The organism is Streptomyces sp. NPDC107559, from assembly GCF_055657365.1.
Genome location: NZ_JBVKBD010000007.1, coordinates 179,999 through 405,404 on the forward strand (window position 1 = coordinate 179,999; position 225,406 = coordinate 405,404).

Genomic DNA, 225,406 nt, shown 5'->3' on the forward strand with positions numbered 1-225,406 from the left:
CCGGAATCCCTTCCGATCCGGAAACCAGCCGCATCCGGCCGCGGACCCCGACCGGGCCTACAGCAGGTGCTTGTAGAAGATGCGCTGTCGGGTCTCGTAGCCGAGCGACTCGTACAGCCGCTCGGCCGGGGTGTTCCCGGCGAACACGTTGAGGCCAAGGCTGCGGCTGCCCCCGGCGATCGCCTGGACCTCCGCCAGCAGCATGAGCGTACGGCCGTGTCCGTGGCCGCGACGGCCGGCGTCGACCTCCACGTCGTAGACGAAGGCATCGCCGTCGCGCCAGCCCAGCCACAGGACGCCCACCCGGGTCCCCTCGTGCTCCAGGACGCTGAACGTGTTGCCCGGGGTGGCGGCCCCTTGCGTCTGCAGATGCGCGTGGTCCCGGCGCGACTTGGCGTACGCCTCGGCCTCGGGCAGGCCCCGCTCGATCCACTCCTGCGCGTACGCCTGCGACTCGTACGCCTGCCAGGTCTCGAACTCGTCCTCCGTCATGGGCCGCGCCCGACTGCCGGCGGGCAGCTGCGGCGCGGCGCCGGAGAGCGGTTTGGCCATGATGCGGTTGCGCAGGACGTAGCCCAGGTTCGTGGCGAGCCGCGCCGCCGTCGGGGCGTCCTCGGGGACGATCGCCTCGATCTGCCGGCAGCCCCAGCCGCGCACCACCTCCTCGGCGGCGAGCGCGGCGACCGTGCCCCGGCCGCGCCGGCGGTCCGGCTCCTCGATGCGCAGGTCCAGGATGCGGGCCACCGACTCGCCGAGGCTCGGGGAGGTGCCGAGGTGGATCGCGCCCACGGGACGGCTGTTCACGCACACCTGGTAGTGGCGTGAGCGCGGTCCGTCGGCGGCGCGCTGGAGCGGCTCGGTCGGCCGCAGGGTCGTGGTCATCAGGGGTGTTCTACCCGGTACCGCGCCTCGGGACAGCCGAATTGTTTCCCGGGACGCCCCACCTCCCCGGCCTGACCGTGTCACACGTCACACATGCCTCGGTCAGGGATCGAGGTCGTGCCCCGACCGCTCGTCGAAGATCCGCATGGCCTTGGCGGTCACGGGGCCCGGCGCGCCGGGGAGTTCGCGCCCGTCGACGCGGTGCACGGCCTGGACGTCGCGCAGGGTGGAGGTCAGGAAGACCTCCTCCGCGCGCTCCAGGACGTCCAGCGGCAGCTCGGTCTCCCTGGCACCGGTCCACTCGACCGCCAGCGCGCGCGTGATGCCCGCGAGACAGCCGGAGGCGACCGGCGGGGTGTGGATCTCACCGTCGAGGACGACGAAGACATTGGAGCCCGTGCCCTCGCAGAGCTGTCCCACGGTGTTGGCGAAGAGGGCCTCGGAGGCACCGTGCGCGTGCGCGCGGGCCAGGGCGACGACGTTCTCGGCGTACGAGGTGGTCTTCAGGCCGGTGAGCGCGCCGCGTTCGTTGCGGGTCCAGGGGACCGTGACGACGGCGGTGGAGTCGGCGCGGCGGCTGGTCTCACCGAGGGCGACGACGAGGGTCTGGCCGTGCGCGCCGCGGTCGGAGCCCAGCGGACCGTGGCCGCCGGTGTACGTGATGCGCAGTCGGCCGAGCGGCATCGGGTTGGCCTCGATGACGGCGGCGCAGGCACGGCGGACCTCGTCGAGGTCGGGGTCGGGCAGGCCCAGGCCGCGCGCGGACCGGGTGAGCCGGTCGAGGTGCCGGGTGAGCGCGAAGGGCCTGCCTTCGACCGTCTTCACCGTCTCGAAGATGCCGTCGCCCACGGTCAGTCCGTGGTCGAAGACGGACACCCGGGCGGACTCGGCGTCCCGCAGTCCTCCGTCCAGCCAGATCTTCACGTAAGTGCCTCTCCATCTGCGCTTGCCTCGTACGTTCCCGACGCTACCGCGAGCAGCCGGGACGCCTTCAGTTCGGTCTCCCGCCACTCCGCCTCGGGGTCGGACCCCCAGGTGATGCCGGCTCCGGTGCCGAAGCGCAGGACGCCTTCGGCGCGGTCGATCCAGAAGGTGCGGATGCCGACGGCCAGCTCGCCCTCGCCGCGGTCGGCGTCGACCCAGCCGATGCCGCCGCAGTACGGGCCGCGGGGCGCCGTCTCCAGGGCGGAGATGATCCGCAGGGCGCTGGACTTGGGGGCGCCGGTGACCGAGCCGGGCGGAAAGGCGGCGGCGAGCAGTTCCGGCCAGCCGGTGCCCGGGCGCAGTTCGCCGCGGACCGTGGAGACGAGGTGGACCAGGCCGGGGTGCTTCTCGACGGCGCACAGGTCGGGGACGCTGACGCTGCCGGTGGCGCAGACCTGCCCGATGTCGTTGCGGACCAGGTCCACGATCATCACGTTCTCGGCGTAGTCCTTCTCCAGCAGGTCCGCCTCGGTGCGGCCGGTGCCCTTGATCGGTCCGGACTCGACCGTACGGCCGTCGCGGCGCAGGAAGAGCTCGGGCGAGGCAGTGGCGATCTCCACGCCGTGCCGGGGCAGCCGAATCGTTCCTGCGTACGGTGCCGGGTTGCCGCGGGCGAGCAGCGCGGTGAGGGCGGCCACATCGGCGTCGGGCGCCACCGGCGCGGACAGCACCCGGCAGAGGTTCGCCTGGTACACCTCGCCGGCCGCGATGTGCTCGCGGATCCGCCGGACGCCGGCCGTGTAGGCGGCGCGGTCGAGGGAGGAGGTCCAGTCGGCGACCGCCGGTCCGCGCCAGCCGCCCGGTACCGGGACCGGCACCGGCTCCCTCCGTACGTCCGCGAACCGGGCGCAGGTCAGACGGCCCTCGAAGTCGGCACAGACGGCCCAGAAACCGGCCGAGTCCAGGGCTGCGGGGTCGCTGGTCACGTCGAGCAGGCCGGTGGCGACACGGTCGCCGAAGCGGGCGAGGGGAGGGAGGTCGAGCACGTTGAAGAGTCTAGGCGGGTGACGTTCAGGTGGCCCTGCCGTGTCCTTGTGCGGAGCTCTTGCGGGGGGCCTCGTCAGGTCTGCGGGGAGACGCAGGGCAGCACGCTGCGCAAACGCGTTTTTGTGCTGGCCCGGGAATCCGCTAGAGTTCAACACGTCGCCGGGACGCGCAAGCGGAACGGAAACGACAAGCGGACGTAGCTCAGTTGGTAGAGCGCAACCTTGCCAAGGTTGAGGTCGCGAGTTCGAGCCTCGTCGTCCGCTCGAAGGAACTAGGGGTCTTCCCGATCCCCTACACTCCTGGTGGAGTGGCCGAGAGGCGAGGCAACGGCCTGCAAAGCCGTCTACACGGGTTCAAATCCCGTCTCCACCTCCAAGGACGATTAGCTCAGCGGGAGAGCGCTTCCCTGACACGGAAGAGGTCACTGGTTCAATCCCAGTATCGTCCACTGGCCCGAAAGGGCTTCGATCCGCAAGGATCCCCGCGCGATTAGCTCAGCGGGAGAGCGCTTCCCTGACACGGAAGAGGTCACTGGTTCAATCCCAGTATCGCGCACGCAGTGCCCGTGATCGACTTCCTGGAGTCATCATGGTCCCGAGGACGATTAGCTCAGCGGGAGAGCGCTTCCCTGACACGGAAGAGGTCACTGGTTCAATCCCAGTATCGTCCACACACCGGATCCCCCGGCCGTCGCGTACGGCCGGGGGATTCCTCGTGTCAGGACGAGAACAGCATGTGGCCGAAGCTCTTGTGACGGTGGTGGCCGCCGTAGTGCCCGCCGCCGTGGTGGCCTCCGCCGTGCCCGCCGCCGTGCGGAGCGCCCCAGGCGGGCGCCGACGGCGCGGGGTACGCCTGCGGAGCGGCCGGCGGCGGCGCGGGCTGGGTCCACTGGGACTCCAGTCGGGTCAGCGCCTCCAGCTCGCCGTAGTCGAGGAAGATCCCCCGGCAGCCACTGCACTGCTCGATCTGGACACCGTTGCGGTTGTACGTGTGCATCGGCGCATGGCACTTCGGACAATGCATGGTCGGCTCAACTCCTCGTCGATCGGTCCTGCTTCGCGTCTCACCGGGACAGACTCTGCCCGGCCGCGGTCGGTTGCACCCTACTTCGCGAAGTCCCCTCCCAACTCCACGGGGATCGCGCCCATTCGGACACAAGCGTCGACAACGGACAGTTCCACTTCGTCCAGGGGCCGGTCCGCAGCGATCGCCTTGGCCACGGCCCGGGCGGCGCTCTGCACGGTCAGGGCACGGGCCGGAACGTCCAGGGCGGGCCAGGGATCGCCGTCCGCGGGCACGGCTGGGCCCGCCGCCGCGCGGTAGGCGGTCAGGAACCGGGTCCATTCGCCGGGCGGGAGCAGTCCGCAGGCGTACCAGGCGGCGGGGCGCGCCAGGTCCCAGGCCGCGACGCCGGTGCCGAGGTCGTCGATGTCGATCAGCCGCCAGGGACCGTCCGGGGCCGGGTGCCGTACGAGCTGGCCGAGGTGCAGGTCGCCGTGGCACAGGGTGGTCCGCTCGGGCATCGGGGCCGCGTCACGGGCCCAGGCGGGGAGGGTGGCCCAGGCGCGCAGGACCGGGCGGACGGCCGGATGCGGGGCGGGCGTGGCACGCAGCAGGGCCACGGCACGGGCCGCCTTGGCGGGGCCGCGCATCGGGGGCGGTGCGTACGGGGCGGCCGGTACCGGGGTGCGGTGCAGCCGGGCGAGGAGGGTGCCCGCCGCCTCCCAGGGAGCGGCGTCGGGGTCGTCCGGGTCCACGGGGCTGCCGTACGGCCAGAGGGTCACGAGCCGGCCGTCGACCGAGGCCGGGCCCGGCTCCAGCGGAGGCAGCAGGACGTCCGGGAGGGTGGTGGCCAGGCGGAGCCGGAGGGCCAGTTCGGTGTGGGCGGTGTCCGGGGCGTGCGCCTTGGCGACGGTCCCGGCATGCCGGACGACGGTGGCGTCCGGGCGGTCGGCCAGGGTGGTGGGGGCGCCGCAGAGACAGGGGGCGCCCTCGGGATGGGCCGCGGCCCGGGCCTTCACGGCGAGTGCGGGCAGCAGCAGGTCGGCGGTCACGGATCCCCCAGCGTCGTACGGCTCTGGCCGGAGCGTACGCAAACCGGATCGGAGCGTCGTACGGCTCTGGCCGGAGCGTACGCACACCAGGTCGGGGGCCGCACGGCACCCGGGTCGAGCCGACGGGAAAACGGCAATGCCGGCGCAGCTCCCCAGCTGCGCCGGCATTGTCTGCCGTCCGCCGCACCCCCGTCCCCACGGGGTTTCATGGGTGGATGTCCCCGCCCGGACCGCTCTTCCGGGCCTGGGGTCGCCGCTCAGCGCCCCAGCATCACTCCCACGGACGACGCCTGTGTGGCCACCGTCTCCCAGCCGTCGAAGACCAGCAGGAGCAGAGCCGCCAGGGGAAGGGCCATGAGGGTCGCCACCAATGGGTGGCGACGGCCCGTGCGGCGTGGGCGCGCGAAGCGCCCCTGGGTACGGATCGTCGTCCGCGGTGCCGTGTGGGCCATGGTCCCTCTCCTGACCGTGTTGCGTTGTCGTCGGCAGCGGCGGGTGTCTGACCTCGGGGGACGAGTGCTGCACCCGCCGCTTGACCTCAAATCTAGATGCGCGGCGCCTGCCGGGCGTCATGCCCTCGTACCGATTGACGGGCCTCCCCGAGGATGAGCCGTGACCTGCGGTGTACTCCGCAGGGTGGAGACGCGGTTCCAGGTCTCGGGGTCATCCCCGAGGGGACGCCCGGTGTGCCCCCGCTTTTCCGGACTGTCCGCACGGGACCCGGGGCCGGTCCGGCCGAGGCCCGCACTCCGGTACGCCGGGAGCGGGACCGTACGGACGATCCGGCTTCCGCGTCATGGGAGGGGTTCAGGGGGCTCCCAGACGGTGACTTCGCTCACTTCCCGCACATCTCGGGACACCCCGGACCCCGCCCGGCGGCCCGTGCCGCCCACCGTCGTGCGGTGCGTCCGTGTCCGCCGCGCGGTGCGCCCGGCACACTCCGGACTGCCGTCTCTCTCGTGCCCAACACCCCTTCTATGGCGCGATGTTGACGAGTCGAGTGGCTCAAAGTGACTCTGCTGTCCGGCTCTCTGACCACTCCTCATATCCCGGGCCCCACAAGCACAATCCATCCGGCCGAGAGGGCGCGGCCTCTGCGCGCAGGCGGCTGTGGAAACGTAAGCTGTGGCACGTCACACGGACCGGGCAGCGGGGATGAACATGGCGATGATGCGCCTGAGGCGCGAGGACCCGCGCGTCGTCGGCTCGTTCAGGCTTCACAGACGGCTCGGCGCGGGCGGCATGGGCGTCGTCTACCTGGGCTCCGACAAGAAGGGGCAGCGGGTCGCGCTGAAGGTGATCCGGCCCGATCTGGCGGAGGATCAGGAGTTCCGCTCGCGGTTCGCGCGCGAGGTGTCCGCGGCGCGGCGGATCCGTGGCGGGTGCACGGCCCGGCTGGTGGCCGCGGACCTGGACGCGGACCGCCCCTGGTTCGCCACGCAGTACGTGCCCGGCCCGTCCCTGCACGACAAGGTCGCCGACGAGGGACCGCTGGGCGCGGCCGAGGCGGCGGCGATCGGCGCGGCCCTGTCGGAGGGCCTGGTCGCGGTGCACGAGGCCGGGGTGGTGCACCGGGACCTGAAGCCGTCCAACATCCTGCTGTCCCCCAAGGGGCCGCGGATCATCGACTTCGGCATCGCCTGGGCGACGGGGGCCTCCACTCTCACGCACGTCGGCACCGCGGTCGGCTCCCCCGGCTTCCTCGCCCCCGAGCAGGTGCGCGGGGCCGCCGTCACCCCGGCGACGGACGTGTTCTCGCTGGGCGCCACCCTCGCGTACGCCTCCACCGCCGACTCGCCTTTCGGGCACGGCAGTTCCGAGGTGATGCTGTACCGGGTGGTGCACGAGGAGGCTCATCTGCACGGGGTGCCCGACGCGCTGGCCCCGCTGGTGCGCGCCTGCCTGGCGAAGGACCCCGAGGAACGGCCCAGCACGCTCGAACTGTCGTTGCGGCTCAAGGAGATCGCGGCCCGTGAGGCGCAGGGCCTGGCCGACGGACGGCCGCCCGCGCCGCGAGCCGGCGAGGCGGACCGGCCCACCGGGCGGCTGGCCGAGGCCAGTTATCCGGAGCAGCTGCGGGCCGCCCCCCGGCGGACGCCTGGACATCCGGGAACGCAGGGGACTCCGCCGCCCCGGGGCGCCACCCCCACGCCCTCGCGCGGTCCGGCCCCGGCCGTCCGGAACGGGGGGACGCCGTCGCGCGGCGGCAGCGGCCCGCGGGGCAACGGCACCGCGTCCCGGTCCGGCGCCCGACCGACCCCGGCCTCGCGCAACACCACCCGGTCGGGCACCGGCGGTCGCACCGGGCCGCGCAGCGGTGCGGGCCGTCCCGCGCCCAGGACCACCGGGACGGGCCGACGGCCGGCGAATCCACGGCTGCTGCGGCAGCGGCTGTTCGTGTTCGTCGTGGTGACGCTGCTCGTCGCGCTCGCCATCGGCGTGGTGCAGGGCTGCCAGGGGCCGGCCCGCGGACTCGGTGGCGGCGCCGACGTCGTACGACGGTCCGGCGCGCAGCCGCACCCGCCCGCGCCGTCGTTCGAGAAGCAGCCGAAGCAACGGTACGGGCCGACGCTCCGGGCCGACGGCCCGGAGTGACCCGGGCGACGCCCGCCCCGGCAGACGTCCCCGGGTGGGCCGGGAGCCGGAGGGTTGCAGGTCAGGCGGTCGGGCGGCCCGTGGCCACCGCGTAGAAGGCGACCGCCGCCGCCGCGCCCACGTTGAGGGAGTCGACGCCGTGGGCCATCGGGATGCGGACCCATTCGTCGGCGGCGACGAGGGCCTGGGTGGACAGGCCGTCGCCCTCCGCGCCGAGCATCAGGGCCACCCGGTCCATCCGGTGCGGGGCGGCCTCGTCGAGGGACCTGGCCTTCTCGTCCGGGGTGAGGGCGAGCAGGGTGAAGCCCGCCTCGCGGACCGAGTCGAGCCCCTTGGGCCAGGTGTCGAGGCGGGCGTAGGGCACCGAGAAGACCGCGCCCATCGAGACCTTGACGGAGCGGCGGTAGAGCGGGTCGGCACAGTCGGGCGAGAGCAGTACCGCGTCCATGCCGAGGGCGGCCGCCGAGCGGAAGATCGCGCCGATGTTGGTGTGGTCGTTGACCGACTCCATGACCGCCACCCGGCGGGCGGAGCGCAGCAGTTCGGCCGCCGTCGGCAGCGGCTTGCGCTGCATGGAGGCGAGCGCGCCGCGGTGCACGTGGTAACCGGTGACCCGTTCGGCGAGCTCCGGGCTGACCGCGTAGACGGGGGCCGGGAGCTCGTCGATGACGTCGCGCATGACGTCGACCCACTTCGCGGACAGCAGCATCGAGCGCATCTCGTACCCGGCGTCCTTGGCCCGGCGGATGACCTTCTCGCCCTCGGCGATGAACAGGCCCTCGGCCGGCTCGCGCTTGCGGCGCAGCTCGACGTCGGTCAGGCCCGTGTAGTCGCTCAGACGCGGGTCGGCGGGGTCCTCAACGGTGATGAGATCGGCCACAGGGTGATACTGCCTTGTCCTGGGTGTGGTGCCAACGGCTCGGAACGGGTTGTGTTACCCGGGGTTACTCGGTGGTGCGGGGACCCACGCCGACGACGTCGCCGATGACGATGACGGCCGGGGGCCGCACGTCCTCGGCGCGCACCGTCTCGGCGACGGTCGCGAGGGTGGCGTCGACGCGGCGCTGGGCGGCCGTCGTGCCCTCCTGGACCAGGGCGACGGGGGTGTCCGGCGACCTGCCGTGCGCGACGAGCGTCTCGGCGATCTTGCCGATCTTGTCGACGCCCATGAGGACGACCAGCGTACCCGTCAGCCGGGCGAGCGCGGGCCAGTCGACCAGGGAGCGCTCGTCGCCGGGGGCGACATGGCCGCTGACCACCGTGAACTCATGGGCGACACCGCGGTGGGTGACCGGGATGCCGACGGCGCCGGGCACCGAGATCGAGCTGGAGATGCCCGGGACGACCGTGCACGGGATGCCCGCCTCGGCGAGCGCCTGGAGCTCCTCCATGCCACGGCCGAAGACGTACGGGTCGCCGCCCTTCAGCCGGACCACGGACCTGCCCTGCCTGGCGTGCTCGATCAGCGCGTTGTTGATGGCCTCCTGGGCCATGAAACGCCCGTACGGGATCTTCGCCGCGTCGATCACCTCGACGTGCGGCGGGAGTTCGGCCAGCAGGTCGCGCGGGCCGAGGCGGTCGGCGATGACGACGTCCGCCTCGGCGAGCAGCCGCCGCCCGCGGACCGTGATCAGGTCCGGGTCGCCGGGACCGCCGCCGACGAGGGCGACGCCGGGTGTGCGGGTGCGGTGGTGCGGGGCGACGAGGGTGCCGTCGCGCAGCCCCTCCACGACCGCGTCCCGGACGGCGGCGGTGTGCCGGGGGTCGCGGCCGCGCGCGTCGGTGGTGAGCACGGCCACGGTGACGCCCTCGCTGTGGCCGGTGGCCGGGGTCCAGGCGGTCGCCGCGTCGGCGTCGTCGGAGCGCACGCACCAGACCCGGTGCGCCTCGCCCTCGGCGGAGGCCCGGGTGTTCGCCTCCGGGTCGCTGGTGGCGATCAGCGCGTACCAGGCGTCGGCGAGGTCGCCGTCGGCGTAGGGGCGCCGCTGCCAGGCGATCTCGCCCGCGTCCGCCATGGCCTCGACGGAAGGAGTCGCCTCGGGGGACACCAGGAGGATGTCGGCGCCCGCCGCGATCAGCGCCGGGAGACGGCGCTGGGCGACCTGACCGCCGCCGAGGACGACCACGCGGCGGCCTGCCAGACGGAGGCCTACGGGGTAGGCGGGGTGTTCGGCCATGCGGGGCGGCTCCTCGTCCTCGTCCTGGCGATGCGAAGGGCGCTACAGCTCCGGAGCGGCCCTGACGTGCGAATTTTAGCCGTGGTGCGGGGTACGGCAGGGGGCGGGGGCGGGCACCGGAACGCCCGGCTGCCCCGACCCCGCCCCGCGGTGGGCTACTTCTCGGTGACGCCCGCCGAGTCGAACGTCGCCACCTCGTGCATCGCTCGTGCCGTGCTCTGCACCAGCGGGAGCGCCAGCAGGGCGCCCGTGCCCTCGCCCAGGCGCAGGTCCAGGTCGACCAGGGGGCGCAGGCCCAGCTTGTTGAGGGCCGCCACATGGCCCGGCTCGGCGCTGCGGTGACCCGCGATGCAGGCCGCGAGGACCTCCGGGGCGATCGCCCGGGCGACCAGGGCTGCGGCGCCCGCGCTGACGCCGTCCAGGATCACCGGGGTGCGCAGCGAGGCGCCACCCAGCAACAGGCCGACCATCGCCGCGTGTTCGAAGCCGCCGATGGCCGCGAGGACGCCGATGGGGTCGGCCGGGTCGGGCTGGTGGAACTCCAGGGCGCGGCGCACGACTTCGGTCTTGCGGGCGAGGGTCTCGTCGTTGATGCCGGTGCCGCGGCCGGTGACCTCGGCCGGGTCGGCGCCGGTGAAGACGGAGATGAGGGCGGCCGACGCGGTGGTGTTGGCGATGCCCATCTCACCGGTGAGCAGCGCCTTGTTGCCGGCCGCCACCAGGTCTCGGGCGGTCTCGATGCCCACCTCGATGGCCTGCTTGGCCTCCTCGCGGGTCATCGCGGGGCCGGTGGTCATGTCCGAGGTGCCCGCGCGGACCTTGCGCGGCAGCAGACCGGGGGTGGCCGGGAGGTCGGCCGCGACGCCCACGTCGATGACGCAGACCTCGGCGCCCACCTGTGCGGCGAAGGCGTTGCAGACCGCTCCCCCGCCCAGGAAGTTGGCCACCATCTGGGCCGTGACCTCCTGCGGCCAGGGGGTGACGCCCTGGGCGTGCACACCGTGGTCGCCCGCGAAGATCGCGACGGCCGCGGGCTCCGGGATCGGCGGCGGGCACTGCCGGGACAGGCCCGACAGCTGCGCGGAGATGATCTCCAGCATGCCGAGCGCGCCGGCCGGCTTGGTCATGCGCTTCTGCCGCTCCCAGGCCTCGCCGAGCGCCTTGGCGTCCAGCGGGCGGATCCCGGCGACGGTCTCCGCGAGCAGGTCGTGCGGGTCCTCGCCGGGCAGCGCGCGACGGCCGTACGTCTCCTCGTGCACCACCCACGACAGGGGACGGCGCTTGGACCAGCCCGCCTGCATCAGCTCGGGCTCCTCCGGGAACTCGTCGACGTACCCGACGCACAGGTAGGCGACGACCTCCAGGTGGTCGGGCAGGCCGAGGGCGCGGACCATCTCGCGCTCGTCGAAGAAGCTGACCCAGCCGACGCCGAGGCCCTCGGCGCGGGCGGCGAGCCAGAAGTTCTCCACCGCGAGCGCGGCGGAGTACGGGGCCATCTGCGGCTGGGTGTGCCGGCCGAGGGTGTGGCGGCCGCCGCGGGTCGGGTCGGCGGTGACGACGACGTTCACGGGGGTGTCGAGGATCGCCTCGATCTTCATTTCCCTGAACTGCTTGGCCCGGCCCTTGGGCAGCGACTTGGCGTACGCCTCGCGCTGACGCATGGCCAGTTCGTGCATGGTGCGGCGGGTCTCGGCCGAGCGGATCACGACGAAGTCCCAGGGCTGCGAGTGGCCCACGGAGGGGGCCGTGTGGGCCGCCTCCAGGACGCGCAGCAGCACCTCGTGCGGGATCGGGTCGCTGCGGAAGCCGTTGCGGATGTCACGGCGCTCGCGGATCACCCGCAGCACGGCCTCGCGCTCGGCTTCGGCGAAGCCGGGGGCCGCCGGGCCGGTGGACTCTCGTGCTTCTTCCACTGCGGCCGTGCTCTCTTCTTCCTGGTCTTCCTGTACGGCGCCCCTGGTGTCCAGGTCCGCCGCCTGCTGTACGACGCCCGCGTCGTGCTCCGCGTCCTCGGCGGCCTGGCCGGGGGCCGGCTCGGCCTCCCGGGGGGCGGGGACCACGGCGACGGGCTCCGGGATCTGCGCTCCCGGCGTCTGTGCCTGCGGGACCTGCTCCACCGGTGCCTGCGGCTCCTGGGCGGGCAGGACGATGGGGTGCGGCGGGGTCGGGGCGAGGTGCGGGGTGGTCGGCACCATGCCCTCGACCGGGACGAACCGGCCCACGGGCTGGTCCTGGTCCTGGCCGGCCTCGGCCCGCGGGTCGGCCGCGGAAGCGTCGGCGGTCTGCGGGGCGGGCTCGGCGGCGGGCGGCACCTGTGCCGCGGCGCCGGGGTGCGCGGGCGCCGGGTCGGCGGCGGGCTCGGCCGGCTCCGGGGTGTCGGCCGCGGGACGGGCGAGACCCATCGCGTCGAGGGCCGACGGAAGGGGCGCGAACACGCCGGACTCCGGCCCGGCGGCCGGGGCGACCGCCTCGGGGGTCCCCGCGGGCTGCGCGGCGACGGCCGCGGCGGGGTCCGGGACGGGCGCGGCGGCGGACGCGTCCTCGGGGACGGCCGGCTGCGGGACCTGGGGCGCCTGGGGTGCCTCGGGCACGACGGCGTCGGCGGCCGGTACGTCCTGCGGCGCGGCCACGGCTTCGGCTTCGGTACCGGGCACGGTCCCGGCGGCCTCCGGCGCCAGGGCGTCGGCGGGCGCGGCCTGCTCCGGAGCGAGCTGCTCCGGCCCTGCCTGCTCCGCCACGGCCTGTTCCGATACGACCTGCTCCGCCACGACCTGCTCCGGCACGGCCTGCTCCGATACGAGCTGCTCCGGCCCTGCCTGCTCCGCCACGACCTGCTCCGGTGCGGCCTGTTCCAGCACGGCGGGCGCGGGTTCGGGGGTCTGCTGATTCTGCGGGGTCTCCTGAGCCGCGGTCGTCGCCTCGGCGGCGACCGCTTCCGCGGCCTGCTCGGCGGCGGCCGCGTCGGACGGCTCGGGGACCTGGCCCGCGTCCTCGGCACCGGCGGCCGGTACGGATTCCACTGGCTCCTGGGCTGCGACGGCAGCGGCGTCGGCCTGCCCGGGGTCCACGACGGACTCGGGGCCCGGGACCGGGCCCTGCTCCGTCGCCTCGGCGGCGCCGGGGACCTGGGCCGCGTCCACGACCGGTGCGGTGTCCGGAACCTGTTCCTCGTTCCCGGCGGGGCCGGCCGGCCGACTGTGCGTCGGTCCGGGCACCACTCCCGTGCCCGAGCCGTGCTCCGCGGTCATGGCCTCGGCCGCCGTCGGCTCCGGGCCGGAGGCGGGCTCGTCCGTCCGGCCCGGCCCCTCGGCCTGTGCCGTGGCGACGCCCGCCTCGGTGGCGATACGGGCCATCACGGCCTCGGCCACGCCGACCGGCTCGGGCTGCTGTGCCACGACCGGCTGTTCCATGACCGGCTGTGCCGCGACCGGCTGCTCCACGACCGGCTGTGCCGCCGCCGGGTACTCCGCGTGCGTCACGACCGGGGCTTCGGCAGGGGCGGCGACCGGGTGCTCCACGACCGGGGCGGCCGTCGCCGCGGAGGTCGCGACCATTGCCGCCGACGGCTGGACCGGACTCGGGCCGACCCAGGGCGCGTTGCCCGGCACCGGCATCTCGCGCGCCGGCGGTACGTCGAGGTACTCGGGGCCCATCGTCGCGGGTCCCGGGTGGCGTACGGGCGCGCCTGCCGGGCCCCGGTCGGCGAGGGAGCGGACCGGGCTGGCGGAGGCGTCCGGGATCGGCGGGCCGAGGTGCAGGGGTCTGCGGGGCTGCACCTGGACCGGCGGCGTGGTCGGGCTGGGAAGGCGGACGCCGCCGAGGTCGACCGAGCCGGTGTCCCGGCCGGACAGCTCGTGCGCACCCGGCTCGTGAAGGGTCTCGACGACCGGCTCCGGCGCCGGCGGAGCCACTTCGTTGCCCCAGGCGCTCTGGGCGCCCGGCAGCAGCAGGTCTTCGTCCTCGGCGGTGGTCTCGGAGAGGTAGGTGTACCCGCCCTGCGCGGAGACGCCAGGCTGCTCCACCATGCCTGAGTTCTCCGGCAGCCCCTCGCCCGGGATCTGGCCGGTGTCGGTCATGCGTACCCCTCGCCCATCGGTTAGTGCCTCTACGACCAGCTCACCGGGAACGGCGCACCGACCGCCCCCGTAGTGAAGAACGAGCGTGCGTGCCCAGCGGCACGAACAAGCCGACCGTAAAAAGCGACAAAGCCATTAGGTGGCATTGTCCCGGCCGTTCCGTCGTCGCGACAGGTTGATCCGCGACAGCCCGCTGTGGACTGCGCCACGTTGCGCGTCCTCCGGTTCTTGCCGTACCACACTCACCCCAAAACGGACGGGTTTTCCGGACATTGGCGAACGAATGTACGGGTCCCCAGGTGCGGTACAACGATCGGCCAGCCTACCGCGCGCGGTACGACTACAGGATCACGGGTCACGATCGGGCAGGTCCGCCCGTGACCCGCCGCCGGCCAGGCCGCGCCGCGCCCGCGGCGCGTTCACCGGCTCTCAGCGGGGTCCTTCGCGCTGCGGCAGTTCCCCGGTGAGCAGGAACGCCACGCTCCGCTCCCGCTCCGTCCAGACCCGGGTGTCGAGTTCGACCGACTGGAGCAGGGCGCACTCGACCCGGTAACCGTGTTCGGTCAGGTCCCGGCCGATGACCTCGGCGGCGTCGCGGTTCGCCGCGTGCGTGACGATCCGCTGCGGACGCCGGTCGGCGACCGCGGTGACGACGGCGGCTCCACCGCCGGCGACGCGGACCACGTCGGGTTCGGGCAGGCGCTCCAGGACGTGCGGGGCGGTGCCGTGGACGATCTGGAGCTGCACCCCGTGGCGGCGGGCGGCGGCGTCGGTGCGGGCGCAGGCCCGCAGGTCGTGGTCGACGGCGAGGACGGCGGCCCCGGCCCGCGCGGCCTCGGTGGCGAAGGCGCCGCTGCCGCAGCCGATGTCCCACACCAGGTCGCCGACCCGGGGGCCGAGCCGGGCGAGCTGGGCGGCCCGCAGCAGCTGTGTCTCGCCCTCGCCGAGCGGTCCGTCGTAGGCCTCGGCCGGCAGGGTCCAGCCGCGTGGTCCGGCGGCCGGATCACGGCCGGCGATCCAGCCTCCGCCGTCGCCGCCGGCGCCCCGGCCGACCGGTCCGCCGATGACGATGACGAGGTTCGGGTCGCGCCAGGTGTGGTCGGCGGCCTTGTCGGAGGTGACGACGACGACCCGCTCGCGCTCGGTGCCGAGCTCCTCGCAGATCACGAAGGTGCGGTGGACGCCCTCCAGCAGCAGTCCGAGTTCCGCGGGACCGGCGCCGGGCGAGGTGAGGACGGCGACCTTGGCGTGCGCCCGGCACACGTTCACCGCGCGGCGCAGGGTGCGGCGGTGGGCGACGACCACCTGGGCGTCGTCCCAGGGCATCCCGGCCCGGGCGAACGCGGTGGCCACGGAGGAGACGGCGGGCACGACCTCGACCTCGAGCCCGAACTCGGGTGCGCGCAGACTCCGTACGACGCCGAAGAAACCGGGGTCGCCGTCGGCGAGCACCACCGCGGTGCCGCGATGGCCGGCGATCCGGCGGGCGGCGAGGTCGACGCTGCCCAGCCGGATGCGCTCGGCGCCGGGCGGGATCTCGGGCAGTGCCAGGTGATGCGCGGCGCCGGCGACCAGCGTGGCGGCGCCGAGGGCCGCGCGTGCCGCGGCGGTCAGCGGCGAGCCGTCCCAGCCGATCACCGTGACCCTGTCGGCCATCGTCGTCAGTCTCCAGGGGTCTCGCGCAGGTGGTCGGGAGGGGCGGCCCACGGGGGCCCTTCGTGAGACTACCTGGTGACGGGGTGCCGGTTCAGTTCCAGTCGGTGTAGGCGGTGTACGACGTGAAGCTGCCGCTGTCGGACAGTTGCTCCCCCGCGCCCTCCAGGTCCTCCGGCAGCAGGCTCCAGACGATGAAGTCGGTGCGCGTGTCGGCCCAGGTGCCGTCCTCGGCCCGGATGCGCGCTATGCAGGCGTTGCGCAGGACGCCCTCGCTGATACAGCCGATCTTCTGGGCGACCTGCTGCGAGGCCGTGTTGTCGGCGGCCGTGCGCAGTTCGATGCGCTCGAACTTCTGGTCCGTGAACAGCCACTGGGCGGTGGCGAGCGCCGCCTCGGAGGCGTAGCCCTCGCCGCGGGCCCAGGAGGCGACGATGTACGACAGTTCGGTGGACCGGACGTGCCAGTTGGTCTTGCCGAGCTGGATCACGCCGACCAGCCGCTGGGTGAGGAACTCGGTGACGGCGAGGTCCAGTCCGCGTCCCGCGGTGCGTTCGGCGGGGGCGTATCCGGTGATCCAGCGGCGGGCGTTGTCCTGGGTGAACGGCTGGGGCACGCTCGTCCAGGCCGCGACCTGTTCGTCGTTCATCATCTCGGCCATGGCGGCGATGTCGTCCTCGTCGAGGGGACGCAGCACCAACCGCTCCGTGCTGATGGAGATGTTGGGGAAGGTGCTCGTCATGCGCCGCTCCGTAACCTTCGAGTCGTCAGGTGCTGCTGAACTGCCCAGCATGCAGCATGAAAGCAGTGAACCGCACCACCGGGTCGACTCCCTTGCGGGAGCCGGTCCGGTGGTGCGGCGAGCCGCTCGTGCGGCGGGCTGATCAGCGGGCCGTCAGGGACCTAGAAGGAGGCGATGACCGAGCCGTTGTACTTGTCCTCGATGAACTTCTTGACCTCGGCGGAGTTCAGGAGCTTGGCGAGCTTCTGGACCCGCGGGTCCTTCTCGTCGCCCTTCTTGACGGCGAGGACGTTCACGTACTGGTTGCCCTCCGCGGACTCCAGGACGAGGGCCTCCTTGGCCGGCTTGAGACCGGCGGAGAGCGCGTAGTTGCCGTTGACGACCGCGGCGTCGACGTCGTCCAGGGAGCGCACCGTCTGGGCGGCCTCGACCTCCTTGAACGTCAGGCCCTTGGGGTTCTTGTCGATGCTCTGCGGGGTCTCCTGGCCCTTGCCGCCGTCCTTGAAGGTGATCAGCCCGTTGGCGGCGAGGAGCTTGAGGGCGCGGGACTCGTTGTCGGCGTCGTTCGGGACGGCGACGGTCGCACCGTTCTTGAGGGCGTCGACGCTCTTCACCTTGTGGGAGTAGAGGCCGAGCGGCTCCAGGTGGACGTCGGCGACGGACACGAGGTGGGTGCCGCGCTTGGCGTTGAAGTCGGCGAGGTAGGGCTTGCTCTGGAAGTAGTTGGCGTCCACCGAGCCGTCCTCGGTCGCCGTGTTCGGCGTGATGTAGTCGGTGACCTCCTTGACCTGGAGATCGAGGCCGGCCTTCTTCGCCAGGTTGTCCTTGACGTAGTCGAGGATCTCGGCGTGCGGGGTGGGCGTCGCGGCGACGACCAGCGGCCCGCTGTAGTCGGAGGCGGCGGAGTCCTTGTCGGAGCCGCAGGCGCTGAGCCCGAGGGTGAGGGCTCCCGTGGCGAGGACGGCGGAGGTGATCTTGGTGGCGTTACGCACGAAAAGTGCCTTTCCTTAAGGGTGGAGCAACCCCGCGGTAGGTGCTGCGGGGAAATCTGGGGAAGTCGGTGGCGACGGCAGACCGGGTCCGGACGGGTCAGCCCGTCTTGCCCGTCGCCGCCGCGGCGGGCTTGAGCAGCCGCAGCCTCGGGGCGGGTCCGGAGCGGCCGCCGCGGCGGTGCAGGGAGCGGGCGGCGTAGTCGCCTGCGAACTGGATGAGGGAGATGACCACGGCGAGGATGGCGACGATGATCCACATCATCTCGGTCTCGAAGCGCAGGTAGCCGTAGCGAATGGCGAGGTCGCCCAGTCCCCCGGCCCCGACGGTGCCGGCCATCGCGGAGTAGCCGATGAGGGCCACGACCGTGGTGGTCGCCGAGGAGATCAGCGACGGCAGCGACTCGGGTACGAGCACCTTGCGCACGATCGTCCAGGTGCTGCCGCCCATCGACTGCACGGCCTCGACCAGCCCGCCGTCCACTTCGCGCACGGCCGTCTCGACCAGGCGGGCGAAGAACGGGATGGCGCCGATGGCGAGCGGCACGATGGCGGCCTCGCGGCCGAGGCTCGTCCCGGTGATCCAGCGGGTGAAGTTCGTCAGCGCGAGCAACAGGATGATGAACGGCATCGAGCGGACGACGTTCACGACCTGCCCGATGGCCTTGTTCGCGACGACGTTCTGGAGCAGCCCGCCCCGCTCGGTGAGGACCAGCAGGACGCCGAGCGGAAGTCCGGCGACGACGGCGATCAGCACGGACCAGCCGACCATGTAGAGCGTGTCCCAACACGCCTGGGACAGCAGGGGCTGCATCTCGGACCAGCTCACTTGGCACCTTCCTCGACCAGCGCGGGCGCCTGGGCCCGGGTGTCGACCACGTCGATCTGGAGGCCCTGCTCGCGCAGGAAGCCGATGGGCACGACGTTCTCCTCGAAGCGGCCGGGCAGTTCGATGCGCATCCGGCCGACCTGGAGGCCGCCGACGGTGTCGATCGCGGCACCGAGGATGGAGACGTCGACGTTGTAGGTGCGCGCCAGCTGGGAGATGACCGGCTGGGTGGCGCTCTCGCCGTGGAAGGTGACGTCGACGACCGTGCGGTCGGCGCCGGCGGCCTCGCCCGTGACGGGGAAGAGGGCCGCGGCCAGTTCGGAGCCGGGTGTGGCGAGCAGGTCGGTGACCGTGCCGGACTCGACGACCCGGCCGTTCTCCATGAGGGCGGCCGAGTCGCAGACCGACTTCACGACGTCCATCTCGTGGGTGATGAGCAGGACCGTGAGCCCCAGCTGCCGGTTGAGGTCGCGCAGCAGCTGGAGGATCGAGCGGGTGGTCTCCGGGTCGAGGGCGCTGGTGGCCTCGTCGGACAGCAGCACCTTCGGGTCGCCGGCCAGGGCGCGGGCGATGCCGACGCGCTGCTTCTGGCCTCCGGAGAGCTGCGCCGGGTAGGCCCCGGCCTGGTCGGCGAGACCGACGAGGTCGAGCAGCTCCAGCGCCTTGCGGGAACGTTCCTTCCCGGACTTCCCGAGGATTTCGAGCGGCAGCTCGACGTTGTCCTGAACGGTCCGCGAGGACAGCAGGTTGAAGTGCTGGAAGACCATGCCGATCCGGCTGCGCGCCCGGCGCAGCTCCCTGCTCGCGCGCGGTCCGCGTCCGGCGAGGGCCGTGAGGTCCTGCCCGGCGACGGTGACCGTGCCGGCGGTGGGGCGTTCCAGCAGGTTGACGCAGCGGATGAGCGAGGACTTGCCGGCGCCGGACTGGCCGATGACGCCGTACACCTCGCCTTCGCGGACGTGCAGATCGACGCCGTCGAGGGCGGTGACCTCACGGCCGCGGGAGCGGTAGACCTTGGTCAGGCCCGAGGTGGTGATCACTGAAATTTCCGTCACTGTCGAGTGCGCGGGCATGGGGATGCCCGGGGCACGGGTGCGTTCGTTCAGGGACGCGGCAGGTTCTCGCGGTGGCGTGGGAACCGGGGAGAACATGTGCGCGGGGCGGCGTCGTTCACCGGCGACAAAGGTCGCGCGGATACGCCACGGCGTCTCGCTTCGGGGCGCGAGGCTCAGGTGGTGCGGGGGCCCTCTAGAAGGCGCACATTCGACACATACAACGAGCACCGGGCGTCATGGTCGCCTCGGTCGCAAGGATGCGGCTGCTCGTCGTGGTCATGCGGTCAGTTAACCAGACATACGGTCCTGACAGGACACAGGTGTCCGGCATGCGGACACCTGTGTCCGGCGACGGGCTCGCGTCACCGGCGGACGGAGATCTCCACACCGCCCTCGGTGACCAGTGCCGACAAGGCCGAGAGGTTCTTCACGACGAGGTCCGCGTCGAGCTCGTGGGCCTGGTGGGTTGTGGCCAAGGCCACGGTGGTCATCCCGGCGGCGCGGCCGGAGGTCAGCCCCGCGGGGGCGTCCTCGAAGACGACGCAGTCGGCCGGGTCGACACCCAGGCGGCGGGCCGCGAGCAGATAGGGCTCGGGGTCGGGCTTGCCGCGCGTGACGTCGTCGGCGGCGACGAGCGTCTTGGGCCGGATGCCGACGGCGTCGAGCCGGGCCTCGGCCAGGCGCAGGGTGGCGGAGGTCACGACGGCCCACCGGTCGGCGGGCAGCGAGTCGAGGAAGTCCCGGGTGCCGGGCAGCAGTTCCACGCCCCCGTTCGGTACGTCCGCCACCTCCAGGAGTTCGATCCGTGCGACGGCCTCCGGCACGACGGCGGCGGGCAGCAGGTCGGCGGCTATCTCCACGGCGGTCCGTCCGTGCAGCGCGACCGACGCGAAGGCCTCGGCGTCGATCCCGTACTCCCCGACCCACCGGGTCCAGCAGCGCCGTACCGAGGCGAGGGTGGAGACGAGGGTGCCGTCGTTGTCGAACAGGAGGGCTTTGGCATGGATCGTCATGCCTCAGACCCTACGATGCCCCCGAAACCCGCCCGACCAGGCCGAACCCGGCAGGACCCGGGCGGAGCCGGCAGGACCGGACCGGCGCAGGGCTGCCGGACAACGGGCCCGGTCACCGCCGGTCCTCTCTCAGCCGGGCCCGGGCGCGGCGGTCCTTTTGAGCCGTAATAGGGTCTCCGCATGCTTGATGCCCTGACGCTGGCGACCGGTGTCGCCGCGCTGCTGCTCGCCGCCTGGTGCGGCTGGGCGGCCTACCGTGACCAGCCGACCAAGGACTGGCACTTCATCGGGATGGCCGTGGTCTCGCTGCTGGCGCTGGTCCAGCTGGTGGTGGGGATCGTGCAGTTGGCTCGGGGCGAGAAGGCGGAGCAGGGCACGACGATCTTCGTGGCGTATCTGCTGGGCGCGTTCGCCTGCATCCCGGCCGCGGGGTTCATGTCGCTGGCCGAGCGGACACGATGGGGTTCGGTGACGGTCGCGGCCGGCGGTGTCGTCCTCGCCGTCCTGGAGGTGCGGCTCTATGACATCTGGGGAGGCTGAGATGACCACGGCGAACGACAGGCCCGCACGGCTCATCGGCGGGCCGGGCATTCTGCTGGTCTGGCTGTACGGCGTGATGGTCGTCGGCGCGGTGTCGCGGTCCGTCTACCAGATCGCCACCGAGTTCGACCGGGCGCCGCTCGCGTACACGCTGTCGGCGGTGGCGGGCGCGGTGTACGGATTCATCACGTACTCGCTGGTGCGCGGCGGGGAGAAGGCCCGCAGGGCGGCGCTGGTGTGCTGCGCCGCCGAGCTCGCGGGAGTGCTGATCGTCGGCACCTGGACCCTGGTCGACCCCTCCGCGTTCCCGGACGCGACGGTGTGGTCGAAGTACGGCATGGGGTACGTCTTCATCCCCGTACTGCTGCCGCTGTCGGCGCTGTACTGGCTCCGCAAGGCGCAGAAGCAGAACTGAGCGCCCGTCCGGGGTCCGGTGCGGCACACCGGACCCGGCGAGCGCCGGACGGGGGTCGGGCCGGGCGGTCAAAACGGTGATGGCCGGCCTGATCCAAACGAAAGGCCCTAGGCAGTCGTCGCGTACGTCCCGGCCGGCTTCTCCAGAATGATCATGGGTACGCCGTCGTCGCCGCCCTTGGTCGTGCCCACCAACTCGTAGCCGACCCGGCGGTACAGGCGCAGGTTGCCCTCGCTGCGGTGGCCGGTGAACAGGCGGAACCTCTTGGCGCCGCGCTCCTCGGCGAGGGCCGACTCGGCCGCGCCCAGCAGGCGGGCGCCGATGCCGTGGCCCTGGAGGCGGGGGTGGACACAGAGCTTGCCGATGGCGGCCGCGCCGTCCTCGGTGATCCGGCCGCGCACCGATCCGACGACCTCCTCGCCCAGCCGTGCCACGTAGACGCAGTCGGAGGCGACCTCGGCGCGGACCGAGTCGAGGGTCTGGACGAGCGGGTCGATGCGGTAGTTGCCGTACAGCGCCGCCTCGCTCTGGAAGCACAGGTACTGCAACCTGAAGATCTGCTCCACGTCCTGCTCGGTCGCCACCGAGATGGTCACGCTCATGCCCATGTGCGCACGCCTCCCGCTCACCTGATCACCGGTTGTTCCTCACTCCTATCCCCGCACTCCACGAGCCGCAACCTCCGGCGCAAGCAAACGCCGAAGACAACCAAGACATTTGGCACGTTCCGGCCCGAGACTTCCCTGTGAGATACCCAACTCCCCCGCGATCTCCCGGTAGGTCGGGTCCTGCGGCGAGAGCAGTGCCTCCAGCAGACGGGGGCAGCGGCCGGGCAGCCGGCGTACCGCGTCGCGCAGGGTGCGGTGGCCGGCGGCGCCGAGGACGAGCTGTTCGGGGCCGCGGCCGGGATCGGCGACGGGCTCGCTGCCGTACGGCCGTTCACGGCGGGTCCTGCGGCGCGAGCGGCGCGCCTCGGCGCGGACGGCCTTGCGCAGCCACGCCGGCGGGTCGTGCGGCGGCGCGCCGGCCGCGAGGCGTTCCAGGAGGCGCAGCCAGACCTCCTGCTCCAGGTCCCCCGCCTCGCTCTCCGAGCCGTGCGCCTCGGCCAGGGCCTCGGCGGCGAGCAGCGGGCGCAGGGTGGTGAGCATCTCGTGCGTCATGTACCGCACGACGCGGCCGCCCGGGCGTGGGTTCGCCGGGCGGCCGGGTGTCACTCCAAAGGGGAATCAGCCGTTGACGAAGTCCGCGCGGGCCAGCACCGCGGTGTCGGCGTTGTCGGTGAAGACACCGTCGATACCGGTGGCGAAGTACGCCTGGAAGGCGCCGAAGGCGTCTCCGTAGGCGTCTGCGTCGGTGCCCTTGCGGAAGCTCGTGGGCAGGAAGGGGTTCTCGTTGCGCATGGTGTAGGGGTGCAGCACCAGGCCCACCGCGTGGGCGTCCCGGACCAGGTTGGTCGGGGTGGTGAGGTTGCCGGCGGCGTCCTTCGGGACGACCAGATCGAGGGTCGGCCCGATGCCCTGTGCGTAGCCGGCGATCTCCCTGAGGCCCGCGGGCGTGACGAGGTCGGCGACCGTGCGCGGGTCACCCGTCTCGACGAAGTCCCAGGGGCGGCTGGCGGCCGTGGAGAGCAGCACGACGAGGGGGTTGTCCACCAGCGTGTTCAGGCGCTGGATGCTGGTCGGCTCGAAGGACTGGAGGATGACCGGCGAGTTCCACTTGTCCTTGCCGTACTTGCGCAGCAGCTTGGCGACCCGCTCCTCCAGGCCCAGGCCCAGCTTGCGGAAGTAGGTGGGGTGCTTGGTCTCCGGGTAGATCCAGACCTGCTTGCCCCGCTTGCGGGTCTGCTCGTCCTGCCAGCGGAGCACCTCCTCGAAGGTGGGGATCTCCCAGCGGCCGTTGTAGAGGGTGTTGTGCGGGCGGTTGGCCGGGATCCGCTCGACGGCGCGCAGGGTCTTCAGCTCGGCGAGCGTGAAGTCCTCGGTGAACCACCCGGTGGTGGAGACGCCGTCGAGGACCTTGGTGGTCCTGCGGGCGGCGAACTCCGGGTGGTCGGCGACGTCCGTGGTGCCGCCTATCTCCGGCTCGTGGCGGCAGACGAGGTGACCGTCCCGGGTGACGACCAGGTCACCGGCCTCGACGACGTCGGCGCCGAGGTCGAGGGCCAGCTGGTAAGAGCCGAAGGTGTGCTCGGGCCGGTAGCCGCTGGCCCCCCGGTGGCCGATGACGGTGGGCTTCGGCAGGCTCTTCAGGCCGCCCCGGTGCCGGGTGTCGGCTCTCGCCGGACCGGCCAGGCCGAGGACCGCCCCGCTCGCGCCGAGGACCGCGGCGCCGAGCAGCGCCCGGCGTCCGGTGCCTGCCGGTTCCTCGTCCGACCCCTGCGACTGATGTGACCTGTGCGTGCTCATGAGCACCCTCCTGCCGTCGGCTCGTGCGTGCGGGCCGATGGTAGGGCCGTGGACATGGCGCAGGAGCGGCCTCGGAGGGAACGCGCGGATGACACCGGATGGCACCTCGACGGCGGGTGGTGACGGAACGTCGGCATGGGTGCGGGCGGCCGGGGTACCCGGGCGGTACCCGCTCGGAGCAGTCGGCCGGCGGGCGGCGTGTGTCGTCCGTCACCCGGTCCTGTGTCGTGACATCCGCGTTGCGCGCAGGTCCCGAAGCTGCACCGCAGGTAAACATGCGTCAACAATGCGTAAGACTCCGGTGAACCCGATGTGCGCCACCCGGGGGCCCGCGAGTATCGTCCTCACCTGCACAGACACATCGCACACACAGAGACTCGTCGCACTTCGCTCGGCCGTCTTTCGACTCCGGAGGGTCCGTTGTCCCGCTTCACGCTCATCAAGGCAGTGCTCGGACCGGTCATGCGCTTGATGTTCCGCCCCCAGGTGGAGGGCGTGGAGCATATTCCGGGCGACGGCCCGGTCATCCTCGCCGGCAACCACGTCACGTTCATCGACTCGATGATCCTGCCCCTCGTCTGCGACCGTCAGGTCTGCTTCATCGGCAAGGACGAGTACGTCACCGGCAAGGGCGTCAAGGGCCGGCTGATGGCGTGGTTCTTCACGGGCGTCGGCATGATCCCGGTCGACCGGGACGGCGGCAAGGGCGGGGTCGCGGCGCTGATGACGGGCCGCCGGATCCTGGAGGAGGGCCGGGTCTTCGGCATCTACCCCGAGGGCACCCGCTCCCCCGACGGCCGGCTGTACCGCGGCCGTACCGGTATCGCGCGGCTGACCCTGATGACCGGGGCGCCCGTCGTCCCGTTCGCCATGATCGGCACGGACAAGATCCAGCCGGGTGGCTCCGGGATGCCGCGGCCGAGCAAGGTCAAGGTCCGCTTCGGCGAGGCGATGGAGTTCTCCCGGTACGAGGGGATGGACCGGGACCGCTATGTGCTGCGGGCCGTGACCGACTCGGTGATGACCGAGGTCATGCGGCTGTCCGGCCAGGAGTACGTGGACATGTACGCAACCAAGGCGAAGGCCGCGTAGGCCTCCGGCGGTTCGGCGAAGGCCGTCCGGGCTACCGGTCGGCCTTCCGTTGCGGCTGACCGGCGGCCGGTCGGCCTTCCAGCGCGAGTGACCGGCAGTCGGTCGGCCTTCCGGTCCGAGTGACCGACGGACGGTCGGCCTTCCAGTGCGAGTGACCAGCAGTCGGTCGGCCTTCCGGTCCGAGTGACCGGCAGTCGGTCGGCCTTCCGGTCCGAGTGACCGGCAGTCGGTCGGCCTTCCGGTCCGAGTGACCGACGGACGGTCGGCCTTCCAGTGCGAGTGACCGGCAGTCGGTGGTTCTTCGGGTGCGGGTGCGCTGTGGCCGGTCGCACAGTTTCCCGCGCCCCTTCGAAGCCGGTGCTGCAACCGGGCGCCCCTTCCAGGCCGGTTCTACAGGCGCTGGTCTCGCAGCAGGAACCAGGCCGCCACGGCCGTCGCGAGCAGGACCACGGCGCCCGCTCCCGCCGCCAGGGCCAGGCCGTCCACGAACGCCTCACGGGCCGAGGACAGCAGTTGCCGTGCCGTGTCCGCGGGCAGGTGTCCCGCCGCCTCGACCGCGCCGCCGAGCGACTCGTGCGCCGCGGCCGGTGTGCCCGCCGGGGCGGTGAAGCCGCGGTAGACGCCGGTCATGATGGAGCCGAGCACGGCGATGCCGAGGGCCGCGCCCAGTTCGTACGCCGTCTCGGAGACCGCCGACGCGGCGCCCGCCTGTTCCTTGGGCACGCTGGACAGGATCACGTCGGCGGTGACGGTGAAGGAGAACCCGGCGCCGACCCCGACGACCAGCAGGGCGGTGCCGAGGAACAGGTAGTCCGTCGACCGGTCCAGCAGGGTGAGCGCGCCGAGCGCGAGGCCCACGGCGGCGAGGCCGCCCGAGACCACGGCCCGTACCGAGAACCGCCGGGCCGCGTGACCCGCCACCAGTCCGGCCGCCACCGCACCGACCGCGGCGGGCAGCTCGGCCAGGCCCGCCTCGAACGGGCCCCGGCCCTGGACGAGTTGCAGGTACTGGGAGAGGAAGAACACCAGGCCGGACAGGCCCAGCACGGTCAGCAGGTCGGCGAGGACGGCGCCGCTGAATCCGCGGCCGCGGAACAGCCGCATGTCCAGCAGCGGGGCCGGCAGGGTGAGCTGACGCCGGACGAATCCGTACAGAGCGGCCGCGCCCAGCACGCCCGCGGCCGCCGTCTGCCAGGTGAGTCCGTGGGTGGCGGCCTCCTTGACCGCGTAGACGACACCGATCATGCCGACCAGGGACAGCACCACGCTGATCAGGTCCCAGGGTCCGGGGCTGGGGTTGCGGGACTCCGGCAGCAGCCTGCTGCCGACGAGGACGAGGACGGCCATCACGGGCAGGTTGATCAGGAAGACCGAGCCCCACCAGAAGTGTTCGAGCAGGAAGCCGCCGACGATCGGGCCGACGGCCGTGCCCGCCGAGGCGACGGCGCCCCAGATGCCGATGGCGAGACTGCGTTCGCGCGGGTCGTGGAAGAGGTTGCGGATCAGGGCGAGCGTGGCCGGCATCAGGGTGGCACCGGCGACCCCGAGCAGGGCCCTGGCCAGGATCATCGTCTCGGGCGTGGTCGCGTAGGCGTTCAGGACGGAGATCGCGCCGAAGGCGGTGGCTCCGCAGAGCAGGATCCGCTTGCGGCCGATGCGGTCGCCGAGGCTGCCCATGGAGACGAGCAGACCGGCGATGACGAAGGAGTAGACGTCGCCGATCCACAGCAGCTGGGTGCCGGTGGGCTCCAGGTCCTCGCTGATGTAGGGGGTCGCGAGGCCGAGGACGGTCGCGTCGACGGCCACCAGCAGCACGGCGAGCACGAGGACGGACAGCGCGAGCCAACGGCCCGGGCGGCGCGCCGCCTCCGTCGTCGCGGCCGGCCGCAGGGTGCTGGTCATGATTCCTCTCTCCGTGGTTCGTCCTGTCGCAGTTCGTCGCGTCGTGGCTCGTCGCGACGTGGCTCGTCGCGTCGCAGCGCGCCGCCGAGGAGCAGCTCGACGGTCATGCGGGTGAAGTCCTTGGCCGCGACCCGGCCTTCCGAGACCGCCCAGGCGGCGGAGGCCAGCAGTCCGTAGAGGGCCTCGGTCAGCCAGGCCGGGGTGAGGTCGATCCGGAATTCGCCGCTCTCCTGGCCGCGCCGGAACAGGGCCGCGATGCGGTCGTCGATCCGGGTCCAGCCGGTGTTCTGACCGTCGCCCTCGAAGAGCTGGTTCTCCGTGTAGAGGAAGGCGAGCAGTCCTGCGGCGGGTTCGATCGCGTGCACCAGCCGGTGCACGGCGTCACGCGCCGGACCCTCGTCCAGGCGGGCCGCGTCCAGCGCCGCCTCGCACTCGGCGATGCCGAGCGACTCCAGCGCCCGTACGAGCGCGTCGCGCCCGGCGAACTGCCGGTGCAGGGTGGCGCGGCTGATCCCGGCGGCCCTGGCGACCTCGTCCATGGTCGCGGTGGCTCTGCGGGTCAGCAGGGCGGCTGCGCTGCGCAGCACGTGGTCACGGTCGACAGCCATGAGACAAGAGTAGCCCATGTGAGACATCCTTGTCTCACTAAAGGCATGCGTGACTCACGCGTGGCGGTCCCTGGACCGCAACGGTTCGAGGTCGCTCAGTGCCAGCGCAGCTGCCCGCGCCGCTCCCAGTACGCGCGCGGCTCCTCCACCAGCGTGGCCAGCCGGGCCAGGCGGTCGTCGTCGAGGTCCACGACGGCCGCGTGCAGGTTGGAGGCGAGCTGGCCGACGGTCGCGGCACCGGACAGGACGACCCCGGCCCAGGGCCTGCGCAGCACCAGGGCGAGCGCCACCGCGTCGCAGCCGAGGGAGACCTCCGCCGCCACCTCCTTCAGCACCCGCGGCGCGTACGGCTCCGCGAGCCGTCCGTTGGCCATACCCTCCTTGACGATCACCGTGAGTCCGGCGTCGTGCGCCTCGGCGAGGGCCGGGGCGGCGGAGGTCTCCAGGATGTTGTACGTCGCCTGGACGGTACGGAAGAGGGGCTCGCCCTCGACCGTCACGGCGAGCGCGGCGCGGATGGCCTCGGCCTGGTCCGGGCCGCTGGTGGAGAAGCCGACGGTGACACCGTGGGCGGCCGACTCCGCGAGCTTCGCGTGCAGTTCCTTGTCGGTGAGGGCCGGGCTGTCCGGGGTCACCGAGTGGATCTGGTGGAGGTCGAGCCGGTCGCCGAGCAGCGCCTCGGTCTCGGCGCGCTGCCGCTCGTACGTCGCCAGGCCGTGGTCCTTGACCTCGTGCCGCTCGGCCTCGACGGACCAGTCCGCGGTGTACGTGTAGCCCCACTTGCTGCCGACGACGACGTCGTCGGCCTCGGGGTGCGCGCTCAGCCATGCGCCGAGGAACTCCTCCGCACGGCCGTAGGAGCGGGCGGCGTCGAAGTAGCGCACGCCCTGGGCGTAGGCGGCGTCCAGCAGTTCGTGGGTCCGCTCGCGCAGGGCGTCGACACTGCGCACGGACGGCAGGTCCTGTTCCCGGCCGAGGTTGATGTAACCGGGTCGGCCGACGGCTGCGAGACCGAGACCGAGGTGGCAGGTGGGCGTCGTGGCGGTGGCGAGGCGGTTGAACGGCATCGCTGGCTCCGGTTCGTCGGCTCCTTGCGGCTGCAACCAAACCTAACCGCCCTGGTGACGGTGAAACGTGAGCGCGCCGCCGGGCGGGTCCGGCGGCGCGCTGTGCTCCGTGATCCCCCGGCCCCGCACACAGCCGCGGGTCCGGGGATCGGGCGTCGGACCGTTACCGCTTCCCGGCGTCCGCCCAGGCGTGCTGGACCGCCAGGTCGGCCCGGACCTCGGCGAGCTGGACGGCGACCGCCTCCGGCGCCGTACCGCCGCGGCCGTTGCGGGAGGCCAGGGCCCCGGGGACGTTGAGGACCGACCGCACCTCGGGGGTGAGGTGGACGGAGATCTTCGCGAACTGCTCGTCCGTCAGACCGTCGAGCTCCTTGCCCTCGGCCTCGGCGACCTTCACGCACTCGCCGGCCACCTCGTGCGCGACCCGGAACGGCACCCCCTGCTTGACCAGCCACTCCGCGATGTCGGTCGCCAGGGAGAAGCCCGCCGGGGCCAGCTCCTCCATGCGCTCACGGTGGACGGTGAGGGTGGCGATCATGCCGGTGAAGGCCGGGAGCAGGACCTCCAGCTGGTCGCAGGAGTCGAAGACCGGCTCCTTGTCCTCCTGCAGATCGCGGTTGTACGCGAGCGGGAGGGCCTTGAGCGTGGCCATCAGGCCGGTCAGGTTGCCGATCAGACGACCCGACTTGCCACGTGCCAGCTCGGCGATGTCGGGGTTCTTCTTCTGCGGCATGATCGACGAACCCGTGGAGAAGGCGTCGTGCAGGGTCACGAAGGAGAACTCCTTCGTGTTCCAGATGATGATCTCCTCGGCGATCCGGGAGAGGTTGACCCCGATCATCGCGGTGACGAAGGCGAACTCGGCGGCGAAGTCACGGGAGGCCGTGCCGTCGATGGAGTTGCCGACGCTGCCGCGCTCGAAGCCGAGGTCCGCGGCGACCGCCTCCGGGTCCAGGCCGAGGCTGCTGCCGGCGAGCGCGCCCGCGCCGTACGGCGACACGGCCGTCCGCTCGTCCCACTGGCGCAGGCGTTCGGCGTCCCGCGACAGCGACTGGACGTGGGCGAGCACATGGTGGGCGAAGAGCACCGGCTGGGCGTGCTGGAGGTGGGTGCGGCCGGGCATCGCCACGTCCGGGTGGGCCTGCGCCAGACCGATCAGCGCGTCCTGGAGGTCGGCGATCAGACCGCCGATGACCCGGGCGTGGTCGCGCAGGTACATCCGGAAGAGGGTGGCCACCTGGTCGTTGCGCGAGCGGCCCGCGCGCAGCTTGCCGCCGAGGTCGGGACCGAGGCGCTCCAGCAGACCGCGCTCCAGGGCGGTGTGGACGTCCTCGTCGGCGACCGTGCCGACGAAGGAGCCGTCCGCGACGTCCGCCTCCAGGCGGTCGAGGCCCGCCAGCATCCGGGTCAGTTCGTCGTCCGAGAGGAGCCCCGCCTTGTGCAGCACGCGCGCGTGGGCACGCGAACCGGCGATGTCGTACGGCGCGAGGCGCCAGTCGAAGTGGACGGACGCGGACAGCTTCGCCAGGGCCTCGGCGGGACCGTCGGCGAAACGGCCGCCCCAGAGCCGTACGTCACCGCTGTTGCTGCTCACTCGCGTTGCTCCTCGTCAGTGGTGGTGTGCGACCGGCTCCCCGTGCACGACCTTGTCTGCATGATTATGCGGAACTCTGCATGATTCGTCAATCTCGGGGGTCGCGAGGGATTCCTGACGGACTTTTCCCCGACAGGTTGAACGCGAGAAAACGCTTTCACGTATCTCTGCCCGAACGCAGGCGCCGCGTTGCCAGACGAAGACACCCCCGAACCGAGTGAGGCCATCGCATGTCCAGGGCACTTCCGAAGTACAACAAGCGCCGTGTCGCGATCATCGGCGGCGCTGCGGCCGTGGCGCTGTCCGGCGCGGTCATCGCCGGTTCCGCCTTGGCCGGCCCGTCGTCCGGCGACGGCAGCACGAACGCCCGGACGCTGGCGGCTCCGGGCACCATCAGCTGCCCGGACGTCGCCTCGAAGCTGCCCGCCGTCCCGGCCACGGCCAAGGCCGAGGTCGACCGCAACCTCGCCCTGCTCCAGACCCAGATCAACGAGGCCAACACCCGCCTCGTCAACACCGTCGGCCAGGGCGGACCCAACTTCGTCCAGAACGCCATCCTCGGCCCCCTCAAGGACAAGCGCGTCTCCACCATCGACCGCATCGCCATCTCCATCGGCCGCACCGCCGCCAAGCCCCAGGGCCTCGACGCCCTCGCCGCCTGCACCCTCGGCGCGGGCGGTGCGGCCGGCACCGGGGCGAACACCGGCGCCACCGCCGCGGCGACCGCGACCGCCGCCGCGACCGCCGGGGCGAACGACTCCGGCGCGGGCGCGGGCGGCGTCGGCACCATCAGCTGCCCGGACGTCGCCTCGAAGCTGCCCGCCGTCCCGGCCACGGCCAAGGCCGAGGTCGACCGCAACCTCGCCCTGCTCCAGACCCAGATCAACGAGGCCAACACCCGCCTCGTCAACACCGTCGGCCAGGGCGGACCCAACTTCGTCCAGAACGCCATCCTCGGCCCCCTCAAGGACAAGCGCGTCTCCACCATCGACCGCATCGCCATCTCCATCGGCCGCACCGCCGCCAAGCCCCAGGGCCTCGACGCCCTCGCCGCCTGCACCCTCGACAAGTGAGGTGACGGACAGCCGTGGCCGCCCCGAGAGAACGCCGGCCGGGGCGGCCACGGCGTGTCGGGGCCCGGACGGACCACCCCGGCCGGTGCCGCCGTCTAGCTTCTGGTCATGCGCCCTGGTGCCGTCGCCGCCTCGCTCGTCTCGCTGTCCTTCCTGCTGCTGGGCGCCGCCGCCCCCGGTGAGGACCCGCCGCTGCCCGCCCGGCTGGCGGACACCGGCGGCGGCCGCCAGCTGATCACCGCTCAGGCCCCCACGGCCGACGCGACGTCGGGCACGCTCACCTGGTGGGACCTGCGCGACGGGCGGTGGGTGCGGGCCGGTTCCGCGCCGGCCCGGTTCGGGGCGAGGGGACTGGTGGCGGGCGCCTCGCGCGCCCAGGGCACGAACACGACGCCCACCGGGCTGTACGACCTGCCGTTCGGGTTCGGGATCGAGCCGGACCCGGCCGGGACCAAGGTCGCCTACCGGCCGGTCCGGAAGAGCTCCTGGTGGTGCCAGGACAACGACTCCCGGTCCTACAACCGCTTCACCGAGCCCCGCCCGGCCGACTGCCGGGCCGCCGAGTCCGAGCATCTGATCGCTTACCCGACGCAGTACGCGTACGCGCTGGTCATCGGCTTCAACTACGCCCGGCCGGTGCGCGGGCGCGGCGCGGGGATCTTCCTCCACGTCAACGGCGCCGGGGCGACGGCGGGGTGCGTGTCGGTACCGGTGGAGGCGATGCGCGCCCTGCTGCGCTGGGCCGATCCGGCGCTGCGCCCGCACATCGCGATCGGTACGCGCGGCGGGGCGACGGCGATCACCCGGTACTGACGTCCGGCTGTCGCTGCCGGGGCAGCCGTACCGTGAAGGTCGTCGCCCCCGGACGGCTCGTCAGGTCCACGGTCCCGGCGTGCGCCTCCACCACGGCCGCCACGATCGACAGCCCGAGTCCGGCGCCGCCGCCGGAGGCCTCCGTGCGGCGGCGGTCGGCTCGGGTGAAGCGTTCGAAGACACCGGACCGGAGGTCCTCGGGGACGCCGGGTCCGTCGTCGTGGACCGCGAGGACGACCGCCTGGGCGTCGGTCTCCAGGGACACGGTGGCCTCGGTGCCCACGGGGGTGTGCAGCCGCGCGTTGGCCAGCAGGTTGGCCAGCACCTGGTGCAGCCGGTGGGCGTCGCCGGTCACCGTGACCGGGTCCTCCGGGAGCTCCAGGGTCCAGCGATGGCCGGGGCCGGCCACCCGGGCGTCCGTCACCGCGTCCAGGACCAGGCGGGTGAGGTCGACCGGCAGGCGTTCGAGGGGGCGTCCGGCGTCCAGCCGGGCCAGCAGGAGCAGGTCGTCGACCATCTCGCCCATCCGGGAGGACTCGGCGGCGATGCGTTCCAGGGCGTGGGTGATCTCGGCCGGCACCGGCCCCGGGTGCAGCAGGGCGAGCTCGGCGTGCCCGCGTACCGAGGCCACCGGGGTGCGCAGTTCGTGGCTGGCGTCGGCCGCGAAGCTGCGCAGCCGCTCCTCGCTGGCGTGACGTTTGGTCAGCGCGTCCTCGACATGGCCGAGCATCCGGTTGAAGGCGGCGGCGAGCCGGCCCACCTCGCCGCGCGGGTCGGACTCGGGGGCCCGCGGCGGCAGCGCGACCTCACCGCTGGCCAGCGACAGTTGCGCGACCCGGGTCGCGGTGGCCGCGACCCTGCTCAGCGGGCGCAGGGACCAGCGCACCCAGACGGCGCCGACGACACCGGTGGCCGCCAGGGCGAGGGCGAAGACGATCCCGGCGACCAGTTCGAGCCGGTGGACGGTGGCCTGGACCGGCTCCAGCGGCAGCCCGGTGATCAGTACGTCGCCGTCGAGGCCCCGGGCCGCCATGAGCCGGTAGTCGTCGAGGGCGGAGAGCGCGACCGTGTGCCCCCTGCCGTCGGCCGGAACCGCGGCGAGCCGCCTGCGGTCCTCGGCGGTCAGGGCCACGTCCAGACTGGTGGTGGCCTCGCCGGCGGGGACGACGGCCGCGTTGGTGACCGTGCCGCCGACCAGGCGGGCGCCGAAGGTGCCCGTGGCCTGCCGGCGGGTGTCGCCGTACTCGTCGCCGTCGTGGTCGTCGCGCAGCCGGCCCGGGTGCTCCAGGCTCGCCGGGAACCGGGTCCCGACACCGCCGAGCTGTTCGTCGAGACGGTTGGTGAGGAAGCCGTTCAGCCCGATGACGGCCGCCACGCCGACCGCGGCACAGCTGATCGCCAGCAGCACCACCAGGCCGAGGGTGAGCCGGGCCCGCAGCGTGCGCGGCCCGGGCAGCCGGCCCAGCAGCGGGCGCACGGCCGGGCGCTCAGCCGGGCCGTCGGCCGAACGCGAACGCAGACGCAGACGCAGACGCAGACGCAGACGCAGACGCGGTGTCATCGGCTCACCGGGTCACCGGCTTGAGCACGTATCCCGCCCCGCGCACCGTGTGGATCATCGGCTCGCGGCCCGCGTCCACCTTCTTGCGCAGGTACGAGATGTACAGCTCGACGACATGGGCGCGGCCGCCGAAGTCGTACGACCAGACGCGGTCGAGGATCTGCGCCTTGCTGAGGACGCGCCGCGGGTTGCGCATCAGCAGGCGCAGCAGCTCGAACTCGGTGGGCGACAGCTCGATCAGCTCTCCCGCGCGGGTGACCTCGCGGGCCTCCTCGTCCATGACCAGGTCGCCGACGCTCAGGCGGGGACCGTCCTCCTGGCGGCGGGCGATCCCGGCACGGCGCAGCAGCCCCCGGACCCGGGCGACGACCTCCTCCAGGCTGAAGGGCTTGGTGACGTAGTCGTCGCCGCCCGCCGTGATGCCCGCGATGCGGTCCTCGACGGCGTCGCGGGCGGTGAGGAAGAGCACGCAGACGTCCGGTGTCACCTCGTGCAGGGCGCGCAGCACGGCGAAGCCGTCGGTGTCGGGAAGCATCACGTCGAGGACGACGGCGTCGGGCATCAGTTCCCGGGCCTCGGTGAGGGCGGAGGCGCCGTCGCCGGCGGTGCGCACCCGCCAGCCCTCGTAGCGCAGCGCGCCGGAGAGCACCTCGGCGAGGTCGGGGTCGTCGTCGACGACCAGGACGCGCAGCGGTGTGCCGTCGGGGCGGGTCACGGCCGGGTGGCCGGAGCGGGTGGTGTTCATGGCTCTCACCAGCATCACCCCTGGGGAAGGCGCCCGGCGCCCGTGGCCACTGTGAGTTTCCTCTGAGTCCGCCGTGCGAGGCGCCCGCTCAGAGCGATCTCAGAGGTTCGGCCCGCACAGTGGCGGGCGGAACGGACGGCAGGACGGAAGGACGTACATATGACCACCGTGGACGAGCACCGGGCGGCGACCGCCGTACCACCGGCCGCCCGGCGCTCCCCCGCGGGTCCGGTGCTCGCGCTGCTGTGGGCGGGTGCGTTCGCCGTGCTCGCGCTGTGGTGGTCGGACACCGGTTCCGTGATCGGCGCGGCGGGCTGGCTGACCGGCGCCGGGCGGATCGCCGGGCTGCTGTGCGGGTACACGTGCGCGGTGCTGTTGGGCCTGATGGCGCGCGTGCCGCTGCTGGAGCGGCGGATCGGCTCGGACCGGGTGGCCCGCTGGCACGCCATGGCGGGCCGGTACACGGTCTGCCTGCTGGTGGCGCACGTGGTGCTGATCCTCGCCGGGTACGCGGCCCAGGACCGCCAGTCGGTCCTGCACGAGACGGTGACCGTGATCCTGGACTACCCGGACATGCTGAAGGCGACCGCGGCCACCGTGATCCTGTTCGCGGTCGGCGTCTCCTCGGCCCGCGCCGCGCGCCGCCGGACCAGCTACGAGTTCTGGTACTACGTCCACCTGCTCACGTATGCCGCGGTGTTCCTCGCCTTCGGCCACCAGCTGGCGCTCGGCGACGATTTCAACGGCGCCGCGGTGGCCACGGCCGCCTGGTACGTGCTGTATCTCGGCGTCGCGGCCCTGGTGCTCTGGTTCCGGATCCTGGTACCGGTGCGGCTCAACCGGCGTCACCGGATGCGGGTCGAGTCCGTGCAGCGGGAGGCGCCGGGGGTGTACTCGGTCGTGGTGCGCGGTCTGCGGCTGGACGAGACGGGCGCCCGGGCGGGCCAGTTCTTCCGGTGGCGGTTCCTCGGGGAGGGCATGGGCTGGACGTCGACGCCGTACTCCCTGTCCGCGCCGCCCCGCCCGGACCTGATGCGGATCACGGTCAAGGCGCTCGGCGGGCACAGCGCGGCGGTGTCCCTGCTGCGGCCGGGCACCCGGGTGTGGGCGGAGGGGCCCTACGGGTCACTGACCGCCGACCGGCGCACCGCCGCCAGGTCGCTGCTGATCGCGGGCGGGGTCGGGATCACCCCGCTGCGGGCGCTGTTCGAGACGCTGCCGGGCGAGGTGACCCTGCTGTACCGGGCGCGCACCGCCGAGGACCTCGCCCTGGGCCAGGAGCTGGAGGCGCTGGCGCGCTGGCGGGGCGCGAAGGTGCTCTACGCGCTCAACGGCCCCGACGGGGAGCGCCCCGACCTCTCCGCCGGTGCGCTGCGCTCGGCCGTCACCGATCTGGCCGGGCACGACGTGTACCTGTGCGGTCCGCACTCCTTCGCCCAGGACATGTACCGGGCGCTGCGTGCCGCCGGTGTGCCGGACCGTCGTATCCACCACGAGTCGTTCGAACTGTGAGGCCGTCGTGCACCCGTTGAAGAAGAACCGTCCACTGCGCCGGATCGTGCTGTCCGGAGCCGCCACCGTCTGCGCAACGGTCCTGCTGCTGTCGTTGAAGCCGCACACGAGCACCGCCTTGGCCGTGGCCCCGCCCGCCTCCTCGGCCGACTCCTCCGGCTCCGGTTCATCGGGTTCGTCCGGTTCCGGCTCGTCCGGTTCATCCGGTTCCTCGGGCACGAGGACGGTCACCGGGGAGACCGTCCAGACCCGTTGGGGCCCCGTCCAGGTGCGGATCACCCTGAAGGACGGCAGGCTGACCGAGGTCACCGCGGTCACCTACCCCCAGGAGAACCCACGGGACCAGGAGATCAACAGCTACGCCGTCCCCCAGCTGCGACGGGAGGCGCTGGCGGCACAGAGCGCGGAGATCGACACCGTCTCGGGAGCGACGTACACCAGCGACGGTTACCGCCGGTCACTCCAGTCCGCACTCGACTCCGCAGAAAGCTGAACACTCGGGAGACTCGGCACGTATGTGTGGGCCAAGGGTCAAGTCTCCACGGAGGAACCGTGACCACCACGCTCGCGGGCGGCCGTGCCGCCCGACGCCAGACGATGCGCCGCATCCGTCCGCGCCGCTCCCCTGCCGTCCCCCTGCTGCTCGCCGTATGGGCGGGCGCGATGGGGGTGCTGTGGCTGTGGTGGCACAACACACCGTCGATCGCCGACGACAACAGCAAGATCCTCAACGCGGGCCGGATCACCGGCCTGCTGGCCGGATACCTGATGGCCCTCGTCGTCCTGCAGATGGCCCGGGTCCCCGCGCTGGAGCGCCGGGTGGGCTCCGACCGGGTGGCCCGCTGGCACGCGATGAGCGGCCGCTACACGCTCTCCCTGGTCATCGCGCACGTCTTCCTCACGATGTGGGGCTACGCGCTCCAGGGCGGCAGGACGCTGGGCGACATCGTCCAGCAGACGATCGACTCCATCAACCAGCTGCCGGACATGGGCAAGGCCGCCATCGGCACGGGCCTGCTGGTCGTCATCGGGCTGGTGTCGGTCGGCGGCATCCGCAAGCTGATGCCGTACGACACCTGGTACCACATCCATCTGATGACGTACGCGGCCGTGTTCCTGACGTTCTGGCACCAGATCACCACCGGCAACGACTTCGCCGTGGAGCCGGTCGCCAAGACCGTCTGGTACGCGCTGTACGGCTCGGTCACCGCGCTGGTCCTCTGGTACCGCATCCTCACCCCGATCCGGCTGAACATGCGGCACCGGATGCGGGTCGAGGCGGTCATCGAGGAGACGCCCGGCATCGTGTCGGTGCTGATCGGCGGCAAGAAGCTGCACCGGATGGGCGCGGAGGCGGGACACTTCTTCCGCTGGCGGTTCCTGGCCCCGGGCATGCGCTTCAGCTCGCACCCGTACTCGCTGTCGGCGGCCCCCCGCCCGGACATGCTGCGGATCACCGTCAAGGCGATCGGCGACCACAGCGCCGCGCTGCGCAAGCTGCAGCCCGGAACCCGGGTGTGGGCCGAGGGCCCGTACGGGGCGATGACCGCCTCCCGGCGCAGCCAGGGCAAGGTGCTGCTGGTCGCGGGCGGCGTCGGCATCACCCCGATGCGGGCGCTGTTCGAGACGCTGCCCGGCGCGGCCGGCGACATCACCCTGCTCTACCGCGCCAACACCACCCAGGATCTGGCGCTGTGGGACGAGCTGTCCAAGATCGCCGCCGAGCGTGGCGCACGGCTGATGTACGCGGTCAACAGCCCCGACGGCGAGCGCCCCGACATCTCCGCCGAGACCCTGCGCCGCAAGATCGGGGACATCGAGCGTCACGACGTCTTCATGTGCGGGCCGCCCGGCTTCGCCCAGCAGGTGTACGAGGCACTGCGCGGCGCGGGGGTCCCCGCCCGGCGCATCCACCACGAGTCGTTCGAGATGTGAGCGACGGGAGCCAGGAGCGATGAAGAAGAGCCACCCCCTGCGGCGTATCGTGCTCGCGACCGCCGCCACCGTGTCCGGAATCGTGCTGCTGCTGTCGCTGAAGCCGACGACCGACCCGAACGCCGCGCAGGCCGCCGGCGCGATCCCGCAACAGACGGCCGCGGCACAGGAGTCGGCCCAGGGCGGCGCCGCGGCCGCCGGGTCCGGCACGGTCACCGGACGCGTGGCCCAGACCCAGTACGGCCCCGTCCAGGTGCGCCTGACCATGAGCGGCGGCAAGATCACCAAGGCGGAGGCGGTGCAGGCCCCCAGCGGCGGCACCAGCACCCAGAAGACCGAGCTGGCCGTGCCGAAGCTCAACCAGGAGGCGGTCGCCGCGCAGAGCGCGGACATCGACGCCGTCTCCGGCGCCACGTACACCAGCGCCGGCTACAAGCAGTCCCTCCAGTCCGCCCTGGACCAGGCGAAGGCCGCGGGCGGCTCCGCCGCGGGGAGCAGCACCGGCGGCGGGAGCGGCAACGCGGGCGGCAAGGCCTCGGCCCCGGCCGCGCAGGCCCGCACCGTCACCGGCAGCGTGGCGCAGACCCAGTACGGCCCGGTCCAGGTCCGGATCACGGTCAGCGGCGGCAAGATAACCAAGGCGGACGCGGTGCAGGCCCCCAGCGGCGGCACCAGCAGCCAGAAGACCGCCCTGGCCGTGCCGAAGCTCAACCAGGAGGCGGTGGCGGCCGGCACCGCGGACATCGACGCGGTGTCGGGGGCGACCTACACCAGCACCGGCTACAAGCAGTCCCTCCAGTCCGCCCTGGACCAGGTCGGTGGCTGAGCCGGTGGCCGAGTCGGAGACCGGTTCCGCGCAGGATCCCGCCCCGGTACGGCACGCGGAGGAGGTCATGGGGACCGTCTTCTCCTTCGACGTCCGGGGCGGGGAGCCCGGCGCCGTGCGGGCCGCGCTCGACACGGCCGTCGCCGAACTGCACCGGGCCGACGACGTGTTCAGCACCTACCGCGAGAACAGCGAGCTGTCCCGGCTGGCCCGCGGCGAGCTGTCCGTCGAGGAGTGCACCCCCGAGATGGCCGAGGTGCTGGAGCTGGGCGCGCAGGCGGAACGGCTGAGCGACGGCTGGTTCAGCACCACCTACCAGGGGCGTCTCGACCCTACCGGGATCGTCAAGGGCTGGGCGGCCGAGCGGGCCGCCCGGCGGCTGGCCGTCGTCCCCGGAGTGAGCGGGGTGAGCGTGAACGGCGGCGGTGACGTCCAGCTGTCGGGCACCCCGGGACCGCAGCGGCCGTGGCGCGTGGGGGTGGCCGACCCGCTGCGGCCGGGCGGGCTTGCGGCGGTGATCTCGGCGGCCGGTACCGACCGGCTGGCGGTGGCCACCTCCGGTACGGCCGAGCGGGGCGCGCACATCGTGGATCCGCGCACCGGGCGTTCGGCGGTGACCGACCTGGTGGCCGTGACCGTGGTCGGCCCCTCGCTGACCTGGGCCGACTGCTGGGCCACGGCCGCCTTCGCGATGGGCTCGCGCCAGGCGCTGGCCTGGCTGGAGGACCTGCCGGGGGTGGAGGCGCTGCTGATCACGGCCGGCGACGAGGTGCGGTGCACCGGGGGGCTCGCGGCCCGGCTGGGCTGAGCGCCCCGCGAACTCGGAACCCGGCTGCGGACGGCAGCCGGGTCAGTGGCCGTTCTGCGCCAGCCGCAGCAGATGGTCGGCCAGCGCCTGCCCCCCGGTCGGGTTCCGGCTGATCAGCATCAGGGTGTCGTCGCCGGCGATGGTGCCCAGGATGTCGTGCAGTTCCGCCTGGTCGATCGCCGAGGCCAGGAACTGCGCCGCCCCCGGCGGGGTACGCAGGACCACGAGGTTGGCGGAGGCCTCCGCGGAGATCAGCAGCTCCTGGGACAGGCGCCGCATCCGCTCCTCCTTCGCCGACTCCCCCAGCGGGGCGCGCGGGGTGCGGAAGCCGCCCTCGCTGGGAACCGCGTAGATCAGGTCGCCGTCGTTGTTGCGGATCTTCACCGCGTTGAGCTCGTCCAGGTCCCGGGAGAGCGTCGCCTGGGTGACGGTCAGCCCGTCGTCGGCGAGGAGCTTCGCCAACTGGCTCTGGGAGCGCACCGGTTGCCGGTTGAGAATGTCGACGATCCGGCGGTGGCGGGCGGTGCGGGTCTGCGGTACGGCCGGCCCCCCGGTCTGGTCGTGGTCCTGCGCCTGGCTCATCGTCGTCTCATTCCCCGGATCATCCGTCCCCCTTGGCCACGTCCAGGATGCCGGGCATCGCCCCGAGCAGCGCGTCCACGTCGTCGTCGCCGAGGTTCAGCGCCGGCATCAGCCGTACGACATCGGGTGCGGGCGCGTTCACGAGGAGACCGGCGTCCTGGGCCGCCTGCTGCACCTGCTGCGCGAGCGGCTCGGTGAGCACGATACCCAGCAGGAGTCCGGCGCCCCTGACGTGGTCGATCAACGGGTGGCCGAGCGACTCGATCCCGGCGCGCAGCCGCTCGCTCTGGTTCTTGACGTTCTGCAGGAGGCCGTCCGCGGTGATCGTGTCGAGGACGGCGAGTCCGGCCGCGCAGGCGACGGGGTTGCCGCCGAAGGTCGTGCCGTGGTGTCCGGGGCGCAGCAGTTCGGCGGCGCGCCCGAAGGCGACGGTCGCGCCGAGCGGCAGCCCGCCGCCCAGGCCCTTGGCGAGGGTGACGACGTCGGGCAGGACACCCTCGTGGGCCTGGTACTCGAACCAGTGGCCGGTGCGGCCGATGCCGGTCTGCACCTCGTCGAGGACCAGCAGCGCGCCGGTGGCGGCGGTGATCGCCCGGGCCGCCTTCAGATATCCGGCGGGCGGGACGACGACACCGTTCTCGCCCTGGATGGGCTCGATGACGACCAGCGCGGTCTCCTCGGTCACCGCGGCGGCCAGCGCCTGCGCGTCGCCGTAGGGCACGTGGGTGACGTCGCCGGGCAGCGGCAGGAACGGCTCCTGCTTGCCGGGCTGGCCGGTGAGCGCGAGCGCGCCCATGGTGCGGCCGTGGAAGCCGCCCTGGGTGGCGACCATGCGGGTCCGCCCGGTCAGCCGGCCGATCTTGAAGGCGCCCTCGTTGGCCTCGGCGCCGGAGTTGCAGAAGTAGACCTTGCCGTCCCGGCCGAAGTGCTGGAGCAGCCGTTCGGCGAGGGCGACGGGCGGTTCGGCGACGAAGAGGTTGGAGACATGGCCGAGGGAGGCGATCTGCCTGCTGACGGCCTCGACGACCGCGGGGTGGGCGTGGCCGAGCGCGTTGACCGCGATGCCGCCGACGAAGTCGACGTACTCCTTGCCGTCGGCGTCCCACAGCCGGGTGCCCGCGCCGCGTACGAGGGGGAGTCGCGGGGTGCCGTAGTTGTTCATGAGGGCGCCCTGCCACCGCTGGGTGAGGTCCTCGTTGGCGGTCATGTGGGGTCCCCCTCCTCGTCGGGCACGACCATCGTGCCGATTCCTTCGTCCGTGAAGATCTCCAGCAGGATCGAGTGCTGGACGCGGCCGTCGATGACGCGGGCGGTGGTGACGCCGTTGCGTACGGCGTGCAGGCAGCCCTCCATCTTCGGCACCATGCCGGAGGACAGCTCCGGCAGGAGTTTCTCGAGCTGGGACGCGGTGAGGCGGCTGATCACCTCGTCGCTGTTCGGCCAGTCCTCGTACAGTCCCTCGACGTCGGTGAGGACCATGAGGGTCTCGGCGCCCAGTGCCGCAGCGAGTGCCGCAGCCGCCGTATCAGCATTGACGTTGTAGACATGTCCGTCGTCCTGGCTCCGGGCGATCGAGGAGACGACCGGGATGCGGCCGTCGGCGAGGAGCGCCTCGATGGCGCCCGTGTCGATCGCGGTGATCTCGCCCACCCGCCCGATGTCGACCGGCTCGCCGTCGATCTCGGGCCGGTGCCTGGTGGCGGTGATGGTGTGCGCGTCCTCGCCGGTGAGGCCGACGGCGAGCGGGCCGTGCTGGTTGAGCAGTCCGACGAGCTCGCGCTGGACCTGCCCGGCCAGCACCATGCGTACGACGTCCATGGCGTCCTCGGTGGTGACCCGCAGGCCCGCCTTGAACTCGCTGACGATGCCGTGCCGGTCGAGGGCCGCGCTGATCTGGGGGCCGCCGCCGTGCACGACGACCGGCTTGAGGCCGGCGTGGTGCAGGAACACGATGTCCTGCGCGAACGCGGCCTTCAGCTGCTCGTCGATCATGGCGTTGCCGCCGAACTTGACGACGACGGTCTTGCCGTTGTGCCGGGTCAGCCAGGGCAGCGCCTCGATGAGGATCTCGGCCTTGGGCAGGGCGGTGTGTTTGCGTGTGGTGCTCATGAGCTGTACGCGCTGTTCTCGTGGACGTAGTCCGCGGTGAGGTCGTTGGTCCAGATGGTGGCGGTCTCGGAGCCGGCCGCGAGGTCGGCGACGATGTGCACCTCGCGGTAGCGCATGTCGACCTTGTCGCGGTCCTCGCCGACGCCGCCGTCCTTGCACACCCAGACGCCGTTGATGGCGACGTTCAGCCGGTCGGGCTCGAAGGCGGCGGAGGTGGTGCCGATGGCGGACAGCACGCGTCCCCAGTTGGGGTCCTCGCCGTGGATGGCGCACTTGAGGAGGTTGTTGCGGGCGATGGAGCGGCCCACCTCGACGGCGTCCTCCTCGGTCGCGGCGTTGACCACCTCGACCTTGATGTCCTTGCTGGCGCCCTCGGCGTCCCGGATGAGCTGCTGTCCGAGGTCGTCGCAGACGGCCCGGACGGCCTCGGCGAACTCCTCGTACGGCGGGGTGATCCCGGAGGCGCCGGAGGCGAGCAGCAGCACGGTGTCGTTGGTGGACATGCAGCCGTCGGAGTCGACGCGGTCGAAGGTCGTACGGGTCGCGGCGCGCAGGGCCCGGTCCAGTACGTCGCTGCCGAGGTCGGCGTCGGTGGTCAGGACGACGAGCATGGTGGCCAGGCCGGGGGCGAGCATGCCCGCGCCCTTGGCCATGCCGCCGACGGTCCAGCCGTCCCGGGAGACGACGGACGTCTTGTGGACGGTGTCGGTGGTCTTGATGGCGATGGCGGCCTTCTCGCCGCCGTGCGGGCCGAGTTGGGCGACCGCCTTGTCGACGCCGCGCAGCAGCTTGTCCATGGGCAGGAGGACGCCGATCAGGCCGGTGGAGCAGACGGCGATCGTGCCGGCCGCGTGGCCGCCCGTCTCGTCGTACCCGGCGCTGTTGAGCGACTCGGCGACCTTCTCGGCGGTCGCGTGCGTGTCCTGGAAGCCCTTCGGTCCCGTGCAGGCGTTGGCGCCGCCCGAGTTCAGGACGACGGCGGTCAGTTCACCGCCCTTGAGGACCTGCTCGGACCACAGCACCGGCGCGGCCTTCACGCGATTGGAGGTGAAGACGCCCGCGGCGGCAAGGCGGGGCCCGGTGTTGACCACCAGGGCCAGGTCCGGGTTGCCGTTCTCCTTGATCCCGGCGGCGATGCCCGCCGCCGTGAATCCCTTGGCTGCCGTGACGCTCACGGTGCGACTCCGATCGTGGAAAGCCCGGTGGTCTCGTCGAGTCCCAGGGCGATGTTCATGCTCTGGACGGCACCGCCCGCGGTGCCCTTGGTCAGGTTGTCGATGGCGCTGATCGCGATGATGCGGCCCGCTGCCTCGTCGTACGCGACCTGCACCTGAACAGCGTTGGAACCGTAGACGGACGCCGTGGCGGGCCAGCGGCCCTCGGGGAGCAGATGGACGAAGGGCTCGTCGGCGAAGGCCTTGGTGTAGGCGGCGCGCACCGACTCGGCGGTGACGCCCGGCCGGGCCTTGGCGCTGCACGTGGCGAGGATGCCGCGGGGCATCGGCGCGAGGGTCGGGGTGAAGGAGACGGTGACCGGCTCGCCCGCGGCCGCGGCCAGGTTCTGGATCATCTCGGGGGTGTGCCGGTGGCCGCCGCCGACGCCGTAGGGCGTCATCGAGCCCATGACCTCGCTGCCCAGCAGGTGCGCCTTGGGCGCCTTGCCCGCGCCGGAGGTGCCGGAGGCGGCGACGATCACGGCCTCGGTCTCGGCCAGCCCGGCGGCGTACGCGGGGAACAGCGCGAGGGTGGCGGCGGTCGGGTAGCAACCGGGCACCGCGATGCGCTTGGACCCCTCCAGCGCGGCGCGGCCACCCGGAAGTTCGGGGAGGCCGTAGGGCCAGGTGCCGGCGTGCGCGGAGCCGTAGAACCGCTCCCAGTCGGCCACGTCCTTGAGCCGGAAGTCGGCGCCCATGTCGACCACGAGGACGTCCGGGCCGAGCCGTTCGGCGACGGCGGCGGACTGTCCGTGCGGCAGGGCGAGGAAGACGACGTCGTGCCCGGCGAGAATCTCGGGCGTGGTCGCGGCCAGGACGCGGTCGGCCAGCGGCAGCAGGTGCGGCTGGAGCGCGCCGAGCCGCTCGCCCGCGTTGGTGTTGCCGGTCAGGGCGCCGATCTCGATCTCGGGGTGCGCGAGGAGGAGGCGCAGGACCTCTCCGCCCGCGTATCCACTCGCTCCGGCCACCGCTGCTCGTACCGCCATGTCACCCTCCTCCTGGATGGCATGACTATACGTATCGCTGCACGTTTATGCAATCTCTCTGACGGCGCTCCTCCCGGCGTCCCGGACGGCACCCGCGCCGGGATCCGCCTCGAGATCCGCTCCGGGATCCGTGACGGCGGGCCCGCCGGGCGACATGACCCAGCGGGAGACCACGAACGTCACCGGGACCGCCGCCATGGACGCGGCGAGCGGGGCGAAGCGGCTCCCCTGGTGCAGGACGTCGACGATCACGTACACGCCCGCCGTGGTGATCAGGAAATTGGCCGCATTCGTCAACGGGAACAGCAGGAATTTCCGCCAGGTCGGTCGGGTCCGATAGGTGAAGCGCGCATTCAGAAAGAAAGAACCGGTCATGCTCAGTAAAAATGCAAACACATGAGCGGCCAGATAGGGCAAGGAGAGAAGAAACAGAAGGTAAAAACCGTAGTACGTGGCAGTGTTGATCACACCGATCACGGCGAAGGTGATGATCTGCCGGCGCACGGGCCGCGGTCTCTGGTCGGGTGTCACGGAATCAGGTCTTCCACTCGTCGTACGTTGGTCGCCTTCACCAGGAAGTGCGGGCGCCGCTTCACCTCGTAGTAGATCCGGCCCGTGTACTCCCCGATGACCCCCAGCATGGTCATCTGGACCCCGGCGAGCGCCGTGACGGCGGTGATGACCGTGACATAGCCGGGCGTCTGCACGCCGTTGACCAGCGCCGCGCCCACGATCCACGCCGTGTACAGCCCGGCGCACAGCAGCAGGGCCATGCCGAGGTAGAGAGCGGCCCGCAGCGGCCGGTTGTTGAACGACAGCAGTCCGTCGATCCCGTAGTTGAGCAGGCCCCGCAGACTCCACGAGCTGCGGCCGTGCTCGCGCACCGCGTTCTCGTACTCGAAGGTGGTGGCGGCGAACCCCACCCAGGCGAACAGACCCTTGGAGAAGCGGTTGTACTCGCTGAGCGCCAGGACCGCGTCCACCACCCGGCGGGACAGCAGCCGGAAGTCCCCCGCCCCGTCCACGAGCTCGACGTCGACGAGCCGGTTGACGAACCGGTAGTACAGCCGGGCGGTGACGGTGCGCAGCATCTTGTCGCCGCTGCGGGTGCGCTTGGCGATGACCTGGTCGAAGCCCTGTTCGCGCAGGTCCACCATGCGGGTGATCAGTTCGGGCGGATGCTGGAGATCCGAGTCCATGACGACCACGCAGTCCCCCGATGCGTGGTGCAGACCGGCCAGCAGCGCCGCCTCCTTGCCGAAGTTCCGGCTGAAGGAGACGTACCGTACGCGCGAGTCCTGGGCCGCCAGCCGCATCAGGACGGCCAGCGTACGGTCGCGGCTGCCGTCGTCGACGTACACGAACTCCATGTCGTGACCGCGTGGCAGGAGCTCCTCCGCGACCCGCTGGACGTGGTCGTGGAAGCGCTCGATGACGTCTTCCTCGTTGTAGCAGGGTGCGACGATCGAGATGAGCATGGTTCTTCTCCCCCTGTGGCGCGGTGTCAGAGCACCACTCGTGCGTCGGTGCGGTCGGATGGCCGGGTGGTCGTCGAAGGTGTCCTCGCACGCCGTCCGCGGACGGCGGTGAGCACACCGAGCAGGGTCAGCGCCAACAGCGACACTCCCCCGGCCGCGGCGCCCAGGCGCAGCCCGGGCGGATGGAACGTGCAGGTGAGGCTGGTCGAGGTGCCGTCGAGCGGGACGGCGATCAGGCCGTGGAAGCTCTCGGCGGGTACGGCGTCGGCGGCACCCGTGGCGCAGCGCCAGCCGGCGATCCGCGGGGCCGCCAGGACCGCGGTCCCGCGGCTGCCCGCGGGGAGCACGGCCCGGACGGTGCCGTCGGAGACGGTCACCTCGGTGGCGCCGGTCGCCGTGAGACGTTCGACCGCGGTGCGCAGCCGGGCGGTGTCCAGGCAGCCGACCGCGCCGTCCGGGACGGTGCTCGTCGCGTCCGGGGACAGCTCGATCGTGAGGTGTCCGGACGCGGGCACCCGGCCGAGGCGCTGCATGGAGGCGATCGCGGTGGCGAGGTGGTCGGAGCGGAAGCGGCCGGTCGGGGCCGTCTCCGGGGCACCGGCCAGGCGGGCGGTGCCCGAGAAGTGCGGTGCCCACAGATAGATCTCGCTGCCGGGCCGGCAGCGGGCGGTGATCGCCGGCCGCGGCCCGGTGGCCCCGGCGGCGAGCGTCCCGAGGCGCACGCCGCCGCCGCGGGGCGCCACCGGGCCGGCGGCGGTGCGCACGGTCAGGCGGGGCACGGTGTAGACGCGGGTGCCGAGCAGCAGTTCCTGGTTGCGGTACGGGGACGGGCCGAAGCCGGGCCGGTCCGCGCCGGTGCCGGACGGCCGCACGGTGACCAGCGGCGGCACCGGCTGCCGGGACACGGTGGTCCGGCTGCCGTCCCGGGGGAACCGCTTCTGGTCCGGGTCGGGCGGGGAGTGCACCCGGGCGCCGACGGAGAAGATCGCGTCCGTGACGGCGTTGTCCAGGCTCTGCAGGTTGCGGCCCCGGGAGGTCCAGCCGCCCCCGAGCGCGGTGAGGGTGCGGCTGAGGACGTCGGAGGTGAGGCTGCTGTAGTACGGGGCGCCCTGGCCGCCCACCTCCATCGGGTCGTTGCCGGCAGTCTGCTCCCGGCCCGGATCGGTGCGGTAGCGGGGCCAGCCGTCGGCCGCGGCGATCAGCTCCGCCTGGGTCTGCCGACGGGCGCCCCAGGGGCTGTGGTCGTCCATGCGGGTGGCCCGCGACCGCGTGGCCACGGCGGAGGTGGCGGCGGCCTCGCCGAACTGCCCGCCGAGCAGCAGGACCGCGGCCAGCCCGGCGAGGACGGCGCGACGGCGGCCGCCGTCCCGGTGCGCAGTGCCGGCCGAACCGTCCGTGCGGTACGTGCGGTCCGCGCGGCCCAGCAGGGCCAGGCCGGTCAGTGCCGCCAGGGCGGCGAGCACGGCGATCGGCAGGGTGAAGGAGTGGTGGGCGGGTTCGCTGCCGGCCGCCACGGCCATGACCAGGGCGAGCAGCCCGGCCGCCGCGAGCAGCGCGCGCGGACCGGGAGGACCGTAGGAGAGCGAGGTCCAGGCGGCGATCACCAGCAGCCCGCACAGCACGAAGGCCTGGCGGTACGCGCTGCCCTGCGGGGTGGCGAAGGCGTGCCAGACCAGATGGGTCGGCCCCCAGCGCATCGACAGGGTCATCGCCACCACCAGCAGCGTCCACGCGGCGCGCACCCGCCGGGGCACCGCCCGGTGGAAGGGCAGGGCGAGGGCGAGCAGCAGGGCCGCGGTGCCCACGTAGACGGCCGGGCTGCTGAAGCTGTACGACGTCGGCAGCAGGTGGGCCAGCAGGTACTCGAACGCCAGCGGCCGGAACTCGGTGACCCGGCCCGGATAGGCGTGTCTGGTCCCGAAGTACACGACGGTCACCAGCGGCGCGGCCAGACCGATGCCGAGCACGGTGCTGCGTACCGCCCGGCCCGCGGCCGCGAGCAGCTGCCGCGGCGGGAGGCCGCAGAGCGACAGCCGCAGCAGCAGCACCAGACCGGCGCCGAGGGTGGCCATGTACGCCGTGTAGAAGTTGGCGATCCAGGCGAGGGCCACGACCAGCGCCCCGAGCACCGGCCGCCGTCCGTGCAGCGCCCATTCGCCGACCAGGCACAGCAGCGGCAGGGCGATGAGACCGTCGAGCCACATCGGGTTGACCGTGGCCATCAGCACGCTCCAGCCGCACAGGGCGTAGGAGGCGCCGAGCAGTCCCGCGGCCCACCAGCGGCCGGGCCGCAGGGCGAGCAGCAGCCAGGCCATGGCCGCACCGGCGCAGGCCGTCTTCAGCACGGTGATCACGTACACCGCGAGGTCGATCTCGTCCCGCGGGAAGACCGCCACGAGCAGGGCGAACGGGCTGCTCAGATAGGTGCCGAGGTCGGGCAGGAAGCTGGCGCCGAACCCGGACCGCCAGTTCATCAGCAGGCCGCCGTCGGCCCGGCCGTGCAGCAGGTCCCACAGGTACGCGTGGAACGGCACGTACTGGTTGCCCAGGTCGCTGACGTTGCGGGGGCGCGGTCCGAAGGGGTAGCTGCGCGCCACGATGTCGGCGGCGCAGGACACGAGGACCGTGATGGCCGCGGCGAGCAGGGCGGCTGCCTGTTCCGGCCGGACGGCCGGGCGGGGCGGCCGGAGCCGGACACGGAACCGGGGCGTCCGGCCGGACCGCGGTGGGGCGGACGGCGCGGGTGCGGTCGGCGGCGCCGGGGGGACGGTCGGTTTCACGCCTTGCTCCGGAATGGACGGCTCCGCGTGTTCCTGTGAGGAATGCCACACGAAGGAGCGGTAAGCAAAGTCGAGTGTTCCATTGTTCGCAGACCCCCCGGGGAAGCGGCACGCATGACGTCTCGTCCAGGGGCGTCACTTCCCCCGCATTATTGATTCGCCGCCTTAGACGGGCCTGGATTCCGAATGGTTGTGCCGTGTACGGGAATTGATGAAGTTCCCTTCGGAAACGGCCACAGGCCACACGAACAGCCCGGTTAACTCCGAGAGAACACCTGGGTAATGGAATTCGTCCTGCATGCAATTGCGGGGTTGAAGGCCGGGATTACGGGGGGGAGATGGAGGGCCGCGACTGCGAGACGGAGGGCCCTGGTGCGCGGCTCGGCTTGACCTGGAGCGCGCTCCAACTCCTACGGTCTCCGCCATGAACCCGAACAGCACCCGTGAAGAGCGTTTCGCCCATGGCCTGGAGGTCCTGAAGAGGGTCGACGGCGAGGCCGGGCAGCGGGTCGTCGACGCGCTCGACGACGTCAGCCCCGAGCTCGGCCACCAGGTCGTCTCCTGGGCCTTCGGCGAGATCTACGACCGGCCCGGACTCGTCCCGCGGGACCGCCAGTTGGTGACCCTGGGTGTCCTGACCGCGCTCGGCGGCTGCGAGGCGCAGCTCGACGTGCATGTGAACGCGGCCCTGAACGTGGGCCTCACGCCTGAGCAGATCACCGAGGCGCTGCTGCACGCGGCCGTCTACTGCGGTATGCCCCGGGCGCTGAACGCGACCTTCGCCGCGAAGAAGGTGTTCGCCGAGCGTGGGCTGCTGCCGCTGGGGCAGCAGCCCACCGGTGCGCCGGCTACCTCCGCCTGATCCGCAGGAAGGTGACGGAGTCCGCGGGGAAGGTGTACGTGAACCGGTCGGCGACGCCGGTGAGGATCGACGTCACCGGCGCCACCTCGGTCCGCGTCTCGGTGTTCACCGCGTCGGGGGCGGCGGCCAGCGTGGTCACCCGGGCCCTGTCCGCCACCCGGGCGCCGCCGAGGTCGATCGCCGTACGGGCAGCCGAGGAGCGGGCGTTGACGACCTTGACGATCAAATCACCGGTCCGCCGGTCCTCGGTGACGACCTGCCGGAACGGCTCGGCCGGCTTGTCGTCGGTGAAGCTGCCCCACACCTCGCCGTCGAGGTAGAGGGTCACCTGGCGGCCCCGCACCTTGATGCCGACGTCGTAGGTGCGACCGGTCTCGATGGTCCCGGGCTTGGCGATCAGCGTCGACTTGCCGCCGTCCACGGCCTGTTCGACGGCGCTGGTGGTGTTGTTCCAGCCGCCGAGGTTCCACCAGTAGTAGTTGCCGGTGTCCTGGACGCCGAAGGCGACGAGGAAGCCCTCCTTGCCGGACTTCTTGGTGGCCTGCACGCTCAGGTCGTAGTCGTGCCAGGCGGTATCGCCCGCCGAGACCATGGTGTTCTCCGCGGTCACGTCGCTCTGGACGTACTGGCCGTCCTGGACGCTCCAGCTGCCGCCGCCGGTGTGGGTCCACCGGGAAGCGTCCTGACCGAAGTCGTCGTCGAGCAGGGTCGTGCCGTCCGCGCCGGTCACCCGCACGTCGTCGTAGGCGGCCGTCGTCGCCCAGGTCGACAGGCCGACGGCGCCCGCGATGGGGCCGCTGACGGAGGGTGTGGTGGAGGCGGTGCTGGGCACCACGCGGTCGCCGACGTTGGTCATGAACAGCTTCTGGACCTCGTAGTTGGCCGAGCCCCAGGACGCCTGGTTGTTGAACCAGACCAGGTCGGGGCTCCACTGGACGTAGTCCTCGTTGGCGAGCAGCGGTGCGTAGGAGGCGAGTTGAACGATGTCCGCGTTGCGTTCCAGGCCGGTCATGTATGCGGCTTCGGCGAGTCCGTTCTTGAAGGCGTTGCCTCCGGAGGCGTACTCGCCGAGGAACACCTTCGGGCCGCCGCGGTCGTAGGTGTCGTAGCGGTCGTTGTTCTGGAGGAACCACTGCGGGCTGTTGTAGTAGTGCTCGTCGACCAGGGCGACACCGGCCTCCCGGTTGAGCCGCCAGGCCGTGTCGAAGGTCGTACCGGCGTCGTCCGGGCCGGAGTTGGAGACGAGGGTGATGTCCGGGTAGGCGGCCGCGACGGCGGCGCGGAACTCCTTGAACCGGGCGAAGAACTCGGCCGGGAGGTTCTCCTCGTTGCCGACCTCGATGTGGGTGAGGCGGAAGGGCCGGGGGTGACCCATCCGGGCACGCAATCCGCCCCAGGTCGAGGTCACCGGACCGTTGGCGAACTCGATGAGGTCGAGGGTGTCCTGGATGTGCCGCCGGAGCAGGGCGTCGTCGTCGACGGCCCGGTTCTGGCCGCACCCGGTCACCAGGGCGGGCACGACGGGCAGCGGCATCGCGCCGACGTCCTCGGCGAGCCGGAAGTACTCGTAGTAGCCGAGTCCGTAACTCTGGTTGTAGCCCCAGAAGTTGGCGTTGGTGGCGCGCTGCTCGACCGGGCCGACGGTGTCCTTCCACTGGTAGGAGCGGGCCCGCTGCCAGCCGGAGGCCTCGCTGTAGTCCTGCATCGAGCCGGTGTTGACCAGGCAGCCGCCGGGGAAGCGCACGAAGCCCGGGTGCAGGGCGGCGATCTTCTCGGCGAGGTCCTTGCGCAGGCCGTTGGGCTCGTGCCTGTAGGTGTCGCGCGGGAACAGCGACACCATGTCGAGGGCGGCGGCGCCGGTGGAGGCCACGGCGAGCCGGCCGGTGCTGCTGGTGCGGCTCGCGGTGAACGTGGCGGTGTACTTGGCCCAGCCGCCCCGGGCGGCCACCCGGCGGGCGGGCGCCAGCGTGCCGTCGGCGTCCTGGAGGGAGACGGTGAGCGTGCTGCCGCTGTCACTGCGGGCCCAGACCGAGAAGTCGTACCTGCGGCCCTCCCGCACGCTGACGCCGGTGTTGTAGCCCGCGTTCGTGACTGCCGAACCAGGGCTCATCGAGAGGTAGTTGCGGTTGCGCTCGGCCAGGCGGCCGGCGTCGTCGACGACCTGGGCGCCACCGGTGACCGTCCAGGAGGTGAGCGGCGTGTAGGACCGGTTGTCGGTGCTGGAGTACTCGAACGAGCGGTTCTGCACGAGTTCGGCGTACAGCCCGCCGTCGGCGGCGCGGTTGATGTCCTCGAAGAAGACGCCGTACATCGTGTCGGCGATCTTGGCGCCCCGGGCGGCCGGGTCGACGGTGATCGCGTAGTCGGTGACGTCCTCGGCGTGCGCGGATGCGGGAAGCCCGGCCGAGGCCAGCAGTAAGGCGACGGCGGCGAGGCCGAGCCGCCGCCAGGTACGGATGGTGCGTGACATGGACACTCCGCGACTCTGTAGGAGTTGTGAGCTGTGCGAGTTGCGAGCTGTGCGAGTTGCGTTGTTCGACATTGCGAACACTGGTCAGCACTTCGAACGGCACCCTAGGGAGGAGGCATGAGCGCGTCAATGGGACGTGCGGTGGCTCCCGGGGCGGGGCTGCCGGGGCGGGGCTGCCGGACACCGGCGGCCAGGACATAGGGTCGAGGCCATGGATGTGCTGCTTCCCTACCTGGTCACGGCCGGCTGTCTGGCGGTCGTCCTGGGGCTGTTCACCCGGCTGGCCCGGCGGATACGACGGCGCGGCACCGCCGGTGCGGGTCTGGCGGCGGCGCTGGCCTCGTACGAGGAGGCGTTCCGCGCCACGAGCCATGCCGCGCACCACGAGATCCAGGCCCAGGCGCGGCGCAGAGCGCCCGCCGACTCGCCGGACGGATGGCGGCGGCGCCGGCCGAGGGGGCGGGGCTGACATGGGCGGCTCCCAGCGCGAGCCCGACGCGCCTGACGCGCCGGGCGGCTCGCGGCCCGTGCCCGATGGGCCCGACACGCCCGACGGCTTCCGGCCCGTGCCCGATGTGCTGGCTCACCTGGCCGGGCACTGGCGGGTGACCCGCACCGTGCGGGATCTCGCCGGGGGCGAGGAGGGCCGCTTCGAGGGGGTCACCGGCTTCGGCCCGCTGGACGGCGGCGGACTGCTGCACCGGGAGACGGGCCGGTTCGTCTGGCGGGGCGTCTCCCGGCCCGCCGAGCGGACCCTGCGGTTCCTGCCGGGCACGGCACCGGGCACGGCGGACGTACGGTTCGCGGACGGGCGGCCCTTCCATCACCTGGACCTGACGTCCGGACGGTACGTGGCCGACCACCCCTGTGCCGCCGACTTCTACCGCGGCGAGTTCACCGTCCGGGACGGGGACCACTGGCGGACGGTCTGGCGGGTCGGCGGCCCCGCGAAGGACCTCGTGCTGACGACCGACTACGTACGCCTGCCGGGCGACTACGTCATCCGCGAGGGCTGAGCGGCCGTGGAGTCGAAGCGCAGGTGCCAGCGGCCCGCGCGGCCGCTCACGGTGATCGCCGACAGGGACCGGACGTCCATGTTCCAGTACGTCGAGGGCGGCGCCTGCAACGCGTACACCAGGGCCGCGCGGATCACGGAGGGCTCGGCGACGGCGACGATGCGGCCGCCGTCCTCGACCGGACGGGTGTCCAGCCAGCCGCCGACCCGGGAGATGAAGGCGAGCAGCGGCTCACCGCCGTGCGGGGCGGAGCGCGGGTCGGCGAGCCAGGCGTCCACGGACTGCGGTTCCCGGGCCATCGCCTCGCCGATGGTCAGCCCGCGCCAGCGGCCCATGTCGCAGTCCCGCAGGGCGAGCTGGACGAGCGGCGCGTAGCCGAGGGCGTCCCCGGTGGCACGGCTGCGCGGGTTCGGCGAGCAGTAGCGCAGATCGGCGGCGGCGAGCGGCAGCAGTTCGCCGGCCACCCGCTGCACCTCCTGCCAGCCCGCCTGGTCCAGCGGCCGGTCGTCGTCGAAGCGCTCGGCGAGCAACGGGGAGCTGCGCGCGGCTGCGACGAAAGTGACCCGAAGTGCCATGCGGCGATCGTGAGCCGCATGGGCCCACCGGTCAAGGGTTCCCGCCCGTGCGTTACCGGCGGTGCATCATCTTTTACCCGAGGGTCGGGATCTGCCGGGCAAGTCGCACCAAAACTTCACTCGAAGGTAAGGACCATCCACCGGTCGGGGACGTCCAGCGCCCGGAATCCCACCTTCTCGTAGACCCCGTGGGCGTCGTGGGTGGCCAGCAGCAGGCGGCGCAGCCCGTACGGCCGCAGGTGCTCGCGCACGGCGGCCACCAGGGCCGTGCCGATCCCCTTGCCCCGCACCGACGCGTGCACGTACACGTCGCACAGCCAGGCGAAGGTCGCCCGGTCGGTGACGACTCGGGCATAAGCCACCTGTTCGCCGGAAACCGTGTCGTACACGCCGAAATTGAGCGATCCGGCGACGGCGCGCTCGTGCTTCTCCCGCGACCGTCCGATCGCCCAGTACGCGTCGGTGGACAGCCAGTGGTGCACGCGCTCGACGTCGACGCGGTCCGGGTCCGTGGAGAGCTCGTACCCCTCGACGAGACCCCGGGGGTCGGGCGAGGCGGACGGGGCGGAAGTGTCGCTGAGGTCGGTCATGGCGGGATCCTCACAGCTCAGCCGCCGCGTGTCGAAGGGTTTGCGGAGGCCGGGAGCACCTCGTCGCAGGCCGCGCGCAGCCGCCGTACCCCCTCGGTGATCTCCCCGGTGCCCGCGACGGCGGCGAAGCTCAGCCGCAGGTGTCCGGCCGGGGGTTCGGCGCTGAAGTACGGACGGCCGGGGGTCAGCGCGACGCCCGCGCGCAGGGCCGCGGCGGTCAGGGCCGCCTCGTCGGTGCCGTCGGGCAGGCGCAGCCACAGGTGGTAGCCGCCGGACGGAACGTGCGGCAGGGCGAGTTCGGGCACGGTCAGGCGCAGGGCGGTGGTCATCGCCTCCCGGCGGGCCCTCAACTCCGCTGAGATCGCGCGGAGATGACGCGGCCAGGCAGGCGATCCGACGAGTTCCAGGGCGGCTTCCTGAAGCGGCCGGGGGACGAAGAAGCTGTCGACGACCTGGATGGCGCGCAGTCGTTCCAGGACCGGGCCGCGCGCGGCCAGGGCGCTGACCCGGAAGCTGGGCGAGGTGGCCTTGGTGAGCGAGCCGACGTGCACCACGACGCCGTCCGGGTCGTCCGCGGCGAGCGGCCGCGGCAGCTCACCGGCGTCCTCGTGCACGAGCCGGCGCACGAAGTCGTCCTCGACGACGAACGCGCCGGCCTTGCGGGCGATGCCCAGCACCTCGCCGCGGCGGGCGGGGGCGAGCACGGCGCCGGTCGGGTTCTGGAACAGCGGTTGGCAGACGAGGAGGCGGGCGCCGGTGGCCCGGAAGGCGTCGGCGAGCAGGTCCGGCCGCACCCCGTCCGCGTCCACCGGGACGGGCACCGGGCGCAGGCCCGCCGCGCGGGCGATGGCCAGCATCCCGGGGTAGGTGGGCGACTCCACGAGCACGGGGGCGCCGGGGGGCGCCAGCGCGCGTAGCGCGGTGGTCAGCGCCGCCTGGCCGCCCGCGGCGACCAGTACCTCGGCGGCCGTGACCGACCCGCCGATGTCCCGGGCGAACCACTCGCGCAGTTCCGGCAGCCCTTCCATGGGCGGCCGCCCCCATGCCCCGGGGCGGCGCCCGGCGCGCGACAGGGCCGCGGCCATGGCCCGCTCGGGCTGGAGCGTGGGATGCAGATAGCCGCCGTTGAACTCGATCACTCCGGGCGGCGGCGCGGCGAGCGAGACGGTGACCCCGGCGGCGTCCACCGTGCGCGGTACGAGGTCGGCGGCGCCGTCCGCGCTGAGGGCGACCTCCTGCCAGGAGGTGTCGCCGACGGACGCCGCACCGGTGCGCGGGCGCGCCCGGAACGCGCCCGCGCCGGGCCGGGTGACCACCAGCCCCTCGGCGGCGAGCTGGGCGAGGGCGCGCGAGACGGTCACCGGACTGACCCGGAACCGCTCCACGAGCGCCCGGCTCGACGGCAGCTTTCCACCCGGAGAGTAGCGGTCGAGCTCTCTTCGCAGCCGTTCCGCCAGTTCTCCTACGCTGCTACGCTCATACATGAGAGCACAGAGTAGCGCTACTGCCTCGACCCGGATAGCGGTCGGCACCCCCACCCCGGACGGCACCTCCACCGGCACCCCCACCCTCGGTCACCCCGCCCCGGGTTCCGCCGCGGGCCCGGCGCAGGCCGCGCTCGGTGTCGTCGCCTTCTCCCTCACCTTCCCGGCCACCGTCTGGGGCCTGGAGGGCTTCGGGCCCTGGGCCCTGGTCGCCGTACGCAGCGTGCTCGCGGCACTGATCGCGGGCGGCGCGCTGCTCGCCCTGCGGGTACCGCTGCCCGCCCGCCGGCACCGGCCGGGGCTCGCGGTCGTCGCCGCCGGGGTCGTCCTCGGCTTTCCGCTGCTCACCACCCTCGCCCTGCGCACCTCCACCACCGCGCACGCCGCCGTCGTGGTCGGCCTGCTCCCGCTGACGACGGCGCTGCTGTCCGCCCTGCGCGTCGGCGCCCGGCCCTCGCGCACCTTCTGGGCGGCGGCGCTGGCGGGCGCCGCCGCCGTGGTCGCCTTCACCCTGCAGCAGAGCGGGGGCGCCCTGACCGTCGCCGACCTCTACCTCTTCGGGGCGTTGCTGGTGTGCGCGGCCGGGTACACCGAGGGCGGCCGGCTGGCCCGTGAACTGCCGGGCTGGCAGGTCGTCGGCTGGGCGCTGGTGCTGTGCCTGCCGCTGACCGTGCCCGTGGCCGTCGTGGCCCTCGTGCACCAGCCGCCGCACCTCGGCGTGCACAGCGTGGCCGGACTGCTGTGGGTCGCGGCCGGCTCGCAGTTCCTGGGCCTGGTCGTCTGGTACCGGGGGATGGCCGCCATCGGCATCCCGAAGGCCAGCCAGTTGCAGTTGGCGCAGCCGCTGCTCACACTGGTGTGGTCGGTGCTGCTGCTCGGCGAGCACCTCACGCCGGCCGCCCCGCTGACGGCCGCCGCCGTGCTCGTCTGCATCGCCGTCACCCAGCGGGCGCGCGGCTGAGCGCGCACTGGTGAGGAGGCCCGTAGATGCGCGCAACCAAAGGCGACCGGCTTGTCCAGCACGGCAGGGTGGTCGGCCAACACGACCAGGTATCGGAAGTCGTCGAGGTGATGGGCACGGAGGGCAACCCGCCCTACCGCGTCCGCTTCCCCGACGGACACGAGGCAGTGATGTCCCCCGGCCCCGACTGCGAGGTCAAGCACCCCGACAAGGAGCGGTGAGTCAGCGCGGGGGCCTCGCCGGCTGCTCGTAGTGGTCGGCGACCACCCGCGCCATCGCACCGACCGGGTCCGCCGCCACCTCCCGGGCGGCGAAGAAGACATGGCCGCGCACCTGCGGGAGATCCGCGGCGAGCGCGAGGTGGCGGGAGAGTTCGGCCGGGTCCTGCCAGGCCGCGGGCTGGGCCGGGTCGCCGGCCTTGTACAGCGCCTCCCCGGCGTACAGGTCCGTGCCCGTCCCCCGGGCGACCTCCGCCCACCAGGGCAGCAGCTTCGCGTAGTCGGCGGCGGGCAGGCCGATGTTCCAGTACAGCTGCGGGACCAGGTAGTCGATCCAGTGCTCGCGGACCCATCTGCGGGTGTCCGCGTGCAGGTCGTCGTACGTCTGCACGCCCGCGCTTGTGTCGGAGCCCAGCGGGTCGGTGGCGGCGTTGCGCCACACCCCGAAGGGGCTGATGCCGAACCGGGTGCCGGGCCGGGTCCGCCGGATCCGGTCCGCGGTGCCCCGGACGAGCCGGTCGACGTTGTCGCGGCGCCAGGCGGCCCGGTTGGGGAAGGCCCCGCCGTGAGCGTCGTAGGCGGCCTCGTCGCCGAAGGACTGGCCCGGCATCGGGCGGGGATAGAAGTAGTCGTCGAAGTGCACCCCGTCGACCGGGTAGCGGGCGACCGCGTCGAGCATCGCGTCCTGGACGAAGGCGCGCACCTCGGGCAGACCCGGGTTGTAGTAGAGCATCCCGCCGTACGCCACCACCCAGTCCGGGTGCCGCCGGGCCGGATGGGAGGGGACGAGCCGCGCCGGGTCGGTGTCGAAGGCGATGCGGTACGGGTTGAACCAGGCGTGCAGCGCCAGCCCCCGGGCGTGCGCCTCCGCGACGGCCGTGCCCAGCGGGTCCCAGCCGGGATCGCGGCCCTGGGTGCCGGTCAGACACCGCGACCAGGGCTCGTACGGGGAGGGCCACAGCGCGTCCGCCGTCGGCCGCACCTGGAAGATCACCGTGTTCAGGCGGTTGCGCACCGCCGTGTCCAGGTGCGCGATCAGCTCCGCGCGCTGCGCGGCCGCCGTCAGCCCGGGGCGGGAGGGCCAGTCGCGGTTGCCCACCGTCGCCAGCCACACGCCCCGCATCTCCCCGGCCGCGCCGCCCGCCGTACCGCCCGCCGAGCCGGGTGCGCGCCGCCGGTCCGGCTCCACCGGGCCGGCACCCCACGCGGGCTCCCTGGCCCCGGTCCGCCCTCCCGTCGGCTCCGTCCTCGTCGCGCCCGTCTCCGTGACGGCCGTCAGCGCCGTCAGGGCCGCCAGCGCGAACGTCCGCCGGGTCGGTCGGCCCATGTCTCGAGCACCCCCTGCGCCATGGAACCGCGCGGTCACGGAACGTCTTGGCGCCAAGGATGCCGCACCCGGACGATCGATCATCGATACTTGGCGGTAACGTGCACGGACGGAGCAGGCACCGAACCCGGCAGTCCTGCCACCGTCGTGGATCAGCGCAGCGAAAGGGACGATGTGACCGACATCGAACGCGTCGGAGTGGTGGGCTGCGGCCAGATGGGAGCGGGCATCGCCGAGGTCTGCGCCCGCGCCGGTCTGGACGTCAAGGTCGCCGAGACCACCGGCGAAGCCCTGGAGTACGGCCGTACCCGGCTGTTCTCCTCCCTGTCCAAGGCCGCCGAGCGCGGCAAGATCACCGAGGAGGAGCTGGCGGCGACCCAGGCCCGCCTGAGCTTCACGACCGACCTCGGCGAGTTCGCGGACCGCGATCTGGTGATCGAGGCCGTCGTGGAGAACGAGCAGGTCAAGACCCAGATCTTCCAGGTCCTGGACCAGGTCATGACCCGGCCGGACGCCATCCTGGCGTCCAACACCTCCTCCATCCCGCTGGTGAAGCTGGCCGTCGCCACCTCGCGGCCGGACCAGGTCGTCGGCATCCACTTCTTCAACCCGGCCCCGGTACAGCAGCTCGTCGAGCTGATCCCGGCGCTGACCACATCCGAGGGCACGCTGAGCCGGGCGCAGCTGTTCGCCGAGAAGGTGCTCGGCAAGCACGCCATCCGCGCCCAGGACCGCTCCGGCTTCGTGGTCAACGCGCTGCTGGTGCCGTACCTGCTCTCCGCCATCCGGATGTTCGAGTCCGGCATCGCCGGCCGCGAGGACATCGACAACGGCATGGAGATGGGCTGCGCCCACCCGATGGGCCCGCTGAAGCTGTCCGACCTGATCGGCCTGGACACCATCGTGTCGATCGCGAACAGCATGTACGCCGAGTACAAGGAGCCGCTGTACGCCGCTCCCCCGCTGCTCCAGCGCATGGTCGACGCCGGCCGCCTGGGCCGCAAGACGGGCTCGGGCTTCTACACCTACGGCTGATGCGGCAGTCGGCCCCGCGGCCGACTACACCGAGCTACGCCACGCGGGCCCGGCACCTGGGAAGGTGCCGGGCCCGCGGCATTCACACGCCGTGTGCGCGGCGGGCCCGCATATGCCGCGCGCACACTCTCCCCACGCGCCGACCAGGCGAGTTGACTCTTCATGCACATGCAAGGGATGTGAGACGACTACGGAAAGGAGCGGACACATGACCGCCGATCCCGAACATCCCGTCGTCCATGGAGAACTCGCAGAGTTACGACGCCGCCTCGATGTGGCGTACGCCCGCGTCGAGGGCGGACTGGCTCTGCTCACCCACCGCACCGAGGAGACCGTCAAGGAACTCGACGAACTGAGCACCCGGCTCGGCTCGCTGGAACACGCGCGCTGGCCACTGCCCTCGATCGCGGCCGTCACGGCGGTCGGCGCACTGGCCGTGACGGTCTGGCAGGCCCTCGGCCACTAGGTCCCGTGCGGGACGCCCTGGGGGATTCAGGGCACGGCGTCCTGCCCGAGCCTGAGATGGTGCAGCAGCAGTAACGCGGCCGCCATGTTGGCGGCCGGGACCTCACCGCGGGCGACCATGTCGGGGACGAGCTTGAGGGGGACCCATTCCCGGCGGTCCGATTCGAAGTCGTCCACGGGATGCCCGATGAACTCCCCTTCGTCGGCCCAGTAGATGTGGTGCCGGGCGTCGGTGAGCCCGTTGGACGGCTCCACGCTCATGAGGTGGCGCAGAGGCCCCGGCCGCCAGCCGGTCTCCTCCTCCAGTTCCCGGGCGGCCGCGTCGGCGATGCCCTCGCCGTCCTCGACGACACCCGCCGCGAGTTCCCACCCCCAACTGTCGGTGATGAAGCGGTGGCGCCACAGGAGAAGGACCTCGTTGGCCTCGTTCACCACCGTGGCCACGGCGACGGGCCGCAGCCGTATGAGGAAGTGGTCGAGATGCCGACCGTCCGGGAGTGCGACATCGGCCAGATTGACCCTGAACCAGCGGTTTTCATACACAGTTTGTTCGTTCTGTTTCGTCCACTGCACGGTTCTGCCACCTTCCGCTGAGTAAGTGGCAATATCGCAGCAGGAGCAGCCGGACAGCAGGCGCACGGCGAGCGGCTCCGCGCGCCCCCATGGGCGCGGGCGTCGGTCCCGGCCGGGTCGTACCGGCGGAAATACGGGGGTTTACAGCGGTACGCGCAGTGCCCCGTCGATGAGCTCGGCGGCCTCGGCCGTACCGGCAACGCCGCTGCGCACCAGGTGTTCGCGCACCGCGCGCAGTCTGTCGCGCACGCGCTGGGACTCCATCCCCCGGGCCTGCTCGGCCATCCGCACCGCCGTGGCCAACGCCTCGTCGACGTTGCCCCGGCGCAGTTCGATCGTGCTGAGCATCGCCAGCCGGTGCACCCGGCCCCGGTCGTGGGCGGGGTTGTCCACGGCGGCCGCCGCGTGCTCCCGGGCGGCGGCCAGCTCACCGAGGCTGAGCAGCGCCTCCGCCACCTGGACGTTGACGAGGCCCGGCTGCACATAGCCGGTCTCGTCGGGCTCGTGTCCGCGCCGGATGCGCTCGGCGGCCGCCTCGGCCCGCCGGATGCAGGACAGGGCGCTCGTGCCGTCACCGAGATGGGCGTACGCCTTGGCCTGCATCGCGTACAGATCCGAGGCGAGCGCGGGGGTGATGTGCCGTCCGGCGGTACGCAGCGCGGCCTCGGCGAAGGCGACGGCCTGGCGGTACTCCCGCATGAACAGCGACTGGTTGACCAGCAGCGCGATGACGTAGGCGCCAAGTCCCCGGTCCCCGCTGGCCTTTGCCAGCCTCAGGGCCTGGTGGAAGTAGCGCTGGGCCAGTCCGTGCGCGTCGGAGTCGTACGCGCAGATGCCGGTGACCGCCACCAACCCGCCGGTGGACCGGTGGAGTTGGCGGCCGGTGGCGTCTGTGTAGCTGCCGCGCAGCAGCGGGGCCGCCTCGGCGTTGAGGAAGCCCACGATCCGGCTGCGGGTCGCGACGCCGCCGGCCTTGCGGTACATCTGCTCGTAGTGGGTGCGAGCGGCGCGCAGCATCTCGATGTCGGCCGAGGTGACCCGGTGCCGGCCGCCGCGCGAGACGTCGACGTCCTCGGGCGGGTTCTCCCACTCCCACACCGGCATCACGGCGGGCGTACCGGTGACGGCGGGAGCGCCCAGGACGTGCGGGCGCTGCTGTTCGTCGGAGCGCCACAGTGCGGTGGCCCGCTCCACGAAGCCGGAGAGGGTGCCGTGCGGGGCCGACGGCTCGCCCGGGACACCGAGGCCGATGTCGTCGAGGGTGACCGGCCGGCGCAGCCGTGCGGCCAGCACCTCGCAGATCAGGTCGGGCACCTGGCCGCGCGGCCGCTGCCCCTTCAACCACCGGGCCACGGCGGTGTGTTCGTACCTCAGCGACAGTCCACGGGCCCGCCCTGCCTGGTTGACATGCGCGGCCAGCCCGGCATGCGAGATCCCCGCCTCGTCCAGGATCGCGTCGAGCAGAGTGTTGGGCTGCATGGGTGTCCCCCGGTGGATCCGTGCCGACAGAGTAGTGGGTACCGCTTCACACGGGGTGCGAACGGAGTGCGCGAAGCCGTGCTGTGCGTGCGCTGTTGCGGAGAGTCCCGGCCCGGTTGACTGAGATGCCTCGCAAGAGGCCGGCCGGGCCGCCGGCTCCCCCTCGAAAAGTACGGCGGCCCGCTTCCGCGCCGTCCGCCCGGCTGCCTGCCCGACAATCCGTGGCGGGGCGGACGGCGGCGGAACGGCGTCTCGGGGCTAGAGGTGGTTCGTCGGCTGAGGGTCGGTGGGCGCAGGCCCGGCCCGCGCCGTGGAGCCGTACGTGTCGCTGCCGTGCGGCCGCGCACAAGTGGGGCCGCGCAGCCGCTCGTTGCGCAGGACGAGCAGGGCCACGTCGTCGGCCGGGCGGTGACCGCTGTGCCGGCGCAGCGCGGTGAAGACGGAGCGCAGCACGGACTGCGGGGTGGCCGGGTGGTCACGGACCGCCGCGGCGATCGCGCCGGGCAGGCAGAAGAACCGGCCGCGGCTGTCGCGTGCGTCCTGTGCCCCGTCCGTGTGCAGCACGAGCGACTCGCCCGGCAGCAGATCTCCCAGGCACTGCGCGGGAAGGTCGTCCGGCAGCGGGAACGGTCCGAGCGGCGGCAGCGGATCCGGGCCGGCCAGGGGTTCGACCCGGCCGCCGCTGACCAGATACGGCCACGGGTGGCCGCAGTTCAGGGCCCGTACCTCGCCGCCGCGGCCGATCTCCAGCAGCAGTACGGTGACGAACTCCTCGGCGACCGGGGTGTCCGGCGGCGCACCGGCCGAGGGGTGCTCGGCGCGGGCCTGGGCGCGCAGGTGCCGGGCGAGCGCGCGGTCCAGGCGGCGCAGCACGCCGCCGAGTTCGGCCTCGTCGTGCACGGCCTCGCGGAAGCTGCCGAGGACGGCGGCGACGGTACCGAGCGCCCCGATGCCGTGGCCGCGGACGTCGCCCATCACCACCCGGACCCCGTGCTCGGTGGCGAGCGCCTCGTAGAGGTCACCGCCGACCGAGGCGCCGCGGTCCGCGGAGAGCTGGGCGGCTGCGACACCGAGGCCGTCGAGCCGCGGGGGCAGCGGCCGCAGTAGCACGCTCTGCGCGGCGCCCGCTACCCGGCGGGCCTGTCTGAGCTCGCGCAGCAGGGTCCCGCGGACATGGAGGACCAGTCCCGCGCCGACCGCGAAGAAGACCGCGCTGCTGACGACCCGTGCGCCCAGCCCGTTCTCCTGGGCGAGCGGACAGGCCAGCTTGTATGTGATCGCCACGGCGCCCCACATCGTGGGCAACCCCAGTGAGAGGGTCCTACGCAGCGGCAGCCTGATGCGGAACATGTCGATGGCCCCCCATCCAGGCCCTGACAGCGCAGACCGAAACCGGCCCCGAAAGGCCGGTTCGATTCTGTCGACCGCATTCCCGCCCGGCCCAGGACCCCGACAGATCTCACCCGATCGAGTGAGATAGCCAAAAAAGCACCCCAAAGGGGCGCGGGGAACTGCGCGACAAGCCACCGACCACCCGCAGCCGACCAGCAGGCCAGAAAGCGGCGCGGGGAACTGCGCGACCGGCCACCGACAACCCGCAGTCGGCAGACGACGCACAGTTCCCCGCCGGGAACTAACTCCGCAGCGCCGCCCCGGTACGCTCAGCGGCCAGCGCCACCGCAGCGTCCCGCGCAGCCGACGCCTCGTCGACCGTCAGCGTCCGGTCGGCGGCGCGGAAGCGCAGCGCGTACGCGAGGGACTTGTGGCCCGCGCCGAGCTGCTCGTCGTTCTCGTAGACGTCGAACAGCCGGATGGCTTCCAGCAGTTCACCCGCGCCGTCGCGCAGCGCGGTCTCGACGTCCGCGTGCGGGACCGACTTGTCGACGACCAGGGCGACGTCCTGGGTGGCGACCGGGAAGGTGGAGATGGTGGGCGCCTGCGGGGTGTCGTCGCCGACCTCCTCCAGGGCGTCCAGGTTGAGCTCGGTAGCGCTGGTGCGGGCCGGCAGGCCGAAGGCCTTGACGACGCGCGGGTGCAGCTCGCCGGCGTGGCCGACGATCCGCTCCGTGCCGTCGGCGGTGACGACGGCCAGTTCGGCGCAGCGGCCCGGGTGCCACGGCCCGTACTTGCCGCCCCGCACGATCAGCTCGGCGCCGGCCTCACGGGCGACGGTCCGGGCGGCCTCGACCGCGTCGGCCCAGTCGGCCGGGCGGCCCTTGCCCCACCAGCCGGCCTGCTCGCGGGCGCCCGCGAGGACGACGGCGACATGGCGCGGCTGCTCGGGCAGCGCGGCGTCGAGGGCGGCGATCTCCTCCTCGGTGGGACGCCGGTCCACGGGCGGCGAGACGGCGAGCCGCTGCTCCGCGCGCGGGTGGAAGACCAGCCCGGTCTCGAAGAGCGCCAGGTCGTGCGAGCCCCGGCCGTCGTTGCGGCGCAGCGCGCCGAGCAGGCCCGGCAGCAGCGACGTGCGCAGCGCGGGCTCCTCGTCGTTGAGCGGGTTGGTCAGCTTCACGACCCGGCGGGCCGGGTCGGCGGCGTCGAGGCCGAGCTGGTCGAAGACCTGCTCGCCGACGAACGGGTAGTTCGGCGCCTCGATGTAGCCCGCGCCGGCCAGCGCCCGGCCGACCCGGCGGTGCAGCCGCTGCCGGTGGGTCAGGCCGCGGCCCGAGGGGAGCTTGGGCAGCGTGGAGGGCAGGTTCTCGTAGCCCTCCAGCCGGATCACCTCTTCGGCCAGGTCGTTCGGCTCGGTGAGGTCGGGCCGCCACGACGGCACGGTGACGAGGAGCTCGTCCTGGCCGTAGACGTCGCAGCCGATCTCCTGGAGCCGGCGTACGACGGTCTCGCGGCCGTAGTCCACGCCCGCGACCTTGTCCGGGTGGCCGGCCGGCAGGGCGATGGTGTGCGGCGCGGACGCCGCGACGACCTCGGTGACGCCCGCCTCGGCCGTACCGCCGGCGAGCAGCACCAGCAGGTCCACCGTGCGCTGGGCGGCGGCCGCGGCGGCCAGCGGGTCGACACCGCGCTCGAAGCGCCGGGACGCCTCCGAGGACAGCTTGTGCCGGCGGGCCGTGCGGGCGATCGACACCGCGTCGAAGTGCGCGGCCTCGATGACGACCTCGGTGCTGGCGTTCTCGACGTCGGCGTGGTCGGCGATCTCGGTGTTGGCGCCGCCCATGACGCCCGCGAGGCCGATCGGGCCGCGCTCGTCGGTGATCACCAGGTCCTCGGCGTGCAGGGTGCGCGTGACGCCGTCGAGGGTGACGATCTTCTCGCCCTCCTCGGCCAGGCGCACGCCGATGGTGCCCTGGACCAGGTTGCGGTCGTAGGCGTGCAGCGGCTGGCCGAGCTCCATCATCACGTAGTTCGTGACGTCGACGGCGAGCGAGATCGGGCGCATGCCGACCTTCTGGAGCCGGCGCCGCAGCCAGATCGGGGAGCGGGCCTCCGGGTCGAGACCGGTGACGGTGCGGGCCGTGAAGCGGTCGCAGCCGGCCGGGTCGGAGACCTGGACCGGGTAGCCGAACGCGTTGGGGCCCGGGACGTCGAGCAGCGCGGGGTCGCGCAGCGGCAGACCGTAGGCGATGGCCGTCTCGCGGGCGACGCCGCGGATCGACAGGCAGTCGCCGCGGTTGGCGGTGACGGCGATGTCGAGGACCTCGTCGACCAGCTCCAGCAGCTCGATGGCGTCCTTGCCGGCCTCGGTCTCCGGAGGCAGCACGATGATGCCGTGGCTGCCGTCGTCGCCCATGCCCAGCTCGTCGCCGGAGCAGATCATGCCGTGGGAGGTCCTGCCGTACGTCTTGCGGGCGGCGATCGCGAAGTTGCCGGGCAGGACGGCGCCGGGCAGCACCACGACGACCTTGTCCCCGACGGCGAAGTTGCGGGCGCCGCAGACGATCTCCTGGGGCTCGCCGGTGCCGTTGGCGGTGCCGACGTCGACCGTGCAGAAGCGGATCGGCTTCTTGAAGCCCTCCAGCTCCTCGATGGTCAGCACCTGGCCCACGACCAGCGGGCCCTTGAGGTCGGCGCCGAGCTGCTCGACGGTCTCGACCTCCAGGCCGGCCGAGACCAGCTTCTCCTGGACGTCACGGCCGGTTTCGGTGGCCGGCAGGTCGACGTACTCCCGCAGCCAAGAAAGCGGGACCCGCATCAGATCTCCATCCCGAACGGCCGGGTGAACCGGACGTCACCCTCGACCATGTCTCGCATGTCTTCGACGTTGTGGCGGAACATCAGCATCCGTTCGATGCCGAACCCGAAGGCGAAGCCGCTGTACTTCTCCGGGTCGACGCCGCACGCGGTCAGCACCTTGGGGTTGACCATGCCGCAGCCGCCGAGCTCGATCCAGCCCTCGGAGGAGCAGGTACGGCAGGGCCGGTCGGGGTTGCCGACGGACTCGCCGCGGCAGACGTAGCACACCATGTCCATCTCGGCGGACGGCTCGGTGAACGGGAAGAAGTTCGGCCGCAGCCGGGTCTTCATGCCCTCGCCGAACAGCGACTGGACCATGTGGTCCAGGGTGCCCTTGAGGTCGGCCATGGTCAGGCCCTCGTCCACGGCGAGCAGCTCGACCTGGTGGAAGACCGGGGTGTGGGTCGCGTCCAGCTCGTCGGTGCGGTACACCCGGCCGGGGCAGATCACGTACACCGGCAGCTCGCGCCCCAGCAGGGAGCGGATCTGCACGGGCGAGGTGTGGGTGCGCAGCACGACACCGGACTCGGTGCCGCCGTCCGGGCCCTGCACGAAGAACGTGTCGGCCTCGCCGCGGGCCGGGTGGTCCGGGCCGATGTTGAGGGCGTCGAAGTTGAACCACTCGGCCTCGGCCTGCGGGCCCTCGGCGACCTCGTAGCCCATGGCGACGAAGACGTCCTCGATGCGCTCCGAGAGCGTGGTGAGCGGGTGCCGGGCGCCGCTCGGTACCCGGTCGTGGGGCAGCGTGACGTCCACCGCCTCCTCGACCAGCACCCGGGCGTCGCGCTCGGCCTCGAGCTCGGTCTGGCGGCCGGCGAGGGCCTTGTTCACGGCGCCCCGGGCCTGACCGACCAGCTTGCCCGCGGCCGCCTTGGCGTGCGGAGGCAGGGCGCCGATCTCGCGGTTGGCCAGGGCCAGGGGCGAGGTGCCGCCGGTGTGGGCGACCTTGGCCTCCTGGAGCGCGTCGAGCGAGTCCGCGGCGGCGAAGGCGGCGAGCGCCTCGTCCCGCATGCGCTCGATCTCTTCCGGTTTCAACGCCTCGACCTCTACAGGGTCGTACGACTTATTCGGTGCCGACATCTCTTCCCGTGCTTCCGGTTGGCTGGCTGAAGGTCCCCGTCACCGACTCGCTCGAAGAGCCGCCCCGGGACACAAAGGTGCCAAAGGCCGAGTCTAACGGGGTGAGGACGAACGGATGCGCCCGCGGGCTGCTCAGACCAGATAGGCCGGCATGCTCACGGGCAACGTAAATCGGAACTCCGCGCCGCCGCCGGGCGCGCGGCCGACCGTGATGAGGCCGCCGTGGGCCTCGACGATGCCTTTGACGATGTACAGCCCCAGGCCCGTGCCGCCGCGCTTGCTGCCCCGCCAGAAGCGGGTGAAGACGCGGTTCATGGACTCCTCCGGGATGCCGGGGCCCTCGTCACTCACTGTGACGGACGTGCCGATGTCCTCCCCCTCGCGGGGGGACGCCGAGGGCGTGACGTCAATCGTGACGGTTCCCTCGCCGTGCCGCACGGCATTTTCCAGCAGGTTGCTCAGCACCTGGTCGACCTTGTCGGGGTCGGCCCACAGCGCGGGCAGCGGCTGCTCGATCCGCAGCAGGAAGCGGTCGGCCGGCTGGCCGGCGGCGACGTACGCCTGGATGTGGCGGCCCACGGCCGCGCCCATGTCGACGGGCTGGCGGCGCACCTCCAGCCGGCCGGAGTCGATGCGTGAGATGTCCAGCAGTTCGGCGATGAGCCGGGTGACGCGGTCGGCGTCGGCGTCGACGGTCTCCAGCATCAGCCGCTTCTGGTCGTCGGTGAACCGCTCCCACTTGGCCAGCAGGGTGGCGGTGAATCCCTTGACGGAGGTCAGCGGCGAGCGCAGTTCGTGGGCGACGGTCGCGATCAGCTCGGCGTGACTGCGTTCGGTGCGGCGGCGCGCCTCGGTGTCACGGAGGGTGACGACCAGGCGGTGGAGCGGGCCGGTGGGGCGGGTACGGACGTACCGGGCGGACACCAGCACCTCCCGGCCGCCGGGCAGCAGCAGGTTGCGCTCGGGCTGGCGGACCCGGATGGACAGCCCGCCGTAGGGGTCGGTCAGCTGCCACCAGCGCCGCCCCTCCAGGTCCTCCAGCGGCAGCGCCTTCTCCAGCCGCTGCCCCAGGGCGTCGGCGGTGGCGGTCGCGGTGATCCGGGCGGCGGCGGCGTTGAAGCACACGATGTGGCCGTGCTCGTCGGCGATCACGAGGCCGTCGGGCAGCTCGTCGGGGTCGATGCCGGACCCGGCGGTATCACCGCAGCGGGAGGCGGGGACATGGCCCGCCGCGCTCGCTTCCGGTGCGCCGCTCGTGCCGACATTCATCCCGGTACCCCACCTCTCTGACGGCATGGGACTCCCCCTGCCGGCGCGCAGCCGAGAGCTCGGGGGATGGCCCCCGGGCTGGTCACCCTACTAGCTCTCGGTGACGGAGCGGCACCCTCCGGAGGCGCGCTGTGCACGGGCCGACGCGTAGAGACATACGGCGGCCGCGGTGGCGAGGTTCAGGCTCTCGGCCTTTCCGTGGATCGGCACGCGCACGACGGCGTCGGCGAGCGCGCGGGTCTCCTCCGGGAGCCCCCAGGCCTCGTTGCCGAACACCCAGGCGGTGGGCCCGCCCATGGTGCCCTGGTCGAGCTCGTCGTCGAGGTCGTCGTGGCCTGCTCCGTCGGCGGCGAGAATGCGTACGCCCGCGGCCTTGAGTCCGGCCACGGCCCGCTCGACGGGGACGCCGACGGCGACCGGGAGGTGGAAGAGGGAGCCGACGGAGGCGCGCACGGCCTTGGGGTTGTACACGTCCACGGAGGCGTCGGTCAGTACGACCGCCTCGGCCCCGGCGGCGTCCGCGCAGCGCAGCACGGTGCCGGCGTTGCCGGGGTCGCGGACGTTGGCGAGGACGGCGACGAGCCGGGGGCGGGCGGCGAGGATCTCCTCGAAGGGGGTGTCGAGGAACCGGCAGACCCCGACGAGTCCCTGGGGGGTGACGGTGGTCGAGATGTCCTCGATGACCTGCTCGTCGGCGAGGTGGACCCGGGCGCCGGCGGCGCGGGCCTGCCCGACGATGTCGGCGTAGCGCTCGGCGGCCTCGACGGTGGCGAACAGCTCGACGAGCGTGGGCACCGCGTCGCTGCGGTGGCCGGCGGCCTCGCGCACGGCCTGCGGCCCCTCCGCGAGGAACAGCCGCTCCTTGCCCCGGAAGTTCCGCCGGGCGAGCCGCCGCGCGGCCGAGACGCGGGGCGAACGGGGGGAGATCAGCTCGGGGGCGGCGGGAGGCATGGGGTTCACCTTCGAAAAGTCCAGGGGTTCTTGTTCGCTCCGCCGGGGGCCCGGAGCGGCCGGGGCCCGGACGGTACCCGGATCGGCCGGGGGCCGGACGGGGCTCGGGACCCGGACAGAACCGGCGGCCGGACGGGTCCTGGGCCGGCGTGCAGACAGAGTCGGACCCGCAGGCTGGTTCAGCCTGCGGGTCCGATCACGTCACATCCGGCTCGGGCCGGAGCGGCGTCACGCAGCCTTCGGCGCGTTCACGTCCGCCGGCAGAGCCTTCTGGGCCACCTCGACGAGCGCGGCGAACGCACCGGCGTCGTTGACGGCCAGCTCGGCCAGGATCTTGCGGTCGACCTCGACGTTCGCGGCCTTCAGACCCTGGATGAGGCGGTTGTACGTCATGCCGTTCTGGCGGGCCGCAGCGTTGATGCGCTGGATCCACAGCTGGCGGAAGTCACCCTTGCGCTTCTTGCGGTCGTTGTAGTTGTAGACCAGCGAGTGGGTGACCTGCTCCTTGGCCTTGCGGTACAGGCGCGAACGCTGACCGCGGTAGCCGGAGGCCGCCTCGAGGATCGCCCGGCGCTTCTTGTGGGCGTTGACTGCCCGCTTGACGCGTGCCACTTGTTTAACTCCTTGTAGCGGGGCCGTGGTTGTCTTCACACGGCCCGGAATCGATGGGGTCCCGGTCCAGACGTACGGCGCTCAGCGGCGCCCGTACGTCACTTGCCGAGAAGCTTCTTGATCTTCGCGGTGTCGCCGGGAGCCATCTCGGCGGTGCCGGTGAGGCGGCGCGTCACGCGGGACGACTTGTGCTCGAGCAGGTGGCGCTTGCCGGCGCGCTCACGGAGCACCTTGCCGGAGCCGGTGATCTTGAAGCGCTTGCTGGCACCGCTGTGCGACTTGTTCTTCGGCATAGCGCCGTTATCTCCTCGTCGGTGGCGCTCCTGTGCCCGGTCGTCAAACCGGGCACGGTGGAGCGTCGTCTCTTGTATCGGTTACGTCCTGGGACTCGCGTCCCGGGGGTCACGCCTCGGCGTGCTCCTCGGCGGGCGCCTCGGTCTCGACCTCGACCTCGGTGTCCGCCTCGGCGCCGGTGTCCGCGGGGTTCTGCGACTTGCCGGGGTTGGCCTTCGCTTCCGCCTTGCGGGCTTCCTGCGCCTGCCGGGCCTCGGCCATCGCCTCGGTCTTCTTCTTGTGCGGACCGAGGACCATGATCATGTTGCGGCCGTCCTGCTTCGGGTTCGACTCGATGAACCCGAGGTCCTGGACGTCCTCCGCGAGACGCTGGAGCAGTCGGTAGCCCAGCTCGGGGCGGGACTGCTCGCGACCGCGGAACATGATCGTGATCTTGACCTTGTCGCCCTGCTTGAGGAACCGGACGACGTGACCCTTCTTGGTGTCATAGTCGTGCGGGTCGATCTTCGGCCGGAGCTTCATCTCCTTGATGACCGTGTGCGCCTGGTTCTTGCGCGCCTCACGGGCCTTCATGGCCGACTCGTACTTGAACTTCCCGTAGTCCATGAGCTTGCACACGGGCGGACGGGCGTTCGCCGCGACCTCGACCAGGTCCAGGTCGTACTCCTGCGCAAGCTCCAGTGCCTTGGCCAGCGGGACGATGCCCACCTGCTCGCCACTGGGACCGACAAGTCGCACCTCGGGAACGCGAATCCGGTCGTTGATGCGGGGCTCGGCGCTGATGGATCCTCCTCGGTAGCACCACACGGCGGTCTGGCGGACAGCCGCGTAACGTCTCTGTTCGTTAGACCTAACCGCGCCGAAACACAAAAAATGCCCCGGACGATCACAGGCGGGGCTCCTCGAACTACCGGAACACCGCCGCGGTGAACGCGGGGCGCACTATCGGGCGGACCGCCGTCACAAAGGAACGGCGCCGCCTGACCGGTGACCCGCCGCCCCGGAGGGCGGTCAGGTGGGAGTTCGAAGCCTCCACTTGTAGGTCGGATCCGTGTGCCGTGGGCATACGTCTCCGACCGGTCGTTACACAAGGTTAGCAGCATCGGTCCGGAACGGCTAATTGAGGCCAAGTGGGGCCCGTTCCCGTCCGGGACCTATCGTGAGGGGCATGAGTGAGACCTCCCCCTCGGACACCCCCGAGACCCCCGGCACCAACGACTTCGACGCCATGACCCGCGACATCGCCGAGGTCCCCGCGGTCGAGGTGATCGTGACGGTCGCCGTCAACCTGATGAGCGCCGCCGCCGTGAAGCTCGGCCTGACCGACGAGGGCGACAAGTACAAGGACCTGGACGAGGCCCGCAAGCTGGTGCACGCCCTCGCCGGTCTGCTGGACGCGAGCACCACCGAGATCAGCTCGTTCCACGCGGCCCCGCTGCGCGACGGGCTGAAGTCGCTCCAGCTCGCGTTCCGCGAGGCGTCGATCGTCCCGGACGAGCCCGGCCAGGGCCCCGGCGAGAAGTACACGGGACCGGTCTACGGCTAGTCCCTCACTGTCAGGAAACGATCCGCGGCCGGGGCCCGATGACCTCAGTCGCGTACGTACAGGGGCTCGCCCGGTGGCGTCGTCCCGGCCGGCAGCACTGCCAGGTCGAGACCGCGCACCAGGCGGGCCCTCAGTGTCTCGTCGGCGGCCAGCCGCCCGGCGAGCGCGCGGGCGGCCTCGGCCGGGGCGGCGTCCGGGTCCAGGACGAGGGCGAGGGTGCCGTCGGCCTGCCCTGGGCCGAGGTGGGCACGCAGCACGGCGGGCTCGGCGGCCACCGCGGCGCGTACCGCCTCGACGACGGCCGGATCGGCCAGCGGCTCGGCCGTCGTACGGCCCTCGGCGAGCGCCCGCAGCGCCGGCCCCGTCAGCTCGTACGCCACCGGCCCCGCCATGTCCAGCACGATGGTGTCCGCCTTCTCGTGCGCCGCGGCCTTCAGTGCCTGGTGCAGGGGTACGGCCACGGGACGGGCCTGGGGGTCCCAGCGGGCCAGCGAGTCGGTGGACGTGAAGGCCGGCAGGGCGGTGCGCGATCCCGCCTTCAGCGTCGGTACGGCCATGTCGCTGGTCTTCTCGCGGCGCAGCCCGTTCTCGTCCTCCTCGACCTCGCCGAGCACGGCGACGACGGGGACGAGCAGCCGGGCGCCCCGGAGCGCCTCCAGAACCGGGCCCACGGCGGTGCGGTCCGCGTCCCAGGCGGCCAGCGCGGCGCTGAGCCGGGGATCGGCGGAGCCGTCGTCGTCGGAGTAGCCGGGGTCGGGAATGTTCTTGTTCGCCACGGTCACCGACCCTATAGGTGGGATGCTGCGGCGCTTGTGCGGCCCCTGAAACAGGGCGGACACCGAACTCACAGCTTTCTCAGATTTCCCTGACGAAGCTCTAACTTCGGTCTAACGGCCCGCACAGTCGCCGCGTCCAGCATCTCGGGCATGGAGTCCTCCAGAGCCCGCCAAGGCCGCCGCGCCCGCCCCTCGCGCCGCCGCCCCCTGCTCCACATCGCCCTGGCCGCGATCGTGATCGTCGGCGGCACGGCCGTGGGCACGGTGTACGTCAAGGCCCAGGCGCACTCGGAGTCGGGCGCCGTATCGTCGTCGCCGTCGCCGTCGGCAACCTCCTCGCCGTCGGCCGACGGGGAGGCGTCGGTGGAACCCGTGGCGGAGCCCTCGGTGGACCGTGGACAGCTGCTGGCCGACGCGCTGGCGTCGGTGACCGTGCCGAGCCGCGCGCGGGTGTCGGCGGCGGTCCTGGACCTGGAGTCCGGCGAGAGCGCCGCCTACGGGGACGCCGCCTTCGACACGGCGAGCATCGTCAAGGTCGACATCCTGGCGACGCTGCTGCTCCAGGCGCAGGACGCCGGCCGGCACCTCACCGCCACGGAGAAGACGTACGCCACCGCGATGATCGAGAACAGCGACAACGCCTCCGCGTCGGCGCTGTGGAAGATCATCGGCGAGGCAGCGGGCCTCGACGCCGCGAACAAGCGGTTCGGGCTCACGGACACCACGGGCGGCGACGGCATGCTGTGGGGACTGACCCGCACGACGGCCGCGGACCAGCTGACGCTGCTCCAGCAGGTCTTCGGGGACGACGCGAAGCTGAGCGCGGCCTCACAGGCGTATGTCGAGGGGCTGATGCGGCGGATCGCCGCCGACCAGCACTGGGGCGTCTCGGCCGCCGCCGACGTCCCCCAGCCTTCGGCCGGGGGTGCCGCCACCGCGTGGGCGCTGAAGAACGGCTGGCTGGCGCGCAGCACCACCGGGCTGTGGGACATCAACAGCATCGGGCGGGTGACGGTCGACGGCCACGGCTACCTGGTGACCGTCCTGTCCGACGGCAACGCGACCCAGGCCGGGGGCATCTCGCTGGTCGAGGCGGCGGCACGGGCGGCGGTCTCGGCGTTCACCGGAAGCGACGGCGAGTCGTCCTCGGCGTCCGCCTCCACGTCGCCGTCGTCCGCCGCGGACTGAGCCGGGCGCGGGACAGGCCCTAGAACTCGTCCAGGGGACGGTGGGTGCGGCGGCGGCCGCGCCACATGACGACCGCGACGACCAGCAGCACACCGCCTACGCTGCCCGCCAGCGGGCCCGCCCAGCCCGACATGCCGTCGTCCGCCGCGGCGGTGTCGGGCCCGGCGCCGAAGTACTTCCGGTCGTACGCGGCGGCCTTCAGGCCCTCCGGGTCGAGGCGGCCGGCGGCCTTGAGGGCGGCGGCCGGGTCGATGAAGCCGAAGCCGCGGGAGTCGTCGCGGCCGCCGCTGGGCGCGTTGCGGGCGGTGTCCTCCAGGAGCTTCTTGATCTGGGCCGGGCTCAGGCCCGGGTGGGCCGCCTTGATCAGGGCCACCGCGCCGGAGACGAAGGCGGAGGCCGCGCTGGTGCCCCAGCCCTCGTAGTAGCGGTGGTCCGGGGCCGCGATCACGACGTCGACACCGGGCGCGCTGACGGTGGCGTACCAGCGGCGGGTGGAGAAGGAGGCGCGGGTGCCGTAGCGGTCGACGGCGGTCGCGGCGATCACGCCCGGGTAGGCGGCCGGGTAGGAGATGTGGTCGCCCTTCTCGCCGCCGTTGCCCGCCGAGGCGACGACGACGGCGCCCTTCTTCAGGGCGTACTGGATGGCCTCGTCCTCGCCGGGCTCCGGGTGCGCGGAGGAGGAGTCGTCGCCGAGCGAGAGATTGATGACGTCGGCGCCGTGGTCGGCGGCCCAGCGGATGCCCTCGGCGAGGGCGTTGCCCCGGGTGGTGCGGGCCTTGGCGCGGGAGGGGTCGTCGTCCTCCAGGATCACGCGGACGGGGAGGATCCTGGCCTCGGGGGCGATGCCCATGACGCCTTCGCCGTTCCCGGCGCCGTGTCCGTGACCGGCGATGATCCCGGCCATCGCGGTGCCGTGCCGGGCCCAGGAGTCGTCACCGGGCTTCGCGCCGAATCCGACCAGGTCGGTGCCGGACAGGACGTTGCCGTCGAGGTCGGGGTGGTCGTCCTCGACGCCGGTGTCGAGGACGGCGACGGTGATGCCCTTGCCCTTGGTGGTCCGCCAGGCCTGCTGGGTGTGCATGGCGTCCAGCGCCCACTGCTGGGCGCGGATGCCGTCGGCGTGCGCGGGGACGGCCGGCGCGAGGGCGAGGGACGCGGCGAGGAGCGAGCCGACGAGCCCGGCGCGGTAGGTCGTACGGGTCGTACGGCTGCTCATGACGGTTCCTCCGTCGCCGCGTCGGCGGTCTTGCGGAACGCGCGTTCCATGCGGTCGGCCAGGCCCTGGGCCTCGTTGCCGAGACCGGCCTGCGCGGGGGCCGTGGTGGCGCCGGACTGCGTGGCGTCGGCCGCGGGCTGCGGGGTGTCGATACTGCGGCCGTCGGCCCAGCCGGAGACGGCGAAGACGACGACGGGGGTGTCCGTCAGCACGGAGACGGTCCACGAGGCACGCTGCTTGTCGCCGAAGGCGGCGGCGACGGTGTCCTTCGGCGCGTAGGGGCGGGGCATGAGGTCGGCGCGGCGGTCGAGCCCCTCCTTGCGGAACCGGGCGGCCAGGGCGCTCATGGTCGCCGCGTCCGCCTTGGTGAAGAGCAGGCCGACGGTGGTGACGTAGCTGCGGGTCGCGTCCGTGTAGGTGGCCCGCAGCAGACGGCGGCAGCCGGCCGGGGCGAGGACCTTGTGCAGCAACGGGTCGAACGCGTTCTGACAGCCGCTGTCCGGGGCGACGGCGATCCGCGTCCAGGTCCGGTCGGCGCCGCCGGGACCCGCTCCGGTGCCCTGCACGGTGGGCGGGAACAGCTGGTCCACGGGGATGCTGTGCCACAGTTCGGCGGCCGCCGCGAAGGTGTCGGGGGCGCCGTCGTCCCCGGACCCGCCGGTCAGCCAACTGCCCGTCGCCGCACCGCCGATGAGCCCGAATCCGAGCACCACGCAGACGGCCGCGGCGGTGGTACGGGACCGCAGGCGCCCCGCGAGGGGCCCCGGGCGCGCCTGCTCGTCGTACCCCTCCGGTTCTCCGAACGTCACGACGGGACGGTCCGCGGGCGGGGTCATCGCGGTCCAGGAGAGCGCCGGGTCCGGGGTCACGGGCGCGGGGGCCGCGGGGGTGCCCGCGGGGTGCGGAGGTATGCCCGCGGCACCGGGCGGTGCGGACTGCGCCGGCATGACGAAGGCCGCGGGAGGAGTCAGCGGCGTCCAGGCCTCGGGCTCGGCCTCGCCCGCCCGGCCCGGCGCGACGGCACCGAAGCCGACGGCAGCCTCCGTGGCCCCCGCACGCGCCGGGGACACGCCACCGGAACCACCGAAGGCGGTGGTGGGCGGGACGGCCGGTGGCACTGCGGTCGGCGGGACGGTGCCCGACGGGGCGCCCGGCCGAGCGTCGGGCCGCGGCGGCACCGCCCCGGAGGCGGGCCCGCCGAAGGCGCCGGCGGACGGAACACGAGGCCGGTCCTGCGGAGGCGACGGCACGACAGTGGGCGGGACCACCGAGGCCGACGGGATGCCCGGCCGGGCATCCGGCCGCGGCGGCACCGGCCCTGAAGCAGGCCCACCGAAGACATCGGCGGACGGAACACGAGACCGGTCCTGCGGAGGCGACGGGACCGTGGTCGAGGCGGGACGCCGGAAGAAGTCCGTGCGGGTGCCGGTGTCCGGGCGCGTCTGCGGGCGCGGCGGCACGGCGGTGGTGCCGGGACGGTTCTGCGCGACGGCGGGGGTGAAGCCCCGCTCGGTGTCCGACCCGGGCTGCGGGGCCGGGGGGACCGGGCGGAGGCGGGCGGTCGTCTCCGAGGGCGTCGCGGCGGGCGCACCGGGGGTCCGCGACTGGGCCGGGGGCCGGTGTCCGGGCCGCGGCGACACACCACCGGACGGCGGGGCGTCGGGCAGGCGGGCGCCCCCGGACGGCGGGGCGTCCGGGAAGCGTGCCGCGCCGGACGGTGCGGACGGCGGCGCGTCGGGCAGACGCGTGGCAGCAGACGGCGGGCCGTCAGGCAGGCGCGACCCGGCGGACGGCGGAGCATCCGGCAGACGCGTCCCAGCCGACGGCGGAGCGTCAGGCAGGCGCGACCCGGCGGACGGCGGCGCGTCGGGCAGGCGTGTGGCAGCAGACGGCGGGCCGTCCGACAGCCGCGACCCGGCGGACGGCGAGGCGTCCGGCAGACGCGTCCCAGCCGACGGCGGGGCGTCCGGCAGGCGGGCGCCCGGGGACGGCGGGGCGTCCGGGAAGCGTGCCGTGGCCGCCGGTGGAGGCGGAGGCGTGGAAGCGCGGTCGGCGCGGGGGCCGGAGGCGGCGGACCCGAAGCTCGGGAAACGCGGCGCCCCTGCCCGGGGAGGACCGGCCGGGAAAGGGTCCGTACCGGCCGCGTCGCCGCCGGCCGTTGCGGGCGCCCCGCTGCCGGTGCGCGCCGGGGACGACGGGCCACGCGTCGGTGCCGGCCCGGTGGTTTGCCCGAAGCCCGTCGGCACGGCGTTCGGCACTGCGCCCGGCCTGGACCCCGCGGAAGCCCCGGGGGCCTCGGACGCGGTACCCGACGGCGTGGCCGTCGCGGAGCGCTGCGGTGTCGCGGGGGACGGGTCGTTCGCGGGAGGCGTGGTGGCTGCGGGCCGGGGACCGGGTCCGGGTTCGGGGGACCTGTCGGCGTCCACCCGCTCGTCGAGGGCGCCGGAGGAGCCGCTCGGACCGGACGAGCGGGAGGCGTCGTCGGCACCGGACGAGCGGGAGGCGCCGTCGGCATCGGAGGACGGGGGCGTGGTGGGGCGCGGCGGAACGGGGGCGCGGCGCGCTTCCGTGCTCATGCACCCCCCGCTTCCTCGTACCCGGGCCGTCGCTCTCGTGCGCGGGCCGCCGTACGGCTCACGCCCGGCCTGCCCGCGGCGCAGTCGCTTCGCCTCGGGCACGCATACCCGCACGGACGGGCCGTCATCCCGGCGCGGACCTGCGACCGGCGCCTGTTCCTCCGTGCGTGCGCGTCACTCTACGGCTTGTTCGAGGCCGCACGGGAACCAGTCCACGACGCCGGGGCATCTGCCCGGATCGTCCCCCTACCCTGCGGTAATCCTGTCTGGCAGGCTTCGTGCATGACTGCGCGCGCTGCCGACCGGGCCCGTTACGACCGGGCCACCGCCCATCTCGACGCCCCGCTTGCGATCGTCGATCTGGATGCCTTCGACGCCAACGCCGAGGATCTGGTGCGCAGGGCCGGCGGCAAGCCGATCCGGGTCGCCAGCAAGTCCGTGCGCTGCCGGGCCCTGCTCGAACGAGTCCTGGCGAAGGACGGCTTCGCGGGCATCATGTCCCTGACCCTCGCCGAGTCCCTCTGGCTGGCGCGCTCCGGTTTCGACGACGTCCTGCTCGCCTACCCCTCCGTCGACCGCGCCGCCTACGCGGAGCTCACCGCCGATCCCAAGCTGGCGGCCGCCGTGACCGTGATGGTCGACGACGTGGCGCAGCTCGACCTGATCGACGCCGCGCGCGCCGGCGGAAGCGAAGTGGTGCGGGTCTGTCTGGAGATGGACACGGCGCTGAAGCTGTTCGGCGGCCGGGTGCGGGTGGGGGCCCGCCGCTCCCCGCTGCACTCCCCCGAGCAGCTCGCCGACCTGGCGCGCGCGGTGCAGCGGCGGCCGGGGTTCAAGGTCGTCGCGATCATGGCGTACGAGGGTCACATAGCCGGTGTCGGGGACTCGGTGGCCGGCCGGCCGCTGCGCTCGCGCGCCGTGCGGCTGATGCAGGCGACGGCCCGCCGGGAGCTGGCCGAGCGGCGCGCGGCGGTCGTACGGGCGGTCCGGGCCGTCGTGCCCGACCTGGAGTACGTCAACGGCGGCGGCACCGGCAGCGTGCAGTCCACGGTGGCCGAGGACGCGGTCACCGAGGTCGCGGCCGGTTCCGGGCTGTACGTGCCGAGGCTCTTCGACAACTACACGTCCTTCAGCGGGCGTCCGGCGGCCCTCTTCGCCCAGCCCGTGGTGCGGCGGCCGGGGGTCGGGGTGGTGACCGTCCTGGGCGGCGGCTATCCCGCCTCGGGCGCCGCCGGACCCGACCGGCTTCCGGTGCCGTACCTGCCCGAGGGGCTGCGCTACGACCCGCAGGAGGGGCCCGGCGAGGCCCAGACCCCGCTGCTCGGCGCGCCCGCCGACGACCTGCTCATCGGCGACAAGGTGTGGTTCCGGCACGCGAAGGCCGGTGAGCTGTGCGAGCGGTTCGACGTGCTGCACCTGATCGAGGGGGACGCGGTCACGGCGACCGTGCCGACGTACCGCGGCGAGGGCCACGCCTTCCTGTAGGCAACCCGAAGAGGGCCGAAGTTCTCGGACTTCGGCCCTCCGGCAGCTCAGCCGACCGGACCCAGGTCCTACAGGGGCGTGACGTACGCGCCCGAGATTCCGCCGTCGACCAGGAAGTCGCTGGCGTTCACGAAGGAGGAGTCGTCGCTCGCCAGGAACGCGACGGCGGCGGCGATCTCCTCGGCCTCGGCGAACCGGCCGACCGGGATGTGCACGAGACGGCGAGCGGCCCGCTCCGGGTCCTTGGCGAACAGCTCCTGGAGCAACGGGGTGTTGACCGGTCCGGGGCACAGGGCGTTGACACGGATGCCCTCGCGGGCGAACTGCACGCCGAGTTCACGGGACATCGCCAGGACACCGCCCTTGGACGCGGTGTAGGAGATCTGGGAGGTGGCGGCGCCCATCCGGGCCACGAAGGACGCCGTGTTGATGATGGAGCCCTTGCCCTGGCGCCGCATGTAGGGGATGGCGGCCTTGCAGCACAGGTAGACGGAGGTGAGGTTGACCTCCTGGACGCGCTTCCAGGCCTCGAGACCGGTGTCCAGGATGGAGTCGTCGTCGGGCGGTGAGATGCCCGCGTTGTTGAAGGCGATGTCCACGCCTCCGTAGGTGTCGTAGGCCGTCTTGAACAGGGCCTCGACCTGCTCGGGGTCGGTGACGTCGGCCTTCACGAAGATCCCGCCGACTTCCTCGGCGGCGGCCTTGCCGCGGGTCTCGTCGACGTCCGCGCAGACGACGTGGGCGCCCTCGGAGGCGAGCCGGCGGGCGGTGGCGAGGCCGATGCCGCTGCCGGCTCCGGTGATGACGGCGGTGCGGCCGACCAGCCGGCGGCAGACGGCGTCAGGGGTCTGTGCGGTCACTGTGCGGGGCCCTCCGTGCTGATGAAGACGTTCTTGGTCTCGGTGAAGGCGGTGAGGGCGTCGGGGCCGAGTTCGCGGCCGACGCCGGACTGCTTGAAGCCGCCGAACGGGGTCCAGTAGCGGACGCTGGAGTGGGAGTTGACCGACAGGTTGCCGGCCCGCACGGCCCGCGAGACCCGCAGGGCGCGGCCGACGTCCCGGGTCCACAGGGAGCCGGCGAGGCCGTAGTCGGTCGCGTTGGCGAGCGCCACGGCCTGCTCCTCGTCGTCGAAGGGGAGGACGACGGCGACGGGTCCGAAGACCTCCTCGACGGCCACCCGGGCGCGCGGGTCGACGCCGGTGAGGACGGTGGGCGGGAACCAGTAGCCGGGGCCTTCGGGAGCCTTGCCGCGGATGCCGGGCGCGTCCGGGTCGACGTAGGACCGCACGCGGTCCAGCTGGGGCCTGGAGATCAGCGGGCCCATCTGGGTCTGCTCGTCGGCCGGGTCGCCGACGCGGACGGACTCGATCGCGGGCGCGAGCAGCTCCAGGAAGCGTTCGTACACCGGGCGTTGGACGAGGATGCGGGTGCGGGCGCAGCAGTCCTGGCCGGAGTTGTCGAGGAAGGACATGGGGGCCGCTGCCGCGGCGGCTTCCAGATCCGCGTCGGCGAAGACGATGTTCGGGCTCTTGCCGCCGAGTTCGAGGGTGACGCGCTTGAGGCGGTCCGCGCCCCTGGCCCACACCTGCTTGCCGACGGCGGTGGACCCGGTGAACACGATCTTCGCGACGCCGGGGTGCTCGACGAGCGCGGCTCCGGCGACCGGGCCGTGGCCGGGCAGCACCTGGAGGAGGTCCTGCGGAAGCCCGGCCTCCAGGGCGAGTTCGGCCAGCCGCAGGGCCGTCAGCGGTGTCGTCTCGGCGGGTTTGAGGATCACCGCGTTGCCTGCCGCGAGTGCGGGCGCGGTGCCCCAGGCCGCGATGGGCATGGGGAAGTTCCAGGGCGCGATGACGCCGACGACGCCGAGCGGTTCCAGGATCGTCACGTCCAGGCCGCCGGCCACCGGGATCTGACGACCGGTCAGCCGCTCGACCCCGCCGGCCGCGTAGTCGAGCAGGTCGCGTACGTTGCCCGCCTCCCAGCGGGCGTTGCCGACCGTGTGCCCGGCCTCCAGGACCTCCGACTGGGCGAGTTCCTCCCGGTGTTCGTCCACCGCGACGGCGAACCGGCGCAGCAGCCGGGCCCGGTCGCCGGGCGTGAGGGCGGCCCAGCGTTCCTGCGCCCGGGTGGCGCGTACGACCGCCGCGTGCACGTCGGCCGCGTCGGCGGCCGGTACGGTCGCGACGACCTCCTCGGTGGCGGGGTTGCGTACCTGGAGTTCGTGTTCCCGCGCGTGCTCCTGCTCGGGTTCGCGTTCCTGCTCGCGTTCCGTCTCGCGTTCCTGGGGCTCGTGCTCGGGCTCGTGGGACAAGAAGGGCCTCACATGCGTTCGAAGGAGCGGCGCAGCTCCCAGTCGGTGACCGCGGCGTCGTAGGCCTCCAGCTCGACGCGGGCCATGTTGCGGTAGTGCTCGACGACCTCGTCGCCGAAGGCGGCACGGGCTATCGGGCTGTCCGCCCAGAGTTCGGCGGCCTCGCGCAGCGTGGTGGGCACCTGTGCGTATTCGGCGGCGTAGGCGTTGCCCGCGCAGGCCTCGGGCAGGTCGAGCTTGTGCTCGATGCCGTACAGCCCGGCCGCGACGAGTCCGGCGACGGCGAGGTGCGGGTTGACGTCGCCGCCGGGCAGCCGGTTCTCGAACCGCATCGAGCGGCCGTGGCCGACCACGCGCAGGGCGCAGGTGCGGTTGTCGTGGCCCCAGGCGACGGCGGTCGGCGCGAAGGAGCCCGGCTGGAAGCGCTTGTAGGAGTTGATGTTGGGGGCGTAGAGCAGGGAGAAGTCGCGCAGTGCGGCGAGCTGTCCGGCGAGGAAGTGGCGCATCACCTCGGACATGCCGTCCCGATCGTCCGCGCCGCCCGCCATGGCGTTGGTGCCGTCCGCGGCCGCGAGCGAGAGGTGGATGTGGCAGGAGTTGCCCTCGCGCTCGTTGTACTTGGCCATGAAGGTCAGCGAGACGCCCTCCTGGGCGGCGATCTCCTTGGCTCCGGTCTTGTAGACGGCGTGCTGGTCGCAGGTGACCAGGGCCTCGTCGTAGCGGAAGGCGATCTCGTGCTGGCCGGGGTTGCACTCGCCCTTGGCGGACTCGACCGTGAGGCCGGCGGCGGCCATCTCGTTGCGGATGCGGCGCAGCAGGGGCTCGACCCGGCCGGTGCCGAGCACCGAGTAGTCGACGTTGTACTGGTTGGCCGGGGTCAGGCCGCGGTAGTTGGCGTCCCAGGCCTGCTCGTAGGTGTCCTTGAAGACGATGAACTCCAGCTCGGTGCCGACCTGGGCGGTGTACCCGTGCTCGGCGAGCCGGTCCAGCTGGCGGCGCAGGATCTGCCGGGGCGCGGCGACCACGGGCGAGCCGTCCTCCCAGGCGAGGTCGGCGATCACCAGGGCCGTGCCGGCGTTCCAGGGCACCCGGCGCAGCGTGGACAGGTCGGGGTGCAGGGCGAAGTCGCCGTAGCCGCGGTCCCAGGAGGACATCGCGTACCCGTCGACGGTGTTCATCTCGGTGTCGACGGCCAGGAGGTAGTTGCAGCCCTCGGTGCCGTGCTCCAGGACCTCGTCGAGGAAGAACCGGGCGGCGAACCGCTTGCCCTGGAGCCGGCCCTGCATGTCGGGAAAGGCCAGGACGACGGTGTCGATCTCACCGCTCGCGACGAGAGCCCGCAGCTCCTCGACGCTCAGCGGGGGCGTGCGGTCTGCCACAGGGGGCCTCCTTCGCCGGGCCGGGAGCCATAAGGTATTGCCGAGAACCATTGCTTGGGAAGGGGGTGCGGCCGCATGTCGCGGGGCACGGACCCGGAGAGACCGGCTGCCGAAGGACCGGACGACCGTCTCGCGCCGGTGCTGCGGCCGGTCCGGGCGGGCAACGGCTTCGAGGAGGCGCTGGAGCAGATCCTCCAGGTCGTCCGGCTGGGCCTGGTGCCCGGCGGCGGACGGCTGCCGGCCGAGCGGGAGCTGGCGGAGCGGCTCGGGATCAGCCGGGTGACGCTGCGCGAGGTGCTGAAGGTGCTCCAGGACCAGGGGCTGGTCGAGCCCCGCCGGGGCCGCTACGGCGGGACGTTCGTGCTGCCGCGCACGGACGCCGGCGGCGAGGACGAGCTGCGCCGCCGGATCGCCGAGGTCGACATCGAGGACGTGCTGCGCTTCCGGGAGGTGCTGGAGGTCGGTGCGGCCGGGCTGTGCGCGGCGCACGGGCTGACGGACGAGCAGGCGGCCCGGCTGCGCGAGGCGCTGGCCCGCACGCACGACGCGCCGCTCGCGGAGTACCGGCGCCGGGACACGCTGCTCCACCTCACCCTGGCCGAGCTGTGCGGCTCCGCGTCGCTGGCCGCGCGGTACGCGGCCGTCCGGGCCACGGTGAACGACCTGCTGGACTGCATCCCGCTGCTCGTGCGCAACCTGGAGCACTCGCAGCGCCAGCACAGCGCCCTGGTCGAGGCGGTCCTGGACGGGGACGCGGACGCGGCACGGGAGATCGCGCGGGAGCACTGCGCGGGGACGGCGGCGCTGCTGCGGGGCTTCCTGGCGTGAGCCCCCGGCCCGCAGCCGCGGGGACGACGGGGGTTCTCGGCGTGCGGACCCGGACCGCGGCCGTCAGGCCGGCGCCCCCGGCGCCCCGGACGGCGGCCCGGACGGCGGCCCGGACGGCGGCCCGGACGGCGGCCCGGACCTCTTGCCGCGCACGGGTGACCTCAGCAAAGGTATGGGGGCAATCCATTGCACGGTGTGGGAGGGCGCATGGCGCGCAGACCGCTGATCGGTGTCAGTACGTATCTGGAGCCCGCGGTGCGCTGGGGCGTGTGGGAGCTGGAGGCGGCGTTGCTGCCGGCCGGGTATCCGCGACTCGTCCAGCGGGCCGGCGGACTGGCGGCGATGCTGCCGCCGGACGGGCCGGAACATGCCGCCGCGACCGTGGCACGGCTCGACGGGCTGGTGATCGCGGGCGGTCCGGACGTCGAGCCGGTGCGCTACGGAGCCGGACCCGACCCCCGTACCGGGCCGCCGGCGCGCGCCCGGGACGCCTGGGAGCTGGCCCTGATCGAGGCCGCGCTCGCCGCGCGCGTCCCGCTGCTGGGCATCTGCCGGGGCATGCAGTTGCTGAACGTCGCGGCCGGCGGCACTCTCGTCCAGCATCTCGACGGGCACGCGGAGGTGGTCGGCGTCTTCGGACTGCACCCCGTCAAGCCGGTCCCGGGCACGCTGTACGCGGGGATCGTGCCGGAGGAGACGGCCGTACCGACGTATCACCACCAGGCGGTGGACCGGCTGGGCACGGACCTGGTCGCGTCGGCGTACGCGGCGGACGGCACGGTCGAGGCGATCGAACTGCCCGCCTCGGCGGGGTGGGTGCTGGGCGTGCAGTGGCACCCGGAGATGGGCGAGGACCTGCGCGTGCTGCGGGCCCTGGTCACCGCCGCGTCCTGAGCCGGGCCGCACCGACGCTGCACTAGTGGTTGGCGGGTGGGGTGGTCGGGGACGGGCCGCGGGTCAGTGACAGGAGGTCGCGCGCCGGGCCCGCCGGCCGGTGTCCCGCCGGCCACACGGCCCGCAGATCACGCCGCAGCCGGACGCCCTCCACCGGGATGCTCACCAGGCGGCGCATCGCGAGCTCCTCCCCCAGCGCCAGTTCGCTCAGCACCGCGGGCCCGGCCCCGCCGACCGCCGCCGCCTTCACCGCCGTCGTCGAGGACAGCTCGATCAGCGGGCGGGCCAGGCCGCCCAGGGCCGCGTCGAGGACCTGCCGGGTCCCCGAGCCCGTCTCCCGCAGGATCAGCGGTGTCGCGGCCAGTTCCCCGGCGGCCAGGGCGCGTCTGCGGCGGGCCCAGGGGTGGCCGGGTGCCGTCACCACGATCAGCCGGTCGTGGGCGACGACCGCCGAGTCCAGGCCGGGCGGGACGTCCAGCCCCTCCACGAAGCCGAGGTCCGCCTCACCCGCGACCAGCCGTTCCGCCACCGACGCCGAGTTCCCCGCCAGCAGCGACACCGCGGTGTCGGGGCGCTGGGCGCGCAGCGCGAGCAGCCAGCCCGGCAGCAGGTACTCGGCGATCGTCATGCTCGCCGCCACCCGCAGCCGGGAGTCACGGCGATCGCGCAGGGCCTGGGTGCCCGCGTCGAAGGCCTCCGCCGCCTCGACCACCCGTCGCGCCCAGTCGGTCACCAGCGCTCCGGTGTCGGTGAGCCGGGAACCGCGCGGTGAGCGGTCCACCAGCGCCAGGCCCAGCCTGCGCTCCATCGAGCGGATCCGGCTGCTGGCGGCGGGCTGGGTGATGCCGAGCTCCCGCGCGGCCGCGCCGAGGCTGCCCAGCCGTGCCACCGCCAACAGCAGTTCCAGGGCGCCGAGGTCCGGGACCCGGTGGGCGACCGAATCCCCCTGCTCCCGGGCCCCGCTCGGACCGCTCGTCTCGCTCATAAGTCCACCTTATGTCCCCATAGGCACATCGCCCCTGGTCGCGGGCCATGGGCCGGGCGATGGTGGAGGCATGGTCACCGATGCCCTCTCCCTGTCCCGTCCGGCCGGCCGCGCCGCGGCGGTCCGCCACCTCGGCCCGAACTGGTACGCCTCCGTCATGGGCACCGCCATCGTGGCCACGGCAGGCGCGGGACTGCCCGTCCACGTTCCGGGCCTGCGTGCCGTCTGCGCGGCCGTGTGGGTCCTGTCGTTCGCTCTGCTGGTGACCCTGCTGACCGCCCGTGCCCTGCACTGGACCCACCACCGGGACCAGGCCCGCGCCCATCTCCTCGATCCTGCGGCGGCCCCGTTCTACGGCTGTCTGGCCATGGCGCTGCTGGCCGTGGGCGGGGGTGCCGTCACCGTCGGCCGGGACGTGATCGGAACGGGGGCCGCGGTCGCCGTCGACACGGTCCTGTTCAGCGCCGGCACCGTCGTGGGCCTGGCGGCAGCCGTCGCGGTGCCGTACCTGATGGCCGTGCACCACCGGATCGAGCCGGGGCAGGCGACGCCCGTGTGGCTGCTGCCGGTCGTCGCGCCCATGGTGTCCGCCGCGCTCGGACCGCTGCTGGTGCCGCATCTGCCGGCCGGCCAGCCCCGGGAGGCACTGCTGCTGGGCTGCTTCGCGCTGTTCGGGCTGAGCCTGCTGGCGACCCTGCTGATGCTGCCGCTGGTCTTCGGCCGGCTGCTCACGGGCGGCCCGCTGCCGCTCGCGCTCACCCCGACCCTGTTCCTGGTGCTCGGCCCGCTCGGCCAGTCCACGACCGCCGTGGGGAACATCGCGGACGCCGCGCCGGGGGTCGTCCAGGCCCCGTACGAGCAGGCCTTCGCGGGCTTCGCCGTCCTGTACGGCGTCCCCGTCCTGGGTTTCGCGCTGTTCTGGCTGTGTCTGGCCACCGCCCTGTGTCTGCGGGCGCACCGGCACGGGATGGGCTTCGCCATGACCTGGTGGGCCTTCACCTTCCCGGTCGGCACCTGTGTCACCGGCGCCGGGGCGCTGGCCCGGCACACCGGTCTTGTCGCCTTCGACGGGCTCGCGGTCGCGCTGTACGCCGTCCTCGTGGGCGCCTGGGCGACCGTGGCCGCGCACACCGTCCGCGGCCTGGTCAGCGGTGTGCTGCTCGCAGGGCCGACGCCAGTGCCCGCGGCGCCTCGGCGAGCGACGGCCCGTACCACGTCAGGTGCCGTCCGCTGACGAGCGCGCAGGGCAGCCCGGGGAAGGCCTCGGGACCGTCGTCGGGGGTGAAGCGGTAGGGCTCGTCGGGAAGCACGACGAGGTCCGGCCCGGCGGCGCGCAGCTCCTCCAGGGGGACGCGCGGGTAGCGCTCGGGGTGGGACGCGTACAGGTGGTCGACGCCCAGGCGGGCGAGCACGTCACCGGCGAAGGTGTCACGGCCCAGGACCATCCAGGGGCGGCGCCAGATCGGCACGACGGCGGTCGTACGTCCCGTGCCGACGGCGGTGCGCCCCCCGGCCCCGGTCGTCGGCGCCGCCCAGGCCGCCTCCGCCTCGTCCAGCCAGCGCGGCCGGGTCCGCGTCCCGCAGGCCCGCAGCACCCGGTCCAGTTCACGGAAGGCCTGCGGCACGTCCCGCACCTCGGTCACCAGTACCTCGAGGCCGCCCGAGCGCAGCGCGGCCAGGTCAGGTGCGCGGTTCTCCTCCTCGTTGGCGATCACCAGGTCGGGCGCGAGGGCGAGGATCCGTTCGGTCTTCGGGTTCTTCGTCCCGCCGACGCGGGCCACGTCGAGGCCGGCGGGGTGGGTGCACCAGTCGGTGACGCCGACCAGGACGCCGGGCAGGGACACGGCCACCGCCTCGGTCAGGGACGGCACCAGCGAGACGATCCGCATGGGCTACCGCCGCCTGCCGCGCCTGTCCTGGACTGCCTCGACGTGCTCCGCCACCGCCACCACGACCACACGGGTGTCCGGTACGGTCGCCCGCCACCGGTGGCGCACCCCGCCGGTCAGGTACAGCGTGTCCCCGCGGCCGAGGCGGTACGCGCGGCCCTCCGCCTCGATCTCCACCGCGCCGTCGGCGACGTACATCAGCTGGTCGTTGCGGTACTGGATCTCGCGACCCGCCTCGTGGTCGCCGGTGAACTCCGAGGCGTGCATCTGGTGGTGCCCGCGGACCAGCGACCTGGCCTGGGGTCCGGCGCCCGGCACGTTGTCCTCGGCGCGCACGACGTCCACGCTGCACGCCGGGTCGGCGGCGGCGAGGAGTTCGACGGCGGTGGTGCGCAGGGCGTCGGCGACCTTCTCCAGGGAACTCCTGCTGGGGCGCGCCCGGTCGTTCTCGACCTGGCTCAGAAAGGGGACCGACAGGCCGCTTCGCTCGGCCACGACGGCAAGGGTGAGCTCCAGCGCGCGACGGCGCCGCCGCACGGCCGCGCCCACCCGCAGGGGCTGTTCCTTGTGGTCGCCCATCGCGCCCGCTGCCTCCTCCGCTCGTCGCCCGGTCGTCCGTGCGCGAGGGTCCGCGCGCACTCCTCCTGATGAGTTCTCTGCACCCTACGCATGTTCGGCAAACCGTTTCAGGCGGCCGTCACATCGGCGACACATTGCGTCGGCTCGGACCTCACAGTTCTCGCCAGTGGATCAATCGGCCGGACTTCCGGAGCCTCACTCCCCTCGCACGGGACGAACGGGCTGATGGGCAGGGCCGGGCGCCCTCCGGGACCGGTGACGGGCGTGTCCGACGGGGCCGCCAGGGCCCGGCTGCCGCAGGGGGCGCGGACGGTCGGCAGGTCGGCATGTCCGGACGCGGGCCGCAAGGCCGTCGCCGGCCGACTGCCGGTTCCCTCCCGCACGGACTGACCCTCGATCAGCACGAGCGTGGTGCTTTTCGGTTGAACGCGCGAGCGCTCCCCGATGTTCCCGGCCGTTCACCGGGTATGTTCCCGCCCGTCTCCCGGGTCCGAACCTGCTGGTCAAGGCGGGGTGGCTGCGGCATCGAGGCAGGTGCCCGCCCGTCGACGGCGGTGGACACGGGCGAGGCGGGCCCGGGGGACGGCAGGCCCCGGACGGGCGGGCCGTGGCCCTCCGGACGCCGGGGAACGGCCGGGGAACTGCGGGCGAACCGGCCGTGGCAGCCGGATGCCCCGGCCCGGTCCCCCCTCGGACCCGAACCATTCGTAGCTTTGTGTGGTTGTCCGGATCTTTTCCGTAGGCATGGGAGTGATCCCCCGGCGCACGGCGGGCGCGCGGGCTCCGGTCGGTTTCCGGACATGACCCGAGGGGCGGGCCTTCCCGCGCGCTGTCAGGTCGCGCGGAAAGGCCCACCCCTCGGAGGTTCGTCCCACCGGTGCCGGGCCCGATCCGATGGTGCCCCAGGACTTGCCGGTGGTGGGTGCCCTAGGACTTGGCCGGGACGGGGGCCGCCTTGTCGACGACGTCCGGGTTGTCCTTGAGCCAGGCGCGCACGGCCTCCTGCTGCCTGCCCTTGCCCGCCTCGTTGATCGCCGCTTCCAGGCCGGTGAGCTGCTTCTCGGTCATGCGGAAGTTCTTCAGCCAGGTGCCGACGACCGGGTTGTCGGCGGCGAAGCCCTTGCGGGCCAGCGTGTGCACGCCGTCGCCCGTGCCCCAGGCGCCCTTGGGGTCCTTCAGCTTCTTCAGGTCGTAGTCGTTGTACGCCCAGTGCGGCGACCAGAGCGTGACGACGATCGGTTCCTTCCTGCTGTAGGCGCGCTTGAGCTCGGCGAGCATCGCGGGCGTGGAGCTGTCGACGACCTTGTACTCCTGGTCCAGCCCGTACTCCTTGAGGACCTTGCTCTTGAGCAGGGCCGTCTCGCCGGCGCTGGACTCGATGCCGGTGATCTTCCCGCCGAACCGCGACGCCTGGCCCTTGAGGTCGTCGAGGGAGTCGACGCCCTTCACGTACGAGGGCACGCTCAGCTCCAGGGACGTCCTGCCGTACCAGGAGCCGAGGTCGTCGAGGCGGTCCCCGTACTTCTTCCAGTACTGCGCGTGGGTGGTGGGCAGCCAGGAGTCGGTCTCGAAGTCGACGTCGCCCTGGGCGAGCGAGGTGTACAGCGGCCCGGCGTCGTACTGCTTCGCGTCGACCTGGAAGCCGCGCCGTTCGAGGATCTCCTTCCACAGGAAGGTGGAGGCGACGCCCTCGTCCCAGGGGATGTACCCGATGGTGATCTTCTCGCCCCGGCCGACGTCCTTGCCGTCGGCGACGGCCGGTGTACCGCCTGTGCCGCCGGTACCGCCGAGGACGCCCAGACCGCCGGACACCAGGCCGAGGACGACGATGCCGATCATGGCGAACTGAGGACGGGGACGGTAGGACCAGATCCTCGTGCCTCCGGCGGCACGCGCCCGCAGAGCGGCGCGGCGGCCGAGCGGGGAGACCTGGGTGCCGAGTGCGCCGGTCATCCGGTCGAGGTAGATCGCGAGGATCACGATGGCGACGCCGGCTTCGGAGCCGAGGCCGACGTCGAGCTGGCCGATGGCCTCGTTGACGTCGCCGCCGAGACCGCCGGTGCCCACCATGCCGGCGATCGCGGCCATGGACAGGCCGAGCATGATGACCTGGTTGACGCCCGCCATCACGGTGGGCAGGGCCAGCGGCAGCTGGACGCGCAGCAGGGTGTCACGGGGCGTGGTGCCGAACGCCTCGGCGGCCTCGACCAGTTCCTTGTCGACCTGCCGGATGCCCAGTTCGGTCATGCGCACGCCCGGGGCGAGCGCGAAGATCAGGGTGGCGACGATCCCCGCGGAGGCGCCGGTGCCGAAGAAGAGGATCGCCGGGATGAGGTAGATCATCGCGGGCAGCGTCTGCATGAAGTCCAGGACCGGGCGGACCAGTGCGCCGACCCGCTCGGAGCGGGCCGCCCAGATGCCCAACGGGACCGAGATCACCAGGGCGATGACGGTGGCGACGAGGACCAGCGACAGGGTGACCATCGCGTCGTCCCACAGTCCGAGGGAGTCGATGAAGGCGAATCCGACGAAGGTGAGGACACCGGCGAGGGTGCCGCGCAGCCAGAAGGCCAGCACGGCGAAGATCCCTGCGAGCAGCAGCGGCTGCGGGGCCTGGAGTACGGCGTCGATGCCGTCGTAGGCACCGGTGAAGACGGCCTTGAGGACGTCGAACAGCCAGGACACATGGCCGAGCAGCCAGTCGACCGCGCTGTTGACCCAGTCGCCGAGCGGAATCCTAGGCACGGGCCACCGCCTTGGCGCCGTCCTTCGCGCCGTCCGTGGTCGTCGCCTTCGCGCCGTCCGTCGCCGTCGCCTTCGCGCCGCCCGTCGTCGCCTTCGCGCCGTCCGTCGCGCGGGGCGTGTCGCAGCTGCCCGGTGCGGCGGCCGGCTCGTCGCCGAGGAAGCCGAGCAGACGCTGTCGCGGCACGACCCCGACGAGGGTGCGCCGGGCGTCGAGCACCGCCACGGGGTGCGGCACGCGCGCGCTGATCGCGCACAGTTCGGTGAACGGGGTCCGCGGCGTCGCGGTCTCGCAGCCGCAGTCGGCCTCGTCGCCGCGTACCGCGCGGTCCATGACGGCATCGGCGGTCAGCACCCGGGAGCGGTCGACGTCCTGGGTGAAGGAGGCGACGTAGTCGTCGGCGGGGCGTACGAGGATGTCCTGCGCGGTGCCGATCTGCGCGACCCGGCCGTCGCGCATCACCGCGACACGGTCGCCCAGGCGCATCGCCTCGTTGAGGTCGTGGGTGATGAAGACGATCGTCTTCTTCAGCGTCTTCTGGAGTTCGAGGAGCTGGTCCTGCATGTCGCGCCGGATCAGCGGGTCGAGCGCGCTGAACGACTCGTCCATGAGGAGCAGTTCGGCGTCGGTGGCGAGGGCACGGGCCAGTCCGACGCGCTGCTGCATACCGCCTGACAGCTCGTCGGGCCAGGACTTCTCCCAGCCGGCCAGGCCGCACAGGGCGAGCGCCTCGTCGGCGCGGCGTGCGCGCTCGGCGCGGGGCACGCCCTGCACCGCCAGACCGTAGGCGGCGTTGTCGCGGACGCTGCGGTGCGGGAAGAGCGCGAAGTGCTGGAAGACCATGCTGATCCTCCTGGAGCGGACCTCGCGCAGGCCGCGGGCGTCGAGTCCGGTCAGGTCCTGGCCGCCGAAGCGGACCTGCCCGGCCGTCGGCGGGAGCAGACCGTTGAGCATGCGCAGCAGCGTGGACTTCCCCGATCCGGACAAGCCCATGACGACGAAGATCTCGCCCGGTTCCACGGTGAAGGAGGCGTCGATCACGGCGGCGGTGGCGCCGTCGGCGCGCAGCTCCTCCCGGTCGGCTCCGTTGCGCAGCCGCTCGACTGCGTGGTCCGGTCGTCTGCCGAACACCTTGTAGAGATGTTCGGCTTCAAGTGTGGCTGACACACGGGCCTCTTGCTCTCGGGGACAGGTCGCGGAGAGACGGCCGACCGCAAACGTTGAAATTGCAATCTCCGTCGCTCCGAAGCGGCGCCTGCCCCGGCTCTCACCTGGCAAACACACCAGTGACCCGGTTCACAGCGCGTTCACGTCCGCCACGTGCCCGCCGCGCTGTCGCCCTGACGAGTGGTTGTCGGTGCCGTACGGCATGATGCGAGCGTGACCGGACGACTGATGCTCCTCGACACCGCCTCCCTGTACTTCCGCGCCTACTTCGGTGTGCCGGACTCCGTGAAGGCACCGGACGGCACCCCGGTGAACGCGGTGCGCGGGCTGCTGGAGTTCATCGACCGGCTGGTCAAGGACCATCATCCGGAGCACCTGGTGGCCTGTATGGACGCCGACTGGCGGCCGCACTGGCGGGTCGAGCTGATCCCCTCGTACAAGGCGCACCGGGTCGCCGAGGAGCGCGCGGCAGGCCCGGACCAGGAGGAGGTGCCGGACACGCTGTCCCCGCAGGTGCCGGTCATCGAGGAGGTCCTGGACGCGCTGGGCATCGCCCGCGTGGGCGTCGCGGAGTACGAGGCGGACGACGTGATCGGCACGTTCACCGCGCGCGCGAAGGGTCCGGTCGACATCGTCACCGGCGACCGCGACCTGTACCAGCTCGTGGACGACGCGCGCGGGGTGCGCGTGCTGTATCCGCTCAAGGGGGTCGGCACGCTCCAGCTGACCGACGAGGCACTGCTGCGGGAGAAGTACGGCGTCGACGGGCGCGGGTACGCGGATCTGGCGCTGCTGCGCGGCGACCCGAGCGACGGCCTGCCCGGGGTGCCCGGGGTCGGCGAGAAGACGGCGGCCAAGCTGCTCGCCGAGTTCGGCGACCTGGCCGGGATCATGGCGGCCGTGGACGACCCCGCGGCCCGGCTGACCCCGACGCAGCGCAGGCGGCTCGACGAGGCGCGGCCGTATCTCGCGGTGGCGCCGAAGGTCGTCCGGGTCGCCGACGACGTCCCGCTGCCGGACGTCGACACGGCGCTGCCGCGCCGGGCGCGCGACCCGCAGGCACTGGACGCGCTGGCGGCGCGCTGGGGGCTGGGCGGGTCGCTGAACCGGCTGCTGACCACGCTGGGCACGCCGGGCGCGTGATCATTGTTCCCGCGCCAGGACCTGACCGCACCGAGGGCGAGGAGTCATGATCTGCCCGAGAGGTTCATGAACCTCCCGGTCCAGAGGGCCTCACCGAGGAAAGTGATGCTAACTTAGGTAAGCCTAAGCTAGATAGCGACTGGGAGGCCGCCATGGCAGAGCGTCCGGCACGAAAGCCGCGGAAGCCGCACTCCGCGCAGGTCGTTCGCACCGAACGGCTGACCCCGCACATGCAGCGGGTGGTGCTGGGCGGCGAGGGGCTGGCCGAGTTCACCGCGGGGACCTGCACCGATCACTATGTGAAGCTGCTGTTCCCGGCCGGGGGCGCGACCTACCCGGAGCCCTTCGACGTGGAGCGGATCCGGGCCGAGTTCCCGCGTGAGCAGTGGCCGGTGACCCGGACCTACACCGTGCGCGCCTGGAACCACGAACACCGCGAGCTGACCCTGGACTTCGTGCTCCACGGCGACGAGGGCCTCGCCGGGCCCTGGGCGGCCCGCGCCCAGCCGGGCGAGACCGTCCACTTCATGGGCCCCGGCGGCGCCTACGCCCCCGACACGGACGCCGACTGGCATCTGCTGGCCGGTGACGAGAGCGCGCTGCCCGCGATCGCGGCCGCGCTGGAGAGCCTGCCCGACGGCGCCGTGGCGCACGCCTTCGTGGAGGTCTCGGGCCCGGAGGAGGAGCAGAAGGTCGACTCCGACGTGGAGATCGTCTGGCTGCACCGCGGCGCGGCGCCGGTGGGCGAGAAGCTGGCCGAGGCGGTGCGCGGCCTGGACTTCCCGGAGGGCCGCGTCCACGCGTTCGTGCACGGCGAGGCCGGTTTCGTGAAGGAGCTGCGCCGGCTGCTGCGGGTGGAGCGGGAGATCCCGCGCGAGGACCTGTCGATCTCCGGCTACTGGCGGCTCGGCCACAACGAGGACGGCTGGCAGGCCTCCAAGCGGGAGTGGAACGCTCGCGTGGAAGCCGAGCAGGAAGGCTCCGCGCCCTCGGCGTGAAGCGCGTACGACGAAGCGGCGGCACCCCTCGGGGCCGCCGCTTCGTCGTGTCCCGGCACCCGCACGCCGTGAACGGCCGCGAGGGCGTGAGGACTTGGGCCCGCTCCGGACACGACGGCGTGACGCGGACGAAACGAGCGGTCCCTAATTTCTGTCGCCCGACAGGAATTACGTGCCCAAGGCAGGTGCCGCCGTGACGACCACAGCCGCTTCCGACGTACGTCCCGACCCCCCGAGGCCCCCCGCCGACCAGTCGCTCGCGGAGTTCGGCTACCGCCAGGAACTGCACCGCAGCCTCGGCCGGTACGCCTCGTTCGCCGCCGGGTTCTCCTTCATCTCCGTACTGACGACCGTCTTCCAGTTCTTCGCCTTCGGGTACGCGTTCGGCGGCCCCGTCTTCTTCTGGGCCTGGCCGGCCGTGCTGGTCGGGCAGTTGCTGGTGGCCGCCTGCTTCGCGGAACTCGCCGCCCGCTACCCGATCTCGGGCGCCATCTACCAGTGGTCCTCACGCCTGGCGAACGCCGCCTTCGGCTGGTTCGCCGGCTGGATCATGGTGATCGGGCAGATCGTGGTGGTCGCCGCGGCGGCGCTGGCCCTGCAGATGGTGCTCCCGGCCATCTGGTCCGGCTTCCAGCTGATCGGCACCGACCCGGCCCCCACGTCCGCGGACGGCGCGGCCAACGCGGCGCTGCTCGGCGTCCTCCTGCTGGTCCTGACGACCCTGGTGAACATCCTCGACAACCGGGTGATGTCCCTGGTCAACCGGATCGGCGTGACCGCCGAGATCATCGGCGCGGTGCTCATCGTGGTCCTGCTGCTCACCCACTCCGAACGCTCCCCCGGCATCACCTTCCACACCGCGGGTGCCGCCCAGGACGGCCTGTTCGGCGCGCTGCTGGTGGGCTCGTTCACGGCCGCCTACGTGATGATCGGCTTCGACAGCGCGGGCGAGATGAGCGAGGAGACCCATCAGCCCCGGCGCACCGCACCCCGCACGATCCTCACCGCGCTCGGCGCGGCCGGCCTGCTCGGCGGGCTGATCGTGCTCGGCGGGCTGCTCGCCGCGCCCAGCCTCACCGACGGGCACCTGGCGGTGGACGGTCTCAGCTACGTCCTGACCAGCAGCCTGGGCGACGGCGTCGGCAAGCTGCTGCTGGCCGACGTGGTGGTGGCGATCGCGGTGGCGACGCTGGCGATCCAGACCGCGGCCTGCCGGATGCTGTTCTCGATGGCCCGCGACGGCCGACTGCCCTTCTCCGCCCGCCTGGCGAAGGTCGACCCGCGCACCGGCATGCCCAGCGGCCCCGCGCTGGTCGTGGGCGTCCTCGCGGCGGTCCTGCTGCTGCTGAACTTCGCCTCCCCGGAGGCGTTCCTGGCCATCGGCACCACCTGCATCGTGATGCTCTACCTGGCCTACGCGATGGTCACCGGCCCCCTGCTGGTACGCCGGCTGCGCGGGGAGTTCGCCGTCCACGGCACCGACGAGACGGGCGCCCCGCTGTTCTCCCTGGGCCGCTGGGGCGTCCCCGTCAACGCGCTCGCGCTCGTGTACGGCCTGTTCATGACCGTCAACCTCGCCTGGCCGCGCGCCGCGGTGTACGACCCGGCGGGCGGGCACTGGTACTTCCAGTGGTTCACGGTGCTGTTCCTGCTGGTCACGGTAGGTGTGGGGTTCACGTGGCGGCTACTGCGGGCACAACGAGGGCACTCGGTGTCGGAACTGCCCCCTGTGGAATCTCTCCCAGAACCGACTCGGTAGCGTCCGCCGTCTTGTCCTCGCCGGTCGGCCGGAGGCCCGTGCACTTGTCGAGCGCGACGCTCGGCTTCGAGTGGCCGAGCCGGACCTGGACCACCTGCACGTTGGCGTTGTCGGCAATCAGGCACGAGGCGTGGAAGTCACGCAGCCCGTGGAGCGTCAGCTTCGCGGGCACGCGCACGTTCGCCTTCGCCCTCTCCAGCGCCGCGTTCGCGTCCTCGCGCATCCGCTTCTCCTCGCGCCCGAACCGGAAGGGCCCCCACCCCCTGTGGGAGTGAGGGCCCTTCGTTACGTCGTGGGTGGTCAGTTGTGCGTGCCGTTCCAGGTCCATCGTGAGGACTCGATGCCGGACTGGGGCCGGACGGTGGAGTAGACGGCGTCACCGTTGCCCGAGGTACGCAGGTTGCTGTTCGGGAGCCAGAGGCTGTTGGTGATCTCGTTGTTGTCCGCACGCCACCACTGTCCGTCGTTGCCGGTGTCGCAGGCGCTCGTCCAGACGGCGTTCGTGTCGGTCTTGAAGTCCGTGGTGAGGCAAAGGTCTGCGTCGGTGTACCAGGGCTTCAACTGGCGGAGGGTGATCCCGCTGATGTTGTCGGTTATCGACGCGCCCCAGTACCAGGCGACGGTCGACCCGCTGCAAGAGCCCGACCAGACGTTGCTGGTCGTGGCGGAGTAAGTGAGGCAATTGTGCTCGAATCCGTTCTCGTACACCCATCGGGTGGTCGTCGCGGATGCGGTGGACATCGCGCCGGCCGCGGTGAGCATGAGGGCGGCGAACATCATGGGCAGGGTCAGTCTCAGGGTCTTCAGAGATTTCATGATCGCGAGGATTGAAGCCAGAAGCGTTGGCGATGCAAATCGAACATGAACATGCCATGTCGCGAGAGTCACGATCTTGTCATGCCCTCTTCAGCCATCGACGCCCTGGCGTCGCCTTCATCGGGCACACGCTCGGACCGTCACCGCCGTGCAGATCACTTACCCGGGCCGAGGACACCGGGGCGCGGGGCTACGGCCGGTCGCCCCGCACCCGCGCGTGCAGGTGCATGTCGTGCCAGCCGTCCCGGTGGAGTCCCGCGCTGCGCTTGGTGCCCTCCAGGGTGAAGCCGGTCTTGGCGGCGACCCGGCAGGACGCCTCGTTGGCGGTGGCGTGGGTGAGTTCCAGGCGGTGGAAGCCGATCGCGTCCAGGGCCCAGCCGGCGAGGGCCGCCGTGGCCCGCGCGGCCACGCCCCGGCCCCGTGCGTCGGCCACGGTCCAGTAGGCGACCTCCGCCAGACCCTCGGCGAGCACGATCTCGCGCAGCGCGACCCGGCCGAGCAGCCGGTCGGTGACCTCGTCCACGACGGCCCACTGTGCGTCGCGTTCCCCGGCCCAGGCCAGCCGCCACTCCTCGATCCAGCCGCCGACCTCGTCCTCGGAGTCGGCGGCCCGCAGATGCCACCGGTGCAGGGCCGGGTCCTGGAACGCGCGGTGGACGGCGGGCGCGTCCGCCGCCCGCCAGGGGCGCAGACTCAGGCCGTCACCGGTGGCCAGGACGGGCTGGGGGTGGTCGGCGAGGGTGCCCGCGGGCAGCACGTCGGTCGTCAGAAAGGGCATGGTCGGCATCCTGCCCGGCCGCCCCGAACGCGCCCAGCGGTTTTCCCGGGGCGCGGTCCGCCTCGTAGGCTGGTCGGCGATGAGACGCCGGACCCCGCCACCGCCCTCCCCGCTGCCGCAGCGCGACGGAGTCGACCCGGTGCGGGTGCGACTGCCTGTCCAGGGCTCGTGGGGCACGGTGTGCGGGTATCTGGTCGAGCGGATGTCGGGGGCGCCGTCGGGTGCGGTCGCCGCCATGTTCGAGGCGGGCCTCGTGGTCGGCGCGGACGGACATGCCGTGCCGTCGGACGCGGCGTACGCACCGGGGGCGTATGTGTGGTTCCACCGGGAGCTGCCCGCCGAGGTGCCGGTGCCGTTCCCCCTGGAGGTCGTCCACCGCGACGAGCACATCGTCGTCGTCGACAAACCACATTTCCTGGCCACCACACCGCGCGGCGGCCATGTCGCCCAGAGCGCGCTGGCCCGGCTGCGGCGGGAGCTCGGCATCCCGTCCCTGACCGCCGCGCACCGGCTGGACCGGCTCACCGCCGGGCTGGTGCTGTTCACGGTGCGTCCCGAGGAGCGCGGCGCGTACCAGACGCTGTTCCACGACCGCCTGGTTCGCAAGGAGTACGAGGCGGTCGCCCCGTACGATCCCGCGCTCGCGCTGCCCGCCACGGTGCGCAGCCGGATCGTCAAGGAGCGCGGGGTGCTGGACGCGCGGGAGGTCGAGGGCGAGCCCAACGCGGTCAGCCACGTGGAGCTGCTGGAGTGGCGGGACGGCCCGGGCGGCGCGCTGGGACGGTACCGGCTGCTGCCCAGGACCGGTCAGACCCATCAACTGCGGTTGCACCTCAGCGGGTTGGGTGTGCCGATCCTGGGCGATCCGCTGTATCCCGTGGTGACCGGCCCCCGGCCGGCCGATGACTTCCGGCGTCCGCTGCAACTGCTGGCGCGGGAGCTGGAGTTCACCGATCCGGTCACGGGCGTGGCGCACCGGTTCCGCAGCGGGCGGACGCTGGCGGCGTGGTCCGCGTACGGGGAGTGGGCCGACGGACCGGTCGACGGGCAGGCCGGGGGGCCGGCCGGTCAGTAGCCGCGCCACCAGCGCACCAGGCGCTGCCAGGCTCCGGGCCGGTGAGCCGGCTCGGTCGACGTCGGGGAGAGCCGGTCCGGCTGGGCGGCGGGCGCGGACTGCGGTTCCGCCGGCCCGGGCTGCCCGGCGACAACCGGCCCGGACTGTGCGGCGACGGTCGGCGCGGGCTGCGGTTCGAGCGAACCGACCTGCCAGGTGGAACGCTGTGACGGGATCGGGTTGCCGTGGGTCGGCGTGACCCGGATGTCCTGCTCCGGCTTCGGTTCGAACGCCACCGGCAGTTCGACCAGATGCCGTGAGGCGATGGACGTGGTCCAGCGCAACTCGTCCTCGTCGCAGTCGAGCTGGACGTCCGGCAGACGCCTCAGCAGCGCGTCGACGCCGACGTCGGCGATGGCGCGGCCGACGTCCTGGCCGGGGCACTCGTGCGAGCCGCCGCCGAAGGAGAGGTGGGAGCGGTTGCCCTGCATGCCGGCGGACAGGTCGGGACGTACGCGGGGGTCGACGTTGCCGGGGGCCGGGGCGAACAGCAGCCCGTCGCCGCGGCGGATGCGCCGGCCGCCCAACTCCGTGTCCTGCTTGGCGAAGTAGCCCAGGACGGTACTGAAGGGCGGCTCGTCCCACAGGGACTGCTCGACCGCCTCGGGCACCGTCATCTGGCCGCCGTTGAGCCGGGCCACGAAGCCCGGATCGGTGAGCACCCGGCGCAGCACGTTGCCGAGCAGGTTGGTCGTGGCCTCGTAGGCGGCGAAGAGCACAAGCCGCAGGTGTTCCCTGACCTCGTCGTCGGTGAGCCGCGCCGGATGGTTGATGAGGTGGCTGGTGAAGTCCTCCTCGGGCCGGGCCCGGCGGCGTGCGGTGAGCCGGCTCAGTGCGTCCATGACGTAGCCGTGGCTGGCGATGGCCGTCTCGGTGCCCTTGAGCGCGTCGCGGGCGGCGAGCACCAGCCGGTCGCCGTACTCCTCCGGCATGCCGAGGATCTCGCACAGCACGGCCATCGGCAGGTGCTCGGCGAACTGGCTGACCAGTTCGGCGTGCCCCTTGAGGCAGAAGCCGTTCACCAGGCGCTGGGTGTGGCGGTAGATGTGGCGGCGCACGCCCCGGGGGTCGATCGTCGACATGGCGCCGATGACCGCGCCGCGCAGCCGCAGGTGTTCGTCGCCCTCGGCGTGGGAGCAGATGGGCTGCCAGGCGATGTGCGGCATGAGCGGATGGTCGGGCTTGACCTGGCCCTCCAGCAGCGGGGTCCAGATGCGGCTGTCCCGGGTGTACTGCGAGGGTGTGCGCACCATGTGCATGTTCTCGGCGTGGCCGAGCACCACCCACATCGGTACGTCCTCGTGGAGCAGCACGGGGGCCACGTGGCCGTACTCGTCGCGCAGTTGCTCGTAGAGTTCGCCCAGGTCCGCCGCTTCGGGGCCGTAGATCCGGTGCAGTCCGCCGGGGCCGCGGCCGTGCGCGGGACAGCCGGGGGGCGGGCCGGTCACGAGGTCGTCCGCACCGGTCGGGGAGTGGTGTTCAGAGGTCACGGTGGTCGCTCCGGGAAGGCTGGGGTCGATCCGGGGGTGGGCCGACGGACGGAGGTTCAGACGAGGCTGCCGGACAGTGCCATGGAGTGCAGGAAGCGCATCAGGGTCAGCAGGACGTCGCGGCTGGAGGCACGCCGGCGCACGTCGCATTCGACGATCGGGATCTCGGGTGTCAGGTCGAGCGCCTGGCGCAGGTCCTCGATCGGGTAACGGGGGCCGTCGGGGAAGGAGTTGACGGCGACCACGAACGGCACGCCGCGTTCCTCCAGTTGTCCCATGACGTCGTAACTGACTTCGAGGCGACGGGTGTCGACGAGGACGACGGCGCCGAGCGCGCCCTCGAACAGGCCGTTCCACAGGAACCAGAAGCGTTCCTGGCCCGGGGTGCCGAAGAGGTACAGGACGACCTGGTCGGTGATCCTGATGCGGCCGAAGTCCATGGCCACGGTGGTGGCGGTCTTGGTGTCGGAGCCGTAGTTGTCGTCGACCCCGATACCGGCCTGGGTCATGGTCTCCTCGGTGGTCAGCGGCCTGATCTCGCTGACCGCGCCGACCATGGTGGTCTTGCCGACACCGAAGCCGCCGACGATGACGATCTTGGCCGCGGCCTGCGCCGTGTGCGGCAGCTGGTCCTCGGTCCGTGGGCCCGGGACCGCGTCAGAGCCTTTGAAGTCCATGCATCACCGCTTCGAGAAGGGAACGGTCGGGGAGCTGCCGGCGGACGATGGGGGCGCGCACCTGCACCAGATCGGCCGCCAGCATCTCGGTGACCAGCACGGTCACCACGCTGAACGGCAGGCTGAGCCAGGCCGACAGCTCGGCCACCGACAGCGGGTTGGCGCACAGCCGGAGCACCGCCGCCTGCTCCGGGGTGGCCGAGGAGGGCGGCTCGGCGCGCGCGACGATCAGGGACACCAGGTCCAGGGGCACGCGCTCGCCTTCGGGTCCGGTGATGACGTACAGCCGCTCGGGGTTCTTGCGCTCCCCCTCCTGCGGGGGCTGCGCGGAGGACGGCTGCTCGGGTTCCGTCGAGGGCGGCCGGGCGGCGCGCGGTTGCGGGGGTTGTCGCCGTCGGCGTCGTGGAGGAGTCATACGGTCTGCCCGTTGCGCCGGGGCGGACTGGTCAGATGGGAGCCGATGCGCACGACGAGGTCGCGCATGTGGGCGCTCATGTTGCCCGGTTCGCAGACGACGTCGGCGAGGACCGCGAGATAGGCGTTGGCGCCGGCCGCCATCAGATAGAAGTAGCCGCCGTTCAGCTCGATGATGACGACCTTCATCTCGCCGTCGCTGGTCGGGAGTTCCTGGGCGACGGCACCGGCCAGGCTCTGCAGACCCGCGCAGGCGGCCGCGACCCGGTCGGCGGCGTCCTCGTCACCGGCGTAGCGGGCGATGCGCAGGCCGTCGGCGGAGAGCACCACGATCATCTCGATGCCCGGGACGCTCTTGTAGAGGTCTTTGAGCATCCAGTCGAAGTTCGCTCGCTGCTGGATCACTTGAGGTCCCCCTCGTCGTCGGCTCCGGAGCGGGCCGGCTTGTCGATCAGATGCGTGTACGCGGTCGGGTTGCGCGTGAAGTCCGTCGGGTCCGGGCCCGGGTTGTCCTTCTTCAGGCCCTCCCAGAAGGCCTCGACCCACAGTCCGGGCTCGCGCTCGTCCTTCTTGGGCCCGGGCTCGGGTTCGGTCGGGTCCTGCGTCCAGATGTCGGGCGTGCCCTCACGGGCGGCGCGCTCGGAGGCGGCGGCCTCGGCGTAGCGCTGACTGAGCGGGGTCTTCATCCGGCTGCGGCGCTGCGGCAGGCCCTTCTCGGTCCACTCCGTGACCTCGGGGACGTCGTCCTGCGCGGGGACCGGGTCCGGGATGCGTGGGCTGGTGGGGCGGCGCTTCTTCGGCGGCCGCTTGGGCCCTTCCAGCGCGCCCAGTTCGATCGTGGGTACGGCGGTGGCGCCGATGCCGTGCGCGAAGCCGGGCGCGGGCTCGGAGGTCATCATCTCGGCGGGCACGATGAGGACGGCGCGCACCCCGCCGTACGCGGAGGCGCGCAGCGACACCTGGAGGTTGAACGAGGTGCACAGGCGGCCGACGACCGCGAGGCCCAGGCGCGGGCTGTCGCTGAGGTCCTGGACGTCGACGCCGGCCTTGGCGGCCTCCAGCAGGCCCTCGGCCCTGGCGCGGGCCTCCTCGCCGAGGCTGACGCCCGCGTCCTCGATCTCGATGGCGATGCCGGTCTGCACCTCGACGGCGTTGACGTGCACGTCGGTCTGCGGCGGCGAGTAGCGGGTGGCGTTGTCCATGAGCTCGGCGAGCGCGTGGATGAGCGGCTCTACGGAGATGCCGCGGATGTTGACCTTGGCGATGGAGTCCAGCTTGATGCGGCGGTACTCCAGGATGCGGGACATGGCTCCGCGCAGCACGCTGTACAGCGGGACCGGCTGGGGCCACTGGCGGCCGGGGCGGCCGCCGCCGATGATGGCGATGGAGTCGGCGAGCCGGCCGATCAGCGAGGTGCCGTGGTCGATGCGCAGCAGGTCGTCGAAGACCTCGGGGTTGCGGCCGTGGTCCTCCTCCATCTCCCTCAGCTCGCCCGCCTGCTGGTGGACGATCGCCTGGACCCGGCGGGCGACGCTGACGAAGGCGCGCTGCGCGGAGTCGCGCATCATCTCCTCGCGGTCGACGATGTCCAGCACGGTCTTCACGACGGTGCGGTGCGCCTCGGCGAGGTCGCCGTAGGCGGGGTCCGAGTCGATGAAGTGCCGCATCACCTCGCCGGGCGTGTTCCCGCCGCGCATCACCTTCAGCGCGGTCGGCAGGACCTCCTTCGCGACCCGGAGGTTCACCTCGTCGTGGGCGGCGACCTGGCGTTCCAGATACGCACAGTGACGAGCGTGGTCGGCGTGCGCCTGGCGCAGCCGCCGGCCCCGGCGGACCGCCTCGGCGCCCGCGGCCGTCACCAGGGCCGTGGCGAGGGCGCCGCACAGGCCCACGGCGAGCCGGGCCGGGTGGGCCACCAGGGCGACGGCGGCCCCGGTCGCCGTGGCCATCAGTATGGCGGGCAGCAACAGCACCCGCGCGTAGGGGAGTTCGCGGCGGTCTGGAGGGGACTGGACACTCACCATGTAGGCCCTCGAAACGAATCGGAATCTGTCCACCAATTAGGAACAAACGCACGAATACATGCCAACCCGGTGCGCTGCGGGCGAGCTTAGTCCGACCGGATCAACGCAATGTCATATTCGGCAAGCATCTGAAATCGCCCGCGCAACAGGAGTACGCTCAGCCTCATTTACACGCCGAGCCCTCATTCGAACACGATGCGTGACCGAAGTCGGGTGTGCGAGCCCCCTGCCGAACGGGGTGAGAGACGGCGGCCGGGTCAGACCCCCGCGATCCGCAGCGCCGCGTCCGCCGTGGCCTCGGCGAACACCGACACCGGCCGCTCGGGGTCGGAGCGGTGCACCAGGATGACGCCCTCGATCAGCCCGAACACCAGATCCGTACGCAGTTCCAGCTCACCCTTGGCGAGCGCGCCGCCCGCTCCGGTCGCGGCGAGCAACTGCCGGTAGGCGTCCTTGAGTTCGGCGCGCACGGCATGGAAGCCTGCGAACCGCTCGGTGCGCACCTCGGGCAGCAGATAGAGGCCGCCCAGGTTGTGCGGCCCGCCGCACAGCAGCTCCACGTCGGTCCGGCACAGCCGCCACAGCCGCCCCTCGGCCGGGGTCGCGTCATCGGCGAGCAGCTCACGGGCGTAGGCCAGGGACGGCGTGACGGTGGACTCCAGCAGCGCGGCGAGGAGTTCCTCCTTGCCGGAGACGTAGTGGTACATGGACGCCTGCCGCATCCCCGCCCGCTCGGCCACGGCCCGCGTCGTCGTGGCCGCATACCCCTGCGTGGTGAACAACTCCGCGGCGGCGGACAGCAGTTCGGCGCGCGGTTCCAGACCGCTGTCCGGCCGCTGCGCGGCCCGCGGCCGGCCGACCCTGCGCCCGCTGCTGGTCCCCATGCGTTCGATCCTCGCACACACCCCCCGGCCGCCGATCTCCGTGAGGGCTCGGTAACCGCCCGGCAACGCGCGGGCAATGCCGGTGACGCGGCCCGCGCCTAATTTCTGTCGGGCGACAGAAACTCGGCCGTGCGCATCGACACCGGCACGAGTGAACACCGAAGACCAGCCGCACGAGCGAACCCGAGCCGGAGGTCCCGCGATGGCGACAGCGACCACACACCAAGCCCGCGCCCATGCGCGCGCCCAGGCGGGCGGACACGCCGACGCCATGCCCGTCGTACCGGCCGGGGACTGGCCGGCCCCGCCCTGCGAGGCGGGCCTGCTGGTGTGGGCCGAGACCGTGGCCGGCGGCAACTACACGCACCGGGTCCTCGCCCGCGGCACCGAACTGCGCCTGACCGACCTGCGCGGCGACGCCTGCGCGCATCTGCTGCTGTTCGCCGCCGACCGGCCCTGGGAGCGTCTCAACGTCGCCGACACGGTCAAGGTCCAGTGGAACGCCTACCTGGGCGAGGGGCAGTTGCTCCTCTCCGACCAGGGCCGGGTCCTCGCCTCCGTCGTCGTCGACACCTCCGGCCGGCACGACGCCCTGTGCGGCACCTCCACCCTCGTACGCAACACCGCGCGTTACGGCGACGGCGCCGCGCAGTCCGCCTCCCCGGCCGGGCGCGAACTGTTCAAGCTCGCCGCCGCCAAGAACGGCCTGGCCCCCCGCGACCTGCCGCCGTCCCTCTCCTTCTTCCAGGGCGTACGGGTCGGCCCGGACGGCGTCCTCGGCTTCACCGGCTCCGCGGGCCCCGGCGGCAGTGTCACCCTGCGCGCCGAGCAGGACGTGACCGTGCTGATCGCCAATGTGCCGCACCCGGCCGACCCCCGCCCGGACTACCTCAGCACCCCGCTGGAGGTGCTCGCCTGGCGCGCGGCGCCGACCGGTCCCGGCGACCCGCTGTGGGACGCCACCCCCGAGGGCCGCCGCGCCTTCCTGAACACCGCCGGATTCCTCGCCGCGAAGGGGCTCGCATGAACACCAAGACCGTGGTCCCGGCCCGTGCGGCCTGGAGTTCCGTCGTCCGCGCCGGTGACACGCTCACCATCACCGACCTGCACGGCAACCAGGCCGTCGACTTCCTCGTCTACGACGCCCACGACACGTCCGTGCGCTACAGCGCGTCCGACACGATCCACGCCCAGGGCAACGTCTTCCTCACCACGGGCAGCGTGCTGCTGTCCAACGAGCACACCCCGCTGATGACCGTGCTCGCGGACGACGTCGGCCGGCACGACACGATCGGCGGCGCCTGCTCCAAAGAGTCCAACATTCTGCGCTACGGCCACCACACCTGGTCGCAGCACGCCTGCGTGGACAACTTCCTCGCCGAGGGCGCCCGGCACGGCCTCGGCAAACGCGACCTCGTCTCCAACGTCAACTGGTACATGAACGTGCCCGTCGAACAGGACGGCACCCTCGGCATCGTCGACGGCCGCTCCGCCCCGGGCCTGGCCCTCACCCTGCGCGCCGAACGCGACGTCCTGGTCCTCGTCTCCAACTGCCCCCAGATCAACAACCCCTGCAACGGCTTCGAACCGACCGCCGTGGAGATGACGATCACCGGAGCGGACGCATGACCTTCGACACCCTGCTGGTCGCCAACCGGGGCGAGATCGCCGTACGGATCATCCGCACCGCCCGCGACCTCGGACTGCGCACCGTCGCCGTGTACTCCGACCCCGACCGCGGCGCCCCGCACGTCCGGCTCGCCGACGAGGCGGTACGGCTCGGCCCGGCCCCCGCCAAGGAGTCCTACCTCGACGCCGACCTGGTGCTGAAGGCCGCCAAGGACACCGGCGCCGGCGCGATCCACCCCGGATACGGCTTCCTCTCGGAGGACGCCGCCTTCGCGCGCCGCTGCGAGGACGCCGGCATCGTGTTCGTCGGCCCGACCCCGGACCAGCTCGACCTGTTCGGCGCCAAGCACACGGCGCGGGCGGCGGCCGAGCGGGCCGGGGTGGCCCTGGCCCCCGGCACCGGACTGCTGGCCTCCGCCGAGGAGGCGGTGGCGGCCGCCGAGCGCATCGGCTACCCCGTGATGCTCAAGGCCACCGGCGGTGGCGGCGGCATCGGCATGTCCGCCTGCCGCTCCGCCGCCGAACTCACCGAGGCCTGGGACCGCGTCCAGCGCGTGGCCGCCGCCTCCTTCTCCTCGGCCGGGGTCTTCCTGGAGCGGCTCGTGGAACGCGCCCGCCATGTCGAGGTCCAGGTCTTCGGCGACGGCGCGGGCCGGGTGGTCACCTTCGGCGACCGCGACTGCTCCCTGCAACGCCGCAACCAGAAGGTCCTGGAGGAGGCGCCGGCCCCCGGGCTCCCCGAGCCGGTCCGCGCACAACTCGCCGACTCCGCACGCATGCTGTGCGCATCGGTGGGCTACCGCTCGGCCGGCACGGTCGAGTTCGTCTACGACGCGGCCCGCGAGGAGGCGTACTTCCTGGAGGTCAACACCCGCCTCCAGGTGGAACACCCGGTCACCGAGGAGGTGTACGGCGTCGACCTCGTCGCCTGGATGCTGCGACTGGCCCGCGGCGAACGCGACGTCGTGCGCGACCCCGGCACCCCGCGCGGCCACGCCGTCGAGGCCCGCCTCTACGCCGAGGACCCCTCCCGCGAACACCGGCCCAGCGCGGGCCTGTTGACCCGCGTGGAGTTCCCGGCCGGGGTGCGCGTCGACGGCTGGGTGGAGACCGGCACCGAGGTGACGACGTCGTACGACCCGATGCTCGCCAAGGTCATCGCCTACGGCCCCGACCGGGAACACGCGCTGCGGCGGCTCGACGAGGCCCTCGCCCGCACCCGGGTCGACGGCATCGAGACCAACCTGGGCCTGGTGCGCGCCGCGCTTACGGACCGGGACTTCCGGGCCGCGGCCCACTCCACCGCCACCCTCGCCCGGGTCACCGATCCGACCCCGCGCGTCGAGGTCGTCTCCGGCGGCACCCTGACCACCGTGCAGGACTGGCCGGGCCGCACCGGCCACTGGCAGGTCGGCGTGCCGCCCTGCGGCCCGATGGACGACCTGTCGTTCCGGCTCGGCAACCGCGCGCTGCACAACCCCGAGGGCGCGCCGGGCCTGGAATGCACCCTCCAGGGCCCAACGCTGCGGTTCAGCCACGCCACGACCGTGTGCGTGACCGGCGCCGCCGCACCGGTCACCGTCGACGGCACCCCCGTCGCCCAGTGGGAGCCGGTGACCGTGCCGGCGGGCGGCGTCCTGGCGGTCGGGGCACCCGCCGAGCACGGCCTGCGCACCTACGTCCTGTTCGCGGGCGGCGGCCTGGACGTGCCCGCCTTCCTCGGCAGCGCGAGCACCTTCACCCTCGGCCGCTTCGGCGGGCACGGCGGGCGGGCCCTGCGCACCGGCGACGTACTGCACGGCGGCACGGTCGCCGAAGGCACCCCCGTGCCCCTCGCCGACCGGCCCGCCCACGGCGCGGTCTGGCACCTCGCCGCGGCCGAAGGCCCGCACGCGGCACCGGAGTTCTTCACCCCCGACGACATCCGCGCCTTCTACGCCGCCGACTGGAAGGTCCACTTCAACTCGGCGCGCACCGGAGTGCGCCTGGTCGGGCCCAAGCCCCGCTGGGCCCGTACCGACGGCGGCGAGGCGGGCCTGCACCCGTCCAACATCCACGACACCCCGTACTCCGTCGGCGCCGTCGACTACACCGGCGACATGCCGGTACTGCTCGGCCCGGACGGGCCCTCGCTGGGCGGGTTCGTGTGCCCGGCGACCGTGCTGAGCGGCGAGCGGTGGAAGCTGGGCCAACTGCGCCCCGGCGACACCGTGCGCTTCGTGCCCGTGGACGTCGACGGCTCGCCGCGCGCCGAGATCACCGACGGCGGGATCCTGGCCCGGGACGGCGACGTGACCTACCGGCGCAGCGGCGACGACAACCTGCTGGTCGAGTTCGGCCCGATGCAGCTGGACCTGGCGCTGCGCATGCGCGTCCACGCGCTGATGGAAGCGGTGGCCCAGGCCGGGCCGGACGGGATCGTCGACCTCACCCCCGGCATCCGCTCGCTCCAGATCCACACCGACCCCCGGCGCCTGGCGCTGCCCGAACTCCTCGCCCGCGTAAGGGAGACGGTCGCCGCGCTGCCGCCCACCGACCGGCTGGTGGTCCCCTCACGCACCGTCCATCTCCCGCTGTCCTGGGACGACCCGGCCACCCGGGAGGCGATCGCCCGCTACATGGCGGGCGTGCGCGACGACGCGCCCTGGTGCCCGTGGAACATCGAGTTCATCCGCCGCGTCAACGGCCTGGAGTCGGTCGCGGACGTGTACCGCACGGTCTTCGACGCGGAGTACCTGGTCCTGGGCCTGGGCGATGTGTACCTGGGCGCACCGGTGGCCACACCGCTGGACCCGCGCCACCGCCTGGTGACGACGAAGTACAACCCGGCCCGCACCTGGACGGCCGAGAACTCGGTCGGCATCGGCGGGGCCTACCTGTGCGTCTACGGCATGGAGGGACCCGGCGGCTACCAGTTCGTGGGCCGTACGACCCAGGTGTGGTCGCCCTGGCAGCAGCGCGGCGCCTTCGAGCCGGGCTCGCCCTGGCTGCTGCGCTTCTTCGACCGGATCAGGTGGTACCCGGTGGACGCGGACGAACTGCTGGAGCTGCGCGCCGACATCACCTCCGGACGCTTCGTGCCCCGGATCGAGGAAGGCACCTTCTCCCTCGCCGACTATCAGGACTTCCTCGCCGAACACGCCGACTCCATAGGGGAGTTCAAGGAACGCCAGCAGTCGGCGTTCGCCGCCGAACGCGAAGCCTGGGCGGCGGCGGGCGAGTTCACCCGGGCGGACGCGGCCGCCGCGCCCGCCGCTCCCCCGGCCGCGGTGACGGTCCCGCCCGGCGGCCGGCTGATCGAGGCGGAGTTCGCGGCCTCCGTCTGGCAGGTGAACGTCTCGGCGGGCGACGAGGTGGCCGCGGGAGCGCCGCTGCTCGCACTGGAGGCGATGAAGATGGAGTCCAGGGTGCACGCGCCGGCCGCCGGCGTGGTCGCCGAGGTCCTGGCCAGGCCCGGCGACCAGGTGGAGGCGGGCACGGCGCTGCTCGTCCTGGCCCCGGCCGACCGGCCCTGACCGCCCGGCCGCGGCCGTTCGCCTCCGTCCCCGGCCGTCCACCTCCCTCACCGCCTCCGTCCCCGGTCCTCCACCTCCCTCACCGCCTCCTCCCCAGTCCCCGCGCGCACCACCGCGCCCGCACCGTCGGGCCTCACCGTCCGGCCACGCCCTCACCGTCCGGCCCCGACCGCACCACCCGCACCGCACCGCCCGGGCCACCCCCCCTCCGGCTCCGACCACCCCACCCTCCCCGGCGGCCCGGTCGGCATCCGGCGGGCGCCCGGGCCGCCGAGATCGAAGGAGCACCCATGCCCTCCGCCCTGTCCCGAGTCCGGGCCGCCCACCGGCGCATCGAGGCCGTCGACCGCCCGGAGATCTGGATCGGTCTACGGCCGCTCGCCGAGGTCGAGGCCGAGGCCGAGGCGATCGACGCGCGCGTGGCCGCCGGCGAGCGGCTGCCGCTCGCCGGGCGCCTGCTGGCGGTGAAGGGCAACATCGACGTGGCCGGTCTGCCCACCACGGCCGGCTGTCCCGGGTACGCCTACGCGCCGCAGGCCGACGCCCCCGTAGTGGCCCGGCTGCGCGCGGCCGGCGCGCTCGTCCTGGGCACCACGAACCTGGACCAGTTCGCGACCGGTCTGGTCGGCACCCGCTCCCCCTACGGCGCCGTCCGCAACGCGCACGCCCCGGACCGGATCAGCGGCGGCTCCAGCTCCGGCTCGGCCGTCGCGGTGGCCCTCGGGATCGCCGATCTCGCCCTGGGCACGGACACCGCGGGCTCGGGCCGGGTACCGGCCGCCTTCAACGGCATCGTCGGCCTGAAGCCGACCCGCGGGCTGGTCCCCACCGCGGGCGTGGTCCCGGCCTGCGCGTCGATCGACTGCGTGACGGTGTTCGCCCGTACGCTCCCGGAGGCCGAGGAGGCGCTGGCCCACATGGCGGTGCCGCCCGGCCGGCCGGTCCCCGCGCGCGCCCCCGGCCCGTGGCGGGTCGCGGTCCCGGCACCGGAGCGGCTCGGCGAGCTCGACCCGGGCTGGGCCGAGGCCTGCGCGGCGGCCGTCACCCGGGTCGCCGCGACGGGTGCCGACGTACGCACGATCGACCTCGCCCCGTTCACCGAGGCCGCCACGATGCTCTACGACGGCGCGTTCGTCGCCGAGCGGTACACCGCGGTCGGCAGCTTTGTCGACAAGTTGCTCGCCGAGGGCGGTGAGGGCCTCGACCCCACCGTGGCCGCCATCATCACCCGGGCCCGCGACATCCCGGCACACCGGCTCTACGCCGACCAGAACCGCCTGGCCGCCCTGCGCAGCCAGGCGCTCGCGGAGCTCGCCGACGCGGACGCCCTGCTGCTGCCCACCGCACCGGGGCATCCCACCCTCGCCGAGGTGGCCGCCGACCCGCTGGGCGCGAACACCCGCCTGGGCCGCTTCACCAACTCCACCAACCTGTTCGGCCTGGCCGCGGTCGCCGTCCCGGCCGGGGAGGTGAACGGTCTGCCGTTCGGCATGATGCTGGTGGGCCCGGCGCACACGGACGAGCGGCTGGTCCGGATCGCCGGACTGCTCAGGCCCCCGGCGCGGCTGGCGGTGGTCGGGGCGCACCTGTCCGGTCAGCCCCTCAACCCGCAGCTCCTGGCGCTGGGCGCCCGGCTCGAGCGTACGACCACGACGGCGCCGTTCTACCGGCTGCACGCCCTGCGGACCGATCCGCCCAAGCCTGGGCTCGTCCACGTGGGCGAGGGGGGTGCCGGGATCGAGACGGAGATCTGGAGCCTGCCGGCGGAGGGCCTCGGCCTGCTGCTGGCGGCCCTTCCGCGCCCGATGGCCCTGGGCAGCGTGGAACTGGCGGACGGCAGCCGGGTGCCCGGCTTCCTGTGCGAGCCGGGCGCGCTCGCCGACGCCGAGGACATCACGTCGTACGGCGGCTGGCGGGCCTATCCGGGGGCCTGACACGACGGCTCGCCGAAGCGGGGCGGGGGACCGCGCGACCGGGCGCGGCCCACCCGTACCCGCTCGGCGCAGGGTCACCCGACCGACGAGTAGGCGACCACGCCCCGCAGCAGCAGGTCGACCGCCTTGCGGGCGTTCTTCGCCACGGTGGATCCCTCCGGCTGCGGGGCCGCCGCGATCTGCCCGAGCACGTCGATGACCTGCTTGCACCAGCGCACGAAGTCGCCGGCCGGCATCTCCGCCTCGCGCAGCACCTCGTCCAGGCCCTTCCCGGACGCCCACATGTACGCGGCCCAGGCGAACCCGAGGTCGGGCTCGCGCTGGCCGACGCCCTCGGTCTGGTTGATCCGGAAGTCCTCCTCCAGCGCGTCCAGCCGGCCCCAGATGCGGACCATCTCGCCGAGCGCGGCCTTGGCCTTGCCCGAGGGCACCTTCGGCGCCATCGCGTCGTCGGCGGCCCGCGCCTCGTACACCAGCGCCGAGACGCACGCGGCGAGTTCGGCCGGGGCGAGCCCCTCCCAGACACCGGCCCGCAGGCATTCGCTGGCCAGCAGGTCCAGTTCGCCGTAGAGCCGGGCGAGCCGCTTGCCGTGCTCGGTCACCTCGTTGCCGCGCAGGTAGTCCAGCTCGGTCAGGAGCGCGACGATGCGGTCGAAGGTGCGGGCGATGGTGTTCGTGCGGCCCTCGATACGGCGCTCCAGCTGCGAGGTGTCGCGCAGCAGCCGGTGGTAGCGCTCGGCCCAGCGGGCGTGGTCCTCCCGCTCGTTGCAGCCGTGGCAGGGGTGGGCACGCAGTGCGGTGCGCAGCCGGGCGATCTCACGGTCGTCGGCGGCCTGCGAACGCTGCTTGCGGGCCCGCTCCGGCGGAATGTGCCCGGCCTTGGTGCGCAGCGCGGAGGCGAGGTCCCGGCGGGACTGCGGGGAACGCGGGTTGAAGGACTTCGGGATCCGCATCCGCTCCAGGGCCTCGACGGGCACCGGGAAGTCCATCGACGCCAGCCGCTTGACCTGCCGTTCGGCGGTCAGCACCAGGGGGCGCGGCCCGTCGTGCTGCTCGAAGCCCCGGTGACCGTTGGACCGCCCGGCCGGCAGCCCGGGGTCCAGGACCAGGGCCAGACCGGCGTACTTGCCGGTGGGCACGTGGATGACGTCACCCGGCTTGAGCTTCTCCAGGGCCACGGCGGCCTCGGCGCGCCGCTGGTTCGCGCCCTGCCGGGCCAGCTCGGTCTCGCGGTCCTTGAGTTCGCGGCGCAGCCCCGCGTACTCCTCGAAGTCGCCGAGGTGGCAGGTCATGGAGGTCTTGTAGCCCTCCAGTCCCTCCTCGTTGCGCTGCACCTGCCGGGAGATCCCGACGACCGACTTGTCGGCCTGGAACTGGGCGAAGGACGTCTCCAGCAGCTCGCGCGAGCGGTGCCGGCCGAACTGCTCGACCAGGTTGACCGCCATGTTGTACGACGGCTTGAAGCTGGAGCGCAGCGGATACGTGCGGGTGCCGGCCAGGCCGGCCAGGTGGTCGGGGTTCATGGCGCGCTGCCACAGCACCACCGCGTGGCCCTCGACGTCGATGCCGCGCCGGCCGGCCCGGCCGGTCAGCTGGGTGTACTCGCCGGGGGTGATGTCGGCGTGCTGCTCGCCGTTCCACTTGACGAGCTTCTCCAGCACCACCGAGCGGGCGGGCATGTTGATGCCGAGGGCGAGGGTCTCGGTGGCGAACACGGCCTTGACCAGGCCGTGGACGAAGAGCTCCTCGACGACCTCCTTGAACGTCGGCAGCATGCCCGCGTGGTGGGCGGCGATGCCCCGCTCCAGACCCTCCAGCCACTCGTAGTAGCCCAGGACATGCAGGTCCTCGGAGGGGATGGAGGCGGTGCGCTCCTCCACGATCCGGCGCACCTTGACCCGCGCCTCGTCGTCGTTGAGCCGCAGGCCCGCGTAGAGGCACTGCTGCACGGCGGACTCGCAGGCCGCGCGGCTGAAGATGAACGTGATGGCGGGCAGCAGCCCTTCGGCATCGAGGCGTTCGATGACCTCGGGGCGACTCGGCGTCCAGATCCGCGAGCGCTGTCTGCGCTCGCGCTCCCGGTCGGCCTCGCGCATGGAACGGCCGCGTCTGCGGTCCTGGTAGGTGGGCCGGCTCGCCTCCGTGCGGGCCAGCCGGGCGAGGTCGGGGTTGACGGCCCGCTTACGGCCCTCGCCCTCCTCGAACAGGTCGTACATCCGCCGGCCGGCGAGCACGTGCTGGAACAGCGGGACGGGCCGGTGCTCGGAGACGATCACCTCGGTGTCGCCGCGGACGGTGTCGAGCCAGTCGCCGAACTCCTCGGCGTTGGACACGGTCGCCGACAGCGAGACGAGGGTGACCGACTCGGGCAGGTGGATGATCACCTCTTCCCAGACCGCGCCGCGGAAGCGGTCGGAGAGATAGTGCACCTCGTCCATGACCACGTATCCGAGGCCCCGCAGGGTCTGCGAGCCGGCGTACAGCATGTTCCTGAGCACCTCGGTGGTCATCACGACCACGGGGGCGTCGGAGTTGACGCTGTTGTCACCGGTGAGCAGGCCGACCTTGTCCGCGCCGTAGCGGCGGCACAGGTCGGCGTACTTCTGGTTCGACAGCGCCTTGATGGGTGTCGTGTAGAAGCACTTCTTGCCCTGCTCCAGGGCGAGGTGGACGGCGAACTCGCCCACGATCGTCTTGCCGGAGCCGGTGGGTGCGGCGACCAGTACGCCCTTGCCCGCCTCCAGCGCCCGGCAGGCCTCTATCTGGAACGGGTCGAGGCCGAAGTCGTACATCTCGCGGAAGGAGGCGAGCGCGGTGGCCTGCTCGGCCGCACGCGTGCGTGCGGCGGCGTACCGCTCGGCCGGTGAGAGGTCCTCTGTCATCGTGCTTTCGAGCGTACCGGGCGCCACTGACAACAGGACGATCATTATCCGGATCCAGGTCCGTGAAACCTTGGATCCGCCCAGCTCACGGCGCCGGTACCGGCCTGCCGTCCGAGGTGTGGGGCCCGGCCGGGACCCCGAAGACGCGAAGCGGCCGGCGGCGCCCGGTGGGCGCCCCGGCCGCGCTGCGCGGTGGAGCCGAAGGCGATCTCAGGTCACGTCGTCGTAGCCGTTGACCCGGTCCGTGCTCGTCTGCTCCGGCACCCGGCTCCCGGCTCCCACGGCCTCGGCCTCGCCGATGTCCTCGGGGGTGAGGTCCAGCTCGGAGGCCTCGTCGTCGCCGGGGCCCTGCGCCTGGCGGCGGCGCTTGCGCCGGTCGTTCAGCAGGGAGAAGACGACCGCTGCGAAGTACAGGACCCAGATCGGTCCGGCCAGCGCCAGCATGGAGATGGGATCGGTGCTCGGCGTGGCCACGGCCGCGAACACCGTGATGCCCATGATCATGCCGCGCCACCAGCCGAGCATGCGGGTGGCGGTGAGGACACCGGTCAGGTTGAGCATGATCAGCAGCAGCGGCAGCTCGAAGGAGAGACCGAAGACGACCACCATGCGCGTGACGAGCTGGAGCAGGTCGTCCAGCGGCAGCAGGTTGTCGACGCCGTGCGGCGTGAACTGCATCAGCACCTGCGCCGTGGTCGGCAGCACCCGGTAGGCGAAGTACGCGCCGCCGAGGAACAGCGGCACACCGCTGCACACGAAGCCGTAGGCGTACTTCTTCTCGTTACGGTGCAGGCCGGGCGCGACGAACGCCCAGAGCTGGTACAGCCAGACCGGTGAGGCGAAGACCACACCGGCCATCAAGGACACCTGGAGGGCCAGCGTGAACGGGGCGAGGAGGCCGTTGATCGTGATCCGCGCGCACTGCTGCCCGTCCGCCGTCTGGGCCGCCAGTTCCTCGAAGGACTTCCCGCAGCCGACCGAGTCGAGGATCGGCTTGGTGAGGAAGTTGATGATCTCGTTGTAGAAGAAGGCGGCGACGATCGTCACGACGACGATGGCGAGCATCGCCTTCGCGAGCCGGTTGCGGAGCTCGCGAAGGTGTTCCGCGAGGGGCATCCGCCCCTCCGGGTCCTTCTCCTGACTGCGGGCAGACTTCAGCAACCCACGTTCCCATCTCGTACGGCGGGCCGGGGATCACCGGCCCCGCGTCAGCGCTTGGTGGTGTCCGTCGGCTCGGCGACCGGGCGGGAGCTGGTCACGTCGCCGGGGGCAGCCTGGATGGTGCGCTGCGCCGGGGGCTGCTCGTCGGTGGCGGGCGCCTGGGCCGGGGCCGGGGCGGTGCTGCCCTCTTCCTTCATCGCCTTGGCCTCGCTCTTGAGGATCCGCGCGGACTTGCCGAGCGAACGCGCCATGTCCGGAAGCTTCTTCGCGCCGAACAGCAGGATGATGACGACGAGGATGAGAATGATCTCGGGAGCTCCGAGCCTTCCGAACATAAGTCTTTACCTTCTCACCGAGGCGGCTGGTTGTGGCGTGCTGGCCGACCAGTCGGACACATATCCGAACGATCGTGTGTCAGCGATCGTAACGCTCAGGGGTGAACGCGAAGCAATCCCCGTGCGTACTCCCGGTCCGCGGCGTGGGCCTCGTTCTCCGCACCGCGATCAGCAGGGTACCTGTCCCGGCGACCGGGACGACAGGGCGAAGTGCCCCAAAACGCTGCCCAGTACGGACTCACACCAGGCCCATAACAAGCCCACGGCGTCCTCACAGCGCATCCACGGCGCGGGCGGTGCTCACGGCCGCCTTCTCCAGATCCTCGGCCGCCCTGTTGATACGGCGCGCCGATTCCGCGACCTGCCGGCCGAGGCGCTGCGCCTCCAGGAACACCCGCACGGCCAGCACGCCCAGCACGGCGAGACCCAGGAAACCCACAGCTACCGCGAACATCGGCCAGAACATGGGCCGAGCCTAGTAGGTCCTCGCGGGCCGACGCAGCCGCGCCCCCGGCCCGCCCCACGCGTGGCGCCCACCGGGCGCGTCGGGACAGGTCCCAGGGCATGATCCGCCGGACAGGTCCTAGGCCGAGTGCAGCCGCAACGTGCTGACCCCGCCGCCGGTCAGCAGCTCCACGATCCGCTCGCCGGCCGGCTTGCGCACGGACACGCCGCAGCCGGGGCAGGTGAAGGAGTAGAACGTGGTGCGGCTGCTGGCGCCGATCGCCAGGCGCAGAGCGCTCGCGGCGAGCTCGAAGCGGCCCCGGCAGTCCGGGCAGCCGGCCCGGAAGACCACCGGCCCCACGCTTCTCATCCCCGCGAACGCGGCCGCCACCGACATGCCCCGCACTCCGGACCTCAACGACTCGCTCAAGAACTCCGCTCCCGCCTGTCGTCCTGCCCCGCGTGCTCCCCGCGCTCCCCCGCGCCGCTCACCCGCCGGCCCCCTCGATCCCGTCGTACGCCGCCAGCGCCTCGCGGGCCGCCCGGCGCGCGCTGTCGGCCAGCTCCGGCGGCGACACGATCCGGCCGTCCGGGCCGAGCCGCAGCGCCAGCCGTCTGAGCGAGGCCGGGTCGGGCGTACGCAGAGTGATACGCAGACCGCCGTCGGGAAGTTCATCGGCACTGTCGTGCGGGTAGTACTCGGCGACCCAGCGCCCGCCGGGACCGACCTCGACGACGACCTCCGGATCCTCCGCGGCCGGCTGGACCAGCCCCTCCGACAGGTCCCTGAGCTCGACCTCGGGCGGCGCGGACGGCTCGTCGAGGACCCGGATCTCGGCGACCCGGTCGAGCCGGAAGGTCCGCCGGCCCTCCGAGCGGTAGCACCAGGCCTCGACATAGGTGTGGCCCACGCTGACGAGCCGGATGGGATCGATCTCACGCTCGGTGACCTCGTCACGCGCGGGCGAGTAGTAGCGAATCCACAGCCGGCGCCGCTCGGAGATCGCCCGGTCGACGTCGGCGAAGACCCCGCCCTCGGACTCGAAGGTCACCGACAGCCGGGAGCTGGCCCCGGCCGCCTCACCGGCCGCCGCCTCCACCTTGGCGGTCGCCCGCAGCAGCGCCTGCCGGTCGCCCTCCCGCAGCCCCGGCAGGGTCGACACGGCGCGGGCGGCCACCAGCAGGGCCGTCGCCTCGTCCGCGGCCAGCCGCAGCGGCTCGGCCGCGTCCGCCCCCAGCGCGGCCGGGTTGTGCCACCAGATCCGCTCGCCGTCGGTGTCGATGTCGAGCAGGTCGCCGCCGCGGAAGCTGGTGCCGCACATGGGCAGCACGTCGAGGTCCGAGACCAGCTCGTCCTCGGTGATGCCGAAGGCACGCGCCACGTCCTCGATCCGGGCGCCCGGACGCTCGCGCAGATACGTCACCAACGACAGCATCCGCCGGGTCTGGTCGATGGCGTTCGTGGGCCTGACCGGTTTGCCTGCCACTGTGTTGCTCGCTCCCCCTCAGCCCTTGGCCACGGCGCGCAGCCGTTCCAGCACGTCGGCCCGCAGCTCCGCGGGCTCCAGGACCACCACGTCCGGCCCGAACTCCACCAGCCACGCGTCCAGCCCGTGCCCGTACGGAATCTCCAACTCGTCCCATCCCTCGCCGAGTTCCCGCACCGCGGTGGCCTTCGCCCGAAGGGGGTAGCCGGCGCCCTGGCGCAGCCGGATCAGGGCGCTGCGATCGGCGGTCTCCCCCGCCCAGCTCGCCACGGTCTCGCGCACGGTGACCACGTCGGGGACCTCGGCGGTGAAGCGGCCGCCCCGGCTGCGCACCTTGCCGGTGATCCGGGACAGCCGGAACACCCGCTCGGCCCCCCGGTCGCGGTCCCAGCCCGCCAGGTACCAGTGGCCGCGCCAGCACTCCAGGGCCCACGGCTCGACCTGCCGGGGCTCGGGGCGGGCGGCGGTGGCCTTGCGGTAGTCGAAGACGACCGGACGGCGGTCGCGGCAGGCCAGCATCAGCGGCTCGAAGGCGGCCTCGTGCACCGGGATGCGCGGCTCCAGGGCGCCATGGGCCTCGTAGGGGTCGACGTCCTCGGGCAGTCCGGCCGCGCGCAGCTTCTGCAGGGCGCCGCTGGCGGCGCCGGCCAGCCGGGCCTGCTGCCAGACCTTGGCGGCCAGGCCGAGCGCGGCGGCCTCCTCGGCGTCCAGGGTGATGGGCGGCAGCCGGTTGCTGTCCCGGCGGGCCAGATAGCCGACCTCGCCGTCCAGGTTCTCGACCGTCTCGATGACCAGACCCAGCTCGCGCAGGTCGTCCTTGTCCCGCTCGAACATGCGGTTGAAGGAGTCGTCGCTCCCGGCCTCCAGATAGGCCTCGATGGACTCACGCAGCTCACGCTTGCTGAGCGGCCGTCGCGTCCCCAGCAGACACAGCGCCAGGTTCATCAGCCGCTCGGCCTTGGCAATGGCCATCGACGCCCTTCGCCTTCCTCGTGGTGCTTCCGACCGACGACCGTACCGCCCAGGGGTGCCACGGCAAAAGCCGAGGGCCCATGCCCGACAGGCATGGGCCCCAGATGATCGGGTCCGATCCCTCGACGATCAGACTCCGAGCAGGTCGACCACGAAGATCAGCGTCTCACCGGGCTGGATCGCCGGGGTCGGGCTCTGGTTGCCGTAGGCGAGGTGGGCGGGAATGGTCAGCTGGCGGCGGCCACCGACCTTCATGCCCTGCACACCCTGGTCCCAGCCCTTGATGACCCGGCCGCCACCGAGCGGGAAACGGAACGGGTTGCCCCGGTTCCAGCTCGCGTCGAACTCCTCACCCGTGCTGAAGGCCACACCCACGTAGTGCACCGTGACGGTCTGCCCCGCCTCGGCCACCGGACCGTCGCCCTCCCAGATGTCCTTGATCTCGAGGTCCGCCGGGGGGTTGCCCTCCGGAAAGTCGATCTCGGGCTTCTCGATGCTCACGTCTCTAGCTCCTGCTTGTCTGGATAAAGCAACGATCACAGTCTTACATCACGCGGACTCACATCTTCGCGAGGATGTCCACGGAGAAGACCATCGTGGAGTCCTTGCCGATGCCACTGCCTTGCGGCGGGTTGTCCCCGTAGCCCAGGGACGGCGGAACCACGATCAGCACCCGGCTGCCCACCTTCTTGCCCGTCAGCCCCTGCGCCCAGCCCTTGACGACCTGTGAAAGACCGAACGACGTCAGCGACTTGCGGCCGTACGTCGAGTCGAACTCCTTGCCGTTCTCCCACAGCACACCCTTGTACTGCACCAGCACGCTGTCCTGCGCCCCCACCGTGTCACCGTCACCCTCCAGGACGTAGTTCGCCACCAGCCCCTTCGGCGGATCCACCTTCGGCACCTCGATGGACGGCGCGCTGCCGTCGGTGTTCGTCCCCACCTTCGGCAGGTTCGCGTCGTCCTGCGGCACCTCCTTGCCCTTGGCGGAGCTCTTCGCGTTGAACGTCTCCTGCAGATCCACCACGAACACCAGCGTGTCGGTACCCTTGATACCCGCCTGCGTGTTGCCGCCCTTGCCGTAACCCCAGGTCGGCGGCACCGAGAACTCGACCCGGCTGCCCGCCTTCTTCCCCGTCAGCGCATACCGCCAGCCGTCGATGATGCTGCCCTGCGCCAACTGGATGACCAACGGCGTCTTACGGTCCCAGGAGTTGTCGAACACCTTCGCCGTGTCCCAGATCTGCCCCAGGTAGTTCGCCTGGATGTAGTCGTTCTCCGCGACCGTCTGACCGCCGCCCGCGATCACCGTCTTCACCGCCAACTGGTCCGACGGCTCACCCGTCCCCTTGGCCACCGTCGGCTTCTCACCGAACTTCGTCCCCGCCGTGATCGCCGGCAGCGGACCATCGACGATCTTCGGCGGCGGCGCCGACGACGGAGCCTCGGCAGACGGCGACTCACTGACGCTCGTCTTGCTCTTGTCGGACTTGTCGTCACCACACCCGGCGATCGTGACCAGTCCAGCGGGAACTGCGGCAAGGATGAGAGAGCGTCGGCGCACGGTGAAAGCCTCGTAATCGGTCGATCTTGCGGATGGCGTGCGCGCAACTCTACGACGTCAAAAGGGCGCCGTACGGAAAACGTACGGCGCCCGCGTTGCGTTCCGGCACAGCGACCGGCCGCCCCGCTACATCCCGGCGATCAGCTTCTCCACCCGGTCGTCCACCGAACGGAACGGATCCTTGCACAACACCGTGCGCTGCGCCTGGTCGTTCAGCTTCAGATGCACCCAGTCCACCGTGAAGTCACGACGCTGCTCCTGGGCCCTGCGGATGAAGTCACCACGCAGCCTCGCCCTGGTCGTCTGCGGAGGCACCGACTTGCCCTCGAAGATCTTCAGGTCGTTGCAGATACGGGCGGCCTGACCCTTCTTCTCCAGCAGGTAGTACAGACCACGACGACGATGGATGTCGTGGTACGCAAGGTCTATCTGCGCCACCCGCGGATGCGACATCGTCATGTTGTGCTTCGCCCGGTACCGCTCGATCAACTGGTACTTCATCACCCAGTCGATCTCGGTGCCGATCCGGTCCAGATCCTCCGCCTCGATCGCGTCCAGCGTACGGCCCCACAGCTCCAGGACCTGCTCGACCGTACCGGTACGGATGCCACGGCGCTCACAGAAGTCCACGGCCTTCTCGTAGTACTCCCGCTGCACCTCCAGCGCCGACGCCTCCCGGCCACTGGCCAGACGCACCTTCCGACGCCCCGTGATGTCATGACTGACCTCACGGATCGCCCGGATCGGGTTCTCCAGCGTCAGATCCCGCATCACCGTGCCCGCCTCGATCATCCGCAGCACCAGATCGGTCGCCCCGACCTTGAGCAGCATCGTCGTCTCCGACATGTTCGAGTCGCCCACGATCACATGCAGCCGACGGTAACGCTCCGCGTCCGCGTGCGGCTCGTCACGCGTGTTGATGATCGGCCGGGACCGTGTCGTCGCCGACGACACGCCCTCCCAGATGTGCTCCGCCCGCTGACTCACGCAGTACACGGCCCCGCGCGGAGTCTGCAGAACCTTGCCCGCACCACACAGCAACTGGCGCGTGACCAGGAACGGAATCAGGATGTCCGCGAGCCGGGAGAACTCCCCGTGCCGCGCCACCAGATAGTTCTCGTGGCAACCATAAGAGTTGCCCGCCGAGTCGGTGTTGTTCTTGAAGAGGTAGACGTCGCCCGCGATTCCTTCCTCGTGCAGGCGTCGTTCCGCGTCCACCAGGAGTCCCTCGAGAATGCGCTCGCCGGCTTTGTCATGAGTGACCAGCTCGGTCACGTTGTCACACTCGGGTGTCGCGTATTCCGGATGTGACCCGACATCGAGATACAGGCGGGCACCGTTTCGCAGAAAGACATTGCTGCTGCGGCCCCATGACACGACACGGCGGAAGAGGTACCGCGCCACCTCGTCAGGCGACAGGCGGCGCTGTCCCCTGAACGTGCACGTGACGCCGTACTCGTTCTCCAGCCCGAAAATGCGGCGGTCCATGACTGAACATTACGCCCGATCCCCCGAGCTGAAACGGGGTTCGACAGCACGATTTGGATCATTTTCCGATGACGCCGCAACCACAGCACCCCCCACCGGAGCCCCCAGGAACCGCCCCGTGGCCAGCAGAACCAGCAAAGACACCGCCCCCGCCACCCCCGGAACCGCGAAACCCCACAGCGCACCACCCGACTGGACCACCGGCCCCGCCACACCCGTCCCCACCGACGCACCCACCGTGAACGTCGTCACAAGCCAGGAGAACGCCTCGGTGACCGTCCCCCGCGGCGCATGCCGATCCACGATCACGAACGCACACGCGATCGCCGGCGCCAGGAACACCCCCGCGAGCGCCGCCAGCGCCACCATCGCGACCGCACCCGGCATCGCCATCAACGGCAGATAACACACCGCCAGAAACGCCACCAGAACCCGCAACCGCCGCTCCGGCACCCCCGGCCACCGCCGCGCCCCGTACACCACACCACCGACCAGCGCACCCAGCCCGATCGCCGCCATCAGCCACCCGTACACCACGTCACCACCGTGCGCGTCCGCATACGGCACCGACGCGACCGTGATCGACCCCAACGCGATCCCCACGAAGAAGAACGCGCCCAGCAGCGCCAACAGACCCGGCGACCTCAGCGCACCCAGCCAGTGCGCCTCCCGCGGCTCCGAACGCCACGCCCGCGAAGGCGCCGACACCACGACCGACAGCGCCCCCAGCACACCCACCGCGTTCAGCACCAGCAACGCCGCCTCGGCCGACCACAACGACACGCACACCGTCACCAGCAGCGGGCCCACGGTGAACATCACCTCCTGCGCCACCGCGTCCATCGCGTACGCCGTGTGCACCCGCTCCTCCCCGCGCAGCACCCCCGGCCACAACGCCCGCAGACCGCCCTCCAGCGGCGGCGTGAACAGCCCGGCCGCCGCCACCGCCGCATACGCCAGCGGCAGCGTGCCGGTGCCCGCCAGCGCGAACACGGCCATCGCCACGGCCGAGGCCAGGGCCGCGGGCAGCTGGACCCGCGGCTGCCCGTACAGATCGACCAGACGCCCCAGCACCGGCTGGCCCACCGCGTTCGCCACCCCGTACACCGCCGCCAGCACCCCCGCCAGGCTGTACGTACCGCCCTGCGCCCGCACGAACAGCACGATCGCGATGGCCGCCGTCGCGTTCGGCAACCGGCCCACCAGCGTGCCCACCAACAGCCGGGCGGCATGCCTCGCCCTGAGGATCTCCAGGTAACCCGCGGCCATCCGCCTGCCTCCATCGCCTTGCCGAGGACGTGCGCCACCCCGACGTGTTACGTATAACCCCCTGGCCCATACGTACCATGTGCGCTGTTCACCAGTCCAGACGAAAGAGCAGGCCAGCGGTGACACCAGGAAGCACACGCCCCACGAGCCGCGACGTCGCCCAGGCCGCCGGCGTCTCCCAGGCCGCGGTCTCCCTGGTACTCGGCGACAAATGGCGCGGCCGCGTCTCCGCCACCACCGCCGAACGCGTCCGCCAGGCCGCACACGACCTCGGCTACCGCCCCAACCTCGCCGCCCGCAACCTACGCCTCGGCCACACCCGCACCATCCTGCTCGTCGTCCCCGCACTCACCACCGAATTCTTCGCCGGCGTCTACACCGGAGCCGCCCGCATCGCCGCCGACCACGGCTTCGGCCTCGTCCTCTACCCCTCCCCCGAAGGCATCGGCCCCGCCCGCGACCCCTTCGCCTCCGCCCAGACCGCCCTCGACGGCGTCATCGCCTCCTCCATGGCCGCCGACGCCCTCACCGCCCTGCGCGGCGGCGACCGCCTCCCCCTCGTCATGCTCGACAGCGACCCCCACGGCAGCCTCGGCGCCGCCACCGTCAACCTCGACATCGCCGACGGCGCCCGCCAGATCGCCGACCACCTCCTCACCCTCGGCCACCGCCGCTTCCTCCACCTCGCGGCCGACATCCCCTCCTGGACCTTCGAAGTCCGCGCCCGCGAACTCACCACACGCATCACCGCGGTACCCGGCACCACCATCACCACCGCCCGCGCACCCATCTCCATCGAAGACGCGGTGGCAGCCACGACCACGGCCCTGAACACCCCCGGCCCCCACCCCACCGCCCTCGTCTGCGACGACGACAAACTCGCCGCCGGCGCCTACAAGGCCATCCGCCGCCTCGGCCTGCGCGTCCCCGACGACATCTCCGTCACCGGCGTCGACGACCTCGCCCTCGCCACCGCCATCGACCCCGAACTCACCACCGTCCGCCTCGACGCCGAACTCTTCGGCGAACGCGGCATGCAAGCCCTCCTCGCCGTCCTCGACGGCAAAACCCCCCAAGCCGGCGACATCCCCGTCCAACTCGTCGTCCGCGGCTCCACAGCACCCCCCAGCACCCCCTGACGGCACCGCGCCGGACCCCCCGGACAGCACCGTGCCCCCGACCGCCGTCACCGGCCGGGGGCACACACGGAGCGAACCAGGAACGAACTACAACTCCTTGCCACCGTCGTCCTGAGCACCGTCAGTGCTCTCCTCGGCGCTCTCCGCCTCCGTCGTCGCACCCTGCGCCGCCAGCAACCGCGACAACTGCGGACCCACGATCCGCTTGAACTTCCGCGCCTGCGGACGCGTACGATCCAGCACCGCGACCTCCAGCCGCTCCGCCGGAATCTCCCGCTGCGTACCGTTCGTATCCCGCGACAACGCCTGCACCGCCAGCTTCAACGCCTCCGACAGGCTCATCCCGTCCTCATGGCGCTGATCCAGATACGTACCGATCTGCTCCGCGTTACCACCGACCGCCACCGAACCGTGCTCGTCCACGATCGACCCGTCGTGCGGCAACCGATAGATCTGATCACCCTCCGGAGTCTCCCCGACCTCCGCCACGACCAGCTCCACCTCGTACGGCTTCTCGGCCGCACTGGAGAAGATCGTGCCCAGCGTCTGGGCGTACACATTCGCCAGCCCGCGCGCCGTCACGTCGTCACGGTCATAGGTGTAACCACGCAGATCCGCATAGCGCACACCACCGATCCGCAGATTCTCGTACTCGTTGTACTTGCCTGCGGCCGCAAAACCGATCCGGTCATAGATCTCGCTGAACTTGTGCAGCGCACGGGACGGGTTCTCACCGACGAACACGATGCCGTCGGCATACTGCAGCACGACCAGGCTGCGGCCACGCGCGATGCCCTTGCGGGCGTACTCCGCCCGGTCGGCCATCGCCTGCTGGGGTGAGACATAGAACGGCGTCGACACCGGTTATCCGTCCCTTTCTGTCGAAGTCACAAGATCACCTGAAAGAAGCACGGCCGCCTACTAGAGCAGCGCGGCACGCGGGCCGTCGGGCTGCTCCAGACGGCGCTCCAGGATCGAACGGGCGATCTCGGAGGACTCACCCTCGGTGAGCCGACGGAAACCGTCCTCGGTGATCACGGTGACGATCGGATAGATCCGGCGGGCGACATCGGGACCACCGGTCGCCGAGTCGTCGTCAGCCGCGTCGTACAGAGCCTGCACCACCAGCGTGGTGGCCTGGTCCTCGCTCAGATCCTCACGGTAGAGCTTCTTCATCGCACCCCGCGCGAAGATCGAACCCGACCCCGTCGCCGCGTAACCGTGCTCCTCGGAACGGCCACCCGTGACGTCGTACGAGAAGATCCGCCCCTTCGCCCGGTCCACGTCGAACCCGGCGAACAACGGAACCACCGCCAGCCCCTGCATCGCCATGCCGAGGTTGGAACGGATCATGGTCGACAGCCGGTTCGCCTTGCCCTCCAGCGACAGCTGAGCGCCCTCGACCTTCTCGAAGTGCTCCAGCTCCAGCTGGAACAGCTTCACCATCTCCACGGCCAGACCGGCCGTGCCGGCGATACCCACCGCCGAGTACTCGTCCGCCGGGAACACCTTCTCGATGTCCCGCTGCGCGATCATGTTGCCCATCGTCGCCCGACGGTCACCGGCCAGCACGACACCGCCCGGGAAGCTCACGGCGACGATCGTGGTGCCGTGCGGCGCCTCGATCACACCCTGCGTCGGAGGCAGTTGCCGATTACCGGGCAAAATCTCCGGCTGGTGCTCGGAGAGAAAGTCCATGAAGGACGACGACCCAGGCGTCAGGAAGGCAGCTGGTAGACGCCCGGTGCTACGAGTGTTGGCTTCCACGAAGTTCCCTCCAGGTAGGCAGCTGCCCGACGAACAGCGTCGGGATCGTCTCCCAACTTGCCGATGGCCGAATTGCAGTTGAAGCACAGTACGCCACGGACCCTACCCGTCTTGTGGCAGTGATCCACGTGTACGGCAGGAGCTTTCAGGCAGATCACGCAGAGCCCCATTTGCGAGGCGACCATCTGATCACGTTCGGCTTCGGTGAGGCCGTAGTGGCGCTTGAGGTGGCCTGCGCGCCCCTTGGCCGCGCGACACGACTTGCAACTCGTCGACAAGCCATCCGTGGCCGTGGCGTTGCGATGCCATTCGCTGTGCGGCTTGATCTCACCGCAGCTACGGCAGAACTTGTGACCCTCGGGTGTCTCCACACGGGGCCGGACATTCTTCCCCTTCGCCAGCTGGCGCGCTTGATGGTAGGCCGCCCAGCACTCCCGGCAGTACGTCTGAAGTCCGTCGCGCATTGCCTTGTTACTCGCGAAGGCCGCTCGCGGTTTGGACTCCTGGCACCGCGAGCAGCGCTTCACTTCGTCTTGATTTGGCAACCCAGCTCCCCCGCCGACCTTCGATCCGAAGGCTACTGGCCGCCCTTCTGAACGAAACTTCGAACGAAGTCCTCCGCATTCTCCTCGAGGACATCGTCAATCTCGTCAAGAACCGAGTCCACGTCGTCGCTCAGCTTCTCGTGCCGTTCCTTGAGGTCGCCGGTCGCCTGCGCGTCCTCCGTCTGCTCCTCGACTTCCTCCGTGGAGTGCGTCGCCTTCTGCTGGCCGCCGCCGGTGTCCTTGGTCGCCATAACCCTCACCCCGCTCAGTTCGCCCGACATGGTCGACAGGTAGGCATTCCTGCCGATCGGTGGTGATCAGACCCTACAAGCCGGGCCCGACTTCGGCCCCGCAGTTGCTGCAACGCACGGGGCCCACCTCGATGATTCCCTTGCGCGGGGCTTTCCACCCGTGCGCGAGGGCCTGTCCGAGGATGCGTTCAGCCGCCGGAGAGGACCCTGACCAGGTCTTCTGCGGTACGGCACCGGTCCAGGAGCTCCTTGACGTGATTTCGCGTTCCGCGTAGGGGCTCCAGGGTTGGGACCCGCTGGAGGGAGTCGCGGCCCGGCAGGTCGAAGATCACCGAGTCCCAGGAGGCGGCCGCGACGTCGTCCGCGTACTGCTCCAGGCAGCGGCCGCGGAAGTAGGCGCGGGTGTCCTCGGGGGGCTCGGTCCTGGCCCGCTCGACCTCGGTCTCGTCCAGGAGCCGCTTGATGCGTCCGCGGGCCACCAGACGGTTGTAGAGGCCCTTCTCGGCCCGTACGTCGGCGTACTGGAGGTCGACCAGGTGGAGCCGGGCAGCGTCCCAGTCGAGGCCGTCCCGGCGCCGGTAGCCCTCCATGAGTTCGCGCTTGGCGACCCAGTCGAGTTCGCCCGCCAGGCTCATGGGGTCGCGTTCGAGCCGGTTGAGGGTGTCCTCCCAGCGGGTGAGGACGTCCTTGGTCTGTTCGTCGGCGTCGGCGCCGTAGCGCTCCTCCACGTATTTGCGCGACAGCTCGTAGTACTCCATCTGGAGCTGGACCGCGGTGAGTGTGCGGCCGCTGCGGAGGGTGACCAGTCGCTTGAGGCTGGGGTCGTGGGAGACCTGGTGGAGGGTGCGTACGGGCTGGTCGACGGCGAGGTCGACGGCGATGAAGCCGTCCTCGATCATGGACAGGACCAGGGCGGTCGTGCCCAGTTTCAGGTAGGTCGAGATCTCGGAGAGGTTGGCGTCGCCGATGATCACGTGCAGGCGGCGGTACTTCTCGGCGTCGGCGTGGGGCTCGTCGCGGGTGTTGATGATCGGGCGTTTGAGGGTGGTCTCCAGGCCGACCTCGACCTCGAAGTAGTCGGCGCGCTGGCTGAGCTGGAAGCCGTGTTCGTGGCCGTCCTGGCCGATGCCGACGCGGCCGGCTCCGGCGAAGACCTGGCGGGAGACGAAGAAGGGGGTGAGGTGGCGCACGATGTCGGAGAAGGGGGTTTCCCGCTTCATCAGGTAGTTCTCGTGCGTGCCGTAGGAGGCGCCCTTGTTGTCGGTGTTGTTCTTGTAGAGGTGGATGGGCTGGGCGCCGGGGAGCTGGGCGGCGCGTTCGGCGGCTTCGGCCATGATCCGTTCGCCGGCCTTGTCCCACAGGACGGCGTCGCGGGGGTTGGTGACCTCGGGGGCGCTGTATTCGGGGTGGGCGTGGTCGACGTAGAGGCGGGCGCCGTTGGTGAGGATCACGTTGGCGAGGCCGATGTCCTCGTCGGTGAGCTGGCTGGAGTCGGCGGCTTCCCGGGCGAGGTCGAATCCCCGGGCGTCCCGTAGCGGGTTCTCCTCCTCGAAGTCCCAGCGGGCCCGGCGGGCCCGGTGCATCGCCGCGGCGTAGGCGTTGACGATCTGGGACGAGGTGAGCATGGCATTGGCGTTGGGGTGGCCGGGGACGGAGATGCCGTACTCCGTCTCGATGCCCATTACTCGCCGTACGGTCATGCGGCCCTCCTTGCCCGGCGGCACCCTCGGTCGTGGGCGCCGCTCAAGTACCGGTGGTGCTCCGGTCGTGTGCGGTGCCCGTCCCCGCACTGCGCGATCCGGCGGTACGGAAGAGCCTAGAACGGCTTTGCGCTGGTGGGGAGATCATTTGCGTCATTGCCTTGTTGCTGCTGTGGCCGGAAAAACAGTTGGCTGCGGGTACCCGTGGTGGGCACCCGCAGCCGCCCTGTTTTTACAGGTACTGTCCGGTGTTTGCCACCGTGTCGATGGAGCGTCCGGTGTCTGCGCCCTGCTTTCCGGTGATGAGGGTGCGGATGTAGACGATCCGTTCGCCCTTCTTGCCGGAGATTCGGGCCCAGTCGTCGGGGTTGGTGGTGTTGGGCAGGTCTTCGTTCTCCTTGAACTCGTCCACGCATGCCTGGAGGAGGTGGGAGACGCGGAGGCCCTTCTGGTCGTGCTCGAGGAAGTCCTTGATCGCCATTTTCTTGGCGCGGCCGACGATGTTTTCGATCATGGCGCCGGAATTGAAGTCCTTGAAGTAGAGGACTTCCTTGTCGCCGTTGGCGTAGGTGACTTCCAGGAAGCGGTTTTCCTCGGATTCGGCGTACATGTGTTCCACTGCCGTCTGGATCATGCTCTGGACGGTGGTGGCCTTGCTGCCGCCGTGCTCGCCGACGTCGTCGGAGTGCAGGGGGAGGCGCTCGGTGAGGTACTTGCCGAAGATGTCCTTGGCCGCTTCGGCGTCCGGACGCTCGATCTTGATCTTCACGTCGAGGCGGCCGGGGCGCAGGATGGCGGGGTCGATCATGTCCTCGCGGTTGGAGGCGCCGATGACGACCACGTTCTCCAGGCCTTCGACGCCGTCGATCTCGGCGAGGAGCTGGGGGACGATGGTGTTCTCCACGTCCGAGCTGACGCCGGAGCCGCGGGTGCGGAAGAGGGATTCCATCTCGTCGAAGAAGACGATGACGGGGGTGCCCTCGCTGGCCTTCTCCCGGGCGCGCTGGAAGACGAGGCGGATCTGCCGCTCGGTCTCGCCGACGTACTTGTTCAGGAGCTCGGGGCCCTTGATGTTGAGGAAGAAGCTCTTGCCGGCGGCCGCGCCGGTGACCTCGGCGACCTTCTTGGCCAGCGAGTTGGCGACGGCCTTGGCGATGAGCGTCTTGCCGCATCCGGGGGGCCCGTAGAGCAGGACGCCCTTGGGCGGGCGCAGCTCGTGCTCCTTGAACAGGTCCGGGTAGAGGTAGGGGAGCTCTACGGCGTCACGGATGGCTTCGATCTGGTTGCCGAGGCCGCCGATCTGCTCGTAGCCGATGTCGGGGACCTCTTCGAGGACGAGCTCCTCGACCTCGCTCTTGGGTACGACCTCGTAGACGTAACCGGAGCGGGGTTCGAGCAGGAGGGCGTCGCCGGGGCGGATGGTGACGTCCAGCAGCGGCTCGGCGAGCCGCACCACCCGTTCCTCGTCGGTGTGCCCGAGGACCAGGGCGCGTTCGCCGTCCTCGAGGATCTCCTTGAGGGTGACGATGTCTCCGACCCGCTCGTACTCCATGGCTTCGACCACGTTGAGCGCTTCGTTGAGCATCACTTCCTGGCCGCGCCTGAGCTCGTCGAGTTCGACGCCTGGGCTGACGTTCACGCGGAGTTTGCGGCCTCCGGTGAAGATGTCGGCGGTGCCGTCCTCGTTCGCCGTGAGGAACACTCCGAAGCCGGCCGGCGGCTGGGCGAGCCGGTCGACTTCCTCCTTGAGGGCCACGATCTGGTCGCGGGCCTCACGGAGTGTGTTGGCGAGTCGTTCGTTCTGGGCGGAGACGCCGGCCAGGTTGGTCTGGAGCTCGACGATCCGCTCTTCGAGAATCCTCGTGTGCCGCGGAGAGTCGGCGAGCTTGCGCCGCAGGACGGCGATCTCCTGCTCAAGGTAGGCAATCTGCCCGACGGGGTCGTCGGACCCTCGTCCCGGGCGGATGCCGCGGTTCATGTCGTCGTCGTGGGCTGCCACGGTCCTCACCTCCTCCAAGGGGAGCTGGACGCTTCCAGACCCTACCTGGGTGGGTGTCGATTGAAACCCCTAGATCACAAAGACTGTCGGGGTGTGTCCGATCTTCACCCTTGCGCTCTCCCTCACGCCAGGGGAATACCCACCGAACATGATTGGAAAGCGGGCGGGGGTAGGGTCGAAGTGTTCAACACCCGTCAGGGTCCGCATCGTTCCCGCGGCTCTGTGTAGTAAACGGTCAGGAGAGATGACGTGCAGCAGGTGGCCGATGTCGGCGGTGAAGCGCTGGAGGTCTGGATCGACCAGGATCTCTGTACCGGTGACGGCATCTGTGCCCAGTACGCGCCCGAGGTGTTCGAGCTGGACATCGACGGTCTGGCCTATGTGAAGGGTGCCGACGAGGAGCTGTTGCAGGAGCCGGGTGCGACGGTTCCGGTGCCGCTGCCGCTGCTGGTGGATGTGGTGGACTCGGCGCGGGAGTGTCCGGGTGACTGCATTCATGTGCGTCGGGTTTCGGACAGGGTCGAGGTGTACGGTCCGGACGCGGAGTGAGCGCGCGGCCACGGCGCGTGACGTGTGTCTGGTTTCTCACAGGCGCCGGTGGCTTGATTCAGTTGCCGGGTGCTCCGGCGGACGTCGAGCGGATGAACGCGCCGTTCTTCCACTGCCACTTCACGCTCTCGGTGACGTCGGGGCAGCAACTGGGTATCTCGGGCGACGAGTAGCCGAGGACCGTGGCGTGTATGGCCGCGTCGGTGACGGTGAGCCTGCTGACGGTGGAGCGGTCCTTGGGCTCGACGAGGGTGGCGACCACGCGGGCGTGCTGGTCGCCCGCGGCCTGGACGAGGACGTAGAGGGCGTCGGGCGGGGTGCCCATGCCTGCGTCGCAGTGGACGGTGGCGACGGTTTCGGGGCGGCCGTCGCCGTCGAGGTCACCGCTTGCCTTGCGCTGGACGACGGCGGTGACGGGGCCGCAGTCGAGGGGGAAGTCGACGCCGGTGGTGGCCGGTGGCGGGGCGCTCGTGGGGGCGCTCACGGGGTCGGTGCCGGGACTCTGGGCGGCGGTCGCGGGGTGGGGTTGCAGGAGTGAGGTGAGGGCGACGACGCCGGCGACGGCGGTCGCGGTGGCGACCCAGTGGATCGGCCGGGTGTGGTCGTGTGCCAGTTCCGGGACGACGGATTGCTGTTGCAGCACTGAGTGCGTCTCCTGCGAGGACTGTGCCGGGGGTGCCGGGGTGGGGTGGCCAGCATCGTGCCACACGTCACAGTGCGGGGGAACGGCGGGGTGGGGGGTTTCCTCGGGCCGGTGGGGCCGGTGGTGGCCGGTGGTGGCCGGTGGTGGCCGGTGGTGGCCGGTGGGGCCGGTGGTGGCCGGTGGTGGCCGGTGGTGGCCGGTGGTGGCCGGTGGTGGCCGGTGGGCAACGCGGAAGCGCCGTGGCCGAGTTCCTGGGTGTGGTGCGGGAACTCGGCCACGGCGCGGTGTTGTTGGGGCGGCGGGGGCCGCCTCGAGGTGTCGGCTAGCGGCCGGCGGCGCCTCCGTCGGCGTTGGGGCCGGCGTAGTCCTCGCCGTAGGCGCCCTTGGCGGGGCGGCGACGGCGCATGGGCGGCTCGACGCCGTCGGCGAGGCGGCGGGCGGTGAGCAGGAAGCCGGTGTGGCCGATCATCCGGTGGTCCGGGCGGACGGCGAGGCCCTCGATGTGCCAGTTGCGGATCATCGTCTCCCAGGCGGTCGGCTCGTTGAAGCAGCCGATCTCGCGGATGGACTCGACGGTCCGGGCGAGCTGGGTGGTGGTGGCGACGTAGCAGCACAGGATGCCGCCGGGGACGAGAGCCTTGGAGACGGCCTCGAGGCATTCCCAGGGGGCGAGCATGTCGAGGATGACGCGGTCGACGTCGGTGTCGCTCAGGTTGTCCTGGAGGTCGCCGACGGTGAGCTGCCAGGCGGGGTGGGGCCCGCCGAAGTAGCGCTCGACGTTCTGCCGGGCGATGTCGGCGAAGTCCTCGCGGCGCTCGTAGGAGTGCAGCATGCCCTGGTCGCCGATGGCGCGCAGCAGGAAGCTGCTGAGCGAGCCGGAGCCTACGCCCGCTTCCACGACGCGTGCGCCGGAGAAGATGTCGGCGAAGGCGAGGATCTGCCCCGCGTCCTTGGGGTAGACCACGGCGGCGCCGCGGGGCATGGACAGGACGTAGTCGGGGAGCAGGGGGCGCAGCGCGAGGTAGGCGACGTTACCGGTGGTGCGGACAACGCTGCCCTCGGGTGAGCCGATCAGTTCGTCGTGCGGGAAGGAACCCTTGTGGGTGTGGAAGTTCTTCCCGGCTTCGAGCGTGAACGTGTAGTGGCGGCCCTTGGGGTCGGTCAGCTGAACCTGGTCCCCGACCTTGAAGGGCCCGCGCCTGCGGGCGGCACCGGTCGGTTCGGACATGTGACCAGCCTACCGGTCCCGGGAGGGGCCGCCGACCATACGGGTGGTGTGAGGGCGGGGCTGTGGGGCGGGTCTCAGCTGGGGCGGGCCATGGCTTTGACGAAGGCGCGCTCGACGTCGGCGGCGGACAGGACGCCGTAGATCTCTCCGGTGTCCTCGACGACGAGGTACTCGGTGGCGGGGGTGGCGCGCAGGACGTCGAGGAGTTCTTCGCCGGAGAGTTCGGCGGAGACGCGCATGCCGTCGGTGAGGTCCTGGGCGAGGCCGCTGACGGCGACCCAGGGGCGGCGGTGTTCGGGTACGCCGACGATGGCGGCCTCGCGGACGAGGGAGAGGGGTTCGCCGTGGGCGTCGACGACGACGAGGGCGCGGGCGCCGGCGGCGTTGGCGCGGCGGAGGGCCTCGGAGAGGGGGGTGGTGGTCTCCACGGGGACGGCGCGGCGGGTGAGGTTGCGGGCGCGCAGTTCGGGGAGGTGTTCGCGCAGGCGGGCCATGCGCAGGCTGTTGCCGGCTCCGGTCCAGATGATGGCGGCGAGGATGGCTGCGAGGAGGGCGTCGAAGACGGTGTCCATGCCGACGCTGTCCTCGGCGGTGGAGCCGAGGGCGCCGGACTGGGTGAGCAGGGGCAGGCCGATGAGGACGGAGACGGCGAGGGCGCGGCCGACCCAGGCGGCGGCGACGGTGCCGCTCATGGCGCGGCCGGTGATTTTCCAGACGACGGCGCGGAGCATGCGTCCGCCGTCGAGGGGGAGGCCGGGGAGCAGGTTGAAGGCGGCGACGATGAGGTTGGAGATCATCAGGCCGGCAAGCAGGACGCCGGGGACGGTGCCGGGTTCGACGGGTCGCATGGCGAGGTAGAAGAGGCCGGCGAGGATCAGGGAGAGCAGGGGGCCGACGAAGGCGAGGACGAATTCGCGGCCGGGGGTCTCGGCTTCCTTCTCGATCTCGGAGACGCCGCCGAAGAACTGGAGCTGGATGCGGCGGACGGGGAGTTTGAAGCGGAGGGCGGCGACGGTGTGGGCGAGTTCGTGGACGAGCACGGAGGCGTAGAAGGCGACGGCGAAGAAGAGGGAGACCAGGTAGCGGGCGGCGCCGAGGTCGGGCAGGACGCGGTCGAGCTGGTTGCCGAAGACCCAGGTGATCAGGGCGGCGACGAGGAACCAGCTGGGTGCGACGTAGACGGGTACGCCGAAGGGGCGTCCCATGAGGAGTCCGCCGCGGGGTTCTGGGGCGCGTCGGGTTGGCCGGTTGTGGCCGGCGGGTGAGTGGGCGAGGGTGCGTCGGCCGGGGGTGTCCGGGGTGTCGTGGCCGGTGCCGGTGGGGGGTGTGGGCGTGCCGGGTGCGGGGGCGGGCGCTTCGGGTGCGGTGGGGTCGGGCGGGGTCGGGCCGGTGTCCGTGGGGGTGGTGTCCGTGGAGGTGTCCGGGGTGGGGTGGGTGCCGGGGCCGCTGGTTTCTGCTCCGGCGGTCCGGTCGCGTGGGGTGGGGTCCGGGTGTGCGGAACCGTCTGCCGGGGCCGGGTGGCCCGGGTGGCGCTCGGCCGGTTCGTCGTTGCCCGGCCGCGGCTGCCCGCTCCCGCCGCTCTCGTCCACGATGTCCCCTCGTTCGAAGCGTCTTCCGCGCCTGCCGGACGGAAGGTCTGTGGTCGATGGTATGCGGCCGTGGTGACGCGTTCGGCCCCGGCACCCCCTGTGTTTGCCCGGTCGCCCCCTGCCGCGGTCGCGGCGGGGCTGGGTCGTTGTCGGTGGCTGGGTCGTTGTCGGTGGCTGGGCCGTTGTCGGTGGCTGGGCCGTTGTCGGTGGCTGGCCGTATGGTCTGTGGGCATGGAGACGAGTGCGCAGGGTGCCGGGCGGCCGGACGGCGGCGGTACGGGAGGGCAGGACCCGCAGGCTGTGGTCGTGGGGGCGTCGGTGCCGGGGGCGCGGCCGCCCGCGTCGTTGTCTCCGTCGCGTGCGAGTGACTTCATGCAGTGTCCGTTGTTGTACCGGTTCCGGGTGATCGACCGGTTGCCGGAGCGGCCGAGCGAGGCGGCGACGCGGGGCACGCTGGTGCACGCGGTGCTTGAGCGGCTGTTCGACGCGCCGGCCGCGGAGCGGACGGCGCCGCGGGCGAGGTCGTTGGTGCCGGGTCAGTGGGAGCGCTTGCGGGAGAGCCGTCCCGAGGTGGTGGAGCTGTTCGCGGACGATCCGGGGGGCGAGCGGCTGGCGCGCTGGCTGGGTGAGGCGGAGCGGCTGGTGGAGCGCTGGTTCACGCTGGAGGATCCGACGCGGCTGGAGCCGGCCGAGCGGGAGTTGTTCGTCGAGGCGGAGCTGGAGTCGGGGCTGACGCTGCGCGGGATCATCGACCGGGTCGATGTGGCGCCGACGGGCGAGGTGCGCATCGTGGACTACAAGACGGGCAAGGCGCCGCGGCCGGAGTACGCCGAGGGTGCGTTGTTCCAGATGAAGTTCTATGCGCTGGTGGTGTGGCGGCTGAAGGGGGTGCTGCCGCGGCGGTTGCAGCTGGTGTACCTCGGCAGCGGTGATGTGGTGACCTACGATCCGGTGCCCGCGGATCTGGAGCGGGTGGAGCGCAAGCTGCTGGCGCTGTGGGAGGCGATCCGGCTGGCGACGGAGACGGGTGAGTGGCGGCCGCGGCCGACGAAGCTGTGCGGTTGGTGCGATCACCAGGCGCACTGTCCGGAGTTCGGGGGCACTCCCCCGCCGTATCCGCTGCCGGTGAGGGCGGAGGCGTCCGGGGAGCGGGAGCAGGGCAGAATGGGGCCGGACTAGCGAAGGAGATCTACGTGGCCATCCGCGTCCTGCTGGTGGACGACCAGCCGCTGCTGCGTACGGGCTTCCGGATGATTCTGGAGGCGGAGGTGGACATCGCTGTGGTCGGCGAGGCGGGCGACGGTCTGCAGGCGCTCGATCAGGTGCGAGCCCTGCAGCCTGATGTGGTGTTGATGGACATCCGTATGCCGCGGATGGACGGTGTGGAGGCGACGCGGCAGATCACGGGTCCGGGGCGGGACGGTCCGGCGAAGGTGCTGGTGCTGACGACGTTCGATCTCGACGAGTACGTGGTGGAGGCGTTGCGGGCGGGGGCCAGCGGGTTCCTGCTGAAGGACGCGCCGGCCAACGAGCTGGTGCAGGCGATCCGGGTGGTGGCCGGTGGTGAGGCGATGCTCGCGCCGAGCATCACGCGGCGGCTGCTCGACAAGTACGCCACGCATCTGCCGTCCGGGGACGAGCCGGTGCCGAACACGCTGCACACGTTGACGGACCGTGAGGTCGAGGTGCTGAAGCTGGTGGCGCGGGGGTTGTCGAACGCGGAGATCGCGGCGGATCTGTTCGTCAGTGAGACGACGGTCAAGACGCATGTCGGTCATGTGCTGACGAAGCTGGGGCTGCGTGACCGGGTGCAGGCTGCGGTGTACGCGTACGAGAGCGGGTTGGTGCGTCCCGGCGCGCAGTAGGGGCGGTCCGTCGGGCCGTGTGACATACGGATGAAGGGCGCTCCCTCTCGGAGGGGGCGCCCTTTCGTCGTGTGCGGTCGGCACGTCCCGGCACCGGCACCGGCGGGGTCATGTTCCGCGGGCCGTTGGGGCCGGAGCGCCGGCGGCCGGTGGCTGGTGGCCGGTGGCCGGTGGCCGGTGGCGCCGGAACGCCTATGGCCGGTGGCGCCGGAACGCCTATGGCCGGTGGCGCCGGAAGGCCTGTGGCCGGTGGTGCCGGAACGCCTGTGGCCGGTCCTGCCGCGAGGGGCAGGACCGGCCACAGGTTGCGCGGGTTCACGTGCTGCTGGCGTGCCGTCGCTCGTCCTGCACCCGAGGCCGGTCAGGGCCTCGGGTTCCCGGGAGTGGGCGTCAGCTGCTCGCGCCCCGGCCGAGCTCCCACAGCTGGAGCGTCGAGGAGGAGTTCAGGGCGTACGCGGTGCCCGTGACGTCGTCGCGGGCGACGACGTACTGCTTGCCCTGCCAGAGCGGCAGCACCGGGACGTCCCGGGCCACGACGTCCTGGATGTCGGTCAGGCTGGAGGCGGCGGTGAGCCGGTCGGCCTGGCGGCGGGACTCCGGGATCAGCTCGTTGATGACCTCGCTGTTGGAGTACGGCGACTTGAGGAAGTTGTCCTTGTCGAGGAACGGCGCGAGGAAGTTGTCCGCGTCGGGGAAGTCGGGGAACCAACCCATGCCGTAGACGTCGTACTTGCCCTTGCGCTCGGCCGGGACGTAGGACTCCCAGGGGGTGCCCTTGATGTCGATCTTGAACAGGCCGCTGTTGTTCAGCTGCTTCTGTATGACCTCGAACTCCTGCTTGGTGACCGCGCCGTAGTGGTCGGTCGTGTAGTTCAGGGTCAGGCTCACCGGGGTGGTGATGCCGGCCTTGCTCAGCAGGGAGGCGGCCTTGGCGACGCTCGGGTCGCCGTACTTGTTGAAGAACGAGTTGGAGTGTCCGGTCACGCTGGCCGGGACCAGCGAGTACAGCGACTCGGCCTGGGAGCCGTAGACCTTGGAGACGATCTCGCTGCGGTTGATGAGCTGGGCCATCGCCGCGCGCACGGCCTTGTCCTTCACCGCCGTGGCGTCGGTGTTGAAGCCGAGGTAGCGGATCTCGAGTCCGGGCAGTTCCACGACGTCGATGTCGCCGCTGGCGTTGATGTACTTCTTGACCTGGGCCGGGGTCAGACCACGGGAGACGAGGTCGACGTCGCCGCTGTCGAGGGCGGCGCCGAGGGCGTCGGAGTCGTCGTAGGAGACCATCTCGGCCTTGTCGTTGTTCACCTTGAGCGAACCCTTGTAGTTGGGGTTCTTGGTGAAGACGGCCTTGACCATCTTGTCGCCCTGGACGTCGGCCTTGAGGGTGTAGGGGCCGGAGCCGTCCACCTCGAAGCCCTCGCGCAGCTTGTCCTTCTGGTAGTCGTCGGGGTTGACGATGCCCGCGACCGGGGTGGACAGCTTGAACGGGAAGGTCGCGTCGGCGGTCTTGAGGTGGAAGATCACCTCGTCGTCGCCCTGCGTCTCGACGGTGTCGATGGTCGACAGCAGCGCGAAGACGCCCGAGTCGGACTTGATGGCGCGGGCACGGTCGATGGAGTACTTCACATCGGCCGCGGTCACGGCGTCGCCGTTGGAGAACTTCAGGTCGCTGCGGAGCTTGCAGGCGTAGCGCTCGTTGCCGGTGTCGGTGAAGCCGCAGCTCTCGGCGGCCTCGGGCACCGGGGCGCCTTCACCCTTCGGCTGGACCATCAGCGTCTGCACGGTCTGGCGCAGGACGTTCCAGGTGCCGACGTCGTAGGCGTAGGCCGGGTCGAGCGGCGCGGGCGCGTCCTTCGTCGCGGTGAAACTGTCCGTCGTGCCGACGACGATGGCGTCGCCGCCGCTGCTCCCGCTGTCGGACCCGCCGCAGGCGGCGAGCACGGGCGCGATGAGACCGATCACGGCCGGCAGCACCAAAGTCTTGCGGTTCATGCTCGGGTTTCTCCAGCTGTTCAAGTCCGTGCACCCGGCATGCAGGGGTGTTGCGGCGGGTCACGGGGGTAGGCCGATGTTTCGCGATGAGATTAGTCCGGACCGGCGGGGCGGTTCACAGCTGGATGAGCCGGGATCCATCACGGAGTGAAACCGGGCGTGGACACACCGAAAACCCGACAGTGGAAGGATTAGTGCACGGTTCCATCAATCGGGACACAAAGGCACTTCGGCGCCCGGGAAAGCGGGGCGGTCTGCACACGCCGCCCTACCTGTCGACCCCATTCGGGGTGGCGAATGTCACATGGTCGACTGTTCAGGGGCGGGTAGGGATGCGCGCCTGGCCGGGCGCCGGTTTCCCGGGACGCTCTGGAGGCGTGTGCGTCCGGGTTCCGGGTCCGGCGGCGGGGCCGGCGCGACGGGTGACGGTTCAGACCGTGTGTGTCACCAGGCCGCGCAGAAAGGCCAGGTCCACTTCTTCGAGCGAGCCCACCACGGTGCGGCGGGCGGCGGGGGCGATGGGGGCGACCGACGGCACGGCCACGACATGGCAGCCCGCGGCCTCGGCCGCCGCGACGCCGGTCGCGGTGTCCTCGACGACCGCGCAGCGGGCGGGGTCCACGCCGAGTCCGGCGGCGGCGAGGAGATAGGGGTCGGGGTGGGGCTTGGTGCGGGTCACCTCGTCGCCGGCGACGCTCAGGGCGAAGTGCTGGGGGCCGAGCGAGGTCAGGACGCGGTCGATGATGCGTCGGTGCGAGGCGGACACCAGGGCGGTGGGGATCTCGTACTCGGACAGTTCGGCCAGCAGCCGGGCGGCTCCCGGCATCAGCGGCAGGGTCTGGGCGATCCGGGCCTCGAACCCGGTGTTCAGCAGGAGTGTGAGTTCGGCGAGGGCGATGTCCGCGCCGGTGGCCTCGATGAGGAAGCCCGCGCTGCGGGTCATCGGGCCGCCCACCACGACATGGCGCCAGGAGTCGTCGAGGGTGTGACCGAGGCCGGCGAAGACCTCGACCTCGACGTCCCACCAGAAGCCCTCGGTGTCGACCAGGGTGCCGTCCATGTCCAGGAGCACCGCCTGGAGGGCTGAGCCTTCGGCTGTTCGGGTTCCGAGTGCGGGGACCGTACTGGTCATCCACGTACCTCCTTGAAGGGACGACCAGGCCGGTTCCCTCACGGGGAACCGGCCTGGAGTGGACCGACCAGTGTACGACTTGTCCGATCAATGTGCGTCGCGGTGTTCACCGCCGGGCGCGTCGGGGGTCTGCGGCTCCGGGTTTCGGAGCTGGTCGGGGGGCGGTGTCACCGGGCGTTGAAGTACGTCGCCTCGGGGTGGTGGATGACGATGGCGTCGGTGGACTGCTCGGGGTGGAGCTGGAACTCCTCCGAGAGGTGGACGCCGATCCGATCCGGCTGGAGGAGGTCGGCGATCTTGGCGCGGTCCTCCAGGTCGGGGCAGGCGCCGTAGCCGAGCGAGAAGCGGGCGCCCCGGTACTTCAGGGCGAACATGTCCTCGATCTGCGTCGGGTCCTCTCCTGCGAAGCCCAGTTCGGAGCGGACGCGGGCGTGCCAGTACTCGGCGAGGGCCTCGGCCAGCTGCACGGACAGGCCGTGCAGTTCGAGGTAGTCGCGGTAGGAGTCCGCCTCGAACAGCTTGGCCGTCTCCTCGCCGATCCGGGAGCCGACGGTGACGACCTGGAGTCCGACGACGTCGGTCTGCCCCGACTCCTCCGGGCGGAAGTAGTCCGCCAGGCAGAGTCGGCGGCCCCGGCGCTGGCGGGGGAAGGTGAAGCGGGTGCGTTCGTTGCCCTGCTCGTCCAGCAGGATCAGGTCGTCGTCCTTGGAGACGCAGGGGAAGTAGCCGTAGACCACGGCGGCTTCCAGCAGGTTGTCGGTCTGGAGCCGGTCCAGCAGTCCGCGCAGCCGCGGCCGTCCCTCGGTCTCGACGAGTTCCTCGTAGGTCGGGCCGTCACCGGTGCGGGCCTGCTTCAGGCCCCACTGGCCCTTGAACAGGGCGCCCTCGTCGAGCCAGCTCGCGTACTCCTTGAGCTGGATGCCCTTGATGACGCGGGTGCCCCAGAACGGCGGGGTGGGGATCGGGTTGTCGGTGGCCACGTCGGAGCGCACGTGCCCCTCCTCGGGGCGCTCGTCGACCTGGACCGCGGCCGTCGCCCTGACCCGGCGCTGCTTGAGCTCGGGCAGCTTCGCGCCGGGCACGCCGCGCTTGACGCCGACGAGGGCGTCCATCAGGCGCAGGCCCTCGAAGGCGTCGCGGGCGTAGCGGACCTCGCCCTCGTAGATCTCGTGCAGGTCCTGCTCGACGTAGGCGCGGGTCAGTGCGGCGCCGCCGAGGATGACCGGGAAGTCCGCGGCCAGGCCGCGCTGGTTGAGCTCCTCCAGGTTCTCCTTCATGATCACGGTGGACTTCACCAGCAGGCCCGACATGCCGATGACGTCGGCCCGGTGCTCCTCGGCGGCCTCCAGGATCGCCGAGACGGGCTGCTTGATGCCGAGGTTGACGACGTTGTAGCCGTTGTTCGACAGGATGATGTCGACGAGGTTCTTGCCGATGTCGTGGACGTCGCCGCGCACGGTGGCCAGCACGATCGTGCCCTTGCCCTCGGTGTCCGACTTCTCCATGTGCGGTTCGAGGTAGGCGACGGCGGCCTTCATCACCTCGGCGGACTGGAGCACGAACGGCAGCTGCATCTGGCCCGAGCCGAACAGCTCGCCGACGACCTTCATGCCGTCCAGCAGGGTCTCGTTGACGATGTCGAGGGCGGGGCGCTCCGCGAGCGCGAGGTCCAGGTCGGCCTCCAGGCCGTTGCGCTCGCCGTCGATGATCCGCCGCTTGAGCCGCTCCTCCAGCGGCAGGGCCGCCAGCTCCTCCGCCCGGCCCGCCTTGAGCGACTTCGCCGTGGCGCCCTCGAAGAGCTGCATGAGCTTCTGGAGCGGGTCGTAGCCCTCGCGGCGCCGGTCGTGGATGAGGTCGAGGGCGGTCTGCACCTGCTCGTCGTCGAAGCGGGCGATCGGCAGGATCTTCGAGGCGTGCACGATCGCCGAGTCCAGTCCCGCCTTGACGCATTCGTCGAGGAAGACCGAGTTGAGCAGGATGCGGGCGGCCGGGTTGAGGCCGAAGGAGATGTTCGACAGGCCCAGCGTGGTCTGTACGTCCGGGTGGCGGCGCTTGAGCTCGCGGATGGCCTCGATGGTGGCGATGCCGTCGCCCCGGGACTCCTCCTGACCCGTGCAGATCGTGAAGGTCAGCGTGTCGATCAGGATGTCCGACTCGTGGATGCCCCAGTTCCCGGTGAGGTCCTCGATCAGCCGCTCGGCGATCTCGACCTTCTTCTCGGGGGTGCGGGCCTGGCCCTCCTCGTCGATGGTCAGCGCGATCAGCGCCGCGCCGTGCTCCTGGGCGAGCTTGGTGACCTTCGCGAACCGGGACTCGGGGCCGTCGCCGTCCTCGTAGTTCACGGAGTTGATCACCGCGCGGCCGCCGAGCTTCTCCAGACCGGCCCGGAGGACCTCGACCTCGGTGGAGTCCAGGACGATCGGCAGGGTGGAGGCGGTGGCGAAGCGGCCGGCCAGCTCCTCCATGTCGGCGACGCCGTCACGGCCCACGTAGTCCACGCACAGGTCGAGCATGTGCGCGCCCTCGCGGATCTGGTCGCGGGCCATCTCGACACAGTCGTCCCAGCGGCCGTCCAGCATCGCCTCGCGGAACTTCTTCGACCCGTTGGCGTTCGTCCGCTCGCCGATCGCCAGGTAGGAGGTGTCCTGGCGGAAGGGGACGGTCTGGTAGAGGGAGGCGGCGCCCGGCTCGGGGCGCGGGTCGCGGGCGGTCGGGGTGAGGCTGCGGACGCGCTCGACGACCTGGCGCAGGTGCTCGGGGGTGGTGCCGCAGCAGCCGCCGACGAGCGAGAGGCCGTACTCGCGTACGAAGGTCTCCTGGGCGTCGGCGAGCTCGGGCGCGCTCAGCGGGTAGTGGGCGCCGTTCTTGCCGAGGACCGGCAGGCCCGCGTTGGGCATGCAGGCCAGCGGGATGCGGGAGGTGCGGGCGAGGTAGCGCAGGTGCTCGCTCATCTCGGCCGGGCCGGTGGCGCAGTTCAGGCCGATCATGTCGATGCCGAGCGGTTCCAGCGCGGTGAGGGCGGCGCCGATCTCCGAGCCGAGGAGCATGGTGCCGGTGGTCTCGACGGTCACCGAGACGATGAGCGGCAGGTCGAGGCCGAGGGCGTCGAGGGCCCGGCGGGAGCCGAGGACCGCGGACTTGGTCTGGAGCAGGTCCTGGGTGGTCTCGACGAGCAGCGCGTCGGCGCCGCCGGCGACCAGTCCTTCGGCGTTGCGCTGGTAGGCGTCGCGCAGGGTGGTGTACGGGGCGTGGCCCAGGGTGGGCAGCTTGGTGCCGGGGCCCATGGAACCCAGGATCCAGCGCTGGCGGCCGTCGCGGGCGGTGAAGTCGTCCGCGACGTCGCGGGCGACGCGGGCGCCCGCCTCGGACAGCTCGTACACGCGGTCGGCGATGTCGTACTCGCCGAGCGCGGAGTGGTTGGCGCCGAACGTGTTCGTCTCGACGCAGTCCACGCCCACGGAGAAGTAGGCCTCATGGACCGAACGGACGATGTCGGGCCGGGTCACATTGAGGATCTCGTTGCAGCCCTCGAGGTTCTGGAAGTCCTCGAGTGTGGGCTCCTGGGCCTGGAGCATGGTGCCCATGGCTCCGTCGGCGACCACCACACGGGTGGCGAGGGCCTCGCGGAGCGCGGACACGCGGGTCCGGCTGTCGGCGGAAAGGGTCGGCGGCACAGAGGCCATGAAGGGGCTCCCTTTTGGTGCGACGGCTGTCGGCTTTGCGTCGCCCCGGGAGTACCGGGTGGGGTCCCTGGGCGGGCGCACCCCGTCAGGGTATCCGGGACCGGGGGCTTATGGTCGGGGCGTCCACGAGGCGGACGAGGATGGCGTGCGGGCCACGGCCGGGGGGCGCGTGACGCAACAGGTACCGACGGACCATTGGCGGGACGTCCGCCTGGACCGGTAGTGTTCGGCATTGCCGAACGTTGGCAGTTTAAGGCCGCGCATTGTCGGTCATGGGGACGGAGGCAGGACGGCGATGTCACGGAACATCCAGTCGCTCGAACGGGCGGCCGCGATGCTGCGGCTGCTCGCGGGCGGCGAGCGGCGGCTCGGCCTGTCGGACATCGCCTCGGCGCTCGGCCTCGCCAAGGGCACCGCGCACGGCATTCTGCGCACCCTCCAGCTGGAGGGTTTCGTGGAGCAGGACGAGGCCTCCGGGCGCTATCAGCTGGGCGCCGAGCTGCTGCGGCTGGGCACCACCTATCTCGACGTGCACGAACTGCGGGCGCGGGCGCTGGTGTGGACGGACGACCTGGCCCGTTCCAGCGGGGAGAGCGTTCATCTGGGGGTCCTGCACCAGCAGGGCGTACTGATCGTGCATCACGTCTTCCGGCCGGACGACAGCCGGCAGGTGCTGGAGATCGGGGCCATGCAGCCCCTGCACTCCACCGCGCTCGGCAAGGTGCTGTCGGCGTACGACCCGGTGGCGCACAGCGAGGCCATGGAGGCCGACCGCAAGCCGTTCACGGAGCGGACCGTGTGTGAGTCGGTGGAGTTCGAGCAGGTCCTCGACGTGACGCGGGCGCGAGGGTACGCGGCCGACGTCGAGGAGACCTGGGAGGGCGTCGCGTCGATCGCCGCGCCCATCCACGACCGGCGGCGGATGCCGGTCGGCGCGGTCGGCATCACCGGGGCCGTGGAACGGCTGCGCCGGGACGGGGAGCTGCGTCCCGAGCTGATCGCGGCGGTGCGCGACTGTGCCCGCGCGGTGTCGCGGGACCTGGGCGCCGCCCGCTTCTGAGCCGGCGCGGGGTCGCACGACCTCGCGGACCCGCGCGACTCCGCGGGCCCGCACGCCCGCACGCCCACCGCTCTCAGACCCTCGGACCGATGGACCGGAACGCCCGGTGGCGCTCCGGTCCTTGCCATGCCCCGAGGTGTACAAAGTGGGACAAAGCCTGGATGCGCGCACGTCATGGCCGCACTGCCGTCGCCCGGCCCCGGCCGCACGGATATCTCCCGGTCATGAATAACGATCGCGACCAACGATCGCGTTTTCGACAACAGAACTCTTGACGCATGCCTGACGCCGGAGCAAGACTCCCGTCCACCGGTCGACATTGTCGAACACCTGACGGCAATACACGCTAAGGTGTGGCAACGCGTAAGGCCGGCATCGCTCTCACCCCCGAGGGCGTCGAACTCCCGGCGGGACCCGGGATTCGGCTTCCTGGACGAAGGACAAAGGAGTCGCGGGTGTCCAGCTCCGACATCTTCATCGGCGAGACCATCGGTACCGCCATACTCATCCTGCTCGGCGGCGGCGTCTGTGCCGCCGTCACGCTGAAGGCCTCCAAGGCCCGCAACGCCGGCTGGCTCGCCATCACCTTCGGGTGGGGCTTCGCCGTACTCACGGCCGTCTACACCTCGGCCCCGCTGTCCGGCGCGCATCTCAACCCGGCGGTCACGCTCGCACTCGCGATCAAGGACGGCGACTGGAGCAACGTTCCGGTCTACTGGGGCGGCCAGCTCCTGGGCGCCATGATCGGCGCGACGCTGGTCTGGGTCGCCTACTACGGCCAGTTCCAGGCGCATCTGACCGACGAGGAGATCGTCGGCGACCTCGGCGGGCGGCCCGGCAAGGTGAAGTCGGTCGAGGCCCGGGAGAGAGGCGCAGGCCCGGTCCTGGGCGTCTTCTCCACCGGCCCCGAGATCCGCGTGGTCTGGCAGAACCTGGCCACGGAGATCATCGGCACCGTCGTGCTCGTCCTCGCCGTCCTCACCCAGGGCCTCAACGACGCGGGCAACGGCCTCGGCACGCTGGGCGCGCTGATCACCGCCCTCGTCGTCGTCTCGATCGGTCTGTCCCTCGGCGGCCCGACCGGCTACGCGATCAACCCGGCCCGTGACCTCGGTCCGCGCATCGTGCACGCGCTCCTGCCGCTGCCCAACAAGGGCGGCTCCGACTGGCGCTACGCCTGGATACCGGTGGCCGGCCCGCTCATCGGCGGTGCGATCGCCGCGGGCATATACAACGTCGCCTTCGCCTGAGAACGCCGGTCCTCCGGAACTCGCCCCGTGCACCGCACGCACCGCACGTCCGGACCCGAAGCACCGAACCTCACCGCACGCGCCGTACGTACCGCCCCCAACCACGGAACTCCCAGGAGCAGACAGTGACCGACGCGCACACCGCCGGCCCGTTCATCGCCGCCATCGACCAGGGCACCACCTCCAGCCGCTGCATCGTCTTCGACCGCGACGGCCGGATCGTCTCCGTCGACCAGAAGGAACACGAGCAGATCTTCCCCAAGCCGGGCTGGGTGGAGCACGACGCCACCGAGATCTGGACCAACGTCGAGGAGGTCGTCGCCGGAGCCATCGCGAAGGCCGGCATCACCCGCGACGACATCAAGGCCATCGGCATCACCAACCAGCGCGAGACCACCGTGCTGTGGGACAAGAACACCGGTGAGCCCGTCCACAACGCCATCGTCTGGCAGGACACCCGCACCGACGCGCTCTGCAAGGAGCTCGGCCGCAACGTCGGCCAGGACCGCTTCCGCCGCGAGACCGGCCTGCCGCTCGCGTCGTACTTCGCCGGTCCCAAGGCGCGCTGGCTGCTCGACAACGTCTCGGGCCTGCGCGAGCGCGCCGAGGCGGGCGACATCCTCTTCGGCACCATGGACAGCTGGGTCATCTGGAACCTGACCGGCGGCGTCGACGGCGGCCACCACGTCACCGACGTCACCAACGCCTCCCGCACCATGCTGATGAACCTGCACACGCTGGAGTGGGACCCGAAGATCGCCGAGTCCATCGGCGTCCCGCTGTCGATGCTGCCGGAGATCCGCTCCTCGGCCGAGGTCTACGGCGAGGTCACCGGCGGCAGGCTGGGCGAGCTGCTCGGCGGCATCCCGGTCGCCTCGGCGCTCGGCGACCAGCAGGCGGCCCTGTTCGGCCAGACCTGCTTCTCCGAGGGCGAGGCCAAGTCCACGTACGGCACCGGCACGTTCATGCTGATGAACACCGGCGAGAAGATCATCAACTCCTACTCGGGCCTGCTGACCACGGTCGGCTACCGCATCGGCGACCAGAAGCCGGTGTACGCCCTGGAGGGTTCGATCGCGGTCACCGGTTCGCTGGTGCAGTGGATGCGCGACCAGATGGGCCTGATCTCCACCGCCGCCGAGATCGAGACGCTCGCGCTCACGGTCGAGGACAACGGCGGCGCCTACTTCGTGCCGGCCTTCTCCGGTCTGTTCGCTCCGTACTGGCGCTCCGACGCCCGCGGTGTGATCGCCGGTCTGACCCGGTACGTCACCAAGGCGCACCTCGCGCGCGCCGTCCTGGAGGCCACGGCCTGGCAGACCCGTGAGATCACCGACGCCATGACGAAGGACTCCGGCGTCGAGCTCACGGCCCTCAAGGTCGACGGCGGCATGACCTCCAACAACCTGCTGATGCAGACCCTCTCGGACTTCCTGGACGCCCCCGTGGTGCGTCCGATGGTCGCCGAGACGACCTGCCTCGGCGCCGCCTACGCCGCCGGTCTCGCCGTCGGCTTCTGGAACAGCACCGACGACCTGCGCGCCAACTGGCGCCGGGCCGCCGAGTGGACCCCCCGCATGGACGCGGAGCACCGCGACCGTGAGTACAAGAGCTGGCTCAAGGCCGTCGAGCGGACCATGGGCTGGCTCGAGGACGAGGAGTAAGAACCACCGATGACCAGTCAGCCCACCCTGCAGTCCGTGCCTGCCCTCGGTACGCGCCCGGCCGGCGGCTCGAACCCGAGCCGTGCCGAGACCCGAGAGCAGCTTTCCAAGGCGTCGTACGACCTTCTCGTGATCGGCGGCGGCATCCTGGGCATCTCCACCGCCTGGCACGCCGCGCAGTCCGGTCTGCGGGTGGCTCTGGTCGACTCCGGCGACTTCGCCGGTGCCACCTCCTCCGCCTCCTCCAAGCTGCTCCACGGCGGTCTGCGCTACCTGCAGACCGGCGCGGTGAAGCTGGTGGCGGAGAACCACTTCGAGCGCCGTGCGGTCTCCCGCCAGGTGGCCCCCCACCTGGCGAACCCGCTCACGTTCTACCTCCCCGTGTACAAGGGCGGGCCGCACGGCGCGGCGAAGCTCGGGGCGGGCGTCTTCGCCTACTCCGCACTCTCCGCGTTCGGTGACGGCGTGGGTCACCTGCTCAGCCCGGCCAAGGCCGCGCAGGACGTGCCCGAGCTGCGCACCGACAATCTCAAGGCCGTCGCCGTCTACGGCGACGACCAGATGAACGACTCCCGGATGGCGCTGATGACGGTCCGCGCGGCCGTCGAGTCGGGCGCCGTCGTCCTCAACCACGCCGAGGTCACCGGGCTGCGTTTCACCCGGGGCCGGGTGACGGGCGCCGAGCTGCGCGACCGTCTGTCCGGTGAGGAGTTCGGGGTGAACGCCCGCCTGGTACTGAACGCGACCGGACCGTGGGTGGACCACCTGCGGCGGATGGAGGACCCGAATGCAGCGCCGTCGATCCGCCTGTCGAAGGGCGCGCATCTGGTCCTGAAGCGGACCGCGCCGTGGAAGGCCGCGCTGGCGACCCCCATCGACAAGTACCGCATCACGTTCGCCCTGCCGTGGGAGGACATGCTGCTGCTGGGCACGACCGACGAGGAGTACGAGGGCGACCCGGCGGACGTCGCGGTCAACGACAAGGACACGGCCCAGATCCTCGACGAGGCGGCGTTCTCGATCCGGGACCAGCAGCTCGACCGTGACCTGATCACGTACGCCTTCGCCGGTCTGCGGGTGCTGCCGGGCGGTCCCGGCGACACCGCCAAGGCCAAGCGCGAGACGGTGGTGACCGAGGGCCGGGGCGGCATGCTGTCCGTCGCGGGCGGCAAGTGGACCACCTTCCGGCACATCGGCCGCACCGTGATGCGCAAGCTCCAGGAACTGCCGGGGCACCCGCTCGGCGACGACTTCGAGCCGGTCGCCTCGCTGCCGAAGAAGCTGCCGCTGCCGGGGGTCGCCAACCCGCGCGCGGTCGCCCACCGGCTGCTCACCGACCGTCCGGCGCCGGGACCGCGGATGGCGGCGGACACCGCCCGGCACCTGGCCACCCACTACGGTTCGCTGGCCTTCGACATCGCCCGGCTGGCGAACGAGGACCCGCGGCTGGGCGAGCGTGTGCACCCGGACGCGCCGGAGATCTGGGCTCAGGTCGTCTACGCCCGGGACCACGAGTGGGCCGAGACTCCGGACGACGTGCTGCGCCGTCGTACGACGCTCACGATCCGGGGTCTGGCCACGGACGAGGTCCGGGCGCGGGTCCAGGACGTGCTCGACGCGGAGTAGGCGCCTCGCCGGCCCTGCCTGACCGGGACCGGCGCCGGGGTCTGCGTCCGCCGTCGTGTCAGGGGCGGCTCCGCATCAGCGGAGCCGCCCCTTTCGCCGTCCCCGGCCGCCCGTCGGGCCCGGCCGGCGCCGGTCAGGCCCGACGGGCGGCGGTGATCGGCGACTTGGCCGCGCCGGGCGGGTCGGGCCTCCATAATGCCCCTGAGACATCGGATGTCTGGGATGCGCGAGCGACAGGGGGCCCTTTCGTGGCAGTCACCGACGAGGCGATCGAGAAGATCAAGGACATGATCGTCTCCGGCGCGCTGCGCCCGGGTGACCGACTGCCGAAGGAGAGCGAACTGGCCGCCGGCCTGGGGCTGTCGCGCAACTCGCTGCGGGAGGCGGTGCGCGCGCTGTCGCTGATCCGGATCCTGGACGTACGGCAGGGCGACGGCACCTATGTGACCAGTCTGGACCCGCAGTTGCTGCTGGAGGCGCTGGGTTTCGTCGTCGACTTCCACCGCGACGACACGGTGCTGGAGTTCCTCTCCGTGCGCCGCATCCTGGAGCCGGCCGCCACCGCGATGGCGGCCCCGCGGATCAGCGAGCGGCAACTGGACGTGCTCTCGGCCCGGTTGGACGCGCTGGGCGAGGCACCCTCGGTGGAGGAACTCGTCGCCTGCGACCTGGAGTTCCACCGGGACATCGTGCGCGGCGCGGGCAACTCGGTGCTGTGCTCGCTGCTCGACGGTCTGTCAGGACCCACCACCCGGGCCCGGATCTGGCGCGGGCTGACCCAGCAGGACGCGGTCGCCCGCACGCTGCACGAGCACCGGGCGATCCTGGCCGCGCTGCGCGACCGGGACGCGGAGGCCGCGCGTTCCTGGGCGACCGTGCACATCGCGAGTGTGGAGCAGTGGCTGCGCAACACGCTGTGAATCTCCTGTGGATCCAAGGGGTGGAGCGCGGGCGGACGACGCCTGTCGAGGGTGTTCGGGGGTGGTGATCGGGGCAGTGATCCGTTCACTCCCCCGTGCAAGGGGGCTGCGGGCGCCCCCGCCGCACGCCGTAAGGTTGGGACGTACGCGAGGGCACGTCGGAAGGAGGCGCTGGGTGATCGAGCTCGAGGGGGTTCCCGAGCTGATCGACCCGGTCATGGTGGCCGCGTTCGAGGGCTGGAACGATGCCGGCGACGCCGCTTCCACCGCGGTCGCGCATCTGGAGAGGGAGTGGAAGGGCGAGGTGTTCGCGGCGCTCGACGCCGAGGACTACTACGACTTCCAGGTGAACCGGCCCACGGTGTGGATGGATGCCGGCGTGCGCAAGATCACTTGGCCGACGACGCGGCTGTCGGTGGTCCGGGTCGGCGGCGACAAGCCGCGCGACCTGGTGCTGGTCCGCGGCATCGAACCGTCCATGCGCTGGCGCTCGTTCTGCAACGAGCTGCTCGGCTTCGCGCACGAGCTGGGCGTGGAGCTGGTGGTGATCCTGGGCGCGCTGCTCGGCGACACCCCGCACACCCGTCCGGTCCCGATCAGCGGCACCACGTCCGACCCGGACCTGGCGCAGCGCATGGATCTGGAGGAGACCAAGTACGAGGGCCCGACGGGCATCGTCGGCGTCCTCCAGGAGGCGTGCACGCACGCGGGCGTGCCGGCGGTGTCGCTGTGGGCCGCCGTTCCGCACTATGTGTCGCAGCCGCCCAACCCGAAGGCCACGATGGCTCTCCTCAACCGGCTGGAGGACCTCATCGACGTGCGCATCCCACTGGGCGAACTGCCCGAGGACGCGCGCGCCTGGCAGGTGGGGGTGGACCAGCTGGCCGCCGAGGACAGCGAGGTCGCCGAGTACGTGCAGACGCTGGAGGAGGCCCGGGACACCGCGGAGCTGCCGGAGGCGTCCGGCGAGGCGATCGCCCGCGAGTTCGAGCGGTATCTGCGGCGGCGGGACGGCGGCGGACCGCCCGGGGCACCCGGAGCGCCCGGGGGGCACGCCACGGAGGGCGGCGACGGGCCGTCGTCGCCGGGTTCGTACCGGCGCGACAGCCCCAGTGAGCGGACCCGGCCGCCGAAGCCTCCGAAGCCGAGCGCGGACGACGAGGATTCGTCGGAGGACTGACCGCGCTCGTGCGGCGGTCTGCGGTCCGGGCCTGACCGCGTACGTGATCAGGGGCGCTTCCTCCGCGAGGAGGAAGCGCCCCTGTCGTACGTCGGCGACCGCTAGAGGGCGACGCCCAGCAGCGCGTCGACGGCCCGGGACACCAGGCCGGGGGCGCTGATGTCCGTACCGCCCTGTTCCTGCTGCGCGGCGGCCCAGCGGTCCACGGCCAGCAGCGCGGCCGGGGCGTCGAGGTCGTTCGCGAGGGCCTCGCGGATCTCCTCGACGAGGGCGTCCGCGGACGGTCCGTCGGGACGGGACACGGCCGCGCGCCAGCGCTCGAGCCGTGCCTCGGCGGCCGGCAGCACCTCGTCGGTCCACTCCCAGTCGCGACGGTAGTGGTGGGCGAGGAGGGCGAGGCGGATGGCGGCCGGGTCGACGCCGTCGCGCCGCAGACGCGAGACGAAGACGAGGTTGCCCCGTGACTTGGACATCTTCTCGCCGTCCAGGGCGACCATGCCGGCGTGGACGTACGCCTTGGCCATGGGGAACTCGCCGGTCAGCACCTGGGCGTGCGAGGCGCCCATCTCGTGGTGCGGGAAGACCAGGTCGGAGCCGCCGCCCTGGACGTCGAAGCCCATGCCGAGGTGGTCGAGGGCGATGGCGACGCACTCGATGTGCCAGCCGGGCCGTCCGCGTCCCAGCGAACCGCCGTCCCAGCTGGGCTCGCCGTCACGGGCGGCCATCCACAGCATGGGGTCGAGCGGGTTCTTCTTGCCGGACCGGTCGGGGTCGCCGCCGCGTTCGGCGGACAGCAGCCGCATGGCGGCGGCGTCGAGGTGGGAGACCTTGCCGAAGTCGGGGTCGGACTCGACGGAGAAGTAGACGTCGCCCTCGAGCTCGTAGGCGGCGCCCTGGTCGCGCAGCCGCTCGACGAGCGGCACGATGCCGGGTATCGCCTCGACGGCGCCTATGTAGTGCTGCGGCGGGAGCATCCGCAGCGCGGTCATGTCCTCGCGGAAGAGGGCCGTCTCCTGTTCGGCGAGGGCGACCCAGTCGACGCCGTCCCGCTGCGCGCGCTCCAGCAGCGGATCGTCGACGTCGGTGACGTTCTGGACGTAGTGAACCTGCCGCTTGGTGTCGAGCCACACGCGCTGCACCAGGTCGAACGCGTTGTAGGTCGCCGCGTGACCCATGTGGGTGGCGTCGTAGGGCGTGATGCCGCAGACGTAGATACGGGCGACGGGACCGGGGGCGAGGGTGACCAAGCCGCCGGTCGCGGAGTCGTGGATCCTCAGGTCGCGGCCCTGACCAGGCAGGGCGGGGACCTCGGAAGCGGGCCAGGCATGCATGTCATGAGACTAACCGGACGGAAGTTGCGCATACGAACCGGAGCGGGCCGGATGGCCGGGAAGGCCTTCTTGCGCGCCCACGGCCCGGTGTGCTTGAGCGCGCGCCTGTGGCCGAGCACACATCCGGGCCGCCCGTACCGGCGGCCCGGGCGGTACGGGTCGGAGCGGCCCGGGAAGGGGGCCGGGGTCAGACCTGGGCCGGGGTCAGACCGGTGGCCAGGGAATCGCCGGCCACTCGCCGCTCGGCTCCGGATGGGTCCCGGACACCAGCAGCGCGTCGACCCGCGCCCGGGTGGCGTCGACCTCGGCGGCGGTGAGCAGCCCGGCGAGCCGGACCGCGAGCGCGCCGTCCGGCTCCAGGGCTCCTCTGAGCCCCTTGAGCGCCGCCACGGCCTCCTCGGTCAGCGGTTCCCCCGCCCAGCCCCACAGCAGCGTGCGCAGCTTGTTCTCGACGTTGAAGGTGACCCCGTGGTCGATGCCGTAGAGGCGCTCGTCCGCCGTGGGCAGCAGATGGCCGCCCTTGCGGTCCGCGTTGTTGATGACCGCGTCCAGGACGGCGAGGCGGCGCAGGCGTTCGTCGTCGGCGTGCACCAGCAGGGCGGTCCTGCCCTCACCGACCTCGGCGAAGCCGATCGCCTTCCAGCCGGGGGCGGGCTCCTCGTCGTCCACCAGGGCGAGCAGTTCCGCGTCCGGGAGCGCCTCGATCCACAGCTGGCACATCCCCTCGCCGTACGGCCCGTCCCGCAGCACGGTGGGCGGCACGAGGCCCCAGCCGGTGGCCTCGGAGACCTCGTAGGCCGCCACCTCGCGCTCGGCGAGCGTGCCGTCGGGGAAGTCCCACAGGGGCCGCTCCCCGGCGACGGGCTTGTAGACACAGGCCGCTTCCCGGCCGTCGTACGTCACCGTGCAGTACAGCGCCGCGTTGGACGCGTCGCGGATGCGTCCGCGCACGGTCAGCTCGCCGCGCGCGAGCAGCTCGGCGGGCGTCACCTCGGTCCTCACGCCCCGCGGCGGTATCCGTTCTGGCGCGGACATACGTGTCCTTCCGGGTCGAGCGGCAGGCTGCACAGCGGGCAGGGGGGCCGGCCGGCGTTGACGACGTCGAGGGCGCGTTTGGCGAAGGCCCGCGCCTGGGCGCCGGTCAGCCGGACCCGCAGCATCGGGGGCCCGTTCTCCTCGTCCTGCAGGAGCCGCTCCTCGGCCTCGGCGAGGTCCTCGTCGGACTCGGCGTCGAGTTCCACCAGGGCCTGCGCCTCGACGATCATGCGCTGTTCCTCGCCGTCCCAGGCCAGCGCCATGGTGCCGACCCGGAACTCCTCCTCGACCGGGGTGTCGAGGGGGGCGGTGTCGGAGATCTCGGTGGGCGCCATGGCGGGCACGGCAGCGCTGCCGCCGCTACGGCGTACGACCTCGTCGAGCAGTTCGTCCATGCGCTCCGCGAGTGCCGCGACCTGGGTCTTCTCCAGGGCCACGCTGGTCACCCGGGATCCGGCGGTGGCCTGGAGGAAGAACGTACGGCGCCCGGGCAGACCGACCGTGCCGGCCACGAAGCGCTCCGGCGGGTCATACAGGTACACCTGACGGGACACGTCCTGTCTCCATTGGATTCGTGAGTGCGTGAACGTCCGTACGCGAACGTGACTGCGTGAACCGCTTCACCCTACTGCGGCCGACGATCACGGTGCGCCCGCGCCGCCGCCGACCGGGGCTTCGCCCTCGGCCGGTTCCTCGTGCGGTACGAGGGAGGCGAGGTCGCCGGTGTCCCCGAGGCGTACGAGGAAGGGCCGCAGTCTGGTGTAGCGGATCACGGTGAGGGAACAGGGTTCTACGGAGATCCTCTGGAACAGGTCGAGATGAAGTCCGAGTGCGTCCGCCACGAGCGACTTGATGATGTCGCCGTGCGAGCACATGAGGTACACGGCACGGGCGCCGTGGTCGCGCTCCACGCGCGCGTTCCACTCGCGTACCGCCTCGGCGGCCCGGGTCTGCATGGCGCGCATGGACTCGCCGCCGGGGAAGACGGCGGCGGACGGGTGGTTCTGGACGACCTCCATCAGGGGTTCGTCCTTCAGCTCGGCGAGTTTGCGCCCGGACCAGTCGCCGTAGTGGCACTCCCCGATCCGCTCGTCGGTGTGCGCGGTCAGCTCCGGACGGGCGTCGAGCAACGGCCGCAGGGTCTCCTGGCAGCGCTGCAACGGGCTGGTGACGACCTCGGAGACCGGGATGCCGGCGAGCCGCTTCGGCAGTGCGGCGGCCTGCGCGGCGCCGCGCTCGTCGAGGGCGACGCCGGGCGTCCAGCCGGCGAGCAGGCCCTCGGTGTTGGCGGTGGAACGTCCGTGCCGGACGAGGATCAGCGTGGGCATGCGGACCAGCGTAGGCGCACCGGAGGGTGGGCCGAGGGCCGACGGAGAGGAGAATGCGCACCGTGATCGTGGACTGTGCCGTCTACCGTGGCGGGCACCGGATCGAGCGTCCCGCGGACCTGTCCGACGCCCTGGGCGCGGCGCGTGCCGCGGGCGGATTCGTCTGGATCGGTCTGCACCGGCCGTCCGAGGAGGAGTTCGCGCTGGTCACCCGGGAGTTCGGGCTGCACCCGCTGGCGGTCGAGGACGCCCTGAAGGCCCACCAGCGGCCCAAGCTGGAGGTGTACGACGACTCGCTGTTCCTGGTGCTGAAGCCGGTCGTGTACGAGCCGCAGAGCGATGCCGTCTCCAGCGACGAGGTCATGGTCTTCCTCGGGGACGCCTTCGTGGTGACCGTGCGGCACGGCGAGGGCGCGTCCCTGACGGGGGTGCGGCACCGGCTGGAGCAGGAGCCGGAGCTGCTGCGCAAGGGCCCCACGGCCGTGCTGTACGCGATCTCGGACGCGACCGTCGACCACTATCTGGAGGTGGCGGCCGAACTCCAGACGGACCTGGAGGAGCTGGAGGCGGAGGTGTTCTCGCCCGGCGGGGGCGGTTCGCGGCACACCGCGTCGCGCATCTACACCTTCAAGCGGCAGATCCTGAAGTTCCGGCGGGCGACCGGGCCGCTGGCGACACCGCTGGCCCGGCTCTCGGGCACCGGGTCGTCCGGCGCGTCGGTGCCGTTCGTGCACGAGGGGTCGCGGCCCTTCTTCCGTGACGTCAACGATCACCTGATGCGGGTCAACGAGTCGGTGGAGGGTCTGGACCGGCTGGTCTCGGACGTGCTGTCGGCGCATCTGGCGCAGACGGGCGTGCGGCAGAACGACGACATGCGCAAGATCTCCGCGTGGGCCGCCATGGCGGCGGTGCCGACCATGATCGCGGGGATCTACGGGATGAACTTCGACCACATGCCGGAGCTGCACTGGCTGTGGTCGTATCCGGTGGTGATCGGGGCGATGGCCGTTCTGGAGGTGCTGCTGTACCGGACGTTCAAGCGGCGGGGCTGGCTGTAGCGAGGGCGTCGCGCCGCAGGGGCGTCTCCAGGGAGACCATCCGCCGCCAGCCGGCGAAGCGTTCCCAGGCGTAGACGGTGTGGATGCCGGCGGCCAGCGCCGCCGACTTGGCGGCCGGCCAGCGCAGGATGCGTCCCATGTGGGTCATGACGGCGAGGCTGACGTCGCGGTAGACGCGGATCTCGGCGAGCGCGCAGTCGCGCAGGGTGCGCTGGATGGCGGGGCCGTGGCCGGCGCGGGCGTACCGCAGCAGTTCCTCGTGGCAGTAGGCGAGGTGGTTGTTCTCGTCGTTGGAGATCATCTTCACCGCGTGGCCGATGTCGGGGTGGTCGGCGAAGTATCGGAGCAGCAGTTCCATCTGTTCGGACGCGCGCTGCTCGGTGACCCGGCTGTGGGCGAGGTAGACGACGATGTCGCCCACGGTCAGGGGCTCTTCGCCGCGGAGCCGGTCGTGGGCGAGGCCGATGCCGCGCCGCTCCAGGAGCATGGTGTAGTCGGTGTCGGGCGGTACGGGGACGGGTTCGAGGCCCCGTCTGTGGATCAGGGCGTTGAAGATCCGCCCGTGTTTGTCCTCGTCGGCGCCATGGCGGGTGATCTTGGGGGCCATGTGCCGTTCGCTCTCCGGGACGAGTGCGGCGATCCGTGCGTTCTCCCAGCCGCCCTGGGCCTCGCCGCCGGCGGCGATGGAGCAGAAGAGCCGGAAGGACTCGTCGTCGTCGAGGATCTCCTGGAACAGACTCTTGGCCGACAGCATGGTGCGCACCTCTCTGCCCAACTCGCACAATCCCGAAGAATTCAGCCAGATTCCGCAGAATTCCGCAGAGAACGAGTCAAATGCGGTGCGTGAGGGAGCGCAACAGCTGTGTCGGCGGACTCGGCCGAAAGAAGGACCACGGCGGGTCACCGCAAAGGCGTAACCGCGGGGGCGGCCGGGGCGTTGTTCCCTGTGACGGCCGTGGCGGGGAAGACCCCCGAGCCCCCACCACGGCCGTGGAAACCTCCGGCGCCCGCACAGGGCGCCGGCATCCCTCAGGCGAGCCCGGCGCGCTCCATGGCCTCGGTGCCGGCCCGCAGCGAGGCCAGCCGCTCGTCGAGGGTGAAGCCGGCCGGGGCGAGGGTCAGGGTCGTGACGCCGGCCGCCGCGTAGGCCTTCATCCGGTCCGCGATCCGCTCCACCGAGCCGAGCAGCGTGGTCCGGTCGATCAGGTCGTGCGGTACGGCTGCGGCGGCGCCCTGCTTGTCGCCGGACAGGTACTTGTCCTGGATCTCGGCGGCGGCCTGCTCGTATCCCATGCGCTGGGCGAGCTGGTTGTAGAAGTTCTGCTTCCGGCTGCCCATGCCGCCGACGTACAGGGCGGTGTAGGGGCGGAAGGTGTCGGCGAGCCGCTCCACGTCCTTGTCGTCGCCGACGGCCAGCGGGAGGGTCGGGCAGACGTCGAACCCGTCGAGGGTCTTGCCGGCCTTCTCACGCCCTGCGCGCAGGTACGTGATCGCGGTGTCCTCGAGGTGGTCCGCCGAGGGGAAGATCAGCAGGGCGCCGTCCGCGATCTCACCGGTCTGTTCGAGGTTCTTCGGCCCGATGGCCGCGATGTACAGCGGGATGTGCTCGCGCTGCGGGTGCACGGTCAGCTTGATGGGCTTGCCCGGACCGCCGGGCAGCGGCAGCGTCCAGTGCTCGCCCTCGTACGACAGTCGCTCCCGGGTCATCGCCTTGCGCACGATCTCGACGTACTCACGGGTGCGGGCCAGCGGCTTGTCGAACTTGACGCCGTACCAGCCCTCGGAGACCTGCGGGCCGGACACGCCGAGGCCGAGACGGAAGCGCCCGCCCGACAGCGAGTCGAGCGTCGCCGCGGTCATCGCGGTCATCGCGGGCTGGCGGGCCGGGATCTGGAAGATCGCCGAGCCCACGTCGATGCGCTCGGTCTGGGCGGCGACCCAGGTGAGCACGGTGGCCGCGTCGGAGCCGTAGGCCTCGGCGGCCCAGCACACGGCATAGCCGAGCCGGTCGGCCTCCTGCGCCACGGCGAGATTGTCCGCGTCCATCCCGGCGCCCCAGTAGCCGAGGTTGATCCCGAGCTGCATGCCAGATCCCCTTACCGCTCAGTAACGTCCCTTGTGCGGAGACCTTAGCGCGGGGCCCGCTCACGGGGCAGGCCGGTGGGGCCGGGTGGCGGGCGGGACGCGTGAGACGGGGTCCGGTGTGACGGGTGTGGTGTGAGGGACGGGGGTCCGGTGGGGCGGGTGCGGTATGTGAGGTGACGGGCGCGGGGCGCGCGGGCCGGGGCCGGTGGGGCGGACCGGTGCGGGCCCCCGGGCCGGATCGATGGCCCGTACCGGGCTCCCGAAGTGCTCCGTCCTCATGAAATCGGTTATCCACAGGCAACCCACGCACCACCCCTGGCCAGTAATCTCGGCGTTCATGGAGCAGAGGCATCTCGGCCGGACCGGCCTGCGCGTGTCCCGCATCGGACTGGGCACCCTCACCTGGGGCAGGGACACGGACGAGCATGACGCCGCGGACCTCTTGAAGACGTTCTGGGAGGCCGGCGGCAGCCTCGTCGACACCGCGGACGTGTACGGCGACGGAGAGGCCGAATACCTGCTCGGGCGGTTGATGGAGGGTCTGGTGCCGCGCCGCGACCTGGTCATCTCGACCAAGGCGGGCAGCGTGCCCGACCCCGACCGCCGGTTCGACGGCTCACGCGGCCATCTGCTCGCCGCGCTGGACGCCTCGCTGGCCCGGCTCGGCACGGACTACGTCGACGTGTGGCACATCCACGCCTACGACCCCCACACCCCGCTGGAGGAGACGCTCCAGGCGCTCGACCTGGCGGTCGGCAGCGGCCGGGCGCGCTACGCGGGTGTCTCCAACTTCTGCGGCTGGCAGCTCGCCAAGGCGGGGACCTGGCAGCTGGCGGCGCCCGGCACCCGCACCCGGCTGGCGAGCACGCAGCTGGAGTACTCGCTGCTCCAGCGAGGCGTGGAGCGCGAGGTGCTGCCTGCCGCCATGGACCTCGGCATAGGGCTGCTGCCGTCCTCGCCGCTCGGCCGCGGCGTCCTCACCGGCAAGTACCGCCACTCCACCCCCGCGGACTCGCGCGGCGCCTCCGAGCACCTGGCGCCCTTCGTCGCGCCCTACCTCGACGACACCGCGAGCCGCATCGTCGACGCCGTGACGACCGCGGCGGACGGGCTCGCGGTCACCCCGCTCCAGATCGCCCTCGCCTGGGTCCGCGACCGGCCCGGAGTGACCGCCCCCATCATCGGCGCACGCAACGCGCAGCAGCTCACGGCGGCACTGTCAGTGGAGGCCCTTACTCTTCCTGACGAGATCTGCCGGGCGCTCGACGACGTGTCTGCGCCCGTGCACCGCTATCCCGATCACGACTGGAGCACGCTGTGAGCACGGAACCGGAGACCACCAGGGACGCCGGGGCACCGACCGCCGCAGACCCCGAGACCCAGGACGCCGGCGCGCCGTCGGCGGGCACCGCGCAGGGCCGGGGCGAGGGTACGGAGGAGGCCGCGGGCGACGCCTCGGCGGCCGCCGAGGCCGACGGTGACGGCGGCGAAGGCGGCGACGACGGCGAAGGTGACAGCGGTGATGTGACCGGCACGGGCGGCTCGGACGCGGAAGGCGAAGGGGAGGCCTCCGCGCAGCGGTCGGAGGCCGAGGCCGAGCTCGCGGCGCAACGGCTGGAACGGGAGCGGATCGAGCGGCGGAAGGCCGAGAGGCAGGGGCCCATCGCCAGCGGAGGCAAGCTGAGCGGGACGGCCGCCGACCTGCTGGCGGCCGTGCGGGCGGTGGAGAGCGGTGAGAAGCCCGCCGCCGGGTTCGGCGGGCCCGAGCCCACACCGCGCCGCACCGCTCCGGAGCCCGTCAGGCGCCCGCAGCCGGTGGCCGTCACGGACGCCGGCCCCGCTGTCGGCCCCGCACCGGAGACCGTCGAGGCCGTACGGCGGGTGCTGGCCGAGGGCGGCGCGCCCGAGGCGCTGGCGCCCCAGGTCGGCGCGGCTCTCGGCGAGGGCGCGCCGGACGAACTGCGCGCCGATCCCTGGCAGTTGCTGCGGGTCGCGGGCGTACGGCCCGAGCAGGCCGACGGGTTCGCGCGGGCGCTGCTCGGCGCGGACTGCCGTCCGGACGACGAACGGCGGGGCCGCGCGGTCACCGGCTGGCTGCTGGAGCAGGCGGCCCTGTCCGGGCACACCGCCCTGGAGCTGCCCGCGCTCACGGCGGCGCTGGCCCAGCGGGGCGTGCCCGACGGCGACGCGGCCGTGCAGAACACCCTCGCGGAGGGCGAGGCGCTCGTCTTCCAGGACGCTCTGGAGGAGCCCGCGGCCGCCGGGCGCCGGGACGACACGGCGGAGGAGGGCGAGGAGGCCCAGCCCCGCCCGGTCCGGGTCCTGGTCGGCCTGGAGCGGTACGCGCTCGCCGAGGAGAGCCTCGCCGACGGCCTGGCCCGCGTGGTCAACTCCCTGCCCAAGGAAGCCCCCGCGGCGTGGGAGGCGGCCGCGGCCTCGGTGTCCGGCAGCGCCGCCGAGCTGATCCGCGCCGTCGCCGGACACGGCCTGGTGCTGCACACGGGCGGCGAGGCGGCCCGCGCCGAACCGGCGGCCCTGATCGGCGCCGCCCGCGCCCTGGGTCTGCGGGCCGTCGCGGCCTGTCACACGGCGGACGGCCGCCACCGGCTCGGCGCCGCGCTCGCCGCGGCCGAGGGCGGCGCCGGGGCCGTCGGCGAGGCGGACACCGAAGCCGTTGCGCCGGCCGCCCCCGACGTCGTCACCGTCGCCGGACTGCTCTCCGGCACCGAAGGTCCCGGGCGGGACCCGGAAGGGGCCCTGGAGCTCGAGCTCCTGGTCCTGCTGGACGCGCCGCAGCTCGATGTGGAGAGCGCCGCGATGCTGGTGGAGTCGCTGCCCGACGGGGCCCGGCTGGTGCTGAGCGGTGATCCGGCGGTGCTCTGGTCGGCCGGTCCCGGCCGGGTCTTCGCCGATCTGCTGGCCGCCCGCGTCTGTCCGCAGATCTCCTCGCGCACACCCGACCCGGGCCCGCTCGGCGAACTGGTCTCCGGCATCGGCGTCGGTGAGCTGAACCAGGTGGACGCGCCCGGCAAGGAGATCGTGATCGTGCCGGTGCGGGACGCGGGCGAGGCCGTGCACCGCACCGTGCAGCTCGTCGCCGACTCGGTGCCGCGCGCCTTCGGCGTCCCCGCCGAGCAGACGGTGGTCATCACCCCCGGGCACGGCGGCGCGGCCGGCACCCGAGCCCTCAACGCCGCGCTCAAGGAGCGGCTCAACCCCGGCCCCGGACGGTTCGGCGGCTTCGACCCCGGTGACCGGGTCGTCCACTCCCCCGTGCCGGGGCGTACGCAGCCGGGCCTGGTGGTGAAGGCCGACGCGGACGGGCTGCACCTGGAGTGCGCGGGCGAGCCCGTCGTCGTACCGAAGGACCGGGTGGAGCGGTCCGTGCGGCACGGATGGGCGCTGACCGCGCACCAGGCGGTGGGCAGCCGGTGGCCCGCGGCGGTCGTCGTGCTGCCCGGCGATGCCGCGCAGGCCCTCAGCCGGCCCTGGATCCACACGGCGTTCGGCCGGGCGGAGCGCCATCTGTCGGTGGTCCACGGCGTGGAGCAGGCACTGCCGAGGGCGGTCGCGGAAGTCCTGGCCAAGCCCCGCACGACACGGCTGCCCACCCTGCTGCGCACCCAGGTGCCCGCGGCGGACTGACCCGGACGGACAGCGGCGGCGGTCAGGAGACATGGTCTCCCGACCGCCGCCGTGATGACAGCCGTCCGCCCGGCCGCTGCCGGGCGACGACGCGATGGTGACGCCCCTGCGCGACGTGGTCCGCCGGACCGGCCCTAGCGGTCGGCCTCCAGCCGCTCCAGCTCCTCGTCCTCGTCCTGGACCTCGCCATCGTCCTCGCCATCTTCCTCGGCGAGATCCGCGTCGGGGTCGTCGTCGCTCACGTCCTCGTCCTCCGCCTCGTCGTCCCCGGCGTCGATGTCGTCGTCGAAGACCGCGCTGACGTCGAAGCGGCAGACCACCCGCTCCGGGTCCGCCTGCTCGAACGGGGCCTCCAGCCACTCCCCGGGGTCGGCCTGGTCGTCCGCGGCCGTCACCCAGAGCGTGGAGTCGCCCTCCTCCAGTCCGAACTCCTTGTGCCGGGAGGCGATCTCGTCCGGCTCGAACTCGCCGAACAGGATGCCGAGCGCCCCGTGGACGGTGCCCGCGGCGTCCTCGCCCGTGCCCTCGCCGTCCTCGTACTCCGCCGCCTCGACCCGCTGGGCCTGCGCCAGCAGACGCTGGGGTTCCGCCACGGCGTAGTCGCGGCGGATCAGCACGCTGATCGCGCTCGGCTCCGCCGGGCCCGTGTACGGCGGCAGTGAGTCGTCCGCACCGGGGATCTCGAAGGGCGTGACCTCGTCGTAGCGGTCGTAGAGCAGTTCGTCGTAGACCTCGGCGGCCGCGGCCAGCTCGTTGAACGCCTCGTAGACGGCCTGGTCGTCCTCCCCCGACCTGCGTTCGACCGCGGCCAGGTGGCGGTCGAGCGCGGTCTTGACCGCCTCGGCGGCGGCTCGTACCTCGGCAGCGGTGGGCTGCGCAGCATCAGACATAGTGCAGACGCTATCCGTACCGGGCCCCAGCCCGCACAATAGATGCGATGCCGGAATACGAATTTGTCGACGTGTACGTACCGCGCGGGGTCTCCCGCAAGGAGGCCACGCGTCTGCTGACGGACCATGCCGAGTACGGGAACTGGGAGTTGGACCGCCTGAGTCTGTTGCGCGACGGCAGCCGCAGGGTGCGGTTGCGCCGCCGGATCATCCGCCAGGTGCGCGCCACCTGGTGAGCCGGGGCGGCAGAGAAAACGGAGCGGGCCCCGCCTGAGGCGGCGCCCGCTCCGTTGGATCGGCCTTCGGCCGTCGGACTGCTGCCCTGGGCCGTCACGCCCAGGCGCGTGCCTTGCGGTAGAGAACGGCACCGGCCAGCAGCGCGCCCGCGCCGACCGGCAGGACGAGGCCCATCGGCAGCTCGGAGCCGGTGTGCGCCAGCTGCGCCGTCTCGCCGGCCGGGGTCACGGTCCGGTCGGTGACCGGGGTCTCGGACCCGGTCGTCCGGTCGGTACCGGTCGGGGTGGTCGGCTGCACCGGGTTGCCCGGCTGCTCCGGGGTCTGGGGCGGAGTCGTGCGGCCCGTGTCGCGCGGGGGCGTGGTGTGGTGGTGCCCGCCGTAGCCGTTGTCGCAGTCGTTGCCGAAGACGGGGTTCAGCAGGCCGATGACGTCCACGCTGTTGCCGCAGGCGTTCACCGGCACGTCGATCGGCACCTGGGCCTCGTTTCCGGAGCCCACGCCGGGCGAACCGCCGGTGTGACCGCCGGCGTACGCGCCCCCGTGGCCGCCGTGGCCGTCACGACCGCCGTGACCGCCGTAGCCGCCGTCGTGACCGCCGTAGCCACCGTGACCGCCATAGCCACCGTGACCGCCGCGACCACCGGAGTCGCCGCCGTAGCCGCCGTCGTGACCGCCGTAGCCGCCGTGACCGCCGCGGTCACCGTGGTCGCCGTAACCGCCCGAGCCGCCGTGGTCGCCGTAACCGCCTCGGCCGTCGCCGTCGCGGCCGTGGTGGTCACCATGGTCGTGCCCGCCGGAGCGGAAGGTGCCCCCGCCCCCGTTGGCGCATTTGTTGCCCATGGCCGGATTGAGGAGCCCGATCACGTCGACCGTGTTCCCGCATACGTTCACCGGAATGTCCACCGGCGCCTGGATCGTATTGCCGGACAGAACGCCCGGAGAATTCGTGCTCGCGCCACTCGCTCCCGAGTCGGCGTGGGCATAACCGCTGGCGGCCGCGATCGCTCCCGTCGCCGCCATCACGGTCATGAGGCCTTTACGCGTGACCTCTCGCATGCTGAATCCCTGCCTTTGCCTTTGACGTTGCCTGGAAAGGCCGAGCGGCCCCGGAGCGCATGGCGCGTGCTCCGGGACCGACGGCATGGACGACCCTCAGAAAGGCGACGTCAGTCGTTGACACATGTGTTGCCGAAGGCGGGGTTCAGCAGCCCGATCACGTCGATCGTGTTGCCGCAGACGCTCACCGGCACGTGAACGGGCACCTCGGCGACATTGCCGGACAGGACACCCGGGGAGTTCGCAGCGGCACCCTGAGCACCGGAGTCGGCCATGGCCATGCCCGCGCCCGCGAGAACCAGCCCACCGGTGGCAGCCGCAGCAGCGACGACCTTCTTGATCATTGTTCCTCCTTGTTGGCAATGCGATCCAAAACCACGGATCGCATCACCAACAACGAGAGGGCTCGAGCGAGGCTACGAGCTAATGGGACCATTCACTCTTCTCAGTGTTCACCGCACGCGTTGACGAATTCCGCCGCACCGCGTCGGCGGGCGCTTTCAGGACGCGTCGATGAAACGGTCGAGCACGCGTACGCCGAACTTCAGGCCGTCCACGGGGACCCGCTCGTCGACGCCGTGGAACATGCCCGCGAAATCCAGCTCCGGCGGCAGCTTCAGCGGCGCGAAGCCGAAGCCCCGGATGCCCAGGTCGTCGAAGGACTTGGCGTCCGTGCCCCCGGAGAGCATGTACGGGATCGCCTTGGCGGCCGGGTCCTCGGCCAGCAGCGCGGACTGCATGGCGTCCACGAGCGCCCCGTCGAAGGTGGTCTCGACCGCCTTGTCGGAGTGCACGTCCGTGCGCCGGACGTTCGGCCCGAGGATGCGGTCGAGGTCGGCGAGGAACTCCTCCTCGAAGCCGGGCAGGAAACGCCCGTCGACGTGTGCGCTCGCCTCGCCCGGGATCACGTTGACCTTGTAGCCGGCGTTCAGCTGGGTCGGGTTGGCGGTGTTGCTCAGGGTCGCACCGATGAGCTTGGCGATGCCGCCGAGCCGGGCGAGCGTGCCCTCCATGTCCTCCGGGTCGAGCTCGGTGCCGAGCGCGTCCCCGAGCTCGTCGAGGAAGGCCCGGGTGGTCTTGGTGACCCGGACCGGGAACTTGTGCCGGCCGAGCCGGGCGACGGCCTCGGACAGCTCGGTGATCGCGTTGTCCCGGTGGATCATCGAGCCGTGCCCGGCCGTACCGGCCACGGTCAGCTTCATCCAGTGCATGCCCTTCTCGGCCGTCTGGATGAGATAGAGGCGCCGCTGCTCGCTGACGGTGAACGAGAACCCGCCCACCTCGCTGATCGCCTCGGTGACGCCGTCGAACAGGTCACGGTGGTGGTCGACGAGGTACCGGGCGCCGTACGTGCCGCCCGCCTCCTCGTCGGCGAGGAACGCCAGGACGATGTCGCGGGGCGGCCTGCGCCCGCTGCGCAGCCGGTCCCGCACGACCGCCAGGGTCATCGCGTCCATGTCCTTCATGTCGACGGCCCCGCGGCCCCAGACGCACCCGTCCGCGACCTCGCCGGAGAAGGGGTGGTGGGTCCAGTCGGCCGCGTTGGCCGGCACGACGTCGGTGTGGCCGTGGATGAGCAGCGCGGGCCTGCCGGGGTCCTCGCCCTCGATGCGGGCCACGGTGGAGGCGCGTCCCGGGTGCGACTCGAAGATCCGCGGTTCGAGGCCGACCTCCGCGAGCTTCTCGGCGACGTACTCGGCCGCCTTGCGCTCACCCGGGCCCGAATGGTCGCCGTAGTTGCTGGTGTCGATCCGGATCAGCTCGCGGCAGAGGTCGACGACCTCGTCCTCGCCGGTGACACCCTTGGCCGTGTCCGTCTGGCTCACGCTGCTTCCTCCCGCTGACACTGCTGGTGGTTGGCCTCATCCTCCCCCTCCGCCGGACCGGGGCCCAAGGCCGGTCCCGGTCCGTCACACGCCGTTCACGCCGGGAGCGCGGCGGCCGGACCACCCGTGATCGGCCACCCCCGAAAGCCTGGTAATGTTTACGACGTCGCCGCGGGGGAAACCCCGCACGACAAACACCTTGTCCGGGTGGCGGAATGGCAGACGCGCTAGCTTGAGGTGCTAGTGCCCTTTATCGGGCGTGGGGGTTCAAGTCCCCCCTCGGACACCAGCCGAATCCCCCGGCCGCTCAGCGGCCGGGGGATTCGTCGTTCCCGCTCGCCGGACACGTCCGGAATTCACCCCTGCGGGGGTGTCCGCAAGGACGGCCGCGTGGACTCTTGTGGGGTGGCGGGCGGCCCCGCCTCGACGGCGGCCCGTGCCGTCACCGACGAGCGGAGGAGAGTCCCGATGCCCACCCTTCCCTGGCTGCCCGGCACCGACCGGGGCGCGGCGGCTCCGGAGGGTGCCGCGGACCCGCCCCTGGTCATGGCCTCCCGGGTGGAACTGCGGTCGCTGTGGTCCGTGCCCGGGTTCCTCCTGCTGTCGCTCGTCGTCCTGCGGCAGGCCAGGCGCTCCCCGGGGCTGATCGGCACCTCGCTGCGGGCGGAGCCGCTGAAGCGGACGTTCTGGACGCTGTCGGCATGGCGGGACCAGGAGGCCCTGAACGCCTTCGACCGCACCGGCCCGCACGCGAGGAGCGTGCGCCGGCTGCGCCCGGGGACGAGGAGCTCGGTGTTCGTGTTCTGGAGCACCGAGCGGGACCGGCTCCCGGTCACCTGGGACGAGGCGAGGCGGCGGCTGGACGAGCAGGTGAACTTGGAGACACAGGGGACATGAGTACGGTTTCGGCCGATTCCGGGGGCGGCGCACCGGACCGGCGGCGGCGGACCGAGGACGGCGGGCCGGGGGCGGCGAACCGACGTCGGCCGACCGAGGACGGCGGGCCGGGGCCGGTCCGCGTGGCGCTCGCACCGCCGGGCGGGGCCTGTCGGGCGATTGTGTGGGACATCTCTCCTCGCCGCGACAAAACCGCAGCTCAGCGGGGGTCTCCGTACTCTCTGTACCCCCTCGATCGCCCCCCGTTCGGCCCTCCCCGGTGGCTTGAGCAGGGCCGCGATCCTAGCGTCGTACTACCATTTCCGGCTTGTTACGGTGCCGAGCTGGACAACCCCAGGCATACCTGCGGGCCCGTCGGCGCCCCGGAGGCTTCCGGGATTCGAGACGCGAGGACCCGATGGCAGCCACACACGAGAGCGGCGCTCTCGGCCTGCTCGACGACGAGATCCGCGCATCTGACGGGGCACGCTTCTCCGGGGGACCGGCCGCCGGTGCGCGCACCCTCGTCGACGTCTTCGACGCCAGCGTGCGCTCCCACCCGGACGAGCTCGCCCTGGACGACGGCAGGACCCGCCTGACCTACCGGGCGCTCGCCGGCGAGGTGGAGCGGCTGCGCCGCCGGCTCGCCGACGCCGGGGTCGGCCTCGGTGACCGCGTCGGTGTCCGGGTGCCTTCCGGCACCAACGACCTGTACGTGGCGATCCTCGCCGTCCTCGCGGCCGGCGCCGCCTATGTGCCGGTGGACGCCGAGGACCCGGACGAGCGGGCCGAGCTGGTCTTCGGCGAGGCGCGGGTGCGGGCGGTCGTCGGCGCCGGGCACGAGCTGACCCTCGGCGACGGAACCCGTGCGCCCGCCGCCCGTCCCGGCACCGCGGACGACGCCTGGATCATCTTCACCTCCGGCTCCACCGGCAAGCCCAAGGGCGTCGCCGTCAGCCACCGCAGCGCCGCCGCCTTCGTGGACGCGGAGGCCGCGCTGTTCCTCACCGACGAGCCGATCGGACCCGGTGACCGGGTCATGGCGGGCCTGTCGGTCGCGTTCGACGCGTCCTGCGAGGAGATGTGGCTGGCCTGGCGCTACGGCGCCTGTCTGGTGCCGGTCCCCCGCTCCCAGGTCCGCAGCGGCGCCGACCTCGGCCCCTGGCTGGTCGAGCAGGAGATCACGGTCGTCTCCACGGTGCCGACGCTGGCCGCTCTGTGGGAGCCGGAGACCCTCAACGACGTACGGCTGCTGATCTTCGGCGGGGAGGCCTGCCCGCCCGAGCTGGTGCAGCGGCTGGTGACGGAGGGCCGCGAGGTCTGGAACACCTACGGACCGACCGAGGCGACCGTGGTGGCCTGCGCGGCCCTGATGTCCGGTTCCCCCGAGGAGCCGGTGCGGATCGGTCTGCCGCTGCGCGGTTGGGAGCTGGCGGTCGTCGACGAGGCCGGTGAGCCGGTGCCGATGGGCGGCAGTGGGCAGCTGGTGATCGGCGGGATCGGGCTCGCCCGGTACCTCGACGCCGACAAGGACGCGGAGAAGTACGCGCCGCTGCCGTCGCTGGGCTGGGAGCGGGCGTACCGCAGCGGGGACCTGGTGCGGGCCGACCCGGAGGGACTGGTGTTCCTGGGGCGGGCCGACGAGCAGATCAAGCTCGGCGGGCGCCGGATCGAGCTCGGCGAGGTCGACGCGGCCCTCCAGGCCCTGCCCGGGGTCGCGGGCGCGGCCGCCGCCGTGCGCACCGCCCGCAGCGGCAACCAGCTGCTGGTCGGCTATGTCGTCACCCAGGACGGCTGGGACCAGGCGGCGGCCGTCGAGCGGCTGCGCGCCGAGCTGCCGGCCGCGCTGGTGCCGCTGCTGGCCCCGGTCGCCGACCTGCCGACGCGTACCTCGGGCAAGGTGGACCGCAACGCTCTGCCCTGGCCGCTGGAGGGTCTGGAGACCGGTGCCGCGGCCGAGCGGCTGCACGGCACCGAGGCCTGGCTCGCCGAGCAGTGGACGGCCGTGCTCGGCATCCCGGTGACCGGGTCCGGCGACGACTTCTTCGCGATCGGCGGCAGCAGTCTCGCCGCCGCCCAGCTCACCACCCGGCTGCGCGAGCGTTACCCGGAGGCCGCCGTCCTCGACATCTACCAGCGGCCGACCCTGCGCAAGCTGGCCCAGCGGCTGGAGGCCTCCGCGCAGCAGGCCGGCGAGAGCCGGACCGTCGCCCCGGTGCCGGTGCGCGCCCGGCTGGTCCAGCTGCTCCTGCTGGTTCCGCTGTTCACCCTGCTCGGGCTGCGCTGGACGGTGGTGCTGGCCGCGTTCGGCAACGTGCTGACCGGCTACGCCTGGCTGCCGACCGCGCCGTGGTGGCTGGTGGTGGCCGGCGCCGTGCTGTTCTTCACCCCGCCGGGACGCCTCGCGCTCGCCGCGGGCGGGGCCCGGCTGCTGTTGCGGGGCGTGAAGCCCGGCCGTCATCCGCGCGGCGGCGGCGTCCACCTGCGGCTGTGGACGGCCGAGCGGCTGGCCGAGTACACCGGGGCGACCTCGCTGACCGGGTCCTGGCTGGAGCGCTACGCCCGGGCCCTGGGCGCCAGGATCGGCCCGGACGTCGACCTGCACTCGCTGCCGCCGGTGACCGGTCTGCTCAAGCTGGGCCGGGGCGCGGCCGTGGAGTCCGAGGTCGACCTGTCGGGGTACTGGCTGGACGGCGACCGGCTGGAGATCGGCCCCGTGAAGGTGGGCGCGCACGCCGTGGTCGGCACGCGCAGCATCCTGTTCCCCGGGGCCCGGGTGGGCAAGCGGGCCGAGGTCGCCCCCGGTTCCGCCGTGGCCGGGCAGGTGCCGACCGGCCAGCGCTGGGCGGGCGCGCCCGCGGTCAAGCTCGGCAAGGCCAAGCGCAGCTGGCCCAAGGACCGTCCGCCGCGGGGGCGTTTCTGGCGGGCGATGTACGGGGTGTCGGGCGCCGGGCTCACCCTGCTGCCGGTGGTGTCGGCGGGTGCCGCGCTGCTGGTCGCACGGCGGTTCGTCGAGTCCGGCGCGGGCCTCGGCCCGGCCCTGCGGGGCGCCGCGCTCGCGCTGGTGCCCGCGACCCTCGCCTACGGTCTGGCGTACGCGCTGCTGCTCCTGGCCGCCGTACGGCTGCTGAGCCTGGGGCTGCGCGAGGGCACGCATCCCACGCACAGCAGGGTCGGCTGGCAGGCCTGGACCGTCACCCAGCTGATGGACCGCTCCCGCGAGACCCTCTTCCCGCTCTACGCCGGGCTGGCCACGCCGGTGTGGCTGCGGCTGCTGGGGATGCGGGTGGGCCGGGGTGCCGAGGTGTCCACGGTGCTGGCGCTGCCCAGTCTGACCACGGTCGGGGAGGGCGCGTTCCTCGCCGACGACACGCTGACGGCGCCGTACGAGCTCGGCGGCGGCTGGGTGCGGATCGGGCGCGCGGAGATCGGGCGGCGGGCCTTCCTCGGCAACTCGGGGATGACCGCGCCGGGCCGGTCGGTGCCGGACGGCGGTCTGGTCGGTGTGCTGTCGGCGACGCCGAAGAAGGCGAAGAAGGGCAGCTCGTACCTGGGGCTGCCGCCGGTGAAGCTGCCGCGCTCGGCGGCCGAGTTCGACCAGGACCGCACCTACGACCCGCCGGCCCGGCTGCTGTGGGCGCGCGGTCTGGTGGAGCTGTGCCGGCTGGTGCCCGTGTTCTGTTCCGCGGCGCTGGCCGTGGGCACGGTGGCGGCGCTGTGCGCGCTGGGTCCCTGGGCCGCGCCGTTGTCGGGGCTGGTGCTGCTGGCCACCGGGGCGGTCGCGGCGGTGGTGTCGCTGGCCGCCAAGTGGCTGCTGGTGGGCCGGCACCGCAGCGGGGAGCATCCGCTGTGGAGCGGGTTCGTCTGGCGCAACGAGCTGGCGGACACGTTCGTCGAGGTCGTGGCCGTACCTTGGCTGGTAGGTGCCGTCCCGGGCACGCCGGTGACGACGGCGTGGCTGCGTGGTCTGGGCGCGCGCATCGGCCGCGGGGTCTGGGTGGAGAGCTACTGGCTGCCCGAGACCGACCTGGTGACCTTGGAGGACGCGGCCACCGTGAACCGTGGCTGTGTGCTCCAGACCCACCTTTTTCACGATCGGATCTTGCGGACGGGTACGGTTGTCCTCCGTCAAGGCGCCACCCTGGGTCCTGGCGGGATCGTGCTGCCCGGCAGCACGATCGGGGCCCGCACCACGCTGGGCCCCGCGTCGCTCGTCATGGCCGCGGAGTCCGTCCCGGACGACACCCGCTGGCTGGGCAACCCGATCGAGGCCTGGCGTACCTGAGCGCCGGCCGTTCGGACCCGGTGGGCGGTGCAGCACCGGCACGGCGGACAGCACAGCGCAGGGAGCGGACACGGCAGTGGCAGTACAGCAGTCAGTGGGCCAGGACCCGTACTTCCCGGCCAACGGCGACCCCCGCTACCGGGTGCACCGCTACGAGCTCGCCCTGGACTACCGTCCCGGGCCGAACCGGCTGGCGGGCACGGCCCGGATCAACGCGATTGCCGGGCGGGCGGCGCTGCCCGAGTTCCAGCTCAACCTGGCCGACTTCAGGATCGGCCGGGTGCGGGTGGACGGGCGGCAGCCGCACTACACCCATCGGGGCGACCGGCTGCGTATCCGTCCCGCCAAGCCGATCCGGCCGGGTGCCGCCTTCACGGTGGAGGTGCAGTGGTCCGGCAATCCCAAGCCGGTGGCCAGCCCCTGGGGCGGGCTCGGCTGGGAGGAGCTGACGGACGGGGCGCTGGTGGCGAGCCAGCCGATCGGGGCGCCGTCCTGGTACCCGTGCAACGACCGCCCCGCCGACAAGGCCTCGTACCAGATCTCCGTGACCACGCCGTCCGCGTACTCGGTGGTGGCGGGCGGGCGGCTGCTCACCCGCACCACGAAGGCGTCGACCACCACCTGGGTCTACGAGCAGTCGGCGCCGACCTCCAGCTATCTGGTCGGGCTGGCGATCGGCAAGTACCAGACGGTGCTGCTGGGCGACCCCGACCCGGGGCTCGGCGGTGTGCCGCAGCACGGGCACATCCCGGCGCATCTGCTGCCCGCGTTCTCCCGGGACTTCGCGCGCCAGCCGATGATGATGGAGTTGTTCCAGCGGCTGTTCGGGCCGTATCCGTTCGACGAGTACGCGGTCGTCGTGACGGAGGAGGAACTCGATGTTCCGGTCGAGGCACAGGGGTTGTCGCTGTTCGGGGCCAACCACGTGGACGGGGCGCGGGGTTCGGAGCGGCTGGTGGCGCACGAGCTGGCGCACCAGTGGTTCGGCAACAGCGTGTCCATAGCGGACTGGCGGCAGATCTGGCTGAACGAGGGCTTCGCGAAGTACGCCGAGTGGCTGTGGTCGGAGCGTTCGGGCGGCCGCAGTGCGCAGCAACTCGCGGCCGCAGCACACCGGCTGGTGTCGTCGCTGCCGCAGGACCTGCGGCTGGCCGATCCGGGGCGCAAGTCGATGTTCGACGACCGGCTCTACGAGCGTGGCGGGCTCGCCGTGCACGCGGTGCGGTGTGCGCTGGGCGACGACGCGTTCTTCCGGATGCTGCGCGGCTGGACCCTGCTGCACCGGGGCGGGGCGGTGACGACGGCGACGTTCGCCGCGCACGCGGCGCGCTTCGCGTCGGAGCCGCTGGACGAGGTCCTGGACGCCTGGGTGTACGGGACGGAGCTGCCGCCGCTGCCCACGCTGACCATGCCTCCGATGCCGCTGGCACCGCCCACGCCGTAGAGCTGCGGGCTCTTGTGGCCCGGCGGCGCCCGCGGGTGGCGCGGTGGTGCGGGCCGGGGTGCAGCAGAATGGACGTCATGTCCCGACGCACCTCGCACCCGCGGCGCCCGAGCCCCGCCGGCCCGGCCTCCCTGCCCTCCTGTCCCTGCGGCGCGGCGAAGCCGTACGAGGAGTGCTGCGGCCGGTTCCACCGGGGTGAGGCCGCGGCCCCCACCGCCGAGGCGCTGATGCGCTCCCGCTACTGCGCATTCGTGCGGCTCGACGCGCCCTACCTGCTGCGGACCTGGCATCCGCGGACGCGGCCGGAGGCGGTCGAGCTCGACCCGGGGATGCGGTGGACCGGGCTGGAGATCCTGGAGACCGTCGGCGGTACGGGCTTCCACGCCACCGGGACCGTGACCTTCCGGGCCTCCTACCGGGGCGGTTCGCTGCACGAGCGCAGCCGGTTCGAGCGGGTCGACGGTGCGTGGACCTATGTGGACGGAGACTTCCTGGACTGACGGGGACTTCCTGGACTGACGGGGAGTCATCGGGCCGAACGACCGGTCCGGCAGGGCCCGTTCGGGTGACCGGCAGGGCCCGTCCGGGTGGAATCAGGGCGCCAGGATGTCGAGTTCCTGGAGGGCGCCCTCCGCGATCTGCCGGGTCAGTTCCTGCGCGCGGGCCGCGTCGCCCTCGCGGACGGCCTCGGCGACCTGGACGTGCAGCGTGACGGCTGCCGGGTCGGGGTCCTCGAACATGACCTCGTGGTGGGTGCGGCCGGCCAGGACCTCGGCGACGACGTCCCCGAGCCGGGCGAACATCTCGTTGCCCGACGCGGTCAGGATCACCCGGTGGAAGGCGATGTCGTGGACGAGGTAGCCCTCCAGCCGGTGGCCGCGTGAGTTGGCCACCATGCCGAGGGCGCACTCGGTGAGTTCGGCGCACTGCTCGGCCGTGGCGTTCCGCGCCGCCAGGCCCGCCGCGATCGGCTCGACCGCCGAGCGCAGCACGGTCAGCGAGCGCAGCTGGCGCGGCCGGTCGGCGCCCGCCAGACGCCAGCGAATGACCTGCGGGTCGTAGACGTTCCAGGCGGCCATGGGCAGCACTGTCACGCCCACCCGACGACGGGACTCGACCAGGTGCATGGACTCCAGCACCCGGACCGCCTCGCGCATCACCGACCGTGACACCTCGAAGCGCTGCGCGAGCTCGTCGGTGCGCAGAACGCTGCCCGGCGGGTACTCGCCCGCGGTGATCGCGGGGCCGAGGGCTTCCAGTACGCGGCCGTGCAGCCCCCGGTCCGAAGTGGTCATGCACTCAGCGTACGGGGTGGATCACAGAGCTAAAAAGTCAGACTTATACGTCACAGACTCTTGAATTTGTCGGACCTAATCGGTTTCAGTGTGCTGGACACCAGGTGTCGACGAAGACAGTGAGGCAGTCATGAGTACCCCGCAGGTCGTCGTGGTCATGGGGGTCGCCGGAACCGGCAAGACCACCATCGGCCCCTTGCTGGCGGACCGTCTCGGCGTTCCGTACGCCGAGGGCGACGACTTCCACCCGCAGGCCAACATCGACAGGATGTCGGCCGGCATCCCGCTCACCGACGAGGACCGGTGGCCCTGGCTGGACGCCATCGGCGGCTGGGCCCACGGCCGGGCCGGGCTCGGCGGAGTGGTCAGCTGCTCGGCGCTGAAGCGGTCCTACCGCGACCGACTGCGGGCCTCGGCACCCGACCTCGTCTTCGTGCACCTCGCGGGCGACCGCGCCCTCATCGAGGACCGGATGTCGCACCGGCAGGGTCATTTCATGCCGACGGCACTGCTGGACTCCCAGTTCGCCACGCTCCAGCCGCTGGAGACGGACGAGGCGGGAGTCACGGTGGACGTGGCCGGCGGCCCCGAGGACATCACCGCGCGCGCCGCGGCCGCGCTGGACGCCCTCGGCCGAACCTCGTCGTCGCCCACCCGGCCCTCACCGCAGGCCTGACCCCGCTCCCCTCCCCGTCCCTCCCTCCCTTCACAAGGAACCCCCGTGACCAGACTCAGCGTCGAGATGCTGGCAGCGGACGCCGTCGAGCCGATCACCTCGGCCGGCCACGCCCGGCTGGGCCTCGCCGTGCTGGCGGGCATCGCCGTCATCGTCCTGCTCATCACCAAGTACAAGCTCCACGCCTTCCTGGCGCTGACCATCGGGTCGCTCGCGCTGGGGGCGTTCGCCGGAGCGCCGCTCGACAAGGCCATCCTCAGCTTCACCACCGGACTCGGCTCTACCGTGGCCGGGGTGGGCGTCCTGATCGCGCTCGGGGCGATCCTGGGCAGGCTGCTGGCCGACTCCGGTGGCGCCGACCAGATCGTCGACACGATCCTCGCCAAGGCGGGCGGCCGGGCCATGCCGTGGGCGATGGTACTGATCGCCTCGGTGATCGGGCTGCCGCTGTTCTTCGAGGTCGGCATCGTGCTGCTGATCCCGGTGGTGCTGATGGTCGCCAAGCGCGGCAACTACTCCGTGATGCGGATCGGCATCCCCGCGCTGGCCGGCCTGTCGGTGATGCACGGACTCATCCCGCCGCACCCCGGCCCGCTGGTCGCCATCGACGCGGTCAAGGCCAACCTGGGCGTCACCCTGGCCCTGGGCATAGTCGTCGCGATCCCGACGGTGATCATCGCCGGTCCGCTGTTCTCGAAGGTCGCCGCGCGCTGGGTGGACGTCCCGGCCCCGGAGCGGATGCTCCCGCCGCGCGCCTCGGAGGAGCTGGATCGCCGGCCGAGCTTCGGCGCCACCCTGGCCACCGTGCTGCTGCCGGTCGTCCTGATGCTGTCCAAGGCTCTGGTCGACATCGTCGTCGACGACCCCGCGCACCAGGTGCAGCGTGTCTTCGACGTCATCGGCTCGCCGCTGATCGCGCTGCTCACGGCCGTCATCGTGGGCATGTTCACGCTGGGCCGGGCCGCGGGCTTCACCAAGGACCGGCTGTCGACGACCGTCGAGAAGTCCCTCGCGCCGATCGCGGGCATCCTGCTGATCGTCGGCGCGGGCGGCGGCTTCAAGCAGACCCTGATCGACTGCGGCGTGGGCCAGATGATCCTGGACATCTCCAAGGACTGGTCGATCCCCGCGCTGCTGCTGGCCTGGCTGATCGCGGTGGCGATCCGGCTGGCCACAGGTTCGGCGACCGTCGCGACCATCTCCGCGGCCGGGCTCGTCGCCCCGCTGGCGGCCGACATGTCCACCACCCACACGGCGCTGCTGGTCCTCGCCATCGGCGCGGGCTCGCTCTTCTTCAGCCATGTCAACGACGCCGGCTTCTGGCTGGTGAAGGAGTACTTCGGACTGAGCGTCGGTCAGACCGTCAAGACGTGGTCCGTCATGGAGACGATCATCTCCGTGGTCGGCGGCGGCCTGGTGCTGCTGCTGTCCCTGGTGATCTAGGGCATACACCCGAAAAATCCCGCGGTACGGCGGTCACGGCCCGCCCGCTCCCCGGCACCGGCGTCAGCGCCGGCCGGCCGGGGAGCGGGCGGGCCCGCCGCGTTCACGCACCCGCGGCGTGTCCCGTCCTCAGGGCCGCCACAGCGGATGTTCCCGCTCCGCCCACTCCGGGCTCACCGATCCCGTGCGCATGCCGCGGCGGGCCTCCGGATCGCCCAGGGCCATGCCGATGTGGCCGGCCACGACGACGCCGACGGTGAGGGCGAGCCAGTCGTGCACGAAGGTCGCGCTGGTCCGCCAGACCAACGGCGTGAGGTGGGTGAACCACATCAGCAGGCCCGTGCCCAGCATCACCAGCACCGCCCCGGCGATCCAGGCCGCGTAGATCTTCTGGCCGGCGTTGAACTTGTCCGCCGGACGGGACGCGCGGCGCCGGTCCCGGGCCAAGACCGCGCGCAGCCAGACCCGGTCGTGCGGTCCGAACCGGTTCAGCCGGCCCAGGTCCGCCCGGAAGGCCCGGGAGGCCAGTGCGGCCAGGACGGGCACCGGCAGGGCGAGTCCGGCCCACTCGTGGACCCGTACCACCAGCTCGCGGCGGCCGACCAGCTCGGCGAACTCGGGGACGTACAGGAAGGACGCCGTCACCACGCAGACGCCCGCCAGCACGGCCGTGGCGCGGTGCGTCCACCGCTCGGCGCGGGTGAAACGGTGACGGCGGCCCGTGGAGAGCGCCGGGTCAGCTCGTAGGGGCATCGTCACGTCCGTTCGAACGGCCCACCCAGGCGTCGACGTCGTAGCCGCGGTCCTCCCAGTAGCCGGGGTGGACGTCCTCGGTGACGGTGATGCCGGAGAGCCACTTGGCCGACTTGTAGAAGTACATCGGCGCGACATAGAGGCGCACCGGGCCGCCGTGCTCGTGCCCCAGGTCCTTGTCCTGCATGCGCAGCGCCACCAGGACGTCGGCGCGGCGGGCCTGGTCGAGGGTGAGGCTCTCGGTGTACGTGCCGTCGAAGCAGCTGAAGCGCACGGCCCCGGCCTTCGCGCGCACCCCGGCCGCGTCCAGCAGATGGGACAGCCGTACGCCCTCGAAGGGTGTCCCGGGGACCCGCCAGCCGGTGACGCACTGGACGTCCCTGACCAGCCGGGTCTGGGGCAGGGCGCGCAGGTCGGCGAGGGTGTAGCCGGCCGGGCGGTCGACCAGGCCGTCGACGGTGAGTCGGTAGTCGGTGGCGCTCTTGTGCGGGACGGACGCGGCGACCGAGTAGTAGCGGAACCCGCCGCCGTTGGGGAGCAGACCCGTCAGGCCCGTGGGGTCCTTGTCGGCCGCGCTGCCGAGGAAGGCCTCCAGGCCGCGTTGCAGGGTCGGCGCCGTGAGTACGCCGAAGGCGCCCAGGCCCAGGGTGCCGAGGAAGATCCGGCGGCCCATCGGCGCACCGCGTTCCCCGGGCGGTTCAGGTGGTTCGGAAGTCACCCCTTCATTCGAACACCGGCGACCCCGGTGGGGCCAGGAATCCGCGGCCCCCGTCAGATTTCCGTAACCACTTCTCACCCTGGCCTCGGATACGGCCGGGCGGCCTCAGCCCGTGCCGAAGGCGCGGTCGCGGGCGGCCCGGAAGGCCGCGCGCGGGTCGCGGTCCGGGTACGTCCAGGGTGCGGGGGTGGCGTACGCCCCGATCCGCTGGAACAGGGCGGCCGCCTCGGCGGCACAGCCCGCGTGGTGCTTGGCGTGGGCGAGGAAGTTGAGGTCGACCAGGCAGCGCGGGTGGCCGTCGTGCTCCCACTCCAGCCACCACTCGAAGGCGGCCCGCGCCACCTGCCGGGCCCGGGGCCCGGTCCAGTGGTCCGAGGCGGCCGGGTCGGCGGGCTCGGCCCCGGTGGCGGCCAGCACCCGGTAGCGCTCGGCGCGCGCGACCACCGGCAGCACGGCCAGCGGGGAGTCGGCGGGTGCGTGCCGGGCGGACGTCTCGGCGAAGTCGTAGACGGCGTGCTGCGGGTCGGGGCCCGCCTCGGCGCGGCGCTCGGCGAGCCGGGCGACCATCAGATGGTGGGCGTGGTGGTGCTCGGGGCAGCGCTTGCGCACCTCCTCGAAGGCGGCGGCCGTGTCCGCCTCGCCGCCGCGGGACCGCTCCAGCATGAGCAGGCCGAGCCAGGGGGTGGGGTCGGCGGGCGCGAGCCCGGCGGCGGTGTGGCAGGCCTCGCGAACCCGGTCCTGCCGCTCCCGGCCGCGTACCGCCCGCCTGACCAGGGCCAGGGCGAGCAGGACCGAGGCGTCTGCGGAGCCGGGCTCGGCGCTCAGCCAGTCGCGGGCCCGGGCGGCGCTGCGGGGATGCCGGGCGAGCACGGCGACGCGATGACCCCGGCGCTCCCAGTCGTCCCCCGTCCGGACCAGCAGCGAGCGGGCGGCCTGCCAGCGCCCTTCGGCCAGCGCGGCGCGGGCGGCCGCGAGTTCGGTGTCGTCGAGGGCGGCGTCGAGGGCCAGGCGCGGGTGCGCGGTGCGGCGGCCTTCACCGGCGCCGGAGCCGGGGCCGTGGTGGCCGAGGACGGGTCCGGTGCCGGGGGCGGGGGCGGGGGCGGGGGCGGATAAGTGGCCGGGACCATGAGGGCGGGGCTCGGGACCGGGTTCGACGCCGGGGGTGGATAGGCGGCCGGGACCATGGAGGCGGGGCTCGGGACCGGGTTCGACGCCGGGGACGGATAAGCGGCCGGAACCATGGGGGCCAGGGCCGGAACCGGGTTGCGCGCCGGAAGCGGGTAAGCGACCGGTATCGGCGCCCGGGCCGGGACCGGCGCCGCGGGCGGGTTCGGCACCGGGGCCGGGATCGCGGCCGGGTGAGCGGCCGGACTCGTCATCGGGGGGAGGCGGGGATAAAGGGGACACCGCGGGTCGTACCTCGTGCTCCTCTGGTCGCTCGCACGCCTTTGTGCAGCCTCGCACGCTGTCGTGCCGCCTCGCGCCGCCGCGCCCGCTTCCTCGCGCGGCACGGCCGGGTATCGGCACACCATCGGCCGATCGCCGACAGCAAACCCCCAGCCGACACGCACCGTCAAGCCGCGCGATCACACGGATTCATCAACCCGGCCCGACCCGGCGGCACTTGTGGCGCGGGGCCGGCAGACGGCGCGGCGGGCGGACGGCCGGCGTCCGGTGGGCTCCGGCCCGTCCGACGTGGCGCACGCCATGGCGGGACGGCACCCGGCGGCGCACGATGACGGTACGGCCGCGCCGCCACCCGTGATCGATCGGGCGTCGCGGCCGCGTCCAGCGCCCGGTTCCGGGTCTCGCCGCAGGGCGATGTTCCGGGCGCTTCCCGGGGCGGCGGCCGCCCCGGACCGCTAGAGTCGGCCATCGACGACCCGTGGCCCGGCCGGATGATCGAGGTACGCAGCGTGTCGGTTCTGGTTGTGGTTCTCGCCGTCAGCGCCGCCTGCTGCCTGGGCTTAGGGTTCGTGCTCCAGCAGAACGCCGCCGCGCAGGCACCGCTCAGCGACTTCCTCTCCCCGCGGCTGCTCCTGGACCTGATGCGGGTACCGCGCTGGCTCGGCGGGATCGCGCTGATGGCCGCCGGCATGGCCCTGGGCGCGATAGCCCTGGGCAAGGGCGAGATCTCCCTGGTCGAGCCGCTGCTCGCGACCAACCTGCTGTTCGCCCTCGCGCTCTCCCGCCGGCAGACCCGGCAGCCGCTGGGCCGCCAGGGCTGGGCGGGCCTCGGGCTGCTCGCGGGCGGGGTGACCGCGTTCATCGTGGCCGGTGAACCACGCGGCGGCAACGCGGTCACCGATCCGGTACGGCACTGGCTGATCATCGGCGCCATGGTCGGCGTCGCCCTGCTGCTCACGACGTACGCGAAGCGCTCCAGGCTCAGCGCCGGCCCGGTGCTGCTGGCCGTGGCGGCCGGACTGCTGTACGGGGTGCAGGACGCGCTGACGCGGGTCAGCGGGCAGCGCTTCTCCGCGGGGGGCCTGGCCGAGGTGCTGTCCGGCTGGCAGCCGTACGCCGTGCTGGTGATCGGGGTGACCGGTCTCGTACTGGTCCAGAGCGCGTTCGAGACGGCGCCGCTTCGGATGTCCCTGCCCGCCCTGACCGCGGCCCAGCCGCTGGCCGGCATCCTCTGCGGGGTGGGCTTCCTCGGCGACCGGCTGCGCACCGACACGGGAGCGCTGGCCTGGGAGGCCGCGGGGCTCGCGGCGATCGTCGCGGGCATCGTGCTGCTGGGTCTGCACCCGGCGATGCCCGACGGCACCGGGAAGCCCGAGCAGCTGCGGGACCTGCAGCCGCGCTGACCGCTCCCCGGTCACCCCGGCCCCTGCTTGGATGGGCCCATGAGCGCTGCTGACGAAATCCTCGACATCGTCGACGAGAACGACCGGGTCGTGGGACAGTCCCCGCGCGGCGAGGCCTACGCACAGGGCCTGCGCCACCGCTGCGTCTTCGTCCAGGCCCGCGACGCGGCCGGCCGTCTCTTCGTCCACCGCCGCACCCCGACCAAGCTGGTCTTCCCCTCCTTCTACGACATGTTCGTCGGCGGGGTCGTCGGCGCGGGCGAGGCGTACGACGACGCCGCCCTGCGCGAGGCCGAGGAGGAGCTCGGGGTGAGCGGACTGCCCCGCCCCGAGTTCCGCTTCAAGTTCCTGTACACCGACGGCTCCGGCCACAGCTGGTGGTCGGCCGTCTACGAGGTCCGCTGCGAACTGCCGGTGCAGCCCCAGGTGGAGGAGGTGGCCTGGTACGACTTCCTGCCCGAGGAGGAGGTCGAGGCGCGCCTGGACAGCTGGGAGTGGGTGCCGGACGGGCTGGCGGCGTACGAGCGGCTCACGGCGTACCGCGCCGACGGCTGACCGGCGGCCCCGGGTAATGTCCTGGGCGTGATCGAGTTCGTGCGCAACGTCCGCCTGTGGTTCGCACCCCAGCAGATCCGCGAGGAGGGCGGCACGCCCGACTACCGGTTCTCGCTGGCCAACGAGCGTACGTTCCTGGCCTGGCTGCGCACCTCCCTGGCACTGATCGGCGGCGGTTTCGCGGTCGACCAGTTCCTGCCGGACCTGCGCTGGGCCTGGCGGGTCGGGCTCGCGCTGGCGCTGCTCGCGGCGGGCGTGCTGTGCTCGCTGCGCGCGGTCAACCACTGGGTGCGGTGCGAGCAGGCGATGCGCCGGGGCGAGGACCTGCCCGTCTCCCGCTTCCCGGCCCTGCTCGCCGTCCTCGTCGCGGTGGTGGCCGTCGCCATGGTGATCGTCGTCCTGGTCGGCTGGGACGGATGACCGGCGCCCCGCCGCCCCCTGCCCCGGTCCGACGCCCTGAGCGCGATCCCGGGCTCCAGCCCGAGCGCACCCGGCTGGCCTGGCGGCGTACGACGCTGGCCAGCACCGTCGCGACCGTGCTCGCCGTCAAGGCCTCCCTGCACCACGGCCGGACCACCGCAGCGATCACCGTCTGCATCCTGTGCTGTGTCCTCTGGCTGGCGTTCCTGTCCGTCGCCCACCGGCGCATCCGCGCCCTGGCGAGCCACCGCCCCAGGACGCTCGCCCCACGGCACGCCACGGCGGCGGTCCTGTGCACGGTCGCGATGGCCGTGTGCGCCGCGGCACTGATCGTCTAGGGCCTGCACGGCGGGCGGCAGGACGGTCGGGCGGGGCGCGGCTCAGTCCTCCGCCGGCTCCTGGTCCACCGTCACCACGATCTTGCCTCGGGTCCTGCCCTCCTGGTTGAGCCGGTACGCCTGCTCCGCCTGCGCCAAGGGGAACGTCCGCGAGACATGCACCGAGACCACGCCCTGTTCGGCCAGTTCCGCCAGCTGCCGTAGATCCTCGGCGTCGGGGCGCGTGAAGCAGTAGCGGCCGCCGTAGCCGGTGACGTCCGGGTCGGCGATCGAGGCCAGCCGTCCCTCGGGAGCCAGCAGGTTCGCGGAGGTACGGGTCGTGTCGCCGCCGACGGTGTCGAAGACCGCGTCCAGGCCGTCGGGCACCAGGGCGCGTACCCGTTGCGCCAGGCCCTCGCCGTACGCGACCGGTTCGCCGCCCAGCCCGCGTACGAAGTCGTGGTTGGCCTCGCTCGCCGTACCGATCACCCGCGCCCCCAGATGGCGGCCCAGCTGGACCGCGAGCGAGCCGACTCCGCCCGCCGCCGCGTGCACCAGGAGGGTCTCGCCGTGCTTCACCTCCAGCGCCTTCGTCAGCACCTGGAAGGCGGTGAGCCCGACCAGCGGCAGGCCGGCGGCCTCCTCGAAGGAGAGGCTGCGGGGCTTGCGGGCCAGGGTGCGTACCGGGGCGGCCACGTACTCGGCGAGGGTGCCGCGGGAGAGGAAGTCCTCCCGTACGTACCCCATGACCTCGTCGCCGACCAGGAACTCCGTGACGGCCACTCCGGGTCGTACGACCACGCCCGAGACGTCCCAGCCGGGGATCACCGGGAAGACGGTGTCGAGGATCCCGTCGAGGTGGCCCTCGCGGCACTTCCAGTCGACCGGGTTGACGCCCACCGCACGTACCTTGACCAGGACCGTGTCGGGCCCGGGCTTGGGGTCGCGCACCTCCCCGTACGTCATGACCTCGGGACCGCCGTACCGGCTGTAGCTGATGCCCTTCATGGGACCGACCCTCGGGCCGGCCCGGACGCCACGCAAGCCGGATGACCCGATGGGCGGCGTTCGCGTGGCACTCTGGCGATGGCCCGGCAGCGTCCTGACGGCGGCCGAAAAGCCACCACCCGGCGGCTCCCCGTGGTCCGCCGCAGGGGGCTCTGGACCTAGGGTGGCCCAGATCACCTTCGGCGCATCCACTGGACTACATACCGACCGGTCGGCATCATAAGTCGGGTCCCGTTCACGCGCCCGTAGGAGCGATGTATGAGCCCCGACCACCCGCCCGGACTCGATCTCGACCGGCTGCGCGATCTGCTCGACCGCGAGCGGCCCGGTCTGGTGCGCGGCCCCCTGACCGGCCGGCTGATCGAGGGCGGTCGGTCGAACCTGACGTACGAGGTCGCGGACGGCGACTCGAAGTGGGTCGTACGGCGTCCCCCGCTCGGCCATGTCCTGGCCACCGCGCACGACATGCGACGCGAGCACCGCGTGATCAGCGCGCTGCACCCGACCGCGGTGCCGGTGCCGCGTCCGGTGCTGCTGTGCGAGGACGAGGACGTACTCGGATCGCCCTTCTACGTCATGGAGTTCGTGGCGGGCACCCCGTACCGCACCGCCGACCAGCTCGCCCCGCTCGGCGCCGAGCGCACCCGCAACGCCGTGCTGTCGCTGGTCGACACCCTGGTCGAGCTGCACGCTGTCGACCCGGCCGAGGTGGGCCTTGCGGACTTCGGCCGCCCCGAGGGTTTCCTGGACCGGCAGCTGCGGCGCTGGGGCAAGCAGCTCGACGCCTCCCGCAGCCGCGACCTGGCGGGCATCGACGAGCTGCACGCGGCACTCGGCCGCGAGCTGCCGCGCTCCCCCGCGCCGGCCGTCGTGCACGGCGACTACCGGCTCGACAACGTCCTGATCGGCGAGGACGACACGATCAGGGCCGTCCTCGACTGGGAGATGTCGACGCTCGGCGACCCGCTGACCGATCTGGGCCTGCTGGTGATGTACAGCATGCGGCTCGGTCTGCCGCACTCGCCCGTCTCCACCACCGCCGAGGCCGCGGGCCACCCGGCGCCCGCCGAGCTGATCGAGCGGTACGCCGCCCGGTCGGGCCGCGACGTCTCGGCCGTCTCCTGGTACACCGCGTTCGCCTGGTTCAAGCTCGCGGTGATCCTGGAGGGCATCCACTACCGCTACACGCTCGGCCAGACCGTCGGCCGCGGCTTCGACCGCATCGGCGAACTCGTCCCCGTCTTCATCGAGCACGGCCTGACCACGCTGCACGACGGTCTCCAGGAGGGCTGATCCATCATGGACTTCGCGTTCGACGCACGCACCGAGGAACTGCGCGCCAGGCTCCTGGCCTTCATGGACGAGCACGTCTACCCGGCCGAAGCGGTCGCCGAGGAGCAGCGGGCCGGGCTCGCCTCGCCGTGGGACACCCCGGCCGTGGTGGCGGAGCTGAAGGCCGAGGCGCGCAGGCAGGGGCTGTGGAACCTGTTCCTGCCCGACGCCGAGTACGGCGCCGGCCTGACCAACCTCCAGTACGCGCCGCTCGCCGAGATCACCGGCCGCTCCCCGCACCTGGCGCCGACCGCGCTGAACTGCGCCGCGCCGGACACCGGCAACATGGAGGTGCTCGCGCAGTTCGGCGACGAGCCGCAGAAGAAGCAGTGGCTGGAGCCGCTGCTCGCCGGTGAGATCCGCTCGGCGTTCGCGATGACCGAGCCGGAGGTGGCCTCCTCGGACGCCACCAACATCACCACCCACATCGAGCGGGACGGCGACGAGTACGTCGTCACCGGCCGCAAGTGGTACATCTCCGGGGCGATGAACCCGGACTGCAAGATCTTCATCGTGATGGGCAAGACCGACCCGGACGGCGCGGACATCCGGCGCCAGCAGTCGATGGTGCTGGTTCCGCGCGACACCCCGGGTGTCACCGTGAAGCGCGCCATGCAGGTCTTCGGGTACGAGGACCACTCGCACGGCGGTCACGCCGAAGTGGTCTTCGACCACGCGCGCGTGCCGGTGTCGAACCTGGTCGGCGAGGAGGGCGGCGGTTTCGCCATCGCGCAGGCCCGGCTGGGCCCCGGCCGGATCCACCACTGCATGCGGCTGATCGGCATGGCGGAGCGGGCGATCGAGCTGATGTGCCGCCGGGCCGTCCAGCGCACCGCCTTCGGCAAGGCGCTGGCCCAGCAGGGTGTGGTCCACAACTGGATCGCGGACGCGCGCGTGCAGGTGGAACAGCTGCGGCTGCTGGTGCTGAAGACGGCCTGGCTGATGGACACGGTCGGCAACCGGGGCGCCCACACGGAGATCCAGTCCATCAAGATCGCCACGCCTCGCGCGGTGGTCGACATCATCGACCGGGCGATCCAGCTGCACGGCGCGGGCGGCGTCAGCCAGGACTTCCCGCTGGCCGAGCTGTACGCGTCGGCGCGCACGCTGATGATCGCCGACGGCCCGGACGAGGTGCACCAGCGGTCGCTGGCCCGCCGGGAGCTGAAGAAGTACCTGTAGCAGTCCCGCACAACACGGAAGGCCCCGGCGTGTCGCCGGGGCCTTCCGTGGTTCACGTCAGGGGCGCAGCGCCCGCAGCAGCAGATCGGCCAGGTGGTCGGCGAGCTCCTGGGGACGCATCGGGCCGTCGGGGCGGTACCAGGTCGACAGGTGGTGGATCGAGCCGAAGTGGTAGTCCACGACCAGGTCGGCCGGGGTCGCGGTGGAGAACACCCCGGCGGCCTGGCCCTCCTCTACGAGCGCGCGGAAGCGTTCGTGGTACCGCCGCCGCTCGGCCCGCACCTGCTTGTTCTTCTCGGGGCTGAGGTGGTGCATCGAGCGGAAGAAGATCGACGCGTCGTCGAGGTTCTCGATCGTCGTGACGACAACGTCCGCCGCGGCGCCCCGCAGCCGCTTCTCGATCGGCTCGTCGGCGTCGGCGAACGCGTCGAGCCGCTCCTGCTGGACCCGCAGCACGCGCGCGTACACCTCGTGCAGCAGGTCGTCCTTGGAGCCGAAGTAGTGGTACAGCGCCCCCTTGGTGACGCCGGCCGCCTCGACGATCTCCTGGACCGAGGTGCGGTCGTACCCCTGCTCGGCGAAGAGCCGGGTGGCGGCGGCGAGCAGCCGCTGCGGTACGGGGGGCCCGTCGCCGTCCGTCGTCCTGGGCACTGCCGCCACCTGCCTTCCTCTATGCCTTGTCGGCCCTGCCTCGTCGGCGGGCCTTCACCGGCTGTCGTCCACTGACTGTCGTGCGCGTCTACTTGCCGTCGTGCGCGTCGCGGGAACGCAGTTCCCGACGGAGGATCTTCCCACTCGCCGTTTTGGGCAGTTCGGGCAGGATCTCCACCTGGCGCGGATACTTGTAGGCCGCCAGTCTGTCCTTGCAGTAGGCGGTGAGCGTAACCGCATCCGCGTCGGCACCGGGCCGCAGGCTGATGTACGCCTTCACCGTCTCCCCGCGGTAGCCGTCGGGCACCCCGACGACGGCCGCCTCGCGTACCGCGGGGTGTGTGTACAGGACGTCCTCGACCTCGCGCGGCCACACCTTGAAGCCGGACGCGTTGATCATGTCCTTCTTGCGGTCGACGACGTACAGCCAGCCCTGTTCGTCCATGAACCCGATGTCGCCGGTGCGCAGCTCGCCGTCGGGGAAGGTCTCGGCGGTGGCCTCGGGGCGCCGCCAGTATCCGGGCACGACCTGCGGTCCGCGCACGACGATCTCGCCCTGCTCGCCGAAGGGCACCTCGGCGCCGGTGTCGTCGAGGATGCGTACGACCGTGTCGGGGCCCGGCACACCGACGGCCAGCGTGCCGGAGACCGGGTCGACGGGCGCCTCCAGGCCGGGCGGTACGGAGGCGCAGGGCGCGGTGCACTCGGTGAGCCCGTAACCGTTGCGGATGTACGGTCCGAAGCCGGCCCGGAACTTCTCCACCAGGGCGGGCGGCAGCGGGGCGCCGCCGGAGGAGATGTGCACGAAGGAGGAGAAGTGGTCCGCGGTGGCGGCCGGGTGGGCGGCCAGCGCCATGAAGGCGGTCGAGGGGCCCACGGTGTAGTGCGGTCGGTGCTCGGCGAACGCGTCCAGTACGACGCCCGACTCGAAGCGGTAGGTCAGCACCAGGGTGCCCGCGCTGTCGAGACAGGCGCCGAGCTGGCAGACCATCCCGGTGATGTGGAACAGGGGTGCCAGCGCGTAGTAGACGGGCACCCCGGGCAGGTCCAGGCCGGTGCGCTGGCGTTCGGCGTTGTACATGATGTTGCCGTGGGTGTTGGTGGCGCCCTTGGGGGTGCCGCTGGTGCCCGAGGTGTAGCTGATCAGCGCGATGTCGGCGGGGCCGGGGTCGCGGCCCGCGGGGGCCTTGTTCCCCTGCCGGGCGACGGTGGTGAGGTCGTCGGCGTCCGGGGCCTGCGCCGCCCGTTCGAAGGTCAGCACGCGGGTGTCGCCGCGGGTCTGGAAGTCCAGCTCGCAGGCGGTGAGCACGATCCGCACCGAGGAGCCGGCGGCCGTCTCGCGCAGGTACGCCTCCCAGGCCCGGTCGGCGCAGATCAGCGCGGTCGCCTCGGCGTCCCGCAGGACGTGCGCGACCTCGCCGGACTTGTACATGGGGTTGACGGGGACGACGGTCGCGCCCGCCTTCCACGCGCCGAGCACCGCGATCACGAACTGCGGGGAGTTCTGGAGCAGGACGGCCACCCGGTCGCCGCGTTCCAGGCCGCGGGCGGCCAGATGGCCGGCGACGGAGTCGCTGAGCTCGTCGGCCTCGCGGTAGGTGAGCCGGCCGTCGAAGTAGGCGAGGAAGTCCCGTCCGGGTGTCTCGTCGGCGGCCCGGTGCAGGGCGTGCACCAGGGAGTCTGCCGGGTGGACGGGGGCGCGCTGGGCGTCGTTGAGGAGGCCGACCCAGGGCTTGTCGGCGTAGCGGGAGGCGGTCACTGTCCGGCCTCCCACTTCTGCTGGATGTGGTTCATGGTGGTCAGCCAGCGGTCCGGATCGCCGGCCCGGCCCTGGTAGTAGGCGGCGACCTCGGGGTGCGGGAGGATCAGGAAGCGGTCCTCCTCGATGCCCTTGAAGAGAGCGTCCGCGACGGCCTGCGGCTCGATCGCGGTCGGCTGCAGGACCAGGTCGCCCGCGCTGCCGGTGGCGGCCAGCATGTCGGTGCGCACCCCCTGGGGGCAGATGGCGTGCACCTTGATCCCGCGGTGGCGGTAGGTGAGCGACAGCCACTCGGCGAAGGCGTACGCGCCGTGCTTGGTCACGCTGTACGGCGCGGCGCCGATCATGGTGAGCAGTCCGGCGGCGGAGACGGTGGAGACGAAGCGCCCGCGGCCGCGCTCCAGCCAGCCGGGGATCAGCGCCTCGGCCGCGCGGACGTGGGCCATCACGTTGACGTCCCAGGCCAGGGCCCACACCGGCTCGCCCGCCGCCTCGGAACCGCCGGAGCCGACCCCGGCGTTGGCACAGTAGACGTCGACGGTGCCGCCGAGCGCGTCCCGGGCGTCGGCGACGATCGCGGAGGCGTCGCCGGGGATCGCGATGCCGCCGATCTCGTCGGCCACGGCCCGCGCCTTGTCCGCGTCCAGGTCGTTGACGACGACCCGGGCCCCCTCGGCGGCGAAGCGGCGGGCCAGCGCGGCCCCGATCCCGCCCCCCGCTCCGGTGACGACCACTCCGGCATCCTGCACGGCTTCCACCATCGGTCTCCTTCGACACGACGAGAATCGGCTCTGCGACACCAGACTAACCGGTCGGTATGTGCCAGAGGAAGGGCTGTTGCCGCACGCTGGGAGCGGCGGGGTTGCCGGGGTACGGCGTCCGCCGCCCGCACGATCCGCACCGGACGGCCCGTCACGTCACCCCCACGGAGGATCCGCATGCGCCTCTCCAGACGCACCGTACTCGCCTCGGCCACGGCGGCCACAATGTCCACGGCGGCCACGATGTCTTTGACCCCCGCCACTGTCGCGAAGTCGCCCCGAGAACAACTGCGCACCGGCTTCGAGCGGCTCGCCGCGGACGGCTACGCACGGCTGAAGGGGCAGCGGGTCGGCATCGTCACCAACCCGACCGGTATCACCCGGGACACCCGGCACATCGTGGACGTGATGCATGCCGACGAACGGGTGAACCTGCGCGCCGTGTTCGGACCCGAGCACGGCTTCCGCGGCACGGCGCAGGCGGGCGGGTCCGAGGGCCGCTACGACGACCCGGCGACCGGGCTGCCGGTGTACGACACCTACCTCAAGAGCGGCCGGCCGCTGGCGGACGTGTTCACCGCCTCCGGTGTCGACACGGTCGTCTTCGACATCCAGGACGCGGGCGCCCGCTTCTACACGTACATCTGGACCCTGTACGACTGCATGGAGGCCGCGCAGCTCGCGGGCAAGCGGTTCATGGTGCTGGACCGGCCCAATCCGCTGACCGGGCGGGCGGCGCTGGGGCCGGTGCTGCACAAGGAGTTCGCGACGTTCGTCGGCCGGCAGCCGATCGCGCAGGCGCACGGCATGACGGTCGCGGAGCTGGCGCGGCTGTTCAACGCCGAGTTCCTGACCGCGCCGGTCACGCTGGACACCGTGCTGATGAGCGGCTGGAAGCGGTCGCAGTGGTACGACGCGTCCGGGCTGCCCTGGGTGCCGCCGAGCCCGAACATGCCGACGCCCGACACCGCGCTGGCGTACGCGGGCACCTGTCTCTTCGAGGGCACGAACCTCTCGGAAGGGCGCGGCACCACCCGGCCCTTCGAACTGCTGGGCGCCGAGGGGATCGACGGACGGTGGGCCGCCGCCGTGAACGCGCTGCGCCTGCCGGGCGTGCGCTTCCGTGAGGCGTACTTCGCGCCCACCTTCTCCAAGTTCCAGGGGAAGACCGTCGGGGGCGTGCAGATCCATGTGCACGACCGGGGCGGGTACGACCCGGTGCGCACCGGGATCGCGTTGCTGGTGACCGCCCGGCGGGTCTGGGACGGCTTCGTCTGGCGTTCCGACAACTGGATCGACAAGCTGACGGGCTCCGACCGGGTGCGCACCGCGATCGACGCGGGCGCGGACACCGACGCGGTGGTGGCGGGCTGGCACGAGGAGCTGGCGGCGTTCCGGCGGGTGCGGGAGAAGTATCTGTCCTACGGATGAGCCGTGACGTATGGCCAATGTCCCCCGTTGGCAGGACCATGCGCCCAGAGCGCACCGGCACGGGGGACGAAGGGGTCCGTGATGGCAGATCCGGCGATGAGTGTGACGCCGTACTGGGAGCTGACCTTCGACGCGGACGGTGACGTGTCCGGTCCGGAGCGGGACCGGCTGCTGGCCGAGGCGCCCCGGCGCGGGGTGCGCGACCTGGTGGTGTTCGCGCACGGCTGGAACAACGACCGCTCGGGCGCGACCCGGCTGTACAGCAGCTTCTTCGCCCCGTTCCCGCGGCTCGCGCCGTCGGCCCGGATCGGGTACGTGGGGGTGGTGTGGCCGTCGATGCGGTTCTGCGACGAGCCGATCCCGGACTTCCCGCGCTCGGCGGCGGCCGAGGTGCCCCGGCGTCCGGCGCTCGACAAAAACACCCGGCACGCGCTGCTGGAGACCTTCCCGGGCCGGGGGATCCTGGTGGAACAGCTCGCGCGGCTGCTGGAGCAGCGGCCGCGCGAGGAGGCCGAACTGGCGGAGTTCGGGCGGCTGGTGCGGCTGCTGGTGGAGGTGGTGCCGCCCGGACCGCAGGCGCTGTTCGCGGCGGACACGCTGGCGGAGGGGGTGCCGCAGGACGAGCCGGAGATGTTCACCGGGTCCGCGGCCGCGATGTGCGAGACGTTCGCGCAGGCCCTGGCCGGCCTCGAATCCCCGGACGCCCCGGCGCAGTTCACGATGCCCGACCCGTGGGACGGGGCGCTCGAACTGCTGCGGCAGGGCACGTACTACGCGATGAAGCGGCGGGCCGGGACGGTGGGCGAGCGCGGGCTCGGCCGGTTCCTGGGCCAACTGGCGGACGCGGCGCCGCAGCTGCGGGTGCATCTGGTCGGGCACAGCTTCGGCGGGCGGCTGGTGTCGTTCGCCCTGCGCGGGCTGCCCGAGGGCGTGCGCACGGTGAAGTCCGTGACCCTGCTGCAAGGGGCCTTCTCGCACTACGCGTTCGCCGCCCGGCTCCCCCACGACCCGCGTGCGGGCGGTGTGCTGCAGGGCCAGAACCAGCGGGTCGACGGCCCCCTGGTGTGCTGCCACTCCGGCCACGACACGGCGCTGGGCACGCTGTACCCGCTGGCCTCCCGGATGGCGGGCGACGCGCAGGGCGTCGTCGAGGGCTTCGGCCTGGGCCGGCTGCTGGGCGACAAGTGGGGGGCGATGGGCCACGACGGGGTGCAGGCGGTGCCGGGCACGCGGGCGCTGACGCTCGCCCAGGCGCTCGCGGGTCCGCTGCCCAGGTCCGGGTGCGTCAACGTCGACGCCTCGGCGGTGGTCTGCCGGGGCGGCCCGCCGAGCGGCGCGCACAGCGACATCGTGCACCCGGAGCTGGCGCGGGTGGTGCTGGCGGCGGGCCGTATCCGCTGAACCGGCCCGCCGCCGCTCAGGGCGTCACCGGTGCGAGGTGAACTCCACCACCTGCTGGTAGGTGGGCCGGTTCTGCCAGCTGATGTTGCCGTGCTTGATACCGCCGAGGGTGCGCTGGACGATCGAGTCCGCGCACCACTGGTTGCCCGCGGCACACAGGTCGTCGCCGGGGTAGACCTGGGCCGCGGTCATGGCGGCCGCCTGCTTCAGGGTGCTGATGAGGATGTCGCGGCAGGAGGTCAGGCTGCCGCCGCCGCAGTACTTCCGCGCGAGCGGGCCCGCCACGGTGTCGCCGAGCACCGCCCGGACGTCCTTGTCGACATAGCTCCACCAGCCGTACTGGAAGGAGCTTCCGGCGTGCGCGCCGGTCGGGCCGTGCGCGGCCGACGGGGTCTCGTCGATGGGCAGGTTGGCGGTCAGGGCGGTGTAGAGCGGGGTGCCCAGGCCGGGTTCGAACTCGGCCTTGACCAGCAACGGCCACCAGGCGTCCAGGATGCGGATCGCGTCGGCGTCGGCGTACGTCTTGGAGCCCGAAGAGGTCTCCGTGCGCTTGGCGCCGGCGGTCAGCCAGGTCTGGAGCTTGGTGACCGCCGCGGCGGCCGTGGTGTCGGTCACCGTGGAGCTGTTGACCACCCTGAGCAGGTCCGGCAGCACGTCCTCGGCCCGCAGGTCCGCGAGGGCCGCGTCGGCCATCGCCTTGACGAGGGCGACCCGGGTCACCCCGCCGGCCGCGACGAGCTTCTTCACCCGGTCGTCCAGCAGGTTGCCGCGGTGCACCGAGCCGTCGCCCCAGGACGCGGTCGTGTAGTCCTTGGCCTGCTTGTTGTTCCAGGAGATGTAGTAGTCCTGGTCGACGGAGTTGGGGTGGGCGGAGGCGGGGGTGTAGTCGGCGGTGTTGGTCGCCGGGTCCCAGTTGCGCCACTCGTAGGCCGCCTGTGCCCACACCGGGAACTCGGCGTCGACGCCGCTCGCGCGCACCGGGTTGTCGCCGCTGTTGTAGTACGCGGTGTGCGTGGAGTCGGCGTAGAACCAGTTGAAGGTGTAGTTGATGTGCTGCGCCGCGGCCTGGAAGGCGGCCGGGCCGTTGACGTAGTCGGGGTCGTTGAGCATCTGGAAGCCGATGATCGAGTCGGCCTCGTGCAGGTAGGAGGAGCGCAGGGTGGTGTAGGCGACCTTCTTGCCGCCGACGGTCGCCCGGTACTCCACGGGGCCGTACTTCGTGCGGTAGACCCGCATCGTGTAGGAGCCGGCCGCGGTGCCGTCGGCGGTCGTCGGCGTCCAGGCGTTCTTCTGCTCGACCTTCTCCATCGCCGTACAGGTGCCGTGGTAGAGGTAGTGGTAGTCGTCCTGGCACAGTTCGACGGCGTAGGTGTCGATGATGTCCTGGCCGGACGTCGTGGCGCTCCACGCGTAGTCCTGGCCGCGGCCCAGTTCGACGTACATGCTCAGGCCCGCGAAGGAGGCGCCGCGGGCGCTGATGCCGGGTCCCTGGATCTCCTGGAGCATCAGCAGCTGTGGCGCGAAATAGCCGGTCTGCGGCCCGAACACGGCGATCGGGTGGCCACCGGCGGTGGATCTGCCGCTGACCACGAGGGCGTTGGACATGCCGCGCCTGGCCGAGCTGAGCGCGGTGGCCGCGGCGGTGGTGGCGGTGGTCGCCGCCGTGGCCGTCGCCGCGCTGCCCGTACGGTCGTACACCAGCGGTTCCTGGGTCACCGTGCCGGCGTCGGGCAGGGCCTCGCCCTGCGGGTCGTCGGGCTTGGTGGCGTAGGGGAAGCTCTCGCCGTTGTGGACGGTGAGGGCGGCCTCGGCGTCGTTGCGCTCACGGAAGGACTCCCAGAGCGCGGTGCCGTCCGCCACCCCGTACTTGGCCTGGGCGGCGAGCAGGGAGACGGCGTTGTTGACCTCGCCGCCCCCGCCGGAGCCGAACAGCGAACCGATCACGGAGGCCAGCGCCACCAGGTCGGTGATCTTGAAGTGGTCGATGGTGCCGGCGTTGGTGATGGAGTCCTTGTGACCGGTCAGAACGTACTCGCCGGGGAAGTAGCGGCCGCTGTCGGAGGCGTCGATGTAGGAGTTGATGCCCGCGAGGTAGGCGTTGGCGTCGGCGAGGGCCTGCTGGCCACGGGTGCCGTTGTGGGCGACGGCGTTGTCGATCTGGGCCTGGAGGTCGGCCTCCGTGTACGGCGCGTTGCGGTAGAACTCCTGCTCCAGGCCCTGGTTGGAGGCCGCGCCGCCCGCGAACGTGGTGAGCTGGCCGCGTCCGACATGGCGGAAGACGTCCATCAGCCACAGCCGGTCCTCGGCCGCGGCGTAGCCGGCGCCGAACTCCGTGCCGTAGCGGGTGGTGCCCGTGATGTGCGGTACGCCCGTCTTCTTGTCGCGCACGATCGTCACGTCGGTGCGGCCCGCGGGGCTCTCGGTGGAGGCGACCTGCCCGGAGGCGACGCCGAACGACGCGTCGTTGAAGAACGTGTTGATCTTGTCGGTGGTCAGCGCCGAGTAGCCCTTGGCCAGGTTGGCGTAGGGGCCGAGCTGGTCCTCGGCGTGCGAAGGCTGGGTGCCGAAAGCCTGGTTGAGGAGGATCTGCGCGAGGGTGGCGTTGCCGTTCTCGCCCGGCGGCAGGATGTCGGAGCACTGTCCGCCGCAGTAGTCGGTGGCCGTAGCGGTCTCGGCGGCGACCGCCATCTGGGAAAGCGGTGACAAAAGTCCGGCAATGAGGACGCATACGGATGCCGTCTTCAGGAACCCGGGAAATCTGCGGGGAGTTCTCAGTCTGTCGAGAGGTGTGCGTGGGGTGCGCCCAGGCATGGCAGCTCCTAGGGACGGGGATTGGCCGGAGGTTACCGCCGGTATCCCCGGGATTGAAGATGAACATGCGTCACTTTTTCGAGTCGTCGCTCCGGCTTATGGGAGGCGATCGGAAATCGGATGGAGCCGATTCGGGTGTCGATACGTCTATTCGGCGACGTCCGCACGACGACGCCGAAGTGACCGAAGTACAGGTGCAGATGTGACGGAGGTGCAAGGCGATGGCCGGTTTCCGGAGTCTGGCGAGACAGGTGCGCGATCCACGCTGCGATCTGGCGCTGCGGCGCTACTCGCTGCGCAAGTGCCTTGAGCGGTTCGCTCCGTACGGGCACAGGGCGACCTGGGACCACCTGTGCTCCCGGTCGGGGTTCGGCCCCGAGGACCGCTCGCCCGATCCTGCGCGGCTCGTGGCCGCGTTGGACGAGCTGGAGGAGGCACGGGCGGTGTGGCTCGACTACGAGGGCGAGTTCGCCGAACGCCGCAGGAAGGAGAAGCACGACGGGCTGCGCAGGCCGGGCAGCGTGGACGACTGGCACCGGCTGACCTGGGGCGGATTCGGTGTCGCCTGGTGCGACAACCCCCGGCTGCACCCCCGTGCGCCGCTCGGTGAGGTGCTGCGCAGCCTGATCGCCGCGCTGGAGCGCGCACCGGGCTCGACCTGCCCGGTGTGCGACGGGGAGCGCCTGTTCTGGAAGTACGACCTGGACCACGAACCGTCGTCGGGCCCGGTCTGCGCGGACTGCGGCATACTCGTCCCGCGGCCCGTCCTCACGTCCGAGGCCCTGGCCTTCGCCAGGCGGGGCCGGGCGATGCTGATGTCGGCCTGAGAGCACGCCGGGGGTGCGCCGGGGATGCCGCACCCCCCTCATGTCCCGTACGTGCTCGCGCTCTGCGCCGTCCCGTCCCGCGCCGTCGCGCCGATCGCGGGCAGGGGCCGGGAGGCTAGCAGGTGCTAATCGGGTCGCTCCAGCGCTTTCCCGTGCGGAGAGTTGGGGGGCGAGGGGGCCCGTCGGGGGCGCCCCGAAGGCCCGAGGAGCCATCGTGTCGACGCTGCGCGTCACCGCCGAAGTGCTGACCGTCCACCCGCACCCGAACGCCGACGCCCTCGAACTGGCCCAGGTGGGCCTGTACCGGGCCGTTGTCGCCAAGGGCGCCTACCGCACCGGCGACGCGGCCGTCTACATCCCCGAGCAGTCCGTCCTCCCGGCCGCGCTGATCGAGGAGCTGGGGCTGACCGGCCGGCTCGCGGGCGGCAACCACGACCGGGTCCGGGCGGTGCGGCTGCGCGGCGAGCTGTCACAGGGCCTCGTCTGCCGGCCACGCGCGCTCGGGGACGTCGACCTGGCGCGCGCCGCGGCCGACCGCACCGACTTCGCCGAGCGGCTCGGCGTCGTCAAGTGGGTGCCGCCGGTCCCGCCGACGATGAGCGGGGAGGTCGAGTCCGCCCCCGAACTGATGCCCTGGGTGGACATCGAGAACATCCAGCGCTACCCGGACGTGTTCGCGCCGGGCGAGCCGGTGGTCCTGACGGAGAAGCTGCACGGCTCGGCCTGCCTGCTGACTTACCACGCCGAGGAGGACCGCACCTACGTCTCCTCCAAGGGCTTCGGCGCCAAGTCGCTGGCCCTGAAGGAGGACCCGCGCAATCTGTACTGGCGGGCCGTGCGCGCTCACGGCGTCGCCGAGGCGGCGGCCCGGCTCGCCGGACGGCTCGGGGCGCGCCGCGTGGGGGTCTTCGGCGAGGTGTTCGGGGCGGGCGTACAGGATCTGACGTACGGCGCCGACGGCCGCCGGGAGAGCCTGGGCTACGCCGCGTTCGACGTGTCCGCGGAGATCGACGGCACGGTGGTCTGGCTGGACGCGGCCGGACTGCTGGCCGGGGAGCTGCCGTTGGTGCCACGGCTGTTCGAAGGGCCGTACGACATCGGGCGGGTGCTGGAGGTCGCGACCGGGCGCGAGAGCGTGTCGGGGCGGGAACTGCACCTGCGGGAGGGTGTGGTGATCCGGCCGGCCACCGAGCGGTACAGCCCGGTGACCGGCGGGCGCGCGATCGCCAAGGCGGTGAGCCCGGCCTATCTGACCCGCAAGGGCGGCACGGAGTACGAGTGAGCCACGGCCGGGGCGGCTCAGGAGCAGGCCTTCGGCTCCTGGGCGGCCTCCCGGGGCGGGCGTTCCACCATCAGGCGCGAGCCCGTCTGCCGTTCGCCGAACACGTCGTCCGGGTTGGACAGGACACAGGACTCCAGGGACAGACAGCCGCAGCCGATGCAGTCGGTGAGGTGGTCGCGCAGCCGGTTCAGCTGCTTGATCCGCTCGTCCAGTTCGGCCCGCCAGGTCTCGGAGAGCCGCGCCCAGTCCTCCCGGGTGGGCGTGCGCTCCTCGGGGAGCTGGGCGAGGGCCTCGCGGATCGTGGCCAGGGGGATGCCCACCCGCTGGGCGGCCCGCACGAAGGCCACCCGGCGCAGGGCGTCGCGGGTGTAGCGGCGCTGGTTGCCCGCGGTCCGGCGGCTGCTGATCAGCCCCTTGGACTCGTAGAAGTGCAGCGCCGAGACGGCGGCGCCGCTACGGGCGGCGAGCTGGCCGACCGTGAGCTCGTGGATCTTCTCGGGAATCTGGGGCACCCCTCGGAGCCTACCCAAACCCGACACCCCGGCGGTCCGTTGACAGCCGCCCGGGACCCGACCATGCTAAGCAGTTGCTTAGACATAAGCGGGAACACCTCAACGGGACATCCGTGATGCGAGAGGCCGGGACATGGCAGAGCCGAGGATCTTCACGTCAGCCGACGAGCTGAAGGCGGCGGTGGGCGAGCAGCTGGGGTACACCGACTGGCTGGAGGTCGACCAGAAGCGGATCGACCTGTTCGCCGAGGCCACGGGCGACCACCAGTGGATCCACGTCGACCCGCAGAAGGCGGCCACGGGCCCCTTCGGGACCACCATCGCCCACGGGTACCTGACCCTGTCGCTGCTGCCGCTGTTCGGCCCCCAGCTGATCTCGGTCGAGGGCGTGAAGATGGGCGTCAACTACGGCACCAACAAGGTCCGCTTCCCCGCCCCCGTACCCGTCGGCTCGCGGCTGCGTGCGACGGCGACCATCACCGGCGTCGACGACGTGCCCGGTGGCGTACAGGTCGCCGTCGCCTTCATCGTGGAGCGCGAGGGCGGCGACAAGCCGGTGTGCGTGGCGGAGTCGGTGTCCCGGTACTACGTCTGAGCGGGCGGCTGCTTCGCCCCGACCATCCGCAGCACGAGGTCGGCGTACAGCGCGCCGACCTCGTCGGGCGTCTGCGGACCGTCGACGTTGAACCAGCGGGCGACGTCGATGCAGAGGGAGAGCACGGCGATGGTGGTCCCGTGCACGTCCGGCACGTCGAACTCGCCGCTCGCCACCCCGTCCTCGACGATCCCGCGCACCTCCGCGTCGACCTGGCGGCGCAGGGCGAGGATCTCGGCACGGGCGTCCGGGCCGAGCGAGTCCAGTTCGTACTGCACGACCCGCGCGGTGGTGCGCCCCCCGGCGTGCCAGCGTACGAAGGAGCTCACGGCGTCGGCGAGCCGCCGGGTGGCACTGCCCTCGCCCCGGGCGGCCGTGCGCAGGATGTCGAGCGCCTTGTCGTGGCCGATCCGGCTGATCCGGTGGAGCAGCTCTTCCTTGGTCTTGTAGTGGATGTAGAGGGCGGCCGGGCTCATGCCCGCGCGGCCCGCGATGTCACGGGTCGTCGTCGCGTGATAGCCGCGCTCGGCGAAAGCCTCCACGGCGGCCACCAGCAGCCGCCGGGCCGCGTCAGGGGTGACCTCGCCCCACGCCTCGGCCTCGCCGCCGGCCGTGTCCTGCGCCGTACTCATCGCTCGCTCGCCCCTCTCGGTACCGGAGCTACACCATACCGCCGAAGCTGAGCGCCCGCTTAGCGTGCCCGCTCAGAGCTTCTCGAAGGGGCTGTACGGCCGGGCCGAGGCCTCCTGCCGGTCGCGGACGACCTTGGCCAGGGTGAAGGCCGAAGTGACCAGATAAAGGACGGCGGTGCCCAGGAAGGCCCGGACCCAGGGGTCGGCGTGCAGCTTGAAGATGCCGATCGCGGTGGCGGCCATGGCGAGGGAGAAGGAGGCGACGGCCTGACCGTAGAAGGCGGCCGTGTTCTGCTGCTTGCCGGATGCGTCAGTCATACGACGAGCATCGGCGGACGTGGCCCACGCCACATCCGCCGGGGTACTCAGGGACGTACGGACAGGTACTCAGAAGGCCGAGACCCCGGTGAGGGCCCGCCCGATGACCAGTTTCTGGATCTGGCTGGTGCCCTCGTAGAGGGTCATCACCCGGGCGTCGCGCAGCAGCTTGCCGGCCGGGTACTCGTCGATGTAGCCGTAGCCGCCGAAGACCTGGAGGGCGTTGTTCGCGGCCCGCACGGCCGCCTCCGAGGCGAACAGCTTGGCCTTGGAGGACTCGGTGGCGAAGGGCAGCCCGCGGTCGATCAGGTCGGCGACGCGCCAGGTCAGCAGCCGGGCGGCGTCCACGTCCACGGCGATGTCGCTGAGCAGCTCCTGGACCAGCTGGTGGTGGGCGATGGTCCTGCCGAACTGCTCACGCTCACCGGCGTACTTCACCGCGACGTCCAGCGCCGCCTGGGCTATGCCGACACAGCCCGCCGCGACCGACATCCGGCCCTTGGCGAGCGCGGACATGGCGACCGCGAAGCCCTTGCCCTCCGGCCCGAGCATCGCGGACGCGGGGACGCGGACGTCCTCCAGCACCAGTTCGGCGGTGGCCTGGCCGCGCAGACCGAGCTTGCCGTGGACCGCGCGCCGGATCAGGCCGGGGGTGTCGGCCGGCACCAGGAAGGCGGAGACGCCGTGGTGGCCGGGGGCGTCGGTGGAGCGGGCGAAGAGCAGGACGACATCGGCCCAGGTGCCGTTGGTGATGAACATCTTGGCGCCGTTGACGACGTACTCGTCGCCGTCGCGGACCGCGCGGGTGGCGAGGTTCCCGGCGTCGGAGCCGGTGCCGGGCTCGGTCAGCCCGAAGCAGCCCACGTACGCGCCGGAGGTCAGCCCCGGCAGCCAGCGCCGCTTCTGCTCCTCGTCGCCCCAGGCGGCAATGGTCTTGGCGACCAGGCCGAGGGAGACCGAGACGATCCCGCGCACCGAGGAGTCGCCGCGGCCGAGCTCCTCGGTCACCAGGCAGTACGCCAGGTGGTCGCCGCCCGAGCCGCCGTACTCCTCGTCGATCGTCAGCCCCAGGAAGCCGACCTCGCCGAGCTTCTTCACGATGCCCCGGTCGACCTCCTCGGCCCGGTCCCAGGCGATCGCGTGCGGGGCGACCTCGCGCGCCACGAAGTCCCGGGCGAGCCGCCGGACCGCGGTCTGCTCCTCGCTGAGCTCCAGGTTCACGCCGAGTCACTCCCCATCACAGACATTTAAATTAGCACTGCTAGTTTAAGGTTGCAGCCCTACTATGTGCGCCATGGCCCGACCGCGCAAGCCCCTCCTCAGCACCGACCGGATCGTCGGGGCGGCCCGCACGCTCGTGGACGCGGAGGGCCTGGCCGCCGTCTCCACCCGGCGGCTGGCCGCCGAACTGGGGGTGAGCGGGCCCTCCCTCTACAACCACTTCAGCACCAAGGACGAGATCCTGGAGGCGGTCGCCGACTCGGTCAGCGCCCAGGTCGACCTGTCGATGTTCGAGGACGGCCGGGACTGGCGGACCGCCCTGCACGACTGGGCCGTCTCCTACCGGGCCGCCCTGCGCGCGCACCCGAACATCGTCCCGGTGCTGGCCCACGGCCCCGGCCGCCGCCCGGCCGGTCTGCGGCTCGCGGACGCGGTCTACGGCGCGATGGTCGCGGCGGGCTGGCCGCCCGCGCAGGCCACCTCGATCGGCGCGCTGATGCGGTACTTCGTCATGGGCTCCGCGCTCGGCTCGTTCGCCGGCGGCTTCGTGGACGACGCCAGCGCCTACAACCCGGCCGACTACCCCCACCTCGGCCAGGCCCACCTCCTCGCCGAACAGCAGGAGAAGATCGACGAACGGGCCTTCGAGACCGGCCTGACGGCCCTGCTGGACGGCCTGGCGCAGCAGTACGCGCAGGTACGGCAGAGCGCGTAGCGGACAGTTCGGCGGGCACCGAAGCGTGCGTGTTCCATGCTGGAACGCATGACCACCACCGACCCGCAGGCCGCGGCACTGGCCCGGTTCGCCGCGCTGATCGCCGACGAGACCCGGGCGGCCTGTCTGCTCGCGCTGCTCGACGGGCGCGCCTGGACCGCCGGGGAACTGGCCCGGCACGCGGGCGTCGCCGCGTCGACGCTGAGCGAGCATCTGAGCCGCCTGGTCGCGGGCGGGCTGCTCACCGAGGAACGGCAGGGGCGGCACCGCTACGTCCGGCTGGCCGACGCCCGGGTCGCCCACCTGGTGGAGGATCTGGCGGCCCCCCTCGCGCCCCGCGCCGCCCGGCAGCCGCGCAGTCTGCGCGAGTCGAGCGCCGGGTCCGCGATGGCCCGCGGCCGCACCTGCTACGACCATCTCGCCGGGCGGCTGGGCATCGTGGTCACCGACGCGCTGACCGCGCACGGGCTGCTGCGCCAGGACACCGGGTTCGCCCTCACGGACGCGGGTGTGCGCTGGTTCGCCGCCGCGGGCATCGGCCTGGACCGGCACGGCCGACGGCCGCTGGCCCGCGCCTGCCTCGACTGGACCGAGCGCCGCCCGCACCTCGCGGGGGTCGCGGGCGCGGCCCTGTGCCGGCACGCCCTGGACACGGGCTGGTGCGTGCGCATCGGCACCGAACGGGCCGTGAAGGTGACGCCGGCGGGCGAGCGCGCGCTGTCCGAACTGCTGGGCATCGAGGCGTCGGCACTGTGCTGAGCGGCGCCCGCGCACCCGGCTCCCCGTCCGGAATCCGCCGGTCGGGCCACCCGACCCCACCTACTCTCAGGAGCATGATGAACACCTCACCGCCCGCCCGTACGGGGCTGCTCGCCGCCGGGGCGGCCACGGTCACCGTCGTGCTGTGGGCCTCCGCCTTCGTCTCGATCCGCAGCGCGGGCGCCGCGTACTCGCCGGGCGCGCTGGCGCTCGGACGACTGCTCACGGGCGTGCTCGCGCTGGGTGCGCTCTGGGCCGTACGGCGGGAGGGGCTGCCGCCGCGGTCGGCCTGGCGCCGGATAGCGGTGTCCGGGGTGCTGTGGTTCGGGTTCTACATGGTGGTGCTCAACTGGGGCGAGCAGCAGGTCGACGCGGGCACGGCGGCGCTGGTCGTGAACATCGGCCCGCTGCTGATCGCCGTGCTCGGCGCGCGGCTGCTCGGCGACGCGCTGCCGCCGCGGCTGATCGCGGGCATGGCGGTGTCGTTCGCGGGTGCGGTGACCGTGGGCCTGTCGATGTCGGGCGGGGGCGGCTCCTCGGCCCTCGGGGTGGTGCTGTGCCTGCTGGCCGCGATCGCCTACGCGGGCGGGGTGGTGACCCAGAAGCCGGCCCTGGAGCGGGCGAGCGTGCTCCAGGTGACGACGTTCGGGTGCCTGGTCGGTGCCGTGGTCTGCCTGCCGTTCGCCGGACAGCTGGTGCGGGAGGCGGGCGAGGCCCCGCTGTCCGCCACGCTGAACATGGTCTACCTGGGCCTGTTCCCGACCGCGCTCGCCTTCACGACCTGGGCGTACGCCCTGGCCCGTACGACGGCGGGCCGCATGGGCGCGACGACGTACGCGGTGCCCGCGCTGGTCGTCCTGATGTCCTGGCTGGTCCTGGGCGAGGTACCGGGCGTGCTCACGCTGGCCGGCGGGGCGCTGTGCCTGGCGGGCGTGGCGGTGTCGCGGTCGCGGCCGCGGCGGCCCGCCGTCGCACCCGCTGCCGCTCCCGCCGTCGCACCCGCTGCCGCTCCGGCCGCCGCGCCACGGCCGGAGCAGGAGCAGGTGTCCTGAGTCGCGGGCCTCAGAACACCACCAGCGCCCGGCCGCCCTTGCCCGCCAGCATGTTCTCGAACGCCGCCGGGATGCCGTCCAGGCCGATCCGTTCGGTGACCAGGGCGCCCAGGTCCAGGCGGCCCGCGCGGACGTGCTCGGCCAGGACGGGCAGGTCGACCGCCGGGTCCGCGTTGCCGTAGACGCAGCCGGAGAGGGTGCGGCCCCAGTGGAAGAGCTCCAGGGCGTTGAAGGTGACCTGCTGGTCCTTGCCGCCGATGCCGACGACCGTGGTGCGTCCGCCGCGGCGGGTGGACTCCCAGGCGGTGCGGATGGTGACGGCCCGGCCCACGCACTCGACGGCGACGTCGACGCCCGCCCGGCCGGTCAGGGCGCGGATCTCGCGGGCGGTGGTGTCGGAGGCGACGACGTAGTCGGTGGCGCCCGCCGCGCGCGCCAGTTCCTCCTTCGCCGGGGAGACGTCGACGGCGATGATCCGTGAGGCGCCGGCGATCCGGGCCGCCTGGAGCGCGGCGAGGCCCACTCCCCCGGCGCCGAACACCGCCACCGTCTCGCCGCGCCGCACCTGCGCCGAGTGGTGGACGGCTCCGTAACCGGTGAGGACCGCGCAGCCGAGGAGGGCCGCGTCGGCGAGCGGCACGCCCGGCGGGGCAGGCAGCAGGCAGGACTCGGGCACCACGGTCTCCTCCGCGAACGCGGCGACGTTGAGACCGGGATGCAGCGCGACGCCGTCCACGGTACGGGCGTACACGTCCCCGGCGCCGTTCAGGGCGTTGGCGCACAGCCAGACCTCACCGAGAGAGCAGGCGTGACAACTTCCGCAGGCGGGCGCCCAGTTGAGGACGACCTCGGCTCCGGCCGAGAATCCGGTCACCCCCTCGCCGACGGCGACGACCGTGCCCGCGCCCTCGTGGCCGAGGACCGCGGGGACCGGTACCCGCATGGTGCCGTCGGACAGGGACAGGTCGGAGTGGCAGACCCCGGCGGCGGCGAGCCGCACCCGGACCCGGCCGGGGCCGGGCTCGGGCAGCTCGATCTCGGTGATCTCCAGCGCGGAGCCGATGGCGGGCAGGACGGCGGCACGGACAGCCATGACGGGTGACTCCCCTGGAACTGGACGGACAGGAACCGGACGGACAGGAACCGGACGGACCGGGACGGGAACCGGCGGACCGGCGGACCGGGACAAGAACCGGGCGGGCCGGGACTGAAATGCCTAGAACTGGAGGGACTTGGTCTGGAGGTACTCGGACAGGCCGTGCGTGCCGAGTTCACGGCCGACGCCCGACTGCTTGTAGCCGCCGAAGGGGGCCAGCGGGTTGAACCGCCCTCCGTTGATGTCGACCTGGCCGGTCTCCATCCGTCGGGCGAAGGCCACCGCCTCCTCCTCGTCCCCGGCCCAGACGGCGCCCGCGAGGCCGTAGACCGTGCCGTTGGCGATCCGCAGCGCCTCCTCCTCGTCCTCGTAGCGCAGGATCGACAGGACCGGGCCGAAGATCTCCTCCTGCGCGATCGCCATGTCGGGGGTGACGTCGGCGAAGACCGTGGGGGCGACGAAGTAGCCCTGTTCGCGCGGGGGTTCGCTGCCGCCGGCGACCAGTCGCGCGCCCTCCGCCACGCCCTTGTCGATGTAACCGCGCACCCGCTCCTGCTGCTTGGCGTTGACGAGCGGGCCGATCCGGTCGCCGTACTTGGCGGCGGCCTCGGCGGCGAGCGCGACCGCCTCGTCGTACTGCTCGGTGTGCACCAGCACGCGGGTCCAGGCGCTGCACGTCTGACCGGAGTTGGACATCACGTTGGCGACGCCGACCTTCACCGCCCTGGCGAGGTCGGCGCCGGGCAGGATGACGTTGGCGGACTTGCCGCCGAGCTCCAGGGCCACCTTCTTGACGGCGGCACCGGCCGCGGCGCCGATCCGCCTGCCGACGGCCGTCGATCCGGTGAAGGAGACGAGGTCGACGCCCGGGTGCTCGGCGAGCGCCTGGCCGGCCACCGGTCCGAGGCCGGTGACGAGGTTGAAGACGCCCGCGGGGACCCCGGCCTCGTGCACCGCCTCGGCGAAGAGCTGGGCGGTCAGGGGGGTGTCCTCGGCGGGCTTCAGGACGACCGTGCAGCCCGCCGCGAGGGCCGGGGCGACCTTGGCGACGATCTGGTGGAGGGGGTAGTTCCAGGGGGTGATCGCGCCGACCACGCCGACCGGCTCGTGGTGGACGGTGGAGTTGCCGACCTTCTCCTCGAAGGCGTACGTCGCCGCGAGGTCGGCGTACGAGCCCGCGACCGCGACCGGGACGCCCGCGTGGACGGCCCGCGAGAACTCCAGGGGCGAGCCGAGTTCCGCGGTGACGGTCGCGGCGATCTCCTCCGCGCGGGTCACCAGGACGTCCCGCAGGGCGCCCAGCCGGGCGGCCCGCTCGGCGGGCGCGGTGGCGGCCCAGCCCGGCAGGGCGGCGCGGGCGGCCCGTACGGCGGTGTCGACGTCCAGGGCGGTGCCCGCGGGGACCGTGCCGAGGACCTGCTCGTCGGCCGGGTTCACGACCTCGATCACGTCCTGGCCGGCGGCGGGGCGCCAGGCGCCGTCGATGTACATGCCGTCGTGTGCCTTCATCGTGCTTCCTCCCGGGCGGGCGGCGACTCTTCGTCTTCCGGCACACAAACTAGCGGTGATAGTTTTTGGGCGCCAGACACCACTCGCCCAGGATGCCGCAGCGGTCTCATTCCTCCAGGTCCGGCAGGCGGTCCGGGGCCGGGCAGATCCGGTCCCCGTGCTGGTCGAACACGAACAGGTGAGCCAGGTCGACCAGGAGCGGGACGTGCATACCGTGCCGGAGGTCGAAGTCGGGGGTGGTGCGCACGACGAGGTCGCCGGGCAGGCGCCCGTCCGGCGAGGTCACCGCGGCACCCTGCGGCGCGGCACCCTGCGGCGCGGAGCCCTGGGAGGGAAGGCCGCGGGAGACGGAGCCGTGCGGCTCGGGGTCGTCCGCGGCGAGGACCGGTCCGGCCCGCAGGGCTCCCGCCCGCCCCCGCAGCCGGTCCAGGACCGTTCCCTCCCGGCGTCTGCGGCGGACCGGCCGGACGGCGGGGCGCGGAGCCTCCAGATCGGGTACGACGGCGGGCCGCGACCCGGTGTTGAAGTGGACCAGCACCTCGTGCCCCTGGAACTCGACGTGCTCCACCAGGCCGGTGATCGGCACCTCGCCGGGCCGGGCCTCGGCGCGCGAGGCGATCCGCACCGCCTCCGAACGCAGCCCGACGATCACCTCGCGGCCCTGCTGCACCCGCAGCAACTGGTGGTCCAGGCACAGGGGTTCGGGCAGCCGGAGGAACTGCTTGCCGAGACTGAGGGTCATCGCCCCGTCGAGCGGCGCGCGGACCAGGCCGCGCAGCAGATTGATGCGGGGGGTGCCGATGAAGGCCGCCACGAAGACGTTGCGGGGCAGCGCGTAGACCGAGCGCGGGGTGTCGACCTGCTGGAGCACCCCGCCGCGCAGCACGGCGACCCGGTCACCGAGCGACATGGCCTCGGCCTGGTCGTGGGTGACGTAGACCGTGGTGACGCCCAGCTCCCGGGTGAGCTTGGAGATCTCCGCCCGCAGGTGGTTGCGCAGCTTCGCGTCGAGGTTGGACAGCGGCTCGTCCATCAGGAACGCCGACGGATGCCGGGCGATGGCCCGGCCCATGGCGACCCGCTGGCGCTCCCCGCCGGACAGCTGGCCCGGGAACCGGTCCAGGAGGTCCTCGATGCCCAGCATGCGGGCGGTGGCGTCCACCCGCGGGCGGGGATCCGCGCCGGGTGCCTCGATGCGCAGCGGGAAGCCGATGTTGTCCCGGCCGGTCATGCTCGGGTAGAGGGCGAAGTTCTGGAAGACCATGGCGATGTCCCGCTCGGACGGCGGCAGGTCGTTGCCGTGCTCACCGTCGAGGAGCAGCACGCCCTCGTCGATGTCCTCCAGGCCGGCGATCATTCTGAGCACCGTGGACTTGCCGCAGCCGGACGGTCCCAGCAGGACCAGGAACTCACCGGGCGCGATGTCCAGCGAGAGCCGGTCCACCACCCGGGCGCCTCGCGTGTAGGCCTTGCTCACGTCGTGCAGGGAGATGGCGCGTGTCATGAAGGTGTCCCTGGGGGCTCACTCGGGCGCTGGTGCTCCGCGGTCGATTGTCCCGTGCGGGTCGTACGGGGCTGTGAGTCACGGAAGTTAACGGACCGTGCCCGGCAGGGGGAAGACACCTGACGTGATCGGGGTGATCCGTCCACTGGGTGAGAAAGTGGAAGATCGCGTTCAGCAGGGAGTCGCAAGACCGGCCCGCCCCCGCCGGCGCGCGGGCGGGGGCGGGCCGATCACCGGTGAGCCGACCGCCCGTCAGCCGGCCGAAGCCGCGGCCCCGGTGACCGGGGCGACCTCCACCGGGATGCCGTTGAGGACCGCGTTGCCCGAGAGCGGGTCGAGCAGGGTGCCGTCGAGGAGCTGGTTGACGTTCACGCCGGGGTCGGTGGCGGCGTGGGCGAGGCGGGTGCCGGGCCGGTCGTGACCCCAGCCGTGCGGCAGGCTCACCACCCCCGTGCGCACGCCGTCCGTGACCTCCGCCCGGGCGGTCACCTCGCCTCCGGCACCCTTGACGCGCACCGGCTCGCCGTCCCGTACGCCGAGCCGTCCGGCGTCCTCGGGGTGGATGTGCAGGGTGCAGCGGTTGGTGCCGCCGGTGAGGGCGGGGACGTTGTGCATCCAGCTGTTGTTGGAGCGCAGATGGCGGCGGCCGACCAGGACGAGCCCGTCGGCCCGCTCACCGAGGGCCCGCCGCAGCCGGGGCAGGTCGGCGGCTATGGGCTCCGGCAGCAGCTCGATCCGCCCGCTCCTGGTCTTCAGCGGCTGCGGCAGCCGGGGGCGCAGCGGTCCGAGGTCGATGCCGTGCGGGTGGTCCAACAGCCGCCCCAGGCCCAGTCCTTCGGGCCGGGCGCCGAAGCCGTCGCCGTAGGGGCCCAGGCGCAGCATCATGTCCAGCCGCCGTTCGGGCCCGGTGTCACCGGTGAGCGCGGCGGCCAGCTCGCGCGGTTCGCGGCCGTGCACCGGGGAGGCGGGGTCCTTGACGGCCTTGCCCAGGGTCTGGTCGACGACGAGCGTGTCGACGGCCGCGGGGTCGGCGCCGTGCATGCCGGTCACGGCGAGGGTGAGCCGGGCAAGGATCTCGGTCTCGGCCATCCGGCCGGGTTCGAGGGGGACCGCGGGACGGGTGTAGCGGACCTGGTTGCGTACCGCGAGGGTGTTGAAGGCGAAGTCGTGGTGCGGGCTCTGCGACGGCGGGGGCGGCGGCAGCACGACGTCGGCGTGGCGGGAGGTCTCGTTGAGGTAGGGGTCGACGCTGACCATGAAGTCCAGCGAGTCCAGGGCCTTGTCGAGCCGGTCGCCGTCGGGTGCGGAGAGCACGGGGTTGGCGGCGACGGCGATCAGCGCGCGGACCGGCTCGCCCTCGGCGGTGGCGGTGTCGATCTCCTCGGCGAGCGCGGAGAGCGGCAACTCGCCCTTCGCCTCGGGGTGCCGGCTGACCCGGGAGTGCCAGCGCCCGAGCGCGAAGCCGTGTCCGGGGCCGGCCGGGCGGGGTGTGCGGTCGGTGGCGGCCTGCGGGAAGAGGGCGCCGCCGGGGCGGTCGAGGTTGCCGGTGAGGATGTTGAGGACGTCGACGAGCCAGCTCGCCAGGGTGCCGTGCGGGACCGTGCAGCTGCCGATGCGGCCGTACACGGCGGCGGTGGGGGCGGCGGCGAGTTCCCGGGCGAGTGCGCGGATGACGGCGGCCTCGACGTCACAGGACTCCGCGACCGCCTCGGGGGTGAAGTCCCGCATGGCCGCGCGGAGTTCCGGCACGTCCTGGACGTGGGGCGTGAGCCGCCCGAGGTCGACGAGGTCCTCCTCGAACAGGACGTGCGCCATCGCCGCGAGCAGCAGGGCGTCGGTGCCCGGCCGGATCGCGAGGTGCCGGTCGGCGAGCTTGGCGGTGCGGGTGCGGCGCGGGTCGACGACGGTGAGGGTGCCGCCGCGGGCCTTGAGCGCCTTGAGCTTGCCGGGGAAGTCGGGGGCGGTGCACAGACTCCCGTTGGACTCCAGCGGGTTGGCGCCCAGCAGCAGCAGATGGCCGGTGTGGTCCAGGTCGGGTACGGGGATGGCGTTGGCGTCGCCGTACAGCAGTCCGCTGGAGACGTGCTTGGGCATCTGGTCGACCGTGGACGCGGTGAACAGGCTGCGGGTGCCGAGGCCGGCGATCAGGACGGTCGGGTAGAGGGCGCCGGCCATGGTGTGGACGTTGGGGTTGCCGAGGACGACACCGACGGCGTGCGGGCCGTACCGCTCGACGACGGGCCGGATCCCGGCCGCGACCGCGTCGTACGCCTCCTGCCAGGTGGCCTCGCGCAGTTCTCCGTCGCGGCGGACGAGCGGGGTGCGCAGCCGGTCGGGGTCGCCGTCGACGGCCCCGAAGGAGGCTCCCTTGGGGCAGATGAACCCGCGGCTGAACACGTCGTCGCGGTCGCCGCGGGCCCCGGTCACCCGGGTGCCCTCGATGGTCAGGGTCAGGCCGCAGGTGGCCTCGCACAGGGGGCAGATGCGCAGAGCGGTGCGGGACACGGGTCCTCCCGGAGGGTGGCGGCGACGGTGACGCACGCGGACGCCGCCGAGCATACCGACCGGTATGCATGAGCGGGAGGGCCTTGGCCCCGCCCGTCGGGACGCCGGGCCGCCGGTCCGGCACCCCCGGCAGTCCCGCGGGCCGTCAGTCCAGCACCCGTCCCAGGTAAGCCCGCAGCAGTTCCCGTGCCTCCGCGATGATCCTCTCGTCGCCCTCCGGGTCCATCCGGAAGGCGAGGTGGACCAGGGTGTCGGCGGTCTCCACCGCGATCAGGAAGGTGCGGCGCAGGTCGTCGTCCGGGGTGCGGTCCAGGTAGCCCGAGAGCAGGTCGGTGAGACGGTCGGCCACGCGGTGGTTGGGTTCGGCGTCGCGGGCGCCGACCGGGATCTGGTTGCCGAAGTCGACGAGCGTGAAGCCGGGCGCGGTGTGCTTCATGGCCAGGTACTCGTCCAGTACGGCGTCCACGGCCGCGCGCCAGTCGCCCCGCCGCGCCCCCTTCAGCCGCCGGGTGACGCGCTCGGAGTAGCGTTCGAGATTGCGCTGGGCGAGGGCGTCGGCCATCTGGCGCTTGTTGCCGAAGAACCGGTAGACGGAACCGATGGGGACACCTGCGCGCTGGGCGACGGCACGGGTGCTCAGGTCGTCGTAGCCGACCTCGTCGAGGAGATCGGCACAGGCGTCGAGGATCCTGGTCAGCCGTTCGGCGCTGCGCCGCTGCACGGGCGCACGGCGCAGCGAGGTCGCGTGGGGCACGGGTTTCATGATGCCTCTCCGCCGGGGTCCGGTGAACGTCGCCCCCCAGTACGCGGATTGCTGCCCTGTGCACTCATCGCGGCCGGTGCACCGCCGGGCCGGCGACCCGCGGCAGGGCCGCCCCGGCCGACGGCACCCGTGCCCGCGCCGGTGCGCGCGGGGACGCCGAGCACGCCGAGAAGGTCGCATCCGTCCGACATGCCCCGGAGCGTAGAGCACGGCCCCGCGGTACGGATCCCCTCCCAGGTCGGCCCGTACGCGACCCGGCGTCCGCCGCCCCCGGGTCCCGGGTCCCTCTTGCGCGCGGGAAACCGCAATCCTACGGTGTCCCATAGGAATGAGTTCGCAAGGGAGCGATGATGAGCGGGGACGCACGGAAGACCGCCGAGGGGCTGACCTATCTCTCCGGTTTCGGCAACGAGCACAGCTCCGAGGCCGAGCCGGGAGCGCTGCCCGAGGGCCGCAACTCACCGCAGCGTGCCCCCCTGGGCCTGTACGCGGAACAGCTCAGCGGTACGGCGTTCACCGAGCCCAGAGCCCACAACCGCCGCTCGTGGCTGTACCGGATCCACCCCTCGGCCGCCCACCCGGCGTTCGTCCGCACCGGCAACGGCGCGCTGCGGACCGGCCCCTTCACCGAGACCCCGCCCGACCCCAACCGGCTGCGCTGGAACCCGCTGCCGGCCCCTGCGGAGGGGACCGACTTCCTGGCGGGGCTGTGGACCCTCGGCGGCAACGGCGACGCGGCCCAGCGCGCCGGCATGGCCGTGCACCTGTACCACGCGAACTCCTCCATGGACCGCGTCCTCAGCGACGCCGACGGCGAGCTGCTGATCGTCCCGGAGCGCGGCGGGCTGCTGCTGCACACGGAGTTCGGCAGGCTGCACGCCGAGCCCGGGCACATGGCGCTGATCCCGCGCGGTGTCCGCTTCCGGGTGGAACTCCTGGACGCCTCCGCCCGCGGCTACGTCTGCGAGAACTACGGCGCCCCCTTCCGCCTGCCCGACCTCGGCCCCATCGGCGCCAACGGACTCGCCAACGCCCGTGACTTCCGCGCGCCGACGGCCGCGTACGAGGACGTCGAGGGGCCGGTGGAGGTGGTGAACAAGTTCTGCGGCAACCTCTGGACGGCCGTCTACGACCACTCGCCGCTCGACGTGGTGGCCTGGCACGGCAACTACGTGCCGTACGTGTACGACCTGCACCGCTTCAACGTGATCGGCTCGATCTCCTACGACCACCCCGACCCGTCGATCTTCACGGTGCTGACCTCGCCGTCGGACACGCCGGGCCTGGCGGGCGTCGACTTCGTGGTGTTCGCGCCGCGCTGGCTGGTGGGCGAGGACACCTTCCGGCCGCCGTACTTCCACCGCAACGTGATGAGCGAGTACATGGGGCTCGTCGAGGGCGCGTACGACGCCAAGGCGGAGGGCTTCGTGCCGGGCGGCGGCTCGCTGCACAACATGATGTCGGCACACGGTCCGGACCGGGAGACGTTCGACCGGGCGAGCGCCGCCGAACTGCGTCCGCAGAAGATCGACGACGGACTGGCCTTCATGTTCGAGACCCGCTGGCCGCTCACCCTCACCCCGCAGGCGGCGGGGGCTGAGCACCTCCAGCAGCGCTACGACGACGTATGGCAGGGCCTCGAACGGCACTTCCGCCCGTTGCACTGACCGGTTTCGACAGGTACGGATAGCCCGTGACCTCCTTCGCCCCGGACTCGATCGTCCTGAACCGCAAGCTGCCGCTGTGGTACCAGGTGTCGCAGTCGCTCCGTGCCTCCATACTCGGCCGCTCGCCCCACGACCCGCTGCGGCTGCCCACCGAGGAGCAGTTGGCGGGGCACTACGGCGTGAGCGTGCTGACCATGCGGCAGGCGCTGAAGGAACTGGAGGACGAGGGGCTCATCTCCCGTCACCGCAGGCGCGGGACGTTCATCGAGCCGGACGCCCTGCGCAGCACGCCGGTGCGGCTGCTGGGCTCGGTGGACGCGATCGTGGCCCAGCAGTCCGGCATGACGACCGAGCTGCTGGAGCACGGGCCGGCGCAGGTGCCGGCCGAACTCGCCGAGTTCTTCCCCGGTCTGGCGCGGGTGGCGGGCTACCACCGGCTGCGCAGCGACGAGAAGACCGGCGAGCCGACCAACCACGCCCGCAACTGGGTCCGTCCGGACCTGGCCGAGCGCATCGATCCGGCGGATCTGGTCCGCTGGCCGATGACGAAGGTGCTGCGGGACGTGGTCGGCGCGGACATCAGCCGCATCACGGACACGGTGGAGGCGCGGCTCGCGGACCCGGAGACGGCGCGGCTGCTCCAGGTCCCGCTGCTCAGCCCGATCCTGCACTACACGGGCATCACCTACGACACGGCCGGGCGGCCGCTGGACGTGGCGGTCATCCACTACCGGGGCGACCGCTTCTCCTTCACGGTGACGCTCGACGCCACCTGACCCGCCCCGCCCCGGCCCGTCGTACGATGCCCAGCGTGACGCCCGACGACGCTCCGCCGCTGGCGGACCTCATGCCGTGGTCCGTCGCACCGCCGCGGCTCGGCCGGAGGTGGCCGACGGCCCCCGACCCGGCGTCCCTGAAGGCGCGCTGGGACACGCTGATGAAGGCCGAGGGGGCCGACCGGGAGGCGCTGTTCGAGCCGACGCGCTCGCGCACCCTGCGCTCGGCGGTGGGCGGACTGCCCGGCCAGACCAGCGGCACCCAGCGGCTGGCCCGCGCCTCGGGCCCGTGCCCGGAGCCGGTGCGCGTGCTGCACGCCCCCTTCGACGAGCAGTGGCTGATCCCCGACCACCGCCTGCTCGACGCGGCCCGGCCCGAACTGTGGCGGGTGAGCGACGAACGGCAGATCCTCGTCGTGGAGACCGCGGAGGGGCCGGGGCCGCGTCTGCTCGCCACCTCGCTGGTGCCGCTGCTGCGCCCCGGCCGGGTCCGGCCGCTCTACCGCCGGCCCGGCGGCACGGAACCGAACCTGGCCTCCGGCCTGCTGGAGCATCTCGCCGGACGGCTCGGCCATCTCCCCACCCCCGAGGACTTCCTGGCCTGGACCCTGGCCGCGGTCCGCCCCGACCTCACCGTGCCGCTCACCGGGGACGCCGGGCTGTGGTCCCGGGGCGTCGAACTGGGCCGCCGTTCGCTGTGGCTGATGCGCCGCGACGGCGACCGGCCCAAACTCCCCGGCGGCCGCCGCCCCTACGTCCGCGCCCCGCTCCCCACCCGGCCCCTGGACGTCCGCTACGACCGGGACGAGGAGACCCTGCACCTCGACGAGGGCCGGATCTCCCCGGTGCCGCCGCCGGCGTGGGACTTCGAGGCGGCCGGTGTCAGGGTGCTGGAACAGTGGATCGCGACGAGGACGGCCGAGGGCGAACCGGGTTCCCTGGCGGCGATCCGCCCGGCGGCCTGGCTGCAGACGTGGACGTCGGAGCTGCTGGAACTGATCACGGTCCTCGCCCTGCTGGCGGAACTGGAGCCGCGGCGGGCGGAGCTGGAGACGCTCCGTCCGGTCCCGGCCGCCGAGCTGCGCGCGGCGGGGGTCCTGCCGGTCCCGGAGGCGGCCCGCCGCCCGGCGACGGTCCTGGACCACCACGAGGAGGGCCCCGAGGGACAGTTCGCCCTCGTCTGATCCGGTCTCCCCGCTCCCCCACCGGCCACGGGACGGTCGCCGCGCGGGGCCGGAGGTGAGCCGGTCCACGTGCCTGCACGCATGACAACGGGGCGTGCGCAGGACATGATCCGGCGCATGAGGCCACTTCCCCCGCCCCTGGAGGGCATCACCGTCGTCGCCGTGGAGCAGGCCGTCGCGGCTCCCTTCGCCACCCGGCAGCTCGCCGATCTCGGCGCCCGGGTCATCAAGGTGGAGCGGATCGACGGCGGCGACTTCGCCCGGGGCTACGACACCGCCGCCGGCGGCCTCGCCTCGCACTTCGTGTGGTGCAACCGCGGCAAGGAGTCGATCGCCCTCGACCTCAAGGACGAGCGGGGCCTGGACGTCGTACGGCGACTGGTCGCGGACGCGGACGTCTTCGTGCAGAACCTGGCCCAGGGGGCCGCCGCCCGGCTCGGTCTGGACGCCGCCACCCTGTGCGCCGCGCATCCGCGGCTGATCGCCGTCGACATCTCGGGCTACGGGTCGTCAGGCCCGTACGCGGACAAACGGGCGTACGACATGCTGGTGCAGTGCGAGGCCGGGCTGGTGTCGGTGACGGGGACGCCGGAACAGCCGGTGAAGGCGGGGATCCCGGCGGCCGACATCGCGGCGGCCATGTACGCGTTCTCCGGGGTGCTGGCGGCGCTGGTGCGGCGGGGCGCCACGGGGCGCGGCGGGCCGGTGGAGGTGTCGATGCTGGAGGCGCTCGCGGAGTGGATGGGGCACCCGCTGCACCATGCGATGCACGGAGGCACTCCCCCGGCGCGCACCGGGCTCGCGCACGCCGTCATCGCGCCCTACGACTCCTACCCGACGGCGGACGGCGGGCGGGTGCTGCTGTCGGTGCAGAACGACCGGGAGTGGCGACGGCTGGCCGAACAGGTGCTCGGGCAGCCGGAGTTGGGGACGGATCCGGCGTACGCCACGAACGCCGCCCGGGTCGCGAACCGGGGCGGCACGGACGCCCACGTGGCGAAGGCGCTGGGCGCGCTGGATGCCGACGAGGCCGTCGCACGGTTGGAGGAGGCGGGCATCGCGTGTGCGCGCCTGAGAGACCTGCACGAGGTGGCGGAGCATCCGCAGCTGGCGGCTCGGGAGCGATGGCGGGAGGTGGGGACGCCGGTCGGGGCGCTGCGGACACTGCTGCCACCGATCACACTGCCGGGCGGAGCGGAGGCGGACCTGGGGGACGTGCCCGCGCTCGGGGAGCACACCGAGGCACTGCTGCGCGCCGTGGGGATGACGGACGAGCTGATCGCAGCGCTGCGCCGGGACGGTGTGGCCGCCTGAGCGCGGGCCTCAGTTCCCGCCGAACAGGGAACGGCTCAGCCGGCGCAGCGGCGCGAAGAGCGAGACGCGACGGACACGCGCGACCCTGCCGGTGGTGTCGCGCCGGGGGTCACGTGCCGTCAGTTCGAGCATGAGCGAGGTCGCCTCGGCCGCCTCCCGCTGCGGTATGGCGGGCCCCGCCAGCACCGACAGATGACGATCGAGGCGCGAACTCGTCGCGCTGCTCCCGCAGGTGATCGCAGGGACCCTCGCCCTGCTGCGCACTGTTATCTGTTCCATGTCACTCCCCACCCGTACGAGTCCACCCGGCTCGGGCAGAGTAACCCTATCGTCCCTTTGCGGCACTCGTGTATCGCGATCACAGGATTCACCTGTCCCGCAAGGGGGTTGACGATTACTCTCCGAATCCGAGCGATTTCAGGGCGAGTTGGACAATCGGCTGGGTAGTGGGCTGCTCGGATCCCCCGTCGGGCTCGACGGTCACAGCGAGTGACGTGGCGGATTTGTCAAGACCGGAGGTGACCAAGGGCGTGTCGCCGTCGAAGAGGCCGAGGGAACGCGGTTGCCCGGCAGGGCGCATGAGCCACAACTGGTGCACGTGTCCGCTCGCCAGACCGTCGTATCCGCTCAGGGTGACGATCGCCCGTCCCTGCGAGGCGGAGGCGATCACGCCGATGCTGCGCCCCTGGGCGTCCCGGTCGGTGGTCGCGCGGGTGTCCGGGGCGCCGAGCACCCGGGCGATCTCACGCGACTGGGCCCGCTCGGCGTCCAGCCGGTCCTGCGCCTGGCCGGCCTGGACGGCGAAGAGCGAGGCGACGACGAGGGCCGCGGCGGCCGTCGCCGTGGCGAACGGGACGAACAGCGGACGCGGACGGGCCACCCGGACACGGGCCGGCGGCGGGCGGGTCCCCCAGACGTGCGGCGGCAGTTGGGCCGCCATGCGCTCCGGCTCGGGAGCCGACATCTGCGGCGTCGTCCGTACGGCGGCCAGGACCCGGTCGCGCATCGCGGTCGGCGGCGGGGCGGCGGTGGACCAGGCGAGCCGGACGGCGTCCTCGGACAGGGCGCGGACCTCGGCGGCACAGACGTCGCAGCCGTCGAGGTGCCGCTCGAAGCGCAGCCGCTCGGCGGGCTCCAGCGCGTCGAGGGCGTAGGGGGCCGCGAGCGAGTGCAGGTCCTCGCGTCGCAGCAGTCGGTCGAGGACGCTCATGCGACGCCTCCCAGGCATTTGCGCAGGCTGGTGAGTCCGTCGCGCATTCGGGTCTTGACCGTGCCCAGCGGGAGCGAGAGCCGCTCGGCCACTTCACGGTAGGTGTATCCGTCGTAATAGGCGAGAGTGACGGACTGTCGTTGCAGGGCCGTCAGCCGGTCCAGGCAGCGGCGCACCCACTCGCGCTCCAGGCCCGCCTCGACCTCCTCGGTGACCTGGTCGAAGGCGGGGTGGTGGGCGCGGCGCGCCTCGCGCTGCTCGCGTTCACCGGCCGCCCGGACACTGCGCACCCGGTCCACGGCGCGACGGTGGGCGAGGGTGAGGATCCAGGACAGCGCGCTGCCCCGGCCGGGGTCGAAGCGGGCGGCGGAGCGCCACAGTTCGAGCAGCACCTCCTGGGACACCTCCTCCGACTGCGCGGGATCGCGCACCACGCGCCGCACGAGCCCGAACACCGGCCCGGACACCAGGGCGTACAGATCCTCGAAGGCCTTCTGGTCGCCACCCGCCACGAGCACCAGAAGCTCGTCCGCCTCCACGCGGTTCCCCTCTCCCCGGCCACAGCCGGCCCGTCCCGTCACACCAGGCATTCGCAACGAACACACCTCCGGATGGGGTTACGGATCAGGGTGCCCGAAACGCGGGTGGAGCAGGGAGAAAAGAAATTTCCCGATCGACCAATCCGATCGGTGCCTCCGCGCCGTATACCCGTCCGTCAAGCAAGTTGGACTGAGGACGGACGGCATGACACCTATCTCCAGGACCGGTACGGGACGCCGAGGCGTCGCGGCCCTCATATGTGCTGCACTGGCCGCCGGGGGGCTCACAGCCGCCGGTGTGGCCCTGCTGGAGCCCGGGGCGGCCTCCGCCTCCAGCCACCGCGAGGCGCCGCTGATCTCGGGGACTCCCCAGTACGACAACACGGACGTGTACGCCTTCGTGAGCCCGGACAAGCCGGACACGACGACGATCATCGCGAACTGGATCCCCTTCGAGGAGCCGGCCGGCGGACCGAACTTCTACACGTTCGCGGACGACGCCCAGTACGACCTCCACATCGACAACGACGGTGACGCGCAGGGCGATCTGCTCTTCCGCTACACCTTCAAGACGCACGTCAAGAACAAGAAGACGTTCCTCTACAACACGGGCGCCGTCGAGAGCCTCGACGACCCCGACCTCAACATCACGCAGACGTACGACATCGACCTGATCCGGCTGAAGCACCAGCACCAGGTCTCGAAGACGAAGATCGCGCACGACGTCCCGGTCGCGCCGTCGAACGTGGGCAAGGCGTCGATGCCGGACTACGGCAAGCTGCGCTACCAGGCGATCCACAAGCTCTCCAGCGGCGCGCAGACCTTCGCGGGCCAGGCGGACGACCCGTTCTTCCTGGATCTGCGGGTCTTCGACCTCCTGTACGGCGGGAACCTGTCCGAGGTCGGCCGGGACACCCTCAAGGGCTACAACGTCAACTCGATCGCCCTCCAGATCCCGAACCACATGCTCACGGAGTCGGCCCACCAGCCGATCGTGGGCATCTGGTCGACGACCCAGCGCAAGACCGCGGGCGGCTACTACGCGCAGGTCTCGCGCCTGGGCAACCCGCTCGTCAACGAGGTCGTCAACCCGCAGGGCGACAAGGACAAGTTCAACGCGTCCTCGCCCTGGCAGGACGCGCAGTTCCTGAAGAACGTCACCAACCCCGAGCTGCCGAAGCTCATCGAGGGGATCTACAAGATCAAGGCGCCGGCCGAGCCGCGCAACGACCTGGTCGACGTCTTCCTGAAGGGCGTCAAGGGCCTCAACCAGCCGCCGTACGTGAAGCCGGCCGAGGAACTCCGCCTCAACACCTCGATCAAGCCGGCCGCCCACCCCAAGCGGCTGGGCGTGCTGGACGGCGACAACGCGGGCTTCCCGAACGGCCGTCGGCTCACCGACGACGTGATCGACGCCTCCCTCCAGGTCGTCGAGGGCGAACTGGTCGGTTCCAAGAACGACCTGGGCGACGCGGTCGACGCCAACGACCAGAAGTTCGGTCACTCCTTCCCGTACCTGGCCAACCCGACCTCGGGCTCGCGCGGCGCGCTCGCCAAGGGCACGACCAGCGGCGCGGACGTGCGCAGCCAGCTCGGTGACGCGCTCCAGCCGGCCGGCACCTCGGGCAGCGGCACCGACACCACCCTGATCGCCGCCTCCGCGGCCTCGGGCGCCGCCGGTGTCCTGCTGATCGGCACGGGCCTGGCCTGGTGGCGCCGCCGTTCGCAGCGGCCCTACTAGACCGCACCCCCACAGACCGGCGCGGCCCGCACCTCTGCACACCCCCCACGGTGCGGGCCGCGTCGCCCCACGCGACGACCGAGGAGAGGGCATGTCCCCGCGCAAGAACGACAACGCACCGCAGAGGGAGTCCGACTCGCCCTTCGCCGCGCCGGAGCCGGACCACTCGGGGACCGCGGCACCCGGCACCGAACCGGGGGGTGACAGGTCCGGGGCCGCCCAGGACCACACCGGGACGGCGCCCGCGCCGGCCCCGGACGAAAAAAACGGGACCGCCGCCGCTCGCGCCGACGACCCGTCGCCGACGAACGCTTCTCCCGCAGACGCTTCTCCCGCGGACGCATCTCCCGCAGACGCTTTTCCCGCCGCCGCTCGCGTCGCCGCTCTGCGGCGCGTCGCCGAGGCGGGGCGGCGCTGGCGGGTCGGCCAACTCGCTTGCTGTGCAGCCCTGTTGGCGGTGGCGCTGACCGCCGGATCCATCGCGGTCGGCGCGGCGCGGGACAGCCGGCCGGTGGCCGTGGCCGCGCCCGCCGCGGTGTCGCCGGCCCTGCTGGGCAGTGGGGACCTGAACGCGGGCATCGCCGCGCTCCAGGCCCATCTGCGGGCCCAGCCGCGGGACTTCGGCAGCTGGGCGACGCTCGGACTGGCCTATGTCGAACAGGCACGCACCCAGGGCGACCCCTCCCGCTACCCGCAGGCCGAGAAGGCGTTCACCCGCTCGCTCGCCCTGGCACCGGACAACGACCCCGCACTCGCCGGCCGCGCCGCCCTCGCCGCCGCCCGGCACGACTTCAAGAACGCCCTGGTCTACGCCGACCGGGCGCTGAAGCAGAACCCCTACAGCGAACGCGCCCTGTGCTCCCGTATCGACGCGCTCGTCGAACTCGGCCGGTACGACGACGCGCAGAAGGCGGCCGACCTCGCCGACGCCCGGCACCCGGGTGTCCCCGTCTTCACCCGGTACGCCTACGTCCACGAGCTGCGTGGCGACGTCGCCACGGCCCGCCGGGTCCTGCAACAGGCGCTGGACACCGCGACCTCCCCGGGCGACGTGGCGTACGTCTCCAGTCAGCTCGGCCAACTCGCCTGGAACCAGGGCGACGACAAGTCGGCACTCGACCACTACGCCCGCGCGCTCGGCGCCGACGAGAACTACCTCCCCGCCCTGGAGGGCCGGGCCCGCGCCCAGGCCGCGAGCGGCGACCGGGCCGCAGCCATCACCGGAATGGAGAACGTCGTCTCCCGGTACCCGCTGCCCGGCCCACTCGTCGAACTCGGCGAACTGTACGAGGCCCGTGGCGCCGAGGGTGACCGGGCGAAGGCCGGCGACCAGTACGCCCTGGTGGACGCCTGGATCGCCCTCGCCCGCGCCAACGGCGTCGACGCCGACCTCGACACCGCGCTCGCCGCGGCCGAGCACGGCGACGCCAAGGCCGCGCTGCGCGCCGCCCGCGCCGAGTGGGCCCGTCGGCACACCGTGCACACCGCGGACGCCCTCGCCTGGGCCCTGCACGTCAACGGGCAGGACGCCGAGGCCCTCGCCCTCGCCCGCGAGGCCACCGCGACCGGCTACCGCAACGCCTCCTTCCTCTACCACCGCGGGATGATCGAGCGGGCCACCGGCCACGCGAAGGACGCCCGCACCCACCTGGCCGCCGCGCTGAAGCTGAACCCCGGCTTCTCCCCCCTCGGTGCCCGCGCGGCCCGCGACGCGCTGAAGTCCCTGGAGGCCGCCCGGTGAAGCTCCGTCGTCCGTTCGCCTCCGTCATGGCCGTCCTCACGGCCGCCTGCACGCTCGCGCTCGTCCCCGCCGCGTCCGTGAGCGCCCACCCGCTCGGCAACTTCACCGTCAACCGCTACGACGGTCTGGTCGCCGCCCCCGGCCTGCTCCGCGTGGACCACGTCGAGGACCTGGCCGAGATCCCGGCCACCCAGGCCGGGCCCGACCTGCGACGGCTGGGCACCGCCGAGTGGGCCCGGCAGCGCTGTGCCAAGGCCGCCGAGGGCAGCCGGGTCACCGTCGACGGGCGCGCCGTCGCCCTCACGGTCGGCGCCGGCCAGGCCCGGCTGCGGCCCGGCCAGGCGGGACTGCACACCCTGCGGGTCGAGTGCCGCCTGACCGCTCCACTGCCCGAGGGCCGGCCGGTCACCCTCGGCTTCCACAGCGAGGGTGCCTCCACCGGCCCCGGCTGGCGGGAGATCACCGCCCGCGGCGACCGGACCACGCTCACCGCGACGGACGTACCGAAGAGCTCGGTGTCGCACGAACTGACCAGCTACCCCAAGGAGTTGCTCTCCTCACCCGCCGACACCGCCACCGCCTCCCTGCGGGTGCGGCCCGGCGGTCCGGCGCTGGCCGACGACACGGGACGCGACGCGCCCGCCGCCTCCGTGCTGCCGCGCGGTGCCGACCGCTGGACCCAGGCCCTGGACAACCTGGTCGCGCGTCAGGACCTCACCCTCGGCTTCGCGGCGCTGGCCCTGCTCGTCGCCGTCGTCCTGGGCGCGATGCACGCGCTCGCCCCCGGTCACGGAAAGACCATCATGGCCGCGACGGCCGCGGCCCGCGGCGGCCGGGCCCGCCTCAAGGACGTCCTGCCGCTGGCCGCGTCGGTGACCGTCACCCACACCCTGGGCGTGGTTGCCCTGGGCCTCCTGGTCACGGCCGGTTCCGCCGCGGCGCCCTCGGTGATCGCCTGGCTGGGCCTGGCGAGCGGCGCGCTGGTACTGCTCGCGGGCGTGAGCCTCATACGCCGGGCCTGGCACAACCGGACCCACGGACACGGGCACGGACACGGGCATGACCACGGGCACGGACACGACCACGGACGCGGGCATGACCACGGGCACGACCACGACCACGGACGCGGGCATGACCACGGGCACGACCACGACCACGGACACCAAGAAGGGCACACGCACGAACCGGAGCCCGGGCAGGCACCGGAGCGTCCGCTCGCCCTGGTCGGCGCCCGCACCGCGACCGTGTCCGCGCCTGTCCGGACGCTCCCGCACCCCGCCACGCACAGCCATGAGCACGACCCCGCCCACGAGCACGAGCACGGCCGCAACCACAACCACGAGCACCGTCACGACCACGACCACACCCCTGAGCACGACCACGAACACACCCACGACCACGGACACACCCACGGTCTCGAACACACCCACGGTCTCGAACACACCCACAACGGCTTCACCCACACCCACCCCACGGCCCCCACCCTCCGCGGCACGATCCTGCTCGGTTTCGCCGGCGGGCTCGTGCCCAGCCCCTCGGCCGTCGTCGTGCTCGTGGGCGCCGCCGCGCTGGGCCAGGCCTGGTTCGGGCTGCTGCTGGTCGTCGCGTACGGCGTCGGGCTCGCGCTCACGCTGACCGCGGCCGGGTTCGCCGTCGTACGGCTGGGTAGCCGTATGACCCGGGTACTGGACGAGGGCCCCCGCTGGACGACGCACCCGGTCGTCAACGCGGTACGGCGCACCACCCCTCTGTGGTCCGCCCTGGTCGTCGTGGCCCTCGGGGCCGGACTGGTGCTCAAGGGGGCGGCATCCGTATTGGGCTGAGCTATTTTGGGGAAGATGTCCGCCAGGCTGCGGAGGGGGATGCCGGTGTCCGGAGAACAGGGCGCTGAACGTCTGGTCGCGGGCCGGTACCGCTTGCTGTCCCCGCTCGGCGAGGGCGGCATGGGGACCGTGTGGCGGGCTCGCGACGAGCTGCTGAACCGTGAGGTCGCCGTCAAGGAGGTACGGGCGCCGGCCGGTCTGCCGGCCTCCGACGTGGAGCGGATGTACGCCCGGTTGGAGCGCGAGGCGTGGGCGGCCGCCCGGATCTCGCACCGCAACGTGGTGACGGTGTACGACGTGGCCACCGAGGACGGCCGCCCCTGGATCGTCATGGAGCTGGTCCGCGGCATCTCGCTGGCCGAACTCCTGGAGACCGAGGGCGCGCTCACCCCGCAGCGCGCCGCACACATCGGCGCCGAGGTGCTGGCCGCGCTGCGGGCCGCGCACGAGGCGGGGGTGCTGCACCGGGACGTGAAACCGGCCAACGTCCTGCTGTCGAACGACGGCCGGGTGGTGCTCACCGACTTCGGCATCGCCCGGGTCGAGGGCAGTTCGGCGCTGACCATGACCGGCGAGGTCATCGGCTCGCCCGAGTTCCTGCCCCCCGAGCGGGCGCTGGGCCGCACCCCGGGACCGGAGTCCGACCTGTGGTCGCTCGGCGTGCTGCTGTACGCGGCGGTCGAGGGCAGCTCCCCGTTCCGCCAGGCCACTCCGCTGAGCACGCTGCGCGCGATCGTGGAGGACGAGCTCCCGCCGCCCCACCGGGCCGGACCGCTCGCGCCCGTCATCGAGGGGCTGTTGCGCAAGGAACCCGCCGAGCGGCTGACCGCCCAGCAGGCCGAGCGGGACCTGCGGATCGTCGGAGCCGGGGGCGCTCCGAGCGCGGGCACCGTGCGGGCGGTGCCCTTTCCCACGGCGCCCACCCGCCCGCTGCCGTCGCGGCAGGAACCGCCGACGCCGCCGTGGCCAGGTCCCGCGGCCACCGCGCGCACCACGCCCGTCGCGCCGCCGGAGGAACCCCGGCCGGGCCGCGACCGGCGCGCCGTCGTGGTGCTGGCCGCGGGGGTGATCGCCCTCGCGCTGGCCGTCGGGGGGCTGACGTACGCGCTGCTGAACCACGACAAGGGCGGGGGCGACGGCGGCCGGAACACCGCCACCGAGAGCGGCGGCGGGCTCACGCCCACCACGAGCGGGCCGACCACCTCGGCCGGACAGCCGACTCCCTCGGCGACTCCCAGCAGCAGCGCGCCCACGACCGTCACCCCGCCGCAGAGCGTCGACATCACCCTCACCGGCAGACACACGGACTACACGGGCAGTTGTCCGCCCTCGGACGCCGACGCGCCGACGTTCACGGCGACGTTCACGGTGGGCCGGCTGCCGGCGGAGGTCGAGTACCGGTGGGTGTCGAAGCACGGCAGACTCACGGACTCGGGCTGGAAGACGCTGTCGTTCCCCGAGGGCGGCGCGCGCTCGCAGCAGGACCAGGTGATCGTGACGACGTACTCGGAGAGCGGCACGTTCTCGAACGAGATCAGCGTGGAGGTGCGCGACCCGGTGCACCGGACGTCCGAGCCGGTGCCGTTCTCGGTGACCTGTGTGAAGGAGACCCCGTCGGACGAGGTCTCCTCCTCGCCTCCTGTCACCCCGTGAGGGTTCAGGCCGCGTTCGTGAGCACCGGGAGGTAACCGCCGGACTGCCCGGTGGCGGTCGGGTGGTAGGACACCCCGATGTCGAGCCAGTTGAGGCTGTGCAGCCAGGCGCTGCCGGAGCAGAGCTCGTGGCCGGTGAACGTGGTACGTACGTCGCCGAAGGTGAAGCCGTGGGCGGCGGCCCGCGCGGCGACGGCGGTGTCGAGGTAGTCGGCCGCGCCGTTGATCGCGGCGCGCTTGGTGTCGGAGAGACCGAGACAGGTGGCGCCGAGCTTGTAGAAGCGCGGGTAACCCAGCACGACGACACGGGCGTTGGGGGCGCGGGTGCTGATCGCCGTGTAGACGGTGTCGAGTTTGCCGGGCAGTGTCGAGTCGACGTACGCCTTGGCGGTGTTGATACGGGAGATGCAGCCGCTGTCGGACGACAGGACGCAGGTCGTCATCACGTCGGCGAACCCGGCGTCGTTGCCGCCGATGGTGATGGAGACCAGGCCGGTGGCGGAGTCGAGGCCGCCGAGCTGACTCGCCAGGACATCATCCGTTCGGGCGCCCGAGCAGGCGACGAAGGTGAACGAGGACGGCGCGTGGGCGGCGTTCCAGAGGTAGGGGTAGGCCTTGGTGCTGCGGTCGCAGTCGCCGCTGGAACTGATGTAGCTGCCGGAGCCCACTCCGGAGGAGTAGGAGTCGCCGAGGGCCACATAGCCGGTGGCCGCGGCCGTCGACGAGGCCTGCGCCACACCGCTCCCGGTGAGGGCGATGCCGCCGGCGAGGAGGAGTGAGCTGACGAAAGCCGCGATTCGGGAACGTCTCATGGAACCTCCCTTTAGCAGGATCTCTGCCTCGACTTACGTAGCAACTACGCGTGTTGACTGGAAGTGTCCATGCCAAGATTGTTGCCCTTCGCCACAACTCCGCCCCGGGGCGCACCCGCTGTTCAGCGGCGGATCAGACTCACGACGGACTTCCGCGTCTTGACGGCCACCTTCGGGCTGCGCGACATTGAAGCCCGGCATCCGGCACTTCGGGGGGCAAAGTCGCCCATGCGGAACATCCAGAACATGACGAACAACCAGAACATAGGCCATCGGACTCCAGCGGTGCCCGAGAAGGGCGCCGAGCGCGCGCGGCCGGTACCGGACAGGGACCTGTCGCCGCTGCTCGCGGGAGCCGCCGCGGCGGTCGCGGCGATCGGCGCGCTGCTCGCGCTCACCGACTCCGGCTCACCCCTGCGCGGCCCGTTCGTGCTCTTCTTCCTGCTCGCGGCCCCGGCGTCCGCCGTCGCCGCCGCGCTGCGCGGACTGGACCCGTTCGCACGCGCCGTCGCCTCGGTCGCGGGCGCGATCGTCCTCGACATGCTGGTGGCCCAGGCCATGCTGGCCGCGCACCGCTGGTCGGTGCCCGGCGGGGTCGCGGCGGTGACCGCGCTCAGCGCCCTCGCGCTGCTGCTGGTCATGGCGTGCCGACGCCTCGGCCGCACGGCGGGAAGACAGGGTTCCTGACATGGACATCAGCGTGTACCGCCCCGGCGAACTGACCGCGGCAGACCGGGCGGCGTGGACGGCGATGCAGTCCAAGGCCCATCTGCACGACGCGCCCGGCCTCTCGAACCCCTTCCTTTCACCGGAGTTCGCGCTCGCGATGGGCCGGGTCAGACGGGGCGTGCGGATCGCGGTGGTCCGCCAGGACGGGGAGCCGGCCGCGTACTTCCCGTTCCAGAGATCCGCCGCCGGCGTCGGCAGAGCCGTCGGCCTCGGCGTGTCCGACGCCCAGGGGCTGGTGCACCGGCCCGGGTTCACCTGGGACGCCCGCGCCCTGTTACGGGCCTGCGGGCTCTCCCTGTGGGAGTTCGACCATCTGGTGCAGGGCCAGGAGCCGTTCGAGGCGGGGGCCTCCGGCACCTTCCCGTCCCCGGTCGTGGACCTCGACCGGGGCTACGAGAGTTATCTGGGCGAACTGCGCGCCCGGTCGCCCAAGTTCACCCGGACCACGCTCGCCAAGGAGCGCAGGCTCGGCCGCGAGGCGCGAGGCGTGCGCTATGTCCACGACGAACGCGACCCGGCCGCCCTGAAGACGCTGATGGCGTGGAAGTCCGCGCAGTACCGGCGCACCGGCCGCAGCGACCGCTTCGCGCACACCTGGATCACCGGGCTGGTGCAGCAGCTCTTCCACACCCGCCACGAGCCGTCCGGGGGGATCCTGTCGGTGCTGTACGCGGACGGCCGCCCGGTCGCCGCGCACTTCGGACTGCGCAGCGAACGCGTGCTCGCCTGCTGGTTCCCGGCGTACGACCCGGCGTACGCGAAGTACTCCCCGGGCCTGATCATGCATCTGCGGATGGCCGAGGCGGCCGCCGCCGACGGCATCGCGTACCTCGACCTCGGCCGGGGGCACAAGGAGTACAAGGACTCCCTGAAGACACGCGAACTCACGGTGTCCGAAGGCTGGGTGACCCGCCGTCATCCCGTGGCACTGGGACATCGGGCGCACCGCGCCCCGGTGCGGGCGCTGCGCAACGCGGTACTGGCCCGTCCCTACCTGTTCGAGCCGGCGGACCGGCTGCTCAAACACATGGGGCATTTGCGTTCGAATCAGTGAGCAACACCGCACAAGGCCGTCTAACGGCCAAACCGTCAAAAAGGTGAGCCCTCTTTCCAGGACTTGCCATACAGGTGCATTCATCAATACCGTCGTACAACTCACCCGCATCGGTCCGTCGGCACACGGCTCCAAGGGGAGGGACCAAGGGCCACGGCGTACCGGGGCGGGGCGCGGTAGGGGGGTGCCGTGCTCGGTGAGCGCTCTTGTCACCGGGCCGTGCCGCGCAACCGGCCGTCGTGCCACGGCGGGCCGGTCAGCTTTGCCTGCTCATCCATGTGCACGGAGAGCCGTTGCGCCGTGCCGTGGGGGAGAAACCCCCCTTTCGAACCGGACACACAGCCGGGCCGCCCAGGGGCGGGCGGTCCACCGGACGAGAGGGACCAGACTCATGAGCTCAGTTCTGCGCCCGCCCGCATCGGGCCAGGATCCGACGACGGCCGGCCATTACCGGCCGGTCTCCTCCCATCTGGCCATCGCGCCACCGGTGAGCGTGGTCATTCCCGCCATGAACGAGGCGGAGAACCTGCCGTACGTCTTCAAGACCCTTCCGGACTGGATCCACGAAGTGGTCCTGGTGGACGGCAACTCCACCGACGACACCGTCGAGGTCGCCCGCGGCCTGTGGCCCGGCGTCCGGGTCGTCCCCCAGGACGGCAAGGGCAAGGGGGACGCTCTGATCACCGGCTTCGAGGCGTGCACCGGCGACATCATCGTGATGGTCGACGCGGACGGCTCGGCCGACGGCAACGAGATCGTTTCGTACGTCTCCGCCCTGGTCTCGGGAGCGGACTTCGCCAAGGGCTCCCGCTTCGCCAACGGCGGCGGCACCGACGACATGACCTTCGTCCGCAAGCTCGGCAACTGGGCGCTGTGCACGGTCGTCAACCGCAAGTTCGGCGCCCGCTACACCGACCTGTGCTACGGCTACAACGCGTTCTGGCGGCACTGCCTCGACAAGATCGACCTGGACTGCACGGGCTTCGAGGTCGAGACCCTGATGAACATCCGGGTGGTCAAGGCCGGTCTGAAGGTCCAGGAGATCCCGAGCCACGAGTACTTACGCATCCACGGCACGAGCAATCTGCGCGCCGTCCGGGACGGGCTGCGGGTGCTCCGGGTGATCCTCGGCGAGCGCTCCAACCGGCGTGAGCTGCGCCGCCGGATGCACCACTCCCCGCTGCTCGACTCGGTCCGGGGAGAGGTGTCTTGAGCGGTCCCGACATCTCCGTCGTGATCTGCGTCTACACGGAGGACCGCTGGGAGGACATCCTCGCGGCGGTCGCCTCCGTGCGCGCGCAGTCCCGTCCGGCCCGGGAGACGCTGCTGGTCGTCGACCACAACGCGGCGCTCCTGGACCGGCTGACCAAGGAGTACCAGGAGACCGGCGGGGTAGGCGTCCTCGCCAACGCGGGCCCCCGCGGACTGTCCGCGGGCCGCAACACCGGCATCGCCGCCTCGCACGGCGAGGTCGTCGCCTTCCTCGACGACGACGCCGTGGCCGAGCGGGACTGGCTGCGCCACTTCGCCGAGGGGTACGCCGACCCGCGCGTGCTGGCGGTCGGCGGCCGTACGGTGCCGGTCTGGGCGTCGGGGCGCCGGCCCGCCTGGTTCCCTGAGGAGTTCGACTGGGTGGTGGGCTGCACCTACCGCGGCCTGCCGCCGGGCCGGGTCCGGGTGCGCAACGTCCTGGGCGGCAACGCCTCCTTCCGCCGCACCGCGTTCGACGCGGCGGGCGGCTTCGCCACCGGCATCGGCCGGGACGGCGACCGGCGTCCGCTGGGCTGCGAGGAGACGGAGC

At 72.3% G+C, this 225,406-nt stretch carries 199 protein-coding genes, 6 tRNA genes and 1 pseudogene (1 of these 206 only partly in view); 85 read left to right on the plus strand and 121 right to left on the minus strand.

The features are described 5' to 3' along the window. Nucleotides 1-57: 57 nt before the first annotated feature. From ACZ7OY_RS22080 to ACZ7OY_RS22090, 3 genes are all read right to left on the minus strand, one after another. The gene (locus ACZ7OY_RS22080; RefSeq protein WP_471912918.1) at nt 58-882 is read right to left on the minus strand and encodes a GNAT family N-acetyltransferase; all 825 of its coding nucleotides are present in this window, start codon (nt 880-882) and stop codon (nt 58-60) included. A gap of 102 nt (nt 883-984) precedes the next feature. Next, nucleotides 985-1,806, minus strand: a complete 822-nt coding sequence (locus tag ACZ7OY_RS22085) for an aminotransferase class IV (protein WP_471912919.1) — start codon at nt 1,804-1,806, stop codon at nt 985-987. After that, nucleotides 1,803-2,852 (minus strand): chorismate-binding protein, encoded by a 1,050-nt coding sequence (locus tag ACZ7OY_RS22090; protein WP_471912920.1) that lies wholly within the window; start codon nt 2,850-2,852, stop codon nt 1,803-1,805. The genes ACZ7OY_RS22085 and ACZ7OY_RS22090 overlap by 4 nt, the downstream gene beginning before the upstream one ends. Before the next feature lie 191 nt (nt 2,853-3,043). Here ACZ7OY_RS22090 and ACZ7OY_RS22095 point away from each other — a divergent pair. From ACZ7OY_RS22095 to ACZ7OY_RS22115, 5 genes are all read left to right on the plus strand, one after another. Further along, nucleotides 3,044-3,116: transfer RNA gene (locus ACZ7OY_RS22095), tRNA-Gly, on the plus strand. 38 nt (nt 3,117-3,154) lie between these two features. Beyond that, nucleotides 3,155-3,228: transfer RNA gene (locus tag ACZ7OY_RS22100), tRNA-Cys, on the plus strand. Between the two features lies 1 nt (nt 3,229). Next, nucleotides 3,230-3,301 (plus strand) — tRNA-Val (locus tag ACZ7OY_RS22105). Between the two features lie 35 nt (nt 3,302-3,336). Beyond that, nucleotides 3,337-3,408, plus strand: a tRNA-Val gene (locus ACZ7OY_RS22110). A 43-nt stretch (nt 3,409-3,451) separates the two neighbouring features. Further along, nucleotides 3,452-3,523 (plus strand) — tRNA-Val (locus tag ACZ7OY_RS22115). 47 nt (nt 3,524-3,570) lie between these two features. Here ACZ7OY_RS22115 and ACZ7OY_RS22120 read toward each other — a convergent pair. The 3 genes from ACZ7OY_RS22120 to ACZ7OY_RS22130 all read right to left on the minus strand — a co-directional run bounded on the left by ACZ7OY_RS22120 (nt 3,571) and on the right by ACZ7OY_RS22130 (nt 5,359). After that, nucleotides 3,571-3,876: a TFIIB-type zinc ribbon-containing protein gene (locus tag ACZ7OY_RS22120; protein ID WP_471912921.1), complete on the minus strand. Its 306-nt coding sequence runs from the start codon at nt 3,874-3,876 to the stop codon at nt 3,571-3,573. 80 nt (nt 3,877-3,956) lie between these two features. Beyond that, nucleotides 3,957-4,907, minus strand: a complete 951-nt coding sequence (locus ACZ7OY_RS22125) for a phosphotransferase (protein WP_471912922.1) — start codon at nt 4,905-4,907, stop codon at nt 3,957-3,959. 257 nt (nt 4,908-5,164) lie between these two features. Further along, on the minus strand, nt 5,165-5,359 hold the full coding sequence (locus tag ACZ7OY_RS22130; protein ID WP_471912923.1) for a hypothetical protein: 195 nt from the start codon (nt 5,357-5,359) through the stop codon (nt 5,165-5,167). Between the two features lie 703 nt (nt 5,360-6,062). Here ACZ7OY_RS22130 and ACZ7OY_RS22135 point away from each other — a divergent pair. Then, nucleotides 6,063-7,502 carry a serine/threonine-protein kinase gene (locus ACZ7OY_RS22135; RefSeq protein ID WP_471913135.1) on the plus strand — a complete coding sequence of 480 codons (1,440 nt, stop codon included), beginning with the start codon at nt 6,063-6,065 and terminating at the stop codon, nt 7,500-7,502. A gap of 61 nt (nt 7,503-7,563) precedes the next feature. Here the strand turns inward: ACZ7OY_RS22135 and ACZ7OY_RS22140 are convergent, their stop codons facing one another. The 9 genes from ACZ7OY_RS22140 to ACZ7OY_RS22180 all read right to left on the minus strand — a co-directional run bounded on the left by ACZ7OY_RS22140 (nt 7,564) and on the right by ACZ7OY_RS22180 (nt 20,036). Further along, nucleotides 7,564-8,382 (minus strand): TrmH family RNA methyltransferase, encoded by an 819-nt coding sequence (locus ACZ7OY_RS22140; RefSeq protein ID WP_351623034.1) that lies wholly within the window; start codon nt 8,380-8,382, stop codon nt 7,564-7,566. A gap of 64 nt (nt 8,383-8,446) precedes the next feature. After that, on the minus strand, nt 8,447-9,679 hold the full coding sequence (cobA, locus tag ACZ7OY_RS22145; RefSeq protein WP_471912924.1) for a uroporphyrinogen-III C-methyltransferase: 1,233 nt from the start codon (nt 9,677-9,679) through the stop codon (nt 8,447-8,449). A gap of 155 nt (nt 9,680-9,834) precedes the next feature. Continuing rightward, nucleotides 9,835-13,755, minus strand: coding sequence for a nicotinate-nucleotide--dimethylbenzimidazole phosphoribosyltransferase (cobT, locus tag ACZ7OY_RS22150; protein WP_471912925.1), 3,921 nt, complete (start codon nt 13,753-13,755; stop codon nt 9,835-9,837). A gap of 429 nt (nt 13,756-14,184) precedes the next feature. Then, nucleotides 14,185-15,411, minus strand: coding sequence for a precorrin-6y C5,15-methyltransferase (decarboxylating) subunit CbiE (gene cbiE, locus ACZ7OY_RS22155; protein WP_471912926.1), 1,227 nt, complete (start codon nt 15,409-15,411; stop codon nt 14,185-14,187). Nucleotides 15,412-15,502: 91 nt separating this feature from the next. Then, nucleotides 15,503-16,150 carry a GNAT family N-acetyltransferase gene (locus ACZ7OY_RS22160; protein ID WP_471912927.1) on the minus strand — a complete coding sequence of 216 codons (648 nt, stop codon included), beginning with the start codon at nt 16,148-16,150 and terminating at the stop codon, nt 15,503-15,505. A gap of 161 nt (nt 16,151-16,311) precedes the next feature. Beyond that, complete coding sequence (locus ACZ7OY_RS22165; RefSeq protein ID WP_471912928.1) at nt 16,312-17,142, minus strand: MetQ/NlpA family ABC transporter substrate-binding protein; 831 nt, start codon at nt 17,140-17,142, stop codon at nt 16,312-16,314. 97 nt (nt 17,143-17,239) lie between these two features. After that, entirely contained in the window at nt 17,240-17,968 is a 729-nt protein-coding gene (locus ACZ7OY_RS22170; RefSeq protein ID WP_471912929.1) for a methionine ABC transporter permease, read from the minus strand. After that, a complete protein-coding gene (locus tag ACZ7OY_RS22175) occupies nt 17,965-19,008 on the minus strand; it encodes a methionine ABC transporter ATP-binding protein (RefSeq protein WP_471912930.1) in 1,044 nt (347 codons plus the stop codon). The genes ACZ7OY_RS22170 and ACZ7OY_RS22175 overlap by 4 nt, the downstream gene beginning before the upstream one ends. Nucleotides 19,009-19,385: 377 nt before the next feature. Beyond that, complete coding sequence (locus ACZ7OY_RS22180; RefSeq protein WP_471912931.1) at nt 19,386-20,036, minus strand: HAD family hydrolase; 651 nt, start codon at nt 20,034-20,036, stop codon at nt 19,386-19,388. A gap of 180 nt (nt 20,037-20,216) precedes the next feature. Between ACZ7OY_RS22180 and ACZ7OY_RS22185 the strand changes: the two genes are divergently transcribed. Together ACZ7OY_RS22185 and ACZ7OY_RS22190 are read left to right on the plus strand one after the other, a co-directional pair. Next, the gene (locus tag ACZ7OY_RS22185) at nt 20,217-20,576 is read left to right on the plus strand and encodes a hypothetical protein (RefSeq protein ID WP_152887910.1); all 360 of its coding nucleotides are present in this window, start codon (nt 20,217-20,219) and stop codon (nt 20,574-20,576) included. 1 nt (nt 20,577) lies between these two features. After that, nucleotides 20,578-20,991, plus strand: a complete 414-nt coding sequence (locus tag ACZ7OY_RS22190; protein WP_351621094.1) for a hypothetical protein — start codon at nt 20,578-20,580, stop codon at nt 20,989-20,991. Nucleotides 20,992-21,098: 107 nt separating this feature from the next. On the opposite strand, the gene ACZ7OY_RS22195 is transcribed toward ACZ7OY_RS22190, so the two are convergent. From ACZ7OY_RS22195 to ACZ7OY_RS22205, 3 genes are all read right to left on the minus strand, one after another. Then, nucleotides 21,099-21,599 carry a GNAT family N-acetyltransferase gene (locus tag ACZ7OY_RS22195; RefSeq protein WP_471912932.1) on the minus strand — a complete coding sequence of 167 codons (501 nt, stop codon included), beginning with the start codon at nt 21,597-21,599 and terminating at the stop codon, nt 21,099-21,101. Nucleotides 21,600-21,644: 45 nt separating this feature from the next. Then, nucleotides 21,645-22,151, minus strand: a complete 507-nt coding sequence (locus ACZ7OY_RS22200; protein ID WP_471912933.1) for an RNA polymerase sigma factor — start codon at nt 22,149-22,151, stop codon at nt 21,645-21,647. Nucleotides 22,152-22,217: 66 nt separating this feature from the next. Further along, on the minus strand, nt 22,218-23,396 hold the full coding sequence (locus ACZ7OY_RS22205; RefSeq protein WP_471912934.1) for a glycerophosphodiester phosphodiesterase: 1,179 nt from the start codon (nt 23,394-23,396) through the stop codon (nt 22,218-22,220). A 420-nt stretch (nt 23,397-23,816) separates the two neighbouring features. Here ACZ7OY_RS22205 and ACZ7OY_RS22210 point away from each other — a divergent pair, with 420 nt between their 5' ends. Further along, entirely contained in the window at nt 23,817-24,488 is a 672-nt protein-coding gene (locus tag ACZ7OY_RS22210; RefSeq protein ID WP_471912935.1) for a lysophospholipid acyltransferase family protein, read from the plus strand. A 390-nt stretch (nt 24,489-24,878) separates the two neighbouring features. Here the strand turns inward: ACZ7OY_RS22210 and ACZ7OY_RS22215 are convergent, their stop codons facing one another. The 4 genes from ACZ7OY_RS22215 to argH all read right to left on the minus strand — a co-directional run bounded on the left by ACZ7OY_RS22215 (nt 24,879) and on the right by argH (nt 29,659). Further along, nucleotides 24,879-26,390, minus strand: coding sequence for an MFS transporter (locus ACZ7OY_RS22215; RefSeq protein WP_471912936.1), 1,512 nt, complete (start codon nt 26,388-26,390; stop codon nt 24,879-24,881). Continuing rightward, nucleotides 26,387-26,998, minus strand: a complete 612-nt coding sequence (locus tag ACZ7OY_RS22220; protein WP_471912937.1) for a TetR/AcrR family transcriptional regulator — start codon at nt 26,996-26,998, stop codon at nt 26,387-26,389. The genes ACZ7OY_RS22215 and ACZ7OY_RS22220 overlap by 4 nt, the downstream gene beginning before the upstream one ends. Nucleotides 26,999-27,093: 95 nt before the next feature. Further along, nucleotides 27,094-28,065 carry an aldo/keto reductase gene (locus ACZ7OY_RS22225; protein ID WP_471912938.1) on the minus strand — a complete coding sequence of 324 codons (972 nt, stop codon included), beginning with the start codon at nt 28,063-28,065 and terminating at the stop codon, nt 27,094-27,096. 163 nt (nt 28,066-28,228) lie between these two features. Beyond that, nucleotides 28,229-29,659 carry an argininosuccinate lyase gene (argH, locus tag ACZ7OY_RS22230; RefSeq protein WP_471912939.1) on the minus strand — a complete coding sequence of 477 codons (1,431 nt, stop codon included), beginning with the start codon at nt 29,657-29,659 and terminating at the stop codon, nt 28,229-28,231. Between the two features lie 230 nt (nt 29,660-29,889). Between argH and ACZ7OY_RS22235 the strand changes: the two genes are divergently transcribed. Continuing rightward, nucleotides 29,890-30,732, plus strand: a complete 843-nt coding sequence (locus tag ACZ7OY_RS22235; protein WP_471912940.1) for a hypothetical protein — start codon at nt 29,890-29,892, stop codon at nt 30,730-30,732. A gap of 108 nt (nt 30,733-30,840) precedes the next feature. Next, complete coding sequence (locus ACZ7OY_RS22240; protein WP_471912941.1) at nt 30,841-31,545, plus strand: L,D-transpeptidase family protein; 705 nt, start codon at nt 30,841-30,843, stop codon at nt 31,543-31,545. Here ACZ7OY_RS22240 and ACZ7OY_RS22245 read toward each other — a convergent pair. Together ACZ7OY_RS22245 and ACZ7OY_RS22250 are read right to left on the minus strand one after the other, a co-directional pair. Further along, entirely contained in the window at nt 31,532-33,106 is a 1,575-nt protein-coding gene (locus ACZ7OY_RS22245; RefSeq protein ID WP_471912942.1) for a sensor histidine kinase, read from the minus strand. The two genes, ACZ7OY_RS22240 and ACZ7OY_RS22245, sit on opposite strands and share 14 nt — an antisense overlap. 4 nt (nt 33,107-33,110) lie before the next feature. Continuing rightward, nucleotides 33,111-33,851, minus strand: a complete 741-nt coding sequence (locus ACZ7OY_RS22250) for a response regulator transcription factor (RefSeq protein ID WP_471912943.1) — start codon at nt 33,849-33,851, stop codon at nt 33,111-33,113. A 159-nt stretch (nt 33,852-34,010) separates the two neighbouring features. Between ACZ7OY_RS22250 and ACZ7OY_RS22255 the strand changes: the two genes are divergently transcribed. The 5 genes from ACZ7OY_RS22255 to ACZ7OY_RS22275 all read left to right on the plus strand — a co-directional run bounded on the left by ACZ7OY_RS22255 (nt 34,011) and on the right by ACZ7OY_RS22275 (nt 38,932). Further along, nucleotides 34,011-35,363 carry a ferredoxin reductase family protein gene (locus ACZ7OY_RS22255; protein ID WP_471912944.1) on the plus strand — a complete coding sequence of 451 codons (1,353 nt, stop codon included), beginning with the start codon at nt 34,011-34,013 and terminating at the stop codon, nt 35,361-35,363. A gap of 7 nt (nt 35,364-35,370) precedes the next feature. Then, complete coding sequence (locus tag ACZ7OY_RS22260; RefSeq protein WP_471912945.1) at nt 35,371-35,856, plus strand: FMN-binding protein; 486 nt, start codon at nt 35,371-35,373, stop codon at nt 35,854-35,856. Nucleotides 35,857-35,915: 59 nt separating this feature from the next. Then, nucleotides 35,916-37,298 carry a ferredoxin reductase family protein gene (locus ACZ7OY_RS22265; RefSeq protein ID WP_471912946.1) on the plus strand — a complete coding sequence of 461 codons (1,383 nt, stop codon included), beginning with the start codon at nt 35,916-35,918 and terminating at the stop codon, nt 37,296-37,298. Nucleotides 37,299-37,317: 19 nt separating this feature from the next. Next, complete coding sequence (locus tag ACZ7OY_RS22270; RefSeq protein ID WP_471912947.1) at nt 37,318-38,124, plus strand: FMN-binding protein; 807 nt, start codon at nt 37,318-37,320, stop codon at nt 38,122-38,124. A 67-nt stretch (nt 38,125-38,191) separates the two neighbouring features. Next, the gene (locus ACZ7OY_RS22275; RefSeq protein ID WP_471913136.1) at nt 38,192-38,932 is read left to right on the plus strand and encodes an FAD:protein FMN transferase; all 741 of its coding nucleotides are present in this window, start codon (nt 38,192-38,194) and stop codon (nt 38,930-38,932) included. A 42-nt stretch (nt 38,933-38,974) separates the two neighbouring features. On the opposite strand, the gene ACZ7OY_RS22280 is transcribed toward ACZ7OY_RS22275, so the two are convergent. From ACZ7OY_RS22280 to ACZ7OY_RS22315, 8 genes are read right to left on the minus strand one after another with little or no spacing between them, the layout of a single operon-like run. Beyond that, nucleotides 38,975-39,514 (minus strand): arginine repressor, encoded by a 540-nt coding sequence (locus ACZ7OY_RS22280; RefSeq protein ID WP_152887942.1) that lies wholly within the window; start codon nt 39,512-39,514, stop codon nt 38,975-38,977. Between the two features lie 19 nt (nt 39,515-39,533). After that, entirely contained in the window at nt 39,534-40,721 is a 1,188-nt protein-coding gene (locus ACZ7OY_RS22285; RefSeq protein WP_471912948.1) for an acetylornithine transaminase, read from the minus strand. Beyond that, a complete protein-coding gene (gene argB / locus ACZ7OY_RS22290; protein WP_384730890.1) occupies nt 40,718-41,623 on the minus strand; it encodes an acetylglutamate kinase in 906 nt (301 codons plus the stop codon). The genes ACZ7OY_RS22285 and argB overlap by 4 nt, the downstream gene beginning before the upstream one ends. After that, nucleotides 41,620-42,798, minus strand: coding sequence for a bifunctional glutamate N-acetyltransferase/amino-acid acetyltransferase ArgJ (gene argJ, locus ACZ7OY_RS22295; protein ID WP_471912949.1), 1,179 nt, complete (start codon nt 42,796-42,798; stop codon nt 41,620-41,622). The genes argB and argJ overlap by 4 nt, the downstream gene beginning before the upstream one ends. Continuing rightward, nucleotides 42,795-43,823 carry an N-acetyl-gamma-glutamyl-phosphate reductase gene (gene argC / locus ACZ7OY_RS22300; RefSeq protein WP_471912950.1) on the minus strand — a complete coding sequence of 343 codons (1,029 nt, stop codon included), beginning with the start codon at nt 43,821-43,823 and terminating at the stop codon, nt 42,795-42,797. The genes argJ and argC overlap by 4 nt, the downstream gene beginning before the upstream one ends. A gap of 45 nt (nt 43,824-43,868) precedes the next feature. Then, a complete protein-coding gene (locus tag ACZ7OY_RS22305) occupies nt 43,869-44,354 on the minus strand; it encodes a GtrA family protein (protein ID WP_471912951.1) in 486 nt (161 codons plus the stop codon). Continuing rightward, entirely contained in the window at nt 44,351-45,301 is a 951-nt protein-coding gene (locus tag ACZ7OY_RS22310; RefSeq protein ID WP_471912952.1) for a glycosyltransferase family 2 protein, read from the minus strand. The genes ACZ7OY_RS22305 and ACZ7OY_RS22310 overlap by 4 nt, the downstream gene beginning before the upstream one ends. Before the next feature lie 26 nt (nt 45,302-45,327). After that, nucleotides 45,328-48,081, minus strand: coding sequence for a YfhO family protein (locus ACZ7OY_RS22315; protein ID WP_471912953.1), 2,754 nt, complete (start codon nt 48,079-48,081; stop codon nt 45,328-45,330). 424 nt (nt 48,082-48,505) lie between these two features. On the opposite strand from ACZ7OY_RS22315, the gene ACZ7OY_RS22320 reads away from it, so the two are divergent. After that, the gene (locus ACZ7OY_RS22320; RefSeq protein ID WP_471912954.1) at nt 48,506-48,943 is read left to right on the plus strand and encodes a carboxymuconolactone decarboxylase family protein; all 438 of its coding nucleotides are present in this window, start codon (nt 48,506-48,508) and stop codon (nt 48,941-48,943) included. Here ACZ7OY_RS22320 and ACZ7OY_RS22325 read toward each other — a convergent pair. Then, complete coding sequence (locus ACZ7OY_RS22325) at nt 48,930-51,413, minus strand: alpha-L-arabinofuranosidase C-terminal domain-containing protein (RefSeq protein ID WP_471912955.1); 2,484 nt, start codon at nt 51,411-51,413, stop codon at nt 48,930-48,932. The two genes, ACZ7OY_RS22320 and ACZ7OY_RS22325, sit on opposite strands and share 14 nt — an antisense overlap. 211 nt (nt 51,414-51,624) lie before the next feature. On the opposite strand from ACZ7OY_RS22325, the gene ACZ7OY_RS22330 reads away from it, so the two are divergent. Together ACZ7OY_RS22330 and ACZ7OY_RS22335 are read left to right on the plus strand one after the other, a co-directional pair. After that, complete coding sequence (locus ACZ7OY_RS22330; protein ID WP_471912956.1) at nt 51,625-51,882, plus strand: hypothetical protein; 258 nt, start codon at nt 51,625-51,627, stop codon at nt 51,880-51,882. Nucleotide 51,883: 1 nt separating this feature from the next. After that, on the plus strand, nt 51,884-52,429 hold the full coding sequence (locus tag ACZ7OY_RS22335) for a DUF6314 family protein (RefSeq protein ID WP_471912957.1): 546 nt from the start codon (nt 51,884-51,886) through the stop codon (nt 52,427-52,429). On the opposite strand, the gene ACZ7OY_RS22340 is transcribed toward ACZ7OY_RS22335, so the two are convergent. The 3 genes from ACZ7OY_RS22340 to ACZ7OY_RS22350 all read right to left on the minus strand — a co-directional run bounded on the left by ACZ7OY_RS22340 (nt 52,408) and on the right by ACZ7OY_RS22350 (nt 55,078). Then, on the minus strand, nt 52,408-53,004 hold the full coding sequence (locus ACZ7OY_RS22340) for a histidine phosphatase family protein (protein ID WP_471912958.1): 597 nt from the start codon (nt 53,002-53,004) through the stop codon (nt 52,408-52,410). The genes ACZ7OY_RS22335 and ACZ7OY_RS22340 overlap by 22 nt on opposite strands. Before the next feature lie 116 nt (nt 53,005-53,120). Next, nucleotides 53,121-53,594, minus strand: coding sequence for a GNAT family N-acetyltransferase (locus ACZ7OY_RS22345; RefSeq protein WP_471912959.1), 474 nt, complete (start codon nt 53,592-53,594; stop codon nt 53,121-53,123). Between the two features lie 17 nt (nt 53,595-53,611). After that, nucleotides 53,612-55,078, minus strand: a complete 1,467-nt coding sequence (locus ACZ7OY_RS22350; protein WP_471912960.1) for an aminotransferase-like domain-containing protein — start codon at nt 55,076-55,078, stop codon at nt 53,612-53,614. On the opposite strand from ACZ7OY_RS22350, the gene ACZ7OY_RS22355 reads away from it, so the two are divergent. Both ACZ7OY_RS22355 and ACZ7OY_RS22360 read left to right on the plus strand, forming a co-directional pair. Continuing rightward, nucleotides 55,077-56,039, plus strand: coding sequence for a DMT family transporter (locus ACZ7OY_RS22355; RefSeq protein ID WP_471912961.1), 963 nt, complete (start codon nt 55,077-55,079; stop codon nt 56,037-56,039). The two genes, ACZ7OY_RS22350 and ACZ7OY_RS22355, sit on opposite strands and share 2 nt — an antisense overlap. Before the next feature lie 26 nt (nt 56,040-56,065). Further along, nucleotides 56,066-56,260: a DUF1918 domain-containing protein gene (locus ACZ7OY_RS22360; protein WP_351609514.1), complete on the plus strand. Its 195-nt coding sequence runs from the start codon at nt 56,066-56,068 to the stop codon at nt 56,258-56,260. 1 nt (nt 56,261) lies between these two features. Here ACZ7OY_RS22360 and ACZ7OY_RS22365 read toward each other — a convergent pair whose 3' ends face one another. Next, nucleotides 56,262-57,584 (minus strand): glycoside hydrolase family 10-like protein, encoded by a 1,323-nt coding sequence (locus ACZ7OY_RS22365; protein ID WP_471912962.1) that lies wholly within the window; start codon nt 57,582-57,584, stop codon nt 56,262-56,264. Between the two features lie 174 nt (nt 57,585-57,758). Between ACZ7OY_RS22365 and ACZ7OY_RS22370 the strand changes: the two genes are divergently transcribed. Both ACZ7OY_RS22370 and ACZ7OY_RS22375 read left to right on the plus strand, forming a co-directional pair. Beyond that, entirely contained in the window at nt 57,759-58,619 is an 861-nt protein-coding gene (locus ACZ7OY_RS22370; RefSeq protein ID WP_471912963.1) for a 3-hydroxybutyryl-CoA dehydrogenase, read from the plus strand. A gap of 208 nt (nt 58,620-58,827) precedes the next feature. Beyond that, nucleotides 58,828-59,085 (plus strand): hypothetical protein, encoded by a 258-nt coding sequence (locus ACZ7OY_RS22375; RefSeq protein WP_385532568.1) that lies wholly within the window; start codon nt 58,828-58,830, stop codon nt 59,083-59,085. A gap of 26 nt (nt 59,086-59,111) precedes the next feature. On the opposite strand, the gene ACZ7OY_RS22380 is transcribed toward ACZ7OY_RS22375, so the two are convergent. The 10 genes from ACZ7OY_RS22380 to infC form a co-directional block, all read right to left on the minus strand. After that, complete coding sequence (locus ACZ7OY_RS22380) at nt 59,112-59,657, minus strand: NUDIX hydrolase (RefSeq protein ID WP_471912964.1); 546 nt, start codon at nt 59,655-59,657, stop codon at nt 59,112-59,114. A 141-nt stretch (nt 59,658-59,798) separates the two neighbouring features. Beyond that, the gene (locus ACZ7OY_RS22385; protein WP_471912965.1) at nt 59,799-61,136 is read right to left on the minus strand and encodes a transcriptional regulator; all 1,338 of its coding nucleotides are present in this window, start codon (nt 61,134-61,136) and stop codon (nt 59,799-59,801) included. A 258-nt stretch (nt 61,137-61,394) separates the two neighbouring features. Then, nucleotides 61,395-62,486, minus strand: a complete 1,092-nt coding sequence (locus ACZ7OY_RS22390) for a PP2C family protein-serine/threonine phosphatase (RefSeq protein WP_471912966.1) — start codon at nt 62,484-62,486, stop codon at nt 61,395-61,397. 283 nt (nt 62,487-62,769) lie between these two features. Further along, nucleotides 62,770-65,286 carry a phenylalanine--tRNA ligase subunit beta gene (gene pheT, locus ACZ7OY_RS22395; protein WP_471912967.1) on the minus strand — a complete coding sequence of 839 codons (2,517 nt, stop codon included), beginning with the start codon at nt 65,284-65,286 and terminating at the stop codon, nt 62,770-62,772. After that, nucleotides 65,286-66,407, minus strand: a complete 1,122-nt coding sequence (gene pheS / locus ACZ7OY_RS22400; RefSeq protein WP_471912968.1) for a phenylalanine--tRNA ligase subunit alpha — start codon at nt 66,405-66,407, stop codon at nt 65,286-65,288. Before pheS ends, pheT begins: the two co-directional genes overlap by 1 nt. Before the next feature lie 132 nt (nt 66,408-66,539). Continuing rightward, nucleotides 66,540-67,676: a sensor histidine kinase gene (locus ACZ7OY_RS22405; RefSeq protein ID WP_471912969.1), complete on the minus strand. Its 1,137-nt coding sequence runs from the start codon at nt 67,674-67,676 to the stop codon at nt 66,540-66,542. 90 nt (nt 67,677-67,766) lie between these two features. After that, nucleotides 67,767-68,627: a TrmH family RNA methyltransferase gene (locus ACZ7OY_RS22410; RefSeq protein WP_351609488.1), complete on the minus strand. Its 861-nt coding sequence runs from the start codon at nt 68,625-68,627 to the stop codon at nt 67,767-67,769. A 228-nt stretch (nt 68,628-68,855) separates the two neighbouring features. Then, complete coding sequence (gene rplT / locus ACZ7OY_RS22415) at nt 68,856-69,239, minus strand: 50S ribosomal protein L20 (RefSeq protein WP_162469411.1); 384 nt, start codon at nt 69,237-69,239, stop codon at nt 68,856-68,858. Nucleotides 69,240-69,337: 98 nt separating this feature from the next. After that, entirely contained in the window at nt 69,338-69,532 is a 195-nt protein-coding gene (rpmI, locus tag ACZ7OY_RS22420) for a 50S ribosomal protein L35 (RefSeq protein WP_055528302.1), read from the minus strand. 109 nt (nt 69,533-69,641) lie between these two features. Continuing rightward, nucleotides 69,642-70,340, minus strand: a complete 699-nt coding sequence (gene infC, locus ACZ7OY_RS22425) for a translation initiation factor IF-3 (RefSeq protein ID WP_351611265.1) — start codon at nt 70,338-70,340, stop codon at nt 69,642-69,644. A gap of 361 nt (nt 70,341-70,701) precedes the next feature. On the opposite strand from infC, the gene ACZ7OY_RS22430 reads away from it, so the two are divergent. After that, nucleotides 70,702-71,079, plus strand: coding sequence for a DUF1844 domain-containing protein (locus tag ACZ7OY_RS22430; RefSeq protein WP_152893456.1), 378 nt, complete (start codon nt 70,702-70,704; stop codon nt 71,077-71,079). A gap of 44 nt (nt 71,080-71,123) precedes the next feature. Here the strand turns inward: ACZ7OY_RS22430 and ACZ7OY_RS22435 are convergent, their stop codons facing one another. Next, nucleotides 71,124-71,855, minus strand: coding sequence for an SseB family protein (locus ACZ7OY_RS22435; RefSeq protein WP_471912970.1), 732 nt, complete (start codon nt 71,853-71,855; stop codon nt 71,124-71,126). Between the two features lie 150 nt (nt 71,856-72,005). Between ACZ7OY_RS22435 and ACZ7OY_RS22440 the strand changes: the two genes are divergently transcribed. Then, nucleotides 72,006-73,043: a serine hydrolase gene (locus ACZ7OY_RS22440; RefSeq protein ID WP_471912971.1), complete on the plus strand. Its 1,038-nt coding sequence runs from the start codon at nt 72,006-72,008 to the stop codon at nt 73,041-73,043. A 19-nt stretch (nt 73,044-73,062) separates the two neighbouring features. On the opposite strand, the gene mycP is transcribed toward ACZ7OY_RS22440, so the two are convergent. Then, on the minus strand, nt 73,063-74,259 hold the full coding sequence (mycP, locus tag ACZ7OY_RS22445; RefSeq protein WP_471912972.1) for a type VII secretion-associated serine protease mycosin: 1,197 nt from the start codon (nt 74,257-74,259) through the stop codon (nt 73,063-73,065). Beyond that, nucleotides 74,256-75,329: a hypothetical protein gene (locus ACZ7OY_RS22450; RefSeq protein ID WP_471912973.1), complete on the minus strand. Its 1,074-nt coding sequence runs from the start codon at nt 75,327-75,329 to the stop codon at nt 74,256-74,258. Before ACZ7OY_RS22450 ends, mycP begins: the two co-directional genes overlap by 4 nt. Nucleotides 75,330-77,117: 1,788 nt before the next feature. On the opposite strand from ACZ7OY_RS22450, the gene ACZ7OY_RS22455 reads away from it, so the two are divergent. Continuing rightward, entirely contained in the window at nt 77,118-78,320 is a 1,203-nt protein-coding gene (locus ACZ7OY_RS22455; RefSeq protein WP_471912974.1) for an amino acid deaminase/aldolase, read from the plus strand. Nucleotides 78,321-78,388: 68 nt separating this feature from the next. On the opposite strand, the gene ACZ7OY_RS22460 is transcribed toward ACZ7OY_RS22455, so the two are convergent. From ACZ7OY_RS22460 to ACZ7OY_RS22470, 3 genes are read right to left on the minus strand one after another with little or no spacing between them, the layout of a single operon-like run. Then, nucleotides 78,389-79,180, minus strand: a complete 792-nt coding sequence (locus tag ACZ7OY_RS22460) for a 3-oxoacyl-ACP reductase (RefSeq protein WP_471912975.1) — start codon at nt 79,178-79,180, stop codon at nt 78,389-78,391. Further along, nucleotides 79,177-80,631, minus strand: coding sequence for an aldehyde dehydrogenase family protein (locus ACZ7OY_RS22465; RefSeq protein WP_471912976.1), 1,455 nt, complete (start codon nt 80,629-80,631; stop codon nt 79,177-79,179). Before ACZ7OY_RS22465 ends, ACZ7OY_RS22460 begins: the two co-directional genes overlap by 4 nt. A gap of 8 nt (nt 80,632-80,639) precedes the next feature. Then, complete coding sequence (locus ACZ7OY_RS22470; protein ID WP_471912977.1) at nt 80,640-82,010, minus strand: glutamine synthetase family protein; 1,371 nt, start codon at nt 82,008-82,010, stop codon at nt 80,640-80,642. Nucleotides 82,011-82,085: 75 nt separating this feature from the next. Between ACZ7OY_RS22470 and ACZ7OY_RS22475 the strand changes: the two genes are divergently transcribed. Both ACZ7OY_RS22475 and ACZ7OY_RS22480 read left to right on the plus strand, forming a co-directional pair. Next, the gene (locus tag ACZ7OY_RS22475; protein ID WP_471912978.1) at nt 82,086-82,838 is read left to right on the plus strand and encodes a FadR/GntR family transcriptional regulator; all 753 of its coding nucleotides are present in this window, start codon (nt 82,086-82,088) and stop codon (nt 82,836-82,838) included. Between the two features lie 207 nt (nt 82,839-83,045). Beyond that, nucleotides 83,046-83,732: a gamma-glutamyl-gamma-aminobutyrate hydrolase family protein gene (locus tag ACZ7OY_RS22480; RefSeq protein WP_471912979.1), complete on the plus strand. Its 687-nt coding sequence runs from the start codon at nt 83,046-83,048 to the stop codon at nt 83,730-83,732. A gap of 22 nt (nt 83,733-83,754) precedes the next feature. Here ACZ7OY_RS22480 and ACZ7OY_RS22485 read toward each other — a convergent pair whose 3' ends face one another. Beyond that, on the minus strand, nt 83,755-84,717 hold the full coding sequence (locus ACZ7OY_RS22485; RefSeq protein WP_471912980.1) for a LysR family transcriptional regulator: 963 nt from the start codon (nt 84,715-84,717) through the stop codon (nt 83,755-83,757). A gap of 70 nt (nt 84,718-84,787) precedes the next feature. Between ACZ7OY_RS22485 and ACZ7OY_RS22490 the strand changes: the two genes are divergently transcribed. Further along, nucleotides 84,788-85,951, plus strand: a complete 1,164-nt coding sequence (locus tag ACZ7OY_RS22490) for a TDT family transporter (RefSeq protein WP_471912981.1) — start codon at nt 84,788-84,790, stop codon at nt 85,949-85,951. On the opposite strand, the gene ACZ7OY_RS22495 is transcribed toward ACZ7OY_RS22490, so the two are convergent. The 4 genes from ACZ7OY_RS22495 to ACZ7OY_RS22510 form a co-directional block, all read right to left on the minus strand. Next, nucleotides 85,863-86,606, minus strand: coding sequence for a helical backbone metal receptor (locus ACZ7OY_RS22495; protein ID WP_471912982.1), 744 nt, complete (start codon nt 86,604-86,606; stop codon nt 85,863-85,865). The two genes, ACZ7OY_RS22490 and ACZ7OY_RS22495, sit on opposite strands and share 89 nt — an antisense overlap. Before the next feature lie 3 nt (nt 86,607-86,609). Continuing rightward, on the minus strand, nt 86,610-87,185 hold the full coding sequence (locus tag ACZ7OY_RS22500) for a helix-turn-helix domain-containing protein (protein WP_471912983.1): 576 nt from the start codon (nt 87,183-87,185) through the stop codon (nt 86,610-86,612). A gap of 927 nt (nt 87,186-88,112) precedes the next feature. Next, complete coding sequence (locus ACZ7OY_RS22505) at nt 88,113-89,930, minus strand: ABC transporter permease/substrate binding protein (RefSeq protein ID WP_471912984.1); 1,818 nt, start codon at nt 89,928-89,930, stop codon at nt 88,113-88,115. Continuing rightward, a complete protein-coding gene (locus ACZ7OY_RS22510) occupies nt 89,923-91,095 on the minus strand; it encodes a quaternary amine ABC transporter ATP-binding protein (protein ID WP_471912985.1) in 1,173 nt (390 codons plus the stop codon). Before ACZ7OY_RS22510 ends, ACZ7OY_RS22505 begins: the two co-directional genes overlap by 8 nt. A 213-nt stretch (nt 91,096-91,308) precedes the next feature. Between ACZ7OY_RS22510 and ACZ7OY_RS22515 the strand changes: the two genes are divergently transcribed. From ACZ7OY_RS22515 to ACZ7OY_RS22530, 4 genes are all read left to right on the plus strand, one after another. Then, a complete protein-coding gene (locus ACZ7OY_RS22515) occupies nt 91,309-92,238 on the plus strand; it encodes a 5'-3' exonuclease (protein WP_471912986.1) in 930 nt (309 codons plus the stop codon). Nucleotides 92,239-92,390: 152 nt separating this feature from the next. After that, on the plus strand, nt 92,391-93,236 hold the full coding sequence (locus tag ACZ7OY_RS22520) for a siderophore-interacting protein (protein ID WP_471912987.1): 846 nt from the start codon (nt 92,391-92,393) through the stop codon (nt 93,234-93,236). A 193-nt stretch (nt 93,237-93,429) separates the two neighbouring features. Then, nucleotides 93,430-94,995, plus strand: a complete 1,566-nt coding sequence (locus ACZ7OY_RS22525; RefSeq protein ID WP_471912988.1) for an amino acid permease — start codon at nt 93,430-93,432, stop codon at nt 94,993-94,995. Nucleotides 94,996-95,033: 38 nt separating this feature from the next. Then, nucleotides 95,034-95,270 (plus strand): hypothetical protein, encoded by a 237-nt coding sequence (locus tag ACZ7OY_RS22530; RefSeq protein WP_471912989.1) that lies wholly within the window; start codon nt 95,034-95,036, stop codon nt 95,268-95,270. Nucleotides 95,271-95,295: 25 nt separating this feature from the next. On the opposite strand, the gene ACZ7OY_RS22535 is transcribed toward ACZ7OY_RS22530, so the two are convergent. Together ACZ7OY_RS22535 and ACZ7OY_RS22540 are read right to left on the minus strand one after the other, a co-directional pair. Continuing rightward, nucleotides 95,296-95,811: a hypothetical protein gene (locus tag ACZ7OY_RS22535; protein WP_471912990.1), complete on the minus strand. Its 516-nt coding sequence runs from the start codon at nt 95,809-95,811 to the stop codon at nt 95,296-95,298. Between the two features lie 190 nt (nt 95,812-96,001). Then, complete coding sequence (locus ACZ7OY_RS22540; protein ID WP_471912991.1) at nt 96,002-96,589, minus strand: GNAT family N-acetyltransferase; 588 nt, start codon at nt 96,587-96,589, stop codon at nt 96,002-96,004. Nucleotides 96,590-96,668: 79 nt separating this feature from the next. Here ACZ7OY_RS22540 and ACZ7OY_RS22545 point away from each other — a divergent pair, with 79 nt between their 5' ends. Continuing rightward, nucleotides 96,669-97,664 carry an RluA family pseudouridine synthase gene (locus ACZ7OY_RS22545; RefSeq protein ID WP_471912992.1) on the plus strand — a complete coding sequence of 332 codons (996 nt, stop codon included), beginning with the start codon at nt 96,669-96,671 and terminating at the stop codon, nt 97,662-97,664. Here ACZ7OY_RS22545 and ACZ7OY_RS22550 read toward each other — a convergent pair. From ACZ7OY_RS22550 to ACZ7OY_RS22575, 6 genes are all read right to left on the minus strand, one after another. After that, a complete protein-coding gene (locus ACZ7OY_RS22550) occupies nt 97,658-99,193 on the minus strand; it encodes a cytochrome P450 (RefSeq protein WP_471912993.1) in 1,536 nt (511 codons plus the stop codon). The two genes, ACZ7OY_RS22545 and ACZ7OY_RS22550, sit on opposite strands and share 7 nt — an antisense overlap. A gap of 56 nt (nt 99,194-99,249) precedes the next feature. After that, nucleotides 99,250-99,870, minus strand: a complete 621-nt coding sequence (locus ACZ7OY_RS22555; RefSeq protein ID WP_471912994.1) for a GTP-binding protein — start codon at nt 99,868-99,870, stop codon at nt 99,250-99,252. Beyond that, nucleotides 99,851-100,285: a DUF742 domain-containing protein gene (locus tag ACZ7OY_RS22560; protein WP_471912995.1), complete on the minus strand. Its 435-nt coding sequence runs from the start codon at nt 100,283-100,285 to the stop codon at nt 99,851-99,853. Before ACZ7OY_RS22560 ends, ACZ7OY_RS22555 begins: the two co-directional genes overlap by 20 nt. Next, nucleotides 100,282-100,689: a roadblock/LC7 domain-containing protein gene (locus ACZ7OY_RS22565; RefSeq protein ID WP_351607804.1), complete on the minus strand. Its 408-nt coding sequence runs from the start codon at nt 100,687-100,689 to the stop codon at nt 100,282-100,284. The genes ACZ7OY_RS22560 and ACZ7OY_RS22565 overlap by 4 nt, the downstream gene beginning before the upstream one ends. Continuing rightward, complete coding sequence (locus ACZ7OY_RS22570; RefSeq protein WP_471912996.1) at nt 100,686-102,308, minus strand: ATP-binding protein; 1,623 nt, start codon at nt 102,306-102,308, stop codon at nt 100,686-100,688. Before ACZ7OY_RS22570 ends, ACZ7OY_RS22565 begins: the two co-directional genes overlap by 4 nt. Nucleotides 102,309-102,565: 257 nt before the next feature. Beyond that, nucleotides 102,566-103,192: a TetR/AcrR family transcriptional regulator gene (locus tag ACZ7OY_RS22575; protein WP_471912997.1), complete on the minus strand. Its 627-nt coding sequence runs from the start codon at nt 103,190-103,192 to the stop codon at nt 102,566-102,568. A gap of 202 nt (nt 103,193-103,394) precedes the next feature. On the opposite strand from ACZ7OY_RS22575, the gene ACZ7OY_RS22580 reads away from it, so the two are divergent. From ACZ7OY_RS22580 to ACZ7OY_RS22595, 4 genes are all read left to right on the plus strand, one after another. Continuing rightward, complete coding sequence (locus ACZ7OY_RS22580; RefSeq protein ID WP_471912998.1) at nt 103,395-104,219, plus strand: urea amidolyase associated protein UAAP1; 825 nt, start codon at nt 103,395-103,397, stop codon at nt 104,217-104,219. Further along, a complete protein-coding gene (locus ACZ7OY_RS22585; RefSeq protein WP_471912999.1) occupies nt 104,216-104,821 on the plus strand; it encodes an urea amidolyase associated protein UAAP2 in 606 nt (201 codons plus the stop codon). Before ACZ7OY_RS22580 ends, ACZ7OY_RS22585 begins: the two co-directional genes overlap by 4 nt. Then, nucleotides 104,818-108,336 carry a 5-oxoprolinase/urea amidolyase family protein gene (locus tag ACZ7OY_RS22590; RefSeq protein ID WP_471913000.1) on the plus strand — a complete coding sequence of 1,173 codons (3,519 nt, stop codon included), beginning with the start codon at nt 104,818-104,820 and terminating at the stop codon, nt 108,334-108,336. Before ACZ7OY_RS22585 ends, ACZ7OY_RS22590 begins: the two co-directional genes overlap by 4 nt. Before the next feature lie 290 nt (nt 108,337-108,626). Continuing rightward, a complete protein-coding gene (locus tag ACZ7OY_RS22595) occupies nt 108,627-110,270 on the plus strand; it encodes an allophanate hydrolase (protein ID WP_471913001.1) in 1,644 nt (547 codons plus the stop codon). A 74-nt stretch (nt 110,271-110,344) separates the two neighbouring features. Here the strand turns inward: ACZ7OY_RS22595 and ACZ7OY_RS22600 are convergent, their stop codons facing one another. The 11 genes from ACZ7OY_RS22600 to ACZ7OY_RS22650 form a co-directional block, all read right to left on the minus strand. After that, complete coding sequence (locus tag ACZ7OY_RS22600; protein WP_471913002.1) at nt 110,345-113,197, minus strand: DEAD/DEAH box helicase; 2,853 nt, start codon at nt 113,195-113,197, stop codon at nt 110,345-110,347. Between the two features lie 165 nt (nt 113,198-113,362). Next, complete coding sequence (gene tatC / locus ACZ7OY_RS22605; RefSeq protein WP_471913003.1) at nt 113,363-114,313, minus strand: twin-arginine translocase subunit TatC; 951 nt, start codon at nt 114,311-114,313, stop codon at nt 113,363-113,365. 47 nt (nt 114,314-114,360) lie between these two features. After that, nucleotides 114,361-114,648, minus strand: coding sequence for a Sec-independent protein translocase subunit TatA (tatA, locus tag ACZ7OY_RS22610; RefSeq protein WP_471913004.1), 288 nt, complete (start codon nt 114,646-114,648; stop codon nt 114,361-114,363). A gap of 271 nt (nt 114,649-114,919) precedes the next feature. Next, the gene (locus ACZ7OY_RS22615; protein ID WP_385788470.1) at nt 114,920-115,114 is read right to left on the minus strand and encodes a hypothetical protein; all 195 of its coding nucleotides are present in this window, start codon (nt 115,112-115,114) and stop codon (nt 114,920-114,922) included. 117 nt (nt 115,115-115,231) lie between these two features. Further along, nucleotides 115,232-115,522 (minus strand): hypothetical protein, encoded by a 291-nt coding sequence (locus ACZ7OY_RS22620; RefSeq protein WP_152895484.1) that lies wholly within the window; start codon nt 115,520-115,522, stop codon nt 115,232-115,234. 58 nt (nt 115,523-115,580) lie between these two features. Further along, nucleotides 115,581-116,579, minus strand: a complete 999-nt coding sequence (locus tag ACZ7OY_RS22625; RefSeq protein WP_351607771.1) for a helix-turn-helix transcriptional regulator — start codon at nt 116,577-116,579, stop codon at nt 115,581-115,583. 18 nt (nt 116,580-116,597) lie between these two features. Then, the gene (locus ACZ7OY_RS22630) at nt 116,598-117,551 is read right to left on the minus strand and encodes a helix-turn-helix transcriptional regulator (protein WP_471913005.1); all 954 of its coding nucleotides are present in this window, start codon (nt 117,549-117,551) and stop codon (nt 116,598-116,600) included. Between the two features lie 129 nt (nt 117,552-117,680). Further along, nucleotides 117,681-118,052: an FKBP-type peptidyl-prolyl cis-trans isomerase gene (locus tag ACZ7OY_RS22635; protein WP_385528523.1), complete on the minus strand. Its 372-nt coding sequence runs from the start codon at nt 118,050-118,052 to the stop codon at nt 117,681-117,683. Between the two features lie 58 nt (nt 118,053-118,110). Further along, nucleotides 118,111-119,115 (minus strand): FKBP-type peptidyl-prolyl cis-trans isomerase, encoded by a 1,005-nt coding sequence (locus ACZ7OY_RS22640; RefSeq protein ID WP_471913006.1) that lies wholly within the window; start codon nt 119,113-119,115, stop codon nt 118,111-118,113. A 126-nt stretch (nt 119,116-119,241) separates the two neighbouring features. After that, nucleotides 119,242-120,603 carry a Pup--protein ligase gene (pafA, locus tag ACZ7OY_RS22645; protein WP_067429457.1) on the minus strand — a complete coding sequence of 454 codons (1,362 nt, stop codon included), beginning with the start codon at nt 120,601-120,603 and terminating at the stop codon, nt 119,242-119,244. Between the two features lie 9 nt (nt 120,604-120,612). Continuing rightward, entirely contained in the window at nt 120,613-121,872 is a 1,260-nt protein-coding gene (locus tag ACZ7OY_RS22650) for an MFS transporter (RefSeq protein ID WP_471913007.1), read from the minus strand. Between the two features lie 119 nt (nt 121,873-121,991). Between ACZ7OY_RS22650 and ACZ7OY_RS22655 the strand changes: the two genes are divergently transcribed. Beyond that, nucleotides 121,992-123,011, plus strand: coding sequence for a LacI family DNA-binding transcriptional regulator (locus tag ACZ7OY_RS22655; protein WP_471913008.1), 1,020 nt, complete (start codon nt 121,992-121,994; stop codon nt 123,009-123,011). 87 nt (nt 123,012-123,098) lie between these two features. Here ACZ7OY_RS22655 and prcA read toward each other — a convergent pair whose 3' ends face one another. The 6 genes from prcA to arc form a co-directional block, all read right to left on the minus strand. Beyond that, entirely contained in the window at nt 123,099-123,872 is a 774-nt protein-coding gene (gene prcA, locus ACZ7OY_RS22660) for a proteasome subunit alpha (protein WP_471913009.1), read from the minus strand. A 60-nt stretch (nt 123,873-123,932) separates the two neighbouring features. Continuing rightward, a complete protein-coding gene (prcB, locus tag ACZ7OY_RS22665; protein WP_471913010.1) occupies nt 123,933-124,778 on the minus strand; it encodes a proteasome subunit beta in 846 nt (281 codons plus the stop codon). Beyond that, nucleotides 124,730-125,305, minus strand: a complete 576-nt coding sequence (locus ACZ7OY_RS22670; protein ID WP_471913137.1) for an endonuclease VII domain-containing protein — start codon at nt 125,303-125,305, stop codon at nt 124,730-124,732. The genes prcB and ACZ7OY_RS22670 overlap by 49 nt, the downstream gene beginning before the upstream one ends. A 50-nt stretch (nt 125,306-125,355) precedes the next feature. After that, a complete protein-coding gene (locus ACZ7OY_RS22675; RefSeq protein WP_471913138.1) occupies nt 125,356-125,574 on the minus strand; it encodes a ubiquitin-like protein Pup in 219 nt (72 codons plus the stop codon). Nucleotides 125,575-125,762: 188 nt separating this feature from the next. Beyond that, nucleotides 125,763-127,274 carry a depupylase/deamidase Dop gene (gene dop, locus ACZ7OY_RS22680; RefSeq protein ID WP_471913011.1) on the minus strand — a complete coding sequence of 504 codons (1,512 nt, stop codon included), beginning with the start codon at nt 127,272-127,274 and terminating at the stop codon, nt 125,763-125,765. Nucleotides 127,275-127,506: 232 nt separating this feature from the next. Continuing rightward, entirely contained in the window at nt 127,507-129,273 is a 1,767-nt protein-coding gene (gene arc / locus ACZ7OY_RS22685; RefSeq protein WP_471913012.1) for a proteasome ATPase, read from the minus strand. 249 nt (nt 129,274-129,522) lie between these two features. Here arc and ACZ7OY_RS22690 point away from each other — a divergent pair, with 249 nt between their 5' ends. Beyond that, nucleotides 129,523-129,822, plus strand: a complete 300-nt coding sequence (locus tag ACZ7OY_RS22690) for a ferredoxin (RefSeq protein WP_351620644.1) — start codon at nt 129,523-129,525, stop codon at nt 129,820-129,822. 58 nt (nt 129,823-129,880) lie between these two features. Here ACZ7OY_RS22690 and ACZ7OY_RS22695 read toward each other — a convergent pair whose 3' ends face one another. From ACZ7OY_RS22695 to ACZ7OY_RS22705, 3 genes are all read right to left on the minus strand, one after another. Continuing rightward, nucleotides 129,881-130,465 (minus strand): hypothetical protein, encoded by a 585-nt coding sequence (locus ACZ7OY_RS22695; protein WP_471913013.1) that lies wholly within the window; start codon nt 130,463-130,465, stop codon nt 129,881-129,883. A gap of 322 nt (nt 130,466-130,787) precedes the next feature. Next, a complete protein-coding gene (locus tag ACZ7OY_RS22700) occupies nt 130,788-131,693 on the minus strand; it encodes a tRNA (adenine-N1)-methyltransferase (protein ID WP_351602679.1) in 906 nt (301 codons plus the stop codon). Between the two features lie 74 nt (nt 131,694-131,767). After that, the gene (locus ACZ7OY_RS22705; RefSeq protein WP_471913014.1) at nt 131,768-133,282 is read right to left on the minus strand and encodes a site-2 protease family protein; all 1,515 of its coding nucleotides are present in this window, start codon (nt 133,280-133,282) and stop codon (nt 131,768-131,770) included. A 231-nt stretch (nt 133,283-133,513) separates the two neighbouring features. Here ACZ7OY_RS22705 and ACZ7OY_RS22710 point away from each other — a divergent pair, with 231 nt between their 5' ends. Both ACZ7OY_RS22710 and ACZ7OY_RS22715 read left to right on the plus strand, forming a co-directional pair. Further along, entirely contained in the window at nt 133,514-134,461 is a 948-nt protein-coding gene (locus ACZ7OY_RS22710) for a RecB family exonuclease (protein ID WP_471913015.1), read from the plus strand. Nucleotides 134,462-134,475: 14 nt separating this feature from the next. Next, nucleotides 134,476-135,147, plus strand: a complete 672-nt coding sequence (locus ACZ7OY_RS22715) for a response regulator (protein WP_162470060.1) — start codon at nt 134,476-134,478, stop codon at nt 135,145-135,147. Between the two features lie 390 nt (nt 135,148-135,537). Here the strand turns inward: ACZ7OY_RS22715 and ACZ7OY_RS22720 are convergent, their stop codons facing one another. The 3 genes from ACZ7OY_RS22720 to metH all read right to left on the minus strand — a co-directional run bounded on the left by ACZ7OY_RS22720 (nt 135,538) and on the right by metH (nt 141,954). Next, entirely contained in the window at nt 135,538-137,139 is a 1,602-nt protein-coding gene (locus tag ACZ7OY_RS22720; protein WP_471913016.1) for an ABC transporter substrate-binding protein, read from the minus strand. A gap of 430 nt (nt 137,140-137,569) precedes the next feature. Continuing rightward, nucleotides 137,570-138,271, minus strand: coding sequence for an HAD family hydrolase (locus ACZ7OY_RS22725; RefSeq protein ID WP_471913017.1), 702 nt, complete (start codon nt 138,269-138,271; stop codon nt 137,570-137,572). Between the two features lie 167 nt (nt 138,272-138,438). After that, nucleotides 138,439-141,954: a methionine synthase gene (gene metH, locus ACZ7OY_RS22730; protein WP_471913018.1), complete on the minus strand. Its 3,516-nt coding sequence runs from the start codon at nt 141,952-141,954 to the stop codon at nt 138,439-138,441. Nucleotides 141,955-142,249: 295 nt separating this feature from the next. Between metH and ACZ7OY_RS22735 the strand changes: the two genes are divergently transcribed. From ACZ7OY_RS22735 to ACZ7OY_RS22760, 6 genes are all read left to right on the plus strand, one after another. After that, a complete protein-coding gene (locus tag ACZ7OY_RS22735) occupies nt 142,250-143,014 on the plus strand; it encodes an IclR family transcriptional regulator (protein WP_471913019.1) in 765 nt (254 codons plus the stop codon). 455 nt (nt 143,015-143,469) lie between these two features. After that, nucleotides 143,470-144,264 (plus strand): MIP/aquaporin family protein, encoded by a 795-nt coding sequence (locus ACZ7OY_RS22740; RefSeq protein WP_471913020.1) that lies wholly within the window; start codon nt 143,470-143,472, stop codon nt 144,262-144,264. A gap of 125 nt (nt 144,265-144,389) precedes the next feature. Then, complete coding sequence (glpK, locus tag ACZ7OY_RS22745) at nt 144,390-145,928, plus strand: glycerol kinase GlpK (protein ID WP_471913021.1); 1,539 nt, start codon at nt 144,390-144,392, stop codon at nt 145,926-145,928. Nucleotides 145,929-145,937: 9 nt separating this feature from the next. Then, nucleotides 145,938-147,554, plus strand: a complete 1,617-nt coding sequence (locus ACZ7OY_RS22750) for a glycerol-3-phosphate dehydrogenase/oxidase (protein ID WP_471913022.1) — start codon at nt 145,938-145,940, stop codon at nt 147,552-147,554. A 248-nt stretch (nt 147,555-147,802) separates the two neighbouring features. After that, entirely contained in the window at nt 147,803-148,474 is a 672-nt protein-coding gene (locus ACZ7OY_RS22755; RefSeq protein WP_471913023.1) for a FadR/GntR family transcriptional regulator, read from the plus strand. Nucleotides 148,475-148,649: 175 nt separating this feature from the next. After that, on the plus strand, nt 148,650-149,654 hold the full coding sequence (locus tag ACZ7OY_RS22760) for a PAC2 family protein (RefSeq protein ID WP_471913024.1): 1,005 nt from the start codon (nt 148,650-148,652) through the stop codon (nt 149,652-149,654). A gap of 101 nt (nt 149,655-149,755) precedes the next feature. Here ACZ7OY_RS22760 and mshC read toward each other — a convergent pair whose 3' ends face one another. The 4 genes from mshC to ACZ7OY_RS22780 all read right to left on the minus strand — a co-directional run bounded on the left by mshC (nt 149,756) and on the right by ACZ7OY_RS22780 (nt 153,348). Further along, entirely contained in the window at nt 149,756-150,985 is a 1,230-nt protein-coding gene (mshC, locus tag ACZ7OY_RS22765; RefSeq protein ID WP_471913025.1) for a cysteine--1-D-myo-inosityl 2-amino-2-deoxy-alpha-D-glucopyranoside ligase, read from the minus strand. A gap of 204 nt (nt 150,986-151,189) precedes the next feature. Continuing rightward, nucleotides 151,190-152,020, minus strand: a complete 831-nt coding sequence (locus tag ACZ7OY_RS22770; protein ID WP_471913026.1) for an SCO1664 family protein — start codon at nt 152,018-152,020, stop codon at nt 151,190-151,192. Continuing rightward, on the minus strand, nt 151,984-152,574 hold the full coding sequence (locus ACZ7OY_RS22775; protein WP_351618333.1) for a DUF3090 domain-containing protein: 591 nt from the start codon (nt 152,572-152,574) through the stop codon (nt 151,984-151,986). Before ACZ7OY_RS22775 ends, ACZ7OY_RS22770 begins: the two co-directional genes overlap by 37 nt. Nucleotides 152,575-152,661: 87 nt before the next feature. Beyond that, complete coding sequence (locus ACZ7OY_RS22780; RefSeq protein ID WP_385534276.1) at nt 152,662-153,348, minus strand: histidine phosphatase family protein; 687 nt, start codon at nt 153,346-153,348, stop codon at nt 152,662-152,664. 62 nt (nt 153,349-153,410) lie between these two features. Here ACZ7OY_RS22780 and corA point away from each other — a divergent pair, with 62 nt between their 5' ends. Further along, a complete protein-coding gene (gene corA / locus ACZ7OY_RS22785; RefSeq protein WP_471913139.1) occupies nt 153,411-154,406 on the plus strand; it encodes a magnesium/cobalt transporter CorA in 996 nt (331 codons plus the stop codon). Here the strand turns inward: corA and ACZ7OY_RS22790 are convergent. Both ACZ7OY_RS22790 and ACZ7OY_RS22795 read right to left on the minus strand, forming a co-directional pair. Then, nucleotides 154,384-155,160, minus strand: coding sequence for a ferritin-like domain-containing protein (locus ACZ7OY_RS22790; protein WP_471913027.1), 777 nt, complete (start codon nt 155,158-155,160; stop codon nt 154,384-154,386). The genes corA and ACZ7OY_RS22790 overlap by 23 nt on opposite strands. Before the next feature lie 275 nt (nt 155,161-155,435). Continuing rightward, the gene (locus ACZ7OY_RS22795; protein ID WP_384734576.1) at nt 155,436-156,491 is read right to left on the minus strand and encodes an LLM class F420-dependent oxidoreductase; all 1,056 of its coding nucleotides are present in this window, start codon (nt 156,489-156,491) and stop codon (nt 155,436-155,438) included. A gap of 337 nt (nt 156,492-156,828) precedes the next feature. On the opposite strand from ACZ7OY_RS22795, the gene ACZ7OY_RS22800 reads away from it, so the two are divergent. Continuing rightward, nucleotides 156,829-157,812 (plus strand): aldo/keto reductase, encoded by a 984-nt coding sequence (locus tag ACZ7OY_RS22800; RefSeq protein ID WP_454401373.1) that lies wholly within the window; start codon nt 156,829-156,831, stop codon nt 157,810-157,812. Then, nucleotides 157,809-160,136, plus strand: coding sequence for a helix-hairpin-helix domain-containing protein (locus ACZ7OY_RS22805; RefSeq protein WP_471913028.1), 2,328 nt, complete (start codon nt 157,809-157,811; stop codon nt 160,134-160,136). The genes ACZ7OY_RS22800 and ACZ7OY_RS22805 overlap by 4 nt, the downstream gene beginning before the upstream one ends. A gap of 134 nt (nt 160,137-160,270) precedes the next feature. On the opposite strand, the gene ACZ7OY_RS22810 is transcribed toward ACZ7OY_RS22805, so the two are convergent. Next, nucleotides 160,271-161,026, minus strand: coding sequence for a hypothetical protein (locus tag ACZ7OY_RS22810; protein ID WP_471913029.1), 756 nt, complete (start codon nt 161,024-161,026; stop codon nt 160,271-160,273). Nucleotides 161,027-161,073: 47 nt separating this feature from the next. Between ACZ7OY_RS22810 and ACZ7OY_RS22815 the strand changes: the two genes are divergently transcribed. Next, nucleotides 161,074-161,262, plus strand: a complete 189-nt coding sequence (locus tag ACZ7OY_RS22815) for a DUF5703 family protein (RefSeq protein WP_145882766.1) — start codon at nt 161,074-161,076, stop codon at nt 161,260-161,262. Nucleotides 161,263-161,356: 94 nt separating this feature from the next. Here the strand turns inward: ACZ7OY_RS22815 and ACZ7OY_RS22820 are convergent, their stop codons facing one another. From ACZ7OY_RS22820 to ACZ7OY_RS22830, 3 genes are all read right to left on the minus strand, one after another. Next, nucleotides 161,357-162,319, minus strand: a complete 963-nt coding sequence (locus ACZ7OY_RS22820; protein WP_471913030.1) for a chaplin — start codon at nt 162,317-162,319, stop codon at nt 161,357-161,359. Between the two features lie 110 nt (nt 162,320-162,429). Then, nucleotides 162,430-162,663, minus strand: a complete 234-nt coding sequence (gene chpH, locus ACZ7OY_RS22825) for a chaplin ChpH (RefSeq protein ID WP_471913031.1) — start codon at nt 162,661-162,663, stop codon at nt 162,430-162,432. A gap of 156 nt (nt 162,664-162,819) precedes the next feature. Continuing rightward, on the minus strand, nt 162,820-164,145 hold the full coding sequence (locus tag ACZ7OY_RS22830) for a M20/M25/M40 family metallo-hydrolase (protein WP_471913032.1): 1,326 nt from the start codon (nt 164,143-164,145) through the stop codon (nt 162,820-162,822). A 201-nt stretch (nt 164,146-164,346) separates the two neighbouring features. On the opposite strand from ACZ7OY_RS22830, the gene ACZ7OY_RS22835 reads away from it, so the two are divergent. The 5 genes from ACZ7OY_RS22835 to ACZ7OY_RS22855 all read left to right on the plus strand — a co-directional run bounded on the left by ACZ7OY_RS22835 (nt 164,347) and on the right by ACZ7OY_RS22855 (nt 171,250). Beyond that, a tRNA-Leu gene (locus tag ACZ7OY_RS22835) sits at nt 164,347-164,434 on the plus strand. A 179-nt stretch (nt 164,435-164,613) separates the two neighbouring features. Further along, a complete protein-coding gene (locus ACZ7OY_RS22840; RefSeq protein ID WP_471913033.1) occupies nt 164,614-165,042 on the plus strand; it encodes a DUF3291 domain-containing protein in 429 nt (142 codons plus the stop codon). Between the two features lie 397 nt (nt 165,043-165,439). After that, a complete protein-coding gene (locus ACZ7OY_RS22845; protein ID WP_471913034.1) occupies nt 165,440-169,306 on the plus strand; it encodes a Pls/PosA family non-ribosomal peptide synthetase in 3,867 nt (1,288 codons plus the stop codon). 76 nt (nt 169,307-169,382) lie between these two features. Next, on the plus strand, nt 169,383-170,750 hold the full coding sequence (locus tag ACZ7OY_RS22850; RefSeq protein WP_471913035.1) for a M1 family metallopeptidase: 1,368 nt from the start codon (nt 169,383-169,385) through the stop codon (nt 170,748-170,750). A gap of 77 nt (nt 170,751-170,827) precedes the next feature. Continuing rightward, nucleotides 170,828-171,250: a YchJ family protein gene (locus tag ACZ7OY_RS22855; protein ID WP_471913036.1), complete on the plus strand. Its 423-nt coding sequence runs from the start codon at nt 170,828-170,830 to the stop codon at nt 171,248-171,250. 93 nt (nt 171,251-171,343) lie between these two features. On the opposite strand, the gene ACZ7OY_RS22860 is transcribed toward ACZ7OY_RS22855, so the two are convergent. After that, a complete protein-coding gene (locus ACZ7OY_RS22860) occupies nt 171,344-172,045 on the minus strand; it encodes a FadR/GntR family transcriptional regulator (protein WP_471913037.1) in 702 nt (233 codons plus the stop codon). 130 nt (nt 172,046-172,175) lie between these two features. Between ACZ7OY_RS22860 and ACZ7OY_RS22865 the strand changes: the two genes are divergently transcribed. Together ACZ7OY_RS22865 and ACZ7OY_RS22870 are read left to right on the plus strand one after the other, a co-directional pair. Beyond that, nucleotides 172,176-172,721 (plus strand): gluconokinase, encoded by a 546-nt coding sequence (locus ACZ7OY_RS22865; RefSeq protein ID WP_471913038.1) that lies wholly within the window; start codon nt 172,176-172,178, stop codon nt 172,719-172,721. A 45-nt stretch (nt 172,722-172,766) separates the two neighbouring features. Then, nucleotides 172,767-174,164, plus strand: coding sequence for a GntP family permease (locus tag ACZ7OY_RS22870; protein ID WP_471913039.1), 1,398 nt, complete (start codon nt 172,767-172,769; stop codon nt 174,162-174,164). A 129-nt stretch (nt 174,165-174,293) separates the two neighbouring features. On the opposite strand, the gene ACZ7OY_RS22875 is transcribed toward ACZ7OY_RS22870, so the two are convergent. The 3 genes from ACZ7OY_RS22875 to ACZ7OY_RS22885 form a co-directional block, all read right to left on the minus strand. After that, nucleotides 174,294-174,917: a cytochrome b/b6 domain-containing protein gene (locus tag ACZ7OY_RS22875; protein ID WP_471913040.1), complete on the minus strand. Its 624-nt coding sequence runs from the start codon at nt 174,915-174,917 to the stop codon at nt 174,294-174,296. After that, nucleotides 174,901-175,635 (minus strand): molybdopterin-dependent oxidoreductase, encoded by a 735-nt coding sequence (locus ACZ7OY_RS22880; protein WP_471913041.1) that lies wholly within the window; start codon nt 175,633-175,635, stop codon nt 174,901-174,903. The genes ACZ7OY_RS22875 and ACZ7OY_RS22880 overlap by 17 nt, the downstream gene beginning before the upstream one ends. Nucleotides 175,636-175,740: 105 nt before the next feature. Further along, the gene (locus tag ACZ7OY_RS22885) at nt 175,741-176,643 is read right to left on the minus strand and encodes a hypothetical protein (protein ID WP_471913140.1); all 903 of its coding nucleotides are present in this window, start codon (nt 176,641-176,643) and stop codon (nt 175,741-175,743) included. A 908-nt stretch (nt 176,644-177,551) separates the two neighbouring features. Here ACZ7OY_RS22885 and ACZ7OY_RS22890 point away from each other — a divergent pair. Genes ACZ7OY_RS22890 through ACZ7OY_RS22905 form a run of 4 tightly spaced genes read left to right on the plus strand, consistent with a single transcriptional unit; the run spans nt 177,552 to nt 179,758 of the window. Then, complete coding sequence (locus ACZ7OY_RS22890; protein WP_471913042.1) at nt 177,552-178,445, plus strand: DMT family transporter; 894 nt, start codon at nt 177,552-177,554, stop codon at nt 178,443-178,445. Nucleotides 178,446-178,484: 39 nt separating this feature from the next. Then, nucleotides 178,485-179,000 (plus strand): NUDIX hydrolase, encoded by a 516-nt coding sequence (locus ACZ7OY_RS22895; RefSeq protein ID WP_471913043.1) that lies wholly within the window; start codon nt 178,485-178,487, stop codon nt 178,998-179,000. A gap of 27 nt (nt 179,001-179,027) precedes the next feature. Further along, nucleotides 179,028-179,420: a YidH family protein gene (locus ACZ7OY_RS22900; protein WP_384721906.1), complete on the plus strand. Its 393-nt coding sequence runs from the start codon at nt 179,028-179,030 to the stop codon at nt 179,418-179,420. After that, complete coding sequence (locus tag ACZ7OY_RS22905; protein WP_471913044.1) at nt 179,417-179,758, plus strand: DUF202 domain-containing protein; 342 nt, start codon at nt 179,417-179,419, stop codon at nt 179,756-179,758. The genes ACZ7OY_RS22900 and ACZ7OY_RS22905 overlap by 4 nt, the downstream gene beginning before the upstream one ends. Before the next feature lie 42 nt (nt 179,759-179,800). Here the strand turns inward: ACZ7OY_RS22905 and ACZ7OY_RS22910 are convergent, their stop codons facing one another. Next, the gene (locus tag ACZ7OY_RS22910) at nt 179,801-180,745 is read right to left on the minus strand and encodes an NADP-dependent oxidoreductase (protein ID WP_471913045.1); all 945 of its coding nucleotides are present in this window, start codon (nt 180,743-180,745) and stop codon (nt 179,801-179,803) included. 258 nt (nt 180,746-181,003) lie between these two features. Here ACZ7OY_RS22910 and ACZ7OY_RS22915 point away from each other — a divergent pair, with 258 nt between their 5' ends. After that, nucleotides 181,004-182,038, plus strand: a complete 1,035-nt coding sequence (locus ACZ7OY_RS22915; RefSeq protein WP_471913046.1) for a phosphotransferase family protein — start codon at nt 181,004-181,006, stop codon at nt 182,036-182,038. A gap of 6 nt (nt 182,039-182,044) precedes the next feature. After that, nucleotides 182,045-183,259 (plus strand): acyl-CoA dehydrogenase family protein, encoded by a 1,215-nt coding sequence (locus tag ACZ7OY_RS22920; RefSeq protein WP_471913047.1) that lies wholly within the window; start codon nt 182,045-182,047, stop codon nt 183,257-183,259. 57 nt (nt 183,260-183,316) lie between these two features. On the opposite strand, the gene ACZ7OY_RS22925 is transcribed toward ACZ7OY_RS22920, so the two are convergent. The 3 genes from ACZ7OY_RS22925 to ACZ7OY_RS22935 form a co-directional block, all read right to left on the minus strand. Further along, nucleotides 183,317-183,910 (minus strand): TetR-type transcription factor C-terminal domain-containing protein, encoded by a 594-nt coding sequence (locus tag ACZ7OY_RS22925; protein ID WP_162468763.1) that lies wholly within the window; start codon nt 183,908-183,910, stop codon nt 183,317-183,319. A gap of 88 nt (nt 183,911-183,998) precedes the next feature. Continuing rightward, nucleotides 183,999-185,669, minus strand: a complete 1,671-nt coding sequence (locus tag ACZ7OY_RS22930; protein WP_471913048.1) for a class I adenylate-forming enzyme family protein — start codon at nt 185,667-185,669, stop codon at nt 183,999-184,001. Beyond that, nucleotides 185,666-186,430 carry an SDR family oxidoreductase gene (locus tag ACZ7OY_RS22935; protein ID WP_351603995.1) on the minus strand — a complete coding sequence of 255 codons (765 nt, stop codon included), beginning with the start codon at nt 186,428-186,430 and terminating at the stop codon, nt 185,666-185,668. Before ACZ7OY_RS22935 ends, ACZ7OY_RS22930 begins: the two co-directional genes overlap by 4 nt. 177 nt (nt 186,431-186,607) lie before the next feature. Between ACZ7OY_RS22935 and ACZ7OY_RS22940 the strand changes: the two genes are divergently transcribed. Both ACZ7OY_RS22940 and ACZ7OY_RS22945 read left to right on the plus strand, forming a co-directional pair. Then, nucleotides 186,608-187,861, plus strand: a complete 1,254-nt coding sequence (locus ACZ7OY_RS22940; RefSeq protein ID WP_471913049.1) for an exo-beta-N-acetylmuramidase NamZ family protein — start codon at nt 186,608-186,610, stop codon at nt 187,859-187,861. An 81-nt stretch (nt 187,862-187,942) separates the two neighbouring features. Then, the gene (locus tag ACZ7OY_RS22945) at nt 187,943-189,262 is read left to right on the plus strand and encodes a serine-threonine protein kinase (RefSeq protein ID WP_471913050.1); all 1,320 of its coding nucleotides are present in this window, start codon (nt 187,943-187,945) and stop codon (nt 189,260-189,262) included. Nucleotides 189,263-189,286: 24 nt separating this feature from the next. Here the strand turns inward: ACZ7OY_RS22945 and ACZ7OY_RS22950 are convergent, their stop codons facing one another. Then, the gene (locus ACZ7OY_RS22950) at nt 189,287-192,073 is read right to left on the minus strand and encodes a penicillin acylase family protein (RefSeq protein WP_471913051.1); all 2,787 of its coding nucleotides are present in this window, start codon (nt 192,071-192,073) and stop codon (nt 189,287-189,289) included. A gap of 221 nt (nt 192,074-192,294) precedes the next feature. Here ACZ7OY_RS22950 and ACZ7OY_RS22955 point away from each other — a divergent pair, with 221 nt between their 5' ends. Together ACZ7OY_RS22955 and ACZ7OY_RS22960 are read left to right on the plus strand one after the other, a co-directional pair. Continuing rightward, nucleotides 192,295-192,900: a hypothetical protein gene (locus ACZ7OY_RS22955; protein ID WP_471913052.1), complete on the plus strand. Its 606-nt coding sequence runs from the start codon at nt 192,295-192,297 to the stop codon at nt 192,898-192,900. A gap of 214 nt (nt 192,901-193,114) precedes the next feature. After that, on the plus strand, nt 193,115-194,182 hold the full coding sequence (locus ACZ7OY_RS22960; RefSeq protein ID WP_471913053.1) for an RNA ligase (ATP): 1,068 nt from the start codon (nt 193,115-193,117) through the stop codon (nt 194,180-194,182). 17 nt (nt 194,183-194,199) lie between these two features. On the opposite strand, the gene soxR is transcribed toward ACZ7OY_RS22960, so the two are convergent. Beyond that, nucleotides 194,200-194,694, minus strand: coding sequence for a redox-sensitive transcriptional activator SoxR (gene soxR / locus ACZ7OY_RS22965; RefSeq protein ID WP_471913054.1), 495 nt, complete (start codon nt 194,692-194,694; stop codon nt 194,200-194,202). A gap of 133 nt (nt 194,695-194,827) precedes the next feature. On the opposite strand from soxR, the gene ACZ7OY_RS22970 reads away from it, so the two are divergent. Then, nucleotides 194,828-195,289, plus strand: coding sequence for a MaoC family dehydratase (locus tag ACZ7OY_RS22970; protein ID WP_351603980.1), 462 nt, complete (start codon nt 194,828-194,830; stop codon nt 195,287-195,289). On the opposite strand, the gene ACZ7OY_RS22975 is transcribed toward ACZ7OY_RS22970, so the two are convergent. The 3 genes from ACZ7OY_RS22975 to ACZ7OY_RS22985 form a co-directional block, all read right to left on the minus strand. Continuing rightward, nucleotides 195,280-195,921: a TetR/AcrR family transcriptional regulator gene (locus ACZ7OY_RS22975; RefSeq protein WP_384721934.1), complete on the minus strand. Its 642-nt coding sequence runs from the start codon at nt 195,919-195,921 to the stop codon at nt 195,280-195,282. The genes ACZ7OY_RS22970 and ACZ7OY_RS22975 overlap by 10 nt on opposite strands. Nucleotides 195,922-195,993: 72 nt before the next feature. Beyond that, nucleotides 195,994-196,239 carry a YiaA/YiaB family inner membrane protein gene (locus tag ACZ7OY_RS22980; RefSeq protein ID WP_384721937.1) on the minus strand — a complete coding sequence of 82 codons (246 nt, stop codon included), beginning with the start codon at nt 196,237-196,239 and terminating at the stop codon, nt 195,994-195,996. Nucleotides 196,240-196,308: 69 nt separating this feature from the next. Then, complete coding sequence (locus ACZ7OY_RS22985; protein ID WP_471913055.1) at nt 196,309-197,460, minus strand: acyl-CoA dehydrogenase family protein; 1,152 nt, start codon at nt 197,458-197,460, stop codon at nt 196,309-196,311. 73 nt (nt 197,461-197,533) lie between these two features. Between ACZ7OY_RS22985 and ACZ7OY_RS22990 the strand changes: the two genes are divergently transcribed. The 3 genes from ACZ7OY_RS22990 (at nt 197,534) to ACZ7OY_RS23000 (ending at nt 199,986) form a co-directional block, all read left to right on the plus strand. Next, a complete protein-coding gene (locus ACZ7OY_RS22990) occupies nt 197,534-198,175 on the plus strand; it encodes a TetR/AcrR family transcriptional regulator (protein WP_471913056.1) in 642 nt (213 codons plus the stop codon). A gap of 36 nt (nt 198,176-198,211) precedes the next feature. Then, nucleotides 198,212-198,934, plus strand: coding sequence for an ArsR/SmtB family transcription factor (locus ACZ7OY_RS22995; protein WP_471913057.1), 723 nt, complete (start codon nt 198,212-198,214; stop codon nt 198,932-198,934). Nucleotides 198,935-199,008: 74 nt separating this feature from the next. Next, nucleotides 199,009-199,986: a DMT family transporter gene (locus ACZ7OY_RS23000; RefSeq protein WP_471913058.1), complete on the plus strand. Its 978-nt coding sequence runs from the start codon at nt 199,009-199,011 to the stop codon at nt 199,984-199,986. A gap of 10 nt (nt 199,987-199,996) precedes the next feature. Here ACZ7OY_RS23000 and ACZ7OY_RS23005 read toward each other — a convergent pair whose 3' ends face one another. The 5 genes from ACZ7OY_RS23005 to ACZ7OY_RS23025 all read right to left on the minus strand — a co-directional run bounded on the left by ACZ7OY_RS23005 (nt 199,997) and on the right by ACZ7OY_RS23025 (nt 207,363). Further along, entirely contained in the window at nt 199,997-201,079 is a 1,083-nt protein-coding gene (locus ACZ7OY_RS23005) for a Zn-dependent alcohol dehydrogenase (protein WP_471913059.1), read from the minus strand. 123 nt (nt 201,080-201,202) lie between these two features. Next, the gene (locus tag ACZ7OY_RS23010) at nt 201,203-202,591 is read right to left on the minus strand and encodes an aldehyde dehydrogenase family protein (RefSeq protein ID WP_471913060.1); all 1,389 of its coding nucleotides are present in this window, start codon (nt 202,589-202,591) and stop codon (nt 201,203-201,205) included. Nucleotides 202,592-202,697: 106 nt separating this feature from the next. Then, nucleotides 202,698-204,095: an ABC transporter ATP-binding protein gene (locus tag ACZ7OY_RS23015; RefSeq protein ID WP_471913061.1), complete on the minus strand. Its 1,398-nt coding sequence runs from the start codon at nt 204,093-204,095 to the stop codon at nt 202,698-202,700. 252 nt (nt 204,096-204,347) lie between these two features. After that, the gene (locus tag ACZ7OY_RS23020) at nt 204,348-206,600 is read right to left on the minus strand and encodes a molybdopterin oxidoreductase family protein (protein ID WP_471913062.1); all 2,253 of its coding nucleotides are present in this window, start codon (nt 206,598-206,600) and stop codon (nt 204,348-204,350) included. A 145-nt stretch (nt 206,601-206,745) separates the two neighbouring features. Further along, on the minus strand, nt 206,746-207,363 hold the full coding sequence (locus ACZ7OY_RS23025; RefSeq protein WP_471913063.1) for a TetR/AcrR family transcriptional regulator: 618 nt from the start codon (nt 207,361-207,363) through the stop codon (nt 206,746-206,748). Between the two features lie 350 nt (nt 207,364-207,713). Here ACZ7OY_RS23025 and hmgA point away from each other — a divergent pair, with 350 nt between their 5' ends. The 4 genes from hmgA (at nt 207,714) to ACZ7OY_RS23045 (ending at nt 212,304) form a co-directional block, all read left to right on the plus strand. Next, nucleotides 207,714-209,030, plus strand: coding sequence for a homogentisate 1,2-dioxygenase (hmgA, locus tag ACZ7OY_RS23030; protein WP_471913064.1), 1,317 nt, complete (start codon nt 207,714-207,716; stop codon nt 209,028-209,030). 26 nt (nt 209,031-209,056) lie between these two features. Then, nucleotides 209,057-209,806, plus strand: coding sequence for a GntR family transcriptional regulator (locus tag ACZ7OY_RS23035; protein ID WP_471913065.1), 750 nt, complete (start codon nt 209,057-209,059; stop codon nt 209,804-209,806). Between the two features lie 26 nt (nt 209,807-209,832). After that, nucleotides 209,833-210,990, plus strand: coding sequence for a type ISP restriction/modification enzyme (locus ACZ7OY_RS23040; RefSeq protein WP_471913066.1), 1,158 nt, complete (start codon nt 209,833-209,835; stop codon nt 210,988-210,990). A 105-nt stretch (nt 210,991-211,095) separates the two neighbouring features. Further along, a complete protein-coding gene (locus tag ACZ7OY_RS23045) occupies nt 211,096-212,304 on the plus strand; it encodes a CaiB/BaiF CoA transferase family protein (RefSeq protein WP_471913141.1) in 1,209 nt (402 codons plus the stop codon). A 9-nt stretch (nt 212,305-212,313) separates the two neighbouring features. On the opposite strand, the gene ACZ7OY_RS23050 is transcribed toward ACZ7OY_RS23045, so the two are convergent. The 3 genes from ACZ7OY_RS23050 to ACZ7OY_RS23060 form a co-directional block, all read right to left on the minus strand. Continuing rightward, nucleotides 212,314-212,583 (minus strand): hypothetical protein, encoded by a 270-nt coding sequence (locus ACZ7OY_RS23050; protein WP_471913067.1) that lies wholly within the window; start codon nt 212,581-212,583, stop codon nt 212,314-212,316. A gap of 115 nt (nt 212,584-212,698) precedes the next feature. Continuing rightward, a complete protein-coding gene (locus tag ACZ7OY_RS23055) occupies nt 212,699-213,514 on the minus strand; it encodes an anti-sigma factor (RefSeq protein ID WP_471913068.1) in 816 nt (271 codons plus the stop codon). After that, nucleotides 213,511-214,053 carry an ECF RNA polymerase sigma factor SigK gene (locus tag ACZ7OY_RS23060; protein WP_162469923.1) on the minus strand — a complete coding sequence of 181 codons (543 nt, stop codon included), beginning with the start codon at nt 214,051-214,053 and terminating at the stop codon, nt 213,511-213,513. Before ACZ7OY_RS23060 ends, ACZ7OY_RS23055 begins: the two co-directional genes overlap by 4 nt. A 205-nt stretch (nt 214,054-214,258) precedes the next feature. On the opposite strand from ACZ7OY_RS23060, the gene ACZ7OY_RS23065 reads away from it, so the two are divergent. The 4 genes from ACZ7OY_RS23065 (at nt 214,259) to ACZ7OY_RS23080 (ending at nt 221,011) form a co-directional block, all read left to right on the plus strand. Beyond that, nucleotides 214,259-215,794, plus strand: a complete 1,536-nt coding sequence (locus ACZ7OY_RS23065) for a DUF4331 domain-containing protein (RefSeq protein ID WP_471913069.1) — start codon at nt 214,259-214,261, stop codon at nt 215,792-215,794. A gap of 91 nt (nt 215,795-215,885) precedes the next feature. Next, nucleotides 215,886-217,535 carry a tetratricopeptide repeat protein gene (locus ACZ7OY_RS23070; protein WP_471913070.1) on the plus strand — a complete coding sequence of 550 codons (1,650 nt, stop codon included), beginning with the start codon at nt 215,886-215,888 and terminating at the stop codon, nt 217,533-217,535. Beyond that, nucleotides 217,532-219,358, plus strand: a complete 1,827-nt coding sequence (locus tag ACZ7OY_RS23075; RefSeq protein WP_471913071.1) for an urease accessory protein UreH domain-containing protein — start codon at nt 217,532-217,534, stop codon at nt 219,356-219,358. The genes ACZ7OY_RS23070 and ACZ7OY_RS23075 overlap by 4 nt, the downstream gene beginning before the upstream one ends. Before the next feature lie 45 nt (nt 219,359-219,403). Then, complete coding sequence (locus tag ACZ7OY_RS23080) at nt 219,404-221,011, plus strand: serine/threonine-protein kinase (protein ID WP_471913072.1); 1,608 nt, start codon at nt 219,404-219,406, stop codon at nt 221,009-221,011. A gap of 4 nt (nt 221,012-221,015) precedes the next feature. Here ACZ7OY_RS23080 and ACZ7OY_RS23085 read toward each other — a convergent pair whose 3' ends face one another. Beyond that, nucleotides 221,016-221,822 (minus strand): SGNH/GDSL hydrolase family protein, encoded by an 807-nt coding sequence (locus ACZ7OY_RS23085; RefSeq protein ID WP_471913073.1) that lies wholly within the window; start codon nt 221,820-221,822, stop codon nt 221,016-221,018. A 246-nt stretch (nt 221,823-222,068) separates the two neighbouring features. Here ACZ7OY_RS23085 and ACZ7OY_RS23090 point away from each other — a divergent pair, with 246 nt between their 5' ends. The 4 genes and pseudogenes from ACZ7OY_RS23090 to ACZ7OY_RS23105 all read left to right on the plus strand — a co-directional run. Next, on the plus strand, nt 222,069-222,509 hold the full coding sequence (locus tag ACZ7OY_RS23090; RefSeq protein WP_471913074.1) for a hypothetical protein: 441 nt from the start codon (nt 222,069-222,071) through the stop codon (nt 222,507-222,509). Nucleotide 222,510: 1 nt separating this feature from the next. Next, on the plus strand, nt 222,511-223,605 hold the full coding sequence (locus tag ACZ7OY_RS23095) for a GNAT family N-acetyltransferase (RefSeq protein ID WP_471913075.1): 1,095 nt from the start codon (nt 222,511-222,513) through the stop codon (nt 223,603-223,605). A gap of 391 nt (nt 223,606-223,996) precedes the next feature. Continuing rightward, a complete protein-coding gene (locus ACZ7OY_RS23100; protein ID WP_471913076.1) occupies nt 223,997-224,818 on the plus strand; it encodes a glycosyltransferase family 2 protein in 822 nt (273 codons plus the stop codon). Further along, nucleotides 224,815-225,406 (plus strand): annotated as a pseudogene (locus tag ACZ7OY_RS23105) (glycosyltransferase family 2 protein); its annotated part runs 371 nt beyond the window's last position; the annotation flags it as partial. The gene ACZ7OY_RS23100 and the pseudogene ACZ7OY_RS23105, both read left to right, overlap by 4 nt.

Excerpts from the sequence above, each read along its gene's own strand:
- ACZ7OY_RS22080 (WP_471912918.1), bottom strand. The coding sequence starts at position 882 with ATGACCACGACCCTGCGGCCGACCGAGCCGCTCCAGCGCGCCGCCGAC.
- ACZ7OY_RS22120 (WP_471912921.1), bottom strand. The coding sequence starts at position 3,876 with ATGCATTGTCCGAAGTGCCATGCGCCGATGCACACGTACAACCGCAAC.
- ACZ7OY_RS22130 (WP_471912923.1), bottom strand. The coding sequence starts at position 5,359 with ATGGCCCACACGGCACCGCGGACGACGATCCGTACCCAGGGGCGCTTC.
- ACZ7OY_RS22135 (WP_471913135.1), top strand. The coding sequence starts at position 6,063 with ATGAACATGGCGATGATGCGCCTGAGGCGCGAGGACCCGCGCGTCGTC.
- cobA (WP_471912924.1), bottom strand. The coding sequence starts at position 9,679 with ATGGCCGAACACCCCGCCTACCCCGTAGGCCTCCGTCTGGCAGGCCGC.
- cobT (WP_471912925.1), bottom strand. The coding sequence starts at position 13,755 with ATGACCGACACCGGCCAGATCCCGGGCGAGGGGCTGCCGGAGAACTCA.
- cbiE (WP_471912926.1), bottom strand. The coding sequence starts at position 15,411 with ATGGCCGACAGGGTCACGGTGATCGGCTGGGACGGCTCGCCGCTGACC.
- ACZ7OY_RS22160 (WP_471912927.1), bottom strand. The coding sequence starts at position 16,150 with ATGACGAGCACCTTCCCCAACATCTCCATCAGCACGGAGCGGTTGGTG.
- ACZ7OY_RS22180 (WP_471912931.1), bottom strand. The coding sequence starts at position 20,036 with ATGACGATCCATGCCAAAGCCCTCCTGTTCGACAACGACGGCACCCTC.
- ACZ7OY_RS22185 (WP_152887910.1), top strand. The coding sequence starts at position 20,217 with ATGCTTGATGCCCTGACGCTGGCGACCGGTGTCGCCGCGCTGCTGCTC.
- ACZ7OY_RS22190 (WP_351621094.1), top strand. The coding sequence starts at position 20,578 with ATGACCACGGCGAACGACAGGCCCGCACGGCTCATCGGCGGGCCGGGC.
- ACZ7OY_RS22195 (WP_471912932.1), bottom strand. The coding sequence starts at position 21,599 with ATGGGCATGAGCGTGACCATCTCGGTGGCGACCGAGCAGGACGTGGAG.
- ACZ7OY_RS22200 (WP_471912933.1), bottom strand. The coding sequence starts at position 22,151 with ATGACGCACGAGATGCTCACCACCCTGCGCCCGCTGCTCGCCGCCGAG.
- ACZ7OY_RS22205 (WP_471912934.1), bottom strand. The coding sequence starts at position 23,396 with ATGAGCACGCACAGGTCACATCAGTCGCAGGGGTCGGACGAGGAACCG.
- ACZ7OY_RS22215 (WP_471912936.1), bottom strand. The coding sequence starts at position 26,390 with ATGACCAGCACCCTGCGGCCGGCCGCGACGACGGAGGCGGCGCGCCGC.
- ACZ7OY_RS22220 (WP_471912937.1), bottom strand. The coding sequence starts at position 26,998 with ATGGCTGTCGACCGTGACCACGTGCTGCGCAGCGCAGCCGCCCTGCTG.
- ACZ7OY_RS22225 (WP_471912938.1), bottom strand. The coding sequence starts at position 28,065 with ATGCCGTTCAACCGCCTCGCCACCGCCACGACGCCCACCTGCCACCTC.
- ACZ7OY_RS22235 (WP_471912940.1), top strand. The coding sequence starts at position 29,890 with ATGTCCAGGGCACTTCCGAAGTACAACAAGCGCCGTGTCGCGATCATC.
- ACZ7OY_RS22240 (WP_471912941.1), top strand. The coding sequence starts at position 30,841 with ATGCGCCCTGGTGCCGTCGCCGCCTCGCTCGTCTCGCTGTCCTTCCTG.
- ACZ7OY_RS22245 (WP_471912942.1), bottom strand. The coding sequence starts at position 33,106 with ATGACACCGCGTCTGCGTCTGCGTCTGCGTCTGCGTCTGCGTCTGCGT.
- ACZ7OY_RS22250 (WP_471912943.1), bottom strand. The coding sequence starts at position 33,851 with ATGAACACCACCCGCTCCGGCCACCCGGCCGTGACCCGCCCCGACGGC.
- ACZ7OY_RS22255 (WP_471912944.1), top strand. The coding sequence starts at position 34,011 with ATGACCACCGTGGACGAGCACCGGGCGGCGACCGCCGTACCACCGGCC.
- ACZ7OY_RS22270 (WP_471912947.1), top strand. The coding sequence starts at position 37,318 with ATGAAGAAGAGCCACCCCCTGCGGCGTATCGTGCTCGCGACCGCCGCC.
- ACZ7OY_RS22275 (WP_471913136.1), top strand. The coding sequence starts at position 38,192 with ATGGGGACCGTCTTCTCCTTCGACGTCCGGGGCGGGGAGCCCGGCGCC.
- ACZ7OY_RS22280 (WP_152887942.1), bottom strand. The coding sequence starts at position 39,514 with ATGAGCCAGGCGCAGGACCACGACCAGACCGGGGGGCCGGCCGTACCG.
- ACZ7OY_RS22285 (WP_471912948.1), bottom strand. The coding sequence starts at position 40,721 with ATGACCGCCAACGAGGACCTCACCCAGCGGTGGCAGGGCGCCCTCATG.
- argB (WP_384730890.1), bottom strand. The coding sequence starts at position 41,623 with ATGAGCACCACACGCAAACACACCGCCCTGCCCAAGGCCGAGATCCTC.
- argC (WP_471912950.1), bottom strand. The coding sequence starts at position 43,823 with ATGGCGGTACGAGCAGCGGTGGCCGGAGCGAGTGGATACGCGGGCGGA.
- ACZ7OY_RS22310 (WP_471912952.1), bottom strand. The coding sequence starts at position 45,301 with ATGCTCATCTCGATCGTCGCACCCTGCTACAACGAGGAAGACGTCATC.
- ACZ7OY_RS22320 (WP_471912954.1), top strand. The coding sequence starts at position 48,506 with ATGAACCCGAACAGCACCCGTGAAGAGCGTTTCGCCCATGGCCTGGAG.
- ACZ7OY_RS22325 (WP_471912955.1), bottom strand. The coding sequence starts at position 51,413 with ATGTCACGCACCATCCGTACCTGGCGGCGGCTCGGCCTCGCCGCCGTC.
- ACZ7OY_RS22330 (WP_471912956.1), top strand. The coding sequence starts at position 51,625 with ATGGATGTGCTGCTTCCCTACCTGGTCACGGCCGGCTGTCTGGCGGTC.
- ACZ7OY_RS22335 (WP_471912957.1), top strand. The coding sequence starts at position 51,884 with ATGGGCGGCTCCCAGCGCGAGCCCGACGCGCCTGACGCGCCGGGCGGC.
- ACZ7OY_RS22340 (WP_471912958.1), bottom strand. The coding sequence starts at position 53,004 with ATGGCACTTCGGGTCACTTTCGTCGCAGCCGCGCGCAGCTCCCCGTTG.
- ACZ7OY_RS22345 (WP_471912959.1), bottom strand. The coding sequence starts at position 53,594 with ATGACCGACCTCAGCGACACTTCCGCCCCGTCCGCCTCGCCCGACCCC.
- ACZ7OY_RS22355 (WP_471912961.1), top strand. The coding sequence starts at position 55,077 with ATGAGAGCACAGAGTAGCGCTACTGCCTCGACCCGGATAGCGGTCGGC.
- ACZ7OY_RS22350 (WP_471912960.1), bottom strand. The coding sequence starts at position 55,078 with ATGTATGAGCGTAGCAGCGTAGGAGAACTGGCGGAACGGCTGCGAAGA.
- ACZ7OY_RS22360 (WP_351609514.1), top strand. The coding sequence starts at position 56,066 with ATGCGCGCAACCAAAGGCGACCGGCTTGTCCAGCACGGCAGGGTGGTC.
- ACZ7OY_RS22365 (WP_471912962.1), bottom strand. The coding sequence starts at position 57,584 with ATGGGCCGACCGACCCGGCGGACGTTCGCGCTGGCGGCCCTGACGGCG.
- ACZ7OY_RS22375 (WP_385532568.1), top strand. The coding sequence starts at position 58,828 with ATGACCGCCGATCCCGAACATCCCGTCGTCCATGGAGAACTCGCAGAG.
- ACZ7OY_RS22385 (WP_471912965.1), bottom strand. The coding sequence starts at position 61,136 with ATGCAGCCCAACACTCTGCTCGACGCGATCCTGGACGAGGCGGGGATC.
- ACZ7OY_RS22390 (WP_471912966.1), bottom strand. The coding sequence starts at position 62,486 with ATGTTCCGCATCAGGCTGCCGCTGCGTAGGACCCTCTCACTGGGGTTG.
- pheT (WP_471912967.1), bottom strand. The coding sequence starts at position 65,286 with ATGCGGGTCCCGCTTTCTTGGCTGCGGGAGTACGTCGACCTGCCGGCC.
- pheS (WP_471912968.1), bottom strand. The coding sequence starts at position 66,407 with ATGTCGGCACCGAATAAGTCGTACGACCCTGTAGAGGTCGAGGCGTTG.
- ACZ7OY_RS22405 (WP_471912969.1), bottom strand. The coding sequence starts at position 67,676 with ATGAATGTCGGCACGAGCGGCGCACCGGAAGCGAGCGCGGCGGGCCAT.
- ACZ7OY_RS22410 (WP_351609488.1), bottom strand. The coding sequence starts at position 68,627 with ATGCCTCCCGCCGCCCCCGAGCTGATCTCCCCCCGTTCGCCCCGCGTC.
- rpmI (WP_055528302.1), bottom strand. The coding sequence starts at position 69,532 with ATGCCGAAGAACAAGTCGCACAGCGGTGCCAGCAAGCGCTTCAAGATC.
- ACZ7OY_RS22430 (WP_152893456.1), top strand. The coding sequence starts at position 70,702 with ATGAGTGAGACCTCCCCCTCGGACACCCCCGAGACCCCCGGCACCAAC.
- ACZ7OY_RS22440 (WP_471912971.1), top strand. The coding sequence starts at position 72,006 with ATGGAGTCCTCCAGAGCCCGCCAAGGCCGCCGCGCCCGCCCCTCGCGC.
- mycP (WP_471912972.1), bottom strand. The coding sequence starts at position 74,259 with ATGAGCAGCCGTACGACCCGTACGACCTACCGCGCCGGGCTCGTCGGC.
- ACZ7OY_RS22455 (WP_471912974.1), top strand. The coding sequence starts at position 77,118 with ATGACTGCGCGCGCTGCCGACCGGGCCCGTTACGACCGGGCCACCGCC.
- ACZ7OY_RS22475 (WP_471912978.1), top strand. The coding sequence starts at position 82,086 with ATGTCGCGGGGCACGGACCCGGAGAGACCGGCTGCCGAAGGACCGGAC.
- ACZ7OY_RS22480 (WP_471912979.1), top strand. The coding sequence starts at position 83,046 with ATGGCGCGCAGACCGCTGATCGGTGTCAGTACGTATCTGGAGCCCGCG.
- ACZ7OY_RS22485 (WP_471912980.1), bottom strand. The coding sequence starts at position 84,717 with ATGAGCGAGACGAGCGGTCCGAGCGGGGCCCGGGAGCAGGGGGATTCG.
- ACZ7OY_RS22490 (WP_471912981.1), top strand. The coding sequence starts at position 84,788 with ATGGTCACCGATGCCCTCTCCCTGTCCCGTCCGGCCGGCCGCGCCGCG.
- ACZ7OY_RS22495 (WP_471912982.1), bottom strand. The coding sequence starts at position 86,606 with ATGCGGATCGTCTCGCTGGTGCCGTCCCTGACCGAGGCGGTGGCCGTG.
- ACZ7OY_RS22500 (WP_471912983.1), bottom strand. The coding sequence starts at position 87,185 with ATGGGCGACCACAAGGAACAGCCCCTGCGGGTGGGCGCGGCCGTGCGG.
- ACZ7OY_RS22520 (WP_471912987.1), top strand. The coding sequence starts at position 92,391 with ATGGCAGAGCGTCCGGCACGAAAGCCGCGGAAGCCGCACTCCGCGCAG.
- ACZ7OY_RS22535 (WP_471912990.1), bottom strand. The coding sequence starts at position 95,811 with ATGAAATCTCTGAAGACCCTGAGACTGACCCTGCCCATGATGTTCGCC.
- ACZ7OY_RS22540 (WP_471912991.1), bottom strand. The coding sequence starts at position 96,589 with ATGCCCTTTCTGACGACCGACGTGCTGCCCGCGGGCACCCTCGCCGAC.
- ACZ7OY_RS22545 (WP_471912992.1), top strand. The coding sequence starts at position 96,669 with ATGAGACGCCGGACCCCGCCACCGCCCTCCCCGCTGCCGCAGCGCGAC.
- ACZ7OY_RS22555 (WP_471912994.1), bottom strand. The coding sequence starts at position 99,870 with ATGGACTTCAAAGGCTCTGACGCGGTCCCGGGCCCACGGACCGAGGAC.
- ACZ7OY_RS22560 (WP_471912995.1), bottom strand. The coding sequence starts at position 100,285 with ATGACTCCTCCACGACGCCGACGGCGACAACCCCCGCAACCGCGCGCC.
- ACZ7OY_RS22570 (WP_471912996.1), bottom strand. The coding sequence starts at position 102,308 with ATGGTGAGTGTCCAGTCCCCTCCAGACCGCCGCGAACTCCCCTACGCG.
- ACZ7OY_RS22575 (WP_471912997.1), bottom strand. The coding sequence starts at position 103,192 with ATGGGGACCAGCAGCGGGCGCAGGGTCGGCCGGCCGCGGGCCGCGCAG.
- ACZ7OY_RS22580 (WP_471912998.1), top strand. The coding sequence starts at position 103,395 with ATGGCGACAGCGACCACACACCAAGCCCGCGCCCATGCGCGCGCCCAG.
- ACZ7OY_RS22585 (WP_471912999.1), top strand. The coding sequence starts at position 104,216 with ATGAACACCAAGACCGTGGTCCCGGCCCGTGCGGCCTGGAGTTCCGTC.
- ACZ7OY_RS22590 (WP_471913000.1), top strand. The coding sequence starts at position 104,818 with ATGACCTTCGACACCCTGCTGGTCGCCAACCGGGGCGAGATCGCCGTA.
- ACZ7OY_RS22595 (WP_471913001.1), top strand. The coding sequence starts at position 108,627 with ATGCCCTCCGCCCTGTCCCGAGTCCGGGCCGCCCACCGGCGCATCGAG.
- ACZ7OY_RS22600 (WP_471913002.1), bottom strand. The coding sequence starts at position 113,197 with ATGATCGTCCTGTTGTCAGTGGCGCCCGGTACGCTCGAAAGCACGATG.
- tatA (WP_471913004.1), bottom strand. The coding sequence starts at position 114,648 with ATGTTCGGAAGGCTCGGAGCTCCCGAGATCATTCTCATCCTCGTCGTC.
- ACZ7OY_RS22615 (WP_385788470.1), bottom strand. The coding sequence starts at position 115,114 with ATGTTCTGGCCGATGTTCGCGGTAGCTGTGGGTTTCCTGGGTCTCGCC.
- ACZ7OY_RS22630 (WP_471913005.1), bottom strand. The coding sequence starts at position 117,551 with ATGGCCATTGCCAAGGCCGAGCGGCTGATGAACCTGGCGCTGTGTCTG.
- pafA (WP_067429457.1), bottom strand. The coding sequence starts at position 120,603 with ATGGACCGCCGCATTTTCGGGCTGGAGAACGAGTACGGCGTCACGTGC.
- ACZ7OY_RS22650 (WP_471913007.1), bottom strand. The coding sequence starts at position 121,872 with ATGGCCGCGGGTTACCTGGAGATCCTCAGGGCGAGGCATGCCGCCCGG.
- ACZ7OY_RS22675 (WP_471913138.1), bottom strand. The coding sequence starts at position 125,574 with ATGGCGACCAAGGACACCGGCGGCGGCCAGCAGAAGGCGACGCACTCC.
- dop (WP_471913011.1), bottom strand. The coding sequence starts at position 127,274 with ATGACCGTACGGCGAGTAATGGGCATCGAGACGGAGTACGGCATCTCC.
- ACZ7OY_RS22700 (WP_351602679.1), bottom strand. The coding sequence starts at position 131,693 with ATGTCCGAACCGACCGGTGCCGCCCGCAGGCGCGGGCCCTTCAAGGTC.
- ACZ7OY_RS22710 (WP_471913015.1), top strand. The coding sequence starts at position 133,514 with ATGGAGACGAGTGCGCAGGGTGCCGGGCGGCCGGACGGCGGCGGTACG.
- ACZ7OY_RS22720 (WP_471913016.1), bottom strand. The coding sequence starts at position 137,139 with ATGAACCGCAAGACTTTGGTGCTGCCGGCCGTGATCGGTCTCATCGCG.
- ACZ7OY_RS22725 (WP_471913017.1), bottom strand. The coding sequence starts at position 138,271 with ATGACCAGTACGGTCCCCGCACTCGGAACCCGAACAGCCGAAGGCTCA.
- metH (WP_471913018.1), bottom strand. The coding sequence starts at position 141,954 with ATGGCCTCTGTGCCGCCGACCCTTTCCGCCGACAGCCGGACCCGCGTG.
- ACZ7OY_RS22735 (WP_471913019.1), top strand. The coding sequence starts at position 142,250 with ATGTCACGGAACATCCAGTCGCTCGAACGGGCGGCCGCGATGCTGCGG.
- ACZ7OY_RS22750 (WP_471913022.1), top strand. The coding sequence starts at position 145,938 with ATGACCAGTCAGCCCACCCTGCAGTCCGTGCCTGCCCTCGGTACGCGC.
- mshC (WP_471913025.1), bottom strand. The coding sequence starts at position 150,985 with ATGCATGCCTGGCCCGCTTCCGAGGTCCCCGCCCTGCCTGGTCAGGGC.
- ACZ7OY_RS22770 (WP_471913026.1), bottom strand. The coding sequence starts at position 152,020 with ATGTCCGCGCCAGAACGGATACCGCCGCGGGGCGTGAGGACCGAGGTG.
- ACZ7OY_RS22780 (WP_385534276.1), bottom strand. The coding sequence starts at position 153,348 with ATGCCCACGCTGATCCTCGTCCGGCACGGACGTTCCACCGCCAACACC.
- ACZ7OY_RS22790 (WP_471913027.1), bottom strand. The coding sequence starts at position 155,160 with ATGCTGTCGGCCAAGAGTCTGTTCCAGGAGATCCTCGACGACGACGAG.
- ACZ7OY_RS22795 (WP_384734576.1), bottom strand. The coding sequence starts at position 156,491 with ATGCAGCTCGGGATCAACCTCGGCTACTGGGGCGCCGGGATGGACGCG.
- ACZ7OY_RS22800 (WP_454401373.1), top strand. The coding sequence starts at position 156,829 with ATGGAGCAGAGGCATCTCGGCCGGACCGGCCTGCGCGTGTCCCGCATC.
- ACZ7OY_RS22810 (WP_471913029.1), bottom strand. The coding sequence starts at position 161,026 with ATGTCTGATGCTGCGCAGCCCACCGCTGCCGAGGTACGAGCCGCCGCC.
- ACZ7OY_RS22815 (WP_145882766.1), top strand. The coding sequence starts at position 161,074 with ATGCCGGAATACGAATTTGTCGACGTGTACGTACCGCGCGGGGTCTCC.
- ACZ7OY_RS22820 (WP_471913030.1), bottom strand. The coding sequence starts at position 162,319 with ATGCGAGAGGTCACGCGTAAAGGCCTCATGACCGTGATGGCGGCGACG.
- chpH (WP_471913031.1), bottom strand. The coding sequence starts at position 162,663 with ATGATCAAGAAGGTCGTCGCTGCTGCGGCTGCCACCGGTGGGCTGGTT.
- ACZ7OY_RS22840 (WP_471913033.1), top strand. The coding sequence starts at position 164,614 with ATGCCCACCCTTCCCTGGCTGCCCGGCACCGACCGGGGCGCGGCGGCT.
- ACZ7OY_RS22845 (WP_471913034.1), top strand. The coding sequence starts at position 165,440 with ATGGCAGCCACACACGAGAGCGGCGCTCTCGGCCTGCTCGACGACGAG.
- ACZ7OY_RS22855 (WP_471913036.1), top strand. The coding sequence starts at position 170,828 with ATGTCCCGACGCACCTCGCACCCGCGGCGCCCGAGCCCCGCCGGCCCG.
- ACZ7OY_RS22860 (WP_471913037.1), bottom strand. The coding sequence starts at position 172,045 with ATGACCACTTCGGACCGGGGGCTGCACGGCCGCGTACTGGAAGCCCTC.
- ACZ7OY_RS22865 (WP_471913038.1), top strand. The coding sequence starts at position 172,176 with ATGAGTACCCCGCAGGTCGTCGTGGTCATGGGGGTCGCCGGAACCGGC.
- ACZ7OY_RS22875 (WP_471913040.1), bottom strand. The coding sequence starts at position 174,917 with ATGCCCCTACGAGCTGACCCGGCGCTCTCCACGGGCCGCCGTCACCGT.
- ACZ7OY_RS22895 (WP_471913043.1), top strand. The coding sequence starts at position 178,485 with ATGAGCGCTGCTGACGAAATCCTCGACATCGTCGACGAGAACGACCGG.
- ACZ7OY_RS22905 (WP_471913044.1), top strand. The coding sequence starts at position 179,417 with ATGACCGGCGCCCCGCCGCCCCCTGCCCCGGTCCGACGCCCTGAGCGC.
- ACZ7OY_RS22910 (WP_471913045.1), bottom strand. The coding sequence starts at position 180,745 with ATGAAGGGCATCAGCTACAGCCGGTACGGCGGTCCCGAGGTCATGACG.
- ACZ7OY_RS22915 (WP_471913046.1), top strand. The coding sequence starts at position 181,004 with ATGAGCCCCGACCACCCGCCCGGACTCGATCTCGACCGGCTGCGCGAT.
- ACZ7OY_RS22920 (WP_471913047.1), top strand. The coding sequence starts at position 182,045 with ATGGACTTCGCGTTCGACGCACGCACCGAGGAACTGCGCGCCAGGCTC.
- ACZ7OY_RS22935 (WP_351603995.1), bottom strand. The coding sequence starts at position 186,430 with ATGGTGGAAGCCGTGCAGGATGCCGGAGTGGTCGTCACCGGAGCGGGG.
- ACZ7OY_RS22940 (WP_471913049.1), top strand. The coding sequence starts at position 186,608 with ATGCGCCTCTCCAGACGCACCGTACTCGCCTCGGCCACGGCGGCCACA.
- ACZ7OY_RS22945 (WP_471913050.1), top strand. The coding sequence starts at position 187,943 with ATGGCAGATCCGGCGATGAGTGTGACGCCGTACTGGGAGCTGACCTTC.
- ACZ7OY_RS22950 (WP_471913051.1), bottom strand. The coding sequence starts at position 192,073 with ATGCCTGGGCGCACCCCACGCACACCTCTCGACAGACTGAGAACTCCC.
- ACZ7OY_RS22955 (WP_471913052.1), top strand. The coding sequence starts at position 192,295 with ATGGCCGGTTTCCGGAGTCTGGCGAGACAGGTGCGCGATCCACGCTGC.
- ACZ7OY_RS22970 (WP_351603980.1), top strand. The coding sequence starts at position 194,828 with ATGGCAGAGCCGAGGATCTTCACGTCAGCCGACGAGCTGAAGGCGGCG.
- ACZ7OY_RS22975 (WP_384721934.1), bottom strand. The coding sequence starts at position 195,921 with ATGAGTACGGCGCAGGACACGGCCGGCGGCGAGGCCGAGGCGTGGGGC.
- ACZ7OY_RS22980 (WP_384721937.1), bottom strand. The coding sequence starts at position 196,239 with ATGACTGACGCATCCGGCAAGCAGCAGAACACGGCCGCCTTCTACGGT.
- ACZ7OY_RS22990 (WP_471913056.1), top strand. The coding sequence starts at position 197,534 with ATGGCCCGACCGCGCAAGCCCCTCCTCAGCACCGACCGGATCGTCGGG.
- ACZ7OY_RS22995 (WP_471913057.1), top strand. The coding sequence starts at position 198,212 with ATGCTGGAACGCATGACCACCACCGACCCGCAGGCCGCGGCACTGGCC.
- ACZ7OY_RS23000 (WP_471913058.1), top strand. The coding sequence starts at position 199,009 with ATGATGAACACCTCACCGCCCGCCCGTACGGGGCTGCTCGCCGCCGGG.
- ACZ7OY_RS23005 (WP_471913059.1), bottom strand. The coding sequence starts at position 201,079 with ATGGCTGTCCGTGCCGCCGTCCTGCCCGCCATCGGCTCCGCGCTGGAG.
- ACZ7OY_RS23010 (WP_471913060.1), bottom strand. The coding sequence starts at position 202,591 with ATGAAGGCACACGACGGCATGTACATCGACGGCGCCTGGCGCCCCGCC.
- ACZ7OY_RS23015 (WP_471913061.1), bottom strand. The coding sequence starts at position 204,095 with ATGACACGCGCCATCTCCCTGCACGACGTGAGCAAGGCCTACACGCGA.
- ACZ7OY_RS23025 (WP_471913063.1), bottom strand. The coding sequence starts at position 207,363 with ATGAAACCCGTGCCCCACGCGACCTCGCTGCGCCGTGCGCCCGTGCAG.
- hmgA (WP_471913064.1), top strand. The coding sequence starts at position 207,714 with ATGAGCGGGGACGCACGGAAGACCGCCGAGGGGCTGACCTATCTCTCC.
- ACZ7OY_RS23040 (WP_471913066.1), top strand. The coding sequence starts at position 209,833 with ATGCCCAGCGTGACGCCCGACGACGCTCCGCCGCTGGCGGACCTCATG.
- ACZ7OY_RS23045 (WP_471913141.1), top strand. The coding sequence starts at position 211,096 with ATGATCCGGCGCATGAGGCCACTTCCCCCGCCCCTGGAGGGCATCACC.
- ACZ7OY_RS23050 (WP_471913067.1), bottom strand. The coding sequence starts at position 212,583 with ATGGAACAGATAACAGTGCGCAGCAGGGCGAGGGTCCCTGCGATCACC.
- ACZ7OY_RS23055 (WP_471913068.1), bottom strand. The coding sequence starts at position 213,514 with ATGAGCGTCCTCGACCGACTGCTGCGACGCGAGGACCTGCACTCGCTC.
- ACZ7OY_RS23065 (WP_471913069.1), top strand. The coding sequence starts at position 214,259 with ATGACACCTATCTCCAGGACCGGTACGGGACGCCGAGGCGTCGCGGCC.
- ACZ7OY_RS23070 (WP_471913070.1), top strand. The coding sequence starts at position 215,886 with ATGTCCCCGCGCAAGAACGACAACGCACCGCAGAGGGAGTCCGACTCG.
- ACZ7OY_RS23085 (WP_471913073.1), bottom strand. The coding sequence starts at position 221,822 with ATGAGACGTTCCCGAATCGCGGCTTTCGTCAGCTCACTCCTCCTCGCC.
- ACZ7OY_RS23090 (WP_471913074.1), top strand. The coding sequence starts at position 222,069 with ATGACGAACAACCAGAACATAGGCCATCGGACTCCAGCGGTGCCCGAG.
- ACZ7OY_RS23095 (WP_471913075.1), top strand. The coding sequence starts at position 222,511 with ATGGACATCAGCGTGTACCGCCCCGGCGAACTGACCGCGGCAGACCGG.
- ACZ7OY_RS23100 (WP_471913076.1), top strand. The coding sequence starts at position 223,997 with ATGAGCTCAGTTCTGCGCCCGCCCGCATCGGGCCAGGATCCGACGACG.